Source organism: Sorangium sp. So ce327, from assembly GCF_051530205.1.
In the GTDB taxonomy this organism is placed as follows: Bacteria; Myxococcota_A; Polyangia; order Polyangiales; family Polyangiaceae; genus Sorangium; species Sorangium cellulosum_B.
In genome coordinates this window covers 1614360-1845045 of sequence record NZ_CP150330.1, presented here as the reverse complement: position 1 = coordinate 1845045, position 230686 = coordinate 1614360, and the positions used below count along the sequence as shown (strand labels likewise).

The 230686-nt window shown below is 71.0% G+C and carries 186 protein-coding genes, 1 tRNA gene and 1 pseudogene (2 of these 188 only partly in view); 91 read left to right on the top strand and 97 right to left on the bottom strand.

Going from position 1 to position 230686, the window contains the following annotated elements; genetic code table 11:
- Together WME95_RS06895 and WME95_RS06890 are read right to left on the bottom strand one after the other, a co-directional pair.
- A protein-coding gene (locus tag WME95_RS06895; RefSeq protein WP_437907624.1) for an MATE family efflux transporter crosses the window boundary here: on the bottom strand, positions 1-1074 show its 5' portion. 315 nt of this gene lie to the left of the window's left edge; only the first 1074 of its 1389 coding nucleotides appear in the window; it begins with the start codon at positions 1072-1074; the stop codon falls past the left edge of the window.
- 55 nt (positions 1075-1129) lie between these two features.
- The gene (locus WME95_RS06890; RefSeq protein WP_437550272.1) at positions 1130-1738 is read right to left on the bottom strand and encodes a DUF2239 family protein; all 609 of its coding nucleotides are present in this window, start codon (positions 1736-1738) and stop codon (positions 1130-1132) included.
- Between the two features lie 111 nt (positions 1739-1849).
- Between WME95_RS06890 and WME95_RS06885 the strand changes: the two genes are divergently transcribed.
- From WME95_RS06885 to WME95_RS06875, 3 genes are read left to right on the top strand one after another with little or no spacing between them, the layout of a single operon-like run.
- The gene (locus tag WME95_RS06885; protein WP_437907623.1) at positions 1850-2281 is read left to right on the top strand and encodes a hypothetical protein; all 432 of its coding nucleotides are present in this window, start codon (positions 1850-1852) and stop codon (positions 2279-2281) included.
- A 14-nt stretch (positions 2282-2295) separates the two neighbouring features.
- Complete coding sequence (locus WME95_RS06880) at positions 2296-3468, top strand: hypothetical protein (protein ID WP_437907622.1); 1173 nt, start codon at positions 2296-2298, stop codon at positions 3466-3468.
- Complete coding sequence (locus WME95_RS06875; RefSeq protein ID WP_437907621.1) at positions 3465-3839, top strand: hypothetical protein; 375 nt, start codon at positions 3465-3467, stop codon at positions 3837-3839. The genes WME95_RS06880 and WME95_RS06875 overlap by 4 nt, the downstream gene beginning before the upstream one ends.
- Before the next feature lie 195 nt (positions 3840-4034).
- Here WME95_RS06875 and menD read toward each other — a convergent pair whose 3' ends face one another.
- The 4 genes from menD to WME95_RS06855 all read right to left on the bottom strand — a co-directional run bounded on the left by menD (position 4035) and on the right by WME95_RS06855 (position 8656).
- Positions 4035-5780 carry a 2-succinyl-5-enolpyruvyl-6-hydroxy-3-cyclohexene-1-carboxylic-acid synthase gene (gene menD, locus WME95_RS06870; RefSeq protein WP_437907620.1) on the bottom strand — a complete coding sequence of 582 codons (1746 nt, stop codon included), beginning with the start codon at positions 5778-5780 and terminating at the stop codon, positions 4035-4037.
- Between the two features lie 232 nt (positions 5781-6012).
- Positions 6013-6396 (bottom strand): VOC family protein, encoded by a 384-nt coding sequence (locus tag WME95_RS06865; protein WP_437907619.1) that lies wholly within the window; start codon positions 6394-6396, stop codon positions 6013-6015.
- A 346-nt stretch (positions 6397-6742) separates the two neighbouring features.
- Complete coding sequence (locus WME95_RS06860) at positions 6743-7438, bottom strand: hypothetical protein (protein ID WP_437907618.1); 696 nt, start codon at positions 7436-7438, stop codon at positions 6743-6745.
- Between the two features lie 117 nt (positions 7439-7555).
- The gene (locus WME95_RS06855; RefSeq protein WP_437907617.1) at positions 7556-8656 is read right to left on the bottom strand and encodes a beta-propeller fold lactonase family protein; all 1101 of its coding nucleotides are present in this window, start codon (positions 8654-8656) and stop codon (positions 7556-7558) included.
- Positions 8657-9428: 772 nt separating this feature from the next.
- On the opposite strand from WME95_RS06855, the gene WME95_RS06850 reads away from it, so the two are divergent.
- Positions 9429-10160 (top strand): hypothetical protein, encoded by a 732-nt coding sequence (locus tag WME95_RS06850; protein ID WP_437907616.1) that lies wholly within the window; start codon positions 9429-9431, stop codon positions 10158-10160.
- Positions 10161-10209: 49 nt separating this feature from the next.
- On the opposite strand, the gene WME95_RS06845 is transcribed toward WME95_RS06850, so the two are convergent.
- The 6 genes from WME95_RS06845 to WME95_RS06820 form a co-directional block, all read right to left on the bottom strand.
- The gene (locus WME95_RS06845; RefSeq protein WP_437907615.1) at positions 10210-10869 is read right to left on the bottom strand and encodes a hypothetical protein; all 660 of its coding nucleotides are present in this window, start codon (positions 10867-10869) and stop codon (positions 10210-10212) included.
- Between the two features lie 317 nt (positions 10870-11186).
- Entirely contained in the window at positions 11187-11729 is a 543-nt protein-coding gene (locus WME95_RS06840; RefSeq protein WP_437907614.1) for a YkgJ family cysteine cluster protein, read from the bottom strand.
- Between the two features lie 83 nt (positions 11730-11812).
- On the bottom strand, positions 11813-13264 hold the full coding sequence (locus WME95_RS06835) for an FAD-dependent oxidoreductase (RefSeq protein ID WP_437907613.1): 1452 nt from the start codon (positions 13262-13264) through the stop codon (positions 11813-11815).
- Positions 13264-15396, bottom strand: coding sequence for a molybdopterin oxidoreductase family protein (locus WME95_RS06830; protein WP_437907612.1), 2133 nt, complete (start codon positions 15394-15396; stop codon positions 13264-13266). Before WME95_RS06830 ends, WME95_RS06835 begins: the two co-directional genes overlap by 1 nt.
- Before the next feature lie 99 nt (positions 15397-15495).
- Positions 15496-17205 carry a WD40/YVTN/BNR-like repeat-containing protein gene (locus WME95_RS06825; RefSeq protein WP_437907611.1) on the bottom strand — a complete coding sequence of 570 codons (1710 nt, stop codon included), beginning with the start codon at positions 17203-17205 and terminating at the stop codon, positions 15496-15498.
- A gap of 85 nt (positions 17206-17290) precedes the next feature.
- The gene (locus WME95_RS06820) at positions 17291-17878 is read right to left on the bottom strand and encodes a hypothetical protein (RefSeq protein WP_437907610.1); all 588 of its coding nucleotides are present in this window, start codon (positions 17876-17878) and stop codon (positions 17291-17293) included.
- A gap of 431 nt (positions 17879-18309) precedes the next feature.
- Between WME95_RS06820 and WME95_RS06815 the strand changes: the two genes are divergently transcribed.
- The 3 genes from WME95_RS06815 to WME95_RS06805 all read left to right on the top strand — a co-directional run bounded on the left by WME95_RS06815 (position 18310) and on the right by WME95_RS06805 (position 20963).
- On the top strand, positions 18310-18585 hold the full coding sequence (locus WME95_RS06815; protein WP_437907609.1) for a barstar family protein: 276 nt from the start codon (positions 18310-18312) through the stop codon (positions 18583-18585).
- A gap of 821 nt (positions 18586-19406) precedes the next feature.
- Entirely contained in the window at positions 19407-19946 is a 540-nt protein-coding gene (locus WME95_RS06810) for a hypothetical protein (protein ID WP_437907608.1), read from the top strand.
- 606 nt (positions 19947-20552) lie between these two features.
- Positions 20553-20963: a hypothetical protein gene (locus WME95_RS06805; RefSeq protein WP_437907607.1), complete on the top strand. Its 411-nt coding sequence runs from the start codon at positions 20553-20555 to the stop codon at positions 20961-20963.
- Between the two features lie 106 nt (positions 20964-21069).
- Here WME95_RS06805 and WME95_RS06800 read toward each other — a convergent pair whose 3' ends face one another.
- Entirely contained in the window at positions 21070-21780 is a 711-nt protein-coding gene (locus tag WME95_RS06800) for a DUF3943 domain-containing protein (RefSeq protein ID WP_437907606.1), read from the bottom strand.
- Positions 21781-22116: 336 nt separating this feature from the next.
- Between WME95_RS06800 and WME95_RS06795 the strand changes: the two genes are divergently transcribed.
- On the top strand, positions 22117-22863 hold the full coding sequence (locus WME95_RS06795; RefSeq protein WP_437907605.1) for an SDR family oxidoreductase: 747 nt from the start codon (positions 22117-22119) through the stop codon (positions 22861-22863).
- An 88-nt stretch (positions 22864-22951) separates the two neighbouring features.
- Here the strand turns inward: WME95_RS06795 and WME95_RS06790 are convergent, their stop codons facing one another.
- Together WME95_RS06790 and WME95_RS06785 are read right to left on the bottom strand one after the other, a co-directional pair.
- Positions 22952-23458, bottom strand: a complete 507-nt coding sequence (locus WME95_RS06790; protein ID WP_437907604.1) for a hypothetical protein — start codon at positions 23456-23458, stop codon at positions 22952-22954.
- A 344-nt stretch (positions 23459-23802) separates the two neighbouring features.
- Positions 23803-25380 carry a PLP-dependent aminotransferase family protein gene (locus tag WME95_RS06785; protein ID WP_437907603.1) on the bottom strand — a complete coding sequence of 526 codons (1578 nt, stop codon included), beginning with the start codon at positions 25378-25380 and terminating at the stop codon, positions 23803-23805.
- Between the two features lie 68 nt (positions 25381-25448).
- Here WME95_RS06785 and WME95_RS06780 point away from each other — a divergent pair, with 68 nt between their 5' ends.
- Together WME95_RS06780 and WME95_RS06775 are read left to right on the top strand one after the other, a co-directional pair.
- Positions 25449-26714, top strand: a complete 1266-nt coding sequence (locus tag WME95_RS06780; RefSeq protein ID WP_437907602.1) for a hypothetical protein — start codon at positions 25449-25451, stop codon at positions 26712-26714.
- Entirely contained in the window at positions 26711-27253 is a 543-nt protein-coding gene (locus tag WME95_RS06775) for a GNAT family N-acetyltransferase (protein WP_437907601.1), read from the top strand. The genes WME95_RS06780 and WME95_RS06775 overlap by 4 nt, the downstream gene beginning before the upstream one ends.
- A gap of 64 nt (positions 27254-27317) precedes the next feature.
- Here the strand turns inward: WME95_RS06775 and WME95_RS06770 are convergent, their stop codons facing one another.
- A complete protein-coding gene (locus WME95_RS06770) occupies positions 27318-28715 on the bottom strand; it encodes a sensor histidine kinase (protein ID WP_437907600.1) in 1398 nt (465 codons plus the stop codon).
- Positions 28716-29001: 286 nt separating this feature from the next.
- On the opposite strand from WME95_RS06770, the gene WME95_RS06765 reads away from it, so the two are divergent.
- From WME95_RS06765 to WME95_RS06745, 5 genes are all read left to right on the top strand, one after another.
- On the top strand, positions 29002-29244 hold the full coding sequence (locus WME95_RS06765) for a hypothetical protein (protein WP_437907599.1): 243 nt from the start codon (positions 29002-29004) through the stop codon (positions 29242-29244).
- A gap of 46 nt (positions 29245-29290) precedes the next feature.
- The gene (gene modA, locus WME95_RS06760; RefSeq protein WP_437907598.1) at positions 29291-30121 is read left to right on the top strand and encodes a molybdate ABC transporter substrate-binding protein; all 831 of its coding nucleotides are present in this window, start codon (positions 29291-29293) and stop codon (positions 30119-30121) included.
- Positions 30118-30933 carry an ABC transporter permease gene (locus WME95_RS06755; protein ID WP_437907597.1) on the top strand — a complete coding sequence of 272 codons (816 nt, stop codon included), beginning with the start codon at positions 30118-30120 and terminating at the stop codon, positions 30931-30933. Before modA ends, WME95_RS06755 begins: the two co-directional genes overlap by 4 nt.
- A complete protein-coding gene (locus tag WME95_RS06750; RefSeq protein WP_437907596.1) occupies positions 30933-31709 on the top strand; it encodes an ABC transporter ATP-binding protein in 777 nt (258 codons plus the stop codon). Before WME95_RS06755 ends, WME95_RS06750 begins: the two co-directional genes overlap by 1 nt.
- A 139-nt stretch (positions 31710-31848) precedes the next feature.
- Complete coding sequence (locus WME95_RS06745; RefSeq protein WP_437550225.1) at positions 31849-32079, top strand: hypothetical protein; 231 nt, start codon at positions 31849-31851, stop codon at positions 32077-32079.
- 311 nt (positions 32080-32390) lie between these two features.
- Here the strand turns inward: WME95_RS06745 and WME95_RS06740 are convergent, their stop codons facing one another.
- The 5 genes from WME95_RS06740 to WME95_RS06720 all read right to left on the bottom strand — a co-directional run bounded on the left by WME95_RS06740 (position 32391) and on the right by WME95_RS06720 (position 34720).
- The gene (locus WME95_RS06740) at positions 32391-32882 is read right to left on the bottom strand and encodes a Fur family transcriptional regulator (RefSeq protein WP_437907595.1); all 492 of its coding nucleotides are present in this window, start codon (positions 32880-32882) and stop codon (positions 32391-32393) included.
- A gap of 102 nt (positions 32883-32984) precedes the next feature.
- Positions 32985-33479, bottom strand: coding sequence for a DUF3368 domain-containing protein (locus tag WME95_RS06735; protein ID WP_437907594.1), 495 nt, complete (start codon positions 33477-33479; stop codon positions 32985-32987).
- A complete protein-coding gene (locus WME95_RS06730; protein WP_437298218.1) occupies positions 33476-33730 on the bottom strand; it encodes a UPF0175 family protein in 255 nt (84 codons plus the stop codon). The genes WME95_RS06735 and WME95_RS06730 overlap by 4 nt, the downstream gene beginning before the upstream one ends.
- A gap of 128 nt (positions 33731-33858) precedes the next feature.
- Entirely contained in the window at positions 33859-34218 is a 360-nt protein-coding gene (locus WME95_RS06725; protein WP_437907593.1) for an ArsR/SmtB family transcription factor, read from the bottom strand.
- Positions 34202-34720 carry an SRPBCC family protein gene (locus WME95_RS06720; RefSeq protein WP_437907592.1) on the bottom strand — a complete coding sequence of 173 codons (519 nt, stop codon included), beginning with the start codon at positions 34718-34720 and terminating at the stop codon, positions 34202-34204. Before WME95_RS06720 ends, WME95_RS06725 begins: the two co-directional genes overlap by 17 nt.
- 108 nt (positions 34721-34828) lie before the next feature.
- On the opposite strand from WME95_RS06720, the gene WME95_RS06715 reads away from it, so the two are divergent.
- From WME95_RS06715 to WME95_RS06705, 3 genes are all read left to right on the top strand, one after another.
- A complete protein-coding gene (locus WME95_RS06715; RefSeq protein ID WP_437744628.1) occupies positions 34829-35158 on the top strand; it encodes an ArsR/SmtB family transcription factor in 330 nt (109 codons plus the stop codon).
- A gap of 10 nt (positions 35159-35168) precedes the next feature.
- Positions 35169-35678, top strand: coding sequence for an SRPBCC family protein (locus WME95_RS06710; protein ID WP_437907591.1), 510 nt, complete (start codon positions 35169-35171; stop codon positions 35676-35678).
- A gap of 122 nt (positions 35679-35800) precedes the next feature.
- A complete protein-coding gene (locus tag WME95_RS06705) occupies positions 35801-36469 on the top strand; it encodes a glutathione S-transferase family protein (RefSeq protein WP_437907590.1) in 669 nt (222 codons plus the stop codon).
- A gap of 121 nt (positions 36470-36590) precedes the next feature.
- Here the strand turns inward: WME95_RS06705 and WME95_RS06700 are convergent, their stop codons facing one another.
- Positions 36591-37448 (bottom strand): ketopantoate reductase family protein, encoded by an 858-nt coding sequence (locus WME95_RS06700; RefSeq protein WP_437907589.1) that lies wholly within the window; start codon positions 37446-37448, stop codon positions 36591-36593.
- 85 nt (positions 37449-37533) lie between these two features.
- Here WME95_RS06700 and WME95_RS06695 point away from each other — a divergent pair, with 85 nt between their 5' ends.
- From WME95_RS06695 to WME95_RS06685, 3 genes are all read left to right on the top strand, one after another.
- Complete coding sequence (locus tag WME95_RS06695) at positions 37534-38400, top strand: LysR family transcriptional regulator (RefSeq protein WP_437907588.1); 867 nt, start codon at positions 37534-37536, stop codon at positions 38398-38400.
- 184 nt (positions 38401-38584) lie between these two features.
- Positions 38585-39250: a TetR/AcrR family transcriptional regulator gene (locus tag WME95_RS06690; protein ID WP_437907587.1), complete on the top strand. Its 666-nt coding sequence runs from the start codon at positions 38585-38587 to the stop codon at positions 39248-39250.
- Positions 39251-39359: 109 nt separating this feature from the next.
- On the top strand, positions 39360-39974 hold the full coding sequence (locus WME95_RS06685) for a DNA-3-methyladenine glycosylase I (protein ID WP_437907586.1): 615 nt from the start codon (positions 39360-39362) through the stop codon (positions 39972-39974).
- 56 nt (positions 39975-40030) lie between these two features.
- Here WME95_RS06685 and WME95_RS06680 read toward each other — a convergent pair whose 3' ends face one another.
- From WME95_RS06680 to WME95_RS06660, 5 genes are all read right to left on the bottom strand, one after another.
- Entirely contained in the window at positions 40031-42325 is a 2295-nt protein-coding gene (locus WME95_RS06680) for a hypothetical protein (protein WP_437907585.1), read from the bottom strand.
- Between the two features lie 184 nt (positions 42326-42509).
- Entirely contained in the window at positions 42510-43085 is a 576-nt protein-coding gene (locus WME95_RS06675) for a GNAT family N-acetyltransferase (protein WP_437907584.1), read from the bottom strand.
- Positions 43082-43423 carry a hypothetical protein gene (locus WME95_RS06670; protein WP_437907583.1) on the bottom strand — a complete coding sequence of 114 codons (342 nt, stop codon included), beginning with the start codon at positions 43421-43423 and terminating at the stop codon, positions 43082-43084. Before WME95_RS06670 ends, WME95_RS06675 begins: the two co-directional genes overlap by 4 nt.
- 147 nt (positions 43424-43570) lie before the next feature.
- Positions 43571-44977 carry an MFS transporter gene (locus tag WME95_RS06665; protein ID WP_437550192.1) on the bottom strand — a complete coding sequence of 469 codons (1407 nt, stop codon included), beginning with the start codon at positions 44975-44977 and terminating at the stop codon, positions 43571-43573.
- Positions 44974-45513 (bottom strand): hypothetical protein, encoded by a 540-nt coding sequence (locus WME95_RS06660; protein ID WP_437907582.1) that lies wholly within the window; start codon positions 45511-45513, stop codon positions 44974-44976. The genes WME95_RS06665 and WME95_RS06660 overlap by 4 nt, the downstream gene beginning before the upstream one ends.
- A gap of 149 nt (positions 45514-45662) precedes the next feature.
- On the opposite strand from WME95_RS06660, the gene WME95_RS06655 reads away from it, so the two are divergent.
- The gene (locus tag WME95_RS06655) at positions 45663-46622 is read left to right on the top strand and encodes a LysR family transcriptional regulator (protein ID WP_437907581.1); all 960 of its coding nucleotides are present in this window, start codon (positions 45663-45665) and stop codon (positions 46620-46622) included.
- A gap of 34 nt (positions 46623-46656) precedes the next feature.
- Here the strand turns inward: WME95_RS06655 and WME95_RS06650 are convergent, their stop codons facing one another.
- Positions 46657-47721, bottom strand: a complete 1065-nt coding sequence (locus WME95_RS06650) for an NAD(P)-dependent alcohol dehydrogenase (RefSeq protein WP_437907580.1) — start codon at positions 47719-47721, stop codon at positions 46657-46659.
- A 460-nt stretch (positions 47722-48181) separates the two neighbouring features.
- On the opposite strand from WME95_RS06650, the gene WME95_RS06645 reads away from it, so the two are divergent.
- From WME95_RS06645 to WME95_RS06615, 7 genes are all read left to right on the top strand, one after another.
- Positions 48182-48334 (top strand): YetF domain-containing protein, encoded by a 153-nt coding sequence (locus WME95_RS06645; protein WP_437907579.1) that lies wholly within the window; start codon positions 48182-48184, stop codon positions 48332-48334.
- A 480-nt stretch (positions 48335-48814) separates the two neighbouring features.
- The gene (locus WME95_RS06640) at positions 48815-49057 is read left to right on the top strand and encodes a BrxE family protein (RefSeq protein ID WP_437907578.1); all 243 of its coding nucleotides are present in this window, start codon (positions 48815-48817) and stop codon (positions 49055-49057) included.
- Positions 49054-50484 (top strand): ATP-binding protein, encoded by a 1431-nt coding sequence (locus WME95_RS06635; protein ID WP_437907577.1) that lies wholly within the window; start codon positions 49054-49056, stop codon positions 50482-50484. The genes WME95_RS06640 and WME95_RS06635 overlap by 4 nt, the downstream gene beginning before the upstream one ends.
- A gap of 24 nt (positions 50485-50508) precedes the next feature.
- Entirely contained in the window at positions 50509-51402 is an 894-nt protein-coding gene (locus WME95_RS06630; protein WP_437907576.1) for a hypothetical protein, read from the top strand.
- Positions 51403-51793: 391 nt separating this feature from the next.
- Positions 51794-53239: a sigma factor-like helix-turn-helix DNA-binding protein gene (locus WME95_RS06625; RefSeq protein WP_437907575.1), complete on the top strand. Its 1446-nt coding sequence runs from the start codon at positions 51794-51796 to the stop codon at positions 53237-53239.
- 83 nt (positions 53240-53322) lie between these two features.
- Positions 53323-54402: a hypothetical protein gene (locus tag WME95_RS06620; RefSeq protein ID WP_437907574.1), complete on the top strand. Its 1080-nt coding sequence runs from the start codon at positions 53323-53325 to the stop codon at positions 54400-54402.
- Between the two features lie 149 nt (positions 54403-54551).
- Complete coding sequence (locus tag WME95_RS06615) at positions 54552-55679, top strand: hypothetical protein (RefSeq protein WP_437907573.1); 1128 nt, start codon at positions 54552-54554, stop codon at positions 55677-55679.
- Positions 55680-55748: 69 nt separating this feature from the next.
- Here WME95_RS06615 and WME95_RS06610 read toward each other — a convergent pair whose 3' ends face one another.
- The 13 genes from WME95_RS06610 to WME95_RS06550 all read right to left on the bottom strand — a co-directional run bounded on the left by WME95_RS06610 (position 55749) and on the right by WME95_RS06550 (position 78747).
- Positions 55749-55961, bottom strand: a complete 213-nt coding sequence (locus tag WME95_RS06610) for a hypothetical protein (RefSeq protein ID WP_437907572.1) — start codon at positions 55959-55961, stop codon at positions 55749-55751.
- A 101-nt stretch (positions 55962-56062) separates the two neighbouring features.
- Positions 56063-58816 (bottom strand): DEAD/DEAH box helicase, encoded by a 2754-nt coding sequence (locus tag WME95_RS06605; protein ID WP_437907571.1) that lies wholly within the window; start codon positions 58814-58816, stop codon positions 56063-56065.
- A 2-nt stretch (positions 58817-58818) separates the two neighbouring features.
- Positions 58819-60189 (bottom strand): BREX system ATP-binding protein BrxD, encoded by a 1371-nt coding sequence (gene brxD, locus WME95_RS06600; RefSeq protein WP_437907570.1) that lies wholly within the window; start codon positions 60187-60189, stop codon positions 58819-58821.
- Positions 60189-62783: a BREX-2 system phosphatase PglZ gene (gene pglZ / locus WME95_RS06595; RefSeq protein WP_437907569.1), complete on the bottom strand. Its 2595-nt coding sequence runs from the start codon at positions 62781-62783 to the stop codon at positions 60189-60191. Before pglZ ends, brxD begins: the two co-directional genes overlap by 1 nt.
- The gene (locus tag WME95_RS06590; RefSeq protein WP_437907568.1) at positions 62780-66370 is read right to left on the bottom strand and encodes a DUF6079 family protein; all 3591 of its coding nucleotides are present in this window, start codon (positions 66368-66370) and stop codon (positions 62780-62782) included. Before WME95_RS06590 ends, pglZ begins: the two co-directional genes overlap by 4 nt.
- A 52-nt stretch (positions 66371-66422) precedes the next feature.
- Positions 66423-67844: an AAA family ATPase gene (locus tag WME95_RS06585; RefSeq protein WP_437907567.1), complete on the bottom strand. Its 1422-nt coding sequence runs from the start codon at positions 67842-67844 to the stop codon at positions 66423-66425.
- A complete protein-coding gene (locus WME95_RS06580) occupies positions 67841-68275 on the bottom strand; it encodes a PDDEXK nuclease domain-containing protein (RefSeq protein ID WP_437907566.1) in 435 nt (144 codons plus the stop codon). Before WME95_RS06580 ends, WME95_RS06585 begins: the two co-directional genes overlap by 4 nt.
- The gene (locus WME95_RS06575; protein ID WP_437907565.1) at positions 68272-68958 is read right to left on the bottom strand and encodes a DUF4276 family protein; all 687 of its coding nucleotides are present in this window, start codon (positions 68956-68958) and stop codon (positions 68272-68274) included. Before WME95_RS06575 ends, WME95_RS06580 begins: the two co-directional genes overlap by 4 nt.
- Entirely contained in the window at positions 68955-70088 is a 1134-nt protein-coding gene (locus tag WME95_RS06570) for an AAA family ATPase (protein WP_437907564.1), read from the bottom strand. Before WME95_RS06570 ends, WME95_RS06575 begins: the two co-directional genes overlap by 4 nt.
- Positions 70085-73636, bottom strand: coding sequence for a BREX-2 system adenine-specific DNA-methyltransferase PglX (pglX, locus tag WME95_RS06565; RefSeq protein WP_437907563.1), 3552 nt, complete (start codon positions 73634-73636; stop codon positions 70085-70087). Before pglX ends, WME95_RS06570 begins: the two co-directional genes overlap by 4 nt.
- Before the next feature lie 10 nt (positions 73637-73646).
- Positions 73647-77795, bottom strand: a complete 4149-nt coding sequence (locus WME95_RS06560) for a protein kinase domain-containing protein (RefSeq protein ID WP_437910958.1) — start codon at positions 77793-77795, stop codon at positions 73647-73649.
- A gap of 2 nt (positions 77796-77797) precedes the next feature.
- The gene (locus WME95_RS06555) at positions 77798-78547 is read right to left on the bottom strand and encodes a hypothetical protein (protein ID WP_437907562.1); all 750 of its coding nucleotides are present in this window, start codon (positions 78545-78547) and stop codon (positions 77798-77800) included.
- Complete coding sequence (locus WME95_RS06550) at positions 78547-78747, bottom strand: helix-turn-helix domain-containing protein (RefSeq protein WP_437907561.1); 201 nt, start codon at positions 78745-78747, stop codon at positions 78547-78549. The genes WME95_RS06555 and WME95_RS06550 overlap by 1 nt, the downstream gene beginning before the upstream one ends.
- A 352-nt stretch (positions 78748-79099) precedes the next feature.
- Between WME95_RS06550 and WME95_RS06545 the strand changes: the two genes are divergently transcribed.
- The 11 genes from WME95_RS06545 (at position 79100) to WME95_RS06495 (ending at position 97902) form a co-directional block, all read left to right on the top strand.
- Complete coding sequence (locus tag WME95_RS06545) at positions 79100-82105, top strand: DEAD/DEAH box helicase (RefSeq protein ID WP_437907560.1); 3006 nt, start codon at positions 79100-79102, stop codon at positions 82103-82105.
- On the top strand, positions 82102-83097 hold the full coding sequence (locus WME95_RS06540) for an SWIM zinc finger family protein (protein WP_437907559.1): 996 nt from the start codon (positions 82102-82104) through the stop codon (positions 83095-83097). Before WME95_RS06545 ends, WME95_RS06540 begins: the two co-directional genes overlap by 4 nt.
- A gap of 396 nt (positions 83098-83493) precedes the next feature.
- Entirely contained in the window at positions 83494-85035 is a 1542-nt protein-coding gene (locus WME95_RS06535; RefSeq protein ID WP_437907558.1) for a sigma-54 interaction domain-containing protein, read from the top strand.
- Positions 85036-85133: 98 nt separating this feature from the next.
- The gene (locus WME95_RS06530) at positions 85134-85382 is read left to right on the top strand and encodes a hypothetical protein (RefSeq protein ID WP_437907557.1); all 249 of its coding nucleotides are present in this window, start codon (positions 85134-85136) and stop codon (positions 85380-85382) included.
- A gap of 143 nt (positions 85383-85525) precedes the next feature.
- A complete protein-coding gene (locus tag WME95_RS06525; RefSeq protein ID WP_437907556.1) occupies positions 85526-86188 on the top strand; it encodes a vWA domain-containing protein in 663 nt (220 codons plus the stop codon).
- Between the two features lie 55 nt (positions 86189-86243).
- Positions 86244-86927 (top strand): PP2C family serine/threonine-protein phosphatase, encoded by a 684-nt coding sequence (locus WME95_RS06520; RefSeq protein ID WP_437907555.1) that lies wholly within the window; start codon positions 86244-86246, stop codon positions 86925-86927.
- Positions 86924-88324: a protein kinase domain-containing protein gene (locus WME95_RS06515; protein WP_437907554.1), complete on the top strand. Its 1401-nt coding sequence runs from the start codon at positions 86924-86926 to the stop codon at positions 88322-88324. The genes WME95_RS06520 and WME95_RS06515 overlap by 4 nt, the downstream gene beginning before the upstream one ends.
- Positions 88321-91650, top strand: a complete 3330-nt coding sequence (locus WME95_RS06510) for a DEAD/DEAH box helicase (RefSeq protein ID WP_437907553.1) — start codon at positions 88321-88323, stop codon at positions 91648-91650. The genes WME95_RS06515 and WME95_RS06510 overlap by 4 nt, the downstream gene beginning before the upstream one ends.
- Entirely contained in the window at positions 91628-93208 is a 1581-nt protein-coding gene (locus tag WME95_RS06505) for a hypothetical protein (protein WP_437907552.1), read from the top strand. The genes WME95_RS06510 and WME95_RS06505 overlap by 23 nt, the downstream gene beginning before the upstream one ends.
- Before the next feature lie 6 nt (positions 93209-93214).
- Positions 93215-95698, top strand: coding sequence for an AAA family ATPase (locus WME95_RS06500; protein ID WP_437907551.1), 2484 nt, complete (start codon positions 93215-93217; stop codon positions 95696-95698).
- A complete protein-coding gene (locus WME95_RS06495) occupies positions 95695-97902 on the top strand; it encodes a hypothetical protein (RefSeq protein ID WP_437907550.1) in 2208 nt (735 codons plus the stop codon). Before WME95_RS06500 ends, WME95_RS06495 begins: the two co-directional genes overlap by 4 nt.
- 47 nt (positions 97903-97949) lie before the next feature.
- Here WME95_RS06495 and WME95_RS06490 read toward each other — a convergent pair whose 3' ends face one another.
- Complete coding sequence (locus tag WME95_RS06490; RefSeq protein ID WP_437907549.1) at positions 97950-98180, bottom strand: hypothetical protein; 231 nt, start codon at positions 98178-98180, stop codon at positions 97950-97952.
- Between the two features lie 158 nt (positions 98181-98338).
- Here WME95_RS06490 and WME95_RS06485 point away from each other — a divergent pair, with 158 nt between their 5' ends.
- Both WME95_RS06485 and WME95_RS06480 read left to right on the top strand, forming a co-directional pair.
- On the top strand, positions 98339-100180 hold the full coding sequence (locus WME95_RS06485) for a GmrSD restriction endonuclease domain-containing protein (RefSeq protein WP_437907548.1): 1842 nt from the start codon (positions 98339-98341) through the stop codon (positions 100178-100180).
- 378 nt (positions 100181-100558) lie between these two features.
- Entirely contained in the window at positions 100559-101473 is a 915-nt protein-coding gene (locus WME95_RS06480) for an AraC family transcriptional regulator N-terminal domain-containing protein (protein WP_437907547.1), read from the top strand.
- A 158-nt stretch (positions 101474-101631) separates the two neighbouring features.
- On the opposite strand, the gene WME95_RS06475 is transcribed toward WME95_RS06480, so the two are convergent.
- Genes WME95_RS06475 through WME95_RS06465 form a run of 3 tightly spaced genes read right to left on the bottom strand, consistent with a single transcriptional unit; the run spans position 101632 to position 104741 of the window.
- Entirely contained in the window at positions 101632-102318 is a 687-nt protein-coding gene (locus tag WME95_RS06475; RefSeq protein WP_437907546.1) for an ABC transporter ATP-binding protein, read from the bottom strand.
- Positions 102311-103531 (bottom strand): ABC transporter permease, encoded by a 1221-nt coding sequence (locus tag WME95_RS06470; protein WP_437907545.1) that lies wholly within the window; start codon positions 103529-103531, stop codon positions 102311-102313. Before WME95_RS06470 ends, WME95_RS06475 begins: the two co-directional genes overlap by 8 nt.
- A 1-nt stretch (position 103532) precedes the next feature.
- Positions 103533-104741: an efflux RND transporter periplasmic adaptor subunit gene (locus tag WME95_RS06465; RefSeq protein WP_437907544.1), complete on the bottom strand. Its 1209-nt coding sequence runs from the start codon at positions 104739-104741 to the stop codon at positions 103533-103535.
- A 133-nt stretch (positions 104742-104874) separates the two neighbouring features.
- Between WME95_RS06465 and WME95_RS06460 the strand changes: the two genes are divergently transcribed.
- The 7 genes from WME95_RS06460 to WME95_RS06430 all read left to right on the top strand — a co-directional run bounded on the left by WME95_RS06460 (position 104875) and on the right by WME95_RS06430 (position 114841).
- Positions 104875-105333 carry an Rrf2 family transcriptional regulator gene (locus tag WME95_RS06460; protein WP_437907543.1) on the top strand — a complete coding sequence of 153 codons (459 nt, stop codon included), beginning with the start codon at positions 104875-104877 and terminating at the stop codon, positions 105331-105333.
- A complete protein-coding gene (locus WME95_RS06455; RefSeq protein WP_437907542.1) occupies positions 105326-106525 on the top strand; it encodes an FAD-dependent oxidoreductase in 1200 nt (399 codons plus the stop codon). The genes WME95_RS06460 and WME95_RS06455 overlap by 8 nt, the downstream gene beginning before the upstream one ends.
- A gap of 47 nt (positions 106526-106572) precedes the next feature.
- Entirely contained in the window at positions 106573-108162 is a 1590-nt protein-coding gene (locus tag WME95_RS06450; protein ID WP_437907541.1) for an MFS transporter, read from the top strand.
- Between the two features lie 19 nt (positions 108163-108181).
- Positions 108182-109006 carry a class I SAM-dependent methyltransferase gene (locus tag WME95_RS06445; RefSeq protein WP_437907540.1) on the top strand — a complete coding sequence of 275 codons (825 nt, stop codon included), beginning with the start codon at positions 108182-108184 and terminating at the stop codon, positions 109004-109006.
- Positions 109007-109037: 31 nt separating this feature from the next.
- Complete coding sequence (locus WME95_RS06440; protein ID WP_437907539.1) at positions 109038-110369, top strand: methyltransferase domain-containing protein; 1332 nt, start codon at positions 109038-109040, stop codon at positions 110367-110369.
- Positions 110370-110479: 110 nt separating this feature from the next.
- Positions 110480-111655: an efflux RND transporter periplasmic adaptor subunit gene (locus WME95_RS06435; protein WP_437907538.1), complete on the top strand. Its 1176-nt coding sequence runs from the start codon at positions 110480-110482 to the stop codon at positions 111653-111655.
- A 12-nt stretch (positions 111656-111667) separates the two neighbouring features.
- Positions 111668-114841, top strand: a complete 3174-nt coding sequence (locus tag WME95_RS06430; RefSeq protein WP_437907537.1) for an efflux RND transporter permease subunit — start codon at positions 111668-111670, stop codon at positions 114839-114841.
- A 134-nt stretch (positions 114842-114975) separates the two neighbouring features.
- Here the strand turns inward: WME95_RS06430 and WME95_RS06425 are convergent.
- Positions 114976-115227: pseudogene (locus WME95_RS06425) on the bottom strand (chromate transporter); the annotation flags it as partial.
- Entirely contained in the window at positions 115226-116137 is a 912-nt protein-coding gene (locus WME95_RS06420; RefSeq protein ID WP_437907536.1) for a LysR family transcriptional regulator, read from the bottom strand. The pseudogene WME95_RS06425 and the gene WME95_RS06420, both read right to left, overlap by 2 nt.
- A 99-nt stretch (positions 116138-116236) precedes the next feature.
- Here WME95_RS06420 and WME95_RS06415 point away from each other — a divergent pair, with 99 nt between their 5' ends.
- Together WME95_RS06415 and WME95_RS06410 are read left to right on the top strand one after the other, a co-directional pair.
- On the top strand, positions 116237-116566 hold the full coding sequence (locus WME95_RS06415; RefSeq protein WP_437907535.1) for a nuclear transport factor 2 family protein: 330 nt from the start codon (positions 116237-116239) through the stop codon (positions 116564-116566).
- A complete protein-coding gene (locus WME95_RS06410; RefSeq protein ID WP_437907534.1) occupies positions 116563-117351 on the top strand; it encodes an SDR family oxidoreductase in 789 nt (262 codons plus the stop codon). Before WME95_RS06415 ends, WME95_RS06410 begins: the two co-directional genes overlap by 4 nt.
- 465 nt (positions 117352-117816) lie before the next feature.
- Here the strand turns inward: WME95_RS06410 and WME95_RS06405 are convergent.
- A tRNA-Asn gene (locus WME95_RS06405) sits at positions 117817-117892 on the bottom strand.
- A 147-nt stretch (positions 117893-118039) separates the two neighbouring features.
- On the opposite strand from WME95_RS06405, the gene WME95_RS06400 reads away from it, so the two are divergent.
- The 3 genes from WME95_RS06400 to WME95_RS06390 all read left to right on the top strand — a co-directional run bounded on the left by WME95_RS06400 (position 118040) and on the right by WME95_RS06390 (position 126136).
- A complete protein-coding gene (locus tag WME95_RS06400) occupies positions 118040-119626 on the top strand; it encodes a lipopolysaccharide biosynthesis protein (protein ID WP_437907533.1) in 1587 nt (528 codons plus the stop codon).
- A gap of 190 nt (positions 119627-119816) precedes the next feature.
- Positions 119817-121490: an energy-dependent translational throttle protein EttA gene (ettA, locus tag WME95_RS06395; RefSeq protein WP_437907532.1), complete on the top strand. Its 1674-nt coding sequence runs from the start codon at positions 119817-119819 to the stop codon at positions 121488-121490.
- 155 nt (positions 121491-121645) lie between these two features.
- On the top strand, positions 121646-126136 hold the full coding sequence (locus tag WME95_RS06390) for a translocation/assembly module TamB domain-containing protein (RefSeq protein WP_437907531.1): 4491 nt from the start codon (positions 121646-121648) through the stop codon (positions 126134-126136).
- Positions 126137-126193: 57 nt separating this feature from the next.
- On the opposite strand, the gene WME95_RS06385 is transcribed toward WME95_RS06390, so the two are convergent.
- On the bottom strand, positions 126194-126997 hold the full coding sequence (locus WME95_RS06385; RefSeq protein ID WP_437907530.1) for a phosphate/phosphite/phosphonate ABC transporter substrate-binding protein: 804 nt from the start codon (positions 126995-126997) through the stop codon (positions 126194-126196).
- Positions 126998-127179: 182 nt separating this feature from the next.
- Here WME95_RS06385 and WME95_RS06380 point away from each other — a divergent pair, with 182 nt between their 5' ends.
- Both WME95_RS06380 and WME95_RS06375 read left to right on the top strand, forming a co-directional pair.
- Entirely contained in the window at positions 127180-130608 is a 3429-nt protein-coding gene (locus tag WME95_RS06380) for a POTRA domain-containing protein (RefSeq protein ID WP_437907529.1), read from the top strand.
- A 57-nt stretch (positions 130609-130665) separates the two neighbouring features.
- A complete protein-coding gene (locus tag WME95_RS06375) occupies positions 130666-131730 on the top strand; it encodes a hypothetical protein (RefSeq protein WP_437907528.1) in 1065 nt (354 codons plus the stop codon).
- A 106-nt stretch (positions 131731-131836) separates the two neighbouring features.
- Here the strand turns inward: WME95_RS06375 and trpA are convergent, their stop codons facing one another.
- The 6 genes from trpA to WME95_RS06345 all read right to left on the bottom strand — a co-directional run bounded on the left by trpA (position 131837) and on the right by WME95_RS06345 (position 139081).
- The gene (gene trpA / locus WME95_RS06370) at positions 131837-132661 is read right to left on the bottom strand and encodes a tryptophan synthase subunit alpha (RefSeq protein WP_437550169.1); all 825 of its coding nucleotides are present in this window, start codon (positions 132659-132661) and stop codon (positions 131837-131839) included.
- A complete protein-coding gene (trpB, locus tag WME95_RS06365) occupies positions 132658-133851 on the bottom strand; it encodes a tryptophan synthase subunit beta (RefSeq protein WP_044964109.1) in 1194 nt (397 codons plus the stop codon). Before trpB ends, trpA begins: the two co-directional genes overlap by 4 nt.
- A gap of 49 nt (positions 133852-133900) precedes the next feature.
- Positions 133901-135394: a bifunctional indole-3-glycerol-phosphate synthase TrpC/phosphoribosylanthranilate isomerase TrpF gene (gene trpCF / locus WME95_RS06360; RefSeq protein ID WP_437907527.1), complete on the bottom strand. Its 1494-nt coding sequence runs from the start codon at positions 135392-135394 to the stop codon at positions 133901-133903.
- On the bottom strand, positions 135387-136430 hold the full coding sequence (gene trpD / locus WME95_RS06355; protein WP_437910957.1) for an anthranilate phosphoribosyltransferase: 1044 nt from the start codon (positions 136428-136430) through the stop codon (positions 135387-135389). The genes trpCF and trpD overlap by 8 nt, the downstream gene beginning before the upstream one ends.
- Before the next feature lie 573 nt (positions 136431-137003).
- Positions 137004-138401, bottom strand: a complete 1398-nt coding sequence (locus WME95_RS06350; RefSeq protein ID WP_437907526.1) for a sensor histidine kinase — start codon at positions 138399-138401, stop codon at positions 137004-137006.
- Positions 138398-139081: a response regulator transcription factor gene (locus tag WME95_RS06345; protein ID WP_437907525.1), complete on the bottom strand. Its 684-nt coding sequence runs from the start codon at positions 139079-139081 to the stop codon at positions 138398-138400. The genes WME95_RS06350 and WME95_RS06345 overlap by 4 nt, the downstream gene beginning before the upstream one ends.
- A 101-nt stretch (positions 139082-139182) precedes the next feature.
- Between WME95_RS06345 and WME95_RS06340 the strand changes: the two genes are divergently transcribed.
- On the top strand, positions 139183-140541 hold the full coding sequence (locus WME95_RS06340) for a monooxygenase (RefSeq protein ID WP_437907524.1): 1359 nt from the start codon (positions 139183-139185) through the stop codon (positions 140539-140541).
- A 118-nt stretch (positions 140542-140659) separates the two neighbouring features.
- Here WME95_RS06340 and WME95_RS06335 read toward each other — a convergent pair whose 3' ends face one another.
- Both WME95_RS06335 and WME95_RS06330 read right to left on the bottom strand, forming a co-directional pair.
- Positions 140660-141556: a hypothetical protein gene (locus WME95_RS06335; protein WP_437907523.1), complete on the bottom strand. Its 897-nt coding sequence runs from the start codon at positions 141554-141556 to the stop codon at positions 140660-140662.
- On the bottom strand, positions 141553-143580 hold the full coding sequence (locus tag WME95_RS06330) for a redoxin domain-containing protein (protein ID WP_437907522.1): 2028 nt from the start codon (positions 143578-143580) through the stop codon (positions 141553-141555). Before WME95_RS06330 ends, WME95_RS06335 begins: the two co-directional genes overlap by 4 nt.
- A 371-nt stretch (positions 143581-143951) precedes the next feature.
- On the opposite strand from WME95_RS06330, the gene WME95_RS06325 reads away from it, so the two are divergent.
- Positions 143952-144641 carry an FAD-dependent monooxygenase gene (locus tag WME95_RS06325; protein WP_437907521.1) on the top strand — a complete coding sequence of 230 codons (690 nt, stop codon included), beginning with the start codon at positions 143952-143954 and terminating at the stop codon, positions 144639-144641.
- Between the two features lie 61 nt (positions 144642-144702).
- On the opposite strand, the gene WME95_RS06320 is transcribed toward WME95_RS06325, so the two are convergent.
- Positions 144703-145299, bottom strand: a complete 597-nt coding sequence (locus WME95_RS06320; protein ID WP_437907520.1) for a Uma2 family endonuclease — start codon at positions 145297-145299, stop codon at positions 144703-144705.
- A gap of 297 nt (positions 145300-145596) precedes the next feature.
- Here WME95_RS06320 and WME95_RS06315 point away from each other — a divergent pair, with 297 nt between their 5' ends.
- From WME95_RS06315 to WME95_RS06300, 4 genes are all read left to right on the top strand, one after another.
- On the top strand, positions 145597-148032 hold the full coding sequence (locus tag WME95_RS06315; RefSeq protein ID WP_437907519.1) for a sulfatase-like hydrolase/transferase: 2436 nt from the start codon (positions 145597-145599) through the stop codon (positions 148030-148032).
- An 18-nt stretch (positions 148033-148050) separates the two neighbouring features.
- Positions 148051-149142, top strand: a complete 1092-nt coding sequence (locus WME95_RS06310) for a formylglycine-generating enzyme family protein (RefSeq protein WP_437550149.1) — start codon at positions 148051-148053, stop codon at positions 149140-149142.
- Between the two features lie 100 nt (positions 149143-149242).
- Positions 149243-149851: an SH3 domain-containing protein gene (locus tag WME95_RS06305; protein ID WP_437907518.1), complete on the top strand. Its 609-nt coding sequence runs from the start codon at positions 149243-149245 to the stop codon at positions 149849-149851.
- Positions 149848-151125, top strand: a complete 1278-nt coding sequence (locus WME95_RS06300; RefSeq protein ID WP_437907517.1) for a guanine deaminase — start codon at positions 149848-149850, stop codon at positions 151123-151125. Before WME95_RS06305 ends, WME95_RS06300 begins: the two co-directional genes overlap by 4 nt.
- Here the strand turns inward: WME95_RS06300 and WME95_RS06295 are convergent.
- The 4 genes from WME95_RS06295 to WME95_RS06280 form a co-directional block, all read right to left on the bottom strand.
- Positions 151116-151364 (bottom strand): hypothetical protein, encoded by a 249-nt coding sequence (locus WME95_RS06295; RefSeq protein WP_437550143.1) that lies wholly within the window; start codon positions 151362-151364, stop codon positions 151116-151118. The genes WME95_RS06300 and WME95_RS06295 overlap by 10 nt on opposite strands.
- 130 nt (positions 151365-151494) lie before the next feature.
- Positions 151495-152880: a hypothetical protein gene (locus WME95_RS06290; RefSeq protein ID WP_437550141.1), complete on the bottom strand. Its 1386-nt coding sequence runs from the start codon at positions 152878-152880 to the stop codon at positions 151495-151497.
- Positions 152881-153238: 358 nt separating this feature from the next.
- A complete protein-coding gene (locus tag WME95_RS06285; RefSeq protein WP_437907516.1) occupies positions 153239-154621 on the bottom strand; it encodes a CCA tRNA nucleotidyltransferase in 1383 nt (460 codons plus the stop codon).
- A gap of 52 nt (positions 154622-154673) precedes the next feature.
- Positions 154674-156572: a protein kinase domain-containing protein gene (locus tag WME95_RS06280; RefSeq protein ID WP_437907515.1), complete on the bottom strand. Its 1899-nt coding sequence runs from the start codon at positions 156570-156572 to the stop codon at positions 154674-154676.
- Positions 156573-156791: 219 nt separating this feature from the next.
- Here WME95_RS06280 and WME95_RS06275 point away from each other — a divergent pair, with 219 nt between their 5' ends.
- A complete protein-coding gene (locus WME95_RS06275) occupies positions 156792-158429 on the top strand; it encodes an ABC transporter permease (protein ID WP_437550136.1) in 1638 nt (545 codons plus the stop codon).
- A gap of 55 nt (positions 158430-158484) precedes the next feature.
- Here WME95_RS06275 and WME95_RS06270 read toward each other — a convergent pair whose 3' ends face one another.
- The 5 genes from WME95_RS06270 to WME95_RS06250 form a co-directional block, all read right to left on the bottom strand.
- Positions 158485-159642, bottom strand: a complete 1158-nt coding sequence (locus WME95_RS06270; protein WP_437907514.1) for a hypothetical protein — start codon at positions 159640-159642, stop codon at positions 158485-158487.
- 49 nt (positions 159643-159691) lie between these two features.
- Positions 159692-161608: a 4Fe-4S binding protein gene (locus WME95_RS06265; RefSeq protein WP_437907513.1), complete on the bottom strand. Its 1917-nt coding sequence runs from the start codon at positions 161606-161608 to the stop codon at positions 159692-159694.
- Between the two features lie 5 nt (positions 161609-161613).
- A complete protein-coding gene (locus WME95_RS06260) occupies positions 161614-162606 on the bottom strand; it encodes a DUF362 domain-containing protein (protein WP_437907512.1) in 993 nt (330 codons plus the stop codon).
- 111 nt (positions 162607-162717) lie between these two features.
- Positions 162718-164520, bottom strand: coding sequence for a protein kinase domain-containing protein (locus WME95_RS06255; RefSeq protein ID WP_437907511.1), 1803 nt, complete (start codon positions 164518-164520; stop codon positions 162718-162720).
- A gap of 565 nt (positions 164521-165085) precedes the next feature.
- Positions 165086-165322 (bottom strand): hypothetical protein, encoded by a 237-nt coding sequence (locus WME95_RS06250; protein WP_437907510.1) that lies wholly within the window; start codon positions 165320-165322, stop codon positions 165086-165088.
- 910 nt (positions 165323-166232) lie between these two features.
- Between WME95_RS06250 and WME95_RS06245 the strand changes: the two genes are divergently transcribed.
- From WME95_RS06245 to WME95_RS06200, 10 genes are all read left to right on the top strand, one after another.
- Positions 166233-166589: a DUF4398 domain-containing protein gene (locus WME95_RS06245; RefSeq protein WP_437550124.1), complete on the top strand. Its 357-nt coding sequence runs from the start codon at positions 166233-166235 to the stop codon at positions 166587-166589.
- A 7-nt stretch (positions 166590-166596) separates the two neighbouring features.
- Complete coding sequence (locus WME95_RS06240; protein WP_437907509.1) at positions 166597-167046, top strand: hypothetical protein; 450 nt, start codon at positions 166597-166599, stop codon at positions 167044-167046.
- A 292-nt stretch (positions 167047-167338) separates the two neighbouring features.
- Positions 167339-167773: a universal stress protein gene (locus WME95_RS06235; protein ID WP_437907508.1), complete on the top strand. Its 435-nt coding sequence runs from the start codon at positions 167339-167341 to the stop codon at positions 167771-167773.
- Between the two features lie 157 nt (positions 167774-167930).
- Positions 167931-168482 (top strand): CDP-alcohol phosphatidyltransferase family protein, encoded by a 552-nt coding sequence (locus WME95_RS06230; protein ID WP_437550118.1) that lies wholly within the window; start codon positions 167931-167933, stop codon positions 168480-168482.
- A gap of 84 nt (positions 168483-168566) precedes the next feature.
- Positions 168567-169475, top strand: a complete 909-nt coding sequence (locus WME95_RS06225; RefSeq protein WP_437907507.1) for a DUF4349 domain-containing protein — start codon at positions 168567-168569, stop codon at positions 169473-169475.
- Positions 169476-169489: 14 nt separating this feature from the next.
- Positions 169490-169972 carry a serine/threonine protein kinase gene (locus WME95_RS06220; protein WP_437907506.1) on the top strand — a complete coding sequence of 161 codons (483 nt, stop codon included), beginning with the start codon at positions 169490-169492 and terminating at the stop codon, positions 169970-169972.
- A gap of 89 nt (positions 169973-170061) precedes the next feature.
- A complete protein-coding gene (locus WME95_RS06215; protein ID WP_437907505.1) occupies positions 170062-170868 on the top strand; it encodes a hypothetical protein in 807 nt (268 codons plus the stop codon).
- Positions 170865-172088 carry a hypothetical protein gene (locus WME95_RS06210; RefSeq protein WP_437907504.1) on the top strand — a complete coding sequence of 408 codons (1224 nt, stop codon included), beginning with the start codon at positions 170865-170867 and terminating at the stop codon, positions 172086-172088. Before WME95_RS06215 ends, WME95_RS06210 begins: the two co-directional genes overlap by 4 nt.
- A 98-nt stretch (positions 172089-172186) precedes the next feature.
- On the top strand, positions 172187-173023 hold the full coding sequence (locus WME95_RS06205) for a hypothetical protein (RefSeq protein WP_437550108.1): 837 nt from the start codon (positions 172187-172189) through the stop codon (positions 173021-173023).
- 136 nt (positions 173024-173159) lie between these two features.
- Positions 173160-173423 (top strand): NifU family protein, encoded by a 264-nt coding sequence (locus WME95_RS06200; protein ID WP_012233706.1) that lies wholly within the window; start codon positions 173160-173162, stop codon positions 173421-173423.
- Between the two features lie 209 nt (positions 173424-173632).
- Here WME95_RS06200 and WME95_RS06195 read toward each other — a convergent pair whose 3' ends face one another.
- Positions 173633-174487, bottom strand: a complete 855-nt coding sequence (locus WME95_RS06195; protein WP_437907503.1) for a hypothetical protein — start codon at positions 174485-174487, stop codon at positions 173633-173635.
- A gap of 291 nt (positions 174488-174778) precedes the next feature.
- Here WME95_RS06195 and WME95_RS06190 point away from each other — a divergent pair, with 291 nt between their 5' ends.
- The 3 genes from WME95_RS06190 to WME95_RS06180 all read left to right on the top strand — a co-directional run bounded on the left by WME95_RS06190 (position 174779) and on the right by WME95_RS06180 (position 177991).
- Complete coding sequence (locus WME95_RS06190) at positions 174779-175372, top strand: cobalamin ABC transporter substrate-binding protein (protein WP_437907502.1); 594 nt, start codon at positions 174779-174781, stop codon at positions 175370-175372.
- Positions 175369-176187: a type I methionyl aminopeptidase gene (gene map, locus WME95_RS06185; RefSeq protein WP_012233703.1), complete on the top strand. Its 819-nt coding sequence runs from the start codon at positions 175369-175371 to the stop codon at positions 176185-176187. The genes WME95_RS06190 and map overlap by 4 nt, the downstream gene beginning before the upstream one ends.
- 271 nt (positions 176188-176458) lie before the next feature.
- Positions 176459-177991, top strand: coding sequence for an FAD-dependent thymidylate synthase (locus WME95_RS06180; protein WP_437907501.1), 1533 nt, complete (start codon positions 176459-176461; stop codon positions 177989-177991).
- A gap of 71 nt (positions 177992-178062) precedes the next feature.
- Here the strand turns inward: WME95_RS06180 and recN are convergent, their stop codons facing one another.
- The 3 genes from recN to WME95_RS06165 form a co-directional block, all read right to left on the bottom strand.
- On the bottom strand, positions 178063-179760 hold the full coding sequence (gene recN / locus WME95_RS06175) for a DNA repair protein RecN (protein WP_012233701.1): 1698 nt from the start codon (positions 179758-179760) through the stop codon (positions 178063-178065).
- Positions 179761-179794: 34 nt separating this feature from the next.
- Positions 179795-182248 carry a hypothetical protein gene (locus tag WME95_RS06170; RefSeq protein ID WP_437907500.1) on the bottom strand — a complete coding sequence of 818 codons (2454 nt, stop codon included), beginning with the start codon at positions 182246-182248 and terminating at the stop codon, positions 179795-179797.
- A gap of 228 nt (positions 182249-182476) precedes the next feature.
- Positions 182477-183289: a hypothetical protein gene (locus tag WME95_RS06165; RefSeq protein ID WP_437907499.1), complete on the bottom strand. Its 813-nt coding sequence runs from the start codon at positions 183287-183289 to the stop codon at positions 182477-182479.
- A gap of 223 nt (positions 183290-183512) precedes the next feature.
- On the opposite strand from WME95_RS06165, the gene WME95_RS06160 reads away from it, so the two are divergent.
- A complete protein-coding gene (locus tag WME95_RS06160; protein WP_437907498.1) occupies positions 183513-184763 on the top strand; it encodes a DUF3829 domain-containing protein in 1251 nt (416 codons plus the stop codon).
- Positions 184764-184847: 84 nt separating this feature from the next.
- Here WME95_RS06160 and WME95_RS06155 read toward each other — a convergent pair whose 3' ends face one another.
- Positions 184848-186542: a glycogen synthase gene (locus WME95_RS06155; protein WP_437907497.1), complete on the bottom strand. Its 1695-nt coding sequence runs from the start codon at positions 186540-186542 to the stop codon at positions 184848-184850.
- Positions 186543-186575: 33 nt separating this feature from the next.
- Entirely contained in the window at positions 186576-187466 is an 891-nt protein-coding gene (locus tag WME95_RS06150; protein WP_437907496.1) for a helix-turn-helix transcriptional regulator, read from the bottom strand.
- An 89-nt stretch (positions 187467-187555) separates the two neighbouring features.
- On the opposite strand from WME95_RS06150, the gene boxC reads away from it, so the two are divergent.
- Together boxC and boxB are read left to right on the top strand one after the other, a co-directional pair.
- Positions 187556-189316, top strand: coding sequence for a 2,3-epoxybenzoyl-CoA dihydrolase (gene boxC, locus WME95_RS06145; RefSeq protein WP_437907495.1), 1761 nt, complete (start codon positions 187556-187558; stop codon positions 189314-189316).
- Positions 189313-190755 carry a benzoyl-CoA 2,3-epoxidase subunit BoxB gene (gene boxB / locus WME95_RS06140; RefSeq protein ID WP_437907494.1) on the top strand — a complete coding sequence of 481 codons (1443 nt, stop codon included), beginning with the start codon at positions 189313-189315 and terminating at the stop codon, positions 190753-190755. The genes boxC and boxB overlap by 4 nt, the downstream gene beginning before the upstream one ends.
- On the opposite strand, the gene WME95_RS06135 is transcribed toward boxB, so the two are convergent.
- A complete protein-coding gene (locus WME95_RS06135; protein ID WP_437907493.1) occupies positions 190752-191249 on the bottom strand; it encodes a hypothetical protein in 498 nt (165 codons plus the stop codon). The two genes, boxB and WME95_RS06135, sit on opposite strands and share 4 nt — an antisense overlap.
- Positions 191250-191292: 43 nt before the next feature.
- Between WME95_RS06135 and WME95_RS06130 the strand changes: the two genes are divergently transcribed.
- Positions 191293-192369 (top strand): AAA family ATPase, encoded by a 1077-nt coding sequence (locus tag WME95_RS06130; protein ID WP_437907492.1) that lies wholly within the window; start codon positions 191293-191295, stop codon positions 192367-192369.
- Positions 192369-193001 (top strand): hypothetical protein, encoded by a 633-nt coding sequence (locus WME95_RS06125; RefSeq protein WP_437907491.1) that lies wholly within the window; start codon positions 192369-192371, stop codon positions 192999-193001. The genes WME95_RS06130 and WME95_RS06125 overlap by 1 nt, the downstream gene beginning before the upstream one ends.
- 42 nt (positions 193002-193043) lie before the next feature.
- Here WME95_RS06125 and WME95_RS06120 read toward each other — a convergent pair whose 3' ends face one another.
- From WME95_RS06120 to WME95_RS06110, 3 genes are all read right to left on the bottom strand, one after another.
- Positions 193044-193433 (bottom strand): hypothetical protein, encoded by a 390-nt coding sequence (locus WME95_RS06120; RefSeq protein ID WP_437907490.1) that lies wholly within the window; start codon positions 193431-193433, stop codon positions 193044-193046.
- A gap of 85 nt (positions 193434-193518) precedes the next feature.
- Entirely contained in the window at positions 193519-196191 is a 2673-nt protein-coding gene (locus WME95_RS06115; RefSeq protein ID WP_437907489.1) for a HEAT repeat domain-containing protein, read from the bottom strand.
- A 149-nt stretch (positions 196192-196340) separates the two neighbouring features.
- The gene (locus tag WME95_RS06110) at positions 196341-197441 is read right to left on the bottom strand and encodes a hypothetical protein (protein ID WP_437907488.1); all 1101 of its coding nucleotides are present in this window, start codon (positions 197439-197441) and stop codon (positions 196341-196343) included.
- A gap of 307 nt (positions 197442-197748) precedes the next feature.
- On the opposite strand from WME95_RS06110, the gene WME95_RS06105 reads away from it, so the two are divergent.
- Together WME95_RS06105 and WME95_RS06100 are read left to right on the top strand one after the other, a co-directional pair.
- Entirely contained in the window at positions 197749-198663 is a 915-nt protein-coding gene (locus WME95_RS06105; RefSeq protein ID WP_437907487.1) for a hypothetical protein, read from the top strand.
- Positions 198664-198804: 141 nt separating this feature from the next.
- Positions 198805-199728: a hypothetical protein gene (locus WME95_RS06100; RefSeq protein WP_437907486.1), complete on the top strand. Its 924-nt coding sequence runs from the start codon at positions 198805-198807 to the stop codon at positions 199726-199728.
- Between the two features lie 104 nt (positions 199729-199832).
- On the opposite strand, the gene WME95_RS06095 is transcribed toward WME95_RS06100, so the two are convergent.
- Positions 199833-200795: a phosphoribosylaminoimidazolesuccinocarboxamide synthase gene (locus tag WME95_RS06095; RefSeq protein WP_437907485.1), complete on the bottom strand. Its 963-nt coding sequence runs from the start codon at positions 200793-200795 to the stop codon at positions 199833-199835.
- Between the two features lie 128 nt (positions 200796-200923).
- On the opposite strand from WME95_RS06095, the gene mdh reads away from it, so the two are divergent.
- A complete protein-coding gene (mdh, locus tag WME95_RS06090; RefSeq protein ID WP_012233684.1) occupies positions 200924-201865 on the top strand; it encodes a malate dehydrogenase in 942 nt (313 codons plus the stop codon).
- Between the two features lie 105 nt (positions 201866-201970).
- On the opposite strand, the gene WME95_RS06085 is transcribed toward mdh, so the two are convergent.
- On the bottom strand, positions 201971-203146 hold the full coding sequence (locus WME95_RS06085; protein WP_437907484.1) for a hypothetical protein: 1176 nt from the start codon (positions 203144-203146) through the stop codon (positions 201971-201973).
- Positions 203147-203435: 289 nt separating this feature from the next.
- Between WME95_RS06085 and WME95_RS06080 the strand changes: the two genes are divergently transcribed.
- The gene (locus WME95_RS06080; RefSeq protein WP_437907483.1) at positions 203436-203909 is read left to right on the top strand and encodes an N-acetyltransferase family protein; all 474 of its coding nucleotides are present in this window, start codon (positions 203436-203438) and stop codon (positions 203907-203909) included.
- Positions 203910-203961: 52 nt separating this feature from the next.
- Here the strand turns inward: WME95_RS06080 and WME95_RS06075 are convergent, their stop codons facing one another.
- The 4 genes from WME95_RS06075 to WME95_RS06060 form a co-directional block, all read right to left on the bottom strand.
- Positions 203962-204432, bottom strand: coding sequence for an NUDIX domain-containing protein (locus WME95_RS06075; protein WP_437907482.1), 471 nt, complete (start codon positions 204430-204432; stop codon positions 203962-203964).
- Positions 204433-204491: 59 nt separating this feature from the next.
- Complete coding sequence (locus WME95_RS06070) at positions 204492-205454, bottom strand: HTTM domain-containing protein (protein WP_437907481.1); 963 nt, start codon at positions 205452-205454, stop codon at positions 204492-204494.
- Positions 205451-205999 carry a hypothetical protein gene (locus WME95_RS06065; RefSeq protein ID WP_437907480.1) on the bottom strand — a complete coding sequence of 183 codons (549 nt, stop codon included), beginning with the start codon at positions 205997-205999 and terminating at the stop codon, positions 205451-205453. Before WME95_RS06065 ends, WME95_RS06070 begins: the two co-directional genes overlap by 4 nt.
- A 751-nt stretch (positions 206000-206750) precedes the next feature.
- Complete coding sequence (locus tag WME95_RS06060; RefSeq protein ID WP_437550064.1) at positions 206751-207317, bottom strand: Uma2 family endonuclease; 567 nt, start codon at positions 207315-207317, stop codon at positions 206751-206753.
- A 102-nt stretch (positions 207318-207419) separates the two neighbouring features.
- On the opposite strand from WME95_RS06060, the gene gpmI reads away from it, so the two are divergent.
- Both gpmI and WME95_RS06050 read left to right on the top strand, forming a co-directional pair.
- A complete protein-coding gene (gene gpmI / locus WME95_RS06055) occupies positions 207420-209051 on the top strand; it encodes a 2,3-bisphosphoglycerate-independent phosphoglycerate mutase (RefSeq protein WP_437907479.1) in 1632 nt (543 codons plus the stop codon).
- Positions 209052-210545 carry a serine/threonine protein kinase gene (locus tag WME95_RS06050; protein WP_437907478.1) on the top strand — a complete coding sequence of 498 codons (1494 nt, stop codon included), beginning with the start codon at positions 209052-209054 and terminating at the stop codon, positions 210543-210545.
- Positions 210546-210563: 18 nt separating this feature from the next.
- On the opposite strand, the gene WME95_RS06045 is transcribed toward WME95_RS06050, so the two are convergent.
- From WME95_RS06045 to WME95_RS06015, 7 genes are all read right to left on the bottom strand, one after another.
- Positions 210564-211079: a YkgJ family cysteine cluster protein gene (locus WME95_RS06045; RefSeq protein ID WP_437907477.1), complete on the bottom strand. Its 516-nt coding sequence runs from the start codon at positions 211077-211079 to the stop codon at positions 210564-210566.
- The gene (locus tag WME95_RS06040) at positions 211031-212047 is read right to left on the bottom strand and encodes a peptidylprolyl isomerase (protein ID WP_437550058.1); all 1017 of its coding nucleotides are present in this window, start codon (positions 212045-212047) and stop codon (positions 211031-211033) included. Before WME95_RS06040 ends, WME95_RS06045 begins: the two co-directional genes overlap by 49 nt.
- Before the next feature lie 73 nt (positions 212048-212120).
- A complete protein-coding gene (locus WME95_RS06035) occupies positions 212121-212873 on the bottom strand; it encodes a ribonuclease HI (protein ID WP_437907476.1) in 753 nt (250 codons plus the stop codon).
- 167 nt (positions 212874-213040) lie between these two features.
- Positions 213041-215143, bottom strand: coding sequence for a DUF4215 domain-containing protein (locus WME95_RS06030; protein ID WP_437907475.1), 2103 nt, complete (start codon positions 215141-215143; stop codon positions 213041-213043).
- Between the two features lie 313 nt (positions 215144-215456).
- A complete protein-coding gene (locus tag WME95_RS06025) occupies positions 215457-216617 on the bottom strand; it encodes a glycosyltransferase family 4 protein (protein WP_437907474.1) in 1161 nt (386 codons plus the stop codon).
- A 4-nt stretch (positions 216618-216621) separates the two neighbouring features.
- Entirely contained in the window at positions 216622-217650 is a 1029-nt protein-coding gene (locus WME95_RS06020; RefSeq protein WP_437907473.1) for an NAD-dependent epimerase/dehydratase family protein, read from the bottom strand.
- An 85-nt stretch (positions 217651-217735) separates the two neighbouring features.
- Positions 217736-218965 (bottom strand): glycosyltransferase family 4 protein, encoded by a 1230-nt coding sequence (locus tag WME95_RS06015; protein WP_437907472.1) that lies wholly within the window; start codon positions 218963-218965, stop codon positions 217736-217738.
- A gap of 465 nt (positions 218966-219430) precedes the next feature.
- Here WME95_RS06015 and WME95_RS06010 point away from each other — a divergent pair, with 465 nt between their 5' ends.
- From WME95_RS06010 to WME95_RS06000, 3 genes are all read left to right on the top strand, one after another.
- Positions 219431-220162 carry a hypothetical protein gene (locus tag WME95_RS06010; protein ID WP_437907471.1) on the top strand — a complete coding sequence of 244 codons (732 nt, stop codon included), beginning with the start codon at positions 219431-219433 and terminating at the stop codon, positions 220160-220162.
- A 19-nt stretch (positions 220163-220181) separates the two neighbouring features.
- On the top strand, positions 220182-221006 hold the full coding sequence (locus tag WME95_RS06005; protein ID WP_437907470.1) for a hypothetical protein: 825 nt from the start codon (positions 220182-220184) through the stop codon (positions 221004-221006).
- Between the two features lie 155 nt (positions 221007-221161).
- Positions 221162-221773, top strand: coding sequence for a hypothetical protein (locus tag WME95_RS06000; protein WP_437907469.1), 612 nt, complete (start codon positions 221162-221164; stop codon positions 221771-221773).
- A 319-nt stretch (positions 221774-222092) separates the two neighbouring features.
- Here the strand turns inward: WME95_RS06000 and WME95_RS05995 are convergent, their stop codons facing one another.
- Both WME95_RS05995 and WME95_RS05990 read right to left on the bottom strand, forming a co-directional pair.
- Positions 222093-222548: a hypothetical protein gene (locus tag WME95_RS05995; protein WP_437907468.1), complete on the bottom strand. Its 456-nt coding sequence runs from the start codon at positions 222546-222548 to the stop codon at positions 222093-222095.
- Between the two features lie 340 nt (positions 222549-222888).
- Positions 222889-223323 carry a hypothetical protein gene (locus tag WME95_RS05990; protein WP_437550047.1) on the bottom strand — a complete coding sequence of 145 codons (435 nt, stop codon included), beginning with the start codon at positions 223321-223323 and terminating at the stop codon, positions 222889-222891.
- A gap of 306 nt (positions 223324-223629) precedes the next feature.
- Here WME95_RS05990 and WME95_RS05985 point away from each other — a divergent pair, with 306 nt between their 5' ends.
- Entirely contained in the window at positions 223630-224097 is a 468-nt protein-coding gene (locus WME95_RS05985) for a hypothetical protein (RefSeq protein WP_437907467.1), read from the top strand.
- Between the two features lie 51 nt (positions 224098-224148).
- Here the strand turns inward: WME95_RS05985 and WME95_RS05980 are convergent, their stop codons facing one another.
- The 5 genes from WME95_RS05980 to WME95_RS05960 form a co-directional block, all read right to left on the bottom strand.
- Complete coding sequence (locus WME95_RS05980) at positions 224149-224787, bottom strand: lysophospholipid acyltransferase family protein (RefSeq protein ID WP_437550043.1); 639 nt, start codon at positions 224785-224787, stop codon at positions 224149-224151.
- Between the two features lie 170 nt (positions 224788-224957).
- Positions 224958-226406 carry a GuaB1 family IMP dehydrogenase-related protein gene (locus WME95_RS05975; RefSeq protein ID WP_437550042.1) on the bottom strand — a complete coding sequence of 483 codons (1449 nt, stop codon included), beginning with the start codon at positions 226404-226406 and terminating at the stop codon, positions 224958-224960.
- Positions 226407-226533: 127 nt separating this feature from the next.
- Entirely contained in the window at positions 226534-227871 is a 1338-nt protein-coding gene (locus tag WME95_RS05970; protein ID WP_437907466.1) for a glycosyltransferase, read from the bottom strand.
- Positions 227872-227887: 16 nt separating this feature from the next.
- Positions 227888-229066 carry a glycosyltransferase gene (locus WME95_RS05965; protein WP_437907465.1) on the bottom strand — a complete coding sequence of 393 codons (1179 nt, stop codon included), beginning with the start codon at positions 229064-229066 and terminating at the stop codon, positions 227888-227890.
- Positions 229063-230686, bottom strand: partial view of an MMPL family transporter gene (locus tag WME95_RS05960; RefSeq protein WP_437907464.1) — the 3' portion only. The gene runs 998 nt beyond the window's last position; only the last 1624 of its 2622 coding nucleotides appear in the window; its start codon lies beyond the right edge, outside the window; its stop codon occupies positions 229063-229065. Before WME95_RS05960 ends, WME95_RS05965 begins: the two co-directional genes overlap by 4 nt.

The following is a 230686-nucleotide window of genomic DNA, read 5'->3' as shown; positions in this document are numbered from 1 at the left end:
GAGCGCGACGAGCGGCGCGGGGAAGACCTGGCAGATCAGGGTGAAGAAGAGCATGAACCCGAGCACGAGCTTCACGCTCTCGAGCGCGGTCTCTCGGACGCGAGCGTGGGCACCGGAGCCATAGTTCTGGCCGACGACCGCCGCAGCGGAGAAGCTGATCGCCACCGCAGGCATGAAGCCGGCCTGCATCAGCCGCAGCCCGATGCCGAACCCGGCCTGCGCCTCCGAGCCGAAGGGGCGCGTGACCACGTAGATCACGCCCATGGTGACGGCCAGCAACAAGAACTCCGCGCCCGAGGGCAAGCCGATGGCCACCAGCTTTCGCCAGGTGGCGAGGTCAGGCTGCCAGTCGGCGAGGCGGAGGCGAAGGAAGGTCTTGCCGCGCAGCAGATAGACGGCGAGCCCCACGACGGCGGCCGCGGTCGCGAGGAGCGTGGCGAGGCCCGCGCCGAACACGCCGAGCGGGCGCCCCGATACCCAGCCGAAGACGAGGAAGGGCGCGAGGACCATGTTGAGCAGCACGCTCGCGGTCTGGGCCACGAGCCCCGGCTTCATGTCGCCGATGCCGCGCAGGGCCGAGCCGAGCCCCACCATCGTGAACTGCAGCGCGAGCGCCGGGATGAACGCGAGCAGAAAGCTGCTCGCGAGCTCGGCGGTCATGGCGTCTCCCGAGAGCCTCTCGGCGTACGTGCGGTGAAGCGCGAGGCCGAGCACGAGGAAGAGGGCGCCCGCCCACGTGGCGAGGCTCTGCACCTGGTTGAACAGGCGCTGCACCTCGCCGAGCTCCTTCCTTCCGGCCGCCTGCGAGACGAGCGCCACGCAGCCGACCGAGAGCATCTGCGTCGCGGCCAGCGAGACGAACATCAGGTTGCTGGAGACCGCCACAGCGGCGACGGCCTCCTTCCCGAGGCGACCCACCCAGTAGATGTCGATCAGGCCATAGAGGGTCTGGATCGCCATGCCGGCCAGGATGAACAGCATGACGCGCACGACGTGCGCGCGCGGCTTGCCCTGCGTCATGTCGTGCACGCCGCGCGGCGCGGACGGCGCTTCGACTTCGATGTTGGTGTCCATATATTTTACCGGGTAGTATCTGACCGTCTCGTCGATCGCGGCTCGGCGGCCGCGGCTACCTCGTTCGCCGCGGCTTGCCCTCGTGCGCTGCAGGAAAGGCCCCGCCCTCGCGCAGGAGCTCGTTCAGGTGCTCTCGCACGTCCGCGGGCCAGGAGCGGGTGAGCTCCGTGAAGCGCCGCTTGTCCGACGCGAAGAGCGCGCGCGACGCCTCCTCGAACAGGGGCAGGTCGCCGGCCATGACCCACATGAAGCGGCTGGCGGCGGCGCGGGCCTCCCGGGCGCGGTCCTCGTCCGGGGCGCGCTTGCTGGCCTCCTCCACCAGCCTGCGGAGCGCGGCCGAGATCCCCTGCGGCTGGCGCTCGAGCCACTCCCAGTGCCGGGGCAGGAGCGACACCTCGCGCGAGACGACCCCGAGCTTCGGGCGCCCGGGGCCCGCCCTGGCCGGGCGCTCCGGCCTGGCGCGCGAGAGGACCTGATCGAGGGTGCCCCGGAAGTCGAAGTCGACCTGTTTCCCCGAGGCGTCCTCGAAGATCAGGAGCCGGAGCTCCGGATCCGCGTCGAGCCGCCTCTTGGCCTCGCGCAGCGTCTCCTCCAGCGTGCCGCGGACGACGCGCTCGGCGCCGGCGAAGGCGGTGAACGTGGGCAACGTCGGCGGGTCGCTCATGACGGCGACAATATTACCCGGGTAGTTTCCCCTGGCAAGGGCCGGGCGCGACGAGCGTGGCCCGGAGGCTCCGCTCTTGCGGTTTTCCGTGCAAAAGCAGAGAGTGGCGGGATGATGAAGCCCTCGTGCCTTGTGGCGATCGCCGCCTTGCTCGCAGCGCCGCTGCTCACCTCTTCTTCAGCGCGGGCGGACGTCCCGCCGCCCGAGAGCTGCGACACGCCGGGGTCGAGCTGCAACAACGCGGGGCCCGCCTACAACGAGCCTGGCACGTGCACGCAGCAGAAGTGCCAGCGAACGCTGCCGGGCGAGGACGGCGGCTTCACCACGATGGAATACGACTGCAATCTGTGCATTGCGTCGGGCGGGAGCGCGACGTCGGCCACGGGCGGGGACGCGACGTCGACCGGCAGCGCGGGCGCGGACAAGGCGTCCTCGGACGACGGCGGCTGCGCCATGAGCGGTGCCGCCTCGGGCGGCGCGATGGCGGGGCTGATGCTTCTCTGCGGCGCCGCGGCGCTCGTGACCGCCCGCCGGCGCCGCTGAACCGGGCCTCGACCGTGCGCGCGCCCGGTCCTCCGCCCGCGAGCGTGGCCCGCCTGCTCGAGCGCGGCGTCGCGCCGCTCGACGGCGCGCGGCGGCGCCTCTTCGGCCTGCTCCGCCGGAGCGAGCTCGCGATCGCGGTCGTGGCGCGCCCCGATCGCAGGATAGCGACCCTCGCCGCGGCCAACGCGCTCGGCGCCTTCACCATGGCGGTCTTTGCGCCGAGCGCGCTGCTCGTGCTCGGGCCCATCCTGCTCGGCGTCCTGCACGTCGCGGCCGACGTGCGCTACCTCGTGCTGCGGCGCGGGCTGCCGTCGTGGTGGCGCGGCGTCGTCTGGACGGCCTGCGCCGCGCTGGTGGGGCTGCGGGGCGCCCAGGAGCTCTTTGGCTCGGCCGCGGCGCTGCTCCGCGCCGAGCACGCATTGCTCGCCGCCTGGCTCGGCGCCGCGGTCGTCGCCGGCGCGCTCGCGTCGCGCGCGTGGCGGCGCGTCGCGCTGGCCGCCGCCGCCGCCGTGGCGCTGTCGGCGGCGGCGCTCGCCGCGCCGCGCGGCTTCCGGCTCGTCCTCGCGCACGCGCACAACCTGGTCGCGCTCGCGCTGTGGCTCGCGCTCTTCCGCCGCCGGGTGCGCGCGGTCGCCTGGCCGCTCGGCCTCGTGCTGGCCGGCACCGCGCTCCTCGCGAGCGGGGCGATGACCTCGCTCACCCTGCGCGCCGGGTGGCTGGACGCCTTCGGGCTGCACCTTCTCCTGGCGAGCGACTGGCTCGCTCCCGGGCTGCCGACCCGCGCCGCGGTCGCGCTCACTGCATGTTATGCGTTCCTGCAGTCCGTCCACTACGCGGTCTGGCTGCTGCTCATTCCCCAGGAAGATCACCCGGGCCAGCGGACAACCACCTTCCGCATGTCCGCGCGCTCGCTCCGGCGCGACTTCGGGGACGCAGGGCTCGCCGCCGTGGCGGCCGTCGCCGGCCTGGTGCTGATCGGCGCCCTGCGCAGCGCGCTCGGCACGCGCAACCTGGTGCTCTCGCTCGCCTCCTTCCACGGGTACCTGGAGCTCGCGCTGCTCGCGTACTTCTATGTCCGCGGCGACGTCGGCCGGCGCGCCGCGGAGGCGCGCCAGGAGCGGTCCGGGCGCGCGCGCGGGGTGGACGGCGGCGGGCCGGAGATCGCCGCGCAGCCGGCCGCGCCATGAGCCGCGTCTTCACCGATCCGCTGGTGGCCGCCTGGGCGCGCGCGTTCGCGTTCACGCTGCTCATCGAGCTCGCCGTCGCCTCACCGCTGCTCGGCGCGGCGGAGCGGTCACGAGGCCGCCGCGCCGCGCTCGTCGCCGTCGCCAACCTCGCGAGTCACCCGGCGGTGTGGTTCATCTTCCCCGCGCTCGCGATCGGCGCCACGGCGCGACTGGCCCTCTCGGAGCTCTGGGCGGTGCTGCTCGAGCTCGGCGTCTACCGGCTCGCGCTGCGCGAGCTGCCTGCCACGCACGCCATCGCGGCCTCGGCGCTCGCGAACGGCGCGTCGCTCGGGCTCGGGCTGCTCCTGCGCGCCACGACCGGCTGGGTGTGAGCGGGCCGCGGAGCGCCGCTCCGCCGGCTCCGGAGCAGCACAACCGCGCGTCCTGTGCGAGGAGGCCGGCAGAAGCTCCGGAGCAAGAACCAGCCAGAGCCTGCCACACGACCCGCGTCCCGATGCACAGCCCACTCGTCGAGGAGTTTGCCCGCCACGCCGTGCAATTCAGCAGTGCTGGTCTCACAGTTCGGACTATCCGAGCAAAGAGCGGCGAAGCGCGTCGATATCCCGTTTCATCGAACCTGAGGGCACAGCCGCTTCAATCACCTGAACGCCAGGAGATGCTAAGCTCCAGTCCAGCGCCGCGGCGAGCTCGTCTTGACTCGCAACGCGCCTCGCATCGAGCCCGAAGCTCACAGCGAGCTCAGCGAAGCCGATGCCTGCCGGGTTCCTCATCGTCTCGTAGTAACCCGCGAAGCGACTGCACGCCATCAGGTCGAAGATTGCGCCGCCGCCGTTGTTCACGACCACGATCGTGCCTCTCAGCCGAGCGTCGCGTGCGGCCGTCAGAGCGGGCAGATCGTGCAGCATCGCCTGATCGCCGACGAGGAGCATGCCGCTGCCACCGCAACCTAGAAGCTCCCCGATGAAGGTGCCGACCGTTCCGTCGATGCCGTTGACCCCTCGATTGGCGAAGATCCGCTGAGCTCGTTCGGTCGGAGCACACAGCATGTTGCCATGTCTGATGGACATGGAGTTCGCGAGATGCAGGAGGTCAACCCCCCGAGCGTTGCAAACCATGGATGCGACGACTGCTTCTCCCCACGGAAGTTCCCGGACGGATGTCTCAATCCGCGTCCTCGCGAACGCAGATCCCTCGCACCAGATCTCCAACCACTCCGCATCACCGACGGCCACTGCGGAGCCAAGCGCGCATAGCATCTCCGCCGATGCATCCCGCACCTGAACGGTCGCAGGCCAGGGGTGATGTCCCAGCGAAAGGTGTTCATCGAACCTAAGCACGGGGCAACGTTGCTCTGCGAGGAAATCTCGCACGACACTCGCGATCGGGGTCCCGCCGAGATGGATCATGACCTCAGCACGAAGGCTGCTCCACCTCGAGTTGCCGAGCAGCAGATCCGCCTCGCTCACGAGATTGACCGTCGGAGGGCGGCGAAGATTGCTTGGCGCGTCGGCAAGTACAGGATATCGTGAAGTCGTCGCAAATTCCGTGACGGCGCTTGGCGACACCCGGCAACCTGGCCCGACGACCACAAGACCTCGCATGCCTGGCCTTAGTCCGAAGGTTCCGACGATCTCCTGAAGGTCCACATCGGGCATCAAGCAGGCTGGCGAATCGGTCATGGGCAGGGGCGCCCCCGAATCGCTCCACCGCCCACGACGAGCGAGGTCAGAGAGCGAAGGAACGCGCCATGATGGCTCCTCCTCCGTTGTACACTGGCGGGCCCAGAGCGGTATATTGATATGAAACGGGCCAGAGGGGGAGGCGCTCCTCCACCGCTGAACCGCGGCGCTGACCCGACGCCGGAGCGATATGATGGATGCCTCGTCCGCGCAAGGAACTCCCAGAGCCAGAGTGCCTCGAACAAGTGGCGCACAGATCGCAACATGGTCGACCGCACTGCCCGGAGTGCCATCGCGCTTATGAAACGGAGAGTCGCACGATATCACGATGAGCGAGGTGCCCGCCGCGTTGGCCTCTGCGAGGGCCGGGACAACATTGGCGACGGCGGAGCCCATCGTAGTACAGACAGCCGCGGCACGTCCCCCAGCCCGGGCCATGCCGAGCGCCAGGAATGCGCCGCTCCGCTCGTCCGTGTGGACGACGGAGCGGATCTCTTCATTGCCACGCACTGCAAACACCAGCGCTGCGGCTCGACTGCCCGGGCAGAGGACCACGTCCCGCAGGCCGCCACGCGCGAGCTCCTCCACGATGCACCGGCACCACAAGGCGTTTACGCTGTAATCCGATGTCATTCTTGCCCCATCAGCGCGGCTTCTTCAGCAAGCCGGAACATCGCGAGGATGCCCCGCGCCATCCGTGAGCTGCCGCCGCCGGATCCACATGTCACAGATCCTAGAAGCACATGTATTCCCGGATTATCGGCAGCGCTCCACACGACACGCCGCAACGAATTCAGTCCGAATTTATCGAGACGCAGACACCGGGCACAGACGCGCACGCACCAGCTTTGTCATAAGCCCAGGATCATTTCCCCTCATGACAAAGCTCGAGCTTGATACCATCGGGATCCTGAAAGAACACGGCATAATGGTCTTGGCCGTAATATCCCGGCGGGTCGAGCACAACTCGGGCGTCGGCCACCAGGACCTGGTGCCACGTGTCCACCATACCTCTGTCCCGCACCGAGAAAGCGATATGATTCAATCCGGGCCGGTACCTATCGAACCCGAACGCGGCGCGCTCCGGAGAGCACGGGTTGAAATAGAAATAGCACGAATCAGAGCGAAACGAAAAATGCTTATCGGATCGCTCGTGCCTCCAGCCCTCAAGAAAACCGAATAGCTTTCTGTAGAACAGGAACGACGCGTCGAGGTCGACGACATTGATTTCCACATGATGGATTGCCAAGGCCTTGTTCCTTCCGGCTGGGGCTGAGGGCGCACGTCTGCCCTAGAGCACCGATCACGTTGAAACCCGGAGAATTTTCACAGGGAGGCGGGGAGGCGGGGAGGAAGAAGAAATGAATTTCTCCCTCCTCGCCGTCTCTCGCTCCCCGCCTCCCCGTCTCCCTGTGAAAAATTCCTGCTTTTTCTTGTGGTTTCAACCCGTTTGTCGCTCTAGAGCAGCATGCAGGGACCCCTTTGCGGTGCTCCTGTTGGCATGGATCGCTGCCCCCCGCAACCTGAGAGCTTCGACTAGCGCGACGTGCTAGGAGCCTCGTCCAGACGCGAGCGGCCCTGGGGCCGGCTTCACATCATCGTGGTTCGGTCTGCTCGTCAGGCGCCGGCAGGAACTTGGAGGTCGCCCCGACACTCTCGGCGTGGAGCAAGACCAGACGGGCCACCGGATCACCCCGCCGGATCGCTATCTCGCGCTGGGGTCGTACGGCGATGCTTACTCCGTGCGAAGCGTTAAAGCGCCCGATGCTCTTCGCATCGAGCACGCCGAGCGGGACCTCTAACCCCGGAATGTCCGGCCCCGGCATGATGAGCAAGAACATATCGTCGGGTATGTCGATTTGCCAGCCGAGATGCCATTCCACGCTGCCCTCGCCGTTCGGCAAGAACATGCACATCCACCCTTCTTTGGTGCGATATTGGTAAAATCTGAGCCAATCACTCGGCTTGAGCACGAGCGCAAAGCTATCCCTGTGCCACAGCTGCGTGTAGTCGCTCGCATGCGCAAGCTCCTGCAAAGAGTCATGATCGGCTTCTACCTCGACTCCTTGAATCGGCGTGAGCCGTACATCGATCGGACTCGGTACGAGCCAACCCAACTCCTGGCCGAGGCGCCACGGCCGGCAGAGCGGTGGTACGCGACGCGCGCGAAGCCACCTGAACTCTCTTTCATAAAGCTTGGCCTTTCGAGCAGCATCGGATGTCTCGATGCGGTGCTTGTACGGCAGGAGTGCCCATCGATGGATCGCGCGGAAGCAGATTTCTGAAGGCATCGCCCAGCCTCGGAGGTCCAACTGATTCAGCTCGTACTCTGGCCTCGTTGGCCACGGGTCGCGCACGGCGCGGCGAGGCGTGCTGCAGAGCACGTCTCGCCGTGCAGAGCACGTCAATTACCGGTAGAAGATCGCGACGCTGCAGGGACCTTTTCCGACATCCACTTGTGACCAGGATGCTACGGCCCGGGCCGTTCCCGTCGGGGCGGAGAGATCCACGACCGTGACCGTGTTCGGGTTGAACGAGCTGGGCTGTCGAGCGCCTGGCTGCCGAGCGTTCACAGGAGAACTATTCCGCGAGAACGCGCTCGAGTAGAGCGTGCCCCCGTCTCGCGAGACGGCGATACCGCGAGGGCCTGGACCAACCTCGATGCGTCGAGTAATGGCCATCGAGGGGACATCTATGGCGACTACCTCGGATGTGTCCTCCACGCTCACAAAAGCCACCTTCCCATCAGGCGAGAACGCGATGCCGCGGCTACCCTTGCTACCCAAGTCGACCTCGGCGTGGAGTTTGTCAGTCTTGGTCGAGAAGATCGACAGGTACTGGCTCTGCGTGTTGGCTACGAACAACAGCTCGCCGGAAGGATCGAGCGCCGTACTGTAAGGGTGGGCGTCGCTCCGGACCTGCATCCGCCCAACCTCTCGCACGGCCTGAGCACTCGTGTCTACGTCAGCGCGCATAGGGTCAGTCAGCGGCTGGATATCCAACTTGGACACATAGTCGGATCCCCAGATTGAAACGTACGCCCAGTCTCCAGCTTTACTGATGGCCATATGGCGCGGATCACGACCAACGGCGACCTGGGTCACCTCCCGCCGGTGAGACAAGTCGACCACTGACACGGTGTTCGATCCAGAGTTAGAAACAAGGGCAAACCGGTCCCCTGGAACGATCCCGACTCCCCTTGGTGCGACACCCACCTTTATGCGACCGATCTCACGGTTCGAAATGACATCGATTTCGGAGATCGTGTCGCCCGCGCCATTGGACACGTAACCGCGCCCGTCTTTGGTGAATTTGACGCTTCCGCGCGGCGCGTTGCCGACGGGGATCTTTCCACGCAGCACGTAGTTATTCTGCCCTACGCGCTCAACGACCGTGACGACCCCGGAATCCGTGTCGGTGCTACAGACAAGCTCAATCATCGTCCCCTCCGCCTGCGAATTGGCTGCCATTGAAGCAGCTCCTGGTAGCCAGTCAAGAACAGTGACCATGAGCCTATCTTGCGCCCAGGACTCCTGTCCGATCTGGACCGCACATACGCGCTTGGTCCGGCACGGGCACACACAGCAGGACGAGCTCAAGGAATAAAGCGCTTCGAGGTTGTCAAGGGCGTACCGCCACGCTCACCTCAGAGGGACAGAACGACTAGGCGATTGCGCTGCCACGAGCGTGGACGCCCACGCCGAGGCTGACACCGAAGTACAGCCCGAGCTCGAGTAACCGTGGGCGACGGTCCCGTCCCAGATCACGCCGCCCGGCGACGCCGAGAACGCTGGCTTCAGCTGCATCGTCAGCTCCAGCGGGAGAGCCGGCTTCCATTCCCAGGCGACGCCCCTCCCTGCCACGCCGCCGCTGAATGCGAGCCGCGGCGAAGCGTCGGCGGCGCACGCCAGGCGCTCCCCGCCCGCGCACGACGCGACCAGCGCGGCGGCGACACAGCCCCGGAGCGCCCTGCAGACCTGCCTCGATGGTCGAAACGAGGAACCGAGCACGGAGGCGATCAGAGCACGGCGCGGCTCCAGGCGCCCCGCGGGACGTCATGCCTGAACCGCAGCGCCGCGCCCTCTCCACCGGCTCGGCGCGCCAGGGCAGTGCCGACGGCGGAGCGCCAACTCCGAGCGCCGCGTCCCTGGAACGGAACTCGGCAGCCCCCCTGCGGGCGGGCTCGTCCGGCGCGAGCGAGACGCGACATCGCTCGTTCGCCGACAGCGTGGGTGTTCGTCTCACGCAGCGCGGACGGCTCCGCTGCGCTATGACTGCGAGATGTTTGGTCCAGGGCGCCCTCAGTACCCTCCGCAGCAGCCGCCTCAGTACCCTCCGCAGCCGCCGCCTTACTACCCTCCGCAGCCGCCGCCTTACTACCCTCCACCGCCGCCGCAGCGCCCGAAGTCCGGCCTGTCGCCGCTCGTGATCGTGCTCATCGTCCTCGGCGGGTTGTTCGCGCTGGGCGTGGGCGCCATCTTCGTGATCGGCGGCGCTGTGTACCTGGTGGCGAGCGCATCGCCGGAGCAAACCGTCGTCGAGACCACGCCTCCCGGCGTGTCGACCGCCGGCGGCCTCTCGCCGGTGGTGCCCACGTCGACGAGCACCCCGCTTCGCCCCGACCAGGAAGCCGACGAGGTGGCGGGCGAAGACCCGTCCACCGGCGACCGCGCCGCGGGCGACGCCCCGTCGCCTGCTGCCGACGACGAGACGGGCGAGGCGCCGGCGCCTCTGTCGACAGCGGCGCGGACGCCCACCTCACCGAGCGAGGGCTCCTCGAATGGAAGCCCGAGCAACGGTAGCGCGGCGGGCGGGACGTCCTGGTGGTGTACGGCGAGCGCGTCCGTGCGCGTCTGCGGCTTCGCGGGCGCGTGCAACTATCAGATGGTGTTCGGCAATGGCTCGGCGAAGGACCGCTTCATGGCGTCGCAGCAAGCGAAGCGGTCGTGCGAGGCGAGCGCCCGCGCCAAGGGCGCCACGGCCTTCTGCGTCGTGCAGTGCAGCCCTCGCTGACGGGCGATGACGTCGCTCGCTCCGCTCCGCTCAGCTCCTCGCGCCAGCGCTAGTAACCGCCGCTGCCGCCGACCCCCGCCGCGCTGTAGCCAGAGCTGTAGTCGCCGCCGCCCGCGCCCCCGGTGCCGCCCGCAGTCACGTTTCCGCCGTAGTAGTAGTCGTCCGGATCTTCGTAGACGTTGATACCGAGGTTCAACTTGCCGTTGAGCCACAGCTCGCTGCTCCCGATACCGAACGCATACTCGGCCCAGGTCGTCGAACGCGGCGAGACGTACAGGTAGATCCGTTGCGACGAGAGCAGCGTGGCCTCCACGTTCGGATCCGTCACCGTGCCGTCCTCGACCTTCTCGAAGTGCCAGCCCGGAAGGAGCGTGACGCTGTACCCTCCCTGCTCCAGATCGACGAGGAGGGAGGTCTCGTTCGGATCCTGATCCTCGCTGCTGACCGTCACCACAGTTCCGTAGCTACCACCGACAGCCATGGCTGAGGTATTCTCGTCTTCGTAGTAGTAATAACCGTTCGAGATCTCGAACGTGGCGTCGCGGAGCCGATACCGCGCTCCAGACGGCGCATCGGCCGCGAGCGGCAAGCTGATCGCGCCGACGTCCGGCCCGCGATCGGCCCCCTGCGAGCCGCAACCGCTGAGCAAGGCGGCGAACACCACGCCAGCCGCCGCCACCGACCCAAACCCCTTGATCGACTTGGTCATTCTATCCTCCAGACAAGCTGCCCCTCCGGCCCGATGACGGCGTGTGCCGTGACCTGCCATCGGTCCAGCGTGGGCCACCACCTAAGAGCAACCAACGGGCCAACCTGGATTTGCCGAGAATTCGGGGGGATTATCGGGAGCCGCTCAGGACTCGGCCCAGAATGTGTCAGCCATAATGGGCCAAACCGGGCCTGTGCCACCCTCAGCTATGTGCCACGTCGAACGCGTGCAGCCGAGCGCGGAGGCGTGGGGGCGCTGAGGGCGTTCGTTCAGCCGAGCCGGCTCTGCCCGTCATCAAACCGGCGGCCCGGCGGCAGCTACCCCTCGCCCGAGAGCACCGCGGCGATCGCGACGCGCTGCCCACGCGGCTGCCCCTCCGCGTCGGCGTGGGCCATGTCGAGGGCGGCCAGCACCGTCGACAGCGTCGTCTGGTCCAGGACCGACGAGGCCTCGACGGCGTGGAGGTCTTCTCCCACGAAGTTCTTCGGGCAGGCGTCGATGACCGGCAGCGCGCGCTCGCTGGCCGGCGCGAACCGGATGGGCAGGCCGTGCGTGCGGCAGATGAGCGGCCGCGCCGCGTAGATCGCGCACCTCCCCTCCCCGTCGAGCGCCGGGCACACGCCCGGATCGCCCGCCCGCGCGCGCTCGGCCAGCGCCGCGCGGTCGGCCTCCGGGAGCGCCGCGAGCGCCTCGCGGATCGCGTCGGCCTCGATCGACGTCACCGAGAACCGCCGCCGGCAGCAGTCGCTGCACCCGGTGCGGCAGGCCATCCGCTCGCCGTGGCGGGCGCTCGCGCTCGCGAAGAACGCGTCGACCTTGGTGAAGAGCTCGTGAAGGCGCTCGCGCGGCGTGTGGTGCATTCGCCGGCGTCTATAGCGGGGCGGATCCTCGTGCGCCAAGGCCGCCTCTGCGCCGCTCGGCTCGCCCGGGCGTGCTCTCCACGTTATCCGACGGCCACGGCGCGGCCGCTGGCGACCTCGGGCGAGGGCGCGTGCCGGGCCACGAGCTGGGCGACCTCGCCGCGGCAGGAGCCGCACCCCGTGCCGGCCTTGGTCGCGGCGCACGCCGACTCCAGCGAGCAGGCGCCGCCCTCGATGGCCTCCCGGAGGGTCGCCTCGCTGACCTTGTGACAGTTGCAGACGACGCGCTCGGCCTGCGCCGTTGGCCCCGCGCCGCCGCCGGCGCAGAGCGCCTCCAGAGGATCGGCGGGCAGCGGATCGTTGCGATCGAAGAGCTGCACCAGCGTGGCCGCGGCCGCGGTGTTGCCGACGAACTGGGCACCCAACAATCGCCCGTCGCGGATGATCAGCTTCCGGTACGTGCTCTTCCGCGTCTCGACGACCTGGAGCACGTCGTCGCTCTCGAGCTCCGGCTCGGTGCTGCCCATGGAGGTGACGTCGACGCCCGCCACCTTCAGCCGGGTATACAGCTTCGTGCCCCGGTAGCGCGCCTGCGGGTTCGCGCCCGTCAGGACGTCGGCGAGGACGGCGGCCTGCTCCCAGATGGGCGTGACAATGCCATAGAGCCTGCCCCGGTGCTCCGCGCACTCGCCGATCGCGTAGATGCCGGGCACCTGGGTGGCCATCGTGTCGTTGACGACGATGCCCTTGTTGATGGGCAGGTTGGAGGCGCGCGCCACGTCGACGCGAGGCCGGACGCCGCACGCGAGGACGACCATGTCGGCCGGCAGGACGCTGCCGTCGTCGAGGCGACAGCCCTCGACCGCCTCGTCTCCGCAGATGGCCTCGACGGTGCGCCCGGTGCGGACGAAGATGCCGCAGCGCTCGATGTGCTGCTCGAGCATGTCGCCGCCCATCTGATCCAGCTGCGCGTTCATGAGGCTCTTCGCGACGTGGATGACGGTCACGTGGAGGCCCATGTCGCTCAGCACCTTGGCCGCCTCCAGGCCGAGGAGCCCGCCGCCGACCACGATGGCGTTGTCCCCCGCCCGCGCGCTGCCGCGCATCCGGACGCAATCGTCCATCGTCCTGTACACGAAGACGCCCGGGCGCAGATCGCCCTCCGAGGTCGTCATGCCCTCGAGCGGCGGGACGAGCGGCTGGCTGCCTGTCGCGAGCACGGCGACGTCGTAACGATGGCGCGTGCCGTCGGCTGCCACGACCGCCCTCGACCCGGTGTCGATCCGCGCCACGGAGGTCCCGCTGACGAGCCGCACCCCGTTGCGCTCGTACCAGGCAGGGGGCTTCGTGACGATGGAGTCCGGCGCCTCCCCTGCGAGCACCTTGCTGAGCAGGACGCGGTTGTAGGCGCCGCCCCGCTCCTCGCCGAAGACGGTGATGTCGTAGCGGTCCCTGGCGCCGCGCGACATCAGCTCGTCCAGCAGGCGGCACGCCGCCATGCCGTTGCCAACGATGACAAGGTCCTTCCTTCGCATCAGTTCGACTCCGAGACCCGGCGCGCCCTGACGGCGCACACCTTGAACTCCGGCATCCGGCTGGTCGGGTCCAGCGCCGGCACGGTGAGCACGTTGGCGGCCTTCTTGCCGCCCCAGTGAAACGGAGCAAAGAGCGTGTCCGGCCGGATCGAAGGCACGACCGCGACCCGGAAGGTGACCGCCCCTCGCCGGCTCTCGACGAGCAGAGAGTCGCCGTCGACGACGCCGAGGCGCGCCGCCAGCCTGGGGTGGACCTCGACCTTCGGCTCGGGCTTGGCGTCTTCGAGCGTGGAGACCCGGCGCGTCTGGGCGCCGGAGTTGTAGTGTTCCTTGTAGCGGCCCGTCGTGAAGTAGAGCGGATAGGCGTCGTCGGGGAGCTCGGCGGCGGGGCGGTGGTGGACGGCGTGGAACCGCGCCCGGCCGTTCGGATGATGGAACCGCTCGGCGAAGAGGCGCGGAGTCCCCGGGTGCTCGACCGACGGGCACGGCCAGAAGACGCCTCGGTTCCGGCGTATCTTGTCGTAGGTGATGCCGCTGTAGTCCGCCCTGGCGCCCGCGGTCGCCCGGCGCAGCTCGTCGAACACCTGCTCCGCGGACGTGTACTGGAAGTGCCTGCCCGCGCCGAGGCGGCGCGCGAGCTCGCAGAAGATCTCGATATCGGTCTTCACCTCGGGGGGCGCGGGGCGGACCTTCTGCCGCAGGATCACCCGCCCTTCGAGGTTCGTCATCGTCCCCTCCTCCTCGGCGAACTGCGCGACCGGAAGGAGGACGTGGGCGTCCCGGGCCGTCTCGTTGACGAAGGCGTCACAGACCACGAGCAGATCGAGCGAGGCGAGCCGCCGCTCGATGTTGAGCGCGTTCGGCGACGCGACAGCCACGTTGGATCCGAACACGAGGAGCGCGCGGATCCCCCCCTCGGGGCCGAGCGCGTCGAGCAGCTCGTAGGCGCTCTTCCCCTTGGCCGGCAGCTCGGCAGGGTCGATGCCCCAAACGCGGGCGATGGCCTCCCGGTGCTCCGCGTCCTCGATATGCCGGTAGCCGGGGAGCTGATCGGCCTTCTGGCCGTGCTCGCGGCCCCCCTGGCCGTTGCCCTGTCCGGTGAGGCAGCCATAGCCGCTGTACGGCTTGCCGACCTTGCCGAGCGCGAGCATCAGGTTGATGAAGGAGAGCACGGTGTCTGACCCCTTCGACTGCTGCTCCGGCCCCCGGCCGGAGAGCAGCATGCTGCTCGGCGCCTCGGCGAGCAGCCGCACGGCCTTGAGCTGATCCTGCGTGGAGACCCCGGTCAGCCGCTCGACGTGCGCCGGGTGGTACGAGAGGATCACGCGCCGGAGCTCGTCGAACCCGTCCGTGCGCGCGGCGATGTACGCCGTGTCGACGAGCTTCTCCTCGAGGGCGAGGTAGAGCAGGCCGTTGGCGAGCGCCAGGTCGGACCCGGGCGTGGGCTGGAGGTGGAGCGCCGCGGCGCGCGCCGTGTCGGTGCGCCGCGGGTCGACGACGATCAGCGCGCCGCCGTTGTCGCGCTGCGCGAAGATCCATTGCATGATCGGCGGCAGGGTCTCCGCGCAGTTCGCGCCCCAGAGGAGGAGCGCCTTGGTCTGGGCGATATCGGACACGGGGAACGGCAGGCCGCGGTCGATGCCAAACGCCTTGTTGTGCCCCGCGGCCGCCGAGGCCATGCAATAGCGGCCGTTGTAATCGACGTTCGGCGACTGGAGGGCGAGGCGGACGAATTTGCCGAGGAGGTAGGTCTTCTCGTTCGTCAGGGCGCCGCTGCCGAACGCGGCCAGCGCCGCGGGGCCGTGGAGCTCGCGCAGCCGGAGGAGCCGCTCTGCGACGAAATCGAGCGCCGTGTCCCAGCGCGCCGGCAGGAGGCGACCGGCGCGCCCGCGGATCTTCGGCGCCGTCAGCCGCTCGGGGTGATCGAGCAGCGCCGCGGAGGTGAACCCCTTGATGCACATCTGCCCGCGGTTGACGGGGAAATCGTCGTCCGGTCGGACGTCGATCGCCCCCGCGTGGTCCGCGCGATCCGTCATGACCACGCCGCACTGGAAGGCGCAGTAAGGACAGTGGGTGTGCGTGGTCGTCTCGGAGGTGACGATCTTGAGCCGGAGGGAAGAGCGCGGTGCCATGGAGTCGCGTCAGCCACCCTCACCGAGCGTGTCGAGGAGGCTCTCCCTGGTGTAGCAATCACTCTGTTTCGAACGTATTTCTGAGGAATGTGCGGGCAGTTAATCTGTCGACGCCCGATGCCGCCGGCGCAGCAGCAGGTTCTCTCCCAGCGCCCACACCTCGGCCCCATCCCCGCGCACCTCGAACAGGGTGCCCCAGGTGCCGGACGCCTCGCCTCGCCAGGTGTGGCCGCCATCGGTGGAGCGCAGGAGCACGCCGCGCGCGCCGCACGCCCACAGCGTGCCCGCGTCGTCTCCCCAGAGGCTCCTGAGGCTTCCGGAGACCTGGGCCACCACCGCCCAGCTCGCGCCGCCGTCTCGAGAGCGCAGCACGTCGCTGACGCCGAGTCCGCCAGCCACGAAGAGCTCGTCGCCCCTGCCCCAGATCGCGGACAGATCGCGGGAGCTGCCGCTCTCCGCAACTTCCCATGTGGCGCCGTCGTCGATCGTGCGGACGATGGTCCCGCCGGAGCCGACCGCCACGGCGCGCTGCTCCGGCCCTGTCCAGACGGCGCAGAGGCGCGGCTCGTTCGGGACCTCCAGCTCCAGCCATCGTGAACCGCCCGCGACGAGACGGCAGACCCGGCCATCGAGGACGGCGAACGCCCTTGTCTCGTTCTGCCCGTGGACCGAGGCGCCGCCGGGTTTGCCTGTCACTTCTATCCAGGAGCGCCCGCCGTCCTCGGTCCGGATCTGCGAGGCGCCCTCGCCGACAGCAAGGGTCGCCTCGCCGCTGCCCCACACGGAGATCAGCGCGCCGGCGTCCTCCACGGCGCTCCTCTCCCAGGTCTGGCCGCCGTCGTGGGTTCGCGCGATGGAGCCTCCGTCGCCCACCAGCACGACCCTCCCCTGGGCTTGCACCCAGAGACCCCGGAACTTCCCCCGGACAGGCACCTTTTCCCACGGCCCGTCGAGCGGCGCGTCCCCTGCCTGGACTGGCACCTTGGTGAAGCTCTTCCCGCCATCGAGGGATCGGGCGGCGGGGCCGTCTCCCACGCACCAGATCGCGCCCTCGTCATCGCCCCACGCCGCGCAGCGGTGCTGATCGGACCGGAGCGCGGTGCGCCTCCAGGTGCGGCCCTCGTCCTCGCTGACCGCCAGGATGCCGCTTTCGCCGGACGCGATCACGAGGCCCGCGGCGCCGAGCCACAGCGCCTTGATCGAGCGCCCGGTCCCGGTGGAATACGACTCCCAGGACGCGCCCCCGTCCCGGCTCGCGTGGGCATGGCCGTCGCCGTCGCCCACGATCACGAGCCCGCCTCGCGCGCAGAGCGCCCTCGGACTCCGGCCCGGGACCTCGTGGCGCGTCCATGTCGCTCCTTGCAGGGTGGCGAGCTGTCCTTCGAGCGCCAGCGCGAGGAAGCGGCCCTCTGCGTCGACCGCGGCGGCCTCCAGGCAGAGGTCTCCGGGGCTCGGCCCGGCTCCCCAGGTCTGGCCGTGATCGCCGGAGCGGAGGACCGTCCCGCCGAGCCCCACCGCGATGGCCTCGCCGTCGTCCCGCAGGGCGACCCCGCGCAGGTCCGCCGTCGCGCCGCAGCCCACGTTGGACCAGCGCTGCCCGTCATCGCGCGAGGACAGCAGGGTCCCGCAGTGTCCGGCGGCGAGCAGCGCCGCGCCGGAACCTGCGAGCGCGCTCAGGTCCTGGCGGGTGGACGTCTGCACCCTTCTCCAGCGCTGGCCGCCGTCCTCCGAGCGGAGCACGTGCCCCTCGGAGCCCGCGATGACAATCAGGCGACCTCGTCCCCAGACGGCGCTGTGCCGGATGCTCATTCCGGGCACGATATCAGGCCGGTGAACCGGGGGCGCTCGCGAGCTGCCCGACATCCGACAGGCGCGGGGTCAGACCGGAGCGGGGTCAGACATCACCGGGCTCCTTCCGGAAGAAGTGACCGTGCAGGAACTGCCCGTTCGCCGGATCTCGATGATAGTTGTACTTGAAGCAGCGGCTCGGGCAGCTCACATCGAACAGGCTCGGCGAATCGTGGACGCGCAGCACCGCCGAACACAAGGGGCAAACGGCCTCCACACCCTCGCGCCTCGCGATGCAGCCGCAGAGGTGCTGGAGCTGTCGACCTTCCGCCTCGTATCGATCGCGGCGGGCGGGTGTCCAGAGGTAGAGCGGCTTGCTCCTTCTTGCGGAGAACGCCCTGGCCTGCGCACGGAACAAGAGATCGACCTTGATCGTGTCATCGCCCGACGAACGATGGAACGCGAACTCGAATTTATAGATGTCGCGGACCGCGCTGTTCGGACCGCAGTACCTCTCGGCGTCGTAGGCCGCCACCAGGGCTCCGCTCGTCGACGCGAAGGGCTGTTCGACCTGTGGCAGCAGTTCCCTCTCCAGAAATGCGCCGAGCGCCTCCTTGAGCTCCGGGGTCATCGCCGCCGAGTGGTAGGCGCTCGCAAAGGGGCCGAATCGGATGTTGGCGAAGGCAGGATGCATCTTCTATCCCCAATACCGTCATTCAGCAGCTGGCGCCAGAGCGACGGCTAAGCCCGCAGCCCGTGGCGTGAGAGCGGCGCCTTCGATAGATGGACAAGTTATTGATACAGCGCTACTTTTCAAGGAGGGAGGCGGATCGCGTGAGGTGCTCGATGTCGACAAGCGCGTGCAGCGTGGCTGTACGGGGGAACCGGTGATGCCGCGGGCCCTTCATCTCGGGCAATGCGGCGGCGGAGGGCGCCCGGCCCCCTGGAGAGGCGTCGACCGCCGCCGGTGCTCGACGGACCTCCCCCATGGCGCTGGACAGCATCGGGGCCTTGCGGCGCAGCGCCGGTTCATGAGACCTTTCGTGGGGGAGACATGACAGGCGACGATCTCGACAGACCTGGTCCGGCGGCTTCGGTTGACCCATCGACGAGTTACTGGAAGGCATGCGAACTATCGTTGTTGACTGCGATACCGTCCAGACAGAAGCAGACTTCTGGTCCGCGTACGTCATTGCGGCAGAGCCGGAAGGTGCGGCGTACTTTGGTCGGAACCTTGACGCCTTCTGGGACGGCCTGAACGGCGGTCCTGGGTGGCCGGGTGAATGTGAGCTCAAGCTCGTCAACACACAGTCATTGCATCGGCTCCGCGATGGACAGTTTGTTCAAAGATTGCGCGACATCGCCAGTCGGTCCATCTTCGTGAAGGTCACACTCGAGTAGCCTTCTACCCCGCCATCCGGGCCGACGGCGTGCCGCCGCGGCGGAATGTCACAGGACCTGGTGTTGCAGGATCGCGGGGACGTCGTGGCGGTCGTCACACGAATCGGCCTTCGCGAGAGATGCTGCGCGGAGGCGGCGCCCTGCGCTCGATAGCACTGTTTCATTTCTCGAACGCCGCCGTTCCAGCCCGCTGCCTGGCGTCGCCCACGGTGTCGCTGCATACTGTGGACGTGATCCCGGCGCGGTTGCGGCGCGGGTCGGATGCGCCTGCCTCCGCACCTCGGGCTGCAGCGGGCTCATCATTTGGCACCGCCGGTGCACAGGGCATCACGGCGGATGGAACCTGCCCTCGCTGATCCGCCGCGGTGCTCCGGGCGCGTCCTCCCAGCGCGAGGATCGCGCGCGGGCGCTGCGGCTCTCGGGGGCTGGCGATTGCCGTGAAGGGAGACGACGTCGCGAGCGGCACGCGCCTCGCCGAGCTCTGGACCCACGAGCGAATTGCAGAGCTCGACGAAAGCAAGGCCTGTTCCACTGACCGTGTGACTGGAATCAAATTGCCAATTCCATCTCAATCAGAGATATCCATGAAATGACACGATCGTTTACATGTTGACAGCGTTTTCGCTTCTGAGAATGATACCTCCGCACTGGCCGATGAAGCACGGAGCGGGCTCTTCATTGCGGAGCCCACGGGGCATCTTTCGGCGTGACCAAGATGCACCCATGAGCCCCTGCGCCCGACCACGCGCTTGGCTTGGAAACATAAACCATCATAACAACACATTGGCGGACAAATGAACCACTTCTGTCACACGACGCCCATGGGCGTCCTGGTCTGCGGGCTTATCGCGGGAGGCATCTCGCTGAGCGCACCGGCTCAAGCTCAGACGGCGACGTTCGGAGTATACGAAGGAGAGACTTGCCCCGCAGGATACACGCCGTTGCTCCCAGTCGACGCGTTCTGGACGTTTCTCGCCCGCTGCGATGAGCTCCCCTATTCAGGAGTCTTTCGTATCGCGGACGGGAGTTCGATAGACGGCCCGTGGAACAACTGCCAGCAGCATGCCAACGACACCCGCGAGCTGGACTACATCCTCTGCAAACCCAACTACCAGCTCTTTGACATCGGCGGGACTACCTTTGCGGTAGTGAGAGGCGGAGAACAGTGCCTGGAAGGCTTCGAGCACGTGGATTTTGCTACCGCGTCCGCCTACTCCGATGAGATATGCACTCACGTCGGGTACTGGGGAATCGCGAGAATCGGTGGAGGGGGCTCCATTGACGGCGTAGGTTACGGTTGCGGCATCCGCGCGACCGACTCTCGCGAGCTCGGTGATGCCATCTGCGTAGAAATCGAGTAAATATCCCGAACCAGAGGCAGCTTGCGCGATCCCCACCAGCTTGGCAGGCAGGGTGCGCAGCGACCGAACCAGCTGCTTCGGATCGTACCCCTCGCACCGCGCGAGCTTCTCGGCGCTCGATCCGCTCCGCTCCCATCGCCAGGAGGGATGCGGATCGGGTAGGTCGTCTATGTCAGCCAGCGCGAGCAGCGTAGCTGTACGGCGGGACGGCCGCTACGAGGAGCTTGACTTTCGAGCCACGCTTCGATTTCCTGGCCCCAAGTTCCGTCAAGGAGTGGGCACTTGGAAGGCGCGACAGCGACCGGCTTGCACAATGCGCACATCGAATGCCCGTTTACCGCGGGGAGCATCCAACTGACAGGCATTATCCTGTGCGACAATTGTTTCTCGCGGCTTCCGTTCGGCGCGCGCAAGGGTGTTCCCGGTCTGCGACCTCTCACGGCGTGCGACACCTGTGGCCTGCCGCTCGCATCGCTCCTCGGTAAGCCGGTGCGGTTGGACGATGGGCGGTGGACGATTCGTTGCGACTGTGGGGACCTCCTGCGAGGCTCACACCGTCGCGGCGCATTGTTCGGCACCTGGGCTTTCGTGGGCGTGCTGCCATCGGTGGAGCTCAACGTCGGTGACGGGCTCGTACCCGAGGCCGTCAGGAGCTCGAGTGACCTGGGAGCAACCTGGCGATCGACGGTGATGAGCGGGCTCGACGTGGCTGACCTCGTCAGGTGGCGCTCAGGCACCATCAACAGTCTGGAGTTCTCTGACGGATCGGCTCACAGGTTTTTGATCCAGTTCCGGCGGGAGAATCCCGCCAGCTGGGTCGCATACGGCGGCGCGGGTGTCGACGGCGCAGGCATGCTCCTCTGGGCGCCGCTCATGAGGGATCCCGAGCTTGAGCGGAGGATTGCAGCCATGCTCGACAGAGCGATTCGGTGGAGGCAATCGGCTCTGGCGAGCGGCAAGCAGGAAATGGTGGAGCCGCTTCGCGCCCTCGGAAACTTCTACGCGTATCTCTGCTGACATGTCCTGGAGCGACGGTCTGCTTGGTGCAGAGGTGGGCGGGAACCGCTGTAGTCTCGACGTGGGTACAGCTGCCCGGCGTCAGGCAGCTGTACCCACCTCGAGACTAGCAGTCGAAGACCCCGGCGCCCCGCTCGATCTCGCCGAACGGATCCATGAGCGCGCGCAGGATCAGGCGCGCCGGCGCGCTCTCGATGCCCCCCGCCGCATGCCACGTCGCGTACCGGAGCTCGCCCAGGAGGACCCCAGCGAGCGGCGTGTAGACAAGATCGAGCGCCGAGGGCCGGACGCCGTTGGCCTCGTAGCCGTACTCCCAGAGGTGGGTGCCGGCGATGGCGAACGCGAGCGCGGCCGGGGCGCCGAAGCGGCATATCCGCGCCCTGAGGTACATCTCGCTCCCGAGCAGGCCGTGGCCGACCACGTTGATCGGCCACGGGTCGTGATCCCACCGGAAGGCGGGCTGAGCGGCGTCGAAGAGCGGCGGCTTCGTGAGCGCCTCGCCATAGTGGTATCCCCATCGCTCCGCGCGAAAGTCGGCGAAGGGCTCGGGCCACAGTACCGCCTCGACGCTACGGGTCACCGTGAGCACGGCCAGCGTGTGCACGATCGGCGGCGCCCAGGCGGGCTCCACGGCCTCGGCCGCGACAACAGGCGGTGACGCCTGGGGCTCCAGCGCGGCAGGCGCGCGCTCCGGCAAGGGGATCGGGAGGCCAGGCGGAAAGGCAGACTCGGCCGGAGGAACCGCCGTGGTCCGGCCGGCGCACGCGGCGACGAGGACGGCGAGCGAAGCGGCAGCGCACAGGCGGATCGGAGCCATCGGGGAGCGGCCGCGGCGCGCGGTGGGTGCGGCGACCAGACTCGAGTCTAGAGCGACCAGCGGGTCGAAGCCGCATGCAAACAGCAAGAAGTTGAGCCGCCAGGTCGCCAGGTCGCCAGGGACGCCAAGATTGTGGTGTCTTCCTGGTGACCTGGCGGCTCATCTGCATGTCTTCCTGACGACTCGGCGGCTCATCTTCATGTCTTCTTCGCGTGCTTGGCGTCCTTGGCGCTTTGGCGGCTCATTTCTCTGGTTTCCAAGCTGCTCAGCGCTCCAGCGCGACCGCGAGCCTCACAGCACCCCGCCTCGCCGCGGGCTCGCGTAGGCTCCCGCGCCATGGCCGACATCATGCTCATCACGGGCGGCAGCCGCGGGATCGGCGCCGCCACCGCGCTGCTCGCCGCGAGCCGAGGCTACGCGGTCGCCGTGAGCTACCTGCGCGACGAGGACGCCGCGGCGAGGGTGGTCGACGAGATCCGCGCGCACGGCGGCGTCGCCCTCGCGATCGCGGCCGACGTGAGCCGCGAAGAGGACGTCGTGCGCCTGTTCCAGACCGTCGACCGCGACCTCGGCCCGATCGCGGCGCTCGTCAACAACGCGGGCGTGCTCGACCGGCAGGCGCGCCTCGAGGACATGAGCGCGGCGCGCGTGGAGCGCGTCCTCTCGACCAACGTCGTCGGCAGCTTCCTGTGCGCGCGCGAGGCGGTCCGGCGCATGTCGACGCTCCGCGGCGGCAGGGGAGGCGCCATCGTGAATGTCTCCTCGCGGGCGTCGCAGCTCGGCTCCCCGGGCGAGTACATCGACTACGCCGCCTCGAAGGCCGCCGTCGACACGCTCACGATCGGCCTCGCGAAGGAGGTCGCCGCCGAGGGCATCCGGGTCAACGCCGTGCGGCCGGGGATCATCGCGACCGACATCCACGCGAGCGGAGGCGATCCAGGGCGCGTCGAGCGGCTCCAGACGAGCCTGCCGCTGGGCCGCGCCGGCAGCCCCGAAGAGGTCGCGCGCGCCATACTGTGGCTCGCCTCCAGCGAGTCCTCCTACTGCACCGGCTCCCTCCTGGACGTCGCCGGCGGCCGCTAGCGCCGCACACCAGCCGTCCGGCCAGGGACTGGCGACGTCGCTGCATCGCGCTGCCGGGGGCGAAGCCAGGGCGCTCGCGCGCTCGGCCTCAGAGGTCCATGAGGCAGTCGCAGCCGCACTGGACGGTGGCCTCCTGCTGGTTGTATTGCCGCGAGCCGAGAGCGCAGCCGGATTCTTCCCACGTGTCCGTGTCCGTCACCTCGTACGAGCACATCCCCGTGCCTGTCGTCTCGTCGTACCCGTTGAACTCGCAGATCTCACGACAGAGGATGTCCCAGACCTCCGGGTTGTCGTCCCGGATCGCCTCACACTCGTTCTCCGCGTGGGCCTCGAGCGCGTCGATCGCGCGGCTCTCGGCGTTCTTCTTCCGCCCGATGAGGGAACAGGACGAGCCGACGCCGTACGCCTCCATCTCGAACATCGACATGGCCACGGGGACGCAACCGAACCCTTGATATTCGTTCTCGATCGGGCTGGCGAGCGCCTCGACCTCCTCCACGTCGGTCCCCTGCGAACCTTCGAGCCCGCCGCAGCCTCCAGCCGAGGCAACCGACAGCATGAGCACGGACATCCCCACGATCTTCTTGAGCAGCATGAATGTCTCCTCCGTCTACGAGGTCACGGGTCTCGCGGATTGCGACTTCGATGCCAGCCCGTCCTCGCGGCGAGGACCCGCGCGATCTCCGCATGCGCGCGGTCCGCTCCTGCGTTTGGCGCTCGCGCGCCCGTCCTGCGACGCCGGGGGGCCTGCCACACCGACCGGGTGTGACAGGTGTCAGGTGTGGCAGGAGGTGACACGGCGATGGCCTGCATCGGCGTGCTCCTCGGAACGCGCCTGGACCAGCGGGCCGGATCGCGGACGACCCCTGCTCGTACGGCGCGGTGGTGGGCGCGGCGCTCGCTCACGACGGGCGGTACCCGCATCCCTGGGGACAGGCACTATCGCGGCGGCGACCCCGGCGGCGCGCCGGCCTCGCCCGCGCCGATCGCCTGCGTCACGACGGCCGCCAGCGTCCGCGCCGCGTCCCGGAGCGCGCCCTCGGAGTGCGCGCCGAACCCCAGGATGAGCCCGGGCGCGCGCGGCGCGCGGGCCGAAGCGCGCGCCGCCGTGATGCGCGAGAGCGGCTGCGCGTCGACGCCCCGCGCCGCGAGCGCCTGGACGATGGCGACGTCGTCCGCGCCCGCGGGCAGGTCGAGCGTCAGCACCGAGCCCCCCGCGGGCGCCCGCGCTCGGACCGCGCTCGGCAAGAGCAGCCCGAGCTCCGCGAGCACGAGGTCGCGCCGGCGCCGCGTCGCCTGCTTCAGCTTCCGGAGGTGGCGCGCGAAGTGGCCCTCGTCGATGAAGTCGGCGAGCGCGGCCTGCAGCAGGTAGGGCGGCGAGCGGGTCGACGCCGCGCGCACCATGGCAACGGCGCGCACCAGCGCGGGCGGCACGATCATGAAGCCGAGCCGCAGGCCCGGGAACAGCGAGCGGCTGAAGGTCCCCACGTGGATCACGCGATCCTTCACGCCCTCGAGGTCGACGCTGAGGAGCGAGGGCAGCGGGGTGCCGTCGAACCGCAGCTCGCCCTCGTAGTCGATCTCGACGACCACGGCGCGCGCCCTGGTGGCCCAGGACAGGAGCTCGATGCGCCGCGGCAGCGTGAGCCGCGCCCCCGAGGGGAACGCGTAGGCAGGCGACACGAAGGCGACCCGCGCGCGCGGCGCGCCCCGACGTCGATGCGCGCCGGCGCGCACCCGGAGCCCGTCCTCGTCGACCGGGATCGGGACCGGCCGCGCGCCCGCCATGCGCACCGCCGCGCGGAGGGCCAGCGGCCCCGGGTCCTCCACCCAGGCGGCGTCGCCCGGGTCGAGCAGCGCGCGGCAGCACAGGTCCACCGCGGCCTGGGATCCCTCCGTGATGAACACCTGGTCGACCGTCGCGCGCACGCCGCGGGCCACCGCGATGTGGTGGAGCACGGCGCGCCGGAGCAGCGGCGCGCCCCGCGGATCGTGGTCGAGCGCGTCGGCCGCCGACATCGACCGGACGCGGCGCGCGAGGCACCGCTCGAAGATGCGCCACGGGAGCAGCTCGAGGTCCGGCAGGCCGACCCCGAACGGGCGCGACCGCGCGCGGCTGCCGAGGAGCGCGTCGAGCTTGTCGGGGGGCACCACCGCCGAGAGCCGCCGCGCGCTCTTCGACGTGCGCGGCGCGGCCGCCGCCGGCTGGACGCGGGCGGCGCCCTGCCCCCCCGCGCGCGCCGGCACGTGCGCGACGACCGGCGCCCGACGAGGGCGCACCACGATGGTGCCGTCCGCGGCCAGCGCCTCGTACGCCGCCACCGCGGTGTTGCGCGACACGCCGAGCTCCCGCGCGAGCTCGCGGGACGACGGGAGCGGGTGATCGGGCTGGAGGACGCCGTCCAGCACGGCGCGGCGCAGCTGCTCGACCAGCTGGGCCGCCAGCGTCGCCGGCGCGCCGCGCTGCAGGTGGAGGAAGGCGTGGGCGGCGTGGGAGGTGGAGCGCGCTGGCACCATCGAGATCGGCTTCTCTGGCCCTTTCCAGGGTGCCAGATCCGGGGCACCGTGTCGACGAGGAGCCAGCCATGCCCACCGCCGACGACCTCACGACGGTGTCGACCGCCCGCGAGCAGCCCACCGCTCCCCCGCGGCGGCCACTCGAAGACGACAAGACGGGCGAGCTCTCGTCGCGCATCGCCCGCCGCGCGGCCGAGGCGCACGCCGGTCAGCCGATCGATCGGCTCCTCGCCGAGGACCTCCCGGGCAACGAGCTGACCACGCTCCTGCTCCATTGCCTGCGCCGGCGCGCGCTGCGGCGGAGCTTCGCCGACGTCCTCGACCACGCGGAGCGCGCGCCCATGACGCACGCCTCGACGGCGGACGCGCGGCGGCTGCACGCCCTCGACGCGGCGGCGTACGCGGCGGCGGCGGGCTTCGAGGCGGTGGATCTCGCCCCGATCGGGCCGCTCGGCGTCACGGCGTGCGCGGGCGTCGAGCCGAACAACGTGCTCGCGACGGTCCGCTTCGCCGAGGTCGCCGCGGACCCGACGACGGGGCTCGCGCTGCACGCCGCGCGGCGCCGGCGGGGGACCCGGGGCGGCGAGCCGCTGCGGTTCTGCGCGAGCCAGCGCGTCCTGCGGATGCAGCCCACGACCCAGCCGGGCTTCACGCCGCACTTCCGCCTGTTCGCCCTCGCGACGGCGGCCCGCTCCCCGGGCCGCGGCGAGGACGACGCGTGCGAGCGGCGCGCCCTGCTCGATCACCTCGTCGTCTGGGCGGACCTCGTCCGCGCGCTGCCTCACGCGGGCTTCCGCGCCGCGGGGCTGCGCGTCGTGCTCTCCGACACGTCGCTGGTCCGCGCGAGCCTCGGCGCGCGCGGCGTCGACGCGGACGCGATGGCGCGGCGGGCGAAGGCGCACGAGCCCGGGTCGACGGAGGCGGCCCTGCGCGAGGCCGGCGTCGATCTGCCGCGACGCGCGGCGGATCTCGTGGGGGCCGCGCGGTCCCTCGGGCTCGGCCCCGAGCTCCTCGCGCGCGCCGAGCGCTGGGTCGCCGAGGTCAGCGAGCCGCTCACCCGCGCCCGCCCGGAGGTCGAGGTCGCCTACGACCTCGCGCGGCTGCAGGGGCTCGGCTACTACGCCGGGCCGTTCATCCAGCTCGTCGTCCGCCGGGACGACGGCCTCGAGCTCCCGCTCGGGGACGGCGGCGCCTTGCCGTGGCTCGGCGCGCTGCTCTCGAACCGCCGCGAGCGGATGGTCGCGACCGGCATCGGGAGCGAGATCCTCGTGAAGCTCTTCGATCGATCGGAGGCTCGGGCCGGAGAGGCTCGACCGGAGGGAGCGACGCCATGATCCTCGAGATGCCCGCGTTCACCCTGCGTCCCTGGGCGGCGGTCGACGTCGACGCGCTCGTGAAGAACGCGAACGACCGCCGCGTATGGGCGAACCTGCGCGATCGCTTTCCGCACCCGTACACGCGCGACGACGCCGAGGGCTGGATCGCGCACTGCGCGGCGCGCGCGCGGCCCGGCGAGGCCCTGGCGATCGTGGTCGCCGGCGAGGCGGCCGGCGGCATCGGCCTCGAGCGCCTCGACGACGTGCACCGGAACACCGCGGAGCTCGGCTACTGGCTCGGCGCGGCCTACTGGGGGCGCGGGCTGGCGACCGAGGCGGTGATCGCGCTGACGCGGTACGGCTTCGAGCAGCTGGGCCTCGAGCGCATCCAGGCCGGCGTCTTCGACTGGAACGGGGCATCCGCCCGCGTGCTCGAGAAGGCGGGTTACGCGCTCGAGGCGCGGATGCGCCGCCACGTCGTGAAGGACGGGCGGGTCGGCGACATGTTGCTCTACGCGCGCGTCCGGGAGGGCGCGCTGGCCGGCGGGCAGCCGTGAAGCGCCGGGCGGCACGGGCGCCGCCGCGCGCCGCGCGCCCCGTGCCCCGTTGCTGCTCGACGCCTCACCCGCGCGGGCGGCCCTCGCCTCCCGCCGCGGGCGCGGGCGCCTCTGCCGCCGCGGGCGCCTCGTGCCCCGCCGCCTCGGCGATCGGGAGCGTGAAGTAGAACCGGGCGCCCTGCCCGACCTCGCTCTCCACCCAGATGCGGCCGCCGTGCGCGTCGACGATCCCCTTGGCGATGTAGAGCCCGAGGCCGGTGCCCTTCTTCCCGGGCGTCTCGTCCTTCCAGAACCGCTCGAAGATGCTCGTGAGGTTCTGGGGGGGGATCCCCGGCCCCGAGTCGAGGACGGCGAAGCGGGCCATCGCCCCGTCCCGGTCCACCGAGAGGGTCACCTGGCCGCTCTGGGGCGTGAATTTCAGGGCGTTGCCGAGGAGGTTCGACAGCACCTGGAGCACGCGCTCCCACTCCGCGCGGATCACGAGCCCGGGCTCCTTCAGAGATTGCTCGAACCGGACCTGCTTCGACTCGGAGAGCGGCCCGAACATCTCCATCGTCTCGTGCAGGAGATCCTCCACCGCGCACGGCTTCGGCGTCACCGAGAACCTGGAGGCTTGCATCGTCGTCACGTCGAGCATCGTCCTGATGAGGCGCTCCATCCGCAGCGAGACGTGCTCGATCGACTCCGCTTGCTGCCGTGTTCGCTCGGAGTCGGCGCCCCGCCGCAGCCACGCGGCCTTCAGCGCGATGGCGCCGAGCGGGTTGCGCAGATCGTGGGCCACGATGCCCATGAGCTCGTCGCGGGCCGCCAGCGCCAGGCGCGCGGCGTCGCGCGCCTCCCGCGCCTTGTGGTACGGGCCGCCGAGGAGCTTCGTGAAGTACCAGGCGATCCCCAGGCCGGCCAGCACCAGCAAGCCCAGCAGGCCCTCGAGCCACAGCTCCAGCCGGGCTCGCTCCGTCTTCGCGTCATCGTAGAGCTGCTTCAGGACGTCTTGCTTGTGCTCGACGAGGCGGGCGAGGGAGCCCTCGAGATCGCGGTGACGCGGCCTCAGCTCCTCGTCGAACCGGCGCACGAGCTCGCTCGTGTCGCCAGTCCGCGTCCGCTGCCGGGCGTCGAGCAGCTCTTCCTGCATCCGGACGAGGTGCCTGGCCGCCTGCTCGACCTCGGTCACCCGCTCGAGACCGATCGGGCTGAGCGCGTGGTCGCGAAGCGCGCCGACGTGCTCGTCGAAGCGCGCCCTGGCCCTCTTCGCCTGCTCGAGGAGCTCCGCATCGCCGGAGATAAGGTAGCCCCTGCCGTGAGACACGATGAGCTCGCTGCTCCACCGGAGCCGCTCCACGAGCGTGATCTCATGCTCTTTGGCGCGTAGCCGAGCGATCTGAGCCTCGGCCACGGACGAGAAGCGCCGCACCGAGAACGCCATGCCGAGCGCCAGGAGCAGGGTGAGGATGGCGTAACCCATCCTCGCCGTGGCCTCGAAGCGCGTCCGCGTCGGAATGACCGAAGTTCCGTCCTCTCGACGGGCGTCGGCGGATCCGTGGGGCTGAGCCACTCCGCGAAAGCTAGACCGCGTTGCGCGAAGAGCAAGGCGCCCCGGCGCCGCGCCGCACGGCGAGACGCGCTCCGGCGGCGAGCGGGAGCGTGGCAGGACAACGCGCGACGAGCGGGGCGACTCGACCTGTCGAGGGGCATCTCGAGGCCGCCAACGGATGACAAGCAAGCGTTCCTCGGTGTAAAGAGTGTGCGTCATGACGGACCGCGAGGACGCCGGCCGCCTCCGCGGCGGGGCCGACCTCGATCTCCCCGGCCTGCGCCTCGCCGGCCGCGAGGCGGGCGCCGGAGCCCAGCGGCTCCTCGAGCGCGAGGTCCGCGGCCACGTGCAGCGCCTGCTCGACGTCCTCGTCTCAGGGGAGTTCCGCCGTGAGCTCTCGGCGCTCGCCTACGACGCTCGGCAGGCGGGCGAGCGGGTCGCCGAGGTGCGAGCGGCATGACGGCGCGGACCGAGCCAGGGAACGACGGAACAGAGGAGTCTCCCGGATGAATTGCCCCCGACGACAGCTGGTGCGCGGCCTCCCCCTCCTGATCCTCGCGGCGTGCCTCGCCGTCCTCGGCGGCTGCGAGCGCCCTTCGCCGGCGTCCGCCCAGCGGGAGGACAGGCTCGTCGTCTTCGCCGCCGCCTCCCTCCGGGACGTGTTCACCGCGCTGGGAGAGGATTTCAAGCGCTCTTATCCGGGCGTCGAGGTCACGTTCAACTTCGCCGGCACGCAGGAGCTCCGCACGCAGCTCGAGCACGGCGCCGCGGCCGACGTGTTCGCCTCGGCGGATCAGCGCCACATGGACGAGCTCGTGAAATCCCAGCGCGCCGCGGGCCCCGTCGTCTTCGCGCGCAACGAGCCCGTCCTCGTCGTCGCGAGCGAGAGCGCCGCGACCGTCCGGGGGCTCGCCGACCTCCCCGCCGCGACCCGCATCGTCATCGGCACCCCCGAGGTCCCGATCGGCCGCTACACGCTGCAGATCCTCGATCGCGCGTCGGCCTCCCTGGGCGCGGATTTCCGCGCGCGCGTGGAGTCCAAGGTCGCCTCGCGCGAGCCCAACGCGCGGCAGGTGCTCGCCAAGGTGCGCCTCGGGGAAGCACAGGCGGGCGTGGTCTACAGGACGGACGCGCTGGCGGCGCAGGACGGCGTGGTCGTCGTGGCGATCCCGCCCGAGGTCAACGTCCTCGCCGAGTACCCGATCGCCGTCGTGTCCGGCGCCCCGCACCCCGGGCTCGCGCGCGCGTGGGTCGACCTCGTGACGTCGGAGGCCGGCCGGACGGCGCTGTGGCGCGCCGGCTTCCTTGTGCCTTCCGGCGGGGGCGCGCCCAGGTGAGCGGACGTCTCCGCGCGGAGCGGGTCGCCCTGGCCGCGGTCGGCGCGGTCCTCGTGGCCTTCCTGGCCGTCCCGATCCTGGCCTTGTTCGCGACGGCCACCGCGGGGGACGCCGCGCAGGGGCTCCGCCACCCCCTCGTGTGGCCCGCGCTGCGCCTGAGCCTCCTGACGACCTCCGCGAGCCTCGCCGTCGTGGTCGTCCTGGGGACGCCGCTCGCCTGGACGCTGGCGCGCTCGCGCGGGCGGCTCTCGCGCGCGGTCGAGGCGGTGGTGCAGCTGCCCATCGTCATCCCGCCCGCGGTCGCGGGCGTCGCGCTGCTGCTCGCGTTCGGCCGCCGCGGGCTCCTCGCCGGGTGGCTCTACCCCGCGGGGTGGTCCGTCTCGTTCACGACGGCGGCGGTCGTCGTCGCCGAGGTGTTCGTCTCGGCGCCGTTCTTCGTGCAGGCGGCGACCAGCGCGTTCCGGAGGGTCGACGCGCGGCTGCTCGTGGTGGCGCGGACCTTCGGCGCGTCGCCGCTCCGGGTGTTCTTCCGCGTGGCGCTGCCGCTCTCGGCCCCTGGGCTCGCCGCGGGGGCCGCGATGAGCTGGGCCCGCTCCCTCGGCGAGTTCGGCGCGACGCTCATGTTCGCCGGCAACCTGGAGGGGCGGACGCAGACGCTGCCGCTCGCCATCTACACGGCGCTCGAGTCGGACCTGCGCGCCGCGCAGGCGCTGTCGATGGTCCTTGTCGTCGTGGCATTCGCGCTGCTCCTGTTCGTGCGGGCCGTGCTGCGGCGCTCCACCGAGGCCGAGCGCCTCGAGGCGGCGCCGTGATGGCGGCGGAGCGCCTCCGCGCCCGCGTGACCGCGCGCGTCGGGCGCCTGCGCATCGAGGCCGAGCTCGACACCGGCGGCGGGTCGCTCGTCCTGGTGGGGCCGAACGGCGCCGGGAAGACGACGTTGCTCTCGCTCCTCCTGGGCGTCTTCCCCGTGGAGCGAGGGCGCGTGGAGGTCGGCGAGGCGGTGCTCCTCGACACGGCGGCCGGGATCGACGTGCCCGTCGAGCAGCGCGGGATCGGCTATGTGCCCCAGGACTACGCGCTGTTTCCGCACCTCAGCGTCCGTGAGAACGTCGCGTTCGCGGTGCGGAGCGATCCCGCGCGGCGGGGGCGCGCGGCCGGCGCCGAGGTCGTCGACGCCATGCTCGACGACCTCGGCATCGCCGCGCACGCCCACCGGCGGACGCAGGCGCTCTCCGGCGGCGAGAAGCAGCGCGTGGCGCTCGCGCGCGCGCTCTCGGTGAGCCCGCGGGCGCTGCTCCTCGACGAGCCGCTCGCCGCGCTCGACGTCCACTCGCGCCGCGAGGTCCGGGCGTTCCTCTCGGACTACCTGCGGACGCTCGCCATCCCCACCGTCGTCGTCACGCACGACGCGACGGACGCGCGGCTCCTGGGAGATCGCATCGCCGTCCTAGAGGCAGGGCGCGTGACGCAGGCCGGCACCTGGGAGGAGCTCTCCGCCCGACCGGCGTCGCCCTTCGTGGAGGAGTTCGTCGCCTCGGCGCGCAGCGCCGGCGACGCGCCGCCCTCCCGGAGCGCGGATTCAGCCTGAAAATTCAGCGGTGAGCAGCGAAACCATCTGTCACGGCCGGATCTCCGGTCGCGAGGGCATTCGTCCGTCAGTCGCCACCCAGCGCGATCATGTTGAAAATGAGAATCATTCGCGTTACGGTCTCGCTCGGGAGGTCGACTTGTCAAACTCGAAGGACTGTCGTCACGAAACCCTCGCGTACAACGGCGTCGCGCACGTCCAGCGGTGCCTGGACTGCGGGGGTATCTCGATTCACCTCGGCCCCGTCTCCGTCCGGCTCGACGATTCCAGCCTGGAGGCGCTGTGGGCCGTGCTCGGAGAGGCCGCCGCGGAGCTCCACGCGCGGAGGACGACCGAGGTGATGAACGTGGTGAGGCGAGGTGTCGCGTGAGGGCCCGGGCGCTCGCGCGCGCGGCCTCGACGGCTCTTCCGCTGGACGGGCCCTGGGGGACGTTCGGCGGGCGGGTCCGGGAGCTCGCGTGCGCGGCCATGGGGCGCCTTGGCCCGTGGGTCGCCGTGGCCGGCTGCGCGGCGATGTTCGGCTTCGTCGGCGCGTTCGTCGCCCTGAGCGCCGGCTGGATCGCGTGGCCTGGCTACCTGACGGCGGTGTCCGGGTCGCTGCTCATGTACGCCGCCTGCCTCGCGGTCGGGCACGCCGGTGATCCCGTCGCGCAGCGGCGCCGGCAGGGCGCCTCTCGCGCGTCAGCCCTCGACGCCGCCAGCGCTGCAGTCCTTGCAGATCCCGAGCAGCTCGTGGACGTGGCCCGTCAAGCGGAAGCCGAATCTCTCCGCGACATCGCGCTGAAGAACCTCGATCGCCTCGAACTCGAACTCCACGACCTTGCCGCAGCGTGTGCAGATCAGATGGTCGTGATGTTCACGCTCGAACGCTCGCTCGTACCGCGCGCCGTCGCCCTTCGACACGAGCGTCATCTGGAGGAGCCCCGCTTCCACCAGGAGGGGTAGGACCCGGTAGACCGTGGCGGGGTGGGCATCGATGACGCCGCTCTCGCGGAGCTCCTTCAGCAGGTCGTCGACCGAGAAGTGCCCTCGCCTGAGGAGCGCCGCGCGCGCGATGGAGTCGCGGACCGACGACCCCTTCAGGCCGCGCTGCCGCACCGCGCGCCGCAGCCGCTCCAGCGCCCGCTCGAGGCCGGCCTCGTCGAGCGCGGGCGGCTGGGTCACATGGCGCACGCGGGGAACTATACGAACCGTTCGCAAGATGGTCAACGCTGGCCCAGCACCTGGGCGGGTGCGCGGCATCCTGCGCTGGAGCTCGCCTGTCCGGCGCCGCCGTCAGTCCGCCTCTCCTGCTCTCTCCAGCACCGCACGCCAGACGGGTGCGGCCAGGCGAAACCCGAATGTCTGCAGGCGCTCCAGCTCCGGACGGACCAGGTCGAGAAGCCCGCGCTCCTTCGCGACCACAAGGACGCCAGCCGTTCCGGTGATGTGCAAGCCCAGGGATGCCGCAACAGTTCGCGCGTATCCGTCGTCCAGAAGGACCAGCGACCCAGGGAGCGACCGCGAGAGCGCTATTCCCTCGGTTTCCCCGGCGCCAAGCCCGTCGATCCCCTGGAGCGCATGAGCGGGGGGCGAGCGCAGCTCGATCCAGTCCAGGGTGGTCACGTCGGGCAGATCCCTGCCCAGGCGAAGCCCTACGTTGAGCTCTGCGACGACGGCGGGTGGGACGAGCAAGCGGCGATAGAGCTGTTGCAGAAGCTCGAGGCGGCCGAGGCGGTGAAGGTAGCTCAGCGGCCCCGTATCGCTGATCACCGCGACCGGAAGCGTCATCTCGCCGCCGTCTTGGCAACATCCACATCGGCCGGGTCGAACGCCGCCGTCGGGATGCCGATCTCCGCGAGCCGGGCGGCGAAGCGAAAACGCTCCACGCATGCGATTTCGGCGGCCTTGGCCAGCGACACCCGGCCTTCCTCGTAGAGGCGGATCGCGGCGGCGAAGGCGATCTCGGACGCCAGCCGTTCGGCCGGCACCTGCAGCGCTGCGCAGAGGTCGTCGGGAACCGTCAGGGCGACGATGGTCATGCTTCTGAGTATCGCGCGAAGTGCCCCGGTGTCGAGGTCGGCTCGGGGGGCCACAGCCGGCGTCCGCGTTGCGATTCTGGGCGGTGCTCGACTGCCTCGCCCGAATGCTTGCGCTACAAGCCGCTCTCCTAGCGCTTTTCCCGTTCACGCGTCGACGACGGCGGCTCCTCGACCATCCGGCGCAGCCGCTCGAGCGCGCGATCCCAGCCTGCGGAGATGCCGTCGAGGAACACGCGGGCTTCCTCGATCCGCCGCGGCTCGAGCGCGTAGAGGACCTCGCGCCCGCGCCGCTCGTGCGTCACGAGACCCGCGCCCTCGAGCACCCGGAGGTGCTTCACGATGGCCTGTCGCGTCACCTTCGCTCCGTCGGAGAGCGCGGTCGCCGACAGCGCCCCTCCGGCCCCGAGCCGGGACACCACCGACAGCCGCGTCCCGTCGCCGAGGGCGAAGAAGACGTCAGCGACCGCCGGTTCACACGCTTTCGACATACTTCGCGATGTTCTCGGCCTGAGCGGCCCATCCCCCCTCGTTCATGCGGAACGCGCGCTCGCGCCGATGCGCTGGCACACGGTCGAAGCCGGACTCCACGATGGTGAGCAGGGTGCCTTCAGCGACCCCCTCGAGGCGGAACTCGACGAGCGTCGTCGGCTCGTTGTCCGGGTCGGCCTCGGCGTCGATGCCATACGGGATCCAGCGAAAGCTGAAGTACCGCTCCGGCTCGATGCGCTCCACCGTGCAGAACACCGCGCCCTTCTCGGGGAGCTTCACCTTCGAAGGCCGGAGACCGCGGCTCTTCTGGTAGTCCATGATGGCGGCTTCGTTGAGCCCCTCATCGAAGATGCCAGTGAGCGTCTTGCCCGCGACGAACTCGCCCACGAGCTCGATCCCGAACCAGCGCCCGAACTCCCGGGCGTCGGCGATCGCCCGCCACACGCGTGACACGGGCGCGCGCAGCGTGACCCGCTTCTCGATCCTGTCCGTCGATGCCATGTGCAACCTCCTGGATGCACATTACCGAGCCGCGCAACGAAGTGCAACCATTTGATTGCACATCGCCCTTCGCTTGACTTCCGACTGTCGATCCACAACCATATGGTTGTGGATTCGCTGAGCACGACCCTGGCCGCCCTGAGCGACGCCACCCGGCGCGCGATCCTCGTGCGGCTCAAGACGGGGCCTGCGTCGGTGCACGAGCTGGCGCAGCCGTTTCAGATCTCGCAACAGGCCATCTCCAAGCACCTGGCAACCCTGGAACGAGCGGGTCTGATCGAGAAGCGGCGCGACGGGCGGCAGCACGTTTGCCAGCTCAATCCCGCGCCGATGCGGGAGGTGGCGAGCTGGGTCGAGCAGTACCGGCAGCACTGGGACGAGGCGTTCGGCCGCCTGGACGACCTCCTGCACGAGCTGCATCCGCCAAAGAAAGGGTGATCACGTCACGATGCAATTCTCTCAAACCCCTCATGAGCCCACGGTCCTCATCGAGCGCACGTTCGATTTTCCGCGCGACGCGGTGTTCGATGCGTGGACGAACCCCGACCTGCTGGCGCGCTGGTTCGCGCCGCGGGGGTGCACCATCCGCTTCGCGCGGATCGACGTCCGGCCGGGAGGGGGCTTCCACTCGTGCATCCACAACCCGCAGTTCGGCGATTGCTGGACCGTCGGTGTCTACCGCGAGGTCGTGCGGCCGGAGCGGCTCGCGTTCACCATGCGGATCGCTGACGCGAACGGGAATCCCGTCTCCTCCGAGAGCCAGGGGCACGATCGGGACTGGCCCGAGGAGACGCTCGTGTCGATCACCTTCACCGAGCGAAACGGGCGGACGCTCGTGAGGCTCGAGCAGAACGTGAGCGAGGCGCTCGCTCGCCGGACCGGCGCGCACCCGAGCTGGCTCCAGATGCTGGACGCGCTCGGCGAGGAGCTGGCGAGGGGCACGCAGAGGCCTGGCTGAACATCGATCCGGCTGATTTTGCGAGAATCTCGGGCGCTTCGATGGAACGCGCGACGGTCTCGCCGACCATGACCACTTGCAGACACGAACCGCTCGCCGACACGCGAAGCAGCAAGGCCACCATGACGACACCGATCCTCTACGCCCACCCCTTCTCGTCCTACTCCCAGAAGGCCTTCATCGCCTTCCATGAAAAGGACGTCCCTTTCGAGCTGCGCCTGCTGGAGCCTTCCAACCCGCAGGCCGGCGTCGAGCTGGCGGCGCTCTGGCCGCTCGGCAAGTTCCCCGTGCTCCGGGTCGGTGATCTCGCCCTGTGGGAGGCGACCATCGTTGTCGAGTGGCTCGACCAGACGCATCCGGGGCCTGCCCGCCTGATCCCGTCCGATCCGGCCGCCGCGCTCCAGGTGCGGATGTTCGACCGCATCTTCGACAACTACGTCATGAATAGGATGCAGGTCATCGTGAACAACCGCATCCGCGAGATGCAGTCCAACCCGCGCGACGAGTACGGGGAGGTCCAGGCCCGCGCCGCCCTGGACAAGGTCTACGCCTGGCTCGACGGCGAGCTCGCCGGCCGCACCTGGGCGACGGGCGACGCCTTCACCCTCGCCGACTGCGCCGCCGCCCCGTCGCTGTTCTACGCCGACTGGGTCCACCCCTTCGACGACCGCCCGAACCTGCGCGCCTACTACCGCCGCCTGCGCGAGCGCCCGTCCGTCGATCGCGCCGTGGAGGGCGGCCGACCCTATCGCCACTACTTCCCCGGCGGCGCGCCAACCGATCGCGACTAGCTCCAGAGCGCTGGCGCAATGCGCTGATGCAGATCTCCGGGCCAACCTGCAAGACGCACCCGCGTCCTCGCAGGCTTCGGGCTCGCTGCGCCTGCGCACGCCGGGACGTGGCCGGACACCGCTACGGGCGGATCGCCAGCAGCTCGGCGGCCTGATTCGGCACCGCGGTCGCCATCATGTCGATGAGCATCCGGGGCTCCGCGGCGCCGAGCGCGCCGAGCTTACGGAGCTCCTGGGTGCGGCTCATGAGCCACAACAGGCTGGTCGTGAGCGTGCGCGGCAGACGGCTGAGCAGCGCCACCACGGTGGGCTCGATGGGGTGGCCCAGGCCGCGCACGATGTGAAACCCCTGGGCGAGCGCGGCGGCGTAGCGGCGCGCCTCACGCCATGTGATGCCGGTGTTCCGGTGCGCCACGACGACGCCGATCGACATGAGGGGGATCACCATGGCGGCGTGCGAGCGCAACCATGCGTGCATATCGGCGCTGGTCACGGTCGGGATCCCTGCAGCGCCGAACACCTTCGCCCAGGCCGCATCCCCCACGGTGGTGCCGGGCAGGATGCGCCTCCGCAGCTTGCCGTCGATGAGATGCGCCAGCACGCCGCCGGGGAAGCCGAACGAGAAGCGCTCGGCGCCCACCGCGTCCCGCAGTCGATCCAGCGGCTCGAAGGTGTTGAACATGAACATGATGTGTTTCGCGGCGCTCTGTCGCAGCACGGGTAAGACGCTGTCGACCTGAGGCGCCAGCACCGTCACGAGCACGAGATCGTACGGGACGCTCGGGTCGAGCGTGCCGGCGACGGCCACAGCTGCGCGAGCACCATCGGTCATAACAATGGCGCGGTCTTCCCGCAGGCGCTCCAGCCGCGCGCCGCGCGCGACGGCCGTGACCTCGTGGCCGGCTTTCGCCAGCTGGTAAGCGAATGTACTGCCGATGGCTCCTGTACCAAGCACTGCCATTTTCATGGGAGACAGCATAACCGGCGCCGCACGACGGAGGTTTTGCGCTGGGACAAAACGGTTTTGCGTGGACGAAGATCCGCCGAGATGGCAGGGTCGTCCCATGGACTGGGACGATTGTCGTGTGCTGCTCGAGGTCCACCGCCGCGGGAGCTTCCTCGCGGCCGGGCAGCGCCTCGGCATGTCGGCCTCCACGGTCATGCGGCGCGTCTCGACGCTCGAGCGCGCGCTCGGGCGCTCCGTCGTCCACCGGACGAGCCACGGGGTGCGGCTCGAACGCGAGGCCCTCGCGCTCGTGAACATCGCCGCCGGGTTCGAGCAAGCGCTCGGGGCGCACGATCGTGAACGAGCCGGCACCGTGCGCCTCTCGGTGCCGGAAGGGTTTGGCGCCGTGGCGGCCCAGGCGGCGCGGCGATGCTGGGAGCAGGACCGGACGACCATCGTCGAGGTGTCGGTCGAGTCGCGGCTCGTCGATCTGGCGGAGCGCGAAGCCGACATCGGGCTCCGCGGGGGTCGTTCGGCCTCGAACGTGCTCATCGAGAAGCGCGTCGGCGAGGTCAGGCCGGCTCTGTACGCGAGCGCCGCTTACCTGGCAGCGCATCTGCCCGGACGCCTGCTCACGCGAGACGACTACACAGCCCAACGCTTCATCGTCGATGAGCGGATCACCCAGGGACTCGGCCCCTTCCACTGGCTCGTGGAGCGCGGCGCGCAGAACTTCCCGCTTCGTTCAAACGCCGTGGAGACGCGGCTCGAGGCAGCGCGAGCGGGCATGGGCATCGTGGTGTACGGGGCCGGCGTTGATCTTCCGGGGTTGGAGCCCGTCGCGCTCGACGCCGCGGGTCCGTCGGTCCCGTTCTACGTCGTGATGCATCGAGAGCTGCGCCAGGTGCCGCGCATGCGCGCGATGGCGAGGGCGCTCGGCGAGCTGTTCGCGGAGTACACGGCCACGGCCACCGCTCGCGGATGACAGCGGGCCCTCGCGCCGCTCCAGCGTGCCGATCGGCGCGACGGCGGGATCGTGCTGCAGGCGCCGCCGGTCCGTGCCCGAGTCGTGGCAGGGCGGGCGCAGCGACGCTTGACAGCCTAGGACGATCGTCCTACTAGATGGACTCTCCGCGGCTGCGACAGCGGCCGTCCGGCGAGGCGAGGCTGTGAGCAACCCGACGACGCGCGCTCAGATCGTTCAAGCGGCCGATGGTCTCTTCTATCGACGGGGCTACGAGCACACATCCTTCGCCGATATCGCGGAGGCCGTCGGCATCTCGCGCGGCAACTTCTATTACCACTTCAAGACGAAGGACGAGATCCTGGATGCGGTGATCGACGAGCGCCTCGCCAATACGCAGCAGATGCTCGATCGGTGGGAGATCGAGGGGAGCAGCCCCGCGGACCGCATACGTAGCTTCATCGGGATCTTGATCGCGAACCGCGCCAGCATCAAACGCTTCGGTTGCCCCGTCGGCACCCTGTGCGCCGAGCTCGCAAAGCTGGACCACCCTTCCCGGCCGGGAGCCAACCGGCTGTTCACGCTCTTCCGGACGTGGCTGAGCCGGCAGTTCGTGCTGCTCGGCCGGGCGGACGACGCCGATGAGCTCGCGATGCACCTCCTGGCCCGGAGCCAGGGGGTGGCCACGCTGGCGAGCGCCTTCCACGACGAGGCCTTCATCGCGCAGGAAGTGGAGCAGATGCACGCGTGGTTGCTGTCGCTGACGACCAGCGCCGCCCCGCCTGGCCCCGACATTCGGTCAGAGCGGGGTCTCCAGACGACGCAACGCAAGACGACACGTGGCCGCCCCCGCGGCCGACGTGAGCCGTAACCCCAGGAGCATGCGCCGTGTTTCTTGTCCTTCTCAAGTTCTCCGATAACAAGGGTCAAGCCAGCCTGCACATGGACGAGCGGCTCGGGTTCCTGCGAGGCGACGCGCCATGAGCGCCGCGACGATCGTGGGGCCCGACGGTCGAGCGCGTTGCCGCTGGTCCGGCGCGGCGCCGGAGTTCATCGACTATCACGATCGCGAGTGGGGGTTTCCTGTCAGCGACGACCGCCGGCTGTTCGAGAAGCTGAGCCTCGAGGGCTTCCAGTCCGGGTTGAGCTGGCGCACCGTGCTCGCCAAGCGTGAGAGCTTCCGCGCGGTGTTCCACGGCTTCGACTTCGATAAGGTCGCTCGCTTCACCGGGCGAGACGTCGAGCGGCTCCTCGGGGATGCGCGGATCATCCGCCACCGCGGCAAGATCGAGGCGGTCATTCACAACGCGCGATGCGCCAGAGAGCTCGTCGAGCGCGAGGGCTCGCTGGCGGCGTTCGTCTGGGGCTACGAGCCCCAAGCGGAGCGGCTCGCGCTCCCGCAGACCGTATCGACATCACCGGAGTCGGTCGCCCTCTCGAAGGACCTGAAGAAGCTCGGCTGGAAGTTCGTCGGCCCCACGACGGTGTACGCGTTCATGCAGGCGATGGGGCTGCTGAACGATCACGTCGAGGGCTGCGTCATCCGAGGAGAGGTCGAGCGCTCGCGTGAGCGATTCAAGCGTCCCCGGCGCTGACACCTGCCTGCGTCGTTCCGGCGCTTCGTGGCACCGGCGGCGAGACAAGCGCCGCCTCACGTGAGGCCGGCGCCGAAAGCGCCGAGCGCGTTCGCGAAGGTCGTGCCTGTCGGGGCGGCGGGCAGCGCGGAAGGCGGCGGGCCCTCGAGCTCGAAAAAAGCGGGCATCGGCAGCGGCTGCGCCGCCGCGCCGCGGCCCAGGCACCACCGCTCGTAATGCGTGAACGTGATGAAGAAGCGGTGCTGGTCGACCACCCAGATGATGCGCCAGAAGGAGCTCACCTCCTCGGCGAGCGCGGCGTTCTCGTCGCAAAGGTCCACGATCTCGGGGACCGACCTGAGCGAGACCTCGAGGCAGATGTGCCGCCCGCCGCCGAGCGGGAGCTCGCGGGTGTGGTCGGAGAAGAAGTCGTACCAGACGAGCTGCCCCGACAGCAGACGATCGAGCGTGGCTTTCACCCAGGGGTTCGATTTGATGATCGTTGCGACGTTGACGGCGTTTCCCTGGAGCTTGCCGCTCTTCAGCCAGTCGTCGACGACGTAGGCCCCGAAGGTGCATGAAGGATGGTGAAGGAAGCCGACCGGGCTGGGAGAGAGGACCTGCGCGCCGCGGGCCTCGCAGATCATGTCGACCGAGATCTCGAGGAGCGCGGGCCGGCGCTCTCCCTTGACCATCCGGTAGAGCCGCAGCTTGCCGCGCGCGACGTCGCGGAAGATCGCGGCCCAGGCTCGCTGGTAACGCCGCTGGTTGGCGTACGTCGCGTCGAGCAGGAGGGCGCACGGCACGTTGCTGGTGCTCGCGAACCCCTTCTTCTGCGTGTCGCCCCATTCGAACTGATTGCCGCCGAGCCGCTTGGCGTCCCATGCCAGCCCGTCAAGACCGTAGTACTCGACGTCGGGCGGCACGCTGTTCGCGCCGCACACGGTACGGTCGTACTTGTTCTTGATGTCGGCGGGGGCGCCGAACACCTTGGGGTGCGTGCGGGCCGCGTGCGCGGCCGCCAGCGCCTCCTCCATGGTCTGTTGCAGGCTCTGGCCAAGGCCGAGGACGTTCATGATGATCTGCTCGACCTTGGGGTTCGCCGGAAGCTTGCTCCGGAGCTCGAGGAGGGTGGCGAGGTCGATGGCGCCTCTCTTCAGCAGGCAACTCGACACGATCTTCTTCGCGAGCTCCTGGGTCTCCACCAGCGACGGATCCTTGGGAGGCTCCAGCGCCTCGAGCTTCCCGATGTGGCCGGAGAGGTCCTGCGGCGTGAAGATGACGGACCAGATCTTCTCGGATCCCCTGAGGTGCGGCGCGAGCTGCGGCAGGTAGACCCAGAGGTTGCGCTTCGCGGCTCCCCAGAGATCCTCCCGCCGCCCCGGCGGGATCGGCGGCGGCAGCCCGAGATCCTCTCTCAACCCCGCATCCAGCGCGCGGGCCAGGCCGGCCGCGTCGGCCTGCAGGCGGAAGAGCTCGTCCACGAACGCTGGCGACAGCGCCGTGGGCGCCTTCAGCGGCGTCTGCCCGATGTTGCTCAGCGACTGTTGCCCGTAGACCACACCGATGCAGAGCTCGCAGACCGAATCGATGGCCAGCAGGCGCTCGAGCAGGTCCTCGACGCCGCAGCTCCGATGAAGGTGCGCTTCGTTGAGCTCGAGGCAGAGCCCCGCCAGCAAGCCGGTCAGCAGCAGCACGAAGTCCCGGACGTTCGACGAGGGCTGGCTCATCGGGTCTTTTCCGAAGTGGGTCCAGCACGGGCTATCGATCAGGCACCCGGCGTGCGCGAGGTCGAATTTCAGGGTGTGCGCGAGGAGCGGCTTCGGAAATGCGTCGGTCCTGTCGTGCGCGAGCAGGAGATCGAGGATCTCCTTGCGCGCATTCGTGATCTTCGAGCCGGCGAGCTCGGCGCAGACCGTCTGGCCGTCGGCCCGCGCGAGCAGGGCGCAGGCGTGCTCGACGAAGGCGGCCTGCCGTGGCGACATGTAGAAGTCGATGGCGGACGCGAAATCCCAGATGCCCTCGTTCCCCAGCATCCAGGGGGTATAAGCGCAGGGGAGATAGAGATCGGCGCCATCGATCGCATTCTCGACAGCCTGGATGTCGCCTGTCTGGATGGCCGCCAGGAGGAGGAGCGTGTCGCCGGCGGCGGGCGGTCCGAGATCGTTGAACTCCCGCTGCGCCTTGTTCGCGGCGTCGTCGTTCTCGACCTCCTTCTCCTTCTCGGTGACGGAACAAGTCGTCTCCGGACCCCTCTTGCTCGGGACCAGGCGCAGCACCTCGTCGGTCGAGGTCTCGAGCGCGGACTGCTCGTCGGTCACGAACCGCCACCGGTAGTAGCGCGTGCGCAGACGGAGGGCGTCGAGCAGCATCAGCTCGTCGATGGAGTCGGGCCAGCTCGAAGGTCTCGACTGCAGGAAGAGCTCGAGGTCCAGGAGGCCGAGCTCGGTGACGGTCGGCGGCCGGAAGCGCCCCTGCTTCCTTGCCCGCTTCTTTGACCTGTACCGCGTGGCGGGGAGGGACGGTTCTCTCTCTTCCATCTTCGTGCCCCCGCGCTCAGAGCGCCCGGCCGTAGGCGAGCAGCGGTGACGCGCCGCCGGGCGCCTCCTCCGCGTCGCTCCGTGACATGCGCTCGAAGCCCAGCGCCTCGGCCAGGCGGCGCGAGCGCAGGTTGCCGGGCGCGATGAACGTCGTCACCGAGCCGAGCCCGCGGGCCCGCGCCTCGCCGAGCAGCGCCGAGACGGCGGCGCGTCCGATCCCGCGGCCCCAGAACGGCTCGCCCAGCCAGTAGCGGATCTCCGCCGTGCGCCGGTGGCGATCGATGGCGCAGAGATCGCAGCCTCCCGCGACCGCAGGCGCGCCCCCGGGCGCCGCGGCCTGCGCAGCCGCCTGCGCGACCCCCCGCGCGACGACGATGGCGAAGCTCGCCCGCGTCCCCTCGCGCTCGTGGTGGCGCAGCGCCACCACCTCGCGCTCGACGTGCCGGGGCGGCAGCGGGTGCGGCAGCCGCAGCGGGCCCGCCACGGCCGGGCCGGCGAGCAGCGCCTGCATGGCGGCGGCGTGCTCGAACCCGAGCGGCTCGAGGCCGACATCGGACCGCGGCCCGGCCGCGGCGCGGAGGGCCGCGCTCACCCGAGCTCCCCGTGCGCCCGCGCCTTCAGCCGCGCAACGCGATCCCCCATCGGCAGCCGCTCGTCCGCGAGGATCGCCCGCGCCCAGGTCCGCTCGACCTCGAACCCCGCCCCGAGCGCGAGGTCGATCATGACGAAGCGGCCCACGTCGCGATCGTCGTCGATCCCGAGGGCGCGCGCGCGATCGACGGCGGCGCGCACGCGCTCGAGGCGCGCCGGCGCCGGGAGCGCCGCCGCCTCCGCCCAGTGGCGCGCCGCGATCGCCGCCAGCTGCTCCGCGAGCCGATCGTCCGCCGGTCTCGCCAGAGCAAGCCATTGCGCCCGACGGATCCTCAGCATTGCGCAAAATTGGATACGCGCGTGCCCGAGGTGGGTCAAGGCGCCAGCCGGCGCCCCGCGCCAGCCGGCGCCCCTCCTTCTCGCCCGCGGCGCTCTCTGCTCGAAGAGCTCGGACACAGCGGCTCTCAGTTGCCCATCCGCCCACCATCATGGCTCGCGGTGCGAGCCGGCGCGCAGCGCGCTGACGATCCCGGCGCTCAGCGTCAGCACGGCGCCGATACCGAGGCCGATGCGCGGCGCGGCATCGACTGGCATGAGCGTGAACAGCAAGGTCATGACGACAGCGCCCGCCGTCTGGCCGGCCAGCCGCGCGGTGCCCTGCATGCCGCCCGCGGCGGCGCTCCGCGCGCGCGGCGCCGCGAGGAGCATGTTGCGGTTGTTCGGCACCTGGAACAGGCCAAAGCCCGCGCCGCACAGCGCCACGAACGGCACCAGCGAAAGCGCGCTGCCGTGCGCCGGCGACAGCGCGAGCGCAGCGAGCCCCAGCGCGAGACACCCCGCGCCCGTCGCGCACAGCCAGGCCGTCGAGATGCGGTCGGCGAGGCGGCCCGCGACGGGCGCCAGGAGGGCCACGCTCAGCGGCCAGGGCGTGATCAGCAGCCCGGTGCTCAGGGCCTCCTGGCCAAAGCCGTGCCGCAGATGGAAGGGCAGCGCGACAAGCGCCGAGGCCTGTCCCGCGAAGCACGCGACCGAGGCGATCACCGAGACGCGAAACGAACGGCTGCGCAGCAGGTCGAGCGGCACCAGAGGCGCCTCCTTCGGCAGCTCGCGGCGGAGCAACAGCGTCGCGCTCAGGACGGCCGCGGCGAGCAGGCCGGCCCCGAGCGCCGGCGCCGCCGGCAGCAGCTCCGCGCCCGCGATCAACCCGCCGAAGGCCCCCGCATTCAGCGCCATGCTCGTCGCGTCCAGCGCCCGCGCCGTGCCGGGGACCTCGGGGAGGCCGCGCGAGGCGAGGAGCACCGCCACGCCGAGCGGAAGATTGACGGCGAACAGCCAGGGCCAGCTGGCGCTCGAGAGCAGCACGGCGCCGACCGTGGGCGCTGCGGCCGAGGACAGCGCCACGGCGAGCGCGTTCCAGCCGATGGCGGCCGCCAGCTGCGCCTGCGGAACCACGAAGCGCAGCAGCGCCACGCCGAGCGCCATCACGGCGGCGCCCCCGAGCCCCTGCAAAAAGCGCGCAGCGACAAGCCAGTGAAGCGATGGCGCCAGCGCGCACAGCGCCGACGCGCCCGTGAACAGCCCGACGCCCGCCGTGAACACGGCGCGATAGCCCAGGCTCTCGCCCAGCGCGGCGCACGGCAGCAGGGCCATCACCAGCCCGAGCTGGTAGGCGCTGACGACGCGCACCGACGCGGCGGGCGTCACCTGGAGCGCGTGCGCCAGCGCAGGCAGCGCCACGTTGGCGATGCCCGCGGAGAGCACCACCAGCACCATGGCCGCGAGCACGCACGCAATCGCCTCCGCGCGCGCCGGGCCCTGCACACCGGAAGCCGCCTGATCGGGCGCCTCGCTCGGCAGGGGCGCGCCCGCGATCGAGGTGCGCAGCGCCATCATGTTCCCACCGTCCAGACGCCGTTGCGCTCGACATAGCGGGTCACGCGCCGCGCGACCTGATCCTCCTGTCTGAGATCGCGCTCGGTGAAACGGAACAGCAGCGCCGGGCCGGCGACGCAGCGCGTGTCGTGGATGTCTCCCGGCAAGAACAGCTGCGCCTGCCCGGCGCGCAGCAGCGTCTCGTCACGCTTGACCAGCTGGACGCCGGCCCCGGTCTCGACGCGAGCGTAGGTCGACATCGCGATCTCTCCGCGCTGCAGGGCGTAGATCACCCAGCTGCGACCGTGGTCGTGCGGCGGGCGGTAGAGCCCGGCCTGCTCGGTGTGGGCCTGCAGCACGAAGCCGTGCTCCGCATCCCGGTAGAGCTCCCTGGACGCGGGCGCCTCCTCGTGCAGCGCCGCGAGCCAGGGCTCGGAGGCGTGCGCCTTCGCCAGCTGTTCCAGGTGAGCGCGACAGCTGGCGACAAGGTCGCTGCTGAGCGGTCCCCAGCTGGCGCGGGTGCGATGGACGAACAGGTCAAGGGCGTTCTCGGTCATGGGTGGCCTCCGGCTGGGCTCGAATCGACGTGATCCGCGCTTCGACGTTGAAGCTAGAGCGCCGGCACGGATTGCGGAACGCGCAACGATCGCAATCTATATGTGCATCCGACGCCATAGTTCACCCCGACCTCTGGTAGCCTGCTGGCATGTCGCTGCCTGACCTGAACCTGCTCGTGACGCTCGACGTGCTGCTCACGGAAGGCAGCGTCACCGGCGCGGCCCGGCGCCTGCGCCTGAGCCCCTCGGCGATGAGCCGGGCGCTCGCGCGCCTGCGGGAGACCCTTGGCGACCCGCTGCTGGTGCGCGCTGGACGCGGCCTGGTGCCGACCCCGCGCGCGCTCGAGCTGCGCGAGCGCGTGAGCCACCTGGTGCAGGGCGCCGAGGCCGTCCTGCGGCCGGCCGAGAAGCTCGACCTGAAGCGCCTTGTGCGGACCTTCACGCTGCGCACCAGCGAGGGCTTCGTCGAGAGCTTCGGTCCAGCCCTGATCGAGCGCACCGGCGCCCAGGCGCCAGGCGTCCGGCTGCGCTTCGTGGCCAAGCCCGACAAGGACAGCGCGCCGCTGCGCGCGGGCGCCGTCGATCTCGAGACGGGCGTCGTCGACGGAGACACCAGCCCCGAGCTGCGCACCCAGGCGCTGTTCCACGACCGCTTCATCGGTGTCGTGCGCAGCGACCACCCCCTCGGCCGCGCGAAGATCACGCCCGCGCGCTACGCCGCCGGACGCCACGTCGTGTTCTCACGGCGCGGCGTGGCCAAGGGGCGCATCGACGAGAGCCTGGCCGCGCTCGGTCTGGCGCGCGAGGTGGTGACCATCGTCGGCGGGTTCGCCACGGCGATCGCGCTGGCGCGCGCGACCGACCTGATCGCCACCGTTCCGGATCACCACACAAGGAGCCTGCGCGACGGCCTGTTCAGCTTCGCGCTGCCCTTCGCTGCGCCGGAGATCACCGTCTCGTTGCTGTGGCACCCGAGGCTGGACGCGGACCCCGCTCACCGCTGGTTGCGCGACAGCGTGCGGGAGGTCGTGGCAGGCGGGGAAGAGACGGCGGCGCGAAACGGGCGTGCCGGGCAGCGCCGCGAGCCACGGAAGAGGCGAAGGGGCTAGCGCCGCCCCTCAGCTTTGACGATGACCTGGGGCTTTACCCCTGTGGCCCGGCGGCCAGGCTGGCGGTGTCGATGACGAAGCGATACTTGACGTCGCTTTTGAGCATCCGCTCGTACGCCTGTTCGATCTGCTGGATCCGGATCACCTCGATGTCGGCGACGATCCCCTTCTCCGCGCAGAAATCGAGCATCTCCTGCGTCTCGGCGATGCCGCCGATCGTCGACCCCGCGATCGTCCTGCGCTTGAGCACGAGGTTGAAGACGTTGGGCGACGGGTGGGCGTCCTTCGGCACGCCCACGAGCACCAGGGCGCCGTCCCGCCTGAGCAGCCTCGTGAAGGCGTCGAGGTCATGGCTCACCGCGACCGTGTCCAAGATCAGGTCGAAGCTCTCGGCGTGGCGGTCCATCTCGTTCGCGTTGCGCGACACAACGACCTCGTCCGCGCCGAGGGCCTTGGCGTCTTGCCGCTTCGACTCCGACGTCGTGAACGCGACCGTGTGCGCGCCCATCGCGTGGGCGAGCTTGACGCCCATGTGGCCGAGCCCGCCGATGCCCACCACGCCGATCTTCTTGCCGGGCCCGGCCTTCCAGTGCCGGAGCGGCGAATAGGTGGTGATGCCGGCGCAGAGCAGCGGGGCCACGGCCGCCAGCTGATCCTCGCGATGGGTGATCTTCACCACGTACCTGTCGTTGACGACGATCCGCTGGGAGTAGCCGCCCAGCGTGTGCCCGGGGGCGTCCGGGGTCGGAGAGTTGTAGGTGAGCGTCATGCCCCTCTCGCAGTACTGCTCGAGGTGATCGGCGCAGGACGCGCAGCGCCCGCAGCTGTCGACCATGCAGCCGACGCCGACCAGCTCGCCCTTCTCGAAGCGAGATACCTGGGCCCCCACAGCGGACACCCGTCCCACGATCTCGTGCCCAGGGACACACGGATAGAGCGTGCCCGCCCATTCACCTCGGACGGTGTGCAAGTCCGAGTGGCAGACACCGCAGTAGGCGATGTCGATCTGCACGTCGTGGTCGCCCGGGGCGCGACGAAAGATGTCGAGCGCCTCCAGCGGCTTGTCGGCGGCATGGGCACCAAAGGCTTTCACGGTCATCTTTTACTCCTGGAAGAGCTTGCGCTCCTGGAAGAGGGAGGGCAGGCCCGCCTCGCTCGTCGGCTGCCGGGCCACGTGCAGCACGCAGCACTATCATGCGCTCGGCGTCGGCGGTGAACCAGCGCGCCGAACGGGCAGAAACACGAGCAAATACGCAAATTTAGCAGAAAGCGCACCGAGCGCCCCCCTCCTCGGCCGCGCGGCACACGGTCTGCAGCGGTCCCCTTCTTGCGAGGGCCCCTCCAGCGCGAACGAAGCAGTACTCCCGTGCCCCGAAGGAGGCGGCCATGCCCAGCAACACCGAGATGAGACACCTGCACCGCTGCGTCGAGCTCGCGGCGCTGGCGCGCTGGTCGGCCGCGAACCTCGCTCCCGACGTCCATCCCGCGCGCTGACGCGCGTGGCCGTACTGGTGGGAGGACGCCCATGGAAGGGAACTTTGGTTTTTCCAAGCGAGAACATGCGCCGGGAGATGGTCACCGAGGAGGAGCTGTTGGCGGCCCTTCGCAGGCAAGGGATCACGGACATCACCACGGTGCGCTCTGCCTGCCTCGAGGCGGACGGGGAGATCAGCGTGGTCAAGAAGCAGGGGGCGCAGGGCGGCGAGCAATGAGCCGGACTGACCGACGGCCCCTTCAGCGAGAACACGTGTGCGTCGTGGGCGAGATCGATGCGCACGCGCAGCGGTTTCCACGGAGCCGGCTGACGTTGCTGCGCGAGCGGCTTCGGTCGAGGGCGGAGGCGCTGCGGGTGACCACGACCGGCGGCACGGCGGGGCACGAGCGGCCGCTGGCGCGGGCGCAGGTGAAGCGCCTGCTCGACTTGCTCCTCCTCGCGCCCGATCTTCAAGACGCCGTCCGTGCGCTCGAAGCCACCGACGGCGCAGAGCCCGATGGCCCAGCGGCCCCTCCGGTCGGTGGCCCGCGCGGGGACGTGGGCCCCGCAGCGGGCGGTGTGCGCGTCCGCCATCCGGCGTCGGTAGGTTCCGAGCCACACCTGTTCTTCTCGACTCTGGTCGGGTCTTGTTGGCAGAGTTCGGCCCGGGTAGCGTGCTCCGGTGCACAGGGGATTCCACGCGACCGGAGCGGAGCCGATGATGACCGGAGCAGCGCTTGATCTCGATCGGCTGCTAAAGTTTCGCCTCCTGGTCGCGCGCTTCGGTGAGATGGACCTCGCCAAGTGGTGGAACACCGAGGGCCAGCTCGGGCGCCTCGGATCCGCCGCCCTGCGGCGCGGCCTCCCGCGCGCGCAAGAGCAGCTCGACGCTGCGCTGGCTGGCCTGCGCGACGAGTGTGCGCGCCTCATCGGGGCGGGCAAGAAGGTGGTGCTCTCGTGACGGCCCGCATCGACCTCGTGGAGCTCGCGAGGCGGGAGAGCGAGCAGACGGAATGGAAAGAGAACGTCGCTGACGTCAACGACGTCGTCGAGACGCTCTCCGCCTTCGCGAACGACCTCCAGAATCTGGGCGGCGGCTACGTGGTGTGCGGTGCGAAGGTGGAGAAGGACGAGAGCGGATTTCCCAAGCTCGTTCGCGCGGGGCTGACCGCGGCACGCTTGAAGGAGGTCGAGAACACGGTCCTGACCCGGTGCAGGGATCGCGTTTCTCCGCCTCTGGCGCCGCTCGTCGAGGAGCTCGAGTCGGATGATCCGCAGCGGCGGATCCTGGTCTTCCTCCAACCTGCCACGGGCTCCGCGCACACGTTTCGCCGAAACAACGAGGGGGCGAAGCACTTCGTGCGGGTGAGCCGCTCCACCATCGAGGCGCGGAACGGGCTCCTCAAGGACCTGCTCGTTCGCAAGGGGGCACTGGAGCCCTGGGATCGGAGGCCGTGCAACGCCGCGACCGTGAACGACATCGACCTGCTCACGCTGAGGGACGCGCTGCAGCGCATGGGGGTCTTCACGTTCGACCGTGGTGTCGAGCCCTACCTGGTCGCCGGGGTCCAGCTGTCGCCGTTCGTGCCGTCGCTGTGCGTGGCCGAGCCGCTCTCCGGCGTGCTGCGTCCGAGGAACTTCGCCGTGTTGCTCTTCGGACGAGAACCCCAGCGCTTCATCCCCGGCGCGTTCTCGATCTTCTCCGCGTACCCGGGGCTCGATCGCACCGATCCCATCGCTCGTCGCTCCGAGATCCCCGGCACGCTGCTCGATCAGGCGCGCCGCCTTCAGGAGCTCCTCGACGCCGAAGCCGTGACGCTGTTCGACAAGACCGACCTCGAGGCGCCGAACGCGGAGAAGTATCCACGGCGAGCTCTCCAGGAGGCGATGGTCAACGCGCTCGCGCATCGAGACTATGAGCTCGTCGATCCTGGCCGCTTCACCTCGTACCGTGATCGCATCGAGCTCGTCTCACCGGGGCCGCTTCCCGTCGGTGTGACGCTGGAGAACCTCCGCACGGGTTCCGTCACGCCCCGCTGGCGAAACCAGGCGCTCGCCTGGTTCCTCTCTCGCCTCCAGCTCGCCCAGGCGGAAGGACAAGGTATCCAGACGATCCGCAGCACGATGGAGGCGACGGGCTGTCCCCCGCCCATCTTCGATGCCACGGAGGTCTCCGTGACGTGCGTCCTGCGGGCCCATCCCCGCTTCGAGTCGGCGAAGCGAGGGAAGACCGTGTCGAGAGGCGGAGCCACGAAGCCCACTGCTTCGAAGAAGACCAAGCCGAAGGCAAAGAAGGTCGCATCGAAGTCGAGACCAGCGGCGAAGCCCAGGGAGACCGGCACGAAGGCGACCCAGAAGAGCAGCAAGAAGAGGGTGCGTCGCGGATAAGCGCTGTCGCGGTAGAATGCGCCAGTGAGCAACGTGCCCAGCATCGCCGACGAGGTCGAGCGGTACCTCCGCACCGGCGAGACCGACCCACACAACGCGGCGTGGCCCGGCGAGTTCATGGAGCGTGCGCACCGCGCCCATGAGGAGCTCCGAGGCGCGCTCGTTCGCGAGGTGCGGCGGCGGGCCGAAGGACTCGCGCACGAATCCCTGCCGCACGCCGACGTCGTCGCGATCGCGCGCGGCAAGGTCGAGCCGATGGTGCGGGGGCTGTTCCCGCGGGTCGAGCAGGACGCGGTGCTCGCGACGCTCGAGAAGTCGGTCGTGTTCGTCACGAGCGCGAACATCGAGCCGCTCTTGCTGGAGCATGGATACGACAGCTCGGCGTGGACGCTCGCCAACCTGTACCTCGCGAGCCTCGACGCGGATCTGCTCGGCGAGGACGCGCCGCGCCTCGTTGGCTTGAGCGAGGGGACGACCTGCTATGTCTCGGCCGAGTACTTCGCGGACGACGATCCGTTCGCCGACTTCATCGTTCACGAGGCCGCGCACATCTTCCACAACTGCAAGCGCGCGACCGTCGGTCTTCGCGAGACGCGGACGAAGGAGTGGCTCCTCGATATCGAGTACCGCAAGCGCGAGACGTTCGCGTACTCGTGCGAGGCCTACGCGTGCATCCTCGCGCGCGCCAAGGGCCCAGCCGAGCGCCGTGCGCTCGCCGCGGAGTATGGTGCGACGGCGCGGCTCTCCGAGGAGCGGGTGGACGCGAGCGAGGTAGCAGACATCGTCGCGGAGGCGGCGAGCGCACGGAACGGCTGGAAGATCATTCTCGCGCGGTGCGCTCCGGCGAGCCGTCCGCCGTCGGCTATCCAGCTGCTACGAGCGTCGTGGGCCGTTGAGGATGCTGCCCGGCGTCGGTGATCGAAACGGGCCCCGGTAGCCATGCATGTCGGCCCGTCGGCCAAGCACGCCTTCTACGTCATCGTCCCCCCACCGCCGTCACGTTCACGGGGAACCAGCGCACGCACGCGCTATCGTGACATCACGACACTAGAGACGCAGGGCGCCGACATCGAACTCCCGGAAGATCGGAGGGTCGGGCAGGTTCGCCACGCGGCGAACGGCAGCTGGAGGCCTCCGGCTGCTGGAGGACCTGCTCCCCTCCCATCGGGCGTTCCACCCGGTCGAAGGGGGTCGTCGCTCGTCCGAGCTGGGATCGCACCGGGTCGAAGGGGGGCCGCATCGGGTCGGAGGGGGCTTCGGCCCGGACCGATTCTGTGACGGCTGCGAGAAACGCCCCGTAATTCTGAGCATGAACCCTTCTCGTCCTCCGGCCGACCCGGTCCAGCACGGCGCCTGGACATCCATGCACACAACCGCCGTTCACGTCCTCCCTGGTATGCTCCGGTTCCTCGGCGTCGCCGAGGACGACCTCGACGACCTGTGCCAGGACGTCCTGCTGGGCGCCTACCGCAGCTTCCCCCGGTACGACCCGATGCGCTCCAGCAGCGCGCGCACCGCGGCCCCGCTGGACTCGCCAGACACCCTGGGCTTCGCCGCAGCGCCCGCGCAGGCCGCCGTCACCGCAGACAGCGCACCGGGTGACACACCTCCTCGCCCGCGCAGCACGCCCGCGGGCATGCCCGATCCATCTCGACCGGAGCGCCTCGGCGAGCACTGGAGGGCGGAGGCTTCGTGGCTCTTCGGGATCGCCTGGCGGCAGGTCCGCCATCACCTGGAGCGCGCCTACCGGCGCCGCGAGGTGCCGGTAGGGCTCGCGGACGCCGCCTGCTTCCAGGAGGCAGACATCGCGGCGAGCAGCGAGCATCACATCGCCGCGAAGGAGCGGCTCGCGCTCGCGATCCGTCTCCTGTCGGAGGTCGCGCCGGAGCGCCGGGCCGTCCTCCTCCTGGCCGACGCGTACGACGTCCCGGTGCGCGAGATCGCGCGCGCCCTTTCGCTCAACGAGCACACCGCCGCGAGCCGGCTGCGCCTCGCGCGCCGGGACTACCGCGCCGCCGAGAAGCGGCTGCGCCCCGAAGAGAGACGGGCGCTCCGGTCCAGCGTCCTCGTGCTCCCGCTGTTCTCGGCGACCTCCTTGCGTTCGCTCCGCGAGACGATCCTGCCCGCGAGCGACCCGGCCGCGCCGAGCGCCGGAGCGCGCGTCGATGAGACACGGTGGCGAACACGCCTCGCGGGCCTCGCGCGCGCGACCCCCCGGGCCCTTCGCCCGGCGCTCGGGTGGGGTGCGGCAGGCGTCGCCGGCGGCGTGCTCCTGGCCGCCTGGCTCGCTCGAGCACCGGTCGACTGGGCGCGCCACCTCGGCCCGGCCGCGATACCGCTCCTCGTCGCGCGGAGCACACATCCGGCCCCGACGCCGGAGCCGCGACCCCGAGGCGTTCTCGGTGAAACGCCGCGCTCTGACGACGCCACGCGCCCTGACGACACCCAGGGCGCCCGAGCGCCCGCGGCAGGGACGAGCGATGGGCCAGGCCAGCGCAAGCCCGCTGGATCGAGGCACGCCCCGGCGCTCCCAGACCAAAGCCAGGATCGGCTGGACGAGGAGCTCGCGCTGCTCGATGCGGCCAGGCAGGCGCTGTTGCACGGCGAGCGTGCCGCCGCCCTGGAGCACATCGATGCGCATACCCAGCGGTTTCCACGGGGCCGGCTGACGTTGCTGCGCGAGCGGCTTCGGTCGAGGGCGGAGGCGCTGCCGGTGACGACGACCGGCGGCACGGCGGGGCACGTGCGGCGATGAGCGCAGAGCCGCCGCATCACGCGCGCGTCGCGTCGCGCGCCCCGCGACGGGGAAAGCGGGCATGGGGCGCAGCGTTCGCTTCGATGGTCGCGGCCCTTGCCGCGCAGGTCGCGGCCGCGCCGGTCCGGGCCGATTCCGGACTGCGCCGGGCGCGCGTGCGCATCGAGCTCACGCGCGGCCCAGGCGCCGAGCGCTGCCCCGACGAGCGGTTCCTGCGCGCGGAGATCGCCCGGCGCATGGGCTTCGACCCCTTCGACGCGGAGGCTCCGTTCACGATGGCAGCGTCGATAGAACAAGGGCAGCGCGAGCTCATCGCGTCGATCTACCTGCGCGATCACCGCGGCGTGGTGATCTGGACCGACGCCTACAGGACCCGCGGCGACTGCAAGTCGCTGGTATCGACGGTGGCCCTGTCGATCGCCGTGCAGCTCGACGATACGGGCGAGCTCCCGCCGCTACAGGCAGCGCCGGCCCCGCAGGGAGAGCCCGCGACGTCGGGGGAAGCGCCGTGCTCACCCGAGCGCCCGTGCATGGGGCAGCCGGCGCCGCCGCCGAGCAAGGCGCCGCCTGCGCGCCGGCCGGGCAAGACGCCGCCCGCGCGCGAGCTGCGATCCGTGCGGGCACCGCCCCCGAGCAGCGCGGGGCAAGCTGCGGCGGAGCGCTTCCGGTGGAGCGTTGGCGCCGGCGCCACGATGGCGCTGGGGCTGACGCCCGGCGTTGCGGTTGGACCGACGTTGGCGGTCACGGGACGCTGGCCGGCATGGTCGGTCGCGCTGGAAGCCCGCGGGCTCTCGTCGCTGTCGACCAACGTGGACGACGTGCGTGTGGCGACATCGGCGCTCACCGCGAACGCTGCCCTGTGCCTTCACCGGCGGGTTCTCTTCGCGTGCGGGGTCGGAGAGCTCGGCGTGCTCCGTGTCGTGCCCGAAGCTCCAAGGATCGCGAGAATGCTGCTGAATCTTCGTGCCGGAATTGGCCTGCGAGCCGGCGTCAGGTGGCCGCTGTCAGAGGGCCTCTCTGGGTACGGAACTGCCGAGGCGGTCCAGCGCACGATCGACGCGTCACTCCTCCGTCGTGGAGGCATCGCCAAATCAGAGCGCGCAATCTGGAGCGCTCCCGCGCTCGGTGCGGCGTTCGGGCTCGGTCTCGAACTGAACCTATGAGAAGGTCCGGCGGCAGAGATCTCCGCCGTCCCCCAAGGTGACAAAAAATGAACAGCGTTTCACGACCGAGGGAATGCTCAGCGCGCGCCAGGCCCGCGGTACGACAGCCGCCTTGCGCTCAGGGCCATCATTCCCATAGGGTACGACGCATGCGCGTTCCGAGCTTTGCCCTCGCAGGCGTCCTGTTGACTGCGAGCTGCACCCAAGCCCCCATCGTCATTGAGGGCCCATGTTCGGACGAAGAGCGCGTCCACTATCCTGAGTGGTGCGAGAAATACGGCGGCGACGGCGGTCAGGGCGGCGGTGGTGGTGGTGACGGCGGCGGTCAGGGCGGCGCTGGCGGTCAGGGCGGCGCTGGCGGTCAGGAGCACAGCGCGCTGTGCTCCGGCCAGTGCGTCTCCCCCGCCCCGCTCGGCTGGTCCGGCCCGGCGCTGCTCTGGTTCGGCCCGCCGGAGGCCACCCCCGACTGCCCCGCCGACGCACCGACGATCGGCTACGAGGGCTTCGCCGATCTCCAGCAGGTGCCGAAGGCGTGCCCGACCTGCGCGTGCGACCCGGCCGAGGTCTCGTGTTCGCTCCCCACCTCGTGGGCCGCATCGTCCTCCTCGTGCCCCGGCGACGAGCCCGGCGCCGTCACGACGCCGTTCGCCGCGCCCGACGCATGGGACGGCGCCTGCACCGCCGGGAGCGCGATCCCTGCCGATCAGGACTGCAACGGCGAGCCCTGCGTGCAGTCGCTGACGATCGCAGCGCCCTCGATCACGGCCGGCGCATGTACGCCGCGCATCGAAGCCCCGCAGCCCATCCCCCAGAACGCGCTATGGTGGGCGACGCGCGCGAGGGCCTGCGTCGCCGGGGCGCACACCGAGTGCGCCGACGCGACGACGTGCGCGCCGGCAGCGCCGCCCGGGTTCCTGACCTGCGTCTACCACGAGGGCGAAGCCGAGTGTCCGGAGGGCTACGCCCAGAGGCATGTCTTCTATAAAGACGTGCTCGACGGCCGCGACTGCACTCCATGCAGCTGCGGCGAGCCGACCGGCGCCTCGTGCACGATCATGGCATCCGTGTACCGCGACGCGGCATGCACGGACCTGGTCGCATCGACCCTCGTCGACTCCAGCGTTCCGTTCTGCGGGGTGACGCCGCCCGGCCTCGGCTTGGGGAGCAAGTCGGCCGCGGTCGTGGAGGTGGAGTCGGGCGCGTGCGCACCGCAGGGCGGCGAGCCCGTCGGGGAGATCCAGCCGGCCGAGCAGTCCACATTCTGCTGCATCGCCTGAGCTCGCCGGAGCCGCCCCCGCCGGAGCCGCCGCCGACCGGGATGACGGCGGCCGAGCGCCGGCCGATGTCTAGGAGGTCGCGGGCGCGAGGGTCGCTGGCAGGGGCGCCGCCGCCGGCTTGCCGTTGGCCGGTCCGGCCTCGGCGGCCTTCCGAGCCTTCTCGCGCCGTCCCGCCGCGCGCCGGCGCCGCTCGTAGGCGCTCGTCACCTCGCGGGCGATCTCGGGGTGGCGCCGGAAGACGTGGGCCGCGGTCTTCCGGATGGCGCCGATGCGCTTCACCATGAGGTGCGGCAGCCGGGAGGCGGGCGAGGCGGAGGGGTGGGCAGATGACCCCGCCCCATGTCCAGATGGACGGGCAGGATGTCGGCCTCTGTAACTCGCCATCAGTCTTTCCCCTCGGCGTCCGACGTGACGCCCAGCTCGTTGAATCGCTCGTGCAGCGCGAGGAGTACCTCGGCGTCGAGCGCGGCATACTTCAACTGGTCGACGTCGAGCGGGCGGCGGCTCCAGTTGGAGGTCTGCGAGGTCTTGTCGAGGACGATGCCTAGCTCGCGCTCGCACACCACCGCGAGGCTGTGGCCGCCGACGGCATCGGCGCCGCGCGCACGACGGGATGCCTCCAGTGTGTCGAAGACCCCATCGAGCGCGATGCCGATTCTGGCCAGGACACGGCGCTCGAAGCGGGCGTTGTGGATCACCTTCACCGGGACCGAGCCGCTGAGGATGTCAACAATCGGCTTCAGGTCGCCGACGGCCAGCGGGTCAATGAGGAAGGTCCTGTTTCGCGTCGCGATCTGCACGAGGCAGAGCGTGCTGAAGTCGAGCGCGGTCTCGACGTCGAGGCCTACGATGTCGGCGGCGCGCAGATCCTGGCTGACCGACCGCAGCGCCGCCGGGGTGTCCACCCACTGGACATCGTTCTTCAGCGCGGCGGCAGCGCCCGGCGCGATACGCACCGCGAGCTCGAGCGGCAGCGGGCCAGTCGCTTCGATGTCCGCGAGACGCATGCCGCTCGGGCGAGCAGCGAGGCGCGATCCATTCACCTTCACGGCGGCGAGGAAGCGAAGGGTGCCAGGCTGGTCCAGGAGCCGCTCGGAGCGCAACCGATCCTCGGCCTCCTCGGGGAGGCATGGTTGGAACTTGCTGAGCATCCCGCGCGCCATGTCCCGGGCCGCACCTGCCGCCACGCGCTCCCAGTTCAAGTCGGCCAGGGAGCGAATCGCGTCCCCCGCTGCCGTGAACGGAATGTCCTTGCAGCGAAGCGAGAGATTCCCCGCGATCCACTTCTTGCCAGTCTTCTGCTCCAGACCCGCCGCGAGGAGCCGGTTCACCGCGCCTCCGGCGAACGTGTGCCACTGCACGCCATCGGGATGGTCCTCGAGGGGCGCCGTGCCTTCCTCAAGCAGGCCGTCGTAGCTCTCGCGCATCGACGCCAGCTCTGTGGCAGCAGCGCGGCTGAGCCACGCGCCTTCGTGACGCTCGTGGCGCAGCACGTCCATCATGGCCTGGCAGAGCGCGTTCGAGAGAACGCCTGGAAGCCCAAGCCAGCTCGGCACGCGCCCGTGCGCGGCGGGTCGAACGTGGAGGACGCCCTTGCCGAAGTCGACCTGCCCGACCTCCCACGCACGCCCCGAAAGCCGGAAGCAGAGCGGCCCCTTGTTCCGATCATGCATCGTGACGAAGAGCGCCTGGATGTAGCCGACGTCCTCCTTGCCGTGTTGCACGCGCAGGACGGGCGGCGCGGTGAACACGGCATAGAGCTCGAAGAAGTTCTTCCGGCCGTAGAGCTTCTCACCGCGTGTTCCGAGCGACAGGAGTCCATCGGCCTCGTAGAGGATCTCGCGCTCGAGCATCGTGTCGACGAGCTCGTGCACGCGCTCGGGGCGGATCGACGAGAACGGATAGGCCGCCTCGACCCACGGCATCAGCTTGTATCGGGAGATGCCGCCTTCCTGGAGGATGAGCGCCATCACCTGGTGCGCGAGCACGTGCATCGCGTGGGTGGCCGGCCGCACGTCCTCGACCCAGCCCTCCTCGGCGAGGCGCAAGAGCGCCACCGACTGGAGCAGCGACTCGGGGCTCAGGCAGAAGAATGTGCAGTTGGCACGCGTGTCCGCCCGGCGCCCGGTGCGGCCGAGGCGCTGGAGGAACGAGGCGACCGAAGCCGGCGCGTCGACCTGGATGACCTGATCGAGGTCTCCGACGTCGATGCCGAGCTCCATGGTCGAGGTGCAGACGATGGCGGTGTTCCGGCCCCTGGCGAACTGCTCCTCGGCGAGCGTGCGGTCGGCGCGGCTCACGGAGCTGTGGTGGATGAAGACATCGACGCCCGTACCCGCGAGCGCATGCGCGACCTTCTCGGCCTTCGAGCGGCTCTCGACGAAGACGAGGCTCTTCTTGCCGCGCGCGATCTGCCCGATGGCGCTCGCGGCCTCGCCGATGTCGGCGCAGAGGTCGACGCGCAGGTCACGCGCGGCCTTCGCCTTCGGCGGGTCGACGAGGCGGAACGGGCGCTTGCTCGACCCCTGCAGCCACTCGCCGATGACGCGCGGATTGCCGACCGTCGCCGAAAGGCCAACACGCTGGACGTCGCGTCCCGTGAGCGCGACGAGGCGTTCAAGCAGGCTCGCGAGGTGCGCTCCACGATCGTCGGCGGCGAAGGCGTGGACCTCATCGACGATGACCACGGAGAGCCCCTCGAAGAGCGCCTTTGCGTCCGTGCGCTCGGAGATCATCATGACCTCGAGCGACTCGGGCGTGGTCATCAAGATGTGCCCGGGCGACTGCCGGAACCTCTGCTTCTTCGAGTCGGCGACGTCGCCGTGCCACTTGAAGACATCGAGCCCCACCATCCGCGCATAGGACCGGAGCCGCTCCTCCTGGTTGTTGAGGAGCGCGCGGATCGGGCACACATAGAGCGCGGAGACGGGCCTCAGGTCCTCCGTGAGGATGCGGGAGAGCACCGGGAAGATGGACGCCTCGGTCTTCCCACCCGCCGTCGGGGCGAGCACCACCGCGTTGCAGCCGTCGAGGATCGCGTCGATCGTCAGCTCCTGGACAGGGCGAAGCGACCGCCACCCGAGGTCGTGGACGATCGCGTGCTGCAGGTGCGGATGAAGGCGCGGAAGGCCGGCCATCGCTATCCGTCCAGCCGTTTCCGCTTCGGAGCCGCCGGCTCCGCCCCCTCGGAGGGTTCAGGCGCTTCGGCACGGTCCTCCGTTGCCACCTCGACGGGGCGCCCGTGCTTCGCCGCCAGCTCCTCGGCCGTGAGCTTCGCGTCGTCGAGCTCGAGCTTGTGGTGGTCCTTGGGGTCGTAGGCCTCGTGGATGTCCACGCGGTCCATCACGTCGATCAGCTCACGGAGGAACATCCGCGGCGCCAGGGCCACCTTGCCGCCGAAGCCCGCCGTGACCTGCGCGACGAGTCCACGGAGGAACGCGTCGCTCACGCGCTCGGCGATGCGTGCCGGGTTCTTCGCGGGATAGAGATCGCGGATGCGCAACCCCACGGTCAACAGCCGCTCGTCGGTGAACGGCATGAGCCGCACTTGCGTCGCTTTGAGGTTGTCGAAGCGCGCTTCGCCGCTGAAGTTCACCTGCACGCGCTGGTACAGCGGCGCGAGTCCCTTCAGCCCCTTGTAGCCCTCGAAGAAGTCGCGCGTGCCGGTGATGACCAGGTAAAGCCCGGGCAGCTCCTCGTTCGCGAGCATGTCCATCAGCTGCCGGAGCGCGTTGAGGGATTTCTCGCGCGTCTGCGCGTTCATGCGCTGCACCGTCTCGACCTCGTCGAGGACGACGACGAGCCCGGCATAGCCCGACTGCCGCAGCAGCTGGAGCAGTCCAGCGAGGAACGTCAGCGACGCCTGGCCGTCGACCTTGCCCTTGGTGCCCGCCGCCTTGAGCACCGAGCGCTCGGTGTGCGGCTGGCCCGCGATCCACGCGAGCAGGCCCTGCGCCGTGGCGAAGTCGCCCTCGTGGGTCGCGCGGTGGTACGCCCGGAGCACCTGCGCAAAGGCCGGGTTGCGCTTCGAGAGGTCGGCCAGCTTGTCCTCGAGCCGCTGCTCCGTCGCGTCGGCGAAGCCAGGGTCGTCCTCGTTGATGCCGCGCAGCCGCACGACCTCGTCGCCGACCTGGTAGAGCCAGCCCTCGACGATGGCCTGGAATGCGTTGGGCCCGTCGGCGGCGGTCTCGAGCTTCTCGATGAGGCGGCGGTACACCGTCTCCAGGTGATGGAGCGGCGTGTCGTTGATGGAGATCTGCACTTCGGAGGTGGCGAACTTCCGCTCGCGCGCCTTCGCGCATAGGTACCGGGCCGCAAAGGTCTTCCCGGTGCCGTACTCGCCGCGAATCCACTTCGAGAGGCCCTTGCCGCCCGCGACGAAGTCCAGGTCTTCGTTGACCGCGTCGACGAGCGCGTCGAGCCCAGTCGCGAAGTGGTCGAGGCCGGCGTTGGGCACGAGGCCGCTGCGGAGCGCGTTCACGATCGCCTGCGATTCCGGGACAACAACCATCAGCGCGCTCCCTGGTCCTTGGGCTTCGGTTCGTAGCGGTACATGGTCTCACCGCTGGGCAGGACTTCGTCGCTGAAGAGGACGTGGCCCTCGGCGTGGAGGGTCCGGCGCAGCGCGCGCATGAGCCCGTTCAGGCGGACGGGGTTCTTCTTCAGGCGCTCGGCGAGCTCGCTGGCGCGCGCGGAGCCGTTCTCGCGCAGGAGCACCAGGATCGACCTCTCGTCGACGCTGAGCTTCTCGATCAGCGCCGCTGGAAGCGGGAGCGAACCCGCCCTGTCGGCCGGGTTGAACAGCGATAGCTGCGCCTTCGGCTTCGCCGGCACCTCATCGGACGGCAGGGGCGTGACGATGGGTGGTTGCACCGGCGCGGCCGGGACGCTGAGCTCCGCGAGGGTGCCGCGTCCGTACCACCACGCGGGCTCGTCGGCGTGCAGGCCATCGCGCTCGATCCACGCGAGCGGGACGACGACCTCTTCGAGCCCGCAGCCGCCGTGGAAGCCCACCTGAGGGCCGCCGAGGTACGCGCCGGAGCGCCACGCGAACGCGCGCCGCTCGGGCGGACCACCGAGCCCGGCGACGTCGATCTCGATGAAGCCTTCGGGCGCGGCATCGTGCTTGCCGAGCGCCGTGTACCTCGGCGTCTTGCCGTTGCCCGCGCGAAGCGACTTGTCGACGTACGGGCTATGGCCGTGATCCGCCGTGATGAGCACGCGCCGCCTGGACTCGAGGGCAACGCTCAAAGCGGGCTTGAACGCGGTGATGTCCTCGGGGGAGATCTTCACCGTCGCGCCCGTGTTCGACGAGCCGATCTGGTCGTCCACCGCGTTGAAGACGACGCCCACGACCGAGCAACTCTCGTCCTTCAGGGCGGAGAACAGGCCCTGCCCGCCGTCGGCGAGGTCGCCTTTCAGGAAGAGCCTTCGCGATCTGCTGCCGAGCGCGGCGTTCTGGTTGAAGCGCGCCTTGTCGGTCTTCGCTTCGTCCTGGTCGCGGAACACGGTCTCGGCGACGAGCGGGTCGCTCGGCAGCTCGCCGAGGAAGATGGCGCCGCGCGCGTGGCTCGTGATGGTCGGCAGCGGCGAGAGCGCCGGGAGCCCGTGCACGCGGCCGCCCGCGTCGGGCTTGATGCCGATCGGGAACGCGCTGTCCTGCGCGAGCGCGTAGAGCAGCTCGAGGAACACCGGATAACTGCAGCCATCGAGCACGACGAGGAACAGGCGCGCACCGGGCTCGCCCTGCCAGAGCGGCGCGACGGTGCGCTTCCAGATGCGGTGCAGCGGCGTCAGCCCGTCGCGGTGAAGCGCGGCCTCGTAGCCGCGGGCCAGCGTCTCGGCGAAATGCCGGTTCTCGCGGTCGCGGCGCTCGCGGCACGCCGCGAGCAGCTGGTTCGCCTCGGCGTGGTGGTGAACGCTGCTCGCGAGCGCGCGGCGGAGCTGCAGCATGGCGAGGTCCACGAAGGCGCCGCCCCGCTGGTACCCGCGCACCTGGTCCAGCACGTCGGCCTTCGGGCTGAAAGGCTGGTCGAGATAGCGCGAGATGCGCGCCATCGACTCCAGCACCGCGAGGTCGGCGCGGTTGATCCGGGCGGCCCGGTGGCTGGAGAGCCAGCTGATGTCGGCGGCGCTGATGGCCTTGCCGGAGGCGGCCTGCTGCGCGAGCGCGTGGCAGCGGTCGGAGAACGCGAGCGGCAGGACGCGGCTCGTCTGAAGCAGCGGCGGTGTCAGGCTCCCGCGCCCGACGCGGTCGGCTGCCGTGAGGAGATCGGCGCCGCCGTCGCCCAGCAGCGAGAGCGTCTCCTCCGCGAGCCGCGCGGCGGTGCGCCGGAGGATGCGCCGGTCCATCTCGATCGGCGGCTCGGTGGCGGCCTTCCACAGCGGGCCCCAGGCGGGCTTCGGCAGCTCGGCGGCTTCCACCGTGAGCACCGCGCCGTGCACGACGAGGTCGCGCAGGCGCGCGTCGGGCTCGGCGAGCGCCCACGCCAGCAGCCGCCCTTCGTCGCCGTGGAGCGACGGCATCGCGTCGCGCACGAGCTGGCTGACGTTCGCCGACCAGCGCGGGGGCTCCTGCACCCACGCGGCGAGGAGCTGAGCCGGGCTCCGCGTGCGCACCTGCTCACCCACGCTCACGTCGACGAGGAGCTCCGTGAGCAGGCGCCGGTCGACGACCGTCGGCAGCGTGCGGTGGCTCATCGCCAGGCCGAGGCGGTCGACGTTATCGATTGCGAGCTGCCGGATGTGCGGGGCGTCGGCGCCCACCACGCGCACGCCGAGCACCACCTCGAGGAGGTCGTTGGCCGAGAGCGCGTGGACGCGCTGGTCCATCGCGCGCCGGAGGAGATCGGGCGCGCCCTGGATTCGCCGCGCCACGTCCTCGGGCATCACGGCGATCAGCGGCGCCCCCTTCGCCTTCCAGAGCAAGTGTCGAAGGCCAAGCTCGGACGCGACACGATGCACGCCATAAACGGCCTTCGGCGTCGGCAGCTGCGCCGGCAGGTCCTCGAGCCCCTCGCCGTCGATCAAGAGCACATAGCCCGTCTCGCCGGCGCCGCCGGCTCGTTCGAGCAGACGACGAAGGAGGAGCTGGGCCGCGCTCACTCGTCCTCCTCCATCCTCACGAGCCTCACGAGCGCGATGCTGATTGGCTCCGTCCCCTGCTCCACCAGCGCCTTGCGGACCCTGGCGAGGAACGACGAGATGGCGGCGGCGTCGGTCGGGTCGACGCGCTCCTTCACGAGCACCGAGCGCGGCGGAGGCGGCGGCGGGGGGGGCGGAGGCGGCGGGGGCGGAGGCGGCGGGACCGGCTGATGCTCGATGAGCTGCGTGACCAGCGCCTGCGCCTTCTTGTTCCAGGTCGAGATCCAGTCCTTCGTCAGCGGCTTCTCGGCCTGTGCCGCTGCGAGGCGGCCGTCGAGCGCGCTCAGGTGCCCGCTCACCTCGGCGCCGAGGGCGGGGTGGCTCACGCCCGCCTTGAGGTTCGTGCGCGCGTGCTCGTTGAGCTCCGCGAGCGCGTCGCGCAAGCGCTCGGCCTGCTGCACGAGGGTGCGCAGCGCGTCGGGGGCGTCGTCGGGCCACGCGGCGAGCAGCTCGGTCAGCACCTTGTGGGTGTCGGTGGTCTTCTGCGCGAGCGGCTCGAGGCGCGCGTGCGCTGTCCCCAGCTCCGCGAACCGATCGCTCTGCTCGACGCCGAGACGCACGAGGCTCGCTCGCAGTCCATCGAGCACCGCGCGCCTGGCCGTGCCCTTGTCGCGCAGCGCCGTCGTGAAGCGGTCCTGACCCTGGAGGGAGCGGTGCGCGGGGGGGCGCGGCTCCTCGAAGAGCTGGTTGCCGAGGTCGCGCAGGCGGTGCCAGTCCGCGGTGCTCACCAGCTTGCCGCGCTGGAGCCGGATGCGCGTCGCCTGCGACATGCCGACGCGCACGTCGACGGGCTCGCCATCGACTTCCTGCAAGGCGCGGTGATCGCGCTGGCAGAGGAAGCAGAGGAAGAGATCGACGAGCAGCGGCTGGAACCCGTAGGTCTCGCGCAGGTGATCTGCGATGGACCACCATGCGACAGAGTCCTGGTCCGCGCGCTGGAGCACGTCCTTGATGTACCGGGAGTCGAGGCGCAGCGAGGCCTTGGTCTGCCCGAGGTTCACCAGCTCGAGCGGCTGGCCCAGGGTCTTCAGCACCTTGCCGACCTTCTCGTCATAGGGGACCGACACGCCGCCTTCGCTGGCGTCGACCATCCAGCCGAGCAGCGCTTCGAGGTCCTGCTTCTTCGGCTCGGCGAGGAACGTCGGGTGCTGCGGGTAGCGACGGTCCATCAGCAGCGTCGCGATGTGCTCGAGGTTCTCGGCGAGCGTCTCGCGCGGGCGGCTCGAGTCGACGTCGGAGATGAGCGCGAAGAACTCGCCATGGCGGACGTAGACCTCGTTCAGCAGGTCGTCGAGCTGCCCTTCGAGCGTCCTCTGCCGGATGCCGGCCTGGTCGAGGACCTTGCTCCTGTCCTGCGGACCGAGCGTCTCGAGCAGGTCTTCCTGCCCGGCGTCGGAGAGCAGGTAGCGGACCGCCGCGAGCTCGGTCAGCACGCCGAGCTCGCTGGGGCCCATGTGGCGCGGCAGCCAGCACACGGAGTGCATCTGCGCCTGCTTCTTGCGCACGTTGGTCGCGCGCAGGCGGTCTTCATCGACCGTGTGCCCGGGCTCGTCCCACGGGTAGTCGACGAGGATCTTGAACGCCCCGTCCGGCGGCGTGAAGTCGTCGTAGGACATCTCGCGCACGTTCCCGAGCTTGAGGCGGCCGCGGCGCCTCGTGCGCCGCCAGGAGAGGTCCCAGTCGCCCTCGTTCGGGCCACCGTCCTCGAAGCCCTTGGCGCCCGCGACGCCGAGCGCGCCGCGGAGCGCGCCCCAGAACACCTTGAAGCGCTGGGCCGGGTTGTCGACCTTCGAGCGCGCGCGCGCGAGGATCTCGCCGAGGCTCACGCGTCCGAGCACGTACCGGACGAGCGCCGTCTTGCCCTGGCCCGCCACCTGGAGGTCCGGCACCCGCTGCGAGAGCGCCAGCAAGTCCGTCTCGGCGACGCGCACCTGGCCACGGAACGTCTCGCCCTCGACGTCGACGGCGTTGAGCTGCACGAGCCGCTCGATGGTGAGGCCGCCTTGCTTCAGGCGCGGCGACACCTCCGCGAGCAGCACCGTTTTCACGAGCTGGTCGAGCGCGCGGCGCCGCTCGTCGTTGAACTCCGCGCCTCCTTCTTCAGCCATCTTCGCCATCGATGGCGCGAGGCGCGAGTAATACTGATGGTGGATGTCCTGCATCAGCTCCACCTTCTTGCTCGCCTCGACGCCCGACTCGGGGAAGATGGCGGAGAAGGCCGAGCCCACCGGCAGGAACTCGCCGAGCGGCAGCTTCGGGTAGTGGACGACGAGCAGCTCGTAGAGCAGGCGCAGCGCCGAGCGCTCGCGCTGCATGAGCGACGTGACGTCGACCAGCATCTCGATGAGCGCCGGGTGGAACGGGTAGACGTCGCGCAGGTAGTCGAGGTCGCCGCCGACGAGCAGCGCGGGCAGCACCTTGCTGTGCTTGTCGGCCAGCTGGCTCACGGCCGCCTGCACCGCCTTCGCGTCCTTCTGGCGCAGGACGCGGCCGCGCACGATGTGGCGCAGCTCGACGTCCTGCAGCTTCGTGATCTCGAAGCGCTTGGCGTGGTGGTCGAGGTGCTCGTGGATCTTCGACTCGTCGACGAGATCCGGGAAGAACTCCTGGAGGTTTCGCTGTCGCGCGACGAACACGAAGACCGGCGCGGGGCGCTGGCCGGTGTTGTGGTCGACGATGACGTTGAGGTTGTTGATCTCGGCGACGAACTCCTGGCCGCTCTTCTCGGCGAGCCAGAGGAGGAACTCGTCGATCATCAGCACGATGCCGCCGAAGCCCTGGGCCTTTGCGTGCTCGGCCATGCGCCTCAGCCCTTCGCTCCAGCGCGGGTCGACGCCGGCGTCCGAGGCGTCGCGCCCCTTGTACTTGAGCCAGGCGCGCGCGAAGCGCTCCCTGGCCTGGATCGAGCCCGCGGCGAGGGACTCGAAGTCCTCGCGCCCGCCGACGATGCCGTCGGTCTCGAGGCGCTTCCACACGACGTCGCCGTAGACCGAGGCCTCGCGGCGGACCTCCTCGAAGATGGAGTCGACGTTGAGGAACTCGAAGGGCGCCTTGCCGCGCCGCTTGAGCGCCGCGTTGAAGCCCTCGTAGACGGCGCGGTCGAAGCTGGTGCTGCGGCCGCGCACCGAGAGCATGTGGATGCGCACGACGAGGAGCCCGGCCTCCGTCAACCACGCTTCGTGGTCGGCGGCCTCGCCGCCCTTGCTCAGCTTCGCGTCGCGGTGCGCGCTCAGCAGCGGGCGGAACTTCTTCCACGCCGGCGCCGCGCCCTCGACCAGCAGCGAGAGCATGGTCATGAAGTGCGACTTGCCGCTGCCGAAGCTGCCGTGGATGAAGCGGCCGTATTCCTCGCCGCGATCGAAGACCTGCTTCATGTCGTCGAGGATGCGGGGCAGCTCCTTCTCGACGGCGGGCGTGATGACGTAGTCGCGCGCGAGCTGCGCCACCTCGTCGGAGTTCGGGTCGAGCTCGCGCAGCTTGACGACGAACCCCATCGCCCGGATGTCCTCGGGGCGCGGGAGCTCGAAGGCCTCGGTGATGGTGGTCATGTGAAGAGTCCCTGGTGGCTGGTGATCCAAGTCTCCGCGTCGGCCCCGAGCTTCATCGAGCGTCCCCCTTGAGCTGCCGGAGGAGCGCGCGTTTCTGCATCTCCAGATCGGCCTGATGGAGGCGCTCGTCGCCCGGCAGCGCGGTGTCGAGCTCCGCACGCAGCTTCTTCGCGGCGTCGCTCTCGCCCTCGCCGCGGCTCACCATCGCCACGTACTCCGCGAGCCGCTTGGTGTTGTGGCCCCCGGCGACCTGGCCGGCGCGTTCCTTCGCGCCCATGAACTCGATGAGGATTCGCTCGCTGGTCGCCCCCTCGGCGAACGGCACGTTCTCCACGAGCACCTCTCCGTCGCCCGCGACGAGCTTTCGCACCGAGCGCGCGGGCACCGAGCCGATGACCTGCTCCGAGTGCGTGGTCAGCACGAACTGCGCACGAGGGAACGCGTCACGGAGCCCTTGAATCACGCGCGCCTGCCAGGTCGGGTCCAGGTGCAGATCGATCTCGTCGATCAGGATGACCGCCTCGCTGTTCGTTCCTCGGTCGGAGGCGTTCAGGTCATCACTCGGGTTGAGCTGGACCATCCGCCGCGCGATGTCGACGACGAGCGAGAAGTGCGTGCGATAGCCGTCGGAGAGAGACGCGATATCGAGCGCTTCGAGCGACCCGTCGGCGTGCTCGAAGTCGACGAGCATACGAAGGCTCGGCTTGGTTTCGATGCGCGGGTTCTTGCAGCGGAGCCCCGCTCGCTCGACAGCGCCGCGGACCCACTCGAGCGTGGGGTGTCGGTAGTCGAAGTCCTTGCGGCGCTCGCGCTCGCGACGCTCCTCGTCCTCGGCGACGACGATCCACTCGAAGACCGTCTTGAACCGGGTGCTGGTGCGCAGCGACTCATCGAGCGCGCCGAGGCGATGAAACGCCTCGTTGAAGTCGCGCTTGCCAAGCGGGACCGCCGCGACAGAGCGCTCCGTGCCGTACGCTGCGACGAGCGGAAGTGCTCGCTGCGCTCTTGCTGTCTCCTCCCCGCCGTCGAGCGCTTCCTTCACGAGAGGGTCGAGCGCTTCGTGCAGTCGCTTCACCCCGACGGAATGCTCCGGCGGTCGGTCGCCAGCCCACCTGAGCGTGTGGACGTCCCATACGAGCTCGTTCGCCCCCGTGAGCGTGACGCGCGCAAAGGGCCGTTCGGCGCCCCGCTTTTCGTTCACGTCGGGCCTGTCTTTCCATGGGACGCGAATGTCGCCGTGCTTCGCGAAGGAGAGTCCCCTCACCTTCGGAACCCTTGCCACGATGGCGCCCAGTCCAATCGCGAGCGCATCGAGCAGCGTGGTCTTGCCCGCCGCGTTCACACCGAAGAAGACCGTCACGTCGGCGTCGAGGTCGATGGTCAGATCTCGAGCGCCGCGAAAGTTCTCGATGCGGATCGAGCGAATGGGGGCGATGACGTTCTGGGGCCGCCCCTGCAGGTTCGGGGAGGTCATGACGCGCCGCGCTCCTCGGTCTCGCAATCCCGATCGTCGGCTGTGAGGCGCAACATGCGTTCGGCCTCCTCGCGCTCGCGTTCGAGCTCTGCGCGGAGTTCCTCCTCCGTCGAGAGATAGAGCTGATAGCGCGCCGCGACGATGCGCTCCTCGTCGGGCAGCGTGATCCGCACCATCACGTCGTCCTTGTCGGAGCACAGCACGATCCCGATGGACTTGGCCTCGTGCTCGGCGCGCTGAAAGCGCTCGAAATGGTGGACGTACATCTGCAGCGACCAACTCGGGCTGGACGGAAACAACTCTGGCGAGCCCTTCGCCTCGCTGCCCGATTCGATCAACGCTGTTGATCGAATCGAGTCGCTGAGCTTGGGGATCGCGGACCCGGCAGGAAACGCCAGGTAGAACGAGAAGGCCTCCGTGATGGTCTTCATGACTTCTGTTCTCCCAGCGCCTCCAGCGACGCGACCCACGCACCGAAGCGCGGACAACGCTGTTTCAGCCCGTCGATCCCGACCTTGGCCGTGACGCTCGGTCCGTGCGTGGTCTTTCCGTAACCGGGAACACGCGCGAGCAAACGCTTCGAAGGTGCGGTCTCGGGGCCGTCGTTGACATCCTCGGGGGCCGTGTCACCGAGCTCCTTTCGGAGCGCATCGAGTCCCGCACGAGCGTCGGCGTCCGCGAGTTGCTCACGAAGATGGTCGAGTCCCGAGAGCACCAGCGCCTCGAACTCGTGGCGCTGCACGTACGGGATAAAGCGGTGGTCCTCGATGTCGTCGCGCATCGCGTCCTGCAAGAGACCCACCCTGCGGACCGTGTCGCGCTCGGAGCTGAGCTCAGCGAGCCGCGGAAAGTCCTCAGGGAGCCCGTACAGGTCGAACAGCGATGTCACGCGCAGGTCGGCGGCGTTCGAGCGCAGGAGCGTGCGGATGTCCTTTCGCCAGTGCTTCCAGTGCCCGCCGCCCTGCGAGAGCTTCTGGCCCGTCTTTCGATCTCGCTTCGTGGTGACCTCGATCGGCGTCGTCCACACCGAGAACCCGTCGAGGTGCGGAGCCAAGCTGTGCTTGACGAACTCCTGCTCTGTATCGCCTTCGACGATGACGAAGAGGCGAATCACGGCCGGCCTCCTAGCACGTTCTTGTCGTAGAGGTCCGACAGGCTGTAGTCCTCGAGCCACGCCTCGAGCTCCCTGGGATCGAGTCGCTTGAACGAGGTCTCACCGCCTCTTCGCTCGGCGACGACCACCTCGTCAGCGGCGAACTCGTCGAGCAGCGCGGGCGACTGGGTCGCGACCAGGATCTGCGAATGGGCCGACGCCGAGCGCACGAGGCCAGCGAAGATGGAGATCGCTGCCGGGTGCAACCCCAGCTCGGGCTCGTCGATCGTCAGGAACTTGGGTCGCGTCGCCGGAGGTTGGGTCAACGCTGCGAACAGCGCTATCGCGCGGAGCGTCCCGTCGGACAGGTCGTGCACGTCGAAGCGATGCCCGCGTTCGTCGCTCCAGTAGAGGCGCACGGCGGACGCATCCGCTCGATCCGGCGCGACGAGATCGGGCTCCAGAGCATTGATGAACGGCGCAATTCGTCGGACGAGCCCTTCGAACAGGGTCCACGCAGCTCGTGCTTCCTCGCTCTCGCTTCGCTTGATTCGGTACAAGTAGGCCGCCAGATTCGACCCGTCCGAGCGGACGTACTTGCTGTCGGCCTGGGTGGCGTTTTGCCTGAGCGGCGACGTGAGCGACGTGTCGTGGAAGTGGAAGAAGCTCATGCGCCCGATGAGCGCGGGCACCGCGGCCAGGGTCGCAGTCGATGGCAGTTGGATGTTTCCGAGCTGCGACTCGGTGTGCCCCGTCCCCAGCTGCAGCCCCTTGGGCTCTTCGTCGGTGAGCGTCCCGAGAAAGAGATTCTCCGCCACGAAGACCAAGGAATCGCCTGCCGCGTATCCGAGCCGGACCTCGTAGCACTTGCGCCCCGGGCCATCTTTGAACTCGAGGGCGATACCCAGCTCACGCGTGGTCTCGGGCCCGTAGTGCAGCAGCTTCGACGCGCCCCCCTGTTCGCCGACGAAGCGTCGGAGCACCTGCGTCCGCATCAAGGGCGGCAGGCGCAGCGCGGTGAGCAGGTTCGACTTGCCCGCTCCGTTTGGACCGATCACCACCGTGATAGGACCGAGATCGAGCGTCACGTCCTTGAGGGACCGGAAGCCCTCGACGCGAACTCTGGTGAGCTGCATGGCGAGCGCGGTCATTCGTCGCTCTCCTCCTCGATCTCGCGGTCTTCCTGGTCGCGCGCTGCAGCAGCCTTCCTGGCGCGGCCCGCTCGGGCCGTGGGCGGCGGGAAGCGCTTTTTCCAGTCCTCGATGAGCTCGCGGCTCGGGCCCTCGGGGCCCACGAGCGCTTGCAGCTCGGCCTTCAGCCGGTTCGCGGCGGCGGCGTCCTCACGGGCGACGTCGGGCAGGAGGCGCCACGCGCTGTCGAGCAGGCCGATGCGGTCGGCGAGCGGGACGGAGGCGTCCTCGAGTTCCTCGTCGATGGCGAGGATGGCCTTCACGCGCTGCTGCGCGGTCCAGCCCGCCCAGCCGTAGAGCGTCTCGACGCCGGAGCGACCGGGGACCTCGGTGAAGGCGATGAAGCGCTCCTTCGGGACGTCGAGCTTGCCACGGAGCTGCCAGTACTCCGGGCGCAGGAAGTCAGTGGCCTTGCCGCGACTACCTTGGCTGTACTCAGGAGGGACCGGGATCGAGTCGATCTTCTCACCGGCGTCCTCCCGCCGCTGGAGATCCCATGTCTGTTCCCAAGCGGCGCGCTTGGCGAGACCGCTGGTTGTATAGGTATGAAACGGATGACTGGGAACCGACTCCGTGTCGAGGATTGACTGCACCAGGCCCGAAATGTCGACGTCGCGACGTCGCTGAAGGACGGACGCGACAGCGAGAAACCGCTGATCGTCCTGCACGCTGGAAACAAGAACGGATGCCGTCCAGCCTTTGCTGCGGCTGGTTGCAGCCTGCTCGACACGTGCCGCGAGCCAGTTTTTCGCTGCGAGAGCTACTCGGTCCGTGTAGCTCTCGCCGTACCTTCCTGATTCGCCGGACGTGCCGCGCCAAAGTCGCTTCATCGTTGCGTTTTCGATGAGCCCTATCGCGGCATTCGTTTCTAGGATCCGCCTTCGCGTCGCGTATACCTCCCGCAATTCGCTGGACAGGGCAGTAGGTGGCCGACTTGCTGCCTCCCACAGAAAAGGCCTATCGTTCGGTGCTACTTCCCACGTCCCATCAGCAGATGGCGTATCGGCGAGTCCAAACAGTCGATAGACCAGCCAGTCTATCTCCTCCTGGATGAACACCAGCCGCTGAAGCAGCTTCCCCTCACGTTGCTCCGCCTGCCCCAATTGTTGACTGAGGGAGGTGGCATCGGCCCACCGGTCTTCCTGAGCGAGCACGGCATCAGGCGATTCCTTGAGGCGCGCCTGTGATATTGCGTCGCCTTGCCGAGCCAGCTCGATAAGCCGCGGATCGTGTACGCCTGCGGGTATGGGAAACGACTGAAGCGGTGTTGCCGCAAACTCGTACCGATTGTTCTCCGGATTCATCGTGTCGCGGGTTGCCGTGCCCTTCGGATGGAAAACCTGCTTCATCCAGAAGCACGCCGTCGACGAGTTCAGCAGGCCAAGCAGCGCGAGGTGGTCGTCCTCGGTGGCGCCCGCCGGGAGCTTGATGACGGGCGCGCTTTGCTTGAACACCTTACCGCCGCGATCGAGAACGAAGTGATTATGCGTAGCGACGAATGCGAAGGCGATGGAGAGCGGGGTACGGAGCTTCGATGCGGTGAAACGCCCATACTCGTACCACTTGAGACCGACTTCAACCTTAGTCCGCCCACCGAACATTTTGTTGTTCGAGAGTCTGGTCTTGTAGGGCCACAGCCACTTCTCAAGCGGCATGTTATTCACGACCTCGAGCACAGCGAGACGGTCATCATAGGGAAAAACTGCGGCCGTAACCGACGCCATCGCCCAATCGCGAATGGCGTCGCCTTCGACCATCGGACGTTGCTGGGCGGAGCCAAGACCGTGACGCACGAGAACGTCGCGAGGCGCGAGAAATGCGTCGTCCTCGAGAGTGAAGCAAGTAATGCCAATGCTTTCGGCTTCTTGACCCAGCAAGTTAGCCGCAAAGTCTTCGATTCGGCTCTTGAGCTCGGATCCTCCTCCACCACCGAGGATCCATGGGTGCTTCTTTAGCGTCTCCCGCTGCAGCTCCGCGACGCTCACATACTCGCTCTCGAAGCCGACACGGATCCACCCATCTTCAATGCTTGACCAAACCTTCCCCCTCGCCGGATCTTCGGGCGTCCCGCTCTCACCGCGCTTGCCCATGACGGCGCGGACGGCCTCACCTTCGGGTCGACGATTGCGCCCAAATAGCAGCACCGTCGGCGTTCCGTGGAACGGGATGTACGCCTGCGACGTGTCGACGACGAGCGTGAGGTCGAGGCCAGCGAGCACCTTCTCGATGAGAGCCTTGCCGAACTCCCGCTTCATGAAGTTGTTGCTCGTGATGAGCCCGACGTAGCCCTCCTTCTCAGCGAGCTGAAAGCAGCGCTCGGTGAAGGGCGAGCCGAGCGAGTACTTGCCCGTAGCCGAAACGTAGCGGCGGTTCTTCCCGATGAGCTCCCGGTGGTACGCCTTTCGCGCCTCGTCACGCTCCATGATGTACGGCGGGTTCGCGACCACCGCGTGGAACTTCGTCGCAAACACCTTCTTGAGCGCCGCGCGAACATCCGAGCGCGTCAGCGTCGCGCGCGGCCTCTCCTCGGCCTTCGTGAACAGGTCGAACTGAACCGAGGGCTTCTCCTCCTCGCGCTCGACCTGCTCCAGGCCATCGGCCCAGTACACATGCGGGTGAAACCGTGCCGCGTCGGCGAGCTTCGTTACGCCCGCGAGCTCGGCGGCTGTCATGATGAGCCGCGTGCGGGCGAGCGCGCAGGCGTAGTCGTTCAAATCGATGCCGACGACGCGATCGAGGGCATGCGCAACGACCTTCTCGCGCCCCCAATTGGGGTGCTTCTCGGCCGTCGCAGCGACCAGCCTCCTGAGCCCGTCGATGAGGAAGTGACCCGACCCGCACGCCGGATCCAGCAGCCGCACAAAGTCCGCGCCGAATGTCTCGATGGCTGGCGTCAGCGTGCGGTCGAGGATGAACGCGCGCACGAAGTCGGGCGTCTGGCAGAGTGCGAAGCGGTCCTTCACGACCGGATCGAGCTCCTGGTACAGGTCGCCCATCAGCTCGCCCTCGAAGCGCTCCTCGGCGAAGCTCCACACGGCGCCCGTGTCGGCGTCGCGGTGGCGCCAGAAGGCGATGAGCGCGCGCGACAGGTCGTCCGAGGGCAGCGCCACCTCGGCGGGCTGCGGGCTGAACAGCTCGGGCAGGCCGCCCTTCGCGCTGGCGAGGTCCTTGTAAATCCAGCGCAGGAACGCTGTCTCGCCGAGGTTCGGCGCCAGCCTCTCGAAGAGCTGCTGCGCCTCGGGATCGAGCAGGCGCCCGGGCGCGAGCAGCCCCCGATCCTCCAGCACGCGCACGTAGACGGACTTCAGCACCCAGAGCACCGCCGCGCGGCGCGAGAGCAGGTCCGTCCAGACCTCGTAATCCTCGGCGACGCGCTCGTCCTTGTGGAGCTGCTCCGCGGCCGCGCGCGCAGCGCCGGGCGCGCGCATCCTGGCGCGCAGGTCGGCGGCGATCTTCGCGACATGGTCGCGGAGGGCAGCGGAGAGTCGGGCTCGGTCGTTGGCTTTCATCGATGCTGGCTCATCCCGTGCGGCCTGCTGGGGCGGAGGCTCCGCTCGCGGAGCCCGACCCCCCGGCGGTGGGAAGAGGGTTCAGAAGAGGGAGCGTCGCGCCCTCGAGGTGCCACATCGCGGGCCCCTCGTTAAAGCGCGGCTGGCGGTTGTGGATGACGCCGGGCACGACGAGCACCCAGAAGCCCCGGCCGCCGGAGAGGGTCTCGTCGTAGAGGCGACGCGGGAGATCGAGCGACTCGCACAGGCCGAGCAGCGCGGTGTCGCCAAGGACGATGACATTGCCGGGCCTGCCGTGCTCGTCGAGGAGGCTCCACAGCGTCTGCTCGGCGGCCTCGGTCAGCGCCTCGCGCTGGGCGACGAAGCGCTCGGCGCGCTCGAGCGCCTGGATATCGGCCGAGTGCTCCGAGAAGAAGGCGTCGTCGAACGACACCCACTTGCCCGAGAGCGCGGCGGCCACGGAACGCCCGATCTCGGCGTGGCGCTCGGGCGGTGTCACCAGCATGCGGAAGCCGCGCGAACCGGCGGCCTCCCTGAGCATGTCGCGCACGACCAGCTCAGGGCTGCGCTCGGCGCCGAGCAGGCTGGGCAGGTCGTCGCTCGCGAGGGCCGGCGCGGCGACGATGGCTCCCGCGCTACCGGGCAGCACCCGCTGACCCTGCACGCGACAATCGAGGTCGCGCAGGATCGCGAGGAGGTGATCGGAGTCGGGATACGGGGTCTCCGGACCGAAGACGCCCCGCACACGCGCGGCGAGCTCGTCGAGCGCGATGGGCTGGCGGGTCTGGTCGATGACGAATCCGATGCTGTGCCTGGCGTCCAGCGGGCCGATGTACAGGTGGCCGGTCTCCGCGACCCGGACGTCCTCGCAGATGCGCACGCCGAGCGCGAGCGGATCGCCGTCGAAATGCGGGAGGAGCCCCGCGAGCGTGCGCCTCGCCGTGTCGGGCTCGACGGGCGGCCACTGGCCGGCGAGGCGCACCACCTCGGCGACGAAGGCCTTGAGCGTCTCGCGGTCGAAGATGGGCCGCGCGACGAGCGGCTGGTCGGCGCCGTCGACCTCGACGATGTGCGCGCGTCCCGACGAGACGCGGACGAGCAGGCGCACGATGCCTTCGCCCGTGACGACGCCGGCGGGCCACTCGCTCTCGAAGCGGCGGCCGATCTCGTCGAGGCGCACGATGCCGCCGAAGCCGTCGATCACCGCGTCGAACGAGCGATTGAGGTCGGCGAGCGCGCTCAGGTCGAGGCGCTCGATGCCCCTCGACAGGTCATGGCTGATCTGCGACTGGGTCCTGCGGAGGTCGTCGGCGATCTGCTCCTGCGTCTCCGGCGCTCCCGTGATGCCGATGGAGCGCTCGACGGCGGTGCACTGACCACCGCTCAAGGGCCGCGCCGCGAGCTCCCAGATGCGGTCGAGCGTGTGCGCGCCGTCGCCCTGCCCGCCGCCCCTGTCGAGGGTGCGCGCGCGGAACTGGTGCAGCGCCTCGACGACGTCGGCGAGCTTCTTCCGCCCGATGCCGGGGAGCCCGAGCAGCTCGGAGCGCGTGAGCGAGGCGACAGCGCCCACGGTGGGCAGGTCGGCCTGCGCGAGCGCCGAGCGGAGCGCGTCGGTCAGCGGCAGCTTCTGCACAGGCTCGGGCGAGTCCCAGAGGTCGGGCACGAGCGGCGGCTCGACGGCCGCCGTCGACGCCGCCGGCGCCGACAGCCCGCGCTCGATCAGCGTCTCCTGGAACGCGATGATGTCGTTCGCGGTCTTGGTGCCGATGGCGTGGATGGCGCGCACCTGCGCGGCGGGCAACGCGAGCAGCTCGCCCACCGTGTGAACCCGGCTGCGGGCGAGCGCGTTGATGGCGCGGCGCGAGAGGCCGGTGATGCGAAGCGGCGTTGTCGCGTCGAGCTCCTTCGGCGGCGGCACCGACGACGTCGTGGTGGTGACGTCCTCGCCGAGCGCGACAAGCAGCGTGTCCCGCATCGCGCGCGCCGACGGGAAGCGCTGCTCCGGCACCGGGTTGAGCGCCTTGCGGAAGAACTCGACGAGGCCCGTGGGCTGGATGTCGTCGCCTTCGACGCTCGGCGGCTCCCCCGGCTCGGGCACGCGGCCCTCGAAGGCGTGGCGGCCGGCGTAGAGCTCGAAGAGGCAGAGCGCGGCGGCGAAGCGGTCGGTGGCGTGCGTCCAGCGCGCGCTCGCCGGATCGCGGTAGAGGGCCGTGCCGCCGTAGGGCGCGTCCTCGCGCATGGCCGCCAGGCTGAAGTCGATGAGGGTGAGCCGCCCGTCCGAGACGAGCAGGTTGTCGGGCTTGAGGTCCTTGTGCGTGACCGACTTCTGCTCGAGGTAGTCGAGGCCAGCGAGGAGGTCCTCGGCGAGGCGGCGCTGCGCCGTCGGCTCGGGCGCGGGGTGCTGCGCGAGCCACTGGCGCAGCGTCACGCCGCTCACGCGCTCCATCACGAGCGTGAGGCGCCCTTCCACCATCTTGGTCAGGTCGATGACGCGGACGATGTTCGGGTGATCGAGCCTGGTGAGGACGTCGTACTCGCCGCGCAGCGCCTCCTCGGCGGCGTCCTCGGTGCGGGCGATCTTCAGCGCGCGCGTACGCCCGCTGACGATGTGGCGCGCCGCGTACACGACGGCCATGCCGCCCTGGCCGAGGCGCGTGATGACCTCGTAATCGGCGCCGATGCGCGTGCCCGGCTGCAGGTTGTCGGCGTCGAGCGGAGCGCGCCCGAGGTTCGGCAGCGCCGCCTGGACGCGGGGAGAGGTGTCGCGGCCGACGCGCACCGCCTGGATGGCCTCGGCGAGCGACGGGTAACGGTCGGTCGCGCGCAGCTCGACCATCCTCGTGACCGCCTCGTCGAGGCTCAGCGAGATGCGCTGCGAGATGTCGCGGACGCGGCGCATGAGCCGGCGCGCGGCCATGAGCTGGCGCGTGTTCTCGAAGAGCGGCTTGCCCGTGAGCATGAGCGCGAGGATCGCGCCGAGGCTGAACTGGTCGGACGCGGGCTCGGCGCTCGAGAACGCGGTCACGACCTCGGGCGCCGCGTTCACGAGGCGGTCGTCGTGGACGGTGGAGAGCGAGATGGTCGCGTCGCTCGTCATCTGCTTGGCGAGGTCGAACCCCGTCACGCGGACCTCGGTCGGCTCCTGCTTGTCCTCGACGAGGATGACGTCGGGGCGCAGCAGGCGATGGACGACGCCCTGGCGATGCACCTCGTCGAGGGTCTGCGCGACGCGGATCCAGAGGTCGGTGCGCACGCGCAGGTCGGCCCTCTCCTTGCCGCGCACGTCGGGGCCGTACCGCTCGACCCAGGTGGTGAGCGTGATGCCCTTGAAGTGCTCGAGCGGAAGCACGATGCCCGCCTCGTCGGAGAAGGGCGGATCGGCGGAGAGGACGCCCTCGCTGCGCCCGAGCCGGCCGAGCACCTGCGCTTCCCAGCGGGCGCGCTCGGCGATCCGGTCACGCTGCTCCTGCGTCGCGAGCGGCGGGGTGCTGTAGATGCGGAGCACGCGCTCGGTGCCAGAGAGCGAGTTCCGCCCGAGCAGCTCGGTGAACGTGTCGTGGTGGTCGAGCGTCTCGACGACCTCGTACTCGCGAACGCGGCGGACCGGCCGAGGTCCGGACTGCGCTCCCGTGAAGAGCTCCAGGAGCTCGCGCTCGGCGAGCGACGCCGGCGTCCGCGCGCGCCCCTGGCTCAAGCGCTCGATCAGGGCCTGGTCCTGCAACGCGGCCAGGATCGTCTTTCGCGTGTGGACACGGTCGTTGCTCGCGGGGCCGCGCACGCCCACGTCCGTCGTCGCCGAGAGAAAGACCAGGCCTTCTGTCCAGACCAGTCCCGCCTGGTGGCTCGCGTTCTTCAGATGCGACTTGAGCACCTGCGAGGTGATGCGATTGAGCTTCAGAGGGCTGCGGATCTTCTCGGGCAGCCACCAATCGTTGTCGGTGCCCTCGATGCGCCCACGATACGACTTGATCTCGACGACGAAGATCGCGTGCGGCGCGACGACGACGGCATCGAGCTCGTAGACGACGCCGCCGCGCTCCACGAGCCAGGCGTTGCCGTAGACGGTGAAGTCCTCCGGCAGCCCCTCGACGAGGAACCGGAGCGCCTGTCGCTCTGCGTCGTGGGCGGGCTCGCCGATCTGGATGAACTTGGCCGCCATCGTCACACCAGCAGGACCTTCGCGGTCGGAAACCAGATCGCGAGTTGGTCCTCGACGTGGAACAGCCCGCCCTTGTCCGGGTGGAGGCCGACGACGAAGTCGAAGGAGCGTTGACGGAGCGGGTGGTCAGCGTCCTTGAGGTCCGCGGCCTCGGTGCGCACAGCGAAGTCGGAGTGCGGTGCGCCGAGCTCCAGGGCGATGACGCCGGCGAGCGTGAGCTCCTGCCAGGAGCTGCATGCCACGATGAAGTTGTCCTGCAGCGTGAGGTCCTTCTGGCTGCTCACGAGGTGGTGCGCGAGCTGCCCGCCCGTGCCCGGCAGCTCGAGCACCTTCTGGTGCGCCTTGACGACGTGAAGGTCCGAGCGCGCCATGCGCGTCGGCAGCCCGAGCAGGCGCGCCTGCTCGAGGATGTAGTCGGCGCCCGCCGTGCTCAGCGAGAGCGACTCGATGGACTGGAGCCAGCCGTCGGTCACGGCCTCGGGCAATCGGTCCGGGCGAAGCGAGCCGCCCACTGCATCGGGATCGAACGGCACACGGTGAAGGACGGCGGCGTCTTCGAAGAGCAGCGAGACGAGATCCACGCTGGAGAGCCGGCCGCGAAAGCGGGTCCAGGTGTCGAGCTTCGGTTCGGTTAGGGCCGGGCGCCTTCGTCCAGCCGCTTCGTCGCGCGCGATGGCATGCAGGAGAGACGCCGCCCACACGCCCGTGGGGCGCTGCGCGTCGGAGAGACTCGAAACATCAAAACTCGGCATCAACGATCCCCTCGCGTCGAATCATCAGGCGCGCCTTCCGCTCGCCCCCACTCGTCGACCTCGGACAGCTTGTAACTCCACAGCCGCCCGATCTCGTGCGCCGGCAGGCTGCGCGTATCGATCCACCGGTACACGGAATCCTTCGCAACGCCGAGGTGCTTGGCGACGTCCTCGAGGGAGACCCACGGCTCGGCTGTCATCGGCTCTGCTCCGGCTCTGCATCGACCCTGCGCGCAAGAGCACCGTACCCAGCCCGAGCTCTGCCAACAAGACCCGGCCAAAGTCGAGAAGAACGGACGTGGGTCCCTGGCCGACCCGCGCCGCGCGGCGGCCGCACGCGCCGCCCCCCATCACGGCGGCCTCGGGGGACTCGGCCGCGGGAAGCGCCATCGCGACGAGCGACCTCGCCGCCCGCTCGGCTCGCTGCCGTGGCGAAGCGAGCTGCGGGGCGGATCAGCGGGAACAGCCGCCCACGGGCGAGCGCGCACAGCCAGCGCCCCGGCGCCTTCGCCTCCCCGAACCCGAGGCCGGTGTGGCATGTAGGGGCGGCCGATGCCGCTCGTGTACCTGCCAGACGCCGAGGCCCTGTTCCTCTGGGGCGAAGCACCACCGCCCCGCGTCCTGCCCTCGCTCGGGCGTGGCGGCGAGGCGTGGTCGACCGCGCTCGTCGCGCCCGAGGGGCTGCGCGAGACGCCGGGCGTGAAGTTGCCGCTCTTCGAGACGGTGGCCCAGCTCGCGGTCGTCCCGGCCTCCGACGTGGAGAGCCTGCCGGGCTCGCTCGCGACCTGGGTGCTCGCGAGCAAGCTCGCGATGCACCTCGTGGCGCGCGAACGCGTGGTGCCCACGATCACGCGGCGCGGCGGTCGCGTCGAGGCCCGCTGGGCTGCCGCGCTCGCCGGCAGCGACGACGCGGCCAGGGTCGTGGCGCTCGCCAGGAGCATGCCGCCTGCGGCGCACGCCGTGCCCGCGGCGCGCGATGGCACCGGCGCGGTGTGGGCGCCGGACGCGCTCCTGCGGGCATACATCGATGCCGTCGTCGATGCCCTCGTTCGCGCTGCCCACGGTGGGCCCGCGCTTTCCCCGGCGCGGTCGAGGTCATCGCGCGCGGCCGCGGACGCGTGGGCGGACCGCTGGCGAGCGGCGCTCGGCGGCTCGCAGCGGAGCTTCGAGGCCGACGGCTTCGCCGAGCGCTCGGTTCTCGACGCGCTCGAGCGCTGGAGCGAGCCCGCCCTCGGCGCGCGCGATCGGCTGCGCGCGTGCTTCCGGCTGGAGCTTCCGGCGGCGGACGGCGAGCCGTTCCTCCTGCGCTTCCTGCTCCAGTCGCCCGACGATCCGAGCCTGCTCGTGCCCGCGTCCGACGCGTGGAAGGCGAAGGGCCGCAGCCTCGAGAAGCTCGGCCGTGCATTCCGCGATCCGCAGGAGTCGCTCCTCGAGGCGCTCGGTCGCGCGGCGCGCCTGTTCCCGCGCCTCGCGCGCTCGCTCGAGGAAGCTCGGCCCGAGTCGGTCGCGCTCGACCCAGCGGCGGCGTGGGCCTTCCTCGGAGAAGGCGCGGCGACGCTCGCCGATGCGGGCTTCGGGGTCATCGTGCCCGGCGAGCTGACCGCCGCAGGACAGCGCCGTTTGCGCCTGCGCATGCGCGTGGGCGGGAGCTCCAGGAAGGTGGCCGGGGTCGTCGCGGGCGCGGCAGGGCTCGCGCTCGACGACCTGCTCCAGGTCGACTGGGAGGCGGTCATCGGCGACGAGCCGCTGAGCGCGCGCGAGCTCGCCGCGCTGGCCAGGCAGAAAGCGCCGCTCGTCCAGCTCCGCGGGGCGTGGGTAGCGGTCGATCCGCGCGAGCTCGGCGACATCCAGAAGCGCCTCGCAGGCGGCCCGTCGACGATGACGACGCGCGAGGCGATCCAGGCCGTCCTCGCGGGCGAAGCGCGGCAGGGCGAGCTGTCGGTCGCGGTCTCCGCGTCGGGCGCCGTCGCCGACCTCATCGAGCGGCTGCGCAGCGGCGGCGCCAGGGAGCTCGGCGCGCCGAGCGCGCTGATCGCGGCGCTGCGGCCCTATCAGGAGCGCGGCCTCAGCTGGCTCGTGACCATGGGCTCGCTCGGCCTCGGCGCCTGCCTCGCCGACGACATGGGCCTCGGCAAGACGATGCAGCTCCTCGCGTTCCTGCTTCGCCGCATGGAAGATTCGCCGCGCGATGGCCGGCCGGCGCTGCTCGTCGCGCCGACGTCGGTGGTCGGCAACTGGGAGCGCGAGGTCGAGCGCTTCGCGCCGTCGCTCCGCCTCGTGCGCCACTACGGCTCCGAGCGCGCTCGGTCGGCGAAGGACATCCCCAGGAAGCCGGGCACTCTGGTCGTCACGACCTACGGCCTGCTGCGCCGCGACGCCGACCTCCTGTCGAGCGTCGACTGGTCGGTCGCGGCGCTCGACGAGGCGCAGAACATCAAGAATGCTTCGTCGGCGACGGCGCGCGCCGCTCGCGGCCTCCGCGCGAGCCACCGACTCGCGCTCACGGGCACCCCCGTCGAGAACCGCCTCGCGGAGCTGTGGTCCATCCTGGAGTTCGCAAACCCAGCCCTCCTCGGGCCACTCGAGAGCTTCCGTCGTGACTTCGCGCTGCCCATCGAGCGCTACGGCAACACCGCCGCCGCGACACGCCTCCGCCGCATCGTGAGCCCGTTCATCCTGCGTCGGCTGAAGAGCGATCCGACGATCATCCAGGACCTGCCGCCGAAGAACGAGATGAAGGTCGTCTGCACGCTCACCCGCGAGCAGGCGACGCTCTACAAGGCCGTCGTCGACGAGGAGCTGCGGCGCATCGAGGCTTCCAGTGGCATCGAGCGGCGCGGTCGGGTGCTGGCGCTGCTCATGTTCACCAAACAGATCTGCAATCACCCGGCGCAGTACCTCGGCGAGGGCGGCCCGCTGCCGAGGCGCTCGGGCAAGCTCGCCCGCACGACCGAGATGCTCGAAGAGGCCGTGGCGGCAGGCGACAAGGCGCTGGTCTTCACGCAGTTTCGCGAGATGGGCGACAAGCTCGTCGAGCATTTCACCGCGAACCTCGCCTGCGAGGTCGTGTTCCTGCATGGCGGCACGCCGAAGAAGGCGCGCGACGAGATGGTGAGGCGCTTCCAGGACGAGCCGCACGGTCCCCGCATCTTCGTGCTGTCGGTGAAGGCCGGTGGCACCGGGCTCAACCTCACGGCGGCGAGCCACGTCTTCCACTACGACCGTTGGTGGAACCCGGCCGTCGAAGATCAGGCCACCGACCGCGCCTACCGGATCGGCCAGAAGCGCGCGGTGCAGGTCCACAAGCTGGTCTGCGCCGGCACGGTCGAGGAGAAGATCGACCGGTTGCTCGAACAGAAGCGCGAGCTGGCCTCGAAGATCGTCGGAGCTGGCGAGCAGTGGATCACCGAGCTCGACGGTCGCGAGCTCCGCGACCTCTTCGCGCTCTCGGAGGGCGCGGTGGCGGATGGAGACGAGGACGACGCCGGCCCTGGCGCGCCGCCCAAAGCACGCACGAAGACGCGCGTCACGCGCGGCCGCGGCGAGGTGCGCCCATGAGTCGCCGGGGTAGCTTCGACTGGTACAAGCCGGCGCCGAAGAAGCCGCCGCCCGAGCGCGGCATTCGCATGAAGAAGGCGGGCACGACGTGGTGGGGCCAGCGCTGGATCGAGGCGCTCGAGGACGTGCTGCGCGGTGACTCCGCGAGGCTCGCGCGGGGGAGGACCTACGCCCGCGCAGGCCGCACGCACGATCTCGTCGTGAAGGGAGGCCGGGTGACAGCCAAGGTCACCGGCTCGCGAGCGACACCGTACAAGATCACCATCGAGCTCCCGCAGCTGGGCGAGGCTGCCTGGAAGGACGCCATCGATGGCATGGCCAGGAAGGCGCAGTTCTCGGCCGAGCTGCTCGCAGGGCAGATGCCGGTGGAGATCGACGACGTTTTCCGCGAAGCGGGCGTGAGCCTCTTCCCGAAGCAGCGGGCCGATCTGAAGACGAGCTGCTCGTGTCCCGACTGGGGCGATCCCTGCAAGCACGTCGCCGCGACCCATTACGTGCTCGGGGAGGCGCTCGACCGCGATCCGTTCCTGCTCTTCGAGCTGCGCGGGAGGACCAGGGAGCAAGTGCTCGACGCGCTGCGCGCCGCGCGGGGCTCGACGAGCGAGACGGCGGCAAAGAAGGGCGGCGAGGCGAAGGCGGCTCGCGAGGCCGCGGGTCACGAGGTACCGACCGTGAAGCTCGGCAAGTTGAAGCCGGCGGAGTACGATCGACCGCGCGAGGCGCTGCCGACGATGCACTTCGGCTTCGACGAGCCGGTCACACACGGCGCGGTGCTGCGCCAGCTCGGAGCGCCGGCGGCATGGGAGGGCGACGCGCTCCCCGCCGACGTCCTCGCGCCGCTCGTCCGCGCGGCCGCCGAGACCGCACGTCGCATCGCGATGGCCGAGCCCAGCGACGCGGGCGACCTCCCAGCCTCGCCGTCGTCGTCAAGGGATGCACCGACGCGCGCGCGAGCGCCTCGCAAGGCCGCTGCGAAGCGGCGGGGCACGTGAGTCAAGCGCGCTCCTCGTCGACGCGCCCATTCTCCACGAGAACGCGGACGAGAGATCGCCCCGAACGCCGTCCACCACGCCACGTGAGCCGCCGTTATGACGACGGCGCGGTGTTTATCAACGAGAGAGCCCGGGCGATCGACATCGTCGCCGCAGGGGCACGCGATCGCTCTGCAGGGAGCCCGCGCCGCCGATGCTCCTCGGGGACCTGCTGCAGCGCTTCCTCGGCGTACTTCCTCATGTCGGTTCTCTGCATTGTGCTCTGCTCCTTCCGTGGGAGGCCCGGCTCCGGGCTCGTCGAGCGCATCAGCACGAACCGCGCCACCACCGTGGCCGCTGGCAAGCCTGCGAAAGCCCGTCGAAGGAAGGCCGTCGACATCCACAAGGTTGGTTGTGGTGACCGAAGAGTCCTTGTACCGTCGTCCTGTGCGGGCCGTCCTCATCGCGTGGGTCGGCGTCTCCGACCTGAAGGGACCTGAGAAGTCAGGTACGGGCGACCTTGGGCCCATCGCCCAAGCGCTCGCCGCACGCTCGTTCGACCACGTGGTCCTGCTCGAGTTCTTCGACAAGGCGGACCATCAGAAGCTCCTCCCCGGCTACATCGCCTGGCTGCGCGCGCGCACCACGGCAGAGATCGTCGAGCGGCGCGAGACGCTGCGTGGGCCGACCGACTTCGGCGGCATCTACCAAGCTGCGCGCCGAGCCTGCCAAGAGGTGCTGGCGCAGCACAGGGACGCGACCCTCACGTTCCACCTCAGCCCTGGCTCTCCCCCGATGGCGGCCGTGTGGGTGCTGCTCGGCAAGACGATCTTTCCCGCGGAGCTGATCGAGTCGTCGCGCGAGCAGGGCGTGAAGACCGCCGAGGTGCCCTTCGACATCGCCGCCGAGTTCCTCCCCGATCTCCTGCGCGAGCCGGACGAGCGCCTCCGCGCGCAGAGCACGGCTGACTCGCCGCTGGCCCCGGAGTTCAGGACCATCATCCACCGAAGCCGTGTGATGGCGAGGCTCATCCAGCGCGCGCGTCGCGTGGCGCTGCGCAACATCCCGGTGCTCATCGAGGGAGAGTCGGGCACCGGCAAGGAGTTGCTCGCGAAGGCGATCCACCAGGCGAGCCCGCGCAAGGGCAAGCCCTTCATCCCTGTGAACTGCGGAGCGATCCCCGCGAGCCTGGTCGAGTCGGAGCTCTTCGGCGTCGAGAAGGGAGCGGCGACCGGCGTGGAAGCTCGCGAGGGGTACTTCGAGGCGGCTGACGGGGGGACCTTGTTTCTCGACGAGCTGGGCGAGCTCCCCCTGCCGGTTCAGGTGAAGCTCCTCCGGGTCCTGCAGGAGAACGAGGTCACGCGCGTCGGCGCCCGGAAACCGAAGAGGATCGACGCTCGGATCGTGGCCGCGACCAACCGCACCGTCGTCGACGAGGTCGCTGCCGGTCGTTTCCGCGAGGACCTCTTCTACCGGCTCGCGGTCGCGGTCCTGAAGTTGCCGCCCCTTCGAGAGCGCTCTGGAGACGTCGGGCTGCTCGTCGACGAGCTCCTGAAGCAGGTGAACCAGGAGGCTGCCGGCGAGCCCGGATACCGGGACAAGAAGCTTTCTGCCGGCGCAAGAAGTCTTCTGCTCGCACATCCCTGGCCGGGCAACGTTCGCGAACTGCTGTTGACCCTCAAGCGCGCCGCCATATGGAGCGAGGGCGAGACCATCACAACCGACGACGCGCGCGAAGCTCTCCTGGCGGTCCCCTCCACCCAGCGCAGCGACATCCTCGGTCGCCCGTTGGGCGAGGATCTCAACCTCCCGGATTTGCTGGCGAAAGTCGCGCGGCACTACCTCGAGCGCGCGCTGGACGAAGCCGGCGGGAACAAGACGAAGGCTGCTGGCCTCGTCGGCCTTCCCAGCTACCAGACCCTCACGAACTGGCTCCAACGCTACGAGGTGAAGCGATGAGCGCGCGCCCGGTGATGGCGGCTCATCCACCTGGCACGTCCTTCGCTTCACGGCCCCGGTCGCCGCCCCACGCGGCGAGAACCGAAAGGAGCCGTTCGATGTCGCCTGCCATCGCTGCACTGCCCTCGACGCTCGGCAGCTCTTCTCTCACCAAGCACGCCTATGAGCGCATGGTCACGCGCTCGATCTCTCGCACCGCGATCGAGGCGGCGCCGGAGCTCGGGCGCTGCGTCGAGATCCGCGGCCCGCAGGTTGTCGTCACGGCCAGCGGCGCGGTGATGACGATGTGCCGGAACAGCGACTTCAGGGGCCTGCGCACGCGCCGTCGTCGCAGCTTTCGGCGGTGAGGTGAGCGATGGGATGGGCCAAGTACCTCGAGGACATCGTCAGCCGCCGGAACGGGACCTCGCGAGTTCAAGCAGAGATCAAGAAGGTGGCGGAGCCCCGAGCGCCATCGAAGGGCACCCCGGAGAAGACTGGAGACAGAGCCATGAGCAAACTGAAGGAGTTCACCGCGTCGAGCGCGAGGCCGCTGCCGGTGCTGCTGCTCGCCGACATCAGCGGCAGCATGACCACGAACGGGAAGATCGACGCGCTCAACGACTCCGTGCAGGAGATGCTGGAGAGCTTCGCCGCTGAGGACGACAGCCGCGCGGAGATCCACGTCTCCGTCGTCACGTTCGGCAAGGACGGTGCGAAGGTTCACCAGCCGCTCGCCCCTGCCGCGAAGGTCCAGTGGACCCGCATGACGGCGGCCGGCGGGACGCCGATGGGCGCCGCCTTCGACGCGGCGACCGGCATGATCGAGGACCGAGCGCAGATCCCGAGCCGCGCATACCGCCCGACGATCATCCTCGTCTCGGATGGCCAGCCCACCGACGAGTGGCAGACCCCGCTGAAGCGGCTCCTCGGCGCGGAGCGCGCGTCGAAGGCTGCTCGGTTCGCAATGGGCATCGGCGACGACGCCGACGAGGCGATGCTCTCCGCATTCCTGGCGACGCCCGAGGCACGCGTCTACCGGGCCCACGCGGCGCGGCAGATCAAGCAGTTCTTCCGGTGGGTGACGATGAGCGTCACGCAGCGCTCGCGGAGCGCGAACCCCGACAGCGTGATCGCCGCGGAGCCGACCGATCTCGATGACTTCAACTTCTGAGCGCGCCGAGGTTCTCGTGTCGAACCGCCTACCCGACGACTACTTCGGCGCCAGCGTGGTCGGACCGCGCCATCGCGCCGAAGGCAAGCCCAGCGAGGACAGTTGGCTCGGAGCTCGTGGTGCGTTCGGGACGCTGGTCGTCGTCAGCGATGGGATGGGCTCTCGGCGCGAAGCCCGCCGAGGCGCGCAGATGGCCTGCCGGGCGGTGCTCGCCGCAGTGCGCTCGTGGCACAAGGCAGGCGCGCGTGACCTGGACGAACTCCTTGTTCGCATCGAGCCAGTATGGTTTTCGCTCATCGCTCCGTCGACTGCTCGTGACTGTGCGGCGACGTGCTTGTTCGCGCTCGCGCACGCCTACGGGCAGCTTCACGTGGCGGCGATCGGCGATGGCCTCGCGCTGCTACGAACGAGGCTTGGGCTGGAGTGGATCGTGGGCCCGCGCTCGGGCGGCTTCGCCAACGAGACCGCCGCCCTCGGTCACTCGGCGTCGTGGACGAGCCGAAGCTTCCCTAGCGCGAGCGGGGACGTCGTCGTGCTCGCGACTGACGGGGTCGCTGACGACCTACTTCCCGAGCGCATCGACGGCTTCGTGCAGTGGCTCATGGACGACTTCGCCGGCATGGCGCCCAGCCAGCGCTGGCGGGCCCTCCAGCGGGAGCTGAAGGACTGGCCCACGCCCCGCCACACCGATGACAAGACCCTCGTCGTCCTCGCCCAGCGAGAGGCGGTGCTCGCATGACTTCTGCTCCGCGCCAGGTCACCGACATCAACGGTGTGCGCTATTCGCTACTCCGGCAATTGGGGCGCGGAGGCCAGGGGGCCGTTCACGAGGTGGACGGCGGACGGCTCGCCGCGAAGATCGTCTTCGACGCTTCGGCTACTCGGCGTGAGCGCCTGCGAAACCAGCTCACGCAGGTGAAGCGGCTCTCCCTCGCCGATCTCGAGATCGCCCGGCCCATCGAGGTGCTTCGCGAGCCGGTGCTCGGCTACGTGATGGAGTTGCTCACCGGGATGCAGCCGCTGAAGGCGCTTGGTGCTGTGCCCAAGGACGAGAGCTCGCCTGCCGCGTGGTACCTCGCGGGCGGTGGCCTCCGGCGCCGACTCCGGCTCCTCGCGCGCAGCGCCGACGTGCTCGCCGGTCTTCACGGCAAGGGGCTCGTCTACTCCGACCCTTCGCCCCACAACATCTTCGTCTCGGCGAGCCCCGCGGCGACGGAGGTCCGCTTCATCGACTCGGACAACATCCACTACACGTCGGTCGCGGGCGTACCCGCCGTCTACACGCCGGGCTACGGCGCGCCCGAGCTCGTGCGGTGCACGAGCGGCGTCAACTCGCTCACGGACGCGCACGCCTTCGGTGTGCTCGCGTTCCAGACGCTGTCGCTCGCCCACCCGCTGATCGGGGATGCGGTCAACGATGGACCGCCCCAGCACGAGGAGGAGGCGCTGAGCGGTCAGCTCCCCTGGATCGACGACCCGACCGACGACGCCAACCGCGCCTCCTATGGCATCCCGCGCCCTTGGGTCCTGTCTCGCAAGCTCCTCGACGTTGCAGGCCGCGCCTTCGGCACAGGGCTTCGAGACCCAGCGAAGCGGCCGGGGGTCTCCGAGTGGGCTGAGTGCCTTCACGGCGCGGCCGATGCGACGCTGTCCTGCTCGTCGTGCAAGGGGACCTACTACTTCACGGAAAAGCTCTGCCCGTGGTGTGACGAGCTTCGGCCTGCGTTCGCCACCGCCGCCTTCAATCTGTGGGACCCGACCATCGGTCCAGGTGGTGAGCTTCTGCAGAAGCCCGCCGGTGATCGGCGGCGCGCGGTTGTCGCTGCGGTGCTCGCATTGACCGACGGCGAGACTGTCTCGGTCACGCAGCGCCTCGCGCAAGGTCGCGACGGTGCCGCTGGTGCTCGCCCTGTCGTCGAGCTGCGGCTCACAGGTTCCCGACTCTCGCTGCGCAGCGTCGATGGAGGCCGGTATCGGCTCTCGTCTCCGAGCGGGGGGCACGACACCGAGGTGAACGACCGCGCGAAGGAGATCCGGCTCGAGCCGGGCATCGCGTCACGGCGTCTTCACCTCGGCCCTCCCGACAGTTTGCACCGCGTCGTGAACTTCGAACTTCGGCCGACAGGAACCCGATGAACATCAACGACCTGGCCTCGGGAGAGGTCTCGACCATCGAGGTCGTGCCGGGCGCGGCAGCCGATTTCGACGTCGCCATCGATGCTCGCGCGGAGGCGGCTCTGCAGTTCTCCGACGTCACCGGCGACTCGCTGCTGCGGATCGGCGCGAGCGCATGGAGCGTCGTCGGCGCTGACAAGCGCGCGATCGAGGCGCTCCAGCGACTCCGGGACCGCAATCTCCCTCGCGTAGCCTGGGTCGCCTCCGTTCACCCAAAGGGCAAGAAGAGCGAAGCGGTACTGGTGCAGGTCCACGAGTTCCCCGCGCGCTACGACTGGCCGGACCAGGTCGACATCGGCGTCGACGACAAGCTCGTCGAGCAGGTGAGGCAGAAGCTCGGCCGCAGCGTCACGGCTTCGGAAGCCACCGAGTGGCTGAACGATCGATTCCTGCTCCAAGCCGACGATGGCACTTCGAGGGTGTTCCTCTCGGGAAGCCCGAGGCCGGAGACCGACCAGAGCGGCGCCTTCCGGCTTCACGGCCGTGGATACGCGGTCGACGTCGCCAAGGGGCGCGACGACAAGCTGCTTGCCACCCGAGTCGTGGAGGCGAAGCGCGGCAGCTCTCCCGACGAGCGCCGCCCGGTGGTCCTGGTACTCGGGCGCATTCAGTTTTGCGACGCGACCATCGCGGGTGCGTTTCGCGGCACGGCGCGGACGCAGCTCGATCAGCTCGTCGAGCAGGCCGGTAGCTATCTCAACGTTTGGAAGGAGTACAACAAGCTCGAACGCGAAAGCGTGCTTCGCCGCGCGAGAGTTCTCGGCTGGCTTCGGTACAGCAAGCGGCTGCTACAGGGAGACGGGCGGTGGCGCTTCTTCGTCGAGGACACGAAGCAGCTCGAGACCGCCCTCGATGTGTTGCGCCATGCGGAGGACGTCGTTCTCGAGGCCGCTCAGAATCCGCCGCCCGAGCTGCAGCACGCGACTGAGGACGCTGCGACGACTACCACAGACGACGCCCCCGCGCGGTCCCAACGGTCGCGGATCTTCGTCGGCGCCTTCTCCGGGGCCGAGCCCCAGCGGCGCACGATCGACCTGCGGCCGCCGCTCGACAGCGACGACCGGGAGCCGCCGGAAAGCGGCGTGTTGTTCCTGAGCGTGAGTGGCGATCGCAAGCGCCTCGAACGTCGTGAACATGCGCAGTCGCTCATCGCGTCGGCCGAATGCCCGATGCCACAGCTTGGGCTCCTGCTCGAGGGAAGCGCCGTACCCGAGCGCCGGAGGAAGGCGGAGGACCCGCTCTCCATCGCCGCGCGCGCGGTGTTCGGCGGCGAGCCCACAGCGCGCCAGGTGGAGGCGCTGCGCGTCGCGCTCAACACGCCCGACATCGCCTTGATCCAGGGACCGCCGGGCACCGGCAAGACGAAGACGATCGCTGCCCTTGGGGCCCGCCTCGCGGAGCTCTCGGAGGACGAGCTCGCTGGTCAGACCCTGCTCACGAGCTACCAACACGACGCCGTCGAGAACGCGGCGTCACGGACCCTCGTGTTCGGCCTCCCAGCGATCAAGGTGGGCCGCAAGCGAGGGACCACAGATCAGAGCGACGGCTTCGATCGCTGGCGACGGGAGAGAGCTGACGCCGTGCGCGCTGACCTTTCGACCCTCCCCGAGCGCCCCGTGACCGAGGTGCTGCGCAAGGTCAGAACGCTCGCCGCCGCCTACGTCGCCTCGCCGCTCACGACCGGCGAGTCGCTGCGCGTCGTTTGCGAGGTCCAGGACCTCTGCCGCAGCTACGTCCCGCCCCCCCTGAACGACCGGCTTGCCGTGCTTCGTCAGGAGCTGTCGCGCTCCCCGCAGATCGATGATTCCGAGGACGACGAGCGCGCCCTTGCCCTCAAGGCAGTTCGTGGGCTGCGTACCGCCCCCGTCGCGTTCGGCGACGATGGTCCTCGGAACGCCAGCCGCGCCCTCCTGCGTCTTCAGCGCATGGGCCTGTACGACGAGGGCAAGCACCGGGCCTTGAGAGAGGCAGCCGAATGGACCAGCGACGATGCGCCGTCGTTCCTCCGCGAGCTGAAGGCGCTGCAGGAGAATCTGATCGATCTTCTTTCGGCCGAGAGGCCCGTTGGCGCTCCGATGGTCCACAGCGACCTCGAGTGCCTCCTGCCGGAGATCGTCGACGCGCTCTACACCAAGGCTCGCGAGTCAGCGGGCGGCGAGGACGCGGTCCTCTACGAGTACCTCAACGACCTGGAGAACGACATCGACGCTGTCCGCGACGCGGTGCGGAAGTACACCGTCGTGCTCGCTGCCACCTGCCAGCAGTCGGTCGGCCTCCAGATGAGCCAAGCGAAGGGCGAAGACACGGTCTTCGCGAACGTGATCGTCGACGAGGCCGCGCGCGCCAACCCGCTCGACCTGCTCATCCCGATGTCGCGCGCCGAGCGACGCATCATCCTTGTCGGCGATCATCGCCAGCTACCGCACATCCTCGAGCCCGACATCGAGAGCCAGCTCGAGCAATCAGTCTCCGACGCGACGAGGACCGCGCTGCGTCGCAGCCTCTTCGAGCGCCTGTTCCAGGCCATGAAGGAGCGCGAGGCGAAGGACGGCATCAAGCGCACGGTCACGCTCGACAAGCAGTACCGGATGCACCCTGTGCTCGGGGCGTTCGTCAGCGACACGTTCTATGCTCCGTATCGCGAGGGCTTCGAGTCGCCACGCCGCCCGGAGGAGTTCGTTCACGACCTGCCGGGGTACGCCGGGCACGTTGCCGCGTGGGTGGACATGCCTCTGTCTCGCGGCCGCGAGCATGGTGGTCAAAGCAAGCGGCGCGCTGTCGAGGCCGAGTGGATCGCGAAGGAGGTCGAGCGCCTCGCCACCGCGCGCCGAGATCTCAGCTTCGGCGCCATCTCGTTCTACTCCGCGCAGGCTGACGAGGTGCTGCGCGCGATGGAGAAGCGTGGGATGTCCGAGCGGCTCGACGACGGCTCCTACCGCGTGAAGGACTCATGGCGCGAGACGCGCAGCGAGGACGGGCGGCTCATCGAGCGACTGCGCGTGGGAACCGTCGACGCCTTCCAGGGCAAGGAGTTCGACGTCGTGTTCTTGTCGATGACGAGGTCGAACGACCTGCCCGTGACGGATGAGCGCTCGCTCCGACGAAAGTTGGGCCACCTGATGCTCGAGAACCGTCTCTGCGTTGCGATGAGCCGGCAGCAACGGCTTCTCGTCGTGGTCGGAGACTCGGCGATGCTGAGGGGCGAAGCGTCCGAGAAGGCGTTGCACGGCCTCGTGGCGTTCCGTGAACTCTGTGGAGGGAAGCATGGCCTTGCTGTTCAAGCGTGAGGCGCCGGTCCTCCACTTCGGGCCGCGCCTACCGAAGGACCCGAGCACGAACCAGCGGACGCGGTGGAGCGAGCGCCGCTTCGTACTCTGGCCCGCGCTGATGTACCGCGTGGTTGCCCCCGAGGTGCGCGATCGCGAGCTCAACGTCCTCCAGAAGGCGGTGCTGGGGATGTGCCGTGCGGGTGTGACCAACGTCCAACGCATGGGCGAGCGGCTTCACATTCACGCCGACCTCGCAGCGCTCATCTACCTGGAGCTGCAGGAGCGCCGGCTGCTTGGCAGCAACGGGCTACCGACGGAGAAGGGGCGCGAGCTCTTCGAGGAGGAGTCGCTCGATGCGCGCCGGATGGTCACAGGCCACGTGTTCCAAGATCCGTGGTCCGGGGACCTCTGGCCGCGCTTCGTCGAGAAGCTCGACTACGTCGAGCTGCAGCAGAACCCCAATACCGGTTTCCCCGATCTCGTGCTCGGCTCGAAGGGTAAGCCGCGCCGGGAGCGAGCTTTCATGGTGCTCCCCGGCGACCTTGCGCCGCCTCCGGCGCCAGGAGCTTCTGACATCGTTCGCGTGACCCGTCGGCATCGCTCCGCGCTTCGACGCTCGGAGTCCTATGAGAGCGCCGACGAGGACGACACGTTCGCGCACGCGGGCAGCGTCGTTCTCGAGCGCGTCTCGCTCGTGGACGATCGGCCCACGCCGGTGTTCGTCACGAGCTTCATGTACCTGCCCGAGTCCGGCGACCTCGCGGGCGAGTGGCACGCGTGCGACCCCTTCGGACTCGGCGTCAGCCCGACACTACGACGAGCACTCGAGCGCGAGATGCGGTCGTCACCGGGGCTCCGTTCTGTGCTCGAGGGCATGATCGGCCGCTCGCTCGACGAGCAGATCGAGGCGCAGCAGCGCTGGGCGGGCGAGATTCGCGCGTTGGCGATCAACAACGTCGAGAAGGCGCTGTCTATCAGCGCGCGCGACCTGCCGCAGTACGAAGCCATCGTCGCGCTCGAGTACGCCCACGTCGAGGCCGGGCTGCTGGGCGATTCGTGCCCGGACCACAAGCTCCGCGCGCTCGTCGGTGACGCTCGGCGCGCCCTTGAGGCTACGTTCAGCGCGCTCTTTGAGCACCACCCTCCGTGCCAAGTCTGGCGACGCGTCTACACCGATCGTCGGCCTGTCGAGGACGAGGTGTACTGCCGAGGCGTCTATGAGGCGTCGGCGCTGGCCGTTGGCTTTCACGTACCGCTGCCCGAGGCGCTCGCTCGCGTGAAGCCCAATCACGTGAAGGCCGCGTGCTACCCCGACGGCAATTGGCGTCTCCGCAGCGCTATTATCGCCGCCGTGCTCGCTGCGCGCGACGACCGCGCGCACCCGCTCCGTCGCGCCGCAGCTCGAGAGCCGAAGCTCCTCGAGCTGCTCGACGGCGTCGCGAGGGCTGGCGGTGCGGTTCACGCCGGCGCCGAGCGCCCATCCCTCCAGTCGGTGCTACCTGTCGTCGCCGACGTCCACCGCGCCGTTGGTCTGCTCTCCGGCCTCGGCCAGCCGCTCGACTCCGCGAGGACCTGACAGAACATGAGCAAGAAGAACAAGCACCGCCATCAGCAGCAGTATCAGCAGGCCAAGGCTCCCGACTCCTCGCCCATGACCTCCGTCCAGCCCGTCGTCGCGGCGGCTCCCGTGGTGCCGCAGACGCCCGAGGCCGCGCTTGCCGTCGTTAGAGCCGCCAACGAGAGCGCCATCGCGGCGGCTACGGAAGCGGACATGGCGATCGCTCTCGCTGCGCCTCCGTCGCCCGAGGCTTCGCCCCTCGACCTCGTCGCGGCCGCGAAGCTGGTCGACGAGACATTGGCGCTGTGCCGGGCCCGGGTCGAACGCGTCGTCAAGCGCGAGACGGAGCTCGCTACCCTCGAGCAGGACGTGCTGACGCGGGATGAGGGGCTGAAGACGCGCGCGGCGGCGCTCGAGGAATCCGCGCGTGCCCTCAAGGCAGAGCAGGAGCGACTGCAGGAAGTCGAGGCGAAGCTCCAGTCGCGAGATCTCGACCTCCAAGGGCGCCAGAAGAACGTCCGCGACAGGGAGTTGAATGCGGAAGCGGGCTTCGCGGTCGAGCGCAGGGCCTCGCTGCGACAGCTCGACGAGGAAGCCGCGACCCTACGCGAAGAGCTGTCCAAGGCGCGGGCGCAGATCGCGAAGGAGCGCGCGGCGTGGGAAGCCGAGCGAAGCGCCGAGGACGACCGCAGGCGTGAGGAGCTGCGGCAGTCCTTCGCCGCCCACGAGGCGACCATCGCTGCGAGCGAGCGTGCGAGCGCCGAGCGCATCCGGCTCGAACGTGAGCAGCTCACGAAGGATCGCGCGGACCTTAAGAAGCGAGCCGCTCAGGTGGAGCTGGAGCGCGATATTCTGCGCGAGGACCGCGAGGCGTTCGACGAGCGCGTCGCCCGGCGAGCCGCCCATGAACTCGAGGCTGCGAAGGCCAAAAAGCAGGACCTCGAAGCGCGACTCGCGAGCGCTCAGGCGGGACGCGACGAGTTGTATGAAAAACTGCGTCTTCATGACGAGGCAGAGCGCGCGCTGGGCAATCGCCCGCTCGAAGAGGTGAAGAAGGAGCTGGACGCTCTCACGAGGGAGCGGGACTCCCTCAAGGCGCAACTCGCCAAGCGCCCAAACCAGGACGTCACGGAGCGCCTCGCCACCCTGGAGCGCGCGCAAGAGCAATGGGGAGCAGAGCGCGCCCGGCTCATGCAGGAGAGCGTCGCGGCGAGGACGGCGCTGGCGAAGGCATCCATCGCGGTCACCGAACTCGAGACGCTCCGCGATCAGAAGGCGGCGCTGGAGACCGGGCGCGATCTCCTCCACGCGGCTCTCGAGGACCTGCGGAAGGACGTCGACGAGCGCATTCGTCGAGCCGATGGGGGCAGTCCGTTCCCGGCGTGCAGCCAGATGGACGCGGACAGCGGCCTGCAAACGCAGACTCCCGTGACGGACGAGATCCCGGACCTCAAGGCCTTCTGTCAGGAACTCCAGCACCGCATCGCGATCGATCCGAGCAACCCGGACAAGGTGCTGTTCTACGAGCTCCGAGACCTCCGCTGCTTCTTGGGCGGCCTCGCGATGAGTCGCCTCCATCTGTTGCAGGGCATCAGCGGTACCGGCAAGACGAGTCTTCCTCTTGCTGTGGCGCGGGCACTCGGGGCGGGCTCGACCCTCGTTGAGGTGCAAGCCGGATGGCGTGACCGGCAGGACCTCGTCGGCCACTTCAACGCCTTCGAGCGTCGCTTCTACGAATCGGAGTTCCTGCAGGCGCTCTACCGCGCGCAGTGCCCTCGCTACGCGGGCCTCGTCAACATCGTCGTGCTCGACGAGATGAACCTCTCACACCCCGAGCAGTACTTCGCCGACCTGCTCTCGGCGCTCGAGCAGGACCCTCACCTCCAGAAGCTCGATCTCATGACGGCGCCAGTCGCGCCTGCGCCTGCCCACCTCCGCAACGGCCGCACCCTCACGATCCCGCAGAACGTGTGGTTCGTCGGCACCGCGAATCATGACGAGACGACTAAGGACTTCGCGGACAAGACTTACGACCGTGCGCACGTGATGGAGCTGCCGCGGAATCGTGCCCAGTTCCAGCCGCAACGCCTGCCCGCTCGGCCGCCGGTCTCGTTCGACGCACTTCGGTCGGCGTTCGCGAAGGCGCACGAGGTCCACTCCGCGAAGGCGAAGGAGGCGTACACCTTCCTCGACAGCTCGTTCGCGGACCTCCTCGGCCGCCGCTTCGGCGTTGGGTGGGGCAACCGTCTCGAGCGGCAGATGCTCGACTTCGTTCCGGTCGTTGTCGCGGCAGGAGGAACGGTCGGCGAGGCGGTCGACCACATCCTCGCCACGAAGCTCCTGCGCAAGGTCCGGGACCGGCACGACACGCGGCCCGAGGACCTCACGGCCCTGAGCGAGCGGATCGCGGAGGCTTGGCCGAAGGTGGACAGGACGGCGGACGCGGTACGTTCTACGGCCATCGTTCGCGACGAGCTGCGTCGACTCGGAGCAGAGGAAGAAGCGTGAGCATTCGAGTCCACGACCGACTCGGCGCCATCGACGAAGCGCGCAGCGGCGCTGCGCTGCTGGGCCGCTTCGTCGTGCGCGAGGGCGCCCCGGGCGAGCTGTTCATGAACTCGTTCCCGGCGCACGACGGCATGTTCCTGGTGCCCGAGTCGGCTGGACGCTGGCACCTGTTGCGAGGCTCCGAGCGTGTGGAGGGCACCTTCCCGCGCAATCAAATGCTGGACCCGCTGGACGCCGCGAGCATTCGTACCGTCGGGCGCAGCTTGGGTGAGTTGGTCGACCAGAGCGGGACGTGGCTCGACATGCTCGACGTCTCGCCGTTGGTTCCGGGCATGTCGAACCGCGCTGAGTTTCAGCGCTTCGAGCAACTGCTCAAGGAGAACGTCGGGCATCTCGAAGAGGTGTGCCGGAGGCCGCGTACGCACCTGCGCGTCGAGGTCGAGCGGATGGCCGTCTCGCGCGCCCGACGGTTTCCGGCGCAGGCCGCGAACTACCTCGCGGCGCACACGGAGGACTGGGAGCGACCGACGCTGCGCTCCGTGGTCCCCAGGAGGATCCTCGCCACCGTGCGCGAGGACCAGTGCGACATCTACGAAAACCGCGTCGCGGTCCGGCTCGTCGACCACCTCGTGGTGTACCTGCGCCGGCGCGTTCACGAGGTGACTCGGCTCCTGCGTGTATTCGAGGAGGCTGGTGGGAACCACGGCGCGGCTGCGGGCGGCTCGCACTGGCGCCGGGGGCGCATCTACAAGCTGTGGGGGGAAACGCTCGACGCGAGTGAAGCGAAGCGGAAGGCCGAGCGCACCCTCGGGCAACTGAAGCACCTCCTGTTCACGATCTCCGGGCTGAAGGACTCGGCGCTGTACCGAGAGGTCCCGCGACGAGCGACGGTGGGCACCACGCTCACGATGACAAACATCCTGAGCGACGACGCGCACTATCGGCGCGTCGCTGAGCTCTGGCTCGGGTGGGCTCGGCTCGGGCAGGAGCGGGCCGTCCGGCCGCGCGCGTACCTCGAGGAGATGCAGGATCTCTGTCGCTCGTTCGACAGCTTCGCGCTTCTGCTGACGCTTCGGGCGCTCGACCACCTCGGGTTCGAGCCGATCAACCTCGAGCGGTCGCTCGCCGATCGCGAGGCAGAGGTGCGCCACGGCTCGCGCGTCGCGCGCCTGTGGTGGGGCACGTCGGACGGCGCAATCTCGCTTCAAGGAGAGGGCATCGAGCCGCTGCGCATCGTCCCTCTGTGCAGCTCGCTCGCGGCACTCGATGACGAGCAGCTTCGCGGCGTGCTCGCCGACGCGGATGCACACGCTGGCACTGGCGCGACGACGGTCATCCTCTACCCGTCACCTTCCGAGGCCGCCGCGTTCGAGCACCTCGCCCCGGAGCTTGCTGTGCGGCTCCGCTCGCTTGCCCACGAGGCCGGAAGAGACGGTCGGCGAGGAGTCGGCTTCTTGCCGGTGTCCCCGTGGGACATCGGCAGCGTGGAGCGAATGGCACGCCAGCTTCGCTGGGTCACGACTGCCCCGGCGTTCCTCGCGTACCCACCGACGATCGCGCGGCCGGAGCTGTCGGAACTGAGCCGCGGGCACACGTGGCTCGAGGTCGTGGGCAACCAGCTCCGCATCGTACGCGCACCGCTGGAAAACGATGCGCTGCCTGCCAGGCAATTCGTCGATGACGCTGCGGCTCAGCTCAAGCGGCTCGAGGAAGAGCGGGAGAGCGTTTCTCTCAAGCTGCGCGAGGCGGTTCGAGATCGTGGGGCCACGGGCGCAGTCAATGCGCGCAAGAAGGAACTGAACGCGGAGATCACGTATGCGGAGAAGAGGCTCGAAGCACTCCGGCGCTTTGAGCGTGACCTGGCGAACGCGGTTGGGCTCGTCGACGACCTGCTCGGATGTCCGACATGCAAGACGCGCGCGGACGCGCGGCGCGACTTCAAGCCGATGGGCCAGCACTTCTCCTGCACATGCTCCGATTGCTCGACGACGTGGGGGACGATCGCTTGCGGTCGCTGCGCGAGGTCGATCCCGGTGCTGCGGCTCCACGGAACGGCTTGGACGACGCTGGCCGGCGAACCGGGGTGGGTCGACCGGACGCTGGGTGCCGACGTGCTCGCGGTGCCCTGGGTCGTCGGCGCGGAGATCGGGTTCGTGTGCCCGTCCTGCGGCCACTGCCGCCGGGATGCGCTCACCGCCGCGTAGGTCTCGAATAGCCGCTCTTCGATGAAGCGGCCATTTACCGCAGCGCGTCACAGGCGGTCGGCGCGGTCCGGGGCGGCGATCATCTCGCGCGCGAGTTGCAGCGCCGAGCGCGGCTTCCTGGTCGGCGCGCACCGCGCCGGGATCACCTTCCAGCCGTTCCTCGCGCTGTGCACGAGCCGGTCGACGAGCGTGACGACGGACTCGGCGTGCTGGCCGCGCGTGACAGGGATCGAGACCGGAAGCGGCAGGCGGCGCTCGGCGCGGCGGCGATCGAGCACCTGGCGGATGGCATCGACGTGGAGCAGGAAACTGGAGGGGTGAGCTCCGAAGGTTGAGCGCAGGCCCCTCGCACAGTGGCCGAACGGCTCAGTGTACCCGGAACGGTTCCTGGGATATCCTCGATCCCTCGCGGCGCGGCCGTCCGCCATCGGTGCTCATGTCCACCTTCGACTCGACCAAGACCCAGCTCAGCGTGCTCCTTTCCAGGGTGGTGGAGGGCAAGCTGCAGCTGCCCGACTTCCAACGGGGGTGGGTGTGGGATGACGAGCACATTCGATCCCTGCTCGTCTCCATCGCGCGCTCCTTCCCGATCGGCGCGGTGATGCTCCTCGAGACCGGGGGCGAGGCCCGGTTCCAGGTCCGGCCCGTCGAGGGCGTCGAGCTGCCGCCCAAGTCCGCGCGCCTCGCCGAAGAGCTGATCCTCGACGGGCAGCAACGCCTCACGTCGCTCACCCAGGTCCTCAAGCTCGACAGGCCAGTTGCGACCCGGGACGCGAAGAAGAAGGAGCTCCGCCTCCACTACTATTTCAACATCGAGAAGGCGCTCGAGGGCCCTGAGTCACTGGCGGATGCGATCGTCGCCGTCGACGAGCAGCGGACCCTGCGAAGTGAGTTCGGGCGCAAGGTCGACCTCGACCTGAGCACCCGTGAGAAGGAGCTCGAGGCGTTCCACTTCCCGTGTAGCCAGATCCTGAACTCGGACGACTGGGAGCAGCTCCTCTCGGAGAGGGCTCCGGACAAGCTCGTCCGCTTCATGAAGTTCCGGCGCCAGGTGGTCGAACCGTTCCGCAGCTACATGCTGCCGGTCATCAGCCTGAAGAAGGAGACCTCGAAGGAAGCCGTCTGCCTGGTGTTCGAGAAGGTGAACACCGGGGGCGTTCCGCTCTCGGTCTTCGAGCTCGTCACGGCGACGTGGGCTGCCGATGGGTTCAACCTTCGTGACGACTGGTTCGGCGGCCGCGGTCACGCGGGCCGGCATGCTCGTCTCAGCAAGCGGCCGCTTCTGCGCGACCTCCAGCCGACGGATTTCCTTCAGGGCGTCTCGCTCCTGCACTCCTCCGAGCGCCGCGCGCAGGACCTCGCAGCAGGACGTTCAGCAAAGGAGGCTACCGGCGTCACGGCCAAACGTGAGCACATCCTCGAGATGCCGCTCGCCGCCTACCAGAAGTGGTCGGAGCTACTGAGCAAGGGCTTCGAGCAGGCCGAGCGTTTCCTCCGCAGCGAAGGGTTTCATCACCCGAAGTTCCTCCCGTACCGCACGCAGCTCACGCCGCTCGCGGCCGTGCTCGCGCGCCTCGGCGAGCGATGGCTCGAGCCACAGATCAAGGCGAAGCTCGCACGCTGGTTCTGGTGCGGCGTCTTGGGCGAGCTTTACGGCGGGGCGGTGGAGACCCGCATCGCGCTCGATGTCCAGCAGCTGATGGCGTGGATCGAAGACGCCTCGGCGCCAGAGCCCGCGACGGTCCAGGCCGCGGGGTTCAACCCGAACCGACTCGACACCCTCCGCTCGCGCACGAGCGCGGCCTACCGCGGCCTGTACGTGCTGCTGCAGCGCGAGGGGGCCTGTGACTTCTTCTGGAAGGCGCGGATGGTCGATCTCGACCTTGATGATGTGAAGCTGGACATCCACCACATCTTCCCGAAGAAGTGGTGCGAGGAGCGCGGCATCCCGCCGCGCATCTTCGACGCGATCATCAACAAGACGGCGATCTCGTACAAGGCGAACAGGATGATCGGCGGCAGGGCACCTTCGCTGTACCTGGCGCAGATCCAGTCCCACGCGCAGGTCCAGCTCGACGGCGCCGCGATGGACGCCATCCTGAAGAGCCACGCCATCGATCCCGCGCTGCTGCGCGCCGACTCGTTCGAGGCCTTCTATGCAGCCCGCAAAGCCGCGCTCCTCGGGCTCGTGGAGCGGGCCATGGGCAAGGCCTCCACCGAGGCGCTGCCGATCGCCGCAGACGACGAGGATGAGGACGAGGGCGATAGCGACGCCTGAGCCCCGGTCAGCAGGTGCGTCGTCGTCGGTGCCGCTCCATCTCCATGCGCCCGTGAGCTCCGCGCGCTCGCGGCTCATGTTGAGCGGCCCCGGTCAATCGGCCTCAGCCCCTCTCTCCCCGGCGGATGCCGAGAGAGAGGCGAGAAGCTGTCCGCGGCGGGCGCGACGCTCGCGACGGCGCTCTCCTTGTCCGCCCGCGCCAAGGGCACGCGCGCACGCAGCCGACGCGCGAACCCCTCGGAAACAAGAAGTGCGTATTCTGGCGTGACCCGGCCACCCGTTCCGGTGACCCGGCCACCGATTCCGGCGGCACCCGGCCACCCGTTCCGGTGACCCGGCCGCCGCCGGGCTGGCCGGGTCACCGAAACGGGTGGCCGGGTGCCAGCGGAATGGGCGGCCGGGTCGACCGGAATACGCAGCGAGATCGCGAAGGCCGTCGCGAGCCAAACGCCGAGCGACGGCGAGTTCACGACGGTGCTCCCGCACCTCCACATCAGCCGGAAGTCGCGCCCGTCAGAGCCGTACTTCACGGTTCAGTGGCCGTGCTTCGCGCTCGTGGCGCAGGGAGCGAAGAGCCTCTTGCTCGGCTCGGACACCTACCGCTACGGCGTCGGTGACTACCTCGTCGTCTCGGCCGACTTGCCCGTGCACTCCTCGGTCACGACGGCGAGCCGAGACCGTCCGAACCTCGGCATCGGGCTCGCTCTCGACCCGCAACGGATCGGCGCTCTGCTGGACCGGATCGACGTGCAGCGGGTCGTGAGGACCAGCGGCGCTGTGCGCGGCGTCGCGGTCGACCGGGCGCCCCCCGAGCTGCTCGACGCGACGCTCCGCCTCGTGCGCTTGCTCGATCGTCCAGGCGATGCTCCTGCGCTTGGACCCCTGTTCGAGGAGGAGATCGCCTACCACCTGCTTCGAGGCCCGTGCGGCGAGCGCATGCTGCATCTGGTCGCCGGCAAGAGCGGCGAGGCGAAGGCGCACACAGCGGCTCGCTGGCTGCGCGAGAACTTCGCAGAGCCGCTCCGGCTCGACGAGCTCGCGCGCGTGAGCGGGATGAGCGTGTCGTCGTTGCACCACCACTTCAAGGCGCTCACCGGGATGTCGCCGCTCCAGTACCAGAAGCAGCTTCGGCTCCAGGAGGCGCGGCGGGCGCTCGTGGTCGAAGGCCTCGATGTGACGACCGCGGGCATGCGCGTCGGCTACTCGAGCCTGTCGCAGTTCAGCCGGGAGTACACGCGGCAATTCGGGACTTCACCGCGCAACGATCTCCGCAAGGCTTCACGCGCGTCGTGAGCGCGGTATCCGTTCGGCCGCCGAGCAGGGGTGGTGGCCTAATTTGAACATGAAGGCGGGAAGGCGGGAAGGCGGGAAGGCGGGAAGAAAAGAACAATAATCTTCCCGCCTTCCCGCGTTCATGTGAATCACTCCGGGGCCAATCAGGCCACCACCCGTCACGCGCGGTCGCTGGCGATGCGCCCGTCGACGATCTCGATCACGCGGTCGCACTGCCCGGCGATGCGGGGATCGTGCGTGACGACGAGGAACGTCGTACCCATCTCGCGGTTGAACCGCCGCATCAGCGCGAACACCTCCGCCGACGACTCAGTGTCGAGGTTCCCTGTCGGCTCGTCGGCGAGGACGAGCGGCGGTCGGCGCGACAGCGCGCGCGCGATGGCAACGCGTTGCTGCTGGCCGCCCGAGAGGGCGGTCGCCCTGAAGTTCATCCGGTCGGCGAGCCCCACCGCTCCGAGCAGCTCGGCCGCGCGCGCCTTCATGGCCGACGAAGGGAATCCCTCGTCGCCCCAGGCGGGCAGCATCACGTTCTCCAGCGCGGTGAACATCGGCAAGAGGTGATGGAACTGGAACACGAAGCCGAGCGTCCGCGCGCGAAGCCGGGTGACGCTCGCCTCGTCGAGCCCCGTCGTGTCCTTGCCGTCGACCACCACGCGCCCGCGCGTCGGCCGGTCGAGCAGGCCGATGATGTTGAGCAGCGTGCTCTTGCCGGAGCCGGACGGGCCGATCAGCGCGGCGAACTCGCCCTTCTCGAGCCGGAGATCGACTCCGTCGAGCGCGCGCGAGACGACGGCCTGACCGTATTCCTTCACCACGCCTTCGACGACGAGCAGCGGATCAGCCATTGCGGATCGCCGACGCCGGATCGAGCATCGAGGCGCGCCGCGCCGGCAGCACGGCGGCGAGGAGCCCCACGCCGATGGCGAGGGCGGTCGCGAGCACGAAGAGCTCGAGATCGAGCTGCACGGGGAACTTCGGGGCGCCGTCGGGCCCGCGCACGAGGCCCTCGAAGAGCTTCGACAGGAGCGCCCCGAGCGCCGATCCGACGAACGACCCGAGGAGCCCGAGCACCGCGCCCTGGATCAGGAAGATGCGCAGGACGCGGCCCCGCGACGTGCCGACCGCGCGGAGGACGCCTATCTCGCGCGACTTCTGGACGACCGACACGATGAGCACGCTCGCGATTCCCAGCGCGACCGCGAGGACGACGAAGAACTGGATCATGCTCTTCGAGCTGCTCTGCGCCGAGAGGCCGGTGAGCAGCTCGGCGTTGATCTTCATCCAGCTGTCCGCCTTCAGCCCCGTCCTCCCGCGCAGCTCGCCCGCGACGGCCTCCGCGGCGAACACGTCGGCGACCTTGAGCTCGATCGAGGTCGCGCCGCCGGGGAGCGCATAGAGCGTCTGCGCCCTGCGGAGCGACGTGATCACCCACGTCCTGTCGACCGCCTCGTTGCCGAGCGAGAAGACGCCCGTGATCGCGACGACATCGTCGACCCCTTCGGTCGTCGTGATCCGGATCTTGTCGCCGACGCCGACGCCGAGCTCGCCCGCGAGCACGGCGCCGATGACCGCGTCGCCCCCGGCGACGTCGAACCGGCCCCCGCGCATGCGCCTCCGGACGTCGATGATCGCGAGGAAGCGCTCGGGATCGACGCCGCGCACGACGACGGCGTTCTTCGCCTCGGCGCGGACGGCGAAGCCGGCGCCCACGATCGCCGGCGACGCGGCGACGACGCCGGCGGTGCGCTCCGCGTCGGCCATGACGAGCGGCCACTGGTCGATGGAGCGAAGGCGCTGCGGCGCGGGCTGCACGGAGCGCGCGACGGCGAGATCGTTCGAGGGGTCGACGAGCGGGCGCGCCGCTTCGCGCTGCACCTGCAACGTGATGTGCGGCTGCGAGCCGAGCGTCTTGTCGATGAGCGACAGCTGGAGGCCGTTGATCAGCGCGGAGAGGAAGACAATCACGCTCACGCCCACCGACACCGCCGCGAGGATCAGCGCGGTCTGCCCCTTCGCGTCGCGCAGGTAACGGAGCGCCACGAACCACTCGAACGGCATCTCAATCGAGCTCCGCGCGCACGCGCTGGCCCGGCGCATGGATCCGCCCGTCCGGCAACACAACGACGCTCCCCTCGCCGAGGCCCTCGACGACCTCGACGGCGCCCTCTCCGCGAATGCCCAGCTTCACGTCCTTGCGCACGAGGCGATCGCCCTCGACGGCGAACAGCCAGGGCGCCGGCGTCGCCGCGTCGCGCACGGCGTCGCTCGGAACGACGAGCGCTCTCTCGCGCCGAGCGACCGAGAGATCGATGGAGACGGTCATGTCGGGCAAGAGGAAGGCCGGCGCGCGCGGCACCGCGAGGCGCACCTCGACACTGCCTCTCTGCGGATCGATGGAAGGCGCGATGTAGCTCACCTCGGCGTCGAACACCTGTTGCGGATAGGCGTCCGCGGACGCGCGCGCCCTCTGCCCCAGCGCGATCCACGCGAGGTTCCGCTCATCGGGCTGAAAGACGAGCTGCGGGCTCCCGTCCGCGGCGAGCACCATCAACGTCCGCGCCGGCTGCACGACGTCGCCGGGCTCCACGGAGCGCGTGAGCACGACGCCGTCCTGATGCGCCACGATCCGCGTCTGCGCGAGGCGAACGGTCGCGCCGACGTGCTGCGCCTGCGCCTGGAGGAGCGCGGTCAGCGCGACGCGGGAGTCCGCGCCCATCGGGGTCGACGCGATACGTTGCGCCTCCGCCGCGACCTTTTGCGCGCGCGCGAGCTCGACGCTGTGCTGGGCGTTGTCGAGCTCGGCTTGAGCGACCGCCCCCGACGCCGAGAGCTCTCGCACCCGCGCGAGCTCGATCTCGGCGCGCTCGAGGTTCGTCTCCGCTTGACGGAGCGCCTCCGTCGCGACGATCGCGCCGACGCGGCGGAGCTGCTCGACGCGCGCGCTCGCCTGGTCGACGGCGGCCTTCGCCTGCGACACCGCCGCGCGCGCCTCGGCGTCGTCGATCTGCACGAGGAGATCGCCCGCCTTCACGCGTTGCCCCTCGATCGCGCCGACCGCGACGACGAGGCCCGGGACCTGCGCCGCGACCTGGACGCGCGTCGGCACCCTCACCCGTCCGCTCGCGACGACGCGCTGCTCGAGGTTCCGTCGAGCGGCCACGGCGACCTTCACCTTGGGTCCGCGCGCACGCACCGCCATCACGATCGTGGAGACCGCGAGCAACGCGATCAGGATCCAGAGCCCAGGGCGCCGAAGGAGCGTCCTCATCTGCCGAACCGTCTACCACCGATCCGGCGCGGCCAGCGAGGCCCGTCATGCGGACTCGAGGTCGCCGGTCGCTCGACGGGCAGCCCTGCTCCTCCCCTTGACGACGGCCCCCTCATGCAACATAGTAAGTTACATGAGACGAGACAGCCGACTTTCGGGCGTGCTTCACGTCCTGCTGCACATGGCGCAGCACAAGGGCCCCCTGACGTCCGAGCACATGGCGAAGGCCATGGACACCAACCCGGTGGTGATCCGGCGCGTCATGGGCGGTCTCCGTGACCGCGGCTACGTCCAGTCGGAGAAGGGACATGGCGGGGGATGGGTCCTGTCCTGCGATCTGGCGAAGGTGACTCTGCGCGACATCTACGACGCGCTTGGCTCGCCATCGCTGCTCGCAATCGGGAACCGAACGGAGGCCCCCGGGTGCGTCGTTGAACAGGCGGTCAACGCGGCGCTTGGCAAGTCCTTTGATGCTGCGGAGGCGCTCCTTCTCGAGCGCCTCGGCGAGGTGACGCTCGCGACGCTGGGCGAGGACGTGCGGAATCGGGTCGCTCTCCGTGGCGCCTGCAGCGGCGGGAGGAAGCATGAATAGCGGCAAGGTGGACGACGAGAGCCTCGTCGAGAGCGTCGTTCCTGCGGGAGTCACAAGGAGCGCCACGGGCGAGGCCGGGAACGGGGACGTCTCACGGCGTGACTTCCTCCAGGCGGGCGCTCTTCTCGGGGCTGCGATCGTCGCTCCCGGCTGTGCGACAGCGTCAGGGGCTGCAGTCCGCCCGACGAACACACCCGAACGATCGGCACCGCCGTACGACGTCGTCATCGTCGGAGGCGGACCTGGTGGCCTCGCCGCTGCGCTGACCCTCGGGCGTTCGCGTAGGCGCGTTCTGCTCTGTGATTCTGGCTCGCGACGAAACGCAGCCGCAGAACACATCCACAACTTCGTTACGCGAGACGGGACATCCCCCGAGGAGTTCCGGCGGATCGGTCGTGAGCAGCTCGCTGCTTACCCGAGCGTGGACGTCCAGGATGTCCGGGTCGTGTCCGTCTCGGGGGCACGTGACGCGTTCCAGATCGGTCTGACGTCGGGCGTCGCCCGATCGCGGCGCGTTCTGCTGTGCACCGGGATGCTCGACGAGCGACTTCCGATCCAAGGGTTCGACGAGCTCTGGGGGCACGCCATCTTTCAGTGCCCCTACTGCCACGGCTGGGAGGTGCAGGACCAGCGGTGGGGATACTTGGTCACCGCGTCGGACGCGCAGATGCTCCTTCCGTTTGCCTTGCAGGCGCGCGGATGGACGCGCGACGTTGTCGTGTTCACAAGCGGGACCTTCGACGTTCCGGCGGAGACCCGCGCGCGGCTCCGAGCCGCAGGAATCAGCATCGAGACCGATCCGGTGCGGCGATTCATCACCCGGGAGCGTCGCCTCGAAGCGGTGGAGTTGTCGACCGGATCCATCGTGCCCTGTGCTGTCATCTTCACGCATCCCGCGCAGCGCCAGGTGGAGCTGGTTGGCTCCTTGGGCCTGACCCTCGACGAGCACGGCTACGTTCGCGCTGACCCGATGAGAGGCGAGACGTCCATGCCGGGAGTCTACGCTGCAGGCGACCTCACCACGCGGATGCAGGGCGCGATCTGGGCAGCGGCTGCCGGTGCTCGCGCCGCGGCGATGATCAACGTCGATCTCGCGATGAGCGCGGCCTCCGGAGAACTCGGCGAGGACGCGGAGCCCGTCGGGCGCGGCGCTGGCGACACCTCGCCCAGTGTCCCTTCCTCTGACCGGTAATCGCGATACCCGATGCCCGTGCACTCCCAAGTGCCGTGAGACAAACGATGAAGACGAATCCGACCGCACAGTCTGGCACTGCCGATCCACTCATCCACACCCCCGCTCAGCGTCGCGCGATCTTGGCCGGTGTGTGTGTCGCCCTCATGGCAGTGATTGCGTCCGTCTCGGGGCTCAACGTCGCGCAACAGCAGCTCGCCGTGGCGCTCGACGCTTCACAGAGCGACGTCATTTGGATGATCAACATCTACGCGGTCACACTGGCCGCGCTGCTGCTGCCGCTCGGCGCCATTGGCGACCGTTGGGGCCGCAAGCCAGTCCTGATCGCCGGCCTCGTGGTTTTCGGCCTCGCGAACGCCGCTGCGGGGCTTGCTCCCTCTTCCGGCGTGATGCTCGCGGCGCGATTTCTCAGCGGCGTCGGTGCGGCCATGATCATGCCCGTAACGCTCGCGGTCATCACATCCACGTTTCCGGCGGAAGAGCGATCCAAGGCGATCGGCATCTGGTCTGCTGTCGCGGGCGGCGGCGGCATCGTCGGCATGTTCCTGTCGGCGCTGCTGGTCGACGTCGCGAGCTGGCGATGGCTCTTCGTCCTGCCACTCGTGCTCGTGCTGGCCGCTGCCATCATGGTCACGCGCTCCGTTCCCAACTCGCGCGATGCCCCTCGAGGCACCTTTGATGTCCTCGGCGCCATGACTTCCGTCGTCGCGGTGGTCGGGTTCATCTTCCTCCTGCACGAGGGGCCGGAGCGCGGATGGTCGTCGCCCAGTACTCTGCTGACCCTCGTCGTCGGCTCCGCGGGCGCCCTCGGCTTCGTGGTGTGGGAGCTACGCCGAGAGGCGCCGCTGCTCGACCTCAGGCTCTTTCGGAAGCGGGGCCTGACCAGCGGCTCCTTGTCCCTGCTCGCGGTGTTCGGCGTGCAAGCTGGCATCTTCATCGCGCTTTACCCGTACTTTCAGGCGGTACTCGGGTGGTCGGGGCTTCGCTCCACCGTCGCGCTCATGCCGATGGCTGTCCTCAGCATGGCCTCCTCTGGACTTGCGCCGCGCATGGCCGCGCGGGTCGGCGCGCGCCTGACGATGGTGTCCGGGATTCTCCTTGGAGCTGCTGGCCTCGGGATGATGGCGGCGCTGGTCTCCGTGGACGGCGGCTACCTCTCGGTTCTGCCTGGCATGCTCGCGGTGGGGCTCGGCATGGGTTTGTCGATGACCCCCTCGACCGAGGCGATCACCGTGTCACTGCCACGTGAGAGGCAAGGCGTCGCGTCCGCGCTCAACGACATCACGAGGGAGTTCGGCACCGCGCTCGGCGTCGCGCTCCTCGGCGCGATCCTCACGGCAGGGTACCGGAGCGCCATCGACTCCAGGTTGCCCGCGGTCCCAACCGCAGCCGCCGAGGCCGCCCGCCGAGGCATCGCCAACGCGCTCGCCGCGGCGGAGGGAGCAGCGCCTCACTCGCCATCGCTTGTCCGCGCGGCGCAGGAAGCATTCGTCGAAGGCTGGCGGCAGGCAATGTGGGTCGGGGTCATCGTGATGGCCGTCCTGTTCATCTACGTGCTGATACGCGGTCCTGAAGCAGCAACCACCGCAGTGGAAAGTCCGCCGACAGCAGCGAGCGCGCCGATGGGCGAGGCCTGACCCCAGCGACGCCACCGAGATGAACCGCGACCACGCCGAGGACCGAAGGCGCGATGAACCCCGACACGAGCACCAAACCGAGCCGCCTGAAGAGCGCTCAGAAAGCGAGGAGCCGATGCGGCATCTGAATACAACCCTCGTTGCGGCTGCCCTCGCTGCTGGGTGCAGCTCGGCGGCGAATCGAGCCCCGACGCCGACCACGGCCCAAGACCCGCGACGTCACGCACATGCTGCGCATGCCCACGAGAGTCACTCGACGGGCGGGCATCACCACGTCTTCGCTGACGCCGACGTTTGGACCAAGGTGCTCGACGATCCTGCACGTGACGACTGGCAGCGCCCCGGCGAGGTGCTGCGCGCCATGGAGCTCGAGTCCGCGATGACGGTCGCCGACGTCGGGGCAGGTACGGGGTACTTCTCCGTGCGGCTCTCGCGGCTGGTCCCCCGGGGCAAGGTGATCGCGACGGACATCGAACCCGACATGGTGCGGTTCCTGAGTGAGCGCGCGCGCCGCGAAGGCCTCACGAACCTGCGCGCCATCCAAGGCACGCCCGAGGCCTCGGGCCTTGCGGCCCGCAGCGTTGACCGCATCCTCGTCGTGCACGTCTGGCACCACCTCGGCGACCGCGATGCGTACGCGCGCGACCTCGCGGCTGCGCTCAAGCCCGGTGGTCGGCTGTTCGTCGTGGACTTCCAGCTCTCTGCTCACCGCGGTCCGCCGGAGGAGATGCGCGTCGCGCCTGGAGCGGTCATCGCGGCGCTCGAGAGCGCGGGCCTCTCCGCCGGCGTCTCGCCGGTCGTCCTGCCCGACCAATACATCGTGGAAGCGCACCGAAGACCATGAGCGCTTCAGCACGAAGAAGGAGTGAGACATCGTGACCGAATTCTGGGAAAGTGCGTTCAACAAGAAGCAACTGATGTGGGGTCTCGCGCCGACAGCGTCGGCTTCGGCGGCGCGCGACACATTCATACGCTCTGGCGCAAAGAGCGTCCTGATACCTGGCATCGGCTACGGGAGAAATGCCAGACCGTTCCTCGAACGCGGGATGTCCGTGGCGGGGATTGAAATCTCGGAGACGGCGATCGAGCTCGCTCGCTCGCGCCTCGGGCTCGAGATCCCGATTGTCCACGGCTCGGTCGCGGACATGCCCTTCGACCGCCGAAAGTACGACGGCGTCTTCTGCCATGGGCTCGTCTACCTCCTGGATGCGCGCGGCCGCCAGAAGCTCATTCGTGACTGCTACCGCCAGCTCGAGCCCGGTGGGCACATGGTCTTCACGGTCATCTCGAAGAAGGCCCCGATGTACGGACAGGGGCCAAGACTCGGTGACGACTGGTACGAGCGCCTGCCTGGGCTTCCGATGTACTTCTACGACGCTGAATCGGTGAAGCGAGAGTTCGGCCCATACGGATTGGTTGAGCTCTCCGAGTTCGACGAGCCCGCGGGTGACGGCGCGACCCTGCCATTCATCAAGGTCGTCTGCAAGCGGGACGCCGTGAGGGTGAGCGCAGCGGAGGCGGTGGACCGGCTCCACGCGGGACAGGTCGAGGTGACGGTCGCCGGCGCGCTCCAGCAGAGCGAGGTGGCGGCGATCGCTGGAGCGCTCGAGACCAGCACGACCTCCATCCTGACGATGGGCGGCTGCCAGATCACAGACATGGGCGGCGTGGCGATCGCAAATGCTCTGCTCACCAACAAAGCGCTCAGAGAGCTATGGCTGTTCAACAACGAGATCAACGATGCTGGTGGGAAGGCGTTTGGCGATGCCTTGAGGTCGAACGCATCCCTGACGACGCTGTGCCTCAACGAGAACCGAGTCGGCGACGTTGGCGCTGCGGCGATCGGAGAGGCGCTTCGCTCATCCGAGTCGCTGGTTGAGCTGGGGCTGGGTCGCAACCAGATCGGCGACATCGGCGGCGCTGCGATCGGGGGAGCACTTGCGTTCAACAGCTCCGTCATCGCGCTGAGCCTCAACCACAACCACATCGGTGATGCCGGCGCGGCCAGCATCGGCGGTGCGCTTCGCAACAACGCATCACTCAGGATCCTGCGCCTGAGCCACAACGAGATCGGCGACTCTGGTGCGGAGGCGGTGCGAACCGGCGTCGCCCATAACTCCGTCTTGAGGACTGTCAGCTTTGAAGAGAACCCCGCGTCGGCCTCCCTTCACCAGGGAATCAAGGCCGCGCTGGAGCGTGCCCCATGAGCATCCTCTCTGATGCAAGGCGGTGTGCAGCAAACCCGGGTTGGAAGCGGTCTCTATCCCCGCTTTCCCCGCTTTCGCGCGCCCGATCACGCAACAATATAAGTTGCGATATGCGTCCGCCGACCTCGCCGGAAGGACGTTCGCCGGCGGTGTCCACGGGACACCCTTCGCAGGGCGAGGCGCTGCGGCGACGAACCAACCTCGCGAGCCTGGGGCGCTCATGGCTTGGGCGCGCCGCCCTCGCCGTCGCGATGGCGGCCTGGCTGGCCACGAGCGGCTGCCAGCAAGAGAGGACCGAGGTGCACACGTCGGCGCCGAAGCGGCTGAAGGTCGACACGGTCGGCGCCGTCACCAAGCCGATCCCGGACACGTTGTTGGTCACTGGCGCGCTCGAGGCGACGACCGTCAACGACATCGCAGCCAATGCGACGGGCCGCGTGGTTGCCGTCCACGGAGAACGGGGCGATCCGGTCGAGAAGCACGCCGCGCTGGCCAAGCTCGATGTGCGCCTCGTCGCCTTGCAAGCAGGCGTTGCGAACGCCCAAGCCAAGGTGGCCAGCGACCAGGCGGAGCTCCAGGCGCAAGAGTGCGCCCGCACGGAGACGCTCGCGGCGTCGGGCGCAGTTCCGATGGCAGAGTGGGAGAGGCAAAGCTGGCAGTGCAAGATCGCCAAGGGCACCATGGTCGCCTCCCAGGTCCAGGCTACCATGGCGGCGCAGTACGTGTCAGACGGCACCATCCGCGCGCCGATGGATGGTCACCTCGTCGAGCGCTTCGTCGAGGTGGGGCAGTTCGTCACGCCGACGACGAGGATCGCGACGCTCGTCTCGCTCGACGAGCTCCGGCTCCGCATCTCCGTCCCTGAGATCCATCTGGGCGGTCTGAAGAGAGGCGCGGCGCTTACGTTTCGTGTCGCCACCTACGGGACTCGGACCTTCTCCGGAACGCTGGCCCGAGTATCGCCCGTAGTTCGGTCAGAGACTCGGGACGTGATCGCCGAGGCGACCGTGCTCAACGACGGCCACCTGTTGCGCCCCGGAATGTTCGCGACGGTAGAGTTCCAGTTGGGAACAAAATCGGCGTCCGTCGTGCCTTCGTCGGCGGTGGTTGTTCGCGAGGGCACCAGTCGCGTCTTCGTCGTGCGCGATGGCCGGATCGAGGAGCGGGCCGTGCAGCTCGGGCCGAAGGTCGGTGACGAAGTCGCTGTGCTGAAGGGGGTCTCCCGCGACGAGCGGATCGTGCGTGAGCCTGGTGAAGAAGTGAAGAACGGGCTGTTCGCCGAGTGAGGAACAACGACGATGCAATGGCTTGCGCTGATCTCCGTTCGTCGGCCTGTATTCGCGGCCGTGCTCATGCTCCTCGTCGTCGTTCTCGGTGCCTCGGGCTATCGCGGGCTCGGAGTTGATGAGTTCCCGTCGGTCGATATCCCAATCGTGATCGTCACCGCGCGACTGCCGGGCGCGGCGCCCCAGGAGGTCGAGACTGAGGTGAGCGACAAGCTCGAGGCCGCACTGAACACGATCGCGGGCGTGGATGAGCTTCGCTCTACATCGGCCGAGGGTGTCAGCATGGTCGTCGTCACCTTCGACCTGAGCAAGAGCGCTGACGGTGCGGCACAGGAGGTACGTGACAAGGTCCAGGGAGTCCTGGGAGACCTCCCGAAGGGCATCGAGCCGCCGGTCGTGGCAAAGGTTGACCCGACGGCGGCGCCAGTCGCGCTCCTCGCGGTACGATCGAATCGGCCGATTCGCGAGACCACCGAGCTCGCGGACAAGGTCGTCCGCCGACGCCTGGAGACCATCGCGGGCGTCGGGCAAGTCAACATGATCGGCGGCCGGAAGCGCCAACTTCGTGTGTGGCTCGATCCAGTTGCCTCGCGCGCACGCGGCGTCACCGCAACGGAGGTATTCAACGCGATCGGCCTTCAAAGCCAAGCAGCGCCGGGAGGTAGTCTCGTCGCTGGACCGTTCTCGGCGACGCTACGCGTCGACGGCCGGGTCGCCTCACCGAGGGAGCTTGCTCGAATCGTCGTTCGGCAGGTGAACGGCGGCACGGTTCGCGTCGAGGATGTCGCTCGCGTCGAGGATGCAGAGGAGGACGCGCGCTCCTTCGCGCAGCTCGACTCGGAGCGAACGGTGGTCTTCTCGGTCGTGAAGCAGGCGGGGCAGAACACCGTCGCGGTAACCGATGCCGTGAAGGCCCAGCTGGACGACATTCGAGGTTCCCTCCCATCCGACGTAGCTGTCGAGCTGATTCGTGACAACTCGACGATCATCCGCAATGGCACGCGCGCGCTCCTCGAGCACCTGATCGTCGGTGGCCTCCTCGCGGCCCTCGTCGTGTTGGTGTTCCTGGGCGATGCGCGGAGCACGCTGATCGCGGCGATCTCCATCCCAATCTCGGTGATCGGCACGTTCGCTGTCATGAAGGCCTTGGGCCTGACGCTCAACTTCTTGACGCTGCTCGCGCTCGCGCTGGCGGTCGGCATCGTGATCGATGACGCGATCGTCGTCCTGGAGAACATCGTTCGCTGGATCAAGGAGAAGAATCGCAAGCCCTTCATGGCGGCGGTCCTGGCCACCAGGGAGATCGGTCTCGCCGTCCTCGCGACGACGTTCTCGCTCCTGGCCGTGTTCGTTCCGGTCGCGATGATGAGCGGAATCATCGGGCGTTTCCTTAGCAGCTTTGGCATCACGATGGCGATCAGCATCGCTGTCTCGATGCTCGTCAGCTTCACGCTCACGCCCGCGATGGCTTCGCGCATGCTCACGAGCGATCGCGGAACGCCGCTGCTCGCGCGCGTCGTCGACACGGTCTATGTGCCTATGGAACGCGTGTACCTGCGGGCTCTCAGGTGGGTGATGACGCATCGATGGGTGATGGTGCTGACCATGGTCGCCACCCTTGGGTCGTGCGGCCCGATGATGCGCGGCCTCCCTGCCGGCTTCATCCCGCCTCAGGACCGAGGGGAGTTCGAAGTTTCGATTCGCGCTCCCGAGGGGAGCTCTCTGGAGGAAACGCAGCTGATCGCGGAGCGGATCGCGCTCGACGTTCGTAGCCTGCCGGGCGTGGAGCACACGCTCACAACGGTCGCCGAAGACCCGCAGCAGACGGCGAACCTCGCGAAGGTCAGGGCGTTCCTCTCGGACCCGTTGCGGCGCGAACACAGCCAGATGGCGCTGATGGATACGGTGCGCACGAGGCTCCTCCCGAGCTACCCGAAGGAGCTGCGCCTGGGCGTGGCTGAGGTCCAAGCGTTCAGCACGGGTTCGTCTACAGCGCGCGTCAGCTATGCGATCACCGGCTCCAATCTCGAAGAGCTCACGGCCAAGAGCGAGCGAATCGTCGCAGAGCTGCGGAGGTCCCCGACGGCGGTCGACGTCGACAGTTCGCTCGTCCTCGGGAAGCCTGAGGTCCGGGCGCGCGTCGATCGAGACCGTGCGGGAGATCTCGGGGTTCGCGTCGCGGACATCTCGGAGACGCTCCGTCTGTTCGTCGCGGGGCTCAAGGCTTCCACGTACGCGGAATCTGGTGAGCAGTACGACGTGCAGGTGCGCGGCGAAGCCGCGTGGAGAGCGAGCCCAGAGGCGCTCGCCGCCGTGGATGTTCCGTCGTCGAAGCGCGGCTCGGTACCACTGTCGAGCGTGGTCGCGCTGAGCGAGGCCGAGGGTCCTGCCGTCATCGACCGCCTTTCGCGCCAGCGTCAAGTGACGATCACCGCGAATCCGGCCGCGGGCTATAGCGACAGCGACACGATGGCAACGATCAACAGGCTCGTCGCCGCCGAGGGGCTCCCGGAGGGCGGCCGGCTGATGCCGCTCGGGCAGACCAAAGAGCAGCTACGCAGCGGCCCGGCGTTCCTGCTTGTCTTCGTCCTCGGCTTCATCTTCATGTACCTCGTCCTCGCGGCTCAGTTCGACTCGTGGGTGCTCCCTATTTCGATCCTCGTGACGTTGCCGCTGACGGTGCCGTTCGCGCTGCTCTCCCTGCTGATATTCCAGCAGTCGCTCAATCTCTTCTCTGGGCTGGGGCTGCTCGTCCTCTTCGGCGTCGTGAAGAAGAACGCGATCCTGCAAGTCTCACAGACGAACGTACTCCGCGCTCGAGGCATGACGCGGCTCGACGCCATCATGGGGGCGAACCGCGAGAGGCTGCGCCCGATCCTCATGACGACCCTCGCGTTCGTAGCGGGGATGATCCCGCTGATGCTCGCGAAGGGCATCGGCTCGGAGGTCAATCATGCTACCGCGGGCATCGTCCTCGGCGGTCAGACGCTCTCGTTGGTCCTGACGCTCCTCGCTGCTCCCGTCACATACTCCATCCTCGACGACGTGTCGGCGTGGTTCGCACGCCGGAGACGCGAGCCGCATGAAGATCGCGGAGAGCAGGAGCTGACGGAGTTCCTCGGCGAAGGGGCAGGCAGGGGCGAGGTGGCCGCCGACGTCGCGAACGCGGTGGAGGTCGTCCGATGAGAGCGTGGTGGGCGTGGCCGTTTGGAATCCTGGTCTCGTCTTCACCGTGGGCGCAGCCGATCACGCTGAAGGACCTCCTTGAGGCGGCCGGCACGAGCTACCCGCCGACGCGCTTCTTCTGGTTCTCGGGCCCCCTGCGCGACGACCGCGACGGCCGCGAGCTTCAGCCCGTGCAGCCAGCCGGCGTCGTGCAGGGCGGAGGCGCGAGCGACGCCCTGGGCGAAGCCGATCATGAGCAGCGCCGACGGGAGCGTGAAGCACGTCGAGGCGACGACCGCGCCGAGGAGGCCGGCACGCTGTATCCCGAGCGCGAACACGACCTGACTGCTCGCGGGGCCGGGGAGGAACTGGCAGAGCGCGCCCAGGTCGCCGTAGTGCGCGTCGTCATCCGCGCGCGCCTCGCCGGCCCAGGACGCCTTTCTTCAGAAAGTCGATCAGCACCTCGAGCTTGGGGGCGAGGTTCGCCCGGCTCGGATAGTAGAGAAAGTAGCCCGGGATCTTCGGGCAATACCTGTCGAGCACCCGCACGAGTCGCTTCTCGGACACCAGCGCGCTCACCATGTCTTCGAAGACGTACGCGAGCCCGACGCCCTCGACGGCAGCGTCCACCAACACCGATCCGTCGTTGGTCACCACGCGACCGTCGATGGCCAGCTCCAGCTCCTTGTCGCCCTCGACGAACTTCCACGGGGCGACCGCGCCCGTCGACATGCGCAGGCCGATGCACTCGTGCTCGTGGAGCTCGCGCGGGTGTGTGGGCTTGCCCCGGCGCGCGAAGTAGTCCCGCGAGCCGACGACCACGAGGCGCTGGTCCGGGCTCACGCGAACGGCGATCATCTCGCGATCGAGGCTCTGGCCGAGGCGTATCCCCGCGTCGAAACCTTCGGCGACGATGTTCGACAGCGCCTCCTCGAGGCAGATGTAGATGCGGATGTCGGGGTACGCGGCGAGAAAGGCCGCGAGCTTGGGCTTGATGACGTCGTTGTACCCGGTCCGGAGCATCGTGAGGCGGAGCAGTCCCGACGGCCTCCCGTTCCTGGCCATGAGCGACTCGAACGCGACGTCGATCCCGTCGAAGGCGGGCTTGAGCTGCGCGATGAAGTGCTCGCCGGCCTCGGTCAGCCCGACGTTGCGCGTGGTTCGCTGGAGCAGCCGCACGCCGACGCGCTCTTCGAGGGCGCGCACGATCTGACTCACCGCCGAGGGCGTCACCCCCAGCTCGGCAGCTGCCGCCCGAAAACTGCGCTTTTCGGCGACGCAGAGGAACGCCCGAAGCCCGGATAGTTCGTCACGCATTGTTTAGCTTCGCTACCCATAGCATGCACGATTCCTCGTATTTTTATTTCGTTCGGCGAGGCTAATCTCTTCGAAGAAAGCAACGCAGAGGAGACCGCCATGACGCCATCGCTACCCATGCCCATCGCTGCCTACGTCGAAGCCAACGCGCGCCTCGACGTCGACGGAATGCTCGCCCCCTTCGCCGCCGACGCCGTCCTCATCGACAACGGGAGGCGTCACCAGGGCCACGCCGAGCTGCGGAGCTTGCTCGAGGAAGCCGTGATCCCCGCCAAGGCGATCTTCACGCCGGATACGGCTCGCCACGAGAACGGTCAGGTCGTGGTCGAAGGCCCCGCCCACGGCGACTTCAAGGGCAGCCCGATCCGCTTCACCTATCGGTTCACGCTCGTAAAGGGCGCCATCAAAGCCCTGGAGATCACGGCGTGAACATCAAAGCCGATCCCACCGAGTTCGCGGGAAAGCGCGTCCTCGTCAGCGGCGGCACCAAGGGTGCGGGCCGCGCCACCGTCGACCGCTTCCGGGCCGGCGGCGCGCGAGTGATCACCGCCGCGCGCGGGACCCCGGAGCCCATCGCCGGCGTCGAGTTCGTCCAAGCGGACCTGGCGACGCCCGAGGGCGGGCAAACGCTGGCCAAGGCGGCGCTCGAGCGCATGGGCGGCGTCGACATCCTCGCCCACGTGATCGGCGGCTCGGCGTCGCCGGGCGGCGGCTTCGTCGCCCTGACCGACGAACACTGGCTCGCCGAGCTGAACCTGAACCTCCTCGCCACGGTCCGTCTTGATCGCCTCCTCGTTCCGCAGATGATCGAGCGAGGCGCCGGCGCGGTGGTGCACGTCACCTCCATCCAGTCGGTCCTGCCTCTGCCCGAGTCGACCACGGCCTACGCCGCCGCCAAGGCCGCGCTCAGGACCTACAGCAAGTCGCTCTCCAAGGAGCTCGGACCGAAGGGCGTGCGGGTCAACGTCGTCTCCCCCGGCTGGATCATGACCGAGTCGTCCGCCGAACTGCTGAAGCGTCTGCAGGCCGCGAATGGCGGCACGATCGAAGATGCGAGGCAGCTCGTGCTCGACAGCCTGGGCGGGATCCCGATCGGGCGCCCCGCCGAGCCGGCCGAGGTCGCCGACCTCATCGCCTACCTCGCCTCCGACCGCGCTGCCGCGATCCACGGCGCCGAGTTCGTCATCGACGGCGGCACCGTTCGGACCGTCTGAGGGCAGGAGATGCCTCCCGGAGCCGCGCGACTCCTAGCGTTCGCTGTCGAGGCTCGCCATCTGCGCCTCGGGGTACCGGCTCCCGCGGAACGCGCCTTTCGGCAGGAGCGCTTCGAGCGCCGACTTCTCGCTGACGTGCCCAGTCTGTGGACGAGTGGCGTGACGGCAAAGCTCTCGTCCCCAGGGCGTGGATGCCCGACGGCACGGCGTGAACCCTTTCGCGCCGTCAAGGGTTCGAGCCCCGTGCGGGACCACGCCCCGGCGTTCAACTGTCCCGCGCTCGCTCGACGCGGCCGTCTTTGCGCTCGCGGCGCTCTCAGCGCGTCCGCGAACCCGGCGCACACGACGCTCGCCGACGCGCAAACCCTCGGGGAATCAGGGGGAGAAAAGGCAACGGCCCCGGAGATCGCTCTCAGGGGCCGCTGTCTACTGACGCCTCTCGCGATGTTCGCGAGGAGGAAGAAATGGCTCCAGCTGCTGGACTCGAACCAGCGACCCGGCGGTTAACAGCCGCCTGCTCTACCAACTGAGCTAAGCTGGAATGCGTTGGAGACGGGCGCGAGGATAGTCAGCGAGGCCTTCCCGTCAAGCGAATCCGCACCGCCGCTGAAGTTTGCGTGACGCCCCGGTGTGCTCGCCCGCTCCGCGCGAGATTGCCCGCCCGGCGTGCTTCTGCGACAACGCCGCCGTGCAGCACGCCGCCGTGCCCTTCCCGCCGCAGCCGCCGGACGCCCCGGCACCCTCTCCGGCCCCCTCCGCCGCCCGCTCCGCCGGCCGCGGCGGCCTCGCCATCGCCGGCGCCAAGGTCTCCTTCATCCTCTTCGGCTTCGTCCAGCAGCTCATCCTCCCCCGCCTGCTCGGCACCGACGGCTACGGCGCGGTCTCCGTCGTCCTCGCGGGCGTCGGCGTCGTCAACAACGTCATCGTCGCGACCGGCATCCAGGGCGTCTCGCGCGCCGTCTCCAGCGTCGCGGAAGAGGACGTCGCCGCCGCCTTCCGCCGCACGCTCGCCCTCCACGCCCTCCTCGCCGTGGTCGTCTCCGCCGGCTTCGCGCTCCTCGCCGGCGCCATCGCCGACTTCTCCGAGGCCCCGCACGTCGCGGGCCCGCTGCGGCTCGCCGCCGCCGTCGTGCTCCTCTACGGCCTCTACGCCCCGCTCGTCGGCGCGCTCAACGGCCAGCGGCGCTTCGTCACGCAGGCCGCCTTCGACGTCGGCTACGGCGCGCTCCGCACCGCGAGCATCGCCGCCTTCGCCTTGCTCTTCCTCCGCGCCGGCCAGAGCGGCGTCCTCGGCGCGATCGCCGGCTTCGTCGCCGCGGCCGCCGTCATCGTCCCCCTCGCGCTCACCAGGACGGGCCTCGGCCGCCGCGGCAGCGCCGGCCCCTCGATCCGCGAGCACGCCGCCTTCCTCCTGCCGCTCGCCGTCTCGCAGACGTTCCTGAACCTCCTGCTCCAGACCGACTTCTTCCTCCTCCGCCGCTTCCTCGGGCAGGCCACGAGCGGGCTCGCGCTCGGCGCCAAGGCCGCCGACGACCTCATCGGCGTCTACCGCGGCGCGCAGCTCTTCGCGTTCCTGCCGTACCAGCTGCTGCTCTCGGTCACGTTCATCCTCTTCCCGATGCTCGCCCGCGCGCACGCCGAGAACGACCGCGCCGCGGTCCGCCGCTACGCCATGACGGGCGTCCGCCTCTCGTTCCTGCTCACCGGGCTCCTCTGCGCCCCGATCTCGGGCCTCGCCCCGCACGTCCTGCGCTTCGCCTTCCCTGTCGAGATCTGGAGCCGCGGCGGCGACACGCTCCGCGTCCTCTCCCTCGGCATGGGCGCGTTCGCCGTCCTCGGCGTCGCCTCGGCCGCGCTCACCAGCCTGCACCGGGAGCGCATCGCCGCCGCCCTCACCGCCACCACCGTCGTCCTCGTCGCCACCGGCTGCTCGATCGCCGTCCCGCGCGCCGCGTTCGGCCCCGACATGCTCGTGCGCTCCGCCGTCGCCACCTCGCTCGCGCTGGCCACCGCCGCGGTCGCCGGCGGCGTCCTGCTCCACCGCGCCGCCGGCGGCTTCGTCCCCGCCCGGACGGCGCTCCGCGTCGGCGCCGCGCTGCTCGCCGGGATCGCCGTGGGCGCGCAGCTCCCGTGGCTCGGCAAGATCGCCGTGCTCGGCGAGGCGATCCTGGTCGCCCTCGTGTACCTCGCCGTGCTCATCGCCACGCGCGAGGTCGGCCGCGAGGACCTCGCCGCCCTCAAGCAGACGTTCGGGCGCGGCGCGCGCCGCGCCTAGCTCCGCGCGCACGCCCGCGTCCGTCCCGGCGCGCGCCCTGCGCGCCCGCCTACAGCCGCCTCGACGCCCTCTTGACCGTCAGCCGGCGATCTCGCATACGGCCTCTCCCCCCAGCCCGGCCAGCGCCGCGCCCGCTCGAAGGCCGAGCGGAGCCCCACGGCGCGCCGGGCACGCACAGACAGGCGAAGACGTGGCCCCTCAATTCATCTTCACGATGCAGGATGTCCGGAAGGTGCACCCCCCGAACAAGGAGGTGCTGAAGGGCCTGTGGCTCTCCTTCTACCCGGGCGCGAAGATCGGCGTCCTCGGCTCGAACGGCGCCGGCAAGAGCACCCTGCTGCGCATCATGGCGGGCGTCGACAAGGAGTACCTCGGCGAGGCGAAGCCCGCCGACGGCATCCGCATCGGCTACCTCGCCCAGGAGCCGCAGCTCGAGGCCAGCAAGACCGTGCAGGAGCACGTCGAGATGGCGGTCCACGACGTCCGCTCCCTCGTCCAGCGCTTCGAGGAGATCGGCGCGAAGCTCGGCGAGTCGCCCCCCGACATGGAGGCGCTCCTCGAGGAGTACGCCGCGCTCCAGGACAAGATCGAGGCCGCGAACGGCTGGGAGATCGACCGCGTCGTCGAGCGCGCCATGGACGCCCTCCGGCTGCCGCCGCCCGACGCCGACGTCACCAAGCTCTCCGGCGGCGAGCGCCGCCGCGTCGCCCTCTGCAGGCTCCTCCTCGAGAAGCCGGACATCCTGCTGCTCGACGAGCCGACCAACCACCTCGACGCCGAGAGCGTCGCCTGGCTCGAGCGCTTCCTCCACGACTACCCCGGCACCGTCGTCGCGGTCACCCACGACCGGTACTTCCTCGACAACGTCGCCGGCTGGATCCTCGAGCTCGACCGCGGCGCCGGCATCCCGTACGAGGGCAACTACACCGGCTGGCTCGAGCAGAAGAAGAAGCGCCTCGAGCTGGAGCAGAAGCAGGAGAGCGCGCGCAAGCGCACCCTGGAGCGCGAGCTCGAGTGGGTGCGCCTGGCCCCGCGCGCCCGCCAGGCCAAGAGCAAGGCCCGCCTCGCCGCCTACGAGACGCTGCTCGCCGAGGACAGGTCGAAGAAGGTCGAGGAGAACGAGATCCACATCCCCGCCGGCCAGCGGCTCGGGAACGTGGTCGTCGAGGCCGAGCACCTCCGCAAGGGCTTCGGCGACCGCGTCCTCATCGACGACCTCAGCTTCTCGCTCCCGCGCGGCGGCATCGTCGGCATCATCGGGCCGAACGGCGCCGGCAAGACCACGCTCTTCCGCATGATCATGGGCCTCGAGAAGCCCGACGGCGGCGCGCTCAAGCTCGGCGAGACCGTGGAGCTCGCGTACGTCGACCAGTCGCGCGACGCGCTCAACCCGAACAACAACGTCTGGCAGGAGATCTCCGGCGGCGAGGACCGCCTCCTCGTCGGCAAGCGCGAGGTCAACTCGCGCGCGTACGTCGCGAGCTTCAACTTCGCCGGCAGCGACCAGCAGAAGAAGGTCCGCGATCTCTCCGGCGGCGAGCGCAACCGCCTCCACCTCGCCAAGCTGCTCCGCCGCGGCGGCAACGTCCTCCTGCTCGACGAGCCCACCAACGACCTCGACGTCGACACGCTCCGCTCGCTCGAGGAGGCGCTGCTCAACTTCGCCGGCTGCGCCGTGGTCATCAGCCACGATCGCTGGTTCCTCGACCGGATCGCGACCCACATCCTCGCCTTCGAGGGCGACAGCAAGGTCGTCTGGTTCGAGGGCAACTACGCCGACTACGAGGCCGACCTGAAGCGCCGCCTCGGCGCCGACGCGGCCGAGCCCCGCAAGCTCCGCTACCGCAAGCTCACCGCGGGCTGACCCGGGGCCCGGCGCGCCTCGCACGGCGCCCCCGCGGCATTCCTCCCCGGAGCACGTTTCCGGTCGGGTGCGACGCGCACGCACCGGTATTTTCTGGTCACAGGATCACCCCGCCCACGTAAGCGTCCGACCGCTCTTCAGCTAAGCTGCGCCCGATGCACGGCACGAGGAGAAAGGGCTCCCCGCCGAGCGCCCGCAGGGACTGGGGGCGCCTCGCCGTGCGCGTTTTGTGCGTCTTGTTCGCGCTGATCGGCGCGATCCCGCTCGCGCTCGGCTTCCTCGTGCGCACCGAGACGGTGCGGGCCTGGGCGGCGCGCGAGACGGCGGCGCTGCTCCAGCGCGAGCTCGGCATCACGGCCCGCTACGACGTGCGCGTCCAGGCCTGGCCCCTCATGGTCGGCCTGAACCGGCTCGTCGTCGACTCCTCGGACGGCGGCGCGCCGTTCCTCGAGCTCGAGCGCGTGGCCATCCGCCCGCGCCTGTTCTCGCTGCTCGCGGGGCACATCGACGCCGGGGACGTCGAGATCATCGGCCCCCGCGTCCGCGCGGTGCTGAAGGACGGGGAGCTCCGCAACCTCACCCTCCCGAGCACCGGCAAGGGCGGCGGGGGCGGCCTCGACCGCGCGCCGCTCTCCTCGGTGGCCATCACCGACGCGCGGGTCGACCTGACGATCGACAATATCCGCGTCCAGGCCACCGAGGTCGACGTCGACGTCTCCGCCGAGCCGTCGGACGCGTTCGAGATCGCGATGCGCTCCGGCCTCGTCTCGGTCGTCCACACGCACCCCGCGCCCGGCCACGAGGCCGAGGAGGACAGCGTCGACGAGGACGTCGTCTGCCGCTTCGACACGCGCGTCCGCGTCGAGCCGGGCCGCGCGCTCGTCCGCCGGCTGATCCTCGAGGGCGCCGCCGACTTCGACCCGGATCCCGGCACCACGCCGCCCTGCGCGCTCCAGGACGGCGACTGGCGCCGGGTGGAGCTCGAGCTCGGCGCCCTCCGCGCCGTCGGCCTCGGCGACGGCATGCCCCACCGGATCGAGGGCCGCGTGCGGGCGCGCCTCCCCGTGCCGATCGTGCACCGCTTCGTGAACCTGCCGCCCGCGTCCGGCTCGGTCTCGCTCGACGTCGACGCGGAGTACGACGCGGCGTCCGCGCCGCTCGGCCTTGCGCTCCCCCGCCTCAAGGGCACGCTCCTGCTCGACCGGCCGGGCCTCGACGGCAGGGTCTTCGCCACGCGCCTCGCGGGCAAGGTCTCGACGACGCCGGACGCCGTGCAGCTCTCCGACACCGACGTCGCCTGGGCCGACGGCACGCTGAAGATCTCGAGCGCGGAGATCAAGCCGTTCGAGAAGGGCGTGCCGCTCCAGGCCGGGCCGATCGACCTCGCCAACGTCGAGCTGCCCGGCCTGCTCCGCGACCTCGCGGTCCACCCGCAGGCGCACGTCGCGTGGACGCTGCGCGAGGGGAGGTTCGATCGCTTCGGCGGCACGCTGTCCCCGCTCTCCCTCGAGGGCCCGCTCGCCGTGCAGACGCACGGCTTCGAGATCTTCGATCACCCGACGAAGGACCCTGCCCGCAAGCGCCTGACGGGCGTCAAGGAGGCCACGGTCCGAGGCTCGTTCCAGGTGCGCCCGAACGCCGTCGTGCTCTCGGGCTTCTCGATCGACACGCCGAGCTCGCACCTCAGGACCACCGTCTCGCTCGGCTTCAACGACCAGCTCGGGGTCGAGGTCCACCCGGGCTCGCGCGTGGACCTCGCGGAGGTCTCGCCGCTCGCGGCGCTCGAGCTCGCCGGCGTCGCCACGCTGAAGGCCGCGATGCACGGCTCGTACGAGCACCCGAAGCTCACAGGCGAGGTCGGCATCGAGAAGTTCGTGTTCGGCGGCTTCCCCATCGGCGACCTCGAGCCCTCGCCGGTCGCGTTCGAGCCGCTCGCCCTGACGCTCGAGAACGCGCGGGTCCGGCACGGGGCGAGCCGCGTCCGGGTCCCGTCGATCAAGGTCGATTTCGACCCGGCCGGCAACCTGCCCAAGGGCCGCCCGCTCGACAGCTCGGCGGGGATCGTCGTCGTGGACGCGACCGTCGACACGCGCGAGGCGCCGCACCTCGCCGCGCGCGACCTGCTCGAGGTGCTCCGCCTCGACAAGGATCCGCGGTTCGCCGACTACAAGGCGACCGCGAGCGGGACGGCCCGCGCCCACTTCGCGCTCGGCGGCCCCGAGGACCGCTGCGGCGGCGGCTACCTCGCCGTGAACGCGGGCATGCGGCTCACCGGCGTCGAGCTGCTCGACGAGCGCTTCGACGAGGGCGAGGTCGACCTCGACATGATCTGGGACGACCAGGCCGCCGGCGCCGACGGCATGCGGCTCGACGTCCGCTCGGCGTCGCTGCGCAAGGGCACGGGCTCCGTGCTGGCGAGCGCCTCCGTGGCGCACGGCGGCGCGCTGAAGGGGAGCGTCATCGCGAGCGGCCTCCCGCTCTCGCGGATCGACGGGCTCGGGGCGGCGGCCTCGCAGTTCGACGGCTCGGTGTCGGTCGTCGCCAGCCTGGGCGGCACCGTGAGCAGGCTCGCCGGCTTCGCGGACGTGCACGTCTCGCGCGTCGGCATCCGCCGCGCGCACGCGAGCCTGCCGCCCTCGCGGGTCGAGCTCACGATCCTGCCGAACGACAAGCCGCCGAAGATCATCGGCAGGACGCCGATCTGCGGCAACCCCCAGGGCGCGCCGTTCGAGCCGGCGGAGTACGAGCGCGACCTCCCCGACGGCTCCTTCGTCGCGAACGGCTCGCTGTTCGGCGGGCAGGTCGCGCTGAAGGGGCTCCGCGTCACGCGCCAGCGGCGCAAGATCGTGGACGGGGACGTGCGCATGGACGCGCTCGACCTGGGCACGCTCGCGAACCTGATCCCGGGCGCCGCCCTCGCGGCGGCGCCGAAGGGCACGATGACCGGGTCGCTCGACATCGAGCGGCTCCCCCTCACGGATTTCCGGCAGTCCGCGCTCACGCTCACGGTCGACGCGCTCAAGCTCGATCGGGAGGGCCAGGGGGTCCACCTCACGCGCCCGAGCGGCCCGATCCGCCTCGCGGGCAACACGCTGAAGGTGCCGGAGCTCCACCTCGAGGCGCACACCGCCTCGCGCCTGTCCGCCGCGTTCACGGCGTCCGGCGAGGTCAAGCGGGTGTTCACGGCGCCGGACCTCGACGTGGCGATCCGGGTGAGCCCGACGAGCCTCTCGCGGCTCAGCGCCGACATCCCGCAGATCCGGCACGCGCGGGGCACGGTGCAGGCCGAGGTCCAGGTGGCCGGGCCGCTCCAGGGGCTGCGCTACACGGGCTCGGCGACGCTCAAGGAGGGCGAGCTCGACGTGGTCGGCCTGCCGGTCTCGCTCGACGACATCGACGTGGAGTTCGCGATCGGCGGCGACCAGGTGCGCCTCACGAAGGCGAGCGCGCGGGTCGGCACGGGCACGGTGACCGCGGTGGGGCACATGCCGGTGCGCGGCCTGACCCTCGGCACGGCGCAGGCATCCATCGTGGCGAACGGCGTGAAGCTGCCGGTCGCCGACGGGGTGAACCTCACCGCGAACGCCAACCTGACGGCGAGCTTCCGGCCCGGCGTCGAGGACGACGCGTCGGGGGAGAAGAACCTGCCGCGGGTCGAGGGGAAGATCACGCTCACGTCGTTCAGCTACACGCGCCCCATCCTGATGAGCATGGACCTCGGCGATCTCACGGGGCGCCAGCGGACGACGGTGCAGACCTACGACCCCGCCGCCGACGTGGTCCGGTTCGACGTCACCGTCGCCTCGCCGAACCCGCTCCGCTTCTCGAACGATCTGGCCGACATGCGGCTCGAGGTCTCGCAGCCCGGGCTCGCGCTCTCGGGCACGAACCAGCGCTTCGGCGCGCGCGGCACGCTGCGCATCCTGCCCGACTCGAAGCTCATGCTGCGCAGCACCGAGTTCGAGGTCCGGGACGGCTACGTCCGCTTCGACGATCCGTTCCGCATCGCGCCCAAGGTCGACGTGCGCGCCGAGAGCGAGTACCGCCGCTACACGTCGACGAGCACCGCCGCCGCGGCGGACGCGACGTCGGGCGCGGAGCCCACGGCGCCGACGGCCGCGGCCGCGGGCAGCAGCGCGAACTCCAGCGGGCTCTGGCGCATCAAGCTGCACGCCCAGGGCGACGCCGACAACCTCCAGCTCAACCTGACGAGCGATCCGCCGCTCAGCCAGGAGGACATCGTCCTGCTGCTGACGCTCGGCATGACGCGCGCCGAGCTCAACCAGGGCGTCGTGTCGTCGCTCGGCGAGACCATGGGCCTCGAGGCGCTCTCGTCGCTGACGGGCGCCGACAAGGCGGTGAAGACGATGGTCCCCCTCATCGACGAGTTCCGCTTCGGCACCGGCTACTCGTCCAAGAACGGCGCCCCGGAGCCGACGGTGACGATCGGCAAGCGCATCACGGACGCGGTGCGCGCCAACGTGACGACGGGGCTCTCGCAAGGCAGCCAGGTGCGCGCGGGCGTCGAGGTGAAGCTCAGCGACCGGATGAGCCTCCAGGGGTCGTACGACAACTCGAGCGACGCCTCGAGCTCGCCGCTCGGCAACGTCGGCGCCGACCTGAGGTGGCGGCTCGAGTTCGAGTGACGTTCGAGCCGCGGATGGAGCTCGAAGGGCGCTCGCCCGGCGCTCGATCCGCGGCCGTCAGGTGACCGCGGCGAGCGCCGCGTCGAGGGCGCCGTACCGGTCGTCGCGGCCCGAGACCCACTGCCTGTGGCCCATGAGCTCGAAGATGCGCCGGTGCTTCGGGTTCTTCCAGGTCATGCCGAGCAGCGCGCGCTGGAACGCCTCGGCCTTCGCCTCGGGCAGCGCCGGCAGCGCGTCGAACATCGCGAAATCGTAGGCCGGCGTGGTCCAGAGGACGTCGACCCGGCGGAGGTCGATGTGGCCGCTCGCCTGCTCGGCGAGCCACACCGCGTCCCCGACCGCCGCCGCCTGCGCCTTGCCCTCGTGCAGCGCCGCGAGCGCCTGGACCTCGCTCGTCGCGGTGTCCCCGTGCTTGCCGACGTCCACCTCGAACGGCATGAGCTGGATCTTCTCCACGGCCACGCCCGCCTGCCGGAGGAAGTGGAGCGGCAGGATGCGCGCGTGCGCCGAGTCGACGCTCCCGACGGCGAGCGCCTTGCCCTCCAGATCGCTGAGCGCCCCGACGGCGGCGTCGCGGCGGACGAGCAGCTTGCTGTGGAAGTCGCGATCGATCTCGCGCATCGCGAGCGAGCGGGACCGTCCCTCGGTCTGCCGCTTCACCCGCACGTGCGCGACGGCGCTGTTCCAGGCGACGTCGATGTGCCCGCGGATCAGCGACTCGACCTGGCGCTCGTACGTAGAGAACAGCGCGAAATCAATCAGGATTCCATGTTCGCGGAAGTGCTCGCGCAGGCTCTCCCACAACGTCACCACCTTGGCGTCATGCGCCACGGCGCCGACGAGCATCGCCAGGTCCTTCATCTGGTGCCTCGCACGGGCGCCGACGCTAGCACGAGCTCTGCCCGCCGAGAGCCCCGCGTCTCGCACATCGGGGCCACGCGGGCGGCCTCTTGCCCATCCAGCGCCCAACCGGGCTACGCTGCGTCCGTCGTGCACGCCGGCGCCGGTTCATTTCCGTTTCGTCCCCCGGCGCTCCGCGCCTGATGGCTCGCTTCCGTTCCACCCTCATTCCCTTTCTGCTCGGCTTTTTGCCGCTCGGCGCGATCGCCTTCCCGGCGCACGCCGACCCGACCCCGGCACGTCCGGCTCAAGCCAGCCCCAACCCCGGTCAGGCCAACCTCAACCCCGGTCAGGCCAGCCCCAACCCCGGTCAGGCCAGCCTCGACCCTGTCGACCCTCCGGCACGGGCCGTGCCTGCGGGCGAGGCCGGCACCCAGGCCACCGACGTGCCTTCGCTCGGCCAGCCGCTGGCCCTGGGAGAGCTCGTCGGCAAGCCGATCGTCCGCATCGATGTCACCGCGCAGGGCGACCGATGGCAGATCGTGTCGCCGGTCACGAGCGTCGACCTCGGCGAGCCGCTCAGCCCCGACGCCGCGCGCCGCGCCATGCGCGAGCTGCTCGCCTCGGGCAACTTCGCCCGCGCGTCGGCCGAGGCGTACCTCGTGCCGGACGGCGCCGCGCTCCGCATCTTCGTCGTCCCCCGCCGGAGCATCGCCACCGTCCAGATCAGCGGCGGCGCGCTCGACCGGCAGGACACCCTCGAGGCCGCCGGCATCGCCGAGGGCGGCGAGATCACCGCGGCCACGCTGGCCGAGATCAGCCCCCGCATCCGCGCGTTCTACGCGCTTCACGGCTACCCCGCGGCCGCCGTCACGGTCCGCGCCGTCGACACCGACGAGCCCTCCCAGGTCGTCCTCGCCCTCGACATCGAGGCCGGCGCTCCACGTGTTGTCTCCGAGCGCGTCTTCGTCGTGGCGCCGCGCGCGGACCGGGAGCTCGGCGCGCTCAAGCAGAGCTACGGCCTCGGCGTCGGCGCCCGCGTCGACGAGCCCGCCCTCGCCGAGGCCGACCGCGAGATGGCCGAGCTGCTCCGCCGCAGCGGCTTTCACGACGCCGAGGTCTCCCACCGCGTGCTCGCGGTCGGCCCGCACAACTACCTCTACGTCTACCTCGAGCCCGGCGCGCGCATCGTCCCCGTCTTCGACGGCAACCGCGCCTTCGACGACGACGCCCTCGAGGCCGCGCTCGACCTCGGCGAGACGACCGAGACCAGGACGAACGATCTCACCGATCGGCTCCGCGCGTTCTACGTCGAGCGCGGCTTCCTCGACGCCGAGATCACCCCCTCGCTGGGCGGCAAGCCCGACGATGCGGTCCGTTACCTGACCTTCACCGTCCGCGAGCACGACCAGGTGCGCGTCACGAAGCGCGTCTTCCCCTGCCTCACGGGCGACCTCAGCCCCGACGACCTCGGCCGCGAGATCGAGAGCTTCCTCGAGGAGGACCTGCCCGGCGCCGACCCCTTCACGATGCCCGACCCGCGAGGCATCTCGGACCTCTTCGGCCCGACCCGCGGCGCCGGCGGCCGGGCCAGGCCGGTCGAGCTCATCCCCTCGATGACGTACGCGCAGGAGACCTACGATCGCGCCCTCAAGCACCTTCGCGATCTCTACTTCAGCAAGGGCTACCTGAACGCCGTCGTCGGCCCGGTCTCCGTGCTCCGCGCCACCTGCTCGCGCCGCTCCCCGCCGGGCGCCTGCGTCCCCGAGCCGGTCGCCGAGCGCGTCACGGCCCAGTGCCTCACCGACGCGCAAGGCATCCCCCTCCCCGAGCCGCCCGTCCCCGCCGCCCTCACGTGCCGCCCCGACGCGGCCCGGCACCTCGCGTGCTCCCCCGAGGTGACGCTCCGCATTCCGGTCCATCCTGGCCCGCAGACCCAGCTCTACGATCTCGCCTTCGAGGGGAACAAGGGCTTCTGCCGTCAGGCCGGCCTGAGCGAGCGCGACCGCGCGCTCTGCGCCGAGGAGCGGCCGTTCAGCGAGCGCTGGCTCAGCGACCTCGCCGATCTGAAGGTCGGACAGCCCCTCTCGACGCTCGCGCTCGACGCCGCGCGGCTGCGCATCATGGATGCTTACCGCGACCTGGGCTACGCGTTCGCCGAGGTCCGCACGGCCATCGAGCCCTCGCCCGACCGCACGCGCGCCCGCGCGCGGTTCATCGTCTCGGAGCGAGATCGGGTGTTCGTCACCGGCATCGTCGTCAAGGGCGCCGTCCGGACCGACGAGCAGCTGATCCTCCGCCGCGTGCTGCTCCGCGAGGGCGCGCCGTTCCGCCAGTCGCAGGCCCGCCTGAGCGAGGAGCGCATCGCCACGCTCGGCCCCTTCTCCAGCGTGTCGATCTCGCTCGAGGATCCCGACGTCCCGCAGAAGAACAAGCGGGTCGTCATCCACGTGGTCGAGCAGCTGCCGCAGTACCTCAACCCGCAGATCGGGTTCTCGACCGGCGAGGGCGCGCGCCTCGCCTTCGAGTACGGACACCGCAACATCGCCGGCCTCGCCATCGGCCTCACGATGGGCGTCCAGCTCAGCTACCTGTTCGAGTTCATGATCGTGGACAAGGCGGCGAGCCGCCACTACGAGGAGCTCCAGGTCGACGACCAGCTGGAGCGCCGCATCGCGGTCTCGGTCGCGCTCCCGGACATCGGCCTCGGTCCGCTCGTCAGCATGTCGCTCGCGGGCATCCACGTGCGCGACAACCAGCTGGATTTCGGCGTCACGAAGACGGCGATCATCCCCGCGCTCACCTACCGCCCGCGGCGCGCCGTGACGACGCAGCTCGCCCTGTCGACCGAGCTGAACAAAGTCGGATTCTTTCCGGGCGCCGTCGGCACCGACAAGCGGGATATCCTCGACCAGCTGCGCATGCCCGAGGGCGAGACGATCGCCCTGGCGCAGCGGATCGACGCGTCCTGGGACACGCGGGACACCCCCTTCGCCGCGACCCGGGGCTTCCTCCTCTCCGGCGGCGTCGAGCACGTCGACGCCTTCGACGCCTTCGCCTCGGTCCGGGCCCAATCGAGCTTCCCCGAGAGCCACTTCCTGCGATTCACGGGCCGCGTGTCGGGCTATATCCCCCTCGCGCCGCGGTCGCGGCTCACCCTCGCACTGAGCCTGTCCGGAGGGTATATTCAGCCGCTCGTGGCCGAGAGCGGGACGTACCCGGATCGCCTGTTCTTCCTCGGCGGCGTCGACTCTCTCCGTTCCCATCTGGCCGAGTCGCTGTATCCTGAGGACGGGCTCGAGGAGGCGAGAAAGGCGCTGGGCGGGGACGCCGAGGTGTCGACCGACGATATCCCGCGCGGCGGGACGGTGATGGTGAACCCGCGCGCCGAGCTGCGCATTCCGCTGACGGATCTGCTCCAGCTCGGGCTCTTCCTCGACGCGGGCAACCTCTGGATCAGGGCGAGGAACGTCAACCTCGATCCGCGGCTCCTGCGTTACGGGCTCGGCGCCGGCCTGCGGGTGAACACGCCCATCGGCCCCCTCGCCTTCGACTACGGCTTCAACCTGGATCCGCGCGACGAGCTGGATGAGATCGACGGTGCACTCCACTTCTCCGTGGGGCTCTTTTGACAGGCGGCCTCGCGCGCGAGGCCGCTCCCAACGCATGATGATAACGAGGCTCCCCTGATGAACCGTTCACTCCGCATGTGTGCTTTGCTCGCCCTGACATCGACCCTCACGATCGCCGGCTGCGGCGACGACGAGAGCGCCGCGCCGAGCAGCGCGGCGAGCACGTCCGGCGCCGGCGGGTCCGGCGGGCAAGGCGGGCAAGGCGGGCACGGCGGAGCGGCGGGCAGCGGCGGAGAGGGCGGGCAAGGCGGCTCGACGAGCAGCGGCGGAGAGGGCGGGCAAGGCGGCTCGACGAGCAGCGCCTCGGCTGGCGGAGATGCCACGGGCGGCGGCGGAGCGGGCGGGCAAGGCGGCTCGACGAGCAGCGCCTCGGCTGGCGGAGATGCCACGGGCGGCGGTGGAGCGGGCGGGCAAGGCGGCTCGACGAGCAGCGCCTCGACGAGCAGCGCCTCGACGAGCAGCGCCTCGACGAGCAGCGCTTCGGCGGGCGGAGGCGACGCCGGCGGCGGCGGCTCGGCGAGCAGCGCTTCGACGGGCGGCGGCGACGCCGCCGGCGGCGGCTCGGTGAGCAGCGCCTCGACGAGCAGCGCTTCGACAGGCGGCGGCGACGCCACCGGCGGCGGTGGAGAGGGCGGGGCGTCGGCGTGCGGCGATCTTCGGTGTGACACCGGCGAGACGTGCGGCTCGTGCGCCGACGACTGCGGCGTGTGCCCGCCGATCTGCGGTGACGGCACATGCGAGCCCGACAGGGAAAACTGCCAGGCGTGCGCCACCGACTGCGGCGTGTGCCCGCCGGCCGAGTGCGGCCACGACCTCTGCGAGGAAGGCGCGCCCCTCCTCATGGGCTGCGACCCGTGCGTGACCGAGCTGTGCGCGGAGGACCCGGCGTGCTGCATGAGCAACTGGGATACCCACTGCGTCGCCGGCCTCACCGCCGCCTGCGGGCGGGCCTGCGGGTGCGCCCACGACCTCTGCGAGGAAGGCGCGCCCCTCGACGCGACCTGCAACAGCTGCGTCGAGACCGTGTGCGGAGAGGACGGAGACAGCTTCTGCTGCACGATCGGGTGGGACGAGGGCTGCATCGCGCTCTCGGAGAGGCTGTGCGACGTCACGTGCCGGTGAGCTCGGCTCGCCGCCCGAAGGGCGAGCCCCTCATGGCGCGGTAGCGACGGCGCTCCGCCGTGAACCTGACCCGCTCGGCGGGTGGAACGCCATCCGGCCGGCGCGCTCAGCGCGCCGTCGCCGCCTTCATCTCGCGGACGAAGCTCGCGACGGCGCGCGCGGCCGCCTCGGGATCACCGACGTTCGCCGCGACCCGCTGCACGACCGCGGACCCGCTGACCACGCCGAACGCCCCGGCGGCGAGGGCGTCGCGCACGTGCTCGGGCTTCGAGATGCCGAACCCGAGGATCGCGGGCGGCGCGCCGAACCGGCGCAGCGTCTCGAAGAGCGCCCCGTGGCCGAGGCGCAGCTGCTCGTCCGCCCCCGTCACGCCCTTGCGCGTCACGCAGTACGTGTACGCGCTGCACCGCTCCGCGAGCTGCTGCAGCGTGGCCTCCGAGGCGTTCAGCGGCGCGATCAGCACCGGCGCCACCCCCACGGCGCGCGCCGCCGCCACGTACGGATCCGACTCCCTCACAGGCACGTCGGCGACGAGCACGCTGTCGACCCCGGCCGCGGCCACCGACGCGTAGAAGCCCGCCAGATCGCGGTGCTTCACGAGGTTCGCGTACGTCAGGATGCCGATCGGCACCTCCGGCGCCTCCGCCCGGAACCGCGCCAGGAGCTCGATGCAGTCGCCCGGCCGCACGCCGGCCTCGAGCGCCCGCACGGCGGCGGCCTGGATCGTCGGGCCGTCCGCGATCGGATCCGAGAACGGGATCCCGACCTCGATCGCGTCCGCGCCGCCCTCCACGGCCGCGCGCAGCAGCCGCGCGCTCGTGGCGAGGTCGGGATCCCCCAGCATCAGGAAGGGGATGAACGCCCCCTCGCCGCGCTGCCGCAGCCGCTCGAATGCGCGATCGTAGCGCGTCGTCACCGTCTCCCGACTCATGTCGACCTCCCGGGATCGAGCAGCCTCTGCGCCTGCTCCATGTCCTTGTCTCCGCGGCCCGACAGGTTCACGACGAGCACCGTCTCGCGCCCTGCCTGCGCCGCCTCCGCCACCATCTTCAGCGCGTGCGCGATCGCGTGCGCCGACTCGAACGCCGGGATGATGCCCTCGCTGCGCGCGAGCCGCTGGAACGCGTCGAGCGCCTCGTCGTCCGTCGCCGCGACGTACGTCGCCCGGCCCGACGTCATGAGGTGCGCGTGCTCCGGCCCGACGCCGGGGTAGTCGAGCCCCGCCGAGACCGAGTGCGTCTCGGCGACCTGCCCGTGCTCGTCCTGGAGGATGTAGGTCTCCGACCCGTGCAGCACCCCCGGGCGGCCCTTGAGGAGCGTCGCCCCGTGCATGGCGGTCGACAGGCCGTGGCCGGCGGGCTCCACGCCGACGAGCGCCACGTCCTTGTCCGGGATGAACTCGGAGAAGATCCCCATGGCGTTGCTGCCGCCGCCCACGCACGCGACCACCGCGTCGGGCAAGCGCCCCTCGGCCTCCAGGATCTGGGCGCGCGCCTCGCGGCCGATCACCCACTGGAAATCGCGCACGATCGTGGGGAACGGGTGAGGCCCGGCGACCGTCCCGATCAGGTAATGCGTGTCCTCGTAGCTCTCGGTCCAGTAGCGCAGCGCCTCGTTGAGGGCGTCCTTCAGCGTCTGCGAGCCCGAGGTCACGGGCACCACCTCGGCCCCCATGAGGCGCATCCGGAAGACGTTGAGCCGCTGCCGCTCGACGTCCTTCGCGCCCATGTAGATGCGCGTGGGCATGCCGAGCAGCGCCCCGATCATGGCGGTCGCGACGCCGTGCTGGCCGGCCCCGGTCTCGGCGATGAGCCGCCGCTTGCCCATGCGCCGCGCGAGCAGCCCCTGGCCGAGCGCCTGGTTCGTCTTGTGCGCGCCGCCGTGGAGCAGGTCCTCGCGCTTGAGGTACAGCTTCACGCGCGGATCGCCGGTCAGGTTGCGGCACAGGGTGAGCGGCGTCGGTCGCCCCGCGTAGGTCGTCAGCAAGGCGTCGAACTCGGCCGCGAACGACGGATCGCCGCGCGCCTCCAGGTACGCGCGCTCGAGCTGCTCGAGCGCGGGCACGAGGATCTCCGGGACATAGGCGCCGCCAAAGGCGCCGAAGCGGCCGCTTTGCTGCATGTGATTGCCTCGATCGTCGGTTGTGCGTTGTGCGTCGTGAGAGCTGCCGTCAGGGGGAGGCGCGGTCCGCCGGGGCCCCGGGGTCATTGTCGTGGCGCGACGGGCCGCGCGCGCTGTCGAACAGGCGCACGAGCAGGTCGGCGCACTTCTCGCCGGGCGCGCGCTCGACGCCCGACGCCACGTCGAGCCCCCACGTCCCCACCCGGCGCGCCGCGGCGATGTTGTCCGGGTTCAGCCCGCCCGCGAGCAGGCTCCGCGTGCGCGCCGGGTGGCCGTCGATCGCGCTCCAGGCGAACGTCCGCCCCGTGCCTCCCCGCGCCTCCGCCGTGCGCGTGTCGAAGACAAGCCGGTCGGCGCTGCGCTCGACCTCCGCGCCCGCGCCGTCGCCGCCCGCCTCGCCGACCGCGCCCGCGGCGCCCGCCGCGCCGGCGGCCTCCCCGGACGGCGCCATCGGGACCGCCTTCCAGACCTCGCACCCCTCGGGGAGCGCGCGCCGCAGCACCTCGATGAACGCGGCGTCCTCGTCGCCGTGGAGCTGCACGGCGCGCAGCCCGATCGCCCGCGCCGTATCCGCGACGAAGTCCACGGATTGATTGAGGAAAACGCCGACGAAGGGCAGCCCCGCGGCCGTGGCGGCCACGATCTCGGCCTGCTCGCGCGTCACCCGCCGCGGCGAGGCCTCGGCGAAGACGAGGCCGCCGAAGCGGGCCCCGAGCCGCTCCGCCTCGCGCGCGTCCCCGGGCCGGGTCAGGCCGCAGATCTTCACCCGGCCGGTCACCAGCGCGCGCGCGGCGTCCGCGATGTCGGGGCTGCGCATGAGCGACGTGCCGACGAGGAACCCGTCCACCGAGGGCGCGAGCCGCTCCACGTGGGCGCGCGACTCGACGCCCGACTCCGCGATGACGATCCGATCGCGCGGCACGCGCGGGGCGAGCCGCTCCGAGACGGCGAGATCGACCTTGAGCGTCTTGAGATCGCGGTTGTTGATGCCGATCACGGGCGCGGGCAGCGCGAGCGCCCGCTCGAGCTCCGCCTCGTCGTGGACCTCGACGAGGCAGTCCATGCCGAGCGCCTGGGCGGCGCCCAGGCACAGGAGCGCGGTCGCGTCGTCCAGCACCGACAGCATGAGCAGGATCGCGTCCGCGCCGTTCGCCCGCGCCTCGATCACCTGGTAGGGCGAAACGACGAAGTCCTTGCAGAGGATCGGGACGTCCACGACCGCGCGCACGGCCTGGAGGATCTCGAAGCTGCCCTGGAAGAAGGGCTCGTCGGTCAGCACGCTCACCGCGTCGGCGACGCCGTAGTACGCGGCGGCGACGGCGTGCGGGTCGAAATCCGGCCGGATGAGGCCCTCGGACGGAGAGGCCTTCTTGCACTCCAGGACGAACCGCGCGCCCGGCGCGGAGAGCGCGCGCCGGAGGCTCCGCGAGGTGGGCGGCGCGCTCGCCCGAAGGCTGGCGAGCGGGGTCCGCCGCTCGCGCTCCGCCACGTCCACCCGCTTCCGCTCCACGATGCGCGCGAGCACATTGCCCTGCTCAGCCATGTTTCGCCTCCTTCCGCGCTTCCTGGGCCCCATCCCGGCTCAGCGCCACGAAGCGCGTGAGGCGCTCCGCCGCGCGCCCGGAGCCCAGCGCGTCGAGCGCCAGGGCCGTCCCCTCCCGCAGCCCCTCGGCTCGTCCGGCGACCCAGAGCAGCGCCCCGGCGTTGATCGCGACGGCGTCGCGGTGCGCGGGCGCGCCGCGCCCGGCGAGCAGATCGTGGAGCCACGCCGCGTTCGCCGCCGGGCCGGCGCCCCGGAGCGCCTCGATCGGCGCCGGCGCGACCCCCGCGTCCGCCGGGTCGATCAAGAGCTCCTCGACGATCCCATCGCGGAGCCGGGCCGCGCGCGTCGGGGCGTGCAGGGCGACCTCGTCGAGCCCCCCGCCGTGGACGACGAGCGCGGCCTGGCACCCGAGCATGCCGAGCGTGCGCGCGGCGTGGGTGACGAGCTCCGGATCGTAGATGCCCATCACCTGGATCGGCGGCGCGCTCGGGTTCACGAGGGGGCCGAGCAGGTTCATGATCGTGCGCACCTTGAGGGCGCGGCGCACGGGCATCGCGTGGCGGAGCCCGGCGTGGTACTGCGGCGCGAAGAGGAAGCAGAAGCCGACCTCATCGAGGGCGCGGCGCGAGACCTCGGCCGGCGGGTCGAGCCGGGCGCCGAGCGCCTCGAGCGCGTCGGCGGAGCCGCACTGGGAGGAGACCGAGCGGTTGCCGTGCTTGGCGACCGGCAGGCCTGCTTCGGCCGCGACGAAGGCGACGGCCGTCGACACGTTCACGGTGGACTGCCCGTCTCCGCCGGTGCCGCAGCAGTCGGCATAGACATAAGCCGGCCGCGCGAACGGCGCCGACGCCCCCCTGAGCGCGCGCGCCGCGCCCGCGATCTCGGCGGGGGTCTCGCCCTTCGCCTTGAGCGCGACGAGCAGCGCGGAGAGCTCGATCTCGGTCAGCGCCCCTGCGACCACATCGCGGAACAGCGCCTCGGTCTGCTCCGCGGAGAGGTCGACGCCGGCGCAGAGCGCATCGATGACTGCATGCATCATGGTTCTCTCCTCATGTTCACGGCTGTTCCGGCAGACACGGATCCTCGGGACTCTGGCGTCGCGCCGCGGCGCCCTGCATAGCGGACAAAAGCGAAAAGGCCCACCGTTGTTCGGCGGGCCCTCTTCTTCTTTCCTTCAGGTCGTCCTCCCCGCAGGGAGGCGCGTTACCCGTGGTAAGGGCCCGCCTTGGTAGAGCACCAGCGCCACCAGCGCAGCCCTGCCACGCACGAACCCACCTCGGCGGCCGAGCACGACGCGCCGCCGAGGACGAAGGCCTCGGAGCGGCGGCGAGCGCAGGACGCGGGGAGCGCGCGGGGCATGCGGGGAACATAGCTTGCGGGCGCGACGAGCGTCAAGCGGGTTCGCGGCGGTTCCCGCTTCGCTCGTCCTGCCGGTCTTGTTGATTCTTCGACTACCGGCTCTTCGACCACCGGCTCTTCAGTGGGGAGAGCGGAGGGCACAGCGCCGGGATTCTCATCGTCCTCGCAGAGATATCCAGATCACCCGGATCGAGCGCCGCCTCGACACGTGAGGAGGCGATCGCTGAGCTTCCGCCGGCGAGATCTCCCGTTATGCGCCGCGCGCGCGGGACGCCTCTTTCCGGGCACCCCTCATCATCACCCGGAGCCCCCGCGGCGCCTCCGCGGAAAAGGAGAGCTCGAACCCGCAGCGCCGGCAGACCTCGCCCGTGATCGCGAGCCCGAGCCCCGAGCCGCGCGGATCGCGCCGACGCGCCTCGTCGGAGCGAAACGTGCGCTCCCCGAGCCGCGGTATCTCGGCGGGAAGCACGCCGGGGCCATCGTCGGCGACCGTCAGGCAAAAGCCGCCCTCCGGCTCGAGCTTCAGCACGACCGCCACGTGCCCGCCGCGATCGCCGTACGACACCGCGTTCTCCACGACATTGCCGACGGCCTGCTCGCACGCCACCGGGTGGCAGCGGATGAGCACCGCCTCGTCCGGCACCGCGTGCGCGAGCGCGATCCCCCGCCGGCGCGCGAGCGCCGCGAGCCGCGCGACGACGCGCTCGACCGCGTCGCTCAGATCCGTCCCGCCCTCGTTCGCGGCCGGGTCCAGGCCCTCCTCGAGCTCGGCGGCGAGCCGCAGGTTGCTCACCAGCCCGGCCAGGTACACGCAATCGCGCAACGCGCCCGCGAACAGCTCCACCTGCGCGGGATCCCGCGCGACGTCGGCTGCCTGCTCGATCGCGAGCTGCAGCGAGGCGAGGGGCGTCCGGAGATCGTGCGCGACGTCCGACAGGTGCAGCTCGAGATCGCGCCGCCGCCGCTCCAGCCGCGCCGCGTCCTCGCGGATGCGCGCGTGCGCCCGGTCGAGCGCCGCGCCCACCCGGTCGAGCTCGTCGTCGTCCGCGCGCCGCGCGGGCGTGTATCCGCGTGGATCGCCCACGCGCGCCGCCGCGCCGTGGAGCCGCCGCACGCGGTCCGACAGGGGCCGCACGACCAGGAAGACCCCGAGCGCGGCCGCCGCCAGGGCCGCCCCGAGGACCCCGGCCAATCCGACGAGCAGGACGCCGCTCTCCGGAGAGCGCGCCGGCCAGACCGCCTGCAGCACCGCGCACGGGCCGCTCTCCGCCGCGCGGATCTGCGCGAGCCCCCCGCCCCCGAGCAGCAGCGCCCGGAAATCTGCGACCGCGGGCCCGTCCACCGCGCCCAGGCGCGCGTGGAGCGCGCGGTCGAGCGGCGGCGCCGCGCCGTTGGCCGAGGCGAGCGTCCCTGCGTCGTAGGCGAAGATCTGCGGCCCATCGAGCAGGCCCGCCGACCACTGCTCGGGCTGCGCCTCGCAGCGCTCCCGGTGCCGCGCCGACGAGCGCCGGAGCCAGCTGCCCATCACCTTCGTGGCCATGCGCTCCGACGCGTACCGCGCCGAGAGCGCCGCGCTCGTCAGGCCGACCCCGCCGCTCAGCACCGACACGAGGAGCACCCGGATCGACAGGCTCCGGAGGAGCTTCATGCGCTCTCCTCCGGAGGCTCGAAGCGATACCCGATCCCCCACACGGTCACGATCGCGGCGGCCGCGCCCGCTCCGAGCTTCTTGCGGATGCGCGCCACGTGCGAGTCGATCGTGCGCGCGTCGCGCGGCTCGAGCGCGGAGAGGGCCCGCTCGGCGAGCTGCTCGCGGGAGATCGCGCGGCTCGGCCGCTCGATCAGGTACGCGAGGAGATCGAGCTCAGCCCGCGTGAGCGGCAGGACCGCCTCGCCTCGCCGCGCGGCGCGCGCGTCGAGGTCCACCGTCACCCCGGCCCAGCCGATCACCCGCCGCGGCGCGCCCGCGCGCACGCCGAGGTGAGCGCGGACGCGCGCGACGAGCTCCTCCATGAAGAAGGGCTTGGGCACGTAATCGACCGCCCCGAGCTCGAACGATCGAAGCCGATCCGGCAGATCCGTGCGCGCGGTCAGCACGATCACAGGGACACGCCGCCGGCCGCTCAGATCGCGCAGGATCTCGAGGCCGGAGCGCTCGGGCAGCATGAGGTCGAGCACCACGACGTCGAAGGCGCCGCGGAGGGCGCATTCGAGCCCGGCGCGGCCGTTCGTGGCGAGCTCCACCTCGAACCCGGCGGCCGTGAGCCCGCGCACGAGCCCGGCGGCGACACCGGGGTCGTCCTCGACCACGAGCGCGCGTGTCGTCATGAGGCACCGATACCAGCTGGCGCGGGGGCGCGAAAGCGGCCGATCCGGCGATCTGGCGCGGCTCCACAGCCCTTCAACATCTCGCGGGCAGGATGGATCGCATGAATCGATATCACGGCACCTGCTCGGCGCTGCTCGCCCTGATGGGCGCGGGGGCGATCGGCTGCTCGAGCACGGCCAGCAGCGACAACGATGGATCTCCTCCCAGCGCCACGCCCACCTATCACCGGGACGTCAGGCCCATCCTCGAGGCGAAATGCACCGGCTGCCACGCGCCGGGTGGGATCGCGCCGTTCGCGTTCACGACAGCCGATGTCGCGATCCAGCTCAAGGACGCGATCGCGGACGCGGTGACCAGCCGGCGCATGCCTCCCTGGCCTCCCGCGCCGGGCTGCGCGGAGCTGCTCGACGATCGCTCGCTCACGGACGACCAGATCGACGCCATCGCGCGCTGGGCCGAGGCGGGCGCGCCCCCCGGCGATCCGGCCGAGTTCGTCGCGTCGCCGGACATGCCTGGCGGCCTGTCGCGCGTCGACCTCGATCTGTCGATGCCCGAGCCCTACACGCCGGCGACAGCGCCCGACGAATACCGGTGCTTCTTGATCGACTGGCCGTACGAGGCGACCCGCTTCGTCACGGGCCTCGGCGTCACGCCGGGCGCGCCGTCGATCGTGCACCACGTCGTCGTCTTCTTCGCGAAGCCGGGCGCCGTGGAGACCTACGAGGCGTGGGACGCGGCGGATCCGGGCCCGGGCTACTCCTGCTTCGGCGGCCCGACCGGCGACGACGCCGCGATCCAGGGCCCTTCGGCGTATGGCATCCTCGGCGGATGGGCGCCCGGGTCGTTCGGGCGCGACGCCCCTCGGGGCACGGGGATCGAGGTCCCGCCGGGGGTGAAGATCGTGATGCAGGTCCATTACAACATCGCGCACGGCATGCCGGCCCCGGACCAGACCCGCGTCGCGCTCCGGATCGACGACGCGGTGGAGCGGCCGGCGTACACGATGCCGTGGCTCGACCCCGCGTGGGTGAAGGGCGGTATGCGGATCCCGGCCGGCGATCCCGACGTGATGTACGACTTCGAGGAGGACGCGGCGACCGCTGTATCGCTCTTCACGAAGGGCGCCCTCCCGGCGGATCAGCCATTCACGCTGTACACGGTCGGCCTGCACCAGCACCTGCGCGGCAAGAGCATCTCCCTGTCCACGCGCCGGGGGGACGGCGAGCGAGAGTGCCTGGTCGACATCCCGCGCTGGGACTTCCACTGGCAATCTCCCTACGGCCTCGCCGAGCCGAGGCGGCTCGCGCCGGGCGACCGGCTTCGCGTCGAGTGCCACTGGGACAACAGCGCCGAGAACCAGCCGTTCGTGAGCGGGGTCAGGATGCCGCCGGAGGACCTCGCCTGGGGTGAAGGCACGAACGACGAGATGTGCCTCGCGTGGCTCTATGTGACGCCGTGAGCGGCGCTCCAGCGGGCGGACTGCGGTCGTCGACCGACGCCGCCGCGGCGTCGCCAGAGCGGGAATCCGGCGCCTCTTCGCCTTGCGGAGGGTCGGGCCGACGGCGGTGCGATGATCGCTACCTGGAGATCACGATCCAGGTGAGCTCGTCGATCCCGGAGAGCGGCGCCGTCTTGACGACCGCGCCGTCGGCCTCCCCTGCAGCCGGCGCCGAGAGCTTGCCGTCGTACTCGCTCATCGTCCGGAACCTCACGGGCGTCCCTGGCGCCAGGTCCGAGGGGGCCTGGACCCCGATGGGCGAGTCGCTGGTCGTCGCGAACGGGTAGAGCGCGTAGACCGCCACGATCTCCTCCCCGCCGAGATCGGGGAGCGGTGGCACGCGCTCGGGCGGGATCCTCCGGGCCGCGATGTCGTGGAGGGCCTCGCCGAGCGGCGTCGCGAGCGCGGCGCGGCTCACGGTGAGCTGGAGGCCATCGCCGACCTCCAGGACCTGCGGATCATCGCTGTTCGGACCAAGGACGGCGCCCGCGGGCAGGTGCGGCACGAAGAGCGATCCCGCATCGACGGTGACCGCGTCGGTGAAGCGCAGCGGGAACAGGGTCGTTCCCCGGCGCGGCGTCGTCCCCGCGTCCTCCATCGACTTCACAACGAAGTCGACAGGCGGCTCCGCGTCGCAGAGGAAGGTGAAGCGACCATCCGCCCTCGATCGGTCCGAGTAGCAGACCGCGGTGTTGCAAAACAGCACGGTGGCTCCGCCGATGGGCTGTCCCGCCTCGTCCGCGAGCACGCCGGTCACGCCTGGACCCGCCGGCGCGCCGCCTGCGCCGGAGCCGCCCGTCGCGCCGCCGCCGCCAGCGTCGCCACCACCGCTGACCGCTGCGCTGCCGCCGCCTCCGGCGCCGCCGCCCGTCGCTGCGCCGCCGCCGGCGTCCCCCGCCCCGCTGGTCGAGCCGCCGCCTCCGTCGCAACCGGACGCGATCAGCACGACCATCAGGAGCAGGGCGCGCCTCATCATTCGGCCAGCGCCTGCTCGATGACCGCCGTCATCGCATCCGGATCGTACTCATGCGTGACATACCGGACGATGCCGTCCTTCCCGACGATCACGTCGACCGGAAACGGATTGGGGCCGGGGAAATTGGACGTCACGGCGGCGTAGGTGCTCGCGGTCTCCTCGAGCCCGACCGGAAAGCTGACCTTGATGTTGTCGCAATACGTCTGTACCTGGCCGATCTGATCGACCGGCTCCCTCGGGTTGAGGGCGACGATCTGCAGGCCTTGGTCCTTGTACTTCAGCCAGAACCGCTCCTCGGTGTCCGGCAGGTGGTTGGCGCAGACCGGACAGAAGGTGGCAAAGTAGGTGAGCAGAAGCACGCCCCCCGCCGACTCCTCCGAGGTCCATGTCGTGCCGTCCAGCATCGTGCCCGTGGTCGCGGGCAGGGGCGCCCCGACGCTCACGCCGGGCGCGTTGCCGACGAGATAGCTCTTCCGCACCGGGGCCGCGGGGTCGTCCGAGGTGATGTGGAGATAGCCGATCTCCTGGTCCGTCGCCGAGGCCAGGTAGGTCACGTTGAGCTCGATCGTCTCGCCGGGCGCGATCCGGGCCTGGCGCGGCTCGACGCTGAACGCGGAGCCGCTGACCCAGTTGTCCACCAGCGTGAGCGGCGCCGTCCCCTGGTTCGTGACCTCGAGCGGGAGCGTCTTCCTGTCCCCGGCCGCGACCGGGCCGAAATCGATCCGCGCGGCGGATTCCGGGAGACGGATGTTGGGGGCGAGGCGGTCCGGCTCGAGGCGGTAGGAATACGGGTTCTCCCAGGTGCCGATGAACACGTCCTGACCCCGGGCGGCGACGCCGAAGGTGCGCATCGTGGGGAGCTCGCGATCGGGATCGTCGTACTCGAACGCCCTCGGGATGCGCACGGCCGCGATGAAGGTCGGGGCGGCGGGCGTGGACACGTCGTACACGCGCACGTCGTTCCACGCGGCGACGAAGAGGCGGCGCTCGGAGGTTGCCAGGCGGAGCGGGGTCCCGGGCATCTCGGCGCGCCCGACGACGACCGGGCGCGCGAGGTCGGAGATGTCGACGACGGCGACGCCCGCAGAGCCCGCCGCCACATACGCGAAGTCGCCGTCCACGACGACGCCCTTCGCCTGGCCGCCTGTCGCCACGCGCCCGAGCTCCACTGGCGCCGTCGGGTCCGTCGCGTCGACCGTGACGAGCCCGTCCACGCCGTCGGCGACGAAGACATGGTTGTCGCGCGCCGCGACCCCCCACGCATTCGTGAATCCACCCAGGCTGCCGACCCGCGTGAACCCGACCGCGCTGTCGTAGCGGTAGACGCCGAGGCCATCTCCGTGCAGCCCCACGAAGATGTTGTGGTTCGCGACGTCGACTCCCTCGTAGCTGATCCCCTCCTCCTGCAGGACAGGGAGCTGCACCGGGGCCTCGGGATCGCTGATGTCCCAGCCGCTCAGGAAGGCCGGGTTCCGGATGTTGCCGAGGTGCGTGGTGAAGACGAGATCATCGTCCCACGCGAGGTGCTTGCAGCCGGGCGTGCGGGTATCGCCGGGGATTGTGTGCTTGAGCCCCCCCGCGAGCACCTCCATGTCGGCGGGGTCCTCCGCATCGATGACGTTGAATGTGTAGCTGCAATTGAGGAGCAAGTCATCGTCGCGGACGCGGACCTCATCCGTGTGGCTCCCGACTTCGTGCAAGCTCTGGAGCTGCACAAGCGGGCTCAGGAAATGCCCGGGCTGGAGCGCGGTCGGGACGCATTCCCCGCCGACGTCCTCGGTGCCCTCGCCGCAGACGACACCGGGGCTCGTCGCCGAAGGCACGCACGCGCCGTCGACGTCCTCGGTGCCCTCGCCGCAGACGACGCCGGGGCTCGTCGCCGAAGGCACACACACGCCGCCTTCGGCCTTCGTGCCTGGACCGCACGACAGCCCGGTCTCGCTCACCGCATCGTCGTCTCCGCAGGCGGACAAGGCGAGCAAGATCAGCGCGGAGGCGGAAGCGCGACGTCGCAGCAGCGTCATGAAGAGCTCCTTGGAGGGGATGAAGGACAGGGCGGCTGATGAAGCAAGGGCAGCGTCTTTGCGACGATACAAGTCGCCAGGGGGGCCTGGGCAAGGAGAACCTGGGTCGCGGCGGCGCCGGCGCACATCTCCGACGGTGTCCCCCGTTGCGCCGTCCGGACCAGGTGGGGTCCAGGTCGGAGGCGGAGATTCGGAGGGGGGGCGGCCTCCGCGGCTCGATGGCCTGGGGGGCCGAACATGACGCGTCACCGAGGACGCAGGCCTCGGAGCGGTCCCGCGTGCAGCGCGCGGGGCATGTGGTAGGGACCCCCCGGCAGCGTCGTTAGAAGGGTCGTGGTCGCAGGAGACCACGAGAGAACACGGGAAGGTTCATGTTGAGGAGTGGCTTCGTCAACTGGCTTGGCACGTTCGAGAGCGATCGCGCGGTGTTCTCGGAATCGCAGATCGAGGTGATGGACTGCTGGGGTGTCGGCGTGCGCTTCGGCGTCGTGCCCGTATCTCGATCGAAGGCGTACTGGGCCGGCGCCGCGGCCTGCCCTGAAGCTCGGGGCAAGGAGCCGGCAGATCACCGGGCCGAGCTCCGCGCCCTCTTCCGCGGGTGGCCGAGCCCGATACCGCGATTGATAGAGGAGACGCCCATCGAGCGCATGAACAAGATCTACGTCCACGATCACGATCCCATCGACACGTGGCATCGAGACAACGTCTTGCTGATCGGCGACGCCGCGCACGCGGCGCTGCCCACGTCGGGCCAAGGCGCCAGTCAGGCCCTCGAAGACGCGTGGCACCTGGCCGACTGCCTGGGCAGCGCGGCCTCCCTCGAGGAGGCGTTCACCGCCTTCACGAAGCGCCGCCACGCCAAGAACGCCGCGATCAACGCGGGCGCCCGCGACCTCGCGCGCTCGCTGTTCGCGACCGATCCTGCGCTCTGCGAGGCGAGGGATCGCAGGAGCAAGGCGACCGACTACGAGGCCATGGTGCAGGGCATGGCGAGGGGCTGGTCCAGCGGACTGCCGATGAGCGGGCGTCCGGGCGCCCCGGCGGCTCGGCCTCAGGCGTGACGAGCCCGGGAGGGGCGCTCCTGCGCGACCGCGCGCAGCCCCGTCTCGGCGAGTCGCCGCTCTACTCCTCGTCCGGATCGTCTCCGAAGAGCGCCCCGACGGACCACGTGATCGCGTCGAACGGCTCTGCCCTGACGCGCTCGCCCCGCTCTGCCGTGAGCACGTTCAGATACCCGTCATCCATCCAGCGATGCACGGTGAGCACCTCGTTCATTGGATCCACGATCCAGTAATGGGGCACCTTGCACCGGTGGTAGGTGCGCATCTTCTTCACGAGATCGTTGCGCGTGTTGCGCGTGTTCGAGACGCTCAGCACCTCGCAAACCCAGTCGGGCCGCACGAGGATCGGCGTCTTTTCGGGCAGCTCCGGTAGGCGCTCACGCCGCCAGCCCGCCACGTCGGGGCGGTAGATCTCGTGCTCCTCGAGCTGCACCTCGACCTCGGTGGCGAACCACCACCCTCCTGGCCAGCGACCGCCAGGCCGCCGGTTGTAGGGGCGGAACACGATCCCGGCGAGCGATGCCTGGGCGCCGCCGTGCTTCGGCGAAGGCATCGCCTTCGGGACGAGCTCGCCGTCGATGATCTCGTGGAAGCGCTGCGCCTCGGGGACGGCCAGCAGATCCGCGATCGTGGCGAGCTTGCGCGCGGGGAGCGACACGGCTCCACCATCGTGCCGTACCCGCGCGGAGCCCGCCAGCGGGCACGTGCCAGGCGCCGCTCGGGCCCCCGGCGCACCCGTGCAGCCGTCTTGCCGGCTTCGCGTGGCGCAGCCTCGACTCCGAGCGCGGCGCTTCCGGATTGCCCGCCGCCGGCGCCCCCGGCTCGTCCGCTCCCGCAGGATACTTTGCGGCCCGGTAGACCGATGGTAGGCCCCGTTCTCCAGGGCGCACGACCTCGCGGCCAGGCGCGACAGGCCCTCGCGAGGCGCCCACGCGGCCCTCCCCCCTGTGTGCCCATGATCACCGCCGAACCAGGTCCCCCGCCGCCGCCGAGCGCCGCCGGCTCTCATGACAGCGTCCCGCCGCGATCGCCGAGCGGCCCGCCCGCCCGGCAGAGCGCGCCGCCGGGGCGGTCCGTCCCCCCGCCGGGGCGGTCGGCCGCCCCTCCCCCGCCGCGCCGCAGCGCCTGGACGACCCGCCTCGGCGAGGCCTGCGTGCTCGGCCTCGGCGTCGCTGCGCTCTCCGCCGTACCGACCGCCCTGCGCACCGCCCGCGCCGGCGCGTCCTTCCTCGACGGGCTCCTCGTCGGGACCGCCGTCCTGCTCCCGCTCGTCACGCTCGCGCTCATCCTCTCGCGCGCGGCCGGCCGCGGCTTCCGCGGCATCGTCGGCGCGGGCGGCGAGCGGCTCGCCGTCCTCCGCGTCGCGCTCTGGATCGGCGTCGCCTTCCCGGTGCTCGCCGCGCTCGCCGCCCTCCTCAAGGCGACGACGCACCACCGAGGCCTCGCCGGCGCGACCTTCGGCGTCCTCGGCCTCGCCGGCGTCGTGGCCGCGGCGCTCGTCACCCAGCGCCTCGTCGCGCTCGGCGATCGCCTCGCCGCCCGCGGCGTGAAGCCGTGGCTCCTCGCCGTCGCCGGCACGGCCATCGGCGTCGTGCCCCTCGTCGCCGCCTTCGCTCCGCTCGCCGCCCACGCGGCCAGCACGACCGGCGACGCCGGGGCCGCCGTGCGCGCCGCCATCGTCGACGGCGCCATCGCGCTCGTGGCGACCGCGCTCGTCTCGAGCGTCGACCTCAGCGCGGCCGTCGGCCGCATCGCCGGCGTCGCGGGCGTCCCCCTCGCCGCCCTGGTCCTCATGACCGCGACCGCCCGGATCGAGTCGTTCCCCCCGCTCGGCCAGGCCGTGCGCGCCGGCGGCGGGCTCGCGGCCACGCTCTTCAGCGCGCTCGAGCAGTGGACCGACCGCGACGGCGACGGGATGGGCTCGCACTTCGGCGGCCTCGACTGCGACGAGGGCGATCCCACCCGGTATCACGGCGCACCGGAAACGCCGGGCGACGGCATCGATCAGGACTGCAGCGACGGGGCCCACGAGGGCGCCGCCTCCCTGCCCGCCAGGGCCGTCGCGGGCTCGCCTGCCGGCGCGCTGACGACCGCGGCCGCCGGCGCCCCGCCTGCCGCCCCTGCCGGCGCCACGACGGCCGCCCCTGCCGGCGCCACGACGGCCGCGCCCGTGCGCGCCGCCTCCGCGCCCGCCGCGCGCGACGAGGGCGGCGCGGTCATCCCGGCCGTCCTGACGAAGACCATCTCCCCCGCCGGGACCACGCCCGCGCCCGCCGCGCCCGCCGCGCCGATGCGCCCCGACGTCCTCCTCGTCACGCTCGACACGGTCCGCGCCGACCACACGTCGGCCTACGGCTATGGCCGCGACACCAGCCCGCGGCTCGCCGAGCTCGCGGCCCGCGGCGTGATGTTCGAGCGCGCCTACGCCGCCTCGAGCGAGACGCAGCGGGCCATCTCGCCGCTCGTCACCGGCCGCCGCCTCAACCGAGCGGCGCGCGACCGCCGCGAGTGGCCCACGCTGCTGCCCGAGAACGACACCCTCGCGGAGCGCATGAAGCGCGCCGGCTACCTGACCGCCGCGGTCAGCTCGTTCACGTGGATCAGCCAGGAGCGCGGCTTCGATCAAGGGTTCGACCGCTTCGAGACCGTCTACGGCGACGCCCACCCGGAGCGCGAGGCGACAGGCCACCTCGCGGTCGAGAAGGCCATCGCGCTCCTCGAGGGGGTTGCCCAGCGCACCCAGCCGATCTTCCTCTGGCTCCACCTCTTCGACGCCCACGAGCGCTACGTCGCCCACCCCGGCATCCGCTTCGGCGCCGGCAGGACCGCCGCCTACGACGGCGAGATCGCCTACGTCGACCGGCAGCTCGGCGCCCTGCTCGACGCCGTGGCGAGGGGCCCCCGCGCCGGCCGCACGGCGGTCATCGTCCACGGCTCGCAGGGCGAGGGGCTCGGCGAGCACGGCCCCGTGGGGCACGGCGTCGAGCTCTACGAGGAGGCGATCCGCGTCCCCCTCGTCATCGCCCTCCCCGGCGCCGCGCCGGGCCGTTACCCGCATCCCGTGAGCACGGTCGACATCGCGCCCACCGTCCTCGACGTCGGCGGCGCGGAGGCGACGGCCGTCGAAGGCGCCTCCCTGGCCGCGATCGCCACCGGCGCCGAGCGCGCTCCCCGAGGGCCGGTGTTCGCGCGCACCGCCCGCCGCGCCGCGGTCGTCGACGGGCAGCTCAAGCTCCTCGTGATCGAGCGGAAGAAGCGTGACCGGCTGCTCCTGTTCGATCTCGGGAGCGATCCGCGGGAGACCCGCGACCTGTCCGGCGAGCGGCGCTTCGAGGCCGACCTCGGGCGGCTCCGCGAAAAGTTGTCTGCCTTCGAGTCTCCCTCGCAGTAGAGTTTACTGCGAGGGATCATGCACCGACTCGCCCCTTCGACGCGGAAGCCCGCGCCCCCCCGCGCGAGGGCGCTGCGCGCCGCCGTCGCCGTCGGCTTCGCGCTGGGCCTCGCCTCGCTCGCGCTGCTCGTCGTGCGGCTCGCGCAGGCGCCGTCCGTGCCGCTCACGCTCGGCGCGGGCGCCATCACCGGCTCGCTGCCGCGGCGCCTCCGGTTCGAGTGGCGCCTCGTGCGCGATCGTCACTGGCAGATCGCCTCGTCGCCCGCCGAGTCGCGCGAGGCCACCGACCAGATCGAGGGCACCCGCGGCACCTGCCCGACGGGCATGGTCGAGGTCTCCGGCCTCATGAAGCTCGACCCCGCCCCGAAGGCCCAGGGCGACCTGCGCTCCATCGACGAGATGCAGCGGACCACCTGCAAGCACTGGATCAGCAGGGACTACCCCGAGCGGTGCGCGGAGTTCGATCGCGAGAAGTGGCTCTCGATGTCGAAGGATCTCGACACGAAGCCGATGCACTTCTGCATGGATCGCTACGAGTACCCCAACCAGAAGGGCGTCTATCCGTTCATCCTCGTCTCGTTCTACGAGGCGAACGAGCTCTGCGCCGAAGAGGGCAAGCGCCTCTGCGACGAGGCCGAGTGGACCTTCGCCTGCGAGGGCGAGGAGGCGCGCCCCTACCCCTACGGTTACGTCCGCGAGCCTGAAGCGTGCGTCGTCGATCAGGGTTGGCGCCCGTACATCGAGACCGCGCTGCGCCCCCGTGGCGGCCCCGCGGCCATGGCCGAGATGGACCGGCTCTGGCAGGGCATGGCGTCGGGCGTCCAGCCCCGCTGCCGGAGCCCCTTCGGCGTCTACGACATGACCGGCAACATCGATGAGTGGACCCGTTCCGTCCGTGAGGGCGAGCGCCCCTCCATCCTGAAGGGCGGCTACTGGGGTCCTGTCCGCACGCGCTGCCGCCCCTCGACCCGCTCGCACGACGAGAACCACATGTTCTACCAGCAGGGCTTCCGCTGCTGCGCGGACCACGGCGCCACGATCGGCGTCCCCGCGGAGCGCGCCGTCTCCGGCGATCCTGCCGCCGCCCCGCTGCCGCGCGAGCTCCGCTGACGCGCTCGCTGGCGTGCAGACAAGCGCGCGGCGCGCGTCATCGGAGCTCACGCCGCCGCGCAGTCGACCGCGCTCGCCGCAGCGCGTATCCTCTGCGCTGATGGACCACCCCCCCGCCGGACAGGGCGCCTCGCCTGGCCCCCGCGACGTGCGCGCCGAGCACGCCGGCACGCGCCTCGCTGCGCGGGCGGAGCCGCCGGGCGCCGCGCCAGCCCCGCCGCGCGCGCGCCAGCTCGATCGGCTGACCGGGCTCGTGCTCCTCGCCGCCGCCGCCGCCGTGCTGCTCCCGACGGCGCCCGTCGTGTTCCGGGCGGTCGCCGGCGATCGCTCGCCGGCGCAGAGCGCTGGCCGCTTCGCGCACCTCCTCGACGGGCGTTCCCCGGCGGACCGGCGCGCGCAGGTCCACCCTCGTTTCCCGTTCGACGACGATCCAGGCTCCGACGAGGGGCCATCCCCTCACGACGACGGCCCTGCCTTCGACGACGAGGAGGACCCGGGCGGGCCTGCGCGCCTCCAGGCGGGCATCGCCTCGCGCGGCATCACGCTGCTCGACGAGCCGCGGGCGGACGGCACCCGGGTCGGCGCCATCGCCGCGGGCGAGATCGTGATGATCGTGCGCGAGTCGGGCGCGTGGGCCCTCGTCATGAAGAACGGCGGGGGCGAGCTGCTCATGGGCTGGGCCCGCCGGAGCGAGATCGCCATCCGATGAGCGCGCGCTCGCCGGAGTCGCCGCGCGCCTACCGCGCTCGCCTGCTCACCCCGATCCCCGCGTCGCCGGACGGCGCTCAGGTCCGATTCATCGACGACGCGCTGCTCGTGGTCGGCGGCGACGGTCGGATCGCCCAGGCAGCGCCGTTCGCCCCGGGCGCGTTCCGCGGGCCGGTGCTGGACCTGCGGCCTGCGGTGTTGATGCCGGGCTTCATCGACGCGCACGTCCATTTCCCGCAGACGCGCATCATCGGCAGCGCCAGCGGCCCGCTGCTCGACTGGCTCGATCGGTCGGTCTTCCCCGAGGAGGCCCGCTTCCGCGACGAGGCCTATGCCACGCTCGTCGCGGGCGAGTTCACAAACCGGCTGCTCGCGTCGGGCACGACCACCTGCGTCGTCTTCTCCAGCTCGTGCGCCGGCGCGACCGACCGGCTGTTCCGCGCCCTGCTGGCCGCCGGCTTGCGCGGCATCGCCGGCCTCACGCTCATGGACCAGAGCTGCCCGGAGGCGCTCCGCGTCCCTCGCGACGAGGCCATCCCCGCCGCCCGCGATCTCGTGCAGCGCTGGCACGGCGAGGGCGGCGGCCTCCTCGAGTTCGCGATCACCCCCCGCTTTGCCCCGAGCTGCTCCCGTCCCTTGATGGAGGCGGCCGCGCGGCTCGCCCGCGATCACGGCCTCCTCGTGCAAACGCACGTCGCCGAGAACCCGGCCGAGGGCGAGGCCACCTTGCGCGCGCACCCCTGGGCGCGCGACTACGTCGACGTCTACGACCGCGTCGGCCTGCTCACCGGGCGCGCCCTGCTCGCGCATGCGATTCACCTCTCGCCGCGCGAGTGGGACCGCCTCGCGGAGACGGGCTCCTCGGTCGTCCACTGCCCCGACTCGAACTTCTTCCTGGGCAGCGGCCGCATGCGCCTCTCCGACCCGCGCGCGCGCGGGGTCCTGGTCGGGCTGGGCAGCGACGTCGGCGCTGGCCGCAGCTTCGACATGCGTCGCAGCATGTCGAGCGCCTTCGACAACGCCCTCTGCCTCGGCGACCGCCTGACCCCGGCGGATCTCTTCGTCATGGCCACGCAGGGCACCGCCGACGCCATCGGCCTGGGCCGCGTCGTCGGCAGCCTCGACGTCGGCAAGGAGGCGGACTTCATCGCCGTGCGTTTCCCCGAGCACGTGCTCGGCGAGGCCGAGACGCTGAACCACCTCGTCTTCGCGTCCGACGCGACCGTCGCGACCGTCCAACGCGCGTTCGTGCGCGGCCGGCCAGTCTACCCCTGACCGCTCCCCCTCTCGTCCTCGGCGGCCTCATAGACCTCGAGCTCCCAGACGAGGATCTCGAAGTCTCGCCGCAGGATGTACCGTGCGCCGTCGTCCCCGCGCACCTTGAAGTAGTGGTGATCGCCCCCGGGCCACCGGTCGAGGATCTCCGTCACCCGCACGCGGCGCTCCCCCAGGGTGACCGTCTCGGGCTCTTCGCTCCCGCCGTGGCCGGCACGGCACGCCACATCGACCCGCATCTGCCTCTCGCGCAGGGTAGCAGGTGCGGGCGCCTGGCTCCCGCGATCCCTCCAGGGAGAGGGCTCGTTCGGCCGGACGCCCTGCAATGGCGGCGCTCCCGGGGTGTCGCGCCCGGGAGCGCCTCCTCGCTCAGTTCGGGTTGACCGAACAGCCGTAGAGCAGCTCCATGCCCGCGGTGTTGTCCTGCGCCGCCATGGCGCACGTGTCCTCGCACAGCTTGATCTGCCCCTCCTCGATGTAGAAGGACGAGGTCGCCCCGGCGCACTCCTCGAGGCTCTTCACCTGGGAGAAGGTCTTCTTCTGCCCGCCGTCGCTCGGCGTGAACTCGATCTGCACCGTCTTCAGGTCGATCGAGTGTCCATCCGGCGCCTTGGGCACCTCGATCTCGCACGACAGCTTGGCGCCCGAGATCACGCTGTCTGCGATGGCCTGGAACACCGCATCGTAGGTGGCGTGCTGCTGGATCGGGTACCTCAGCCCGCCGGTCATGACGCTGAGGACCTGATAGGTCGTCCCGGGATCGACCGAGTCTGGCCGGCACTGCTCCCAGGTGGCTGGCGCCTCCGGCGGCCAGGGGGCGGTGATTGGGTCGTTCTCCTTGATGCCCACGAAGCTGAAGAACTTGTAGTTGCGCGCGTCCTTCGAGCCGAAGAACTCCGGCGCGACCGCCATGAGGGCGGCGTCGAAGGTCTCTGCCGAGAGGGTGCCGCCGGCGACGTTCTCGTTCTCGGGCAGATCGTCGTCGAGGTCGTAAAGTTTGATGTCAGCCCCCTCGTCGACGGCCGTCTTGCTCGCGCCGAGCGACTTCGTCGTGCAGTCGACGCCGTCATCGGTGATCTCGACGAACACCTTGAGCGAGTCCTCCCGCAGCCACTGCGACCACCCGGGTGACGCGGTCTCTCCCCTGGGCTGGATCGCGCCCTTCAGCGTGTCGATCGCCATGCAGAGCGAGTCGAGGCTGCTGATATCCAGGTTGTACTGGTAGAAGTGCGGTGGATTGGTGTTCGGGATCGACGGGACCGGCGAACAGCTCCCGCTGCCGAGCGGCGCCTCGATGCAGACCGATTGCTCCAGGTCCGAGCTGCCGTGCCTCGATAGCATGATGACGCGGAAATCGATCTTGCTCGCCGCGATGATCGAGGCGAAGTTCTGGTTGATGTTCCGCTGGACGCTGTTGATCTCGTCCTTCATGCTCTCCGAGTTGTCGATGATGAAGATGATGTCGGCCGGGCGCTGCTCGTAATCGGCCTGCAATCGGGTCGCGACGCACGCCGTATCGCCGTTGAGCGACGCGTCCTTGTCCCCGGCCCCTGCGTCGACATCGAACTCACCGCCGTCCCCGAGCCCGCTCCCGGACGTCTCGCCGCTGCTGCCGCTGCCGCCGCTGCCGCTTCCAGAGCCGCTGTTGCCGGGGTTCGCCTCACCACCCCCGCCGGAGCACCCACCGATGGCTGCCGCCGCCGCAAGCAAACCCAGACCAACCAGCCCAACAAGCGTCTTCGTCGAGAGCTTCAAAATGACCTCCAAATTGGGGAACGCGACAATGCGCAGCGACCGAGGTTACCAGACTCACGTCCCAGTGGACGCGATCGTCATGAAATAATCCAGACCGACATGAGGTAGACAACCGACCACCGTTGTCGGTCCAGGTACCTTGTCCACGACCGGTCGACTCGCCCTCTGGGACAGGCTCACCAAAGGAGCGAGGACATGGCCGAGGGCGGGTGAACCGGAGCGCCGCACGACGCGGCGGCCCCAGGGCAGCCCGGCGAGACCACCCTCGGGTACACACAGCGAGCGCGGCGCACAGCCATCCTGACGTCTCCCCTCGGCCGCTCGGCGGCGGGAGTCGCAACTTTGCGATGGGGAGGGGCTAGACTGCGCCCTTCGAGGCGACGAGCTCGCGCGCCGCCGCGAGCAGGCGCTCGGGCGTGTTCGCCTCGGGCTCTTCGGTGACGAGCTCGACGAGGCGCTCCAGGAGCTCGCCGACGAGCCGACTCGGCGGAATGCCGAGCTCCTTCATCAATCGATTGCCGTTCACGGCGAGATCCTTGGCCGAGAGCGCCGCGCCCGCGGCGAGCAGCGCGTCCACGCGCTCCCGGAGCCGCCCGATCGTGGCGATGTCCTCGGTCGCCTCGCGGCCCTTGCCGAGCGCGTCGGCGAAGCCGATCTCGTAGAGATCCGGCGCCAGCGCCGGGGTCACCCGGCGGAGCCAGCGGCGCACCGCGGCGTCCGTCCAGGTGTCGTCGTAGCAGATCAGGTGGTGTCGGATGAGCGCCACGATCCGCGCGCGCTCGTCGTTCGAGAAGCGGAGCCGCGTGAGGATCGGGTCGGCCATCTCGGCCCCGACCCGCTCGTGCTCGTAGAACGTGTAGTCCTTCGTCTTGTCGGAGAACTCGCGCGTCCTCGGCTTCCCGATGTCGTGCATCAGCGCCGCCACGCGGAGGATCGGCTCGGGCTTGCACGCGTCGAGGCAGGCCATCGCGTGCCCCCACACGTCGTAGGCGTGCCATCGGTTCTGCTCGCACCCGACCGACTCGATCATCTCCGGGCAGGTGATCGCCAGCAGCTCCGTCCGGCGCATGATCTCGAACGCCACGCTCGGGCGGCGCGCGCGCATCGCCTTCAGCCACTCGTCGCGCACCCGCTCCGCGCTCACGCAGCGGAACGTCTGGTGCGACCGCGCGGTGCCCATCGCGCGCTCGGTCTCTGGGTCCAGCGTGCCCTCCAGCGTCGCGGCGAAGCGCGCCGCGCGCAGCACCCGCAGCCCGTCCTCGGCGAACCGCTCGCCCGGATCCCCGACCGCGCGGATGACCTTCGCCTCGAGATCGCTCCTCCCGCCGAACGGATCGATGAGGTGCCCGTCCACCGGATCGATCGCGATGGCGTTCATGGTGAAGTCCCGCCGCGCGAGATCGGCGGTGATGTCGTCCACGAACTCGACCCGGTCCGGCCGCCTGCCGTCGCTGTAGGTCCCGTCGCCGCGCAGGGTCGTGACCTCGTACGGCACGCCGCGCACGAGGACGGTCACCGTCCCGTGCTGGATCCCGGTCGGGATCACCTTCCGGAACGCGGCCACGACCTCCTCCGGCCGCGCGTCGGTCGCGACGTCCCAGTCCTTGGCGTCCTGCCCGCGGAGCAGGTCGCGCACGCAGCCGCCCACGATCCAGCCGCGCTTGCCGCGCTCGCGGAGGCGGCGACAGATGCCGAGCACGTCCTCGGGGACGGCCTCGATGAGGTGATCGATCCGGGTCACGCCTGCGGCTTATCACGGGGCACGGCGAGCAGGGCCCCCGCCGAGCGCACGCTCACTTCTTCGGGTGAGCCCAGGGGTCCCGGACATCCGGGTTCTTGGGGGTCCGGGTCGTCGGCACCGCCGGCGGCCGTCCCGTCCCGGGCCTCGCCTTCGGACCGCTCTTCTCGTCGGCCTCGAGCTTCACGAGCTTGCTCGGCTCGGTGCCGTCGAGCACCACCGTGCTGGGCTGGTACCCCTCGGCCCGGATGTCGATCGTGACCGTCTGCCCCTGCTCCACGTCGATGCTCGCCGGCAGCTTCAGCTCCACGCCGTTCCGGTAGCCGACCGCCGTCTCCGGCACCGCGGCCAGCGCCACCACCGTCTTCTGGACCGGCGGCGGCTCGGGAGGCGCCGGCTTGGCGGGCGCCTCGACCGGCGGCTTCTGCGCCTTCTGGGCGTTGTCCCTGGCCGACCCGCTCGCGCCGATGACGAAGATCGCCGTCACGATCCCCACCGCGGCCGCCGCCCCGGCGACCCACACGTAGCGGGGCCAAGGCGAGCGCGGGGGCGACGGCGGCGTCGCGGGGACGATCACCTTCGAGGTCTTGAAGTAATCGTGCGGCACGTTGAAGCCGCCCGAGCGCGCCATCATCTCCGCGACCGCGCCCGGCACGCCCCCGCACCTCACCTGCTCGAGGTCGGCGTGGAGATCGCTCATGGTCTGGTAGCGCGACTCCGGCTTCTTGGAGAGGCACTTCAGGATCACCGCCTCGAGCCCGGGCGGGCAGTCCGGGCCGCCGACGAGCGCGCGGATGGGGACCGGCGCCTTGTACATGTGCTGCGTCAGGATCCCCATGAAGTTGTCGGCGTTGAACGGGAGCTGGCGGCTCACGAGCTCGTAGAGCATCACGCCGAGCGAGTAGATGTCGGTCCGGTGATCGATGGGCGCCCCCGCGGCCTGCTCCGGGGACATGTAGTGCGGCGTCCCGAACACCGCGCCGGCGCGCGTCAGCTTGGTCGTCGTGCTCGTCGACACCTTCGCGATCCCGAAGTCGAGGATCTTCACGAAGTTCGGATCGCTGCCGCGGGCGACCACGAAGACGTTGTCCGGCTTGAGATCGCGGTGGATGATGCCGGCGTCGTGCGCGGCCGCGAGCCCCGCGGACAGCTGCAGCGCGATGTGACAGATGCGATCCATCGGCAGCTCGTTCGGCGAGTCGATGAGCTGCGCCAGGCTCACGCCTTCCAGGTACTCCATGACGAAGTACGTGGAGCCGTCCGGCAGGTCGCCGAAATCGGAGATGTCCACGATGTGCGGGTTGCCGATGCTCGACGCGGAGCGGGCCTCCTGCACGAAGCGCTCGAAGATCTCGCGGTCCCTGGCGAGCTCCGCGCGGAGCACCTTCACCGCGACGCGCTTGTCGATGACCTTGTGGCGGGCGAGGTAGACGAACCCCATCCCGCCCTCGCCGAGCAGCCGCTCGATCTTGTACCGGTGATCGAAGGTCGTCCCGATGTAAGGGTCCTTGGCGCCCGGCGGCCGCCGCTCGCGCGGCTCGACCTCGTCCGGCGGCGGGATCTCCAGGGAAGGCTCCCCCTCGCTGATCGGCACCGGGCTCGTTCGCCCGCTGATCTCGTCATTGTCGGGATCGCTCTGCCGCCCGAACCGCGGGGCCATCTGGCGCAGCGGCGGCGGCGCCCGGAAGCTCGGCGGCACCTCGCTCGCGGGCCCCTCGACCCACCCTGCCCTGGAGGGCCTCGACGAAGGGCGGAGCTCGACCTCGACCGGCACGTCGTCGTCGGCGCCGCTCGGCTCGATGGACGACGGCGCGAACGCGGCCGCGACACCGGACGAGCGGGGACCGCCCGCCGCGCTCTTGGGGCGTGACGGGGGCGGCTCCTCGAGCGCGCCTTCCTCGGCGTTGAAGACCCTGCTGCGCGCGGTGTGGTGCTCGTTTTTGGTGGCGCTCATGAAAGGCTCGCGGGCAGAAGTGCACGCCACATGCCGGCAGCTGCGACAGGGTTGGATTCTAGCAGGCGTTCGGTCCAGGAAGCGAGATCATGCGGACCCCGCGCGCGAAAGGGCGCGGCGAGCGCGGCGAGTGCGGCGAGTCGACGGCGTGTCGGCCCACCGCCGACGATGGCGGCCCAGCGTGCCGCGCGCGCCGCGTTCTGCTAGGAGGGCACCGCGATGAGCTACCCTATCGAGGTCGCGCTGCGATATCTCGGCTCCAAGAAGCGGGCGTTCATCTCGGTCGGCACCACGTTCGCGATCCTCGGGGTCGCGCTCGGGGTCGCGGCGCTCGCGACCGTGATGAGCGTGACCGGGGGCTTTCAGGCGGAGTTCCGCGAGAAGGTCCTGGGCGTCAACGCGCACGTCCTGGTGATCAAGTACTCGACGGACTTCCGTGAGTACCGCTCGATCATGGAGCAGGTCTCCAAGGTTCCCGGCGTCGTCGGCGTCGCGCCGTTCAGCATCAACCCCATGATGCTGACGCACGGCGACGCGACGGCGACCGGCGTCCTGGTCAAGGGGGTCGACCCGGCCAGGAGCCTCGGCGTGGGGGCCGAGGGCGCCTCCACGGCCGTGCTCGACCTGCCCCGTCACATCCTCCCGGGCGGCGATCTCGCCGGGCTGCGGCGCCCTGGCTCGAAGCCCGCCGAGCGCGCCGTGCCGTCGTTGCCCGAGGTCCCCCTCCTGGAGCCGGACGCTGGCGCGCGGGGCGCGCTCGCGCCGGACGCGGGCGCCGAGATCGATCTGCTGAAGGCCTACGAGGCCCGGATCCTCGAGGACGAGCGCGCCGCGGCCGCGCGCGACGCCGCGCTCGCGCCCCCGACGGCGCGCGCGGCCGAGGCGGAAGGCGCGCCCGGCGCCGGGGCCGAGGAGGCGGAGGTCGCGCTCGACGAGGGCGCCCCGCGGGGCGCGATCGAGCCGCAGGGCGGCTATGGCAGCGTTCTCCCGGACGACGACGAGCTGCCGCCCGAGGTCGATCCGGACCCCTGCGCCGACAAGGAGCAGATCGCCAGGATGCCGGGCATCGTGATCGGCGCCGCGCTGGCGAAGAACCTGTCGCTCGACCTGGGCCAGTGCGTCACTGTCACCTCGCCCACGATCGGCTTCTCGTTCGCGAACGGCGCCATCAAGCCGCCGGTCGCCAAGCGATTCCGGGTCATCGCGATCTTCGAGGCCGGCTTCGAGCAGTACGACACCAAGCTGGCGTACGCCGATCTCTACGAGACGCAGGCGTTCTACGACCAGGGCGACACGGTGACCGGCGTCGAGATGAAGGTCGACGACATCGACAGCGCGAGCGGCATCGCGCGCGAGATCAGCAAGCTCCTCGGCAGCGGGCTCTATTACACGATGGACTGGGAGGAGCTGAACCACGGGCTCTTCACGGCGCTGCGCATCCAGCAGATCGGCATGAGCGCGGTGCTGGCGCTCATCATCGTGGTCGCCGCGTTCACGGTGATCGCGACGCTGATCATGGTGGTGCTCGACAAGAAGAAGGAGATCGCGGTCCTCAAGGCGATGGGCGCGACGGACGGCGCCGTCCTGCGCATCTTCCTCTACCAGGGCGGGATCATCGGCGTCGCGGGCACCACGCTGGGCCTCTTGCTCGGCGTGGCGGTGTGCAAGGGGCTCCTGGTGTACGGCTTCCCGCTCGACCCGAAGGTCTATTTCATCTCCCGCCTCCCCGTCCAGGCGCGCCCGCAGGAGTTCATCATCACGGGCTGCATCGCCATCCTCATCTGCCTCGCCGCCACGATCGTGCCCAGCCTCTACGCCGCGCGCCTCCGCCCCGCCGAGGGCTTCCGCGCGCAGTGAGCCCCTGCCTCCCCGCGCGGCTGCAGGCCCGAGGTGGGCCTGCTCGCCGCGCGGCCTACCGCCGAGAGGCGGCGTAGAGCTTCTGCTGCCCGTTTTTGTCGGACGCCAGGTAGAGCGTGCACTCGTCCGGGGACAGCGACGGCGTCATGACGGCGACGCTCGGGTCCAGGTTGGGCAGCAGCATCCTCGCCGGCTGATCGTCCAGGGGCAGCCCGTCGTCCCCGAGCGCCACGTAGAAGCTCCGCAGCACCGACGCCTCCTCGCACTCGCCGCGCGCGCTGTAGGGCGCCTGGAAGAAGAGCAGGCGGCCGTCGGGCGTCACCCACGGGGCGAGGTCGTCTCCCTGCGCGGGGCAGTCGCCTGGCAGGTGGATGTCGAGCACCTGCACCTCCGCGTCCTCCGCGCGCTTCGTGACGAGCCGGCTCGTGTTCCCGCCGCCGTCCTGGTGCGTGTTCATGAACCAGTACCGGTAGGAGGGCCGCTGCCCGTGGGCGACCGCCACCGAGCGGCTCCCCCCGTCCGGGTTGAGCGCGGAGAGCGTGTCCGCCTGGGTCGCGCCCAGCCCATCCGCGACGTGCAGCAGCGGGAGGCTGCCCGGCGCGGGGGGGAGGCGGTCGAAGAGCAGCGAGCCCGCAGGGAAGCCGTCATGCGGCGAGGGCGCGTCCAGGGGCAGGAGGAGCGGGCCCGACTCCTGGCCTTCGGCGTCGACGAGGAAGCTGGAGACGACCTCGCCGGCCGTCCAGGGCCGCCCGGTGGCCGTGGCGATCTTCGTGTCGTCCGATCCGAACTTCGCCGTGTAGACGAGCCGGAGCGTCGCCTCGCCCTCTCCGGTCTCCGCGCGCACGCGCGGGAACGCGGGCATCGCCCCCGCCACCTCGACCTCCGAGGGCGCGCCGAACGACAGCACGCCGCCGCGGGCCGCGCAGGAGACGCACGTCTCGCTGGCCGTGCAGAACTCCCCGTCCTTGCACGCGCCGCAGCCGCCCTCGCCGCCCCCGCCCGACGCGGCCGACGACGAGGCCGAGCCACCGCCTCCCCCGCCTCCCCCGCTGCCCCCGCCCCCGTCGCCGCCGGCGCCGCCCTCGCCGCCGCTCGATGACGTGGACGTGGCGCTCGCGCCGGCCGCCGTGAACCGCTCGCCGCAGCCGGCGAGCGCCGCGAGCGCCAGCTGCGCGGCGAGCGAGAAGGTTCCGTAGAAGCGAAGCGTGCGCACCCGAGCTGCCTCCTGTCGTGGTCCCGCCGCGCGGAGCCGGCGTGCGCGGTCAAGACGCCTTGTTGTAGTCCGTGTCCTCGAGAAGGATGACGTTCGTCTTCGAGCGGGTCTCGCCGACGCTGGTCACGTAGACCGCGGGCTTGTCCTGCACCGGACACACCTTCTCGCACGCGCCGCAGCCGATGCACAGCGACGGATCGACGTGCGGACGCTGCACGTGGACCATCTTCATCGGCGGCTCCTTGCCGTGCTCGGCCGCCACCGGCTCGCGCTTCGGGATGTCGACCTCCTCGACCCAGATCGCCTTGGGCGACGTCGGGCAGAACTCCTCGCAGACGATGCACGGCACGCTCATCGACCACGGCAGGCAGCGCCCTTGATCGTAGAACGCGGTGCCGATCGAGATCGGCTTCTGGCCGATGCCCATCTTCTGCTCCTCGGTGATCTTCTGGATCGCGCCGGTCGGGCAGACGTCGCCGCAGAGGACGCAGGAGTGCTCGCAGTACCCGATGCGCGGGATGACGATCGGCGTCCAGAGCCCCTCGATGCCCGCCTCGAAGAACGCGGGGTGGATCGCGTTGTTGGGGCAGACCTTCATGCACTCCGCGCACCGGATGCAGCGCTCCAGGAACTCGCGCTCCTCGACCGAGCCCGGCGGCCGGATCACGCGGTGATCGTAGTTCGCGTCGAGCACGTCGGCGATGCGCGCCGTCGGGATGATCACCGCGCCGGCGGCGGCGGTCGCGAGGGCGGTGCGGCGGCCCGTGTCGGGCGTCACGAGGGCGCTCTTCCGGTTCGGCAGGAAGCGGAACTTGATGACGTCCTCGGGGCAGGCGCTCTCGCAGTTGAGGCACATGTGGCACTCGTCCTGCCGCCACTTCACCCCGCCCTGGGGCGAGTCGGCGCCCTGGCAGTGCACGAGGCACAGGTTGCAGTCGGTGCACTTCGCGTGATCCTTCTGCATCCCGAAGAGCGCGAAGCGCGCGAACACGCCGAGGAACGCGCCGAGCGGGCAGAGCACGCGGCACCAGAACCGCGGGATGAACCGGTTCATGAAGAGGATCGCGACGAACAGGATCCCGACGAACCACGTGTGGTGGAAGTAGAACTGCTTCGTCTGCCACACGCTCGCGGCCAGGAAATCCTGCGCGTGATCCGCGGCGAGCTGCACCGGCCGGCTCCCGGTCGTGGCCGCGGAGCCGGTCACCACGGCGGCGACGTACTGCGCGGCCGGGATGACGGCGAGGCCGATGGCCCGGACCGCCACGCAGATCGGATCGAACAGCCCGCCGATCACGCTGCCGGTCGCGCTCGCCGCGAGGAAGGCGTACATCAGGTAGTACTTCACCCGCTGCCGCGTGTACGTCTTGTTCGCCTCGACGCGCTTGCCGCCCTTGCCGTAGCGCGACGGGAAGATCCACCCGAAGAAATGGTGGAGGGTGCCGAAGGGGCAGATCCAGCCGCAGAACACGCGCCCGAAGACGAGCGTCAGCGCGAGGATCCCGAGCGACCAGAGGAGGCCGCGGTAGACGGTGTGCGTCGAGAGCAGGGTCATCGCGCCGACGAACGGGTCGGCGAGGAGGAAGCCCTCGACGGGGAGCGGCAGGCGCACCCGCGCCTCGGCGGAGGCGAACGAGCCGCGGAAGCCCGTCTGGAACAGGAAGTAGAGGAACAGCCCGAGGCAGCCGGCCTGCACGGCGCGGCGCACCCAGACGAGCACCTGGATCACCTTGCGCGCCGGCAGCCCCGAGCCGGACCGGCGCTTCGGGGCGGGCCGGACGATCGCGCCGGCCTTGCGCAACGTGCGCAACAGCGCGCCCCAGGGGGCCTCCTTCGCGAATGCGGCGGGCGGCGTCGCGCTCGGCGCGGCGGGCGGCGCCGCGCTCGCCTTCGCGGGCTCCACGACGGCTCCTGCCGCCGGTTCACGGTGCGCCGGCGCGGCCGGCGTCGGATCGAGGTTTGCCATGAGTACTACACCTCGGCGAGCCGCAGGTTCTGCCAGTGCATCGTGCCCAGGCCACGCTCGTGGCCCATCTTCAGGTACGGGATCTCCTCCGGCTTGCGGCCGATGAGCTGGCAGCCGTACGCGTCGGCGGCGACCTGGTCGGTCGTCGCGATCACGGTGTGCATGTCCTTCGCGTCGGCGACGTTCCCGCCCTGCGGCCCGTTGCGCATGAGGACGCGGACGGCGTCCACGATGGTGAGCGTGGGCTGGATGAACGTCGCGAGATCGGCGATCGACACGTCGATGTTCTGGTGGAGGCGGTTGCGCCGGCCGCCGAGCGCCCCGTACCAGTTCTTCATCGCGCCGGTGTACTTGGACAGGTTGTGGTGCTTCGCGATGGGGACGTTGATGACCTTGTCCGCGTTGACGAGCGGCGTATAGACGGGCCAGTCGTCGAGCACCTCGCCCTTCAGGCGCATGCCGCGGAAGCGGTGCGCCGCGGGGATGACGACCTCCCCGCCGACGTCGTAGGCGGCCTTCCAGATGCCGGAGCGCTGGAAGCAGCGGTTCGGCTCGTTGCACGAGGCGTCCGTCACGATGACGGTCTTGGCGCCGGCGTCGTAGGCGAGGCGCACCACCTCGGCCACGACCTTGGGGTTCGTGTTGGCCGCGTGGATCGGCGTGCGATCCCAGCCGATGTTCGGCTTCACGACCACGACGTCGCCGCGCGAGATGAAGCGGCGCATCCCGCCGAGCGCGTCGACCGCCTTCCGGACCAGGGCGGCCGGGTCCGGGGCGCCCGCGGCGAGCGCCTCGGCGCCGGCGCGGGCGACGACGAGCTCCGGCACCCCTGCGGGCGCGTCGCGGAGCCGGTAGTCCCGCGTCTGCTGGCGCTCGGCGGCGACGGCGGCGCTGCCGCCGCGATCCCACCGGGCCGCCGCGAGCCCGCCCGCGCCCCCGAGGACGAGGCCCGCCGCGCTCAGCCGACGCAGCATTTCACGTCGAGAAATGTCACCCATGGCCCTCGCCTTCCCTGGACCTACGGATAGCCTCCCCGGGCGGTCGCCACAAGCAGAGGTGGCCTGGCGGAACCGACGTGCGCCGCCTCCCGGCGCTTCCAGCAACGGCGCTCAAGGAGGAGCCGCAGTGGACGTCGCCGGGGTCGCCGGGGCCGCTGGGGCCGCTGGGGCCGCTGGCGTCGCCGGAGCGCCTGCGGCGGGGGAAGCCCCCGTGCTCGCCGGCTGCGGCGCCTGCGGCGGCGCGCCGCTCGCGGCGGGCGGCGCGTGCGCAGGCGGCGAGGGCGGCGGGGTGGCGGGCTCGTCCGGCTCGTACGGGTCGGCCTTCAGGCGATCGCGCTCTGCAAAACAGCTGGCGCGCTCCGCGTCGCACGCGGCCCGCAGCTGCGCCGCGTTGGCGAGGTCCGCCGAGCGCTGGTCGGCGAGCGCCCTGGCCTCGTCGCGCTCGGCGGTGACGGCGGCGCGCGCCTTCTCGACCTCGGCGAGCCGCGCGCGCTCGTCCATGGCCGCCTTCTGCGCGGCCGCTGCGCTGTCCTCGCAGGTCTTGAGGCGCGCGGCCTGGGTCGCGTGCAGCACCTGGATCTCGCGGGCGTGCTCGGCCTCCGACGTGGAGCCGCTCTTCTGGAGGGTGGCCAGCGTCGCGTTGAAATCCGCGCGATCCTGATCGCGGGCGCCGCGGCACGCGATCGCCTCGGACTGGGCGATCTGGTGGCTGGCGACGCAGGTGTCGAGCTTGTCGAACGACTCGGCGCCCCGCTGGCGGGCCTGCTCGAGCTCGTTCGCGAGCCGCAGGGTCTCGCGCTTCGAGAAGCCGAGCAGCACGACCGCGCAGCCCACGAGGGTCAGCGCGCCGGCCGCGATCCGCGCGCGCAGGTAGGACGTCTTCTGCTTGATCCGCAGCCGCTCCGCCTCGCGCTCCGCCTCGCGCTCCGGCTCGAGCAGCACGTCGAGCTCCTCGGCGAGCTGGGTCATCGTCGGGCGCTCGTTCGGATCGATCGCGAGCCATCGCCTGAGCGCGGCCTGGAACATCTCGCGCGGGCGCCCGGTGAGGTCTGGCAGCGCGTTGTCGGCGAGCGGCTTGTCGGCGCGGACGTCGTGCGACTCGGCGAGCTCGGTGCGGCTCTGCGCGGACTCGCCCGGGAAGTCCCTGGGGTTCACGAGCGAGTAGAGCAGGGTCGTGGCGAGCCCGTACGTGTCCATCTTCTCGGAGAGCGGCACGGCGCCGGGGAACCCGTTCAGCGCCCGGAGCTGCTCGGGCGAGGCGTAGAGCGCGGTGCCGGCGCAGAAGGAGGCCTCTCGCTCCGCGGCCACGCCCAGGTCGAGCAGGATGGGGTGGACGCGGCCGGCGAACCTGGCGAGGAAGATGTTGTCGGGCTTGACGTCCTGGTGCCGGAGCCCGGCGGCGTGGAGCGCCTCGAGCCCGCGCGCGACGGCGAGGAAGATGTCGTGCGCCTCGCGCAGGGCGAGGGGGCTGCGCTCGAGGCGCTGGGCGAGGGTCTCGCCCTCGTAGACCGGCATGGTGAGCCACACGTAGTCGGCGTTCATGCCGTGGTCCTTCAGCTGGACGACGTGCGGGTGCCCGACGGTCGCGAGCATGACGAGCTCTCGCTCGACGTTCCGCATCGCGTACAGCGAGCGGGGCATGAGCTTGAGGGCGACCTGGTGCTCGGGGACGTCGATCCGCTGGGCGACGTACACCTTGCCGAACATGCCCTGCCCAAGCAGGCGCCCCAGGCGGTAGAGCCCGCCGACGATCTGGCCGACCTCGGGGAGGATCGAGGGGCCGCGGCTGCTGCTCCTCGCGGGGTCGTCGCTCCCGCCGCGCGACGTGGTGCGCACCAGGCTGGACGGATCCGCCACCGTGACGGCGAACGCGTGGACGATCGTGGTGCGGAGGTTGGGGTCGACGGGCGGCACAGCGATTGCCAGAGTAGCGGAAGCAGCGAGCGCTGAGAAAGAAGCCGGCCGACGGAAGACGGCCGGCGCGGGGCGTTTATTCGAGGGGGGCTTTCGGAGGTGCCGGGGGGCTAACGTTCTCGCGCTCGGAGCGTCGCGTTGACGCGGAGGTGCGCCACCGTGGCTAGCCGGGCGCTACGGCGCCGGAGCGCCGGGAGAAAACGGACGTCGAGCGTCGCGCCGACGTGCGTGGGGTGCACCCGATACGGCTCACTCCAGCGAGAGCTGCGGTGGCCGCCCGCGCAGGGCGCTCCAGACGGCCAGCACAAGGACCTCTCCGCCCTCGCGGTCAACGACGCGTAGTAGACCAGGTAACGCGACGTCGGGAGCGGAGCGCGGCGAACGCCTTTGATCCGCCGGTGCGCGTACGGCGCTCCGGCCTTGGGCGCCATTCTGAGCAGGCTGAGCAGGGCCGCGAGCTCCTCGCGGAACAGGGAAGGAGCGGCATATCGGTTCTCGATCCACCATGCGGCCGCTTCCCTCGCCTGGCGGACGGCCTCCTTGGTGAGCCGGATGCGGGCTCGCTTCATCCGCGCGCCGGCTCGAGGCGCGCGATCTCCGCCAGAAACTCGTCCGCGTCGATCGTGCCTTCGCCCGCGCTCGCCAGCGACACCTCGAGCGCCTCGTCGAGACGAGCCCGCTCTTCTCCGTCCAGGTCGTCGTTGTCGGCCACCACGAGATCGATCACGGTCCCCTCGGCAAAGCTCGTCGGCTCGTCGAGGATCAGCCGGCCGCCGTGCACTTTGGCTCGCAGCGAGCTCATGGCCGCAGCGTACCATCGGGGGTCCACCCAGGGAAGCTCAGCAGAAGCGCTGAGCCTCCCTGTAGGGCAGCGCGCACGATCTCCGGCTGGCCAAGGAACACGAAGCGCAGCTCGGCCGCCACGGCGCGCGCCTCGTCGAGGTGGGCCGCGTAGAAGCCGCCGAGCCCGTCGAGCGCGTCGCTGGGGCTCTCGTTCTTCTCGGCGGTCAGCAGATACCGCGTCTGTGCCCCCTGCGTGGCGCGCTGCAGCGAGAGGATCTCTTCTGCCGTCCTCGGCCCTAAGCGCGCGGCGTCCCCCCTTCTTGCCGTCCTTCGGGACCGCCGACTCGAGGCCCAGGCGGGTCACCCGCATCTGGGCATCGACGCAATCCCATCGCTGCCGGCTCGCTCGGATGGTCCTTGTGGATCATTGCAACGAGGCCTGCCGATCTCGGGGCGTCGCTCGCGACAAGAGGTCACACGCGGGGGGCTCAGGCGCCGTCATCGGATGCGCAACAGCGCAATCCATTGCGCAATGGGCAGAGGCGACAGGAGGGGTCGTCGCAGCGGTCGCGTGCCCCGGAAGAGCAAGAAGCTGGCGATGCTCCGGCGGCGCAGCCGCCGGAGACTCCGGGCTCCTCCTCGAGGGACGGCACCAGCGACCACGTATCGCTCCCCGGCTCGTGGAGCTGAACGGCAGAGGCATCGCGCCGAGCATCGGACCAGCAGCGGACGACCGGGCCCCTGCCATCGGCGAGGAGCACGGCGCTCGGGGTTTGGTCCAGGTCAGCCCGGCTCGTCCGCGGGCAGCGAGCAGCTCGCGCGCACGGATCGCGTCGGCCAGGCTGGCCTGCCCGATGCACAGCGCGATCCCAGGCGCGCCGCCGGGAGCGACGGTGCCACCGGCGCCGCGAGATCGGGAATCCACGCAAATGCTCGCCAGAACCGCGCTCGTGATCGCCTGTCTGGAGCTCGCCGGGTGCGCCGCGTTCAGGCCGCCGGCGTCGCCGCCCGAGCTCGCCCGCTCCAGGGCGGCGATCCGCGCGGCCGAGCGGGAGGGCGCGAGCGCCGACCGGCGCGCGGCCATGCACCTCGCGCTGGCGAGGAGCGAGCTCGCGCGGGCGCGGCGGCGGATCTCGGTGGGCGACGTGGAGGGCGCGCGCTGGCTGCTGCGGCGGGCCGAGGTCGACGCGGAGCTCGCGGCGCTCGTCGTGAGGGAAGCAGGCCTGCGCGACGCCGCGGGCCGCACGCTGGACCAGGCGAGCGCGCTCGCCGAGGGGAAGGAGTAAGGCCCGCGTGCGCGCCGGAGCCCCGCTCGCCATGGCGCTCGCGCTCGCGGGCTGCGCGACGCGCGCGGCCGCGCCGCCGCCCGAGCTGCTGACGGCGCGCGCCGCCGTCGTACAGGCGCAGGACAACCCGCTCTCGCCGCTCGCGATCGCCGAGCTGAGGCAGGCGGAGGAGGCGCTCGCGATCGCCGAGCGCGTGGAGCGCGAGCGCCCGCGCTCGACGATCGCGCGCGACGCGGCCTACGTCGCGCGGCGGAGGGCGCAGTGCTCGCTGCTGTCCTCGCTCGTGCGCGCGAACCAGAGCGCGCTCGAGCGCGCGCGGCGGAGCCAGCGCGCCGCGGCGCCGCGCGCACCCCCCGGCGGCGAGCCTGAGCCCGCGTCGCCCGACCCTGCCGTCGATGTCGGTCGCGGCGTCGCGCTCGACGGCGCGCGCACGCGGCCTCGGCAGTCCGCCAGGTGATCGCGGCCGCGCTCCTGCGCTGCCGCGCCGTCGCGCTCACCGCCGCGCGCCCGCGCGACGCCTGATTTGCCGCCGGGATCCGGGCGGATCGGCCCGAGCGCCCCCGCGCGCCGCGTACCGCCCAGGGCGTCGGCGCGGCTTCCAGGGAACAGTTTCTCCTGGGAGTGGCCGATTTTTGGATCCAAGATGCGCGCGACGCGCCTCCGCCGGCATCGAAGGCGTCCCGGAGGCCAGCGTCGGTCGAAGTTCGAAGTTCGACGGGACACCCGGTCCCGCGTGCGAGGAGAGCGCGATGAAGGAAGGCGCGAACGTGATACTGGTGCCCGTCGACTTCGAGGCCGCCTCGATGAAGGCGATCGAGCTCGCGAAGGATCTCGGCGCGAGGCTCGGGCACCGGGTCGTGCTGCTGCACGTCTACCAGCTCCCGGTCTACACGTACCCCGGGCTCGAGCCGGCGCTGATGCCCGGGTTCCACGCCGAGGTGAGCGCCGCCGCGTCGCGCGCGGTCCAGCAGCTCTCGGCGCAGACAGGGGGGCTCTCGACGGCGCTGCGCGAGGGCGACCCTGCGACCGAGATCCTCGCCGCCGCCGACGAGCAGGGGGCGGCGATGATCGTCATGGGCACGCACGGCCGCCGGGGGCTCACGCACCTCTTCCTCGGGAGCGTCGCCGAGCAGGTGATCCGGAAGAGCAACGTCCCCGTGCTCACGGTGCGCGTGGCCAGCTGATCCTCCGCGGCGCCTCGCGGTGGGCGGGCCGGCGCGGCTGCCGGCCGGGGCGCGGCGGGCAGGGCCGCGCTCGACTGGGTTAGGGCGGGCTCGGCCGCGCTCGACGTGGGTCAGGGCCCCGGCTTCTGCGTCGCATGCGACGCGTGGAGTTCCTCGCATGTCGCCCCTGTGTCCGCGCGATCTCGCGCTTCCGCCGAACCTCGTGAGCCTGGCCCGGCTGCCGCTGGCGGCCCTGTTCCCGATCGTCGCCACGCGGCCTGCGCTCGCCCTCGCCGTCCTCTGCTGCGCAGGCCTGACGGACGTGCTGGACGGCTGGCTGGCCCGCCGCTCCGGTCAGGTGACGCCCACCGGGGCGATCGTCGACCCGATCGCGGACAAGGTGTTCGCGCTCGCGGTGGTGGGCACGCTCCTCGAGAGCGGCGCGCTCCCCCTCTGGGGCATCCCGGCGCTGCTGGCCCGCGAGCTCCTCGAGCTGCCGCTCGCGCTCTGGATCGCGGTGAGCCGCCGCTTCCAGGGCGCGCGCCTGTCGACGGCGAGCGCCAACATCCCTGGCAAGCTCGCGACGGTGGTGCAGTTCGCGGCGGTCTTCACCGCGATCGCGCTCCCCTCGGCGCTGCCCGCGATGCTCGCCGCGTCGGCGATCGCGGGCGCGGCCGCGGGCGTCTCGTACTGGGCGCGCCAACTCCGCCGCGTGCCCGGGGCGGCGTAGGTGCCGCCTGGGGGCGCTCCTGGTGTAAGGTCGGCCCAGGCGGCGCGTTGAGCGCCTGCCACCGGCTCCATGCTCCGAGGAACCATGCGAAGAACGCTGCCCGTCTGGGCTCTCCTTGCCTCGCTCGCCGGCCCTGCCGCCTGCAGCTCCGCCCCGTCGGCCGCGCGCGACGCCTCCAGCTCGCCGGCGTACGGCGCGGCGCCGGCCCCGATGGCAGGGATGCCTCCTCGAGTCATGCAGACGGCCGGCGAGTCGGTGCGCGAGGAGTCGTACGATGCCGAGGTGTCGGTGGCGGCGGAGTTCGCCAAGGCTGCGCCGCCGCCGGCGCCCGGCGGCGGCGCTCAGCCCCCGGCGGCGAGGCCGGCGCCGACCGCCGCCACGCCGCAGCCGGCGCCGACCTCGTCCGGCGCCGCGCCGCAAGGAACGCCGCCGGCCGCCGCCCAGGTGAGCGAGGCGCCGGCGCCCCTCCTCGTCTACACGGCAGAGATCGCGATGGCCGTGTTCGAGGTGGGCGCGTCGCTCGGCAAGGTCGAGGCGCTCGCGCGGGATCTCGGCGGCTTCCTCGCCCGCCGCGACGATCGGACGATCACGATCCGCGTCCCCGCCGCCCGGTTCGACGAGGCGCTGAAGCGCCTGGCGGACCTCGGCGACATCCTCCAGCGCAACGTCGTCGCCCAGGACGTCACCGAGGAGTTCTTCGACCTCGCGATCCGCATCCGGAACGCGCGGGCGGTCCGGGATCGCCTGGAGAAGCTGCTCGAGAAGGCCGCGAAGGTCGAGGAGTCGATCCAGCTGGAGCGCGAGCTCGCGCGCGTGTCCAGCGAGCTCGAGCGCCTCGAGGGACGGCTCAAGTTCCTGCGCGATCGGATCGCGTTCTCGACCCTCACCGTGTCCTTCCAGCCGCGCTCGACGGAGACCCTCGCCCCGTCGGGACCGCGGCTCCCCATCGACTGGCTCAACGAGCTCGGCCTCTCGCGGCTCCTCAACCTGTGAACCGGGCGCCTCCGATGAACCACTCCCTTCGCCACGCCTTCGCCCTCGTCGCCACGCTCACCGGCGCGGCGGCGCTGCTCGCCTGCGGCCGGCCCTTCACGCCCGCGACCCCGCCGGGGTTCGTCGACCTCGAAGACCGCTATGGCGACGACGAGTACCGCGCGACCACCGCCGAGGGGCTGGTGATCGGGATCCGCGCGTTCGAGAACGATCCGAAGGGCGACCTCGCCTTCTGGTCCCGCGTGATCGAGAAGCGGCTGCGCGAGGGCGGCGGCTACGCGCTGCTCGGCAAGACCGACGTGAAGGCCCGGAACGGCCTGCCGGGCGTCCAGCTGCGCTTCGGGCACGACGAGGGGAAGGAAGCGCACCTTTATTACCTCACCGTCTTCGTCAACGACGATCGTGTCTTCCTCCACGAGGCGGGCGGCGCGAAGGCGCTGGTCGAGCGGCATCAGCAGCAGATCGACTGGGCCATCCGCAACTTCCTGCCGGAGTGACCCGCGCCGCCCGCGTCGGCCGCGCGCGCCCCTACAGCCGCTGCGCCGCTGCGCTTGCTCGCGGAAGCCCTGTTTGCTACCTGGCGGACGTGCGTTCCCGCCCCCTTCCCTGTGACGCGCGGCAGCGCCGGTCGAGCCAGGCGCTGCTCCTCGCCCTCGCGGCCACGCTCGGCAGCGCCGACGCCCTGGCGCACGGCGGAGGAGAGAAGCCGCTCGCCACGTTGCCCACGCCGCCCCCCGGCGACGGCGCCAAGGCGGCGCAGATCCTCCGCGAGATCGAGGGCCGCGTCGCGCCCCCGCCCGCAGCCGTCGCCGGCGAGAAGGCCGCCGGCGGCGAGAAGGCCGCCGGCGGCGAGCAGACCGCTGTCGGGGCGCCGATCGCGGCGAGCGGGCCTTCGCCGAGCGCCGCGAAGGTCGTGGCCGAGCCGATGGCGCACGCGAAGCGCGCGCTCCAGCGCGCGCACGGCGCGCGCGCGGCGGGCGACCCGACGAACGCGCGGCGGCTCGACGCGGTGGCCCTCGAGTGGGCGGAGGCGGCGAGGACGCTGCTGCGCGCCGCCGCGGCGGCGGCGGGGGCCGTGGAGGCCGCGAAGCGCGCGCGCGAGGTCGAGACGAAGCTCGAGCGGGCGCGCGCGCTGCTCGAAGAGACGCAGGCGCGGCGAGGCCGCGCCGCGGCGGAGCTCGAGCGGATCGAGGCCGAGGCGCGCGAGGCGACCAGGGCAGCGGCGAACGTCGAAGCGCAGCGGATAGAAGCCGGCAAGAGAGGGGCGGCGCCCAAGGAGGCGACGCGGGGGGCGCGAGGGGCCGAACAAGCGCCCACCGCGGCGCCAGGCGCCGGGCCCAAGGGCGGCGCCGGCAAGGCGACGGCTCCGGTGGGCCAGGAGGGCACGCCTTGAGCGCGCGTCGCCTCGCAGGGGTCGCCGTCGCGGGGGTGCTCCTCGGCGCGTGCGCGCCGATCCCGCGGCCAGCGGTGCTCGATGAGCTCGATCACGTCCGCGCGGGGGCGGTCGCCGCCGAGTCGAAGCGGCACGCGCCGGGCGCGTTCGCGCGGGCGGAGAAGCTGCGCGGCGACGCGCTCGCCGCGCTCGAGAGCGAGGATCGATCCGGGGCGCAGATCCTGGGCGAGCAGGCCATCGCGGCGCACGCGCACGCGCACGCGCTGTCGCGGGTTGCTCGGGCCGAGGCGGCCGAGACCGAGGCGAAGGCCCAGCGTTCCGCGGGCGAGGCGTCGCTCGCGGGCCTCGAGGCCGAGCAGTCGCGCGTCGCTGCCGAGGTCGACGCCCTCGACATGCGGACCAAGGTCGCCCGGGACGCGCAGCCCGTGGTCCCATCGGGCAAGGCCGATGCGGATCGCGAGAAGGCGCGCCTCGCCGCCGCGCGCTCGCTCGCGCTCCAGGCCCGCTTGCTGTGCGGCGCGGCGCGCCTCCTGATCGCACCGGCGCCGCAGGACAGCGCGCAGCCCGCAGGCGCCAGCCCCACCGGTGCGCAGCCCGGCAGCGCCGAGCTCGCGACGCAGCTCGAGGGGGCGACCACCGCGATCAAGAAGCTCGACGCGGAGCTCGCCGAGGCGAGCGGCTCCACCCGCGCCATCCCGGCGCCCATCGATCAGGCTTCCCGCGCCCGGGCGGGCTGCCTCGCCGCGCTGACGGCCGCGCGCCGCGCCGCCACGCCGGTGACCCGCGCGCCTGGCGCTGGTGACGGGCTCCTCGCAGAGCTCTCGGCCGCAGGGACCTGGTCGCCCGTCCGCGACGATCGCGGCATCGTGGTCACGCTCCGCGGGCTCTTTGCCGGCAACGCCCTCACGAAGGCCGGCGAGGCGCGCCTCCGCGACCTCGCGCTGGTCGCCACGGCGCACCCCTCCTTTCCCGTGGCCGTGGTCGTGCACACGGACCGGGAGATCCGCGCCAGCGAAGAGCCCGCGTGGGCGGCGCGGGCCGATGCCGTCGTCCGCGCCCTCGGTCCTGCGCAAGGTGCGACCGCCGCGGGGGCGCCCGCGGGCCCGTCCATCGCGCCGTTCCTCGCGGGATCCGCGTCCCCGGTCGTCGATCCGGGGGGCAGCGAGCGCGCCCGCAACGCCCGGGTCGAGATCATTTTTGTAACCCCGGAAACCCTGTGAGGCGTGATGGTCCCGGCCGTCGGAACTCCGCTCGCCTCGGAGAGTCGTTCTCGATGATGCGCTCTTCCACCTTCGCCCGAAGCGAAAGCAAGCCTGCCGTGCTCGCCTGTGCGCTGGCCGCCGCCCTCGGGAGCGCGTGTCAGGAGGACGGCAAGACCTCCCAGAAGCATGCGGCGGAGCTCTGCGCCAAGCTCGCGCCGGTCGTCGCGGAGGACGTTGGCCAGGTGCGGACGGGCCTCCCCGCGGGCTCGCAGAAGCTCGCGGCGCTGGTGGACACCGACCCGGGCGCGAACCTGCTCGGGCTCCAGAAGGCGATCGCGGGAGCGCGCGCCTCGGTGAAGGAGCTCGGGTTCGCGAAGAGCACCTTCTTCTCTTTCGCCGATCCGAGCGGCACGGTGCTGCGCAGCGAGGCCGATCCGGACATGCTCGCCAACAGGTCCGTCCTGGCCTCGTTCCCCGAGCTCAGGAAGGTGCTGACCCCGGGCAGCGGCGTCGTCGAGGCGTTCGGGGAAATGCAGGAGATGCGCGGGGTCAGGAACGGCCCCGATCTCCAGTGGGTCGCCGTGCACCCGGTCACACGGAGCGGCGGCGAGCTCCAGGGCCTCTTCGTCACGGGCTGGTCGTTCCGCGCCTACGCGTACCGGCTGCAGGAGGCGGCCAAGCGCGACATCGCCGAGATCGCCAAGCGGGACGGGCTGAAGTCGACGCCGCTGCTCTACGTCTTCGCGTGGAAGGGCGCGAAGGCGTACGGCGGACCGGTGACGCCCGACGTCAACACCGAGGCGCTCGAGAAGCTGGACCTGCCGGCGAAGACGGCCTCGGGCCCCTGGAGCGGCACGGTGGAGATCGCCGGCCGCACCTTCGGCGCTGCGGGGCAGCGCGTTCCGGAGCTCGCCGCGGACGCCGGCGTCGCGGCGCTCGTCTCGACGCTCTGAGCGCGCCCTCCGGGGCGGTCCCCCTGGCTACGGCCCCGGGTGCTGTGAGGGCGCGCGGCGGGCCTGGGGAGATCTCCTTATCGAGCGCTACCGTGCTAGGCTGTGGCGACTGGCTCGCGCTGCCGAGCTCACCCCCATGCCGGCTTCCATCGATCAGCTTCTCAAGGTTTGCCGCGAGGTGATCGCGCCGCTCGTCCGAGCCGACGGCGGTGAGCTCTACATCGTGGCCGTCGAGCCCGATCACCTGACGCTCCACCTCGCCGGCGCGTGCTCGGGCTGCCCCGGGGCCATGCTCACCGCGCGCGCGGTGATCGAGCCAGCGGTGCTCGCCGTCGCGCCGTCCGCGCGGGTCATCGTGACGAACGGCATGCGTGTCCCCGACGGCGCATCGCTAGCGTGAGGCAGCCGCCCGCTGCGGAGACGGGCCCATCTCGACGTTTTCGGTGCTCAGCGCACTGGAGTGCGCTTGCGCGCCGAAAACGCCGATCTGGACCCGTCTCCTGTACGGGTGGCCGCCTCAGCTGGGCTACCGGGACGGGGAGGGGCCGCCTCGGCTGGGCTACCGGGTGACCGCCTCCGCTGGGCTACCGGGACGCGGTGGGAGAAGGGCTACTTCTTTTTGCCGGGCTTGTCGGCGGAGGGGGGCGGGCCGGGAGGGGGCTCTTCCTTGCGGACGGCGGAGGCGACGGCGGGGTCGATGGCGTTCGCGTCGACCGGCTTGTTGGGGCGGAGCGAATCGAGGCTGCCCAGCGTGACCAGGTCCTCGTAGGCGAACGCGATCTCGGAGTCGTTCCGCTCGATCGCGCGGAAGTGCGTGGCCGCGTCCTTCCAGTCGACCTCGTTGACGTAGCGGCCCTTGTCCGGAGCAGGGGGCGTCACGCGGCCAGGCACCCCGAACGCCGTCGCGAGCTTGACCACGGCGGACGCATAGTCCTTCCCCCGGGCGGCCTTCTCGCCCAGCGGGTGCTCGTCGATGATCTTCCAGAGCTTGTCCTGGATGAAGAAGAAGTACCGCTTCCCGCTCTCGCGGGTCAGCGTCATCATCGATTCCTTGTTGAGGTAGGTGTACTCGCCCTTGAGCGGCGTCGCGTCGATGCCGGTCGGCAACCCGCCGAAGTCGATGCGGCTGCGGCGGAACGCGCTCTTCTCCTCGGCGAGCTCCGCGTCGAGCGCCCTCATCTTCACGCCGGGCGAGATCGCCTTGTAACGCGGCACGTACGCCTCATCGAGCATCTTGTCGATGACCGCCGCCACCTGCTTGGTGGTCATCCCCCAGGCGATGCCCGGAGGCGTGAGCGCGATCGTCTTCTTCGTCGCCGGCGTATCGGCAGGCTTGGCAGGAGCCGCGGCAGGCGCTCCGCTCGTCCCCCGCTTCTGCTGGGCAGCCGCCACGGTCGCACTCGTGATCGCCGCAAGGCCCAGCCCCAGAGCCAGCGCCGCTCCCAGGAGCCTCTTCGCTTTCATGTTCCTCCTCCAGCCGGCGCAGGCCCTGTCCCTGCGCTCTGTGCAATCGCAAAAGCCAGGAAACCCAGCCCGGCAAGCCGGAGAACGCTAGCACCTGCGGTAGGACAGGAGAATAGGTTCTCCGCACCGAGCCGGGTCGACCGCCGTTGGACGATCGCTCGGCCGGATCGATGGAGAGCGAGCGCGAGGCGGATCGCGACGAGGGCAAAACAGCCTCGACAGCGCATGTAGCCGGTGTGTGCCGGGTCCTGACAGGGACCGGCCGACGTGCTACGAGCTCTGGCCCCAAGGATGATGCCTGCCGCCGGTGCTGCACCTTTGCGCCTTGCGCTCGCCGCGCTGGCGACCGTTGGCCCCGCCGGCGGCTGCGTCGCCGATCACGAGCGCCCCGCGGCGTCCGCCGATGCACAGGCTGGCCTGCCCCCATGGGAGGGGCGCGCGCGCGAGGTCTTCGACGACAACATCGAGCCTGCCGCCGTGGGCTTCTCGCTGGACGGCCCCTCGCCCAGATCCGACCCGTTCCTCCGCGAGCGGTCGCAGACGGGAGACGTGGTCGCGCGGGTCCGCGTCAACACGGTGACGGTCGACTCGATCGGCGAACAGAGCACCTACCACCTCGGGATCCAGGTCGGCTACCCTCCGCTGACCACACCCCGGGCGCCGGACCGGGCGTTCGAGCTCCACATCCGGCCGCAGAGCCGCGCGTTCGGCGTCGCGAAGGCGATCGACGCGCGGCTCCGCGGGCTCACCTTCATCGCCTTCATCCGGCGCTTCGCCGGCGAGGCCGGCGAGCCGGAGATCCACTGGCACCTTTCACCTGATACAGCGGAGGTCGCCGCGGCCGTCAAAGAGGCCGTCGTCCTCGGGGAGCTGTCTGCGCCGTGAGCAACGTGAGCATCAAGACGGTCAAAGAAGTCGACGCCCTCCGCACGGCCTCACAGATGGCTGCGGAGACGCTCCTCGGCGTCGGCGAGATGATCCGCGCCGGCATCACCACCGAGGACATCAACACCTTCGTCCACGAGGACACGATCCGCCGCGGCGGCTACCCCGCGCCGCTGAACTACCACGGGTTCCCGAAGAGCGTCTGCACCTCGATCAACGAGGTGGTCTGCCACGGCATCCCGTGCGACCGCGTGCTCGTTCCGGGCGACATCATCAACGTGGACGTCACCACGATCTACAACGGCTTCTACGGCGACACGTCCGCGACCTTCTACATCGGCAAGCCCTCGGCCGAGGCGAAGCACGTGACCGAGGTGTCCCGGCGCAGCCTGCAGCTCGGCATCGCCCAGGTCCGGGACGGGGCGCGCCTTGGCGACATCGGGGCCGCCATTCAAGAGTTCGCCGAGGGCGAGGGCTGCTCGGTGGTGCGGGCCTTCGTCGGGCACGGCATCGGGCGGCGCTTCCACGAGGCGCCGCAGGTCTCGCACGTCGGCAAGTACGGCAGCGGCGCCCGCCTCCGCGCCGGCATGTGCTTCACGATCGAGCCGATGATCAACCTCGGCACCTACGAGGTCGAGATCCAGGAAGACAAGTGGACCGCGCTGACGGCCGATCGCTCGCTGTCGGCGCAGTTCGAGCACACCATCGTCGTGACGAGGAACGGCTGCGAGGTGCTGACCCGTCGCAACCGGCCGCTCGCGAACAGCGAGATTTTCCCCGATCCCTTCGTCGTCTCCGCGGCGCGAGCGCTCTGACGCAGAGCGCGCTCGACGACGCGCACAACGCCGACGACGCTCACCACGCCGACGACGCTCACCACGCCGACGACGCTCACCACGCCGACGACGCTCACCACGCCGACGACGCTCACCACGCCGACGACGCTCACCACGCCCGGGCAGCGCGCGCCGGCCAGCCCCGGCCGCGAGGGCCGGCGCGTCGGTGCGCCGACGTGGCCCGGATCTGTCGATCGGAAACCGAGTTTTGTCGACCGTCCGGCCTGCGATTGGGAGTAGAAGCAGGGGCATGGCCTTGGACGAAGCGTCGCGTGCCCGAATCGCGCCGTATGTGTCGAGCCCGACGGCCGACGTCTTCTCGCTGTCGGGTCTGCCGGAAGAAGTCATCGCCGTCCTGTTCGCGTACTACTCGCGCAGCCGGGACGATCTGCGCACCAACCTGGCGCGCCTGCTCGGCGACGAGGAGCTCGACGTCGCCCCGGAGGCCGATGGCCGGCCGCGCCGGGGCCTCGCGTTCGCGTCGGACAAGGCGCGGAGCTTCCACGAGAAATGGGTCGTGGGCTACGGCCACGCGTCGGTCGCCGAGCACGCCGTGGTGCACCTCGCGATCGAGAACGTCAGCATCGTCGCGTCCAAGGTGATCGAGGACCTGCGGCTCGGCTCGTACACGGAGAAGAGCACGCGCTACGTGGTCTTCGATCAGCACTCGTTCGTCGACCTGCCGGAGCTCGACGCCGAGCACGCCGCCAGATACAAGGCCTCGAGCGAGCGGCTCTTCGCGACCTACCTCGACCTCGTCCCCAGGGTGACCGAGCAGCTCGGCGCGCGCTCGCCGAAGCCCGAGAAGATGTCGGACGCCGCCTACAAGGGGGCGCTGCGCGCGCAGGCGTGCGATCTCCTGCGCGGCCTCCTGCCGGCGGGGACGCGGACGAACATCGGCCTCACCGCGAACGCGAGGGCGCTCGAGGTCCTGCTCACGAAGATGCTGTCGCATCCGCTCGAGGAGGTGCGCAGGGTCGCCCGCGACATGCACACGGCGGCGCTGGCCGTGACCCCGACCCTCGTGAAGTACGCCGCGCCGAACGAGCTCCGGCAGACGCTGCAGGCCTCCGTCGCCGCGGCGATGAAGCGGGTCTACACGCCGCCGGAGGAGGGCGTGAGCGCGACGATGGTGATCAACCAGCCTGTCCGGCTGGTGCGCTACGACAAGGACGCGCTGGAGCGCGTCGCGCTCGCGCTCGCGTACGACGGCAGCGATCCGGGCGTGCACGCCTACAACCTGGGCGACGCGCTCCACCGCGCGACGTTGCCGGAGCTCATCGGGATCGCGAAGGCCGCGTGCGAGAAGCGCGGCCCGTACGACGCGCCGCCGCGCGCGTTCGAGGCGTCGACGATGACCTTCGAGCTGATGCTCGACTACGGCGCCTACCGCGACCTGCAGCGCCACAGGATGCTGACGCCGGCGACGCAGCGGCTCACCTGCCGGCTCGGCTTCGAGACGCCGCAGGCCCTCTCGGATCTCGGCCACGCCGAGACGTATCAGGACGCGATGCTCGCCGCGCGCGACGTGTGGAACGCGATGGAGGAGCGCTACCCCCTCGAGGCGCAGTACGCGGTGCCGCTCGGCTTCCGCGTGAGGACCCTCTGGACGCTGAACCTGCGCGAGCTCTTCCACGTCATCGAGCTCCGCTCGGCGAAGCAGGGGCACACGAGCTACCGGCGCATGGCCCAGGGGCTCTACCGCACCGCGATCACGGTGCACCCCTGGCTGAAGGACCTGATCCGCGTCGATCTGAACGACTACGCGCTCGCGCGGAGCTGATCCGCCCCACGCGCCCCGCCTCGGCTACGCCGTCACCTCGGCTACGCCGTCGCCCTGGGTGCGCCGTCGATCTATAGGCGTGCCGCTTCGATGAGCTCTGTCGCGGCCCTGAGCGACGCGCCGGTGACCTTCGCCCCCGACAGCATCCGCGCCACCTCGGCGATGCGGTCCTTCTTGTCGACGCGCGTGACCGAGCTCTTGGCGATGCCGCCCGCGTTCTCCTTGGCGACGACGAAGTGAGCGCCGGCGAACGCCGCGATGGGCGCGAGGTGGGTGATGCAGAGCACCTGGTGGTGGCGCGCCACGTCGCCGATCGCGCGCCCGATCTTGTCGGCGACGGCGCCGCCGACGCCGCTGTCGACCTCGTCGAAGACGTAGAGCCCGGCGGGCCCGCACTCCGCGAGCACCCGCTTCAGGGCGAGCAGGGCGCGCGAGAGCTCGCCGCCCGAGGCGATGCGGCGCAGGGGGCGAGGCTCGATGCCCTTGTTGGGCGAGATGAGGAACTCGACGCGGTCGATCCCGTCCTGGCCGAGGCGGGCGCCGTCGACGACCAGCTCGGCGCGGTCGCCGCCGTGCGGCTCGATGTCCACGACGACCCGCGCCCCGCCCATGCCGAGATCGGCGAGCTCCGAGGAGATCGCGGCGCCGAGCTTCTCGCCGGCCTTCCGCCGCTTCGCCGAGAGCTTGCGGGCGCGCTCGGCGGCGACGGCGAGCAAGGCGTCGCGCCGCCGCTCGAGCTCCGCGACGTGGCTCTCGACCCCCGAGAGGCGCTCCAGCTCGGCCGCGAGGCGCGCCCGCGCGGCGAGCACGTCGTCGAGCGTCGGGCCGTGCTGCCGCAGCAGACCCTCGAGGCGGTACATGCGATCCTCGATCTCGGAGAGGCGATCCGGGTCGGCCTCCGCGCGCTCGGCGTAACGGGCGATCTGGCGGGCCGCCTCGCTGAGCTCCGTCCAGCAGCCGTCGACCGCGCGGGCGACATCGTCGAGCGCGGGATCGATCTCCGCCGCCGCCCGGAGCTCCGAGGCGAGGCGCGCGAGCTCGTCGCACATCGCGTCGTCCCCTTGATCGAGGCGGGACGCGGCGCGCCGCGTGATGTCGTGCAGGCGGCCCGCGTGGCGGAGCCGGTTGCGCTCGGCCGCGAGATCGGCGAGCTCGCCGGGGCGCGGCGACAGCGCGTCGATGGCCTGGAGCTGGAAGGAGAGGAACGCCTCGCGCTCGCCGCGGCCGCGCTCGAGCTCGCGGGCGGCCCTGAGCTCGGCGGTGAGCGCCTCGAGCGCGCTGACGTCCGCCGCGAGCTCGCTGCGCGCAGGCACGAGGCGGCCGAAGCGATCGAGGTAGCCGAGGTGCGTAGACGGATCGGTCAGCGCGACGCTCTCGTGCTGCGAGGCGACGTCGGCGAGCTCCGGGGCGAGCGCCTGGAGCTCGCCCGCGGTGCAGAGACGGCCGTTCAGGTAGGCGCGCGAGCGGCCTGTCGCCTGGACCACGCGGCGGACCACGAGCTCGCCCTCGCTCGCGATGCCGGCGGCGTCGAGCATCGCCATCGCGCGATCGGAGCCGCGCACGTCGAAGAGCGCCTCGATCTCCGCCTCGTCCGCGCCGGGGCGGACCTGCTCGGCGCTCGCGCGGCCGCCGAGGACCAGCGAGAGCGCGCCCACGACGATGGACTTGCCCGCGCCCGTCTCGCCGGTGAGCACGTTGAACCCGGGCTCGAGCCGGAGCTCGAGGGCGTCCATCAGGATGAAGTTCTTGACCCGAAGCGCGACCAGCACAGCGGCGGGAGGATAGAAAGCTTTCGACCCGTCGTCAGCGGATCTTCACCTGCTTCATGACGGTGACCGGAATTCCCTCGAAAGGCGGCACCGCGACGTCGCGGAATGCACCGGCGATGCACCCGGCGGTGGCGGTCCCGACCAGGTCGCCCCCCTCCACGCGTGCCGACATGGCCTTCCCCGTGGGGGCGAAGGTGACGGCCACGCGGGCCGTGCCGGTGAGGCCCTCGCCGGTGCACCCGGCGGCCGCCGCCGCCGCGGACGCGAGGACGGCGGACGCGGCGCTCTGATCGAAGCGCGCTGGCTCGTCCTTCGCCGGAAGGAGCGGCGCCGGCGGCGGCTGCTTGCCCGCTGGCTTGGCGCGCTCGGGCTCGCTCGGCGCCGCGGCCCGGGCAGGGCGCTCGGGTACATCAGGCTTCTGGCTGGCCTGCGGCGCGGCGGTCGCCGCCGGCGCGGCGGTGGCCGCCGGCGCGGCGGGCGCCGCTGCCGCGGGGCTCACCGCCGGCGCGGCGGTCGCTGCTGGCGCGGCGCTCGACGCCGGCGCGGCGGTCGGCTCGGGTGCGGCCCCAGGAGCAGCCCCTGTCTGCGCGGGCTGCGGCGGTGCCGCTGGCTCGCCGGCAGGGCTGGCGGAGGCGGCCAGCGCCTGCTCCGCAGGGCCGGGAGCGGCGGCCGGCGGCTCCGCGACCGGCTCGTCGTCCAGGGACGGCTCCCGGTCGGCGGTCTGGCCAGCGGGCGCCGCCGCGGCGGACGACGGAGGCGGCACCTCGGGCGGCGCCGCAACGAGCGCGCCGCTGCCTGCGGGCGCGCTCTGGGTCGCCACGGCGCTGGACGAGCGGCCGTGAGCCTGCGCGAGGTAGAGCGCAGCGCCGAACACGATGAAGACGACGGTCACCCAGCCGGCGAGCGCCATGTTCTGCCGCGACGCCGGCGTCGAGAGGGAGCGCAGCTTCTCGGACACGAGGGAGCCGGCCGTGATCGAGGTGCGCACCGGCGTCTCTTCCCCGGAGGACGTGTGTCCCTCGACGGCCAGGAGCTCGGGCTCGACGGGCTGCGAGGGGAACGAGGAGTCCGAGCTCCGCCCAGCGGCGGCGTCATCGAACAGCCCGCTGTTGATGCTCAGGATCTCGTGATCGGCCCGGTCCTCGTTGCGGCGCGCCTCGCCCTCCTCGCCGGGCGGCGGCGCCATGCTGCGCAGGTCGATCAGGCCCGAGGTCTCCTTGCGCTCGGCGCGCCCGCGAGGCTCGGTCTGGCCGGGCCCGCCGCCCGCCGCGTGGGGGGTCGAGCGCGGGGAGAGGTTCGTGAGCGCGAGCGGCTCGTGCGACGGCCGCTCGTCGCTCCCCTGATCCCGCGGCTCTCCCGCGGCGCCCTGCGCCTCGGCCGCCTTGGACCTGGCGCGGTCTCGCTGCTGCTCCTCGGCGACGCGCGGCGGGCCCGCGGCCGGCGACGGGGCGAGCGAACCCAGCAAGGCGAGGTCCGCCGGAGAGGCATCGGCGTGCTGCGCGGCGCTCGGACCGGACCGGGCGCGCCGCGCGGACGGCATGGGCTGCGGGGCGAGCGCCGCCATCGCCTGCACGTCCTGGAGCCGGAGCTCGGGCGACGAGCGGTGCGACGACGGCCGGCCCTCGTCGATGGACAGCGGCGCCGACGGTATCTCGGAGAGCGGCGCCGGCGGCATCTCCGACGGCGGCGCGACAGGCCGCGCGGAGCCGCCTGCGCGCGGGACAGCAGCGGCCCGGGGCCGCGCCACCGGCGCCGTGGTGCGCTGCTCGCGCCGCGCCGGCGGTCGCGCCGGGACCGGCGTGCGCGGGGTCGCGCGGGGCACGACCGCGGGTTCGAGCGCGGGCGCGGGCTGGCTCGCGCGCTCCTCCTCGACGGCGTGCGAGCCGAACGAGAGCGAGGGCGGCTCGACGCCCGGGGAGAGCATCTGCGCGAGGTCCTGGATCGAGACGGGATCCGAGTCGGCGGGAGGGAGCGCGGACGGGCTCCGAGCGGCCGGCGCCGCGCCGCCGCGGGGCGCGTCGTCCCAGGAGAGGCCGGCGAACGTCCGATGCCGCGCCGGGACCTCGCGCCGCCCCAGCCCGCCGTCCGGCGTCACGACGGCGTGCTCGAGCGAGGCCTCGGCCGCCGCGTAGAACGCATCCAGCGCCCTCGGGCTGGACTCAGGCGCGGCGTCCAGCTCCTGCTGCGCGATCCGCTCCGCGAGCGTGAGCCCTCGCCTGGTTCCGGCCGCCGCCGGCGCCGCGCGCCGCTCCGTGTCGCCTGCGGGCTCAAGCCGGTGCTGGATGCCAGCGCCCGGGAGCGTCGTCTCGGCGTCCAGCACATCGCTCGACAGCCCGGCCCCCCTCTCCGAGCGGCGCCCGGAGGAAGGCTTCGCGCGCTCCGGCTCGCTCGACGGCTCCCGCCGGTCGCGTCCGCTCGCGGAGCTCGGAACGCCCGAGGGGGAAGACCGTGGCTCACCCCTCTCGGAAGCGGACTGCTTGCTCTTCATGCGACACGTCTTGCAGACAAACGGCAAGGACGGACGCATCTCGCGTCCTACACCGATCTCCACGTAGGTCCTGCAGAGAGAGCAGGCGAGTTGCACCTTGAGAAGAGAATCGCGCAGCTCGCCAGCACGCGCAATCTTCTTCACAGGTGACCAGGGCGGTCGTCCTCGGGCTCGCCCGCTCCGCCCGGCTCCGGGCTGCGGGATTCCGCCGGATCCCGCTGGATTCGCCTAGGCGGAGGGCTCGCCGGCGGGCGCCGGCAGGGGCGCGGGCGGGCGCACCCAGCGTTGCTCCAACCAGTCCAGCGACACCGGCGCGCTCCGCAGCGCCGTGTCGACGGCGCGCGCGACCGGATCGGGGACGGGGGCTGACCCGGAAGCGCGGGTCGACAGGATCCAGTTCGACAGCTCGTAGTGGTGGAGGAGCGGCGCGAACCGGTGGGCGTCGAAGCCGGCGAGGATCTCCGCGGCGCGGCTCAGGCGATCGCAGCGCACGAGCGCCGTCGTGACGTCGAAGAGCAGGGCGCGGAGGTCCTCGAAGGCGCGCTCCGGGTTCCCGGCCACGCTCTCCAGGAGCGCCTCGAACCCGGCGTCGGAGAGGCCAGCCGCCTCGGCCGCCTCGGCCATCGCGGGCACCTGCGTGGCCAGGAAGTCGGAGCTGGGGGCATGCCCAAGGAGGCGCCCGACGAGGTACAGATCGAACGCGCTGGCGATGGCCTCGGCGAGCAGGAGCGACTCAGCGCTGGGCGGAGCGCCGGCGCCCGCGGCCGAGAGCGCGCGGTGGGCGAGGTGGTGCCACGCGACGTGCGCGACGACGTCGGCGGCGAGGTGGTCGCCGGCGATCAGGTCGCCTTGCTCGCTCTGGCTCCAGAACGTCAGGTTCAAGAAGACGACGCGATCCCAGCTCGTATCGCCCTCGGGCACGCGAAAGCGGTACCCGTCGCGCCGGAGTGCCTGCTTCAGATCGTCGTAGAGCGCGACGTGCCGGAAGGAGCGCTCGTCGTCGATGGTCAGCTCGTCCAGGGTCAAGGTTCGCAGCTTCACGCGGCGGACATTAGACCCGGAACGTTTCGTCAGCCACAGCGGAGGCCGGGGAAGGACAGCCCCGGCGGAGGCCTGGAAGAACCGGGCGGCGTCACGTGTTTTGTGCCGAGGGCGGGGTTTTCCCGACCAGGGCCGCAAGTTCTCGCCCCTGGCCGGGTGTTGCAAGCGCCGCCGGCTTAGGCATGATGCGCCCGTTCCTGCGCCAGCCGAGGAGGCACACCGAATGATTTCCGTCAGGTCTCTCTGTTCTATCGCGCTCGTGCTCGTCGCCAGCGGTGCCGCCGGCTGCAAGGAGGACCCGCCCCCTCCCCAGCCGGAGCCGGCAAGCTCCGCGGCGGCGAACACGAACAAGGGAAAGGCGAGCCTGCGGACGCCCGTGTCGCCGATGGCGAAGGTCGACCCGCAGTCGATGAAGGAGTACCGCGTCGACGTCTGCTACTTCGGGACGCTCTCGCTGAAGCAGGCCCGCGACGCGTACCTCGCGAGCCTCGGCAAGGATGAGCCCAGCGAGAAGAAGATCCCGAGCTTCGGCAACGACGATCAGGCGAAGGCCGGAGACGCCGCGAAGGGCGCGCTCCCCGCGAAGCCGCCCGCGCCCGGCGCCGCCGCCGCGCCGAAGACGGCCGGCCTGCCCGGCGCCGCCGCCGCGCCGGGCGGCACCAGCGCCCCCGCCGCCAAGGGCGCGCCGACCCCTCCTGGCAAGCCGGACGAGCGCCGGCCGATCAACTTCAGCGCGCGCGCGCCGCACGAGCGCAACGCGCGCGCCTGCACCGTCGCCCTCAGCCTCAAGGAGCCGGCCATGGCGGACGTCGACGGCGCGCTCGCCGAGTACGCGCCGTTCGCGACCGAGCTGGCGAAGAACATCGCCGCGGCGGCCAACTACTACCAGCGCGAGGAGTACAAGAAGGACAGCTTCGCGAAGGGCAAGGAGCTCCACGCGAAGCTCCTCGCCGACTTCCAGAAGCTCGACGCGCACTCCGACAAGCTCGGCCTCGCGGTGTCCGCGTGGCACTCATCGCACCTGCCCGACCTCGCGAAGGCGGAAGCGGGCCAGAAGGAGGCGATCACGGCCCTCGAGGACGCGCGCGCGCTCATGCTGATCCTCGCCAGCAAGAACGTCGATCCGGCGGCGGAGAAGGCCGCGCTCCAGAAGCTGGAGACGTCCGCGGCCGCGCTCAAGGCGTACGGCTCGACCCACCAGACCGACCCGTGGGCCAAGATCATGGAGCCCGCGCTCGCCGGCTTCATCCGCGACGTGAAGGCGGCCGAGCCCAAGCTGACGGACAAGGGGATCACCTCCCCTGCCCTGTTCCTGCCGGTCGTCACGAGCTTCGTGTCGGTGATCGAGGGGAAGCACCGCGCGCTCTCCCGCTCGCTCATGGCGAAGAGCCAGGCGGCGACGCGCGAGGCCGCCGGGACCGCGCAGCCGGCCGCGCCGGCCGCGCCGGCCGCCCCCGAGCCCGAGAAGGAGTGACCGCCCGGGCGGGCTCCCCGCGAGGGAGGCGCGCGCCGCCCACGTGCCGATCGCGCCGCGCCTCCGCCGGGGGCGCGGGCGCGGTCAGAACGGGCGGCCGGTCCGGCGGGCGATCGCGAGGCGGTAGAGGGCCTCGTACTGCCGCGCGGCTTGCGCCCAGCCGAAGTTCTTCTTCATCGCCCGCAGCTGCATCGACCGGAAGTAGGCCGGGTCGGCGCGGTAGAGGTGCACCGCCCACGCGACGGTGTTCCCGAGCGCGCTCGACGACATCTCCTCGAACTTGAAGCCCGTGACGTTGTTCTCGACCGTGTCGTCGAGGCCGCCGACGGCGCGCACGACCGGCAGCGTCCCGTAGCGCTGGCTGTACATCTGGTTCAACCCGCAGGGCTCGTAGCGCGACGGCATCAGGAAGAGGTCGGCGCCCGCCTCGATGCGGTGGGCGAGCCCCTCGTTCATGCCGACGTAGACGCGGAAGCGGTCGCTCGCGCCGGAGATCCGCGAGAAGAGGTCCTCGGCCCAGCGCTCGCCGGAGCCCAGGACGATGAGCTGGACGTCGAGCGAGAGGATGTGGTCGAGCGCGCCCGCGAGGATGTCGATCCCCTTCTGGGTCGCCAGGCGGCTGATGAGCCCGAGGAGCGGGACGTCGGGGCGCTCCTCGAGCCCCATCTCTCGCTGGAGCGCCGCCTTGCAGAGGCGCTTGCCGCCAAGATCCTCGGCGGAGAACGGCGCCGCGATGTGGGGATCGGTCGCGGGGTTCCAGATGGAATCGTCGATGCCGTTGAGGATCCCGATCACGTCGGTGCCGCGATCCCGCAGCACGCCGTCGAGCCCCTCGCCGCCCTCCCACGTCTGGATCTCCTGCGCGTACCTGGGGGAGACCGTGGAGACGAGCGTGGCGTTGTAGATGCCGCCCTTGAGCAGGTTGATGCTGTCGTACGCCTCGAGGCAGAACCTGTGGAACTGATCCCACCCGAGCCCGGTCGTGGGGAGCTGTCCCTTGTTGAACCAGCCCTGGTAGCCGAGGTTGTGGATCGTCAGCACGGACGCGGCGCGGGCGAGCGGCGACCGGTGCTCGAGGACGTTGAGGTAGAGCGGGACGAGCGCCGACTGCCAGTCGTGGACGTGGACGATGTCCGGCCAGAACTCGAGCGCGTGGCAGAGCTGCAGCGCGCCGCGAGACAGGAGCGCGTAGCGGGCGAGGTTGTCGCCGAACTCGCCGTGCGCGTCGCCGTAGATGCCGTCGCGATCGTAGAGCACGTCGTGCTCGAGCAGGTACACGCGGGGCGCAGGTGTGCCGGGCGCCCCGGGATCGAGGCGCGTCTCCCAGACGGCGGTCCACGCCTCGCCGCCGCCGAGGGGCACGCCGAGCGAGAGCGGCAGCCGGTGCGGCACGAAGCGCTCCGCCGGGGGCTCGCCGTCTCCGGCTTGGGTCGCGTCGGCCGACGGGGCGGCATCGGTCGCCGGGGCAGCGCCAGCCGACGGGGCGGTGTCGGCCGACGGGGCGGCGTCGGCCGCCGAGGCGGCGAGCCCGCTGCCGGCGGCCGCCGCGGCGACGGCCGGCGCGGCGACGGCCTCGCTGCCCGCCGGCTGCTGCTCGGTGAGCGCGATCTGGCGGGCGAGGTAGCGCTTGGCGACACGGTAGGCCGGCATCACGACGCGCACGTCGTGACCGGCCGCGGCGAGCGCGATCGGCAGCGCGCCCGCCACGTCGGCTAGACCACCTGTCTTGCTGAAGGGGACGCACTCGGACACCACGAAGAGAATTTTGAGGCGCGGCATGGACATGGGAAGGAGGGGGAGCGCGCCCCCGACTCAAGGCGAGCGCGTCGCGTTCCTTCTACCAGCTTCACGCGCGATCTTGACCACGCGATCGACAGAGCGCGCGAGACCGAGCGCCGACGTGTCCACCGCGAAGTCGGCCTGCTCATAGAGCGCGCGCCGCGCCTGGAAGAGCGCCCTGAGCTCCTTCATGGCGTCGGCCCGGTTGGCCATGGGCCGCGCGTCCCCCTGCTCGACCACGCGGCGCCAGTGGTCCTCGGGCGTCGCCCGGAGCCACACCGTCACCGCGCAGCGCCTCAGTCGCTCGAAGGTCGCCGGATCGGTCACCAGGCCGCCGCCCGTGGCCACGATCCCGTGGGCGCGCGCGCCTTCGAGCCGCGCGAGCTCCTCGCGCTCCAGCCGCCGGTAGTAGGCGTTTCCATGGATCTCGAACAGGGCGGCGAGGCTCATCCCCGCGCGCGCGGCCACGAGGGCGTCGAGCTCGAGGAAGGGCACGCCGAGCCGCGCCGCGGCGCGGCCGCCGATCGTTGTCTTGCCGGCCCCGCGCAGGCCGAGCAGCGCGACGAGGGGCTCGCCCGCCCCTCCCCCGTCCTCGCCGGCCGACCGGCCGCGCAGAGGCGCCTCCTCGCCGAGCTCGCCCGCCGAGAGCAGCGCGGCGGCCGAGGTGCCCAGCGCGCGGCCGATGTCCTCGAGCCGCACCACGGAGACGTTCGCCCGCCCGCTCTCGAGCAGCACAAGGAAGCGCTCGCTCACGCCGGCGAGCTCGGCGAGCTCCCGCAAGGTGAGCGCGAGCTCCGTCCGCCGCTGCCGGAGCCGACCGCCGAGGTGCGCGAGGATCGGCGGCGCGCCGTCCGCGACGCCCGCCGCGCCCGCCTCCGGCCCCTGGCCTGCGCGCGCCTTGCGCGATGTCTGACGGGACGCCATCTCGTCGATGCACTATATTTCATGACAGCCGGTCCAACAAGAACTATACTGCTTGACTGAACCCCGGCGCGGTGGTGGGCTCGTCGGGTATGGAAGCGACCACCTCTCCTCCTTCCGCGGCGCCGGCGCCGCAGACCAGGGCCCGGGAAGACGGCGCGTCCGGCGAGGACGCGCCCCTCCGCTTCGAGACGGAGCCGGGCCGCTACAGGCACTGGAAGCTCTCGTTCGAGGGGGCGATCGCGCGCGTGGCGATGGACGTCGACGAGGACGCGGCGGCGCGGCCCGGCTACCAGCTGAAGCTCAACAGCTACGACATCGCGGTCGACATCGAGCTCGCCGACATCGTGCAGCGGCTGCGCTTCGAGCACCCCGAGGTGAAGGCGGTCGTCGTGACGAGCGCGCAGCCGCGGATCTTCTGCGCCGGCGCGAACATCTACATGCTCGGGTCGTCGACGCACGCGTTCAAGGTCAACTTCTGCAAGTTCACGAACGAGACGCGCCTCGCGCTCGAGGAGGCGTGCTCCGAGAGCGGGCAGCGCTACCTCGCGGCGCTGAACGGCGTCGCCTCGGGCGGCGGCTACGAGCTCGCGCTCGCGTGCGAGGAGATCCTCCTCGCCGACGACGGGAGCAGCGCCGTCTCGTTCCCGGAGACGCCGCTGCTCGCCGTGCTCCCGGGGACCGGGGGGCTCACGCGGCTCGTGGACAAACGCAAGGTGCGGCGCGATCTCGCGGACGTGTTCTCGACGCTGGCCGAGGGGGTGCGCGGCAAGCGCGCGGAGCAGTGGGGCCTCGTCGATCGATCGATCCCGAAGAGCCGCTTCGAGCAGGCGGTGGCCCAGCGCGCCGCCGAGCTCGCGGCGGCGACGCCGGACAGGGCGGGGCCCGGGGTGAGGCTCTCGCCGCTCGAGGCGCGGCGCGCCACGGCGGGCGACGTGTCGACCTGCGACTACCGCCACGTGTCGATGAAGGTGGACCGCGCCGCGAGGACCGCGGAGATCCGCGTGCTCGGGCCGGAAGGCGAAGTGTCGACCGACGCCGCCGGGATGCGCCGGGCGGGCGCGGACCTGTGGGCGCTCCGCGCGTTCCGCGAGCTGGACGACGCGCTGCTCGACCTCCGCTTCAACCACCCGACGGTGGGCCTCGTGCTCCTGCGGACGTACGGCTCTCCCGCCGCGGTGCGGGCCGCGGACGAGGCGCTGTGGGCGAGCCGCGACGACTGGTTCGTGAAGGAGGTGCTGCTCCACATGCGGCGCGTGCTCAAGCGGCTCGACCTCACGGCGCGCAGCGTGTTCGCGCTGATCGAGCCGGGCTCCTGCTTCGCGGGGAGCCTGTTCGAGCTCGCCCTCGCGGCGGACCGCTCCTACATGCTGGACGGCGGAGGGGACGAGGGGCAGGCAGGGGCGCCCGCGTCGCCCGCGTCGCCCGCGTCCATTGCGCTGAGCTCGCTGAACTTCGGTCCGCTCGTCATGTCGAACGGCCTGACGCGGCTCGCGTCACGCTTCCTCGGCGCGCCGGAGCGCGTGGCCGCGCTGAAGGAGAAGACGGGCCTCCTGTCCGCCGAGGAGGCGCTGGACGAGGGCCTCTGCACCTTCGCGCCGGACGCGATGGACTGGGACGACGAGGTGCGGCTCGCGATCGAGGAGCGGGTGAGCCTGTCGCCCGACGCGCTCACCGGGATGGAGGCGAGCCTGCGCTTCTGCGGGCCCGAGACGATGGAGACGAAGATCTTTTCGCGGCTGTCGGCCTGGCAGAACTGGATCTTCCAGCGCCCCAACGCGGTGGGCCAGCGGGGCGCGCTGACGGTGTACGGGCGGCCGGAGCGCCCCGAATTCGACTGGAGGCGGACATGAGCGCGGTCGTCAACTCGGAGAGGATCCCGAACAACGTCGATCTCGCGTCGGACAGGAAGCTGCAGCGCGCCCTCGAGGCGTGGCAGCCGAAGTTCCTGGACTGGTGGCGGGAGGCGGGGCCCGAGGGCTTCCAGGCGGACGACATCTACCTGCGCACCGCGATCAGCGTCGATCACGAGGGGTGGGCGCATTTCGACTACGTGAAGATGCCGGAGTACCGCTGGGGCATCTTCCTCGCGGATCGGGTGGCGGACCGGACGATCGGCTTCGGCGACCACCTGGGCGAGCCGGCGTGGCAAGAGGTGCCGGGGGAGCTCCGGAACATGCTGCGGCGGCTGGTGGTGACGCAGGGAGACACCGAGCCCGCGAGCGTGGAGCAGCAGCGGCTGCTCGGCCAGAGCTGCCCGAGCGTCTACGACCTGCGGAACCTGTTCCAGGTGAACGTCGAGGAGGGGCGGCACCTCTGGGCGATGGTGTACCTCCTGCACAGCCACTTCGGCCGCGACGGCCGGGAGGAGGCGGAGGCGCTCCTGGAGCGGCGCAGCGGCGACCCGGACAAGCCGCGGATCCTGGGCGCCTTCAACGAGCCGTGCACGAACTGGCTCTCGTTCTTCATGTTCACCTACTTCACGGATCGCGACGGCAAGTACCAGCTGCTCGCGCTCGCGGAGAGCGGCTTCGATCCGCTGTCGCGCACGACGCGGTTCATGCTGACCGAGGAGGCGCACCACATGTTCGTCGGCGAGACGGGCCTGCTCCGCATCGTCGAGCGCACGTGCGAGCTGATGAAGCGCAACGCGAACGAGGACGCGCGCGCCGAGGGCGGCATCGATCTACCGACGATGCAGAAGTACCTGAACCTCTGGTACTCGCTGTCGCTGGACCTCTTCGGCGGGGAGATCTCGTCGAACGCGGCGTCGTTCTTCGCCTCGAGCGTGAAGGGCCGCGCGAAGGAGGCGTCGTACGACGACCACCGGGCGCTCGACGGCGTCTACGTGATCGATGTACCGCACGTGCCCGCCGCCGGGGGCGGCGCGGTGACCGGCTGGCGGCGCGAGGAGGTGCCGCTCAGGAACGCGATGAACGAGGTGCTGCGCGACGAGTACGTGGCCGACTCGCAGCGCGGGATCGACAAGATGAACCGGGTGATCGAGGCGTCCGGCGTGTCGTTCAAGCTGAGCCTGCCGAGCCGGCGCTTCCACCGGAGCTCGGGGATCTACGCGGGGCTCCACTTCGACGTCGACGGCAACCCCCTCTCGAAGGAGGCGTGGGAGCGCCGGCGCGACGCGTGGCTGCCGACCGCGAGCGACGAGGCCTACGTGCGGAGCCTGATGGAGAAGCCGGTGTTCGATCCGAAGCAGATGGCGAACTGGATCGCGGCGCCGACGAAGGGGCTCAAGGGCAAGCCCGTCGACTTCGAGTACGTGCGGCGCGGCTAGGGCGCGCCCGCGTCGGGCAAGGGCGCGCCCGCGTCAGGGGGAGGTGCGCCCCCGCCCGCGGGCGCCTTCTTCGGCGGGTCGCCGTGCTCGTCGGTGAGCTTCTTCACGAGCCCGTCGAGGAGCACCTGCTCGTGGTACTGCGGCATCGCCGGGAGCTGCACGGCGACGTGCACCCCGGCGCGGCCGTCCACGACCTCGATCGCCCCCTGCGTCACCCTGCCGCCGCTCTCCGGGCTCCGGTACTCGAAGAGCAGATAGCCATTGGAGACGTCCTTCTCGACGATCTTGAAGCCGAGATCGACGCGCACGAGGCGCAGCGCCGTGCCGAAGGTCTGCTCGAAGGTGTAAGGCGACTCATAGGCGACGCTGGCGCTGGCGTGCCGCTCGCCGAGGCCGCTCGCCACGGGGACGGCGAGCGCGATGAGGGCGACGAGCGCGATCGACGGGAGGCGGCGCATGACCGCGGCGTAGAGGGGCTGGCGAGGACGGGCCAAGTTCCTTGCTGCCGAGCGAGCGGCTATGCTGGCGTCAACCTCGATGGACCGACCCTACGTCGAGCAGCTCCGCATCCAGGGCTACGGCTGCGTCCAGGACGCGACCCTGGAGCTGACGCCGCTGCATGCGCTCATCGGGCCCAACGACAGCGGCAAGAGCACGGTGCTGCGGGCGCTCCGCACGCTCTCCTCCGTCCTCGAGCGGGCGCTCGGGGCGCCGTCGCTGGACACGCTCGGGCGCGCCGGCCCCACGAGCAGGGCCCCGGACGGCGCCGTCTTCGAGGTGTCGGCGGCGTGCACGACGTGGCGCGTGGAGCTCGACGCCGGGGGGCGAGTCCGGTCCATGTCGTTCCCCAGGGATCTCGAGCCCCCTTCCCTGCTCGACGACGCAGACGGGGACGACGACGCGGGCGGCGCGCCCAGCCCGGAGCGCCCTGCGCTGGACATCGTCCAGGCGCTGCGCGGGGCCCAGATGCTCCGCCTCGATCCCGACGCGCTGAGGGCCCCGCACCCGCTGATCCCCGACGGGCACCCGCTCTGCTTCGCCGACGAGCGCGGCACGGGCCTGCCGGCCGTCTACGACGCCGTCATCAGCCGCGACCTGTCAGCGTACGTCGATCTGAACCAGGAGCTCACCCGCCTGTTCCCCAGCGTGAAGAGCCTCCACCTCGCCAACCCGAGCTCCACGACGAAGGCCATCGGCGTGAAGCTCGAGGGCGGCGCCGTGGTGCCGGCGTCGCTGATGAGCGAGGGCATGCTGTACTACCTCGCCTTCGCGGCGCTGCCGCACCTCGATCCGACGCCCCTGCTCCTCGTCGAGGAGCCCGAGCACGGGCTGCACCCCTCGCGCATCGCCGATGTGATGCGCGCGCTGCGCCTCGTCTCCGAGAAGACCCAGGTCCTCCTCGCGACGCACAGCCCGCTCGTGGTGAACGAGCTGCAGCCGGAGGAGGTCACGGTCGTCACCCGCGCGGGCGAGCGGGGGATGAGGGCAACGCGCATCCTGGACACGCCGGGCTTCGAGGATCGGGCGAGGGTGTACGCGCTGGGGGAGCTCTGGCTGAGCTACGCCAACGGCGGGGACGAGGCGCCGCTCCTCGGCGGAGGGCCGCGGCCGTGATGAAGGCGCCCGATCGGATCCGGGTCTTCCTTGTCGGCGAGGGCGAGGGCGAGCTGGGCAGCCGCGCCGGAGCGCCCGCCTACCAGTCGGACAAGCACCCCGGCGTGCTCGTCACGCTGCTCTCCCGCGTCCAGCCGAGCGGATGGGTCGTCGGCGGCGCCCGCGAGTGGAAGAGCATCCGGAAGTACCAGGCGCGCGGCGCGGCCCACGAGGACACGCACCACGTGCTTGGCGCGGCGCTCGACGCGCAGGAGGCCGGGTGCGAGATCCTCGCGTTCGCCCGCGACATCGACCGCGATCCGGCGCGCCGCGAGGCGATCGCGGAGGGCATCCGGCGCGTCTCGTCGGCCCTGTCCTCGCCGCCCGACGTGATCGGCGGCGTGGCCGCGCCGGCGCTCGGAGGCTGGATCCTCGCGCTGCTCGGCGAGAAGGCGACCGAGGAGATGTCGCCCCTCAGGGCGCAGGCGATGCTCGCTGCGAAGGGCATGATGCCGGGCGACGGCGCCGCCATGGTGCGCGTCGCGGAGGACGCCGACCTCGACGCCGTCCCCCCGGACGCCACGTCGCTCGTCGAGTGGCTCTCTCGCGCGCGCGCGGTGCTGCCGCGGCGGGCAGGACGCGTCGTGAGGTGAGCGCTGACGCCCTCACGATGAAACAGCCATGGTCGGAAGGGGCTATCCCAGAAGTCGAAGCGCGCGAGCTGCTTCGGCGGCGACCCTTGCGCGTTTGTCCTTCACGAACGTCTCGATGAGAGGTCGATCCTGTTCGCGGCCGAACTCTGACAGGACCGCGAGCGCGCCGATGAGCTGCGCGGTTTGGCCGGCGGAGCTCGTGAGGAGACAAACCAGGAGCGGGGTCGACAGACTGGAGATATCGAAGGGGAGCAGCGAAGAGAACTCGGTGAGATCGAGACCGACGCTGGCGTAGGCTTCACGACTGCGCAGGATCCGGTCGAAGTAGCGAAAGGCGCGCGCCCCGTCCCCCTCGAGGCAGGCTCGCAGGGTCCGGGAGTGCGTGGCGTCGTCCAGAAGCGCATCCCGAACCAGCTTGTGAAGGTTGAGCATGCGTTTCGTTGGCCAATGAAGGAGAGCGGAGAGCGAGGGGCATCGCTGGCGGCCTGCCGCCCGCCTGCTGGCCTTCAATTCTCGGTCAGCGGCGGCGGCACTGCGGCGCCGCGGAGAGCGCTGCCCTCGCCGCCTCGCGCAGGCCGTGCGGCGTGTCCTTGTCGAGCAGCGGCTTGAGGCGCGCGGGCAGATCCGCCGGGTGCACCGATCCGAGCGCCGCGAGCGCCGCCGAGCCGAGCCGCTGATCGTGCTCGCCGATCGGCGCCTTCGCGCGGAGCGCGAGCCGCGTCCACAGATCGACCGAGCTCGCGTCGCACATCGCCCCGAGCGCGAGGATCGCCCGCGCGCGCACCTCGAGGTCCTCCTCCTTGTCCTCCGCCCGGTCGCGCACGGCCTCGATGTGCGCGGTCGCGCGGTGCGCGCCGAGGCCGTCGAGCGCGTGCCGGCGCACCTCGGGCGAGCTGTCGGCGAGCGCCCCGACGAGCGCCCGGTCGCCCGCCGCCGTCGCCGGCATCGCGCCGATCGCCAGCGCAGCGCCGCCCCGGATGAACGTCCACGGGTCCGAGGCGAGCCGCGCCGCGAGCGCCTCGGCCGCGCCGGCGGGCAGCTTCGCGCCGGCAGCGGCCGCGCGCGCGAGCGCCACGATCGCCGCCTCGCGCACGCGCGCGTCCGGATCGGAGGCCGCCGCGAGCAGGTCCTGCGCGAGCGACGGCACGTCCGCCGCGACCTCGGCCGCGCGGAGGCGCACGTGCGCGTCCGCGTCCTTCCGGAGCGACGCCCGGAGGTACGCCTCCGCCGGCGCCTCGCCCCCGCGCGCGAGCGCCGCGGCCGGCGCTTGCAGCAGGTAACGCCGCTCGAAGGGCGCGCCGCCCGCCGAAGCGAGCGCCTGGAACGCCGCGCCGCCGCCCTTCACCCGCCCGAGCGCCGGCCCGAGCGCGCGCAGCAGATCGAGCTGCGCGTCCTCCGGCCGGGCGCGGAGCCGCTCGATCTGCACCTCTTCCTCGACCACGGAAGCGGCCCGCTCGCTCCGCGCCGCCAGCGCGAGCGCGGCCCGGAGCTCCCTCCGCGCCGCGCCGCGCGCCCCGGCGAGGGCGTCGAGCAGCGCCGGGATCGCCTCGGCCGGCGCGACGAGCGCGAGCTCCCGGGCCGCCGCGACCCTGGCCGCGGCCGCGCCCGCCTTCACGATCTCCGCGAGCGCCGGCGCGGCCGCGCGCCCGCAACGGCGGATGCGATCGCGCGCGTGGTGGAGCTCCGGATCGAGCTCGGGCGGCGCAGCGCGAGCGGCGCGCCCCGGCGCGGCCGATGCAACCCCGGACGCGCGCCCCGCGGATGCCGCGCCGGGCGGGGGCTGCGCAGCCGATGCCGCGCCGGACGCCAGCCGCGCGGTGAGGAACGGGATCTGCATCGCGCAGGGCGCCGTGTCGATCACGCCCCGGGCGAGCTGCCTGCCCGCGAAATCGAGCCTGTCATAGCCGGCGATCGCCGCCTCGACCGCCTCCGGTCCGCCGCGCGCGAGCAGCGCCGCCGCCGCCCTGGATCGCTCGCCGCCGCCCGCGAGCGCGCCCACGAGCGCCGCCGGGCCCTGCCCGTCGAACGCCGTGCGCGCCGTGACCTCGGCGATCGTGACCCGCACCTCCGGCGCCGAGGGCGCGCCGCGGCCCCCCCCGGCCCCCGCCGGCGCGTACGCATCGTCGAGCACGACGGCGATGCACGAGGCCTTGATCTCCTCGGGGAGCTTCACCTCGTAGCCGGCGGACTCCTTGAGCCACGCGTCATCGGGCAGGCTCACCTGGAAGAGCCGGTCGGGCGTCGCCACGAAGAGCGTGCGCGGCGCGGCGCCGCCCTCGACGCCGTCGGGCGGCTTGATGCGCAGACCCAGGCCCGTGATCCCGACCTCGTCCGCCGACGAGAACGACACGAACTCGCCCCGGCCCGCGCCCGCCTTGCCCTCGGACCACGCGGTCTTCGGGTCGCCGTCGGCGATCTCCGCGAAGCGCTTGCCGACCGCGCTCGACGCGGCGGTCGGGCGCAGCAGCCGGAAGGCGGCCGCCGCCGCGTCGGCGTCACGGCGCTCGGCGACCACCTTGCCTGCGGCGCGCCGCTCCTCCGCCGAGAGGTTCTGGAAGCTGGCCCCTTTCAGGAGCGTCATGGTCCGGGGATCGACCTCGCTCGCGCCGACCAGCGCCGGCCGCCCGCAGAGGGTCACGTCGTCTCGCAGCTGCCCGACGAGCACACGGCTGCCGCTGCCGCCGATCGGCTCCACGACCACGGCGTCGCTCCGGCCCTCGCCGTGCTCCCCTGTGGCGACGCCGGTCCAGCCGCTCCAGAGCACGAGCGGCTCCGCCCCCTTCCCCGCGAGCGGCGCCGCGAGCAGCATCACCCAGCTGCCGCTCGCGCCTTCCGACGCGCCGGCGCCCGCCGGCTTTCCCCCGGCCGATACCTCAATCTTGGCGAGGCGCTTGCCGTCCGCCAGGGTGACCGGCACGACGCGCGCGCCGCCGAGCAGCGGCGCCACCTCGGACGGCACGGCGAGGACCTTGCCGCCGTCGGGCGCGCACGCAGCCGCAGCAGGACAGGCGCGGGCAGTGACCCCGCCCGGATCGATGCGGACAGCGAGCGCCTGCTGGCCCGCCGCGTGAGGGAGCACCACGGGCGCGGCCTGCGCGGCGGCGCTGCCACCGACGGCCGCGGAGGCTGCGATCACCCCGGCCGCCGCGCCAAGGCGAGGCCGCCGGAAACGAAACGGCGAGCTGGACATGCGCGCCATCCTAGTCGCCCGGCGCGGCGAAACCGCTCGAGAGTTGATCGAGAGTTGACGCCTCGAGCACAGCGCCGCTCCCCCCGGACCGGCGCTGCGGCGCGTCGTCCAGGCGGGCCCGCCGCGCACAGCGGGCCCGCGCGCCCTCGCTACTTCGGCGTCTCCGTGGCGGGGATCCAGAAGCCGCCCTCGTCCGGCGGCGTCATCCCGAGCGCCTTCGGGAGCACGTTGGTCCAGCCCGCCACCGTCTCGAGCAGGTAGATCTCCGCGCCGGCCTCGATCTCGCCGATCGGCTTCTCCTTCTCGTCGCGCCGCGCGCGGACCGGGATCGCCCTCGTCGCCTTCACGATCGGCGGCGCCTTGTCGAGCGCGAGCTGCGCGCCGGCCACCGCGGTCGTCGGCGGGATGTACTGGTCCATCATCTCGCCCTTCTTCAGCGGCTCGAGATCCTTGAGGCGCGCCCAGGCGTCGATCGTGAGGTCGCCCCGAGACATCAGGTGGACGAAGCCGGACTTCGCCTCGGTGCTCCAGAAGAGCTGGGCCGTCCCCTCCAGCATCCTCAGCGTGAAGATCACGTCGCCGTCCGGACGATCGAAGAGCTCGATCGTCGACGTCTTCATCAGGTACCCGCGGGCGCTGCCGGGGATCTCCATCTTCGTGGAGACGCCGCGCTGCAGCGCGAAGGCGTCGCAGGGGGCCGAGGCCTTCGCTGTCTGCCGTTCGGACCCGGAGATCGAGAGCTCCGCGCGCAGCGAGTCGCCCGTGGCCGCGACGAGCTTCACCTTCTGCGCGCTCGAGATCCACACGTGCCCGGCGATGACCGGGATGTCGCGCGTCGTGAACACCGCGACGTCCGAGGGCGCGATGTAGCCGTCGATCCGCAGCGCGGGCGAGCTGTCCGACGTGCTCAGCCGCGCGCGGCCCGCCGCCGGATCCGCCGGGATCGCGCTCAGCGTCATCGGGACCAGCGCGCCGGTGAAGCTCGCGACCGTCCTGCCGCCGCTCGGCGCGTCATGCAGCCGGGCGCCCTTGGGCACCGGCGCCGTCCCCTTCAGCTTGCACGCCGGCCCCGACACCGCCTGGCCGACCGTCGCGGTCGCCTGCGCGGCCGCCCCCGTCACCTGCGCGGCCGACACCACCACCTGGGCGGGCTCTGCCTTCGCCTCGGAGACGGCCGGCGTGCCCGGGAGCCCCACGCAGAGCACCCCCCCAAGAGCCAGAAGACCGAGTCCCAGAACGTCGCTTCTCATCCACTTCCTCCGACACAGGCCGGCAGCCCCGCTCGCGCGGCGAGCCCGAGCGCGGTCCCCAGCTGTCGAGTCTCCCTGGAACCGCCGGCCTGCTCTGCGCGGCGGCGCACTCACTGCGGGGCCGCCCGGCACGCCGAGCCGCCCCTGCCGTTGGTCGGATCATCCTAGCGGAACATTCAGGCCTCGCCCGAGAAAGGTCCTCCACCGCAGCGCTTCGACCGTTTCGGGTGTATGGAGCAGGGCGCCCGCCGCGGCACGCGCCGGGTCGCCCGGCTGGACGGTACCTGCCTCTCCGGGAAGCCACGCCATGCACGGATTCGATCTCGCCTTCGCCTCCCCTCGCAAGCTCCCCCGCGCCCGCGATCTGCGCGGCAACGTCGCCGTTCTCGACATCGCCTTCGCTTCGGAGGCGGGGGGCAAGAGCTTCGAGACGGTCACGCTCCCCCTCATCCAGGACCTCGGGCCGCGGCTCGCCGCCTGGGTCGACCACCACGACAGCGCCCACCACGCGCGCTTCGCCGGCGACCCCCGCTTCGTCCTGTCGACCAAGGCCGAGCACGGCGCCTGCCCCGAGATGATCACGCCGGAGCTCGTCGCCCGCGCCGGGCGCGTCGACACCCTCGTCTGCCACGTCGACTTCGACGGCCTCGCCAGCGGCGCGAAGTGGATGCGCGGCGGCGTCGAGCCCTACCCCGGCTGCGACGACGACGCCCGCGCCATCGACACCCGCATCGGCGTCCCGGGCCCGGCCGCCACCCGCATGGACCGCGCGCTCCGCGCCCGCCCCCGCGATCAGGCCCTCTTCGGCCTCATCGTCCGGCACCTCGCGTCAGGCCTCTCCGATCCGTCGCTCTGGACTCCCATCGACCAGGCCGGCGCCGAGCTCGCCACCATGGAAGCCGAGACCCGCCGGATCGCGCTCCGCTACGAGCGCGTCGAGCCGGGCCTCGTCCTCGTCGACGCCTCCCAGCGGGGCGGGGCCTACGACAAGACCCTGCTCCTCCTCATCGGGCAGGAGCGCGCGCCCATCTCCGTCGTCGTCGACAACGACAGCATCACCTTCGCTGCCCGGTTCGACAGCGGGGTGAACTTCCTCGAGACGTTCAAGATCTCCGGAGGGATGCCGACCCGCATCTCCCTCCAGCGCTCCCGGCTCCAGGAGGCGCTCGTGGCCCTCGGGGTCAAGTCGACCGACGCGAGCCGGCTCGCCGCGACCCCCTGAGCCCCTCCTCACCGCGATCCCGCCGACATCGTTGACGCTGTAAGCCTCGACTGCTAGGGGGGGCATTGCAGATCTGCAATTTGCAATTCTGCAATAGACATCTGATCCGAGGCTTCACGCCTGCGTCGAGCGCGAGGGGGTATGGCAGCGACAAACTTGTCTTCGACGGCGAGCAGCGGTGTCGACGAGCTCCTGTTCCGGAACGACTCCGTCTCGCTCTGTCTCCTGGTCAATCGGCGGCACCGGACGCTCCGCATCGTCGACTTCCGCGCGGGACCCACGCCGTCCAAGCGGAGCTTCGTCCTGTCGACCGCCAAGCGCGAGGGGGTCGAGAAGATCTTCACGCTCGTCGAGCGCGACGAGGTGCCGACGTGGACCCGCCTCGGGTTCACGCGGGAGGGGTCGATCCCCGGCTTTTACAAGCGCAGCGACGCCTGGATCCTCGGGGCGGTCGTGTCCGAGATGACGTCGCGGCTGCGCACGAGCGGCGACGGCGAGGAGGGCGGCGAGGGCGACGACGTCGCGGCCTCTCCGGCGGTCCTGCTCGCGGAGCGCACGATCGCCCGCGCGAGGCGGCTGCTCCGGGAGGCCGAGGGGCGGCCGCTGCCCGCGATCAAGATCGCGCCCGCGAGCGGCGTCGAGCTGCGGCGCGCGGTCGCGGCCGCGCAGCGGGCGGGGCGGGCGCTGACGGGCTTCGAGCCGTTCGGGCGCGACGCGGTGCGGACGGGCTACGTGCTGTCCGCGCGGGGCGGCTTCACGCTGCACGCCGCGTGGGAGATGCAGTCGTGCTTCGGCAACTCGTTCCTGGAGCTCCTGTGCCCGCCGCGCCACGAGGCGGAGCGGCTCGCGACGACGGCCGCGATCGGCGCGCTCTGCGAGCGCCTCGTCGAGGAGAAGGCCGTGAGCACGTTCACCTTCGCCCCCGCGGACGACCAGGAGCTCTGCGCCGCCCTCCTCGCGAACGGCTTCCGCCGCTCGGCGGTGCTGGCGCGGCACCTCGTCGTCGGCCGCGCCCGCAAGGACGCCATCCTCTGGGCGAAGAAGCTCGTCGCGCCCGAGGCCTGAGCCGCCGGCCCGCGAGGGCAGGGGCGAGGGTTACGGCGCGATCTTCTGCAACGGCGGTGCGCACCTGCGCCCCGCGACGATTCATGGGCGCGGCCGCGCCCGCCTCACACCCCGAGGTTGCGCGGGATGCGCACCGCCGGGTCCTCGAGGTCGGGGACGAACGCCGTCCCGGTGATCCGCTCGAACGCCTCGATGTAGCGGCGGGACGCCTCGATCCGGACCTCGTCCGGGATCGCGGGGATCGGCCCGTCGCCCTGGAAGCCGCGCGCGGCGAGCCAGCGGCGCACGTACTCCTTGTCGAACGACTCCGGGTCCTCGCCGGCCGCGAAGCGCTCGCCGTAGGACGAGGCGAACCAGAAGCGGGACGAGTCGGGGGTGTGGATCTCGTCGATGACGACGATGTTGCCGTCCCGGTCCTTGCCGAACTCGTACTTGGTGTCGACGAGGATGAGCCCCTGCTCCGCGCACGCGCGGGCGCCGTGCTCGAAGAGCGCGAGGGCCATCTCGGCGGCGGCGTCGAAGTCGCGCGGCGCGATCGTGCCGAGGGCGAGGATCTCCTCGCGCGAGGCGGAGAGATCGTGCCCGCCCTTCGGCGCCTTGGTGCTCGGCGTCAGGATGGGCCGCGGCAGCCGCTCGTTCTTGCGGAGGCCCTCGGGGAGCCGGTGGCCGCAGAAGACGCGCTCGCCGCGCGCGTAGTGCGTCCAGATGCTTGTCGAGGTCACGCCCGTCACGTAGGCGCGCACGACCATCTCGACCGGCAGGGGCGTGCACTCGATCGCCTCGAGGACGTTCGGGTCGGGCTGGGAGATCATGTGGTTCGGGGCGACGCTCCGCGTGCGCTCGAACCAGAAGGCGGACAGGCGGTTCAGCACCTGGCCCTTCAGCGGCAGCGTGCCGAGCACGCGATCGAAGGCGCTGATGCGGTCGGTGACGACGAGCAGGCGGCGGCCGTCCGGCGTCGTGTAGCAGTCCCGCACCTTGCCCTCGTAGCGGGCGAAGGGGCCCGCGAGCGAGGTGCGCTCGAGCACCCTGCCGAGCGCGGTGCGCAGATCGTCCTCGGTGACCATGGGGCGCGGCTTACCCGGGCTCGCGGGCCGAGTCGACAGGTTTCGAAGGCGCCGGCCGAGTTCACTCCCCCGCGCCCGCCCTGGAGCCCCGTTGGTCTCCGGCCGGGGGGGTGGTAATAGGGCCGCCCATGGCAAACCGAAGAAAGATCGCCCTAATCGGCGCCGGCAACATCGGCGGGGAGCTCGCGGCCCTCATCGCGCGCAAGGAGCTCGGGGACGTCGTGCTGTTCGACATCCCCCAGAAGACGGACTTCGCGAAAGGCAAGGCGCTCGACCTCGAGCAGAACGGCGCCGTGCTGGGCTACGACGCCTCGATCAAGGGCACCTCGAGCTGGGCCGACTGTGCAGGGGCCGACGTCCTCATCGTCACGGCCGGCATCCCGCGCAAGCCGGGCCAGAGCCGTGACGACCTGGTCGCGACGAACCTGCCGATCATCCGCAGCGTGGCCGACGGCGCGAAGGAGCACTGCCCGAACGCGCTGGTGATCGTCATCTCGAACCCGATCGACGCCATGGTCTACGAGTTCAAGCGCCGCACCGGCTTCCCGCGCGAGCGCGTGCTCGGCATGGCGGGCGTGCTCGACAGCGCGCGCTTCCAGCTGTTCCTGGCGCGCGAGGCGAACGTGTCCGTGAAGGACGTGCGCGCGATGGTCCTCGGCGGCCACGGCGATGACATGGTGCCCATCCCGTCGGCGTGCACGATCAACGGCGTGCGCGCGACCGAGCTCATCAGCAAGGAGAAGCTCGACGCGCTCATCGCGAGGACCCGCAAGGGCGGCGGCGAGATCGTCCAGCTCATGGGGACGAGCGCCTACTACGCGCCCGCCTCGAGCGCCGTCGCGATGGCCGAGAGCTACCTGCTCGACCAGAAGCGGCTGCTCCCCGTCGCGGCCTACCTGGACGGCGAGTACGGCTACAAGGACATCTTCATGGGCGTGCCGGTCATCCTCGGCGGCAAGGGCATCGAGAAGATCGTCGAGCTGCCGCTGACCGCAGAAGAGAAGGAGATGCTCGCGAAGAGCGCGAAGAGCGTGCAGGGCATCACCGACGTGGTGAAGGCCTCGAGCTAGCGCCGGTCGCGCGGCGCGCCGCGCGTCACGAAGGGCACGCGCGCCAGGAGCGGGAGGGAGAGGAGAGAGCGAAGGGCTCTCCCTCTCCCTCGGCGCTTCAGCGGCTCACATCGCACCGCCGTAGAGGCCATCCAGCACGGCCGTCAGCTCGCGCCGGGAATCGCGGGCGAGCTCGCCTGCGCTCGCGCCGCCCGCCGGCATCTCGGTAGCCGCGACGCCTTCCCCTGCGGCGATGTCGCTGATGCGCTGGCAGATCAGGTTCATCATCTGCCAGCCCTCGGTGAGCGCGCCCCGCAGCGGGCCGAGTTCCAGGCCGGGGAAGCCCTTCAGAAGGCTGTGCCCGAGCTTGAAGTGCTCGGCGTCCACCTCGGCGTGCGTCGCGAAGTAGTCCGAGTCGGGGAAGATCTGCTGGGCCGCCGTGAGGAGGATGTCGGCGCAGCGCTCGATGACGAAGTGGACGAGGACCGTCCGCTCCTCGGTGGACGCCGAGCCCATCCGCTCGATGAACCACGACGACGCCGCGGCGATGCCGCGGTCCCAGGACGGCGAGCTCCGCGGGTCGTGCATCCTGGAGAGCCTCCGGTTGTGCCCGACCTCGTCGGCGAGGTGGCGCTCGGCGATCGCGATGGCCCCGGGGTGCGACTCGAAGACGACCCTGGCGCACAGGACCTTCTGGAACGCGTTCGACCAGATCTGGAGCGCCCCGAGCATCCGCCGCTTCACGTCGTCCCGGAGGGCGCGCTCGGACCGGATGAGCTGCATCAAGGGGCTGCCCGCGAACTCCCGCGCGTGGACCTCGTTCTCCTCGACGAGGAGATCCACGGGGGACACGGCGCGATCCGGGGACGCCTCGTCCGCGCTGTCCTCCCGCCCGAGCGCCGCGCACAGACACGGCGTGTCCCAGCGAGGCTCGCTTTCGTCGAGCTCCTCGAGATGGATGGATATCGCGGAGAGCCCGCCCGGCGCGCCGCCCACGAGCCCCTGCAGCCCGCCGGGAGGGACCATCACGACGTCTCCCGCCTGGACGCTGCATGGCGAGTCCCCGATGACCTCGCCCGAGCCTTCGGTCACGACGATCATGCCTTTGCCGAGGAGCGCACGAGGCCTGAGCGGCTGGCCTTCGAGCAGGCGTACCCATCGCAAGGACAGGTGGCAGACTTCAGGCAGGTAAGCCGAGAGCTCCGAATGTTTCCGGAGTTCCTTGAACAGCCCCAGCAGGGTGCGCTCATCCGCCTTGAGAGACTCGATCGCGAGGATGTCGGCTGTGTTGACTACGCGCATCTACACGGTCCTCCGGGTCGACATGATGGTGCGTCGACTCTGCACGGCTTGATCGCCTGTGTCTAGATCACACTCGGGCATGAAGGCGAATCGTACGGGCCTAAAAAGGAAGGACTCCCGCGGTTCTTTTCATTCACGCTTCCCGCTCCCTGCGCCGCTGATTCTCAGCATCTCTATTTTTCTTCTCGTCTGTTGTTCTGCCCCTCTGCTCCCCTGCCCCGCTCCTGCCGTGATTCCGTGATTCCTTGATTCCGTGCGAGACCGCCGTGTGTTGTGGCAGGATGCGTGCATGAGCCAGCCGCTGCTCGTACCCGCCATCCGCCGCGCCGCCGAGGCGGACCTGCCGGCGATCGTCCATCTCTTCTCGATCCCGGACGAGGGCAACGCGAAGACGGACCACCCCGGCCCGCCGCTCGATCCGCGCTACCGCGAGGCGCTCGCCGCCATCGCGGAAGATCCGAACAACGCGCTGCTCGTCGCGGAGGTCGAGGGGCGCGTCGCCGGCGCGTTCCACCTGACCATCATCCAGTACGTGGCGAACCGCGGAGCACGGGTGGCGCAGATCGAGAACGTCATCGTGGACCCGAGCCTGCGAGGCCGCGGGGTCGGCGAGGCGATGATGCGATGGGCCATCGACGAGGCGCGGCGGCGGGGGTGTTTCCGGGTGCAGCTCACCTCGAACAAGGCGCGGCGGCGGGCGCACCGCTTCTACGAGCGGCTCGGCTTCGTGGCGAGCCACGAGGGGATGAAGCTGAAGCTGTAGACACGAGCAGCCGCGCGGCCAGCGGGATCGCCACGGCGCGGGAAGCGCCGCCTCAGCGGCCGCTCACGAGGAGCGGCTCCCCCTCGGCCCCGAGCAGCGACAGCGGGAAGACCTGCGCTCCGGCCAGCACGTCGCGGCAATAGAGCTCCACGTCGGGGCCGCGCAGCGGCAAGGCCGCGAGCTCCTCCAGCGTGACCCAGCGCGCCTCGAGCGAGTGCTCGTCCGGCTGGCTCTTCGGGGGCGTGGCGTCCCGAGGGCGCGCGAGGAAGATCACCCGGAAGCGCGCCTGCCAGGGGCCCGGGCTGTGCTCGATGCGCAGGATGCCCTCCAGCTCCACCGGGACGCCGGTCTCCTCGAGCGCCTCGCGCCGTGCCCCCTCCGCGAACGTCTCCCCGGGTTCGACGCGGCCCGCCGGCAGATACCAGCGCTGGTCGTGCTTGCGCTCGTGCACGAGGAGGAACCGGTTCCGGTGCCTCACCAGCACCACAGCGATGCACCAGGTCGGGATGGCCGTGCGGGACATGATCGAACCTACGACAGCTTATCCGGGGGCGCCGCTCGCCAGAAGGGAGAACGCGAGGATCACCCCGGCGCCGCGCCAGCCGGAGCCGCAGGCGCCGCGGGCTCGCTCGGCACCGCGAACGCGGCGATGGTGAGCACCGCCATGAGGGCGCCGAACACGAGGAGCCCCATGAACAAGGCGATCCCGGCGTGCAGCGCCACGGTGGCGACGACCCAGGGCAGCCGCGTGCGGCGCGGCCAGATCAGGAAGCCATAGCCGATCTCCACGAGCAGCACCGTCCACCCGGCGACCGCCGCGAGCCAGGGGGCACCGGCGAGCCACGAGAGGTCGAACTGCCGGTATTCGGGCAACATGACCGAACGCCAGATCGCCTCGCCGTCCCACCACGGCTCGCCCGCTGCCTTTCCCAGCCCGCTGACGAGGTAGGCGAACGAGAGGTGCAGCTGCACAACGCGCAACCCGAGCCGGGCTGCCGGCGTGGGCCCTCCCCGCGCGCGCCCGAGCCGGCGATCCATGGAGAAGGCGGCCTCCGAAGGCATCCAGAGGAGATAGAAGAGAAAGATGCTGGCGAAGCTGTCCACGCCATAGACGGTGGAGCTCGCGGTCGTCACCAGCATCAGGTGGGTGAGCCACGCCAGGAAGGCCGCGGCCCTCGTGCACCAACCGACCAGGAGCGCGGCGAGGGCAACCACGTAGATCACCCCCGTGCCCAGGATGACCGGATCCTCCCCGATCCCGAGCGGGGCAAGGAGCTCCACCGCCCAGCCGATGCGTGGAAGATCGGTCCTCGCGAACACGTCGCGCAGAGGCCCCTGGAGGATCCCGGACCGGCCGTAGAGCTCGAAGAGCGCGGGCGCGACGAGCGCCGCTTGAAGCAAGAGCACGGCCGCGAGCCCGACGCGGAGGGCCGCGAGCGGCGCCGCGGAGGCCGGCGCCAGCGCGAAGCGCTCGATCGCGCCGAGGACCCGCGCGGGCTCGCCGCCCGCGGCCACCCCGCGGAGGCCGATCGAAGGGTCCTTCACCGCGCACCCCCGCTCGCCTCTCGAGAGGTCCGGAGCTTCGAGCGGATCATGAACTTCGCCTCGTACTGCAGGTTCCAGCCGGACCGCTTCCCCTCCCGGTACTCCCGCATCGACGGCAGATCGCACGTCTCCAGTCGGACGAGGATGCTCTCGGCCGCGGGGTGTCTCGCCAGCACCTTGCCCGCCCACGAGGCGGCGATCGAGCGCTGGATCGTCGGATCCTCCACGCTCAAGAAAGGCGTGATGAGGTTCAGTATCCGGATCTCCGTCTCGCGGCTGGCGCCCGACTCGAGCGCGTCGGTGAGGGTCGCGCCGCCGGCACCCGAGACGTGAAATCTGGCCCTGGGCAGCGGGGTGATGCTGTCCGCGAAGAAGGCATAGCCGCTCTCGGCCCCGGAGAGCGCGCCGTAAACCGCGAGCGCCCGCGCAAGCCGACCGTCTCCCTCGGGATGGATCTGGAGAGCCCCCATGACGACGAGGCCCAGATGGCCCACGACGGCGACCAGGGCTGCGGCGTGACTCCGGCTGTTCCGCTTTCCCTCCATGCAGCTCCCTCCGGGTGTGCCCGCCTGCGAGCGCCCGCGAACCTGACTGACGAGAGCGAGACGGGGAGAGGGCCGCCCGTCCCGCTCTCCTGCCGCGGCGCCGGCGCCCTCAGCGATCCGTCCTGTCCCCTCTCGGGCGTCCGCCGGCCGAGGGTGCGAAGCCCCCCATCGGACCGCCGCCGGTCATGTCACCGCCAGTGCCCGTACCAGAGACCATGCCAATGACCGTGCCAGTGACCATGCCAATGACCATGCCCGTGCCAATGACCGTGCCCGTGCCAATGACCGTGCCAGTACCCATGCCAGGGCCTGTACCAATGACCATACCAGGACCCGTACCAGGGACCGTACCAGGGCCACTGGCGTGCAGGACGAGCGTCGGCTGCATTCGCGGCGACGGGAGCTCGTGTTTCCGCGATGAGGACGAGCTCCTCGACGGGCGTCGTGGGTGAGGCCGAGGCGAGCTGCGCTGCCCCGAGGCATGCGAGCGGCGCGGCCAGCAGGCCGATGATGTTGATGCGCTTCATGTCCATCCCCCCGTGTGACGGCTGCTCATGACGAGCGCGAACGGCCGAGTGTCCTCAACACCCATGCAAGCCGCACGCCCCGGCTGCATCCGGCGGACGGTCGTCGCTTCCCCGATCTCGGGGTGACAATCACGATAAAGCGGAGCTCACGCACCTCGCCCGGCGCGCGGCTCGACGCCGACCGGCGACGGCAGATTCGGCGCTATTGCTGCGCTATTCCTGCGCTATTCCTGCCAGAGAACCCCGAGCTCGATCTCCACGGCGTCGAACGGCGCCGCGCGCAGGGTGACGTCACCCTCCCACGCGCCCACGCGCGCGAACCGCCCACCGTCGATGCGGTAGACCTCCAGGAGCCGGAGCCGTGGGTCGATCAGCCAGTAGTGGGCCACGAGCTCGCGCGCGTAGATCTCCATCTTGTCGCGGCGATCGAGCGCCTCGGTGGACGGCGAGATCACCTCGCACACCCAGTCGGGCGCGAGGAAGATCGCCGCGTTCCGCATCGGGATCTGCGGCATCCGGTCGCGGCGCCACGCGGCGATGTCAGGGATCACGATGTCCGGATCGGTGCCGAGGTGCAGCTCGGGCTCGACCAGCAGCGCCCACCGGCCAGGCCCCTTGATGCCCCGACGAAATGGCAGGTACAGCTCGCCCGCGAGCACCGACGTCACGTTGCGGGAGGACACGGAGGGCCGCGGCGTCGCGTGGAGGACGCCGTTCAGGACCTCCGCCACCTGATTCGGCGGCGTGTCAAGCACATCCTGGTACGTGGCGCGACGGGCGCAGTCAGACATGGTCGGATGTTAGCATGCACGCCGCGCGCGGCGGCTCGCCCGGCGAAAATCCGTGAGCAGCCCCCCTCCGATCGCCGCGGGTTCGTTGTAGATTCCGCCGCCATGAGCGAAGCAGCCCCCTCCCCCACGCAACGCCCCCGTCCGCTCGTCCTCTGCATCCTCGATGGATTCGGCGAGCGCGAAGAAAAGGACCAGAACGCGATCGCCCTCGCCGCGATGCCGAACCTCGACGCGATCAAGCGCGACTCCGAGAAGACGCTGATCGGGACGAGCGGCCCGGACGTCGGGCTCCCGGTGGGGCAGATGGGCAACAGCGAGGTCGGCCACCTGAACTTCGGCGCGGGGAGGATCGCGCTGATGGACATCTCGCGCATCGACGTCGCGATCGCCGAGAACAAGCTCGGCTCGAACGAGATCATCGACCGGACGTTCCGGATCGCGCAGGACCGCAAGTGCCGGGTGCACCTCTTCGGGCTCGTCTCCGACGGCGGCGTCCACTCGTCGCTCGACCACTTCCTCGCGCTGATCAAGCTCGCGAAGTTCCACGAGGTGCCCCTCGTGCTGCACGCGTTCCTCGACGGCCGCGACACGCCGCCGAAGAGCGCGTGGGGCTACGTCGAGAAGATCGAGGAGGCGCTCCAGGGCGTCGGCGTCATCGGCACCATCTCGGGCCGGTACTACGCCATGGACCGCGACAAGCGCTGGGACCGCGTCATGAAGGCATTCGCCGCGATCGTGCGCGGCGACGCGCCGCGGGCCGACACGGCGTTCGACGCGATCCAGCAGTCGTACGCGGCCGGGAAGACGGACGAGTTCGTCGAGCCCATCCGCATCGGCGACTACAGCGGCATCAAGGGCGACTTCGTGGCCGACTTCGCCTCGCAGGAGCCCCGCTGGGAGTGGCAGGGAGAAGAGGTCGGCCTCTCCGTCAACTTCAGGCCTGACCGGATGCGCGAGATCTCGGCGATGCTCACGCGGCGGAACCTGCCGGACGAGGTGCTGGAGCTCCTCTCGGACCGGGGCAAGCCGGTCTTCGCCTTCCAGGAGCACTGTTACAGCGGCATGACCGAGTACGACGCGGCGCTGAAGCTGCCGGTCGCGTTCCCGAAGGACGAGGTGACCGAGTCGTTCCCCGAGGTGATCGCCCGCGCCGGGCTCACGCAGCTCCGGTGCGCGGAGACCGAGAAGTACGCGCACGTCACGTACTTCTTCAACGGCGGCCGCGAGGAGACGTTCCCGGGCGAGGACAGGAAGCTCGTGCCCTCGCCGCGCGACGTCGCCACCTACGACAAGAAGCCGGAGATGAGCGCGGCGGGCGTCGCGAACGAGGTCGTGACCGCGATCAAGAGCGGCAAGTACGACTTCATCCTGGTGAACTTCGCGAACCCGGACATGGTCGGGCACACCGGCATCCTCGAGGCCGCCATCCACGCCAACGAGGCGGTCGACAAGGGGCTCGGCGCCATCGGGGACGCCGTGCGCGAGGCCGGCGGCGCGCTGATCATCACCGCGGACCACGGCAACTGCGAGCAGATGAAGGACGAGCACGGCAACCCGCACACCGCCCACACGCTCAACCCGGTGCCGCTCTACTACCTGAACCAGAACGACCCCGGCATCGTGCTCCGGTCCGGCGGCCGCATCTGCGACGTGGCGCCGACGATGCTCGAGATCCTCGGCCTCCCGCAGCCCGCGGCGATGACGGGGCGCACGCTCCGCGTCCGACAGCGGTAAGTGGGCGCCGACCAGAGGCAGCTCGGCCCGTACATCCTGCGCGAGGCCGTCTCGTCGCGGGCGCTCACCGTGACGTACCGGGCCGAGCACGCGGGGCTCGGTCGGGCGGCGCTGATCAAGACGCTCAAGCCCACGGTGTCGGCCGCGAGCGCGTTCGCGGCCGGCCTCGAGCGCGAGGCGAAGATCCTCGCGCGCATCCGGCACCCCAACATCATCGACATCCACGACTTCCAGCGCGACGAGGACCGGATATGGCTCGTGCTGGAGCCGCTCTCGGGGCCGACGCTCGCGGCCCTGTGCGCGCGCGCTGGCCGCCTCGACGAGGGCGCCGCGGCGGCCATCGCGCTGGAGATCGCGCGCGGCCTCGGGCACGCGCACGAGCGGGGCGTCGTGCACCGCGAGCTGCGCCCCGAGCGCGTCATCGTCACGCCCGCGGGCGGCGTGAAGATCCTGGAGTTCGCGGCGGCGTCCGACGGCCGGCAACCCTCGCTGCCGGAGCCGTTCGAGGGCAGCGACACGTTCGCGCGGCCCGACTACATGGCGCCGGAGCAGATCCTCGGGGCGGAGCCCGGGCCTCAGGCGGACGTGTTCGCGCTCGGCGTTGTGCTGTTCGAGATGCTCACCGGCGTGCGCCCGTTCGACGAGCCGAAGGCGGGGCCGGAGGATGCCAATCGTACGTCGAACCACGCGTCGAACCGCGCCTCCAACCGCGCGTCGAACCGCGCGTCGGGCGCCCCCGGCGCGCCGCGCGAGCGCGACGAGGACCGGTGGGCCGAGGGCAGGGCCGTCGCGCACCGGATCCGCAACGCGCCGCCGCAGCCGCTGCGAGGGCTCGTGCCCGACGTGTCGCGCGGCCTGGAGCGCGTGGTGCTCCGGTGCCTCGAGAAAGAGCCGGAGCAGCGCTACGACAGCGGCCGCGCCGTCGCGGACGCCCTGGCCGAGGAGCTCGCGGAGCGCGGCCAACCGCAGCCGCGCGCGCTCATCACGAGGGCCCTCGCGACGGCCAAGCTCGGCGGCGACGAGCTGCCGCCCGCGCAGGCGCCCTCCGCGCGCCCCGCCGCCGAGCAGCGCAGCGCGCCGTCGCTCGCGCCCGACGTGGGCCGGCTCGTCGGCATCTTCGCCCTGGTCGTCGCGGGCGGCGCGCTCATCGAGCTCAGCCTCCGCCCGCACGACGCCGCGGAGCCGCCCAGCGCCGAGGTCAGGCAGCCCGGCGGGCGCTCGGAGGAGCGCGGCTACCTGAAGGTCCTCGCCAGGCCGTGGGCGGAGGTCGTCATCGATGGGGAGCTCATCGACGTGACGCCGATGGCGCGGGCGATCCCGCTCCAGGCCGGGCGGCACTACGTCACGTTCCGGCACCCGAACGCGCCCGAGGAGAAGCGCACGATCACCGTCTCCGAGGGGCAGACGGTCACGCTCGACGTGAGCATGCGGATCGATCGCGGCGCGATCGACGCGGGCGCGCCGCCGGTTCCGGACAGGGACGCGTCGCCCTGACGGCGACGCCGGCCGCACCTACACGGCGCCGCCCGCCTCCCCCGCGCCGTTTGCGCCCCCCGCGTCTCCCTCGCCGCTCGCGCCGCCCGCGCGGCGGCGGAGCGCCTCGAGCGCGAGGAGCGGCCGCTCCCGCTTCTCGTGCAGCTCGCCGAGGCACTGGCCGCTGCCGCGCTCGAGCGCGCGGCAGCAGTCGGGCCGCACCTCGTAGATCGAGCACAGGAAGCGGCCGTGCTCCGCGTCCAGCGTGAGCGCGGCGCAGCGGCCGTCCTCGATGCGCATGTAGCAGCGGTTGCCGATGAAGCGCGTGAACCCCCGCGCGCGATCGTCCATGCGATCGTGGTCGCAGCCGAAGACCCGGACGTACTCCGGCAGGGCCGAGAAGCAGCAGGTGCCGCACGCGGTGCACTCGGGGACGACCGCATCTCCCCCGCCGCGCGCGCCGCCTGCGCGCGGCGCGCCCGTCGCGCCCCGCTCGCCCTTGCGCGTCAGAGCCGGACCTCCACGTGCGTCCCGCGCTTCAGGTCGTCGAGCCACTTCTGCTTGGCCTTCGTCATGATCTCCGCCTGCAGCCGCTGGAGGACCTCCGGGCGAGCCGCCTCGAGCGTCGTGAAGCGGGACGGCTGGCGGCTCAGGAGCTTCATGACCACGAACGCATCGCCCGCGCGCATCGGCCCGGTCACGCCGCCCGGCTCGATCGCCATCAGCGCGGCCTCGAGCTCCGGGGCCATCACCTGGCGCTGGCCGGTCACCGCGGCCTGCGTCCCCTGCGGCGCGCGGACCCCGAGGTCGCCGCCCTCCTCGCGGGTCGCGGTGTCGTCCGAGAACTGCCCCGCGAGCGCCGCGAAATCCTCGCCGCCGCGCGCGCGCTCCGCGAGCGCCGCGGCGAGCGCGCGGCGCTCCTCGACCGCCTCGGCGCTCGAGCCGGGCAGGACGCGCAGGACGATCCACGCCGGGTGGTAGTCGCGCCGCCGGCGCTCCTCGCGCACCAGCCGATCGAAGGCCGACCGCACGTCCTGCTCGGTGATGCGCACGCGGCCCTTCACCCGGAGCTGCAGCATCTTGCCCTCGAGGATCTGCCGGCGGATCTCGTCGCGGTACTCCTGCTCGGTGAGCCCCGAGCTCGCCCGCGCCGTCCGGAACAGCTCCTCGACCGTCATCTGCTCCGCGGCCGCGATGTTCCGGAACGCGTTCTCGATCTCCTCGGAGGTCACGCGGACATTGGCCTTCTCGGCGGCCTGGCCCTCGAGCTCCTCGTCCACCATCTTCTGGAGGAGATCGCGGAAGACCTGCGATTCGGCCGCCGCCTGCTGCGCGCCCGGCGGGACCCTGGCCTGGATCTGAAGCAGGAAGGGGCGAGCCCGCTGCCGCAGATCCGAGAGCAGGATGGCGCGATCGCCGACGACGGCGACGATCCGCTCGCTCACGACCGCGTGGGCGAGCGGCGAGGCGAAGGCGGCGGCGGCGACGAGCCCGGCGAGGGCGAGGCGGAGCGGAACACGCATCGCGCGGCTCTACCACCGGGCCCCAGGCGGTTCCACGCGTTTCCGGCCCTGCGCGGCCCGGGTTGCCCCGGACTCAGCCGGAGCCGGGGTACACCGTCCGACGGGAGGCGCGTTCGCGGACGGCCTCGCGCGCGAGCGCGTCGGCGCGCTCGTTGAGCAGCACGCCGGCGTGCCCCGGCACATACACGAGGCGCGCGCGCGGCCGCGCGGCGAGCGCGCCGCGCAGCGAGGCGATGAGCTCGGCGTTCGCCTTCGCCTTCCACCCCTTCTGGAGCACACCGATCGAGTACTGGCTGTCCGTGTGGATGACGATGGGCCGCCCCGGCTCGTCCACCTCCTCGAGCGAGCGGAGGATGGCCGTCAGCTCGGCGATGTTGTTGGTCGCGGTGCCGAGGAACTCGCTGCGCTCGATCCGCCGGCCGCCGTCGATGACCACCACGCCGAGCCCCGCGGGCCCCGGGTTCCCCGAGCACGCGCCGTCCGCGTAGACGATGACAGCCCCTTCCGGGACGGGCGCCGCACCGGCCTCCCCCCGCGCCGGCGCCTTGCGCTGCGCGCGCCCGGCCGGCGCCGGGGCGGCCGCGCCCCCCTCGGGCTGCTCGCCGGCGCGCGCCTTCACGACCGCCTCCGCGGGCCCACAGGTGTCGTCGGGCAACACCTTCGGGTCGACCACGGTCAGGTTGTCGGCGCGCGCCTTGTACCTGCGGCCGTCGTGCGGCTTGTAGCGGATCTCGACGCCGCCGCCCTCCTCCGCGACCAGGGCGCCGGCGGCGTCGGCGCGAGCATAGACGGTTTGACCTCGAAGCGATGCGCGGACCCAGGGCACGAGCGCACACTGGCATGGATCGAAGGCCGCCGGTACGGGAGACCACGCCAGGCGAGCCCGGCCTATCGCGCCGGCCGGGCGCGGCCGCGCCTGCCCTCGGCGCAGCCCTCGCGGCGCGCAAGGCGGACAGCGACGCTGGCGGCGCGCGCGGCCGCGCCGCCCTGCGATCACGGGTCGATGCAGAGCGCGAGCGACCACGCGGTCAGCGTACCGGAGTCGGACCCGGCGTCGTCCCCGACCCGGAGCGTCCACGTGCCGTTCGCCGGCCCCGAGAGGAAGGCCGCGAACGACGACTCCGGGCGGAAGCAGCCGCGGAACGGCGCCATCGCCCCCGTGACCGCGCTCGCGCAGCCCATGTCGAAGACGGTCCTCCGGTAGTTGTCGCCGGAGCCGCCGTTGTCGCTCGACACATCGACCGTCGCGCCAGCCGGAGAGGTGAGCGAGATATCGAGATCTCCGTCGAACGAATGCGCGATGTCGAGCTCGAGCGTCACGCGCCGGATCGCGCCCCTCGAGACGACAGGGAGGACGCTGGCAGCGACCGCGCGATCCGTGACGGTCTTGGGGATGTCCGTGGACGACTGCACCCACAGCACCTGCCCGGGCGAGCACGCGCCGACGGCAGCGTCGCAGCCGAGCGCGCAGTCCGGGTCGGCGCAGTCCGTCTCGCCGTCGAGGTCATCGTCCGCCGCGTCGCCGCAGTTGCGCTCCTTGGCGTACGTGCACACGCTCGGCGTGCCCCGGCAGGTGTACCGCGCTTCGACCATGCAGCCCGCGCTGCAGCCGTCGCCGCTCGACGTGTTGGCGTCGTCGCAGCCCTCGACGCCGTCCCGCACGAAGCCGTCGCCGCACCTCGCGGCGCGGCAGGTGATAGGGCAGCCGTCGGCGCTGTCGGCGTCGCCGTCGTCGCACTCCTCGCCGGCCTGGATCGCGCCGTCGCCGCAGCCGTCGAGCAGGCACCCTGGGCTGCACCCGTCGCCCGCGCTCCGGTTCCCGTCGTCGCACGCCTCGACGCCGGCGCGGACGAACCCGTCCCCGCACACGGCGCGCGCGCAGCCCGTCGGGCAGGCGTCGGTGTTGCTCGCGTTTCCGTCGTCGCACGCCTCGACGCCGGCGCGGACGAACCCGTCCCCGCACGAGGCGGCGACGCACGTGGTGAGGCACGCGTCCGTGGTGCTCGTATTGCCGTCATCACACGCCTCCGCGGCGGCGTTGACCACGCCGTCGCCGCAGACCGGCGCGGCGCAGGTGCCTGCCGCGCTGCACACGTGGCTCAGGCAATCGCGCCCGACGGCGCAGCGCATTCCGGCGGCGCACCCGACGCACGCGGGGCCGCCGCAGTCGATATCGGTCTCCGCCCCGTTCCGGGCGATGTCGGTGCACGACGGGAGGCACGTCGTCCCTGAACAGCGGCCGCCCAGGCAATCGCCGTCCGCGGCGCACGCCTTGCCGGTGGCGCAAGGCGAGCACGCCGGTCCGCCGCAGTCGACGTCGGTCTCCGCCCCGTTCGTCGCGCCGTCGGCGCACGACGACGCGCGGCACCTGCCGTCCGCGCAGATCCCGCTCCGGCAGTCCGCGCCGGCGAGGCAGGCCTCGAGATCCGCGCACGGCACGCACTCCGAGCCGCCGCAGTCGACGCCGGTCTCGGCGCCGTTCATCGCGCCATCGCCGCAATCTGGCGCGACACAGCTGTTCTCGACGCAGATGTTGCTCAGGCAATCGCCAGCGACGAGACACTCGACACAAGCGCCGTTCCCATCGCAATAGCGCGCTCCGGTCGCGTCGGGTCCGCCGCACTCCGTGGTCGCCGGCGCCGGAAGGTTCTTCGGCGCCCCGGCGACGCACACGTCGGCCGAGCACGGGTCTCCGTCGGAGAAGGCGTCTTGGTCGTCGTCGAGCTCGATCACGGCGCCATGCCCATCGCAAACGCGCGCCTTGCAGTCGCCCAGCACCTGCTCGCCCACGGGCTTTCCCCGCGGCGCGTCGTCGAGGGCGCACCGGCCGCCTTCGCAGGTGCGCAGCCGACACGCGCCGTCGACCCCGGGGCAGTCCGCGGCCGTGACGCAAGGCGCTCCGTCCCCTCCGCCCCCGCCGCCTCCGCCGTCCTCGCTGCCTCCGCCGTTCCCGCCGTTCCCGCCGCCGCCGGCCTCCGGCCCCGGCGCCTGCCGGGGACGATCGCAGTCGACCGCGGTCAAAGCAGCAGCGATGACGAGCGGCGACAGAACCTTCGTGAACGGAGCGCTTCTGAAGAGGTCCGCTCGCACTGACACCTCGATTCCTCCGCTTCTGGCGGGAACGGCGACGTCCCTTCAAGGCTCGATCCGAGCCTGACGGACGCGCAGGCGGTCGATCATCGGCGCACTAGACTGATATGGAATCGAGAGGACGCCAGCAGCCAAACGGATCGGGAGAGCCCCTATTGCGACGCGCGGCGCTCGCAGCGCGCCGGGCCCTCGACCGCGCCATGGCGGCGGGCAGCTCGCCGCCGCGTACGCCTCCCGGCCGCCGCATGAGCTCCCACCGGACTCGATCCATGCAGGCGTAGGCGGGGGGCGAGCTTCCCGACGCCGTACGGCGAGCGGTCTACGGCCCCGCGCAGCCGTGATGTTCGTCCCGGGGCTCGGGACGCGAAGAGTTGGCCGTCGCGAGCTGCGCATACAGCGCGGCGTACTCCGCCATGATCGTCCTGCTGGCATAACGGCGCACGGCGCGCCGGCGCGCGGCCTCGCCGAGCTGCGCCCGCAGGGAAAGGTCGTCGCGCAGGGATCGGAGCGCGCCCCGCAGCGCGTCCTCGTCTCTCGGCGCCACCAGGAGCGCCACCCGACGGCCCTCGCCCTGGATCACCTCCGGCACCGCGCCGACCGGCGTGACGACGCAGGGCAGGCCGCTGGCCATGGCCTCCAGCAACGCGTTGGGCAGCCCCTCGCCATGGCTCGGCAGGCAGAAGACGTCCGCGTCGCGGTAGACAGCGGGCATCGCGTCTTCGGGCACCTCGCCGAGCAGGCTCAGGCGGCCTTGCCGATCGAGCTCCGCGAGCGCCTCGTCGAGGCGGCGGGACGGGCCGGCAGCGCCGCTTGCGTCGCGAGGCCCCGCCAGCGCGAGGGTCAGGCCCTCGACCGCCAGCACGGCCCGCGCGAGCTCCAGGACCCCCTTCTGCGGCGTGACGAGCCCCGCGAAGAGCACCCGCAGCGGCTGGCCGGGCGAGCGCGGCGCGGCAGCGGGGTGGAAGCCGCCGGTGTCGACCGGGTTGGCGATCCGGAGGACGCGGCCCCCTGGAACCAGGGCCTGCACGTAACACCGCAGCTCCTCCGAGAGCGTGATGACGGCTGCGGCGCGGCCCAGCACGGCGCGCACGGCCTGCCGAGCCGGCCACGGCAGGGCCCGATGCCAGGCGATGATCTGCGGCGACAGGCGCAGGTGGAGCACGGCCGGCACCGCCGCGCGACGGCACAGCTCCACCGCGAGGCCGTCGCGCGCGGTCGCCCAGAACAGGGTGGTGCACAGATGAACGACATCCGGCCGGCGTCGCGCGAGCAGCCGGTGAAGCGCAGCCAGCGCCTCGCCCGCGCGGACCACGCGCGCGGGGCGAAGCCTGCTCGTCGGATCGGTCGAGGCGCCTCGGGGCGAGGTGTCGATGACGTCCGCCTCGATGCCCGCCGCTGCCGCCGCGTCGAGGTAGTTCCGCATCCACCGCGTGATTCCGCCGGCGGGCGGCGGGAGGGGGCCCCAGAGCGCGACGCGCATGTCCCTAGAAGCGCGCGTCGGCCTCGATCTGGGCCCAGCGCTCGCGGAACCACCCCACGGTGCGCGCGAGCCCCTCGCGCAGGCCCGTCTGCGCCTCGAAGCCGAGGAGGCGACGGGCCTTGTCGGTGGACGCGACCCGACGGCGCTGCGTATCCCACGACCGGCGCCCGACGAACCGGACGCCGGCGCGGTTGCCCGTCAACTCGTTGATGGCTCTCGCGACGTCGAGGATGGCGATCTCCTCGCCCGACGCCAGGTTGAACGCCTCGCCCGAGGCGGACGCCGCGGTGCCCGCGCGGAGAAATCCATCGACGATGTCACCCACGTAGGTGAACGAGCGGGTCTCCTCTCCCGTCCCGGTGATCGGCAGCGCCTCGCCGCGCAGGGCCCAGTAGATGAAGTTGGGGATCACATTGCGGTATCGGCCAGGGACCTCGCCCGGACCATACGAGTTGAAGGGGCGGATCCGCACGGTGCTCAGCCCGTCGTGGCCGGCCGGATGACCGCAGAAATAATTGCAATAGAGCTCGCCGAGCAGCTTGGTGGCCTGGTAAGGCGTGTGGACGTCGAGCGCGAGGTGCTCCTCGTGGACGGGCCGCGGCGGGTCGCTGCCGTAGGGCGCGCACCCGGACGAGGCGAAGACGACGCGCTGCGCCCCGCTGCGCCGCGCGTGCTGCAGCACCCGCAATGTGCCGAGGCCGTTGACCTCGAGATCGCGCTCCGGGTTGTCCACCGAGTTCTGGTTCGCGAACAGCGCGGCGAGGTGGAAGACGTGCGATGGCTGCTCCCGGAACACCGCCGCGAGCAAGCCGTCATCAACGACGCTCCCCTCCACGAAGCGCACGTTGCGCCGCGCCGGGACGCCCCAGCGGGAGGAGGAGGAGAGGTCGTCCACCACGATCACCTCCGCGCCCGCGTCGGCCAGGGCCGCCGTGAGCGAGCCGCCGATCGCGCCCGCCCCACCGGTCACGATGATCCGCCGGTCCTTGTACCCCTGCATGGTGCCCCCCGCTGTGCCTGTCGTCTCGCCCATGGAACGATGCTCACCGCAATGCGCCGGTGCATTGCGTCCTTAGGTACCCCCAGCCTCGCGCCGGTGCCCGAGGGCGCCGGCGTCCTCACGACGATGCTTCACCCGCTGCGCGCGCGAAGATCTCCTCATAACGACGCACGAGCGGCTCGCGCGTGAACCAGCGAAGGAAATAGAGCCGGCCGGCCTCCCCCATCGCGCGCCGCGCCTCCGGCGTCATGCCGTGAAACCGCCGCACGGCGTCCGCGAGCGCCGCCGGGTCCTCGGGCTCGCAGGCGAGCCCCGCCCCGCTATTGCGCACCAGATCCGCCGGATCCCCGCCCGCCGCGACGAGCACCGGCCTGGCGGCGGCCATGTAGGCCGGGATCTTCGAGGGGATCGTGATCTCGAAGCGCGGATCGCGCCGGAGGTGCGAGAGCACCACATCGGCCAGCGCGAAGAAATGCGGCATGCGCTCGTGGGGTTGCTGGCCGATGAAGACGACGTTCGAGAGGGCCCGCGCCGCAGCCTCGCGCCGGAGCCTGAGCGCGTCGTTCCCGTCCCCGACCATCACGAACCGCACGTCGGTGAGGTCGCGCAGCCGCTCGGCCGCGTCGAGCACGCTGGAGAGGGCCTGGGCAGGGCCCATGTTGCCGGCGAAGAGGACGACGAACCGCCCTGACAACCCGTGCTCCGCCGCGAGCTGCGGGTCGGGCTCCACCGGCCTGTAGATCCGATCGTCGGCCCAGTTCGGGATCAGGTGCACCTTGTCTGTCGAGACGCCTTTGCGGGAGAGCTCGCGCTCGAGCCCCGGGCTGATGACGGTGATCGCCGCGGCGCGCCGGAAGAGGGCGCGGTTCACGCGATCGATGCCAGCGAACACGAGCCTGTTGTCGAGCATGCCCGAGGCCGCCGCGGTCTCGGGCCAGAGGTCCTGGACCTCATAGACCCACGGTATCCGGCGGAGCGCGGCGAGCCACGAGGCGGCGATGGCGTGGCTCGGTGCGGGGTTATGGACCCAGGCGACGTCCGCCGGCCCGGAGAGGGCAGTCCCGAGCAGCGCTGTCGAGGCGGCGAAGCTCGCGTAGTTGAGCGTCCGCCGCACGCGCGATCGGCTGTGATCAGGGTAGCTCGGGAGGCGTATCACCCTGGTGCCGCTCGCGTGCTCCACGTCCCAGAGGCGCTGTCGGTACCCTGGATAAGTGCGGCCATGCGGGTAGCTCGGGAACGCGGTCACCACCATCACCTGGTGCCCGCGCTCGGCCAGCGCCTCTGCGAGCAGATGGGGGCGCGCGATCGGCTCGGGGTGATACCACTGCGACAGGAGGAGTATCTTCACTCACCGCGCTTCGATGCACCGGCGCTCGCGGGCATTCATGGGATTCGGCGGGGGCGGCGCCGGAGCGTCGCCGCCGGGCACGACGGCCGGCGCTCGCCTCGATGGGACGGGCGGCCATCACGCCTCGACAGCATTGCAGGGGCGCGACGATCCTGGACGGCTGGCCGTCCCCCCTGGCGACGCGAGCCGGCGCCCGGCGCGGATGGCCGATCCGCGGCCTGCTTGCGACCGCACGGCGGTGCGTCCGGGCGGCCGCCACCTTCGGTCAGGCGGAAGGGCAAGCGTGCGCTCAGGCCCTGGCCGGCGCCACCTCTGGAGGGGCTTGAACCTGGCGATGACTCCAACGTCGCCACGACGCTGGGGTCGGTCGTGCTCGCGCGCAGTAGGCTTCACGATTGACGCCCGGTTCCCGGTTCCGTACCTCCGTACGCGCTGGTCCGAAATACGCTCCCGGAGGGGTTCGTCATGTCGAAGAACATCCTGGCAAAAGCCGGCGCCTTGCTGCTTGTCGTCGCCTTCGGCGCGCTGATGGTCCCAGCCTGCACCATCCACCTCAGGCAAGGAGGCGAGGGCGGAGCCGAGGACACCGAGCCCGCACCCGACGACACGCTGCCCACGCCCGACGACCCGCAGACCACGCCGGCGGGCGGCGGCGCAGAGGGGAGCGGCGGATTCACGCCCGAGGAGCAAGAAGCGATCGAGGCGGCGCGAAGAGCAGACCCGGTAGCGCTCGCGCTCACCCAGGCGAAATCTGCCTACGCGGCGTACGCCCTCAGCGGACTGACCGAATCCCAGATCGTCGACCCTGAACTCATCGACGAAGAAACGCTGCTGCGCCTCATCGAGGAGAACGCGCCGCTCGCCTGGGACCTCGCGGAGCAATGGATCACCTCGCTGGATCCGACGACGCTCTCGTACGGGTACCCGGTCAACGTCGCATGCATGGACCCGCCGTTCTTGTGCAACTCCAACGTCGCGTGCGACTTCGCAAAGGTCTGCATCCTCGACAACTGCGGAGACGGCAAGTGCAAGCCATGCCCTGACACATGGGGCCTCGGAAACCTCATTACCAGCGGGTGGTGCACGTATACCTGTTACATCGGGAACGACGGTGACATCGTCGGCGCGGCGATCACGTTTCGACCCAGGATCGGCGGCCACATCGTCCCATGGGTCAAGCTCTGCAGGGCGAACTAGGAAGGTGGAGGGTCTGGCCATGGATGAGTCGATCGGAGCCCAGGCGCAGTCCGAAGAATGGGCTCAGTGCATGGTGCAGATGGTGAATTACGCAGGCGCGCTCGCGGCGCCGCGGGCGGCACAGAGCCTCGGTGCCACGCCGAGCCGGGAGGAGCTCCTCGGGCTTCTCGATCGGTTCATCGCGCTGAACGGTGAGGAATCGCGGGTGACGATCGGGGACGGGAGGCCGATCCATGAGGTCACTGCACAAGCGCGAACGCTCCGCGCCCTGTGCGAGACGTGGACGCCGTCGCCCGAGGTCCCGGCCGCGATCCAGCAAGCCGCGCGGAGGCTGCTCGCCGCGTTCGGCTTCCCCGAGCCGCCCGAGGGCTGGGACGAGCTCGAAGCCCCGCCGGAGATGCCGCCCGAGCCCGAGGCCCCGGACTCCCGCCCGCCCCCGACCGAGGCGGAGCTGGCGGCGCGACCGCACCCGTTTAGCTTCGGCGTGGCCATCGGGTGGTGCCAGTATCTCGGGTCACCCAGGATGGTCGCGAAGATCCCGCCCGCGGATCTCCGGTTCCCCGCGCTCGGTCACCTCGACAACATGCTGGCTTTGTTCCGGACCGCGCGCAGCAAGAACGCTGAAGGACGCGCGTATTTTGCCACGCTGATTCAACGTCTTGAGATCTTGCGTGCGCTCTGCGAGGCGTGGGACGGCGCCGAGGCGCCGCCCGCGCGCGCGCAAGAGGTGGCGCGCGCGGTGCACATGCAGCTCCAGCACAAGAGCGATCCACGCGAATACGACGAGTTCGAGGAAGACGTCGACCCGGTCTATTTGACGATCCCCAAGGTCCGGAGCGAGTAGGTACCGGAGGATACCCGGCGAGCCCAGGAGGGCGGCGCCCGTCGAGCAAATCTCCGCCGCGTCGAACGGATTGCCTCCGGCACCGACCTCCACGTAGTTTACCCGGCTGGGTCGCGCCGGTCGACGGCGCGCGACCTTGTCAAGGAGGTCGGTTCATGCCCAAGCAACCTGTGCAAGACCCCACGGACGTCGATCTGCTCTCGGCCGCCCAGATCGAGGAGCGCGTCGAGAAGACGCGCCAGCACATCGAGGCCATCCAGGCGCTCTGGCCTGGTCTCGAGCGGCTCGAAGAGGGCCGGCGCAGGCGCAGCGTCGGCCGCAGCCTCGGCGTGCTGGGGCCTCCGCTCGCCAAGCTGTTCGCGCTCTTGCGCCCCAAGGACGGCAAGGACAGCCCGCTCGCGAGATCGTTCCACGTGCTCGGGGACCAGGACGACGGTGATGACCCCGAGCGGTTCGAGGTGGAGTTGCTCGAGCGGCGCCTGAAGCGCGCCCTGGCCCAGCAGAAGGTCGCCGACGCGCTCGAGGACCTGGCGCGCCACCTCGACGACGACGTCCTCGCCACCGCCGAGACCGTCATCGGCCCCGGCCTCGCCGCGCTCGACCTGGCGCGCACGATCGCCCGCCAAAACGCGACCTTCCGCGCCATCCTGGCGCCGGTCCTCGACGACTTCCGCGCCATGACCAAGCAGGCGCGCAAGGGGAAGAAGCCCGAGGCGTCGAAGGACGCGCCACCCAAGCCCGAGGCGCCCAGGCCCGAGCCGTCCTGAGGGCGCCGCGGGCTCGCCCGGGCGGGCCCCACCGCCGCCGGGCCAGGTGTCTGCCACGGCTCCGGCGGGGGCCATCCCCGGCGACGCTGCCAGCGCATCAACCGTCGTAGCGCGCCGATGTGAATGGAAGACCGCCCGACCGAAGCGTCCTGCCGCGCGCCTGAACCCAGCTATTCAGCAAAAGATGCCGCGCTACCGGCAGGCGCAGCAATACGCTCGCTGCGGCGTGTCGCTCTCGCCTTCAACGCTGGGGGACTGATCGGCCTTCGCGCTCGATGTGCTCGTGCTCATGTGTGGTTGACATCCTCTCAGCCTGTCATCATTGAGTCGCGAACCCCGACGAACGAGCAGAAAGCCAATCGTCGACAGCCGACGGATTGTCTATCTCGGTGAACGTAGGCTCCCAGGAAAAACCGGTGGGAGCCCCTTCCCCCAGTTGATTGAACCCCAACCGATATTGACAACCAGCGACAACCGACACCTCCGTCTCGTAGATCCCTGACGACAGCGTAACGTTTTGCATTCGATCGAACAACGCTATCCTGAGCTTGTGCGTGCCGGGAAGCGTCTCCATGAAGGAGCCCTCCCCCAGCCAATGCCCATCCAGCGTGCTGACGTAGACTTGCGGCGCGAACGTCACCACGGCGACCTCCGCCGGTGGCCGGATCGGGCCTTGATAATAGCGGGCCACGACAGTGCCCGTGGCGCACCCCAGCGAGAGGAGCGCGAGCGCGAGCGTCGCGAGCAGGAGAGACCGAACCGGCATGGAGAGCATACGGCCTCATCGCTCCCTGCAGCGGCAAAGTCAACCGGGCAGTCGCACGCGCAGCGCCGCGACGCCACCCGCGCGCGCCGAGCCGCGTGACCCGCGTCCTCGCTCTGGACGCGCATCCTCGCCCTCCGGCTCAGCGAGACGCCAGCAGCGGCCCGTCGACCCCAGGCCGACATTCCTTCACTGCCCCGCGAGGTATCGGGCGATACCCTGGCAGGTATCCGGCGATGCCCGGCGAGGTATCGCCAGATACCTCGCCAGGCATCCGCCGGTACGCCGCCAAGCATCCGCCGCACACCCTCACCGTACTCCTGGCCATCCGTGCGGTGGAGCCGCCGTCTCGTCAGTACTCGACGTCCTGCTTGAAGATGAGCTCCGAGGACGGCGACCCGGGATTGGCCGTCTTCTCGAGGCTGATGACGAGCTCGAACCGGGTGAGCGGCACGCTCACGTCCTTGAGCTTGCCGGTGCGGGCATCGGGGTCGAAGGTGAGCGCGCCGATCCGCTGCCAGGGCGAGTCGCTGTCCGGGCGCGCCCAGACGACGTAGGCGGTGCCGCTCGAGTCGAGGCGATCGGGCGGCGGGAGGTCCTTCGCGTTGATGTCGAGGCGGGTCATGGCCGCGTCGAAGTTGACGTCGGCGATGATCACGGCGTCCGCGCCCGGCGCCTTCCCCATGCCCTGCGGCGTGTAGCGCAGCGGGCCGCCGCAGCCCGCCATCAGCGCGCACGCAAACGCCACGACAGCGAGCCGCAGCACCCTGGAAACATGTCCTCTCATCTCGGTAGCTCCTCCTTCGTCTCTCTGCTGCGGGCGAGGACGCCTCGCGAGCCGCCAGCACCGGCTGGCGGCCGAAACAGCCGCGGCATCATAGCCGCTTTCGGCCATGCCGACGGCGCTCGACGCAGCAGGAGGCGGCCTGGCCCGCCGGACGTGCTCGACGCGCCGGAAACCCGCCGCGTCGCGCGCCCGGCCGGCGAGGCGCCGTCCGCGAGCGCAGCGCACGCCCCCGGCGTCGGGGAACGGCGCGGATCGGACGGATCGCGTGGCGGAGCGCCGCCCATCGACTAAAGTCTCGAAATCGAGATGGATTTGGCACACACACGGCTCGGAGCTCGGGGCGATCGCTGGTCGACCGGGCGGGGAGTCCTCGATGTTCGAACGCCGGCGTCCGACGTCGTGACGAGGCGCCTCGAGGGGTACGCGTCGCTCGATCTCATCGAGCCGGCGATCAGGCACCTGGAGACCCTCGTCGAGGCGGGCGTGCACCCGGTCTTGTTCGACGATTTCGAGCTCGGCACCGGCTATGACAGCGACGTCCGGGCCAGGCTCACGGCGTGGCACCTGCGGAACCCCGGCAAGCTGAAGGAGGTCCATATCCTCGTGCGGCCGGGGCTCGTCGCCATGGGCGTCACGGTCGCCAACCTCGCCACGGGCGGCCGCTTCAACGTGTACACCGACCGCTCCGCGTTCGAGTGGGCGCTCGCGGGCGTGCTGACGTCGAGGATCACGTCGGGGCCCGCCTCGTCGGTTCGCGCGCCGTCCCTGCGCTGACGAGCGCCCCCGGCCGCGCGGGTAGGCGGCTCGCGCGCCCTCGACCCGAGCTCAGGGGTGCTGCACGGCCCCGTTCGCCGGAGCACCCCTGGCGCCGAGCGTGATCTCGCTCATCCGCTCCGGGTGCTTCCCTTCGATGCCCTCGTAGTGATGGCGGATCGCCGCCATGTCGGCCTCGATGTCGCCCGTCGGGTGGAACACGTGGAGGATCCCGCACCGCTTGCGGGGGAAATCGAGGTATCCGAGGAGGATCGGGACGCCGGCGCCGAGCGCGACGTAGTAGAAGCCCGTCTTCCAGCGCTTCGTGCGCGAGCGCGTGCCCTCGGGCGCGATGATCAGGATGAGCTCGTCGCGCTCCTTCAGCACGTCGACCACGGCCGCGACGAGGTTGTTCCGGTCGCGGCGGTCGACGGGGACGCCGCCGAGCCACTTGAAGAAGAAGCCGAACGGCGGCTCGAAGAGCGTGTGCTTGCCGAGCCAGGAGAACTCGAGGTCGAGCACGTAGCTGACCGCGAGCGTGAACGGGAAATCCCAGTTCGAGGTGTGGGGCGCCGCGATGATCACCGCCTTCGACGGGAGCTCCGTCATGCCCTCCACGCGCCAGCCGAACACGGACAACCAGGTGCGGCCGACGAACCGGCGAACGGCGCGGCGCGCGGCGGAGAAACGTGGAGCAGGTGCGTTCGACATGGAGGACCTCGACGGTAAGCAGCGGGAGGTTCGTCGCTGCCCGGGTGGAAGTCACGTCACCTTTCCGTCATCCCGCGCTCGATCAACCAACGCCGCGCGATCAACGCCGCGCGATCAACGCCGCGCGATCAACGCCGCGCGATCAACGCCGCGCGATCAACGCCGCGCGATCAACGCCGTTCGATTCCGTGCGGCTTGCCCTCGCCGTAGCCCGCCAGCGTCTGCACCCCGATGACGGCCTTGTCGTGGAGCTCGTCGAGGTTCGCCGCGCCGGCGTAGGTGCACGCCGACTGCACGCCGGTGATCATCTCGATCAGGATGGCGCCGACGCTCTCGCGCCCCTCGTGGATGTAGATGCGGGACGTCGAGATGCCCTCGCGGAAGAAGGCCTTCTTGGCGCGCTCGAACGCGTCGAGGTCGGCGGTGCGCTCGCTGACCGCGCGGGCGCTCGCCATGCCGTAGTTCTCCTTGTAGAGCAGCCCGTCTCGGTCCTCCATGACGTCGCCCGGGCTCTCGTACGTGCCGGCAAGCGTCGTCCCGACCATGACGCGCGAGGCGCCGGCGGCGAGGTAGAGCGCGACGTCGCGCGGGTGACGGACGCCGCCGTCGGCCCAGACGCGCTTGCCGTGGCGGCGCGCCTCGCGGGCGCACGCGAGCACCGAGGAGAACGTCGGGCGGCCGGCGCCGGTCTGCATGCGCGTCGTGCACATCGCGCCGGGGCCGACGTTCACCTTCACGATGCCGGCGCCAGCCTCGATGAGCGCCCGCGTGCCCTCCGCCGTGCAGACGTTGCCGGCCACGAGCGGGACGGCGTCGCCGACGGCGCCCCGCACGGCGCGGATCGCCTCGATCATCCGGCGCTGGTGGCCGTGCGCGGTGTCGAGCACGATCGCAGAGACGCCGATCTCGAGCAGGCGCGCGGCGCTCTGGGCCGCCTGCGCGGAGATCCCGATCGCCGCCGCGACCATGAGCTCGCCGCCGCCGTCGAGCGTCGGCTTGAGCAGCTCGAGCCGCACGGCGTCGTCGCGCGTCAGCACGCCGTGGAGCCGCCCGTCCCCGTCGAGCACGGGGACCGCCTTCACGCGGGCGTCCTCCATCAGCAGGAAGGCCGTCCGGTTCGGCGTGCCGGCCGGGATGGTGATGAGGCGCGACGACATGAGCGCGGACGCGGGCGTGTACTGGTCCCGGTCGCGCAGGTCGGCGTGGGTGACGATGCCGATCGGCCGCCGCTCGTCGTCGACCACGACCACCATGTCGTGCGATCGCTTGCGGATGATGCCGTGCACGTCGCGGAGCGTCGCCCGCGGGGAGACCGAGAGGGGCGTGTCGTAGCGCGGGTCGGCGCGCTTGATGTGGCCGACGATGCGCTCGACCGTGTCGAGATCCATGTCCTGCGGGAGCACGCCGAGGCCGCCGAAGCGGGCCATCGTCTCCGCCATCCGCTTGCCGGTGACCGCGTTCATGTTCGCCGAGACGATCGGGTGCGAGCCGCCAGGGAAGTCCGCCGGGCGCAGGTCGGTCTCGAGGCGGGAGCCGCCGGCGAAGTACCCGGGGGTCAGGAACACGTCTTCGAGGGCGAGCTCCAGGCTCTCGTCATGCTCGGGGTGGAGAAAGCGCATGCACAGCTCCGAGGAAGGGGGATGGCGCCGCGAAGGCGCCGCGGCGCGCGCCAGTCTAGTGCCTGACGGCAGGGCGGGGGTCGGCGCTGGTTGCGCGGGCGGCCCCCTCCCCGCCGGGCCACCGGGTTCAAGCAGGCTGGCGGGCGCGCCGGGCGGCCGCGTCGGTGATGACGCGGTCCAGGATCTCGGCCACGCTGGCCGCGGCCGCCTCGGACGACAGCTCCGCGGGCGGAGTCGCCGGGACAGGCAGCGCGCCGGTCTCCCGGAAGCGCGCGAGGTGGCGCGCGAGCGCGGCGGCGATGCCGTCGATGTCGTCCGGCGCGACGCGCGCGTTGTCGCCCCGGTACGAGAGGAGCTCGTCGACCTCCCGGTTCGCCGTCACGCTGACGACGGGCATCCCCGACGCGATGTAGTCGTAGGTCTTGGCCGAGATGCGCAGCACGACATGGGGGCTGAACATCGCGAACAGCACGTGCGCTCGCCTGAGCTCGCCGAGCACGCCGCGGTGCGGGACCAGGGGGAGCGCCTCGACGTACGGCGTGAGCCCCATGCGCTCGAAGCAGCCGCGGTCGTGATCGGACATCCGGCCGATCTGCCGGAACACGACGTCGCCGGGCGCGAGCCGCTCGCGGTCGATGAACCGCCGCAGCGCGGCGCCTATCTGGTCGGCGGAGACCTCCTCGCGGATCGTGCCCAGGTGGAGCACGACGAAGCGGCGGGGCGGCTCCGGCTCGGGCGCCTGTGAGTACAGCGCGAGATCGAAGTGGTTGCGTACGAACGAGGACTTCGACGAGAGCTCGGGGAAGCGCGCGCGGTAGGCCTCGAGCGCGGCCCGGGTGTTCAAGATCACGTGGTCGGCGCCCTCGAGCCAGCGGCGCTCCAGGCGCGGCACGATGGCGCGCCGGGCCCGCTCGGCCAGGCCGGACGGCGGCCCGTTCCCCGTCTCGTGAAGCGAGTACGGATCGCGCATGTCGAGGACGAGCGGCACGCCGAGCGCCCGCTTCACGTGGAGGCCGACCGGGCAGGCCGAGTACGGCCCGGCGCTCACCACGACGGCCTGCGCGCCGGTGCGGCGGGCCAGGGCGACGGCCGCGCGCGCCCCGCGCGGCGCGTGCGCGATCCAGCGGTCGGTGAGCGCCTGGAACGGGCGGAGCCCGACGAGCGGCCCCGCGCGCCCCGCAGGGAGCGGCGCCCGTGCGCGGAGGGCGCGCAGCGCGGCGCCCGCGGCGAGGACGACCGGATCGAGGTACTCGTCGAAGACCTCGACCTCGGGCGGCAGCGCGGCGAGCAGCCCGTCGTCGCGCTGATCCTCGGGGAAGGTCCCCGACAGGACGGCGACGCGGAAGCCGTGGCGCGGCAGGTGCCGCGCGAGCTTCACCCAGCGGAAGGCGCCGACGCTCGTCTGGGGCGCGAAGGCGGGGGAGATCAGCAGGAAGGGGCGCACGTTCGGTTCTCTCGCGGGCAAGCTGGCGTCCACGACATCACCCCTCGCCGCGCACCCCGCGCTCGAGCAGGTCCGCGTAGAGCGCGAACAGCGCTTCGAAGTGCTCGTCGCTCGTGGGCAGCCGCTCCCCCGCGGCCCGCGCCGCCGCGACGCGCTCCTCCCGCGGGCGCGCGAGCACCCGCTCGATCGCGGCGGCCACCTCGCCAGGCGAGGCGCGCGGCGCGTACACCTCGGCGGCGCCGGGCTGCACGAAATCCATCGCGGCGCCGGCGGCCGGGACGACGAGCGGCAGGCCCGAGCACAGCGCCTCGCCCAGCACGAAGCCGAACGTCTCGGCGGCGCCCCCGTGGACGAAGACGTCGGCGCTGGCGTGCAGCGCGGCGTAGGTGGCGCGGTCCTTGGCGAAGCCGAGGAAGGTCACCTGCGGAAGGGCGGCCGCGCGCCGCTCGAGCCGCGCCCGCTCGGGCCCATCGCCCAGCACCGCGAGGGCGACGGGGCGCCGCGCGGCGAGCTCGCGCGCGGCGTCGATCACGAGCGCCACCCGCTTCTCGACGGCGAGCCGGCACGCGACGAGGAGCAGCGCGGCCGACGGCTCGTCCGCGAACCGGCCGAGCAGGCTGCGGCGCAGCGCCGCGTCCGCGCGGGCGGGGTCGAAGTCGCCGCGCTTCACGCCGAAGGTGACGCGGTGGACGCGCTCGCAGCCGTGGCTGCGGAGCTGCTCCGCGATGAACGTCCCGGGGGCGATCGTCGCGTCGAACCGCCGCGACAGCGCGCGCGGCCAGGCGAACAGCGCGCCCTCGAGCGCCCGTGCGACCGCGCGCGGGCGCACCCGGTCGAGCAGCGGCGCCGCGTAGGTGCTGATCTGATCCGAGTGGTACACGAACGCGCGGAGCGGGACCTCGCGGGCGCTCGCCGCGACGAGCGCGGCCGTGTACGGCGCGCTCGCCTGCACCACGTCCGGCGCCTCGCGGCGGATGATCGCCCGCGCCGCGCCGAGCCGGAGGAGCGCGTGGTAGGTCGGGTCGTACGGCATCGGCGGGCCGGCCACCCGCACGATGCGGCCCCGCTCGAGCGGGACGACCTCGTCGCGCGGCCCGGGCGCCACGACGACGATCTCGTGGCCGCGCCGGCTCCCCTGGCGCACGAGCTCCTCCAGGTACGACCGCACGCCGCCCCCGCGGGACGAGAAGAACTCCGCGACGTCGAGGATCTTCACGAGTGGTTGCTCCCGCGCAGGAGGAGGCCGCCCTTCCACGAGCGCCGCATCCGCGCCGAGCGGTTCATGACGTGGAGCAGCGCCGGGAGGAACAGGAGCGCGCACGCGACGCACGCCACCTCGCCGCTGACCGCGACCCAGCCGAACGAGTTCAGCGCCTGGTTGTCGGCGAAGATGAGCGATCCGTAGCCGAGCACGGTCGTGTAGCTGCAGAGGGCCACGGGGCCGGCCGAGCGCTTGAGCGCGAGCGACACGTCGCCGCCGAGCAGCCGCGCGCGATCGAAGACGTTGAAGGGGTACTCGCAGCCGATGCCGAACGTGATCGGGAGCGCGATGAAGTTCAGGAAGTTGATCTTGACGTCGAGCGCCGCCATGGCGGTGGCCGTCGCGAGCACGCCGAGCACGAGGGACAGGAGGACCGCGAGCGCGCCCGCCATGCTGCCCGTCGCGAGGACCACGACGATCGTGACCGCGAGGAGCGAGGCCGCCGTCGCCAGCGGGCCGTCGCGCTCCATCGACCGGATCATCTCGGCGAAGACCGTCGGCCTGCTCGCCGTGACGACGTGGGTCCCGTCAGGGAGGACCACGTTGCCGGTCGTGTCGGCCATCCGCAGGAGGTTCCTGCCGTTCGAGAACGAGACGTTGTTCTTGTACTTCACGTAGAACACCGTCCCCACGACGCCGTTGTTCTCCTCGAACCTGCGGCGGATGAGGTCGGGCAGGTCCTTCGGGCCGATGACGCGGAGCGCCTCCGGCGGCTTCATGCTGAGGACGCGCTCCCGCTCCTCGGGGCCCAGGGCCTTCAGCACCCGCGGGGTCAGCCGGTCCCGGATGCGCTCCAGGACCTCGATCTTCCGCTGCTGCTCCTCGGCCGTGCCGGGGAGGGCGTCGGCGATCGTCGCGACGTCGGCCACGAGCTGGCCCTGCGGATCCTTCGCGTCGTTCGCCAGGATCTGCGCCTTGATGGCCGGCACCTGCTCGGGGGTGTCCGCGAGCATCATCGCGCCGGCGACGTTCATCTTCCCGCCGAAGACCTCGGACGCCTTGAGCGACCAGCTCCCCGCGCCCTTCTCCCGCGAGCTCTTCGAGCCGAGGCGCGCGAAGTTGTACTCCCAGGGATCCCGGATGTACGCGGGGAGCTTCCACGCCGCGAGCGCGACGATGACCGGCGCGACCGCGAGGAACGCGAGCGGCCACCGCGACGTCACGCGCGCGAGCGCCCGCGAGCCGGGCCCCGCGATGCCCTCGTCCGAGACGCGCGGCGCCGGATCGCGCATCCAGCGCGGGAGCCTCGCCTGGATGCGCTCGATCGCGACGAGCGTCGCGGGCACGAGCGGCACGATGGACGCCCACACCATGAACATCCCGACGAAGCCGATCGTGCCGAACTGGCTGAACCCGCGGAAGTGCGTGATCGTGAGCGATCCGTAGGCGATCGCCGCCACGCTCGCCCCGACGAGCTCGGCGCGGAACGCGTTGATGACCGCCTCGCGCCGCGCCTCGTCCGCGGGCATGCCGCGCGCGCGGAAGTCGCGGTACCTCGACAGGAGCACGATCGGGTAGTTGACCCCGTTGCCGACGATGATCGCCCCGAGGAAGGCGCCGACCGTGTTGACGTAG

Coding starts and splice junctions, on each gene's coding strand:
- WME95_RS06890 (WP_437550272.1), bottom strand. CDS start 1,738: ATGAGCGACCCGCCGACGTTGCCCACGTTCACCGCCTTCGCCGGCGCC.
- WME95_RS06885 (WP_437907623.1), top strand. CDS start 1,850: ATGATGAAGCCCTCGTGCCTTGTGGCGATCGCCGCCTTGCTCGCAGCG.
- WME95_RS06875 (WP_437907621.1), top strand. CDS start 3,465: ATGAGCCGCGTCTTCACCGATCCGCTGGTGGCCGCCTGGGCGCGCGCG.
- menD (WP_437907620.1), bottom strand. CDS start 5,780: ATGACATCGGATTACAGCGTAAACGCCTTGTGGTGCCGGTGCATCGTG.
- WME95_RS06860 (WP_437907618.1), bottom strand. CDS start 7,438: ATGCCTTCAGAAATCTGCTTCCGCGCGATCCATCGATGGGCACTCCTG.
- WME95_RS06855 (WP_437907617.1), bottom strand. CDS start 8,656: ATGGTCACTGTTCTTGACTGGCTACCAGGAGCTGCTTCAATGGCAGCC.
- WME95_RS06850 (WP_437907616.1), top strand. CDS start 9,429: ATGTTTGGTCCAGGGCGCCCTCAGTACCCTCCGCAGCAGCCGCCTCAG.
- WME95_RS06845 (WP_437907615.1), bottom strand. CDS start 10,869: ATGACCAAGTCGATCAAGGGGTTTGGGTCGGTGGCGGCGGCTGGCGTG.
- WME95_RS06840 (WP_437907614.1), bottom strand. CDS start 11,729: ATGCACCACACGCCGCGCGAGCGCCTTCACGAGCTCTTCACCAAGGTC.
- WME95_RS06835 (WP_437907613.1), bottom strand. CDS start 13,264: ATGCGAAGGAAGGACCTTGTCATCGTTGGCAACGGCATGGCGGCGTGC.
- WME95_RS06830 (WP_437907612.1), bottom strand. CDS start 15,396: ATGGCACCGCGCTCTTCCCTCCGGCTCAAGATCGTCACCTCCGAGACG.
- WME95_RS06825 (WP_437907611.1), bottom strand. CDS start 17,205: ATGAGCATCCGGCACAGCGCCGTCTGGGGACGAGGTCGCCTGATTGTC.
- WME95_RS06820 (WP_437907610.1), bottom strand. CDS start 17,878: ATGCATCCTGCCTTCGCCAACATCCGATTCGGCCCCTTTGCGAGCGCC.
- WME95_RS06815 (WP_437907609.1), top strand. CDS start 18,310: ATGCGAACTATCGTTGTTGACTGCGATACCGTCCAGACAGAAGCAGAC.
- WME95_RS06810 (WP_437907608.1), top strand. CDS start 19,407: ATGGGCGTCCTGGTCTGCGGGCTTATCGCGGGAGGCATCTCGCTGAGC.
- WME95_RS06800 (WP_437907606.1), bottom strand. CDS start 21,780: ATGGCTCCGATCCGCCTGTGCGCTGCCGCTTCGCTCGCCGTCCTCGTC.
- WME95_RS06795 (WP_437907605.1), top strand. CDS start 22,117: ATGGCCGACATCATGCTCATCACGGGCGGCAGCCGCGGGATCGGCGCC.
- WME95_RS06790 (WP_437907604.1), bottom strand. CDS start 23,458: ATGCTGCTCAAGAAGATCGTGGGGATGTCCGTGCTCATGCTGTCGGTT.
- WME95_RS06785 (WP_437907603.1), bottom strand. CDS start 25,380: ATGGTGCCAGCGCGCTCCACCTCCCACGCCGCCCACGCCTTCCTCCAC.
- WME95_RS06780 (WP_437907602.1), top strand. CDS start 25,449: ATGCCCACCGCCGACGACCTCACGACGGTGTCGACCGCCCGCGAGCAG.
- WME95_RS06775 (WP_437907601.1), top strand. CDS start 26,711: ATGATCCTCGAGATGCCCGCGTTCACCCTGCGTCCCTGGGCGGCGGTC.
- WME95_RS06770 (WP_437907600.1), bottom strand. CDS start 28,715: ATGGGTTACGCCATCCTCACCCTGCTCCTGGCGCTCGGCATGGCGTTC.
- WME95_RS06765 (WP_437907599.1), top strand. CDS start 29,002: ATGACGGACCGCGAGGACGCCGGCCGCCTCCGCGGCGGGGCCGACCTC.
- modA (WP_437907598.1), top strand. CDS start 29,291: ATGAATTGCCCCCGACGACAGCTGGTGCGCGGCCTCCCCCTCCTGATC.
- WME95_RS06750 (WP_437907596.1), top strand. CDS start 30,933: ATGGCGGCGGAGCGCCTCCGCGCCCGCGTGACCGCGCGCGTCGGGCGC.
- WME95_RS06735 (WP_437907594.1), bottom strand. CDS start 33,479: ATGACGCTTCCGGTCGCGGTGATCAGCGATACGGGGCCGCTGAGCTAC.
- WME95_RS06730 (WP_437298218.1), bottom strand. CDS start 33,730: ATGACCATCGTCGCCCTGACGGTTCCCGACGACCTCTGCGCAGCGCTG.
- WME95_RS06725 (WP_437907593.1), bottom strand. CDS start 34,218: ATGTCGAAAGCGTGTGAACCGGCGGTCGCTGACGTCTTCTTCGCCCTC.
- WME95_RS06720 (WP_437907592.1), bottom strand. CDS start 34,720: ATGGCATCGACGGACAGGATCGAGAAGCGGGTCACGCTGCGCGCGCCC.
- WME95_RS06710 (WP_437907591.1), top strand. CDS start 35,169: ATGCAATTCTCTCAAACCCCTCATGAGCCCACGGTCCTCATCGAGCGC.
- WME95_RS06705 (WP_437907590.1), top strand. CDS start 35,801: ATGACGACACCGATCCTCTACGCCCACCCCTTCTCGTCCTACTCCCAG.
- WME95_RS06700 (WP_437907589.1), bottom strand. CDS start 37,448: ATGCTGTCTCCCATGAAAATGGCAGTGCTTGGTACAGGAGCCATCGGC.
- WME95_RS06695 (WP_437907588.1), top strand. CDS start 37,534: ATGGACTGGGACGATTGTCGTGTGCTGCTCGAGGTCCACCGCCGCGGG.
- WME95_RS06685 (WP_437907586.1), top strand. CDS start 39,360: ATGAGCGCCGCGACGATCGTGGGGCCCGACGGTCGAGCGCGTTGCCGC.
- WME95_RS06680 (WP_437907585.1), bottom strand. CDS start 42,325: ATGCTGCTCGACGCCCTCCGTCTGCGCACGCGCTACTACCGGTGGCGG.
- WME95_RS06670 (WP_437907583.1), bottom strand. CDS start 43,423: ATGCTGAGGATCCGTCGGGCGCAATGGCTTGCTCTGGCGAGACCGGCG.
- WME95_RS06665 (WP_437550192.1), bottom strand. CDS start 44,977: ATGATGGCGCTGCGCACCTCGATCGCGGGCGCGCCCCTGCCGAGCGAG.
- WME95_RS06660 (WP_437907582.1), bottom strand. CDS start 45,513: ATGACCGAGAACGCCCTTGACCTGTTCGTCCATCGCACCCGCGCCAGC.
- WME95_RS06655 (WP_437907581.1), top strand. CDS start 45,663: ATGTCGCTGCCTGACCTGAACCTGCTCGTGACGCTCGACGTGCTGCTC.
- WME95_RS06650 (WP_437907580.1), bottom strand. CDS start 47,721: ATGACCGTGAAAGCCTTTGGTGCCCATGCCGCCGACAAGCCGCTGGAG.
- WME95_RS06645 (WP_437907579.1), top strand. CDS start 48,182: ATGCGCCGGGAGATGGTCACCGAGGAGGAGCTGTTGGCGGCCCTTCGC.
- WME95_RS06640 (WP_437907578.1), top strand. CDS start 48,815: ATGATGACCGGAGCAGCGCTTGATCTCGATCGGCTGCTAAAGTTTCGC.
- WME95_RS06625 (WP_437907575.1), top strand. CDS start 51,794: ATGAACCCTTCTCGTCCTCCGGCCGACCCGGTCCAGCACGGCGCCTGG.
- WME95_RS06620 (WP_437907574.1), top strand. CDS start 53,323: ATGGTCGCGGCCCTTGCCGCGCAGGTCGCGGCCGCGCCGGTCCGGGCC.
- WME95_RS06615 (WP_437907573.1), top strand. CDS start 54,552: ATGCGCGTTCCGAGCTTTGCCCTCGCAGGCGTCCTGTTGACTGCGAGC.
- WME95_RS06610 (WP_437907572.1), bottom strand. CDS start 55,961: ATGGTGAAGCGCATCGGCGCCATCCGGAAGACCGCGGCCCACGTCTTC.
- WME95_RS06605 (WP_437907571.1), bottom strand. CDS start 58,816: ATGGCCGGCCTTCCGCGCCTTCATCCGCACCTGCAGCACGCGATCGTC.
- brxD (WP_437907570.1), bottom strand. CDS start 60,189: ATGGTTGTTGTCCCGGAATCGCAGGCGATCGTGAACGCGCTCCGCAGC.
- WME95_RS06590 (WP_437907568.1), bottom strand. CDS start 66,370: ATGACCACCATCACCGAGGCCTTCGAGCTCCCGCGCCCCGAGGACATC.
- WME95_RS06585 (WP_437907567.1), bottom strand. CDS start 67,844: ATGACCTCCCCGAACCTGCAGGGGCGGCCCCAGAACGTCATCGCCCCC.
- WME95_RS06580 (WP_437907566.1), bottom strand. CDS start 68,275: ATGAAGACCATCACGGAGGCCTTCTCGTTCTACCTGGCGTTTCCTGCC.
- WME95_RS06570 (WP_437907564.1), bottom strand. CDS start 70,088: ATGACCGCGCTCGCCATGCAGCTCACCAGAGTTCGCGTCGAGGGCTTC.
- pglX (WP_437907563.1), bottom strand. CDS start 73,636: ATGAAAGCCAACGACCGAGCCCGACTCTCCGCTGCCCTCCGCGACCAT.
- WME95_RS06560 (WP_437910958.1), bottom strand. CDS start 77,795: ATGGCGGCCAAGTTCATCCAGATCGGCGAGCCCGCCCACGACGCAGAG.
- WME95_RS06555 (WP_437907562.1), bottom strand. CDS start 78,547: ATGCCGAGTTTTGATGTTTCGAGTCTCTCCGACGCGCAGCGCCCCACG.
- WME95_RS06550 (WP_437907561.1), bottom strand. CDS start 78,747: ATGACAGCCGAGCCGTGGGTCTCCCTCGAGGACGTCGCCAAGCACCTC.
- WME95_RS06545 (WP_437907560.1), top strand. CDS start 79,100: ATGCCGCTCGTGTACCTGCCAGACGCCGAGGCCCTGTTCCTCTGGGGC.
- WME95_RS06540 (WP_437907559.1), top strand. CDS start 82,102: ATGAGTCGCCGGGGTAGCTTCGACTGGTACAAGCCGGCGCCGAAGAAG.
- WME95_RS06530 (WP_437907557.1), top strand. CDS start 85,134: ATGTCGCCTGCCATCGCTGCACTGCCCTCGACGCTCGGCAGCTCTTCT.
- WME95_RS06525 (WP_437907556.1), top strand. CDS start 85,526: ATGAGCAAACTGAAGGAGTTCACCGCGTCGAGCGCGAGGCCGCTGCCG.
- WME95_RS06515 (WP_437907554.1), top strand. CDS start 86,924: ATGACTTCTGCTCCGCGCCAGGTCACCGACATCAACGGTGTGCGCTAT.
- WME95_RS06510 (WP_437907553.1), top strand. CDS start 88,321: ATGAACATCAACGACCTGGCCTCGGGAGAGGTCTCGACCATCGAGGTC.
- WME95_RS06505 (WP_437907552.1), top strand. CDS start 91,628: ATGGCCTTGCTGTTCAAGCGTGAGGCGCCGGTCCTCCACTTCGGGCCG.
- WME95_RS06500 (WP_437907551.1), top strand. CDS start 93,215: ATGAGCAAGAAGAACAAGCACCGCCATCAGCAGCAGTATCAGCAGGCC.
- WME95_RS06485 (WP_437907548.1), top strand. CDS start 98,339: ATGTCCACCTTCGACTCGACCAAGACCCAGCTCAGCGTGCTCCTTTCC.
- WME95_RS06475 (WP_437907546.1), bottom strand. CDS start 102,318: ATGGCTGATCCGCTGCTCGTCGTCGAAGGCGTGGTGAAGGAATACGGT.
- WME95_RS06470 (WP_437907545.1), bottom strand. CDS start 103,531: ATGCCGTTCGAGTGGTTCGTGGCGCTCCGTTACCTGCGCGACGCGAAG.
- WME95_RS06465 (WP_437907544.1), bottom strand. CDS start 104,741: ATGAGGACGCTCCTTCGGCGCCCTGGGCTCTGGATCCTGATCGCGTTG.
- WME95_RS06460 (WP_437907543.1), top strand. CDS start 104,875: ATGAGACGAGACAGCCGACTTTCGGGCGTGCTTCACGTCCTGCTGCAC.
- WME95_RS06455 (WP_437907542.1), top strand. CDS start 105,326: ATGAATAGCGGCAAGGTGGACGACGAGAGCCTCGTCGAGAGCGTCGTT.
- WME95_RS06450 (WP_437907541.1), top strand. CDS start 106,573: ATGAAGACGAATCCGACCGCACAGTCTGGCACTGCCGATCCACTCATC.
- WME95_RS06445 (WP_437907540.1), top strand. CDS start 108,182: ATGAACCGCGACCACGCCGAGGACCGAAGGCGCGATGAACCCCGACAC.
- WME95_RS06435 (WP_437907538.1), top strand. CDS start 110,480: ATGCGTCCGCCGACCTCGCCGGAAGGACGTTCGCCGGCGGTGTCCACG.
- WME95_RS06430 (WP_437907537.1), top strand. CDS start 111,668: ATGCAATGGCTTGCGCTGATCTCCGTTCGTCGGCCTGTATTCGCGGCC.
- WME95_RS06420 (WP_437907536.1), bottom strand. CDS start 116,137: ATGCGTGACGAACTATCCGGGCTTCGGGCGTTCCTCTGCGTCGCCGAA.
- WME95_RS06415 (WP_437907535.1), top strand. CDS start 116,237: ATGACGCCATCGCTACCCATGCCCATCGCTGCCTACGTCGAAGCCAAC.
- WME95_RS06390 (WP_437907531.1), top strand. CDS start 121,646: ATGCACGGCACGAGGAGAAAGGGCTCCCCGCCGAGCGCCCGCAGGGAC.
- WME95_RS06385 (WP_437907530.1), bottom strand. CDS start 126,997: ATGAAGGACCTGGCGATGCTCGTCGGCGCCGTGGCGCATGACGCCAAG.
- WME95_RS06380 (WP_437907529.1), top strand. CDS start 127,180: ATGGCTCGCTTCCGTTCCACCCTCATTCCCTTTCTGCTCGGCTTTTTG.
- WME95_RS06375 (WP_437907528.1), top strand. CDS start 130,666: ATGAACCGTTCACTCCGCATGTGTGCTTTGCTCGCCCTGACATCGACC.
- trpA (WP_437550169.1), bottom strand. CDS start 132,661: ATGAGTCGGGAGACGGTGACGACGCGCTACGATCGCGCATTCGAGCGG.
- trpB (WP_044964109.1), bottom strand. CDS start 133,851: ATGCAGCAAAGCGGCCGCTTCGGCGCCTTTGGCGGCGCCTATGTCCCG.
- trpCF (WP_437907527.1), bottom strand. CDS start 135,394: ATGGCTGAGCAGGGCAATGTGCTCGCGCGCATCGTGGAGCGGAAGCGG.
- trpD (WP_437910957.1), bottom strand. CDS start 136,430: ATGCATGCAGTCATCGATGCGCTCTGCGCCGGCGTCGACCTCTCCGCG.
- WME95_RS06350 (WP_437907526.1), bottom strand. CDS start 138,401: ATGAAGCTCCTCCGGAGCCTGTCGATCCGGGTGCTCCTCGTGTCGGTG.
- WME95_RS06345 (WP_437907525.1), bottom strand. CDS start 139,081: ATGACGACACGCGCGCTCGTGGTCGAGGACGACCCCGGTGTCGCCGCC.
- WME95_RS06340 (WP_437907524.1), top strand. CDS start 139,183: ATGAATCGATATCACGGCACCTGCTCGGCGCTGCTCGCCCTGATGGGC.
- WME95_RS06335 (WP_437907523.1), bottom strand. CDS start 141,556: ATGATGAGGCGCGCCCTGCTCCTGATGGTCGTGCTGATCGCGTCCGGT.
- WME95_RS06330 (WP_437907522.1), bottom strand. CDS start 143,580: ATGACGCTGCTGCGACGTCGCGCTTCCGCCTCCGCGCTGATCTTGCTC.
- WME95_RS06325 (WP_437907521.1), top strand. CDS start 143,952: ATGTTGAGGAGTGGCTTCGTCAACTGGCTTGGCACGTTCGAGAGCGAT.
- WME95_RS06315 (WP_437907519.1), top strand. CDS start 145,597: ATGATCACCGCCGAACCAGGTCCCCCGCCGCCGCCGAGCGCCGCCGGC.
- WME95_RS06310 (WP_437550149.1), top strand. CDS start 148,051: ATGCACCGACTCGCCCCTTCGACGCGGAAGCCCGCGCCCCCCCGCGCG.
- WME95_RS06305 (WP_437907518.1), top strand. CDS start 149,243: ATGGACCACCCCCCCGCCGGACAGGGCGCCTCGCCTGGCCCCCGCGAC.
- WME95_RS06300 (WP_437907517.1), top strand. CDS start 149,848: ATGAGCGCGCGCTCGCCGGAGTCGCCGCGCGCCTACCGCGCTCGCCTG.
- WME95_RS06295 (WP_437550143.1), bottom strand. CDS start 151,364: ATGCGGGTCGATGTGGCGTGCCGTGCCGGCCACGGCGGGAGCGAAGAG.
- WME95_RS06280 (WP_437907515.1), bottom strand. CDS start 156,572: ATGAGCGCCACCAAAAACGAGCACCACACCGCGCGCAGCAGGGTCTTC.
- WME95_RS06275 (WP_437550136.1), top strand. CDS start 156,792: ATGAGCTACCCTATCGAGGTCGCGCTGCGATATCTCGGCTCCAAGAAG.
- WME95_RS06265 (WP_437907513.1), bottom strand. CDS start 161,608: ATGGCAAACCTCGATCCGACGCCGGCCGCGCCGGCGCACCGTGAACCG.
- WME95_RS06260 (WP_437907512.1), bottom strand. CDS start 162,606: ATGGGTGACATTTCTCGACGTGAAATGCTGCGTCGGCTGAGCGCGGCG.
- WME95_RS06250 (WP_437907510.1), bottom strand. CDS start 165,322: ATGAGCTCGCTGCGAGCCAAAGTGCACGGCGGCCGGCTGATCCTCGAC.
- WME95_RS06245 (WP_437550124.1), top strand. CDS start 166,233: ATGCTCGCCAGAACCGCGCTCGTGATCGCCTGTCTGGAGCTCGCCGGG.
- WME95_RS06235 (WP_437907508.1), top strand. CDS start 167,339: ATGAAGGAAGGCGCGAACGTGATACTGGTGCCCGTCGACTTCGAGGCC.
- WME95_RS06230 (WP_437550118.1), top strand. CDS start 167,931: ATGTCGCCCCTGTGTCCGCGCGATCTCGCGCTTCCGCCGAACCTCGTG.
- WME95_RS06225 (WP_437907507.1), top strand. CDS start 168,567: ATGCGAAGAACGCTGCCCGTCTGGGCTCTCCTTGCCTCGCTCGCCGGC.
- WME95_RS06220 (WP_437907506.1), top strand. CDS start 169,490: ATGAACCACTCCCTTCGCCACGCCTTCGCCCTCGTCGCCACGCTCACC.
- WME95_RS06200 (WP_012233706.1), top strand. CDS start 173,160: ATGCCGGCTTCCATCGATCAGCTTCTCAAGGTTTGCCGCGAGGTGATC.
- WME95_RS06195 (WP_437907503.1), bottom strand. CDS start 174,487: ATGAAAGCGAAGAGGCTCCTGGGAGCGGCGCTGGCTCTGGGGCTGGGC.
- WME95_RS06190 (WP_437907502.1), top strand. CDS start 174,779: ATGATGCCTGCCGCCGGTGCTGCACCTTTGCGCCTTGCGCTCGCCGCG.
- WME95_RS06180 (WP_437907501.1), top strand. CDS start 176,459: ATGGCCTTGGACGAAGCGTCGCGTGCCCGAATCGCGCCGTATGTGTCG.
- WME95_RS06170 (WP_437907500.1), bottom strand. CDS start 182,248: ATGAAGAGCAAGCAGTCCGCTTCCGAGAGGGGTGAGCCACGGTCTTCC.
- WME95_RS06160 (WP_437907498.1), top strand. CDS start 183,513: ATGATTTCCGTCAGGTCTCTCTGTTCTATCGCGCTCGTGCTCGTCGCC.
- WME95_RS06155 (WP_437907497.1), bottom strand. CDS start 186,542: ATGCCGCGCCTCAAAATTCTCTTCGTGGTGTCCGAGTGCGTCCCCTTC.
- WME95_RS06150 (WP_437907496.1), bottom strand. CDS start 187,466: ATGGCGTCCCGTCAGACATCGCGCAAGGCGCGCGCAGGCCAGGGGCCG.
- boxC (WP_437907495.1), top strand. CDS start 187,556: ATGGAAGCGACCACCTCTCCTCCTTCCGCGGCGCCGGCGCCGCAGACC.
- boxB (WP_437907494.1), top strand. CDS start 189,313: ATGAGCGCGGTCGTCAACTCGGAGAGGATCCCGAACAACGTCGATCTC.
- WME95_RS06130 (WP_437907492.1), top strand. CDS start 191,293: ATGGACCGACCCTACGTCGAGCAGCTCCGCATCCAGGGCTACGGCTGC.
- WME95_RS06125 (WP_437907491.1), top strand. CDS start 192,369: ATGAAGGCGCCCGATCGGATCCGGGTCTTCCTTGTCGGCGAGGGCGAG.
- WME95_RS06120 (WP_437907490.1), bottom strand. CDS start 193,433: ATGCTCAACCTTCACAAGCTGGTTCGGGATGCGCTTCTGGACGACGCC.
- WME95_RS06115 (WP_437907489.1), bottom strand. CDS start 196,191: ATGTCCAGCTCGCCGTTTCGTTTCCGGCGGCCTCGCCTTGGCGCGGCG.
- WME95_RS06110 (WP_437907488.1), bottom strand. CDS start 197,441: ATGAGAAGCGACGTTCTGGGACTCGGTCTTCTGGCTCTTGGGGGGGTG.
- WME95_RS06105 (WP_437907487.1), top strand. CDS start 197,749: ATGCACGGATTCGATCTCGCCTTCGCCTCCCCTCGCAAGCTCCCCCGC.
- WME95_RS06100 (WP_437907486.1), top strand. CDS start 198,805: ATGGCAGCGACAAACTTGTCTTCGACGGCGAGCAGCGGTGTCGACGAG.
- WME95_RS06095 (WP_437907485.1), bottom strand. CDS start 200,795: ATGGTCACCGAGGACGATCTGCGCACCGCGCTCGGCAGGGTGCTCGAG.
- mdh (WP_012233684.1), top strand. CDS start 200,924: ATGGCAAACCGAAGAAAGATCGCCCTAATCGGCGCCGGCAACATCGGC.
- WME95_RS06085 (WP_437907484.1), bottom strand. CDS start 203,146: ATGCGCGTAGTCAACACAGCCGACATCCTCGCGATCGAGTCTCTCAAG.
- WME95_RS06080 (WP_437907483.1), top strand. CDS start 203,436: ATGAGCCAGCCGCTGCTCGTACCCGCCATCCGCCGCGCCGCCGAGGCG.
- WME95_RS06075 (WP_437907482.1), bottom strand. CDS start 204,432: ATGTCCCGCACGGCCATCCCGACCTGGTGCATCGCTGTGGTGCTGGTG.
- WME95_RS06065 (WP_437907480.1), bottom strand. CDS start 205,999: ATGGAGGGAAAGCGGAACAGCCGGAGTCACGCCGCAGCCCTGGTCGCC.
- WME95_RS06060 (WP_437550064.1), bottom strand. CDS start 207,317: ATGTCTGACTGCGCCCGTCGCGCCACGTACCAGGATGTGCTTGACACG.
- gpmI (WP_437907479.1), top strand. CDS start 207,420: ATGAGCGAAGCAGCCCCCTCCCCCACGCAACGCCCCCGTCCGCTCGTC.
- WME95_RS06040 (WP_437550058.1), bottom strand. CDS start 212,047: ATGCGTGTTCCGCTCCGCCTCGCCCTCGCCGGGCTCGTCGCCGCCGCC.
- WME95_RS06025 (WP_437907474.1), bottom strand. CDS start 216,617: ATGCGCGTCGCGCTCTGGGGCCCCCTCCCGCCGCCCGCCGGCGGAATC.
- WME95_RS06020 (WP_437907473.1), bottom strand. CDS start 217,650: ATGGGCGAGACGACAGGCACAGCGGGGGGCACCATGCAGGGGTACAAG.
- WME95_RS06010 (WP_437907471.1), top strand. CDS start 219,431: ATGTCGAAGAACATCCTGGCAAAAGCCGGCGCCTTGCTGCTTGTCGTC.
- WME95_RS06005 (WP_437907470.1), top strand. CDS start 220,182: ATGGATGAGTCGATCGGAGCCCAGGCGCAGTCCGAAGAATGGGCTCAG.
- WME95_RS06000 (WP_437907469.1), top strand. CDS start 221,162: ATGCCCAAGCAACCTGTGCAAGACCCCACGGACGTCGATCTGCTCTCG.
- WME95_RS05995 (WP_437907468.1), bottom strand. CDS start 222,548: ATGCTCTCCATGCCGGTTCGGTCTCTCCTGCTCGCGACGCTCGCGCTC.
- WME95_RS05990 (WP_437550047.1), bottom strand. CDS start 223,323: ATGAGAGGACATGTTTCCAGGGTGCTGCGGCTCGCTGTCGTGGCGTTT.
- WME95_RS05985 (WP_437907467.1), top strand. CDS start 223,630: ATGGATTTGGCACACACACGGCTCGGAGCTCGGGGCGATCGCTGGTCG.
- WME95_RS05980 (WP_437550043.1), bottom strand. CDS start 224,787: ATGTCGAACGCACCTGCTCCACGTTTCTCCGCCGCGCGCCGCGCCGTT.
- WME95_RS05975 (WP_437550042.1), bottom strand. CDS start 226,406: ATGCGCTTTCTCCACCCCGAGCATGACGAGAGCCTGGAGCTCGCCCTC.